Origin of the sequence: Streptomyces sp. NPDC059166, assembly GCF_042755185.1 — a bacterium.
In the GTDB taxonomy this organism is placed as follows: Bacteria; Actinomycetota; Actinomycetes; order Streptomycetales; family Streptomycetaceae; genus Streptomyces.
Window position 1 is genome coordinate 57,672 of the sequence record NZ_JBHZCI010000003.1, and the last position, 217,410, is coordinate 275,081.

A 217,410-nucleotide genomic window follows, 5' to 3' on the forward strand; every position below is an offset into this window, starting at 1 on the left:
GGGGGCGGCCGCCTCGCACTCGCTGGGCGAGGCCTACCAGGTGGCCGGGCAGCTGGGCGGCCCCCTCGGTGAGCTGCTGCGGAGCACCGCACGGCACGCCTTCGTCCACGGGCTGCACGTCACGCTCCTGGTGAGCGCGGCGCTGCTGCTGCTCGGGGCGCTGGCCGCGCTCCGGCTCCCGCGCCTCATGGACTGCCGTCCGGCCGACGAGGGCTGTGCGGCCCTGCCGGGCCAGGCCGGCGGGCGGGACGGGACCTCGCGGCGTGAGACGGGCGAGGCGCGGCCCCGGGCGGGGGCGCCGGAGCACAGGGTGCCCCTGCCGGCCCGCCGCGAGCCCGCCGAGGCGACCGGCTCTGGACGGGCCGCACGCTGAGCCGTAACGTCGGCACGGCGCCGTAACTACCACTGCTAGTTTTAGTACCGTGGCGCGTTTCCGTACCGTGCGAGCCGCCGGAGGCACCCATGTCCACCACCGAGTCCGCGAAGCAGCCCGCCCCGGCGGCGCCGAAGCGGCAGCCCTTCGAGCCGGCCGATCCTCTCGGCATCGACGACCTCCTCGCCCCCGAGGACCTCGCGATCCGTGACACCGTGCGCACCTGGGCCACCGACCGCGTCCTCCCGCACATCGCCGAGTGGTACGAGAACGGCGAGCTCCCCGGCATCCGGGAGCTCGCCCGCGAACTCGGCTCGCTGGGCGCTCTCGGCATGTCCCTCGACGGGTACGGCTGCGCCGGGGCGAGCGCCGTCCAGTACGGACTGGCCTGCCTGGAACTGGAGGCGGCCGACTCGGGCATCCGTTCGCTGGTCTCCGTGCAGGGCTCGCTCGCCATGTACGCCATCCACCGGTTCGGGTCCGAGGAGCAGAAGCGGCGATGGCTGCCGGGCATGGCGGCCGGTGAGACGATCGGCTGCTTCGGTCTCACCGAACCCGACCACGGATCGGATCCGGCGGGGATGCGGACGTACGCACGGCGGGACGGGGACGACTGGGTCCTCACCGGCCGGAAGATGTGGATCACCAACGGTTCGGTCGCCGGTGTCGCCGTCGTATGGGCGCAGACGGACGAGGCGGGCGGCGGGCAGGGGGTCCGCGGGTTCGTGGTGCCGACGGACAGCCCCGGATTCTCCGCCCCGGAGATCAGGCACAAGTGGTCGCTGCGGGCATCGGTCACGAGCGAGCTGGTCATGGACGACGTGCGTCTGCCCGCCGACGCCGTCCTCCCCGGGGTCACCGGGCTGCGCGGCCCGCTCAGCTGCCTCAGCCACGCCCGCTACGGCATCGTCTGGGGCGCGATGGGGGCCGCGCGGTCGAGCTTCGAGGCGGCCCTGGACTACGCGAGGACCCGTGAGCAGTTCGGACGGCCGATCGGCGGGTTCCAGCTCACCCAGGCGAAGCTCGCGGACATGGCCCTGGAGCTCCACAAGGGAATCCTGCTCGCCCACCACCTCGGAAGGCGGATGGACGCCGGGAGCATCCGCCCGGAGCAGATCAGTTTCGGAAAGCTCAACAACGTGCGGGAGGCGATCGAGATCTGCCGCACCTCGCGCACCGTCCTCGGTGCCAACGGGATCTCGCTGGAGTACCCGGTCATGCGGCACGCGACGAACCTGGAATCGGTGCTCACCTACGAAGGCACCGTGGAGATGCACCAGCTGGTCCTGGGCAAGGCGCTCACCGGCCTGGACGCCTTCCGGTAGGGCGTTCCGGCGAGCGCCCGCTCAGCTCTGGTTGAAGAAGCCGTCGGCGGGCCGGCCGGCGGCTTCGCCGTTGACGACCTGGGTGTGGGCCGGGGTCAGCAGGAAGACCCTCGTGGCCACCCGCTCGATCGAACCGCGCAGTCCGAAGGTCAGCCCCGCGGCGAAGTCCACGACGCGCTTGGCGTCGGTGGGGTCCATGGCGGTGAGGTTGACGATCACCGGGACGCCGTCGCGGAAGAGCTCGCCGATGGCACGCGCGTCGCGGAAGCTGTCGGGCGTGACGGTGGCGATCCGGCGGCCCTTGTCCTCCGCCTTCTCCGAGGCCACGCGGACCCGGGGGTCGGTCACCCACGGCTGGCCGGTGCCGGTCTCGGCTTCCTCGGAGTACTCGTCGTCGTAGTACCGCTCGTCGTTGTCCTCCACGAGGCCCAGCCAGGCACTCGCCTTGCGCACCGATCCCATGGACGCCTCCTCTCACCGCGGTTCGTTGGTGTTCCGCATCTCTTTCCTATCCCTATGGTCGTCCATGATGCGGATCCAGCGCCAAGGGGATAGTCGCGACGCAGGCGATTCGTGACGTTACTGGTGCAGAACATGTGGCGATTCGTCAGGTTTCATACCGCATCGGGGGGCTTGCAGAAGGAAAATATGATGCACCCGCCCGTACGGGTGAGATAGAGGGCGTACGGGTGAACGGCTCGCTCGATACGATGCAGCCGCGCGCACGCACGAGCGTCGCTCGCCAGATGAAAGGCTCCCGGGGGATCGTCGTGTTCGGAATCGTGAGGCCCTGCACCCATCGGCTGTCCGACGGGCTCAAGGCCGAGTGGATGGCTCATCTCTGCGGGCTCTGCCTCGCCCTGCGCGCGGACCACGGACAGTTCGCCCGCATCGTGACGAACTACGACGGCCTGATCGTCTCGGTCCTGACGGAGGCTCAGGCCGAGCCCACGGCTGTGCGGCGGCGCACCGCCGGCCCCTGCCCGCTGCGCTCCATGCGTACGGCTCCCGTGGCCCGCGGCGAGGGGGCCAGGCTCGCGGCCGCGGTCTCGCTGGTGCTGGCGTCCGCGAAGGTCCGTGACCATGTGGCGGACGGCGACGGTGTGTTGAAGCGGCGCCCGGTGGCCGCCGCCGCCCGCCGCGTCGCCGCGGGATGGGACCGGGCCGGGGCGCGCACCGGGGCCGAGCTCGGATTCGACACCGCGGTCCTGGTCGACGCGGTGGACCGGCAGACCGGGATCGAGTCCCTCGCCGGCCCGGGTACCTCCCTCCTGACGGTCACCGAGCCCACCGAGACGGCCACGGCCGCCGCCTTCGCCCACACCGCCGTACTCGCAGGCCGGCCGGGCAACGCCGAGCCCCTTGCCGAGGCGGGCCGGCTCTTCGGCCGGCTCGCGCACCTCCTGGACGCCGTGGAGGACCTCGGAGCTGACGCGGCGTCGGGTGCCTGGAACCCGCTCACCGCCACCGGCACACCACTCGACGAGGCGCGCCGGCTGTGCGACGACGCGCTCCACGGGGTGCGCCTCGCCCTGCGGGACGCCGAGTTCTCGAACGGCGCGCTGGCGCACGTGCTGCTGGTGCACGAGCTGCGGCGCTCCGTGGACCGGGCCTTCGGCGCCTCGTGCTCCCACCAGCACGCCGGTCAGCCGTCGGGCAGCTTCGGTCCGCCGCCCGGCAATCCCTACGCGCCGACGCCCGGCGGCCCGTACGGTCCCCCCGGGCCGCCGCTCCCGCCCGAACCGCCGCGCAACCGGCGCGGGCTCATCGCGGGCTGCCTCGTCTGGGCGGGACTCGCCTGCACCTGCCAGATGTGCTGTTCCAGCAGCTTCCACGATCCGTGGAGCGGCCAGGAACGCGAAGGGCTCTGCCACAAGTGCGACTGCGGCGACTGGTGCGAGGGGTGCTGCGAGGGCTGCAACTGCTGCGGGAACTGCTGCAGCTGCTGCGAGGGCTGCGACTGCGGGTGCGACTGCTGAGTGCCTCCGGAATTCGTCGGCCGCACTCCGGGCGGCCGGGGCGGCGCGGAGAGTCGTGGCGGGTGATCTGCTGGGCGAGGGGAGGGTGGTGCGACGCCGTGCACGCGAAGGGGCGCGAGGAGGTCCGCTCGAGCGCCGGTGCGACGCGAGCGGGTGGGAACGCCAGGACGAGAGGTCAGCTCAACAGGAACAGGACCACACGCGACCGAAGTCGATGTGGGAGCGGGAGACCAGCCATGGCTGCGCGTGCATGGCCCAAGTGGAGCAGTCATCTGGTGGTGCGTCAACCACGCCGGGACGCACTGCTCATACTGCGGACAGCCGTTGACAACGGGGCCCGGTGACGCTTTTCTCGGAGACGGACCGGCGCTGAGGGGCCCGGTCCGCGCTGTGTTCGCGCCGAAGGTGCGCCCCGTGTCCGATCCCTGCATCCACGGAGCCCCCGCATGTCCGCGCAGCCGGAAATCCCCTCCTTCCCGATCCCCGCCCCGCACACGGGCGATCAGGCCCCCGACATCGTCCCCGCACGCCGGACGGGCGGGCCGACGGCCGCAGTCGCCGTACCGGTCCTCCCCGCGGGAGATCCGGCCCCCGCCGCCCGTGGCGGCGCCTTCCGCGGGGACGCGCACTTCGCACACCGGCACGAGTCCGGCAGGGCGGACGCACGGTGAACACCGCACACACGATCGTGATCGTCGGGGCCGGCCCCCGCGGCACGGGCGTCATCGAGCGCATCGCCGCCAACGCCCCCGAGCTCCACGGCGACCGGCCGCTCGACATCCACCTCGTCGACCCTCATCCGCCCGGCGGCGGCCGGATATGGCGGCAGGACCAGTCCCCGCTGCTCCGGATGAACTCCATGGCCGAGGACGTCACCATGTACACCGACGACACGGTTCCGATCGAGGGGCCCGTGATCCCCGGGCCCACGCTGCACGCCTGGGCACAGGACGTCCGCGAGGGGCGCACCGAGGCACGGGCCGATCCCGGGGTGCTGGAGGAGATCCGGGCCCTGAGCGGCAGGGACTTCCCCACCAGACGGCTCCAGGGCGCCTATCTGCGCTGGGTGTACGAGCGTGCCCGCGCCGCGCTCCCACCCGGCGTCACCGTCCACGAGCACCAGGGCCAGGCCCTGCGCGTTCGAGGACCCCGGGACGGCCGGCAGCGGGTCACCGTCCGGGGGCGTGCCGAGCCCATCGAAGCCGACCTCGTCGTGCTGACCCTGGGTCACCTGGACGCCCGGCCGGACCCCGAGCAGGGGGAACTGGCCCGCTTCGCCGCACGCCACCACCTCGTCCACCTGCCACCCGACTACACGGCCGACGCCGACCTGGGGCGGCTGCGGGCGGGAGAGCCCGTCCTGGTGCGAGGCATGGGCCTCGCCTTCATCGACCTCATGGTGCTGCTCACCGAGGGCCGCGGCGGGCGCCACGAGGACGGGGTGTACATCCCGTCGGGCAAGGAACCCGTCCTGTACACCGGATCGCGCAGGGGAGTCCCGTACCACTCCAAGATCGGCTACCCCTGGGAGGGCGAACCGCCACCCCTGCCCAGGCACCTCGGTCCCGCCGAGGTGCGGAACGTCCGTAACGGCACCCCGGCTCCGGACTACCGGCGCGACATCTGGCCCCTGGTGGCCAAGGAACTGGGCCACGCCCACTACCACCGGCTCCTCACCGCACATCCCGAGCGGGCGGCCATGGCCCTGGAGGACTTCGAGGAGAGGTACGCGACCGCCGCGCCCGCCGGCCCGGAACTCGCGGCCCTCGTCGCCGCGGCCGTCCCCGACCCGTCCGACCGGCTCGACCTCCAGGCCCTCGACACCCCGCTCGACGGCGTGCGCCACCCCTCCTACGCGTCGCTCCAGGACGGCATGCGCGCCTACATCACCGCCGACCTCGAACGCCGGCACGATCCCCGGCACAGCCCCGACCTCGCCGTGTTCCTCGGACTGCTCTCCGTGTACGGCCAGTTGACGCCGCTCGGCGACATCGAAGACCACTGGCACGGCTTCTTCAGCCACCTCGCGTCAGGGCCGCCCGGCCTCAGGCTGCGCCAGCTCCTCGCCCTGTCGAGGGCGGGGGTCGTCCGCTTCCTCGGCGCGGACATGACGGTCGAGACCGACGAGGTCCACGGCGTCTACCGCGCACGCAGCTCCACCGTGCCGGGCGCGTACACCGAAGCACGCGCTCTGGTCGAGGCGCGGCTGCCGCAGCCTTCGCTGCGTACGAGCCTCAGCCGGCTGCTACGCGGACTGCACGACGACGGGGCGGCCGGCACCGAGACGGGACTGCTACGCGTCGACCCCGCCGACGGCCGGATCCTGCACCGCGACGGCACCGCCCACCCGCGCCGATTCGCCCTCGGCCCCGGCACCACCGCACGTACCGGCGCGGCCTTCACCCGGCCGCGTACGGGCGGGCCCTCCTTCCGGCAGAACGACGCCACGGCCCGTGCCCTGCTCACGTTCCTCCGCGAACACGAACACGGACGCTTACCCGAAGCCGAAGCCGAAGCCGAAGCCGAAGCCGAAGCCGAAGCCGAAGCCGAAGCCGAAGCCGAAGCCGGACCCGGACCCGGACCCGGACCCGGACCCGGACCCGGACCCGGACCGCGCCGTGACCGGAGCACCCGCTGAGCGCGCATCCGTCCCGTACGGCCGCCTCTGACGCCGGCTCCGGGGACGAGGGCCGGGGACAGCCCCGTGGGTCCACCGTCGACGACGCGACCGGGCCCGGAGTCCGCGAGCCCGGCGCACCGGCCGCGACTGCTCCGACGGCCCTCCCGCCGCAACGACCTGCGGCGACCCGCCCTGTGGAGAGCACCAGAGCACCTCCGACGGGCCGTTCACAGCGCCCGGAGGCGCCCTCACAGCCCGACCCGGACCACGACCGAACCCGAGAGGCCCCACCATGCCCCCAACCGGTGCACTCCACCTCGCCGCTGAGATCGGCGGCCCTCCCCGCTACGACGCCCGCTCCCACGTGGAGCTCGCCCGCCTCGCCGAAGGGGGCGCACTCGACTACGTCACCCTCGCCGACTCCTTCGCCAGGCCCGGCCCCGACGCCCTCGCCGTGCTCGCCCGGGTCGCTCCGGCCACCAGGCGGATCGGTCTCGTGCCGACGGTCACCACCACCTACACGGAGCCCTTCCACGTCTCGTCCGCCGTGGCCACCCTCGACTGGGTCAGCAAGGGCCGGGCCGGCTGGTGCGTGGACGTGTCGGCCACCGGGGCCGAGGCCCGGCTCTTCGGCCGGAGGCCCGCCGGGACCGCCGCGTCCCTGTGGCACGAGGCGGGGGAGGTCGCGGACGTAGGGGCCCAGCTGTGGGACAGCTGGGAGGACGACGCGGAGATCAGGGACGCCGCCACCGGCCGCTTCGTCGACCGCGGCAAACTGCACCACGTCGACTTCCGCGGCAGCACCTTCTCCGTGCGCGGCCCGGCCATCGTGCCCCGGCCGCCCCAGGGCCGGCCGGTCGTCGTCATCGACGGCACGAGCGACCTCGCCCGGGAGCCGGCCGCCCGCCATGCCGATGTGGTGCACGTGCGCGCGGCGTCCCCCGAACAGGCCGCCGCGCTCCGCGAGGACCTGCGGCGCAGAGCAGCCGCCCACGGCCGCGCTCCCGGCAGCCCGAAGGTCCTGGCAGCACTCACCGTCGATCTGGGGGACGCCGAGACGGCACCGGAACCAGGGCTCCACGGATACCCGCGGCGCTCCGGACAGGAGAGCTACTTCCGCGGCGGTCCCGTCGACCTCGCCGAACTCGTCACCGGCTGGCACCGCGGCGGGGCGGTGGACGGATTCCACCTCACGCCCATCAGGCCGGAGCGCGACCTCGAGCGGATCGTCAACGGCACCGTGGCCCTGCTCCAGCACCGCAGCCTGTTCCGCACCTTCCACCCGGGCGGAACACTGCGCGAGCACCTCGGGCTGAGCCGGCCGGCCAGCCGCTACGCGTCCCCCAGGACCTCAGGAGCGACCTCGTGAAGCAGATGCACCTCGCGGCCCACTTCCCGGGCGTCAACAACACCACCGTGTGGGCCGATCCCCGGTCCGGGAGCCAGATCGACTTCAGCTCCTTCGAGCACCTCGCACGGACCGCCGAGCGCGGGAAGTTCGACTTCTTCTTCCTCGCCGAAGGTCTGCGGCTGCGCGAGCACAAGGGCCGGATCCACGACCTGGACGTGGTGGGCCGGCCCGAGTCCCTCACGGTCCTGAGCGCACTGGCAGGTGTCACCGAACGCCTGGGCCTCGCAGCGACCGTCAGCGCCGTCTTCAACGAGCCGTACGAGCTCGCCCGGCGTCTCGCCACACTGGACCACCTCAGTGAGGGCCGCGCCGCGTGGAACGTGGTGACCTCGTCCGACGCCTTCACCGGCGAGAACTTCCGCCGGGGCGGCTATCTCGACCGGGGGAACCCCCACCCGGCACCCGGAGCCGGGCAACCGGCACGGACCCCCTACACCCACGCCGCCGAATTCGTCGCCGTGGCGCGGGAACTGTGGGACTCCTGGACCCCTGACGGCATCCCGCGTCCGTTCACCCACGCGGGGCGCCACTTCGACATCTCCGGGGAGTTCACCGTCCCCCGCTCACCCCAGGGCCACCCCGTCGTCATCCAGGCCGGTGACTCCGACGAAGGGCGGGAGTTCGCCGCGTCCGCCGCCGACGTCGTCTTCACCCGCCACGGAACCCTGGACGCGGGACGGGCCTTCTACGCCGACGTCAAGGCGCGCCTGGCGGCACACGGAAGGCAGCACGACGACCTCAAGATCATGCCGGGCGTCACCGTCGTGCTCGGGGACACGGACGCGGAGGCGCAGGAGAACGCCGCGGTCATCCGCCGCAGGCAGGTGTCCCCGCAGAGCGCGATCCTCGCTCTCGAACAGGTCTGGGGCCGCGACCTCTCCGCCTACGATCCCGACGGCCCCCTCCCCGACGTCGACCCGGACCCCGGTTCCGGCCCCGCCCAGGGCAGGGTACGGATCGCGGACCCGCAGGCGGTGGCCGTGAGATGGCGGGCGCTGTCGGAGGCCAAGGGGCTCTCCATCCGTCAGACGGTCATCGAGACCACGGCCAGGCAGTCCTTCATCGGTTCACCGGCCACGGTCGCATCCGAACTGGAGGCATTCGTGGCCGCCGGGGCCGCCGACGGGTTCATCCTCGTACCGCACCTGACCCCGGGCGGACTGGACGACTTCGTCGACCGGGTGGTCCCGCTGCTCCAGGAACACGGATCCTTCCGCTCCGAATACACCGGCTCCACTCTCAGGTCGCACCTCGGCCTGGCCGAGCCGGTATGGAAAGGTTGACCGCATGAGCACGGACGCACAGCAGGACAGCGAGGAGTTCCACGCCTGGCAGCGCTGGCACGAGGGACGCATCGTCGCTGTCGCGGCACCGCACGGGCCGCTCTCCCTCACCGGCACGCACTGGCTCGCCGACCATCCGGAGGGTCGAATTCCGGCCGTGCCCGGGCTCTGGCGTGAGGAGGACGGCGCGGTGGTGCTCACCGCGTCCCCGGAGGACGGACTGACCGTCGACTCCGAGCCGCTGACGGGCGAGATCCGCCTCGGAGCCGACCACGGCCCCATCGACACCTCCCGCGTCGCGCAGGGCGAGCGCCGGCTCGTCGTGCTCAGCCGGGAAGGGCTCTGGGCGGTACGGGACTTCGACCCGCAGTCGCCGGCCCGGCACGCCTTCCGGACCATCGACGCCACCCCGTACGACCCCCGGTGGTCCCTGGACGGCGTCTACCGCCCCTACGGCTCGGACCGGAACATCCGCGTCGAGAACGCCGACGGCCGCGAGCGGGGGCTGGGCCTCTCCGGCGAGATCGCCTTCAGCGTGGACGGCACCGAGCACACCCTCCAGGCCGCGGTCGAACCCGACGGGTCGCTCTGGGCCGTCTTCGCCGACGCCACCAGCGGGAACAGCAGTTACCGCTTCCGCTTCCTGCGGCCCGCCGCACCGGACGGGGAGGGCAGGGTCCGGGTCGACTTCAACCGCGCCCTACTGCCTCCGTGCGCCTTCGCCGATCACTTCATCTGCCCCTTCCCGCCGCCGGGCAACACGCTCACCACAGCCGTCCCGGCCGGCGAGCGGAACCGGATCGACGGCTGATCCGTCCCACCCCCGGCAAGTGCCCGGCCGCGCCACGCCCCTTCCTGCCCCCGTGGGCGGGAAGGCCGACGGAGCACCACGCGGTGTGCCCGTCCGCGGCCGAAAACGCTCCCTTGCGGGGGACGAGGATGCCCCCCGATACTCCCGAGCAGCGCCCGTCAGCAGCGCGGGGCATCCGGAACGCCGGCCACTCCCGGACGCCCACGTGCCCCATGACCGCGCCTCACGGGCCCTGCCACCCCACAGGCGGGCCCCCGATTCCCCTCGGGAGGAACGAGAAGTGAGGATCAAGCGCACCACCCCCCGCACCGGCACCGCAGGAAGACGCCGCCGGATCACCGCCGTCACCACCGGCCTCGTGGCCCTCGCCGCACTCGCGGTGCCCGCCGCCAACGCCAGTCAGTCCGGAACCTACAGCGCCGACCAGCTCAGCGCGGCAGGGGAAGCCGTGCTCGCCGCCGACGTCGCGGGCACCGCCTGGAACGTCGAACCGTCGACCGGGAGGCTCGTCGTCACGGCGGACAGCACCGTGACCCAGGCCGAGATCGACACGATCAAGAAGTCCGCCGGAGCCAACGCCGGGGCACTGCGAATCGAACGCACCCCGGGAACGTTCAGCAAGCTGATCTCGGGCGGCGACGCGATCTACGCCTCCAGCTGGCGCTGTTCGCTCGGCTTCAACGTCCGCAGCGGAAGCACCTACTACTTCCTGACGGCCGGTCACTGCACCGACGGAGCCGGGACCTGGTGGTCCAACTCCGGTCACACCACCGTCCTCGGCACGACCGCGGGCTCCAGTTTCCCGACCAACGACTACGGCATCGTCCGCTACACCAATTCCTCGGTCGCCAAGTCCGGGACGGTCGGCAGCCAGGACATCACCAGCGCCGCCAACGCGACCGTCGGGATGTCGGTCACCCGCCGGGGATCCACCACGGGAATCCACAGCGGCTCCGTCACGGGCCTCAACGCAACGGTCAACTACGGTGGCGGGGAAGTCGTCTACGGCATGATCCGCACCAATGTGTGCGCCGAGCCCGGAGACTCCGGAGGGCCGCTCTACTCCGGTACACGGGCGATCGGGCTCACCTCGGGCGGCAGCGGCGACTGCTCGTCCGGCGGGACGACGTTCTTCCAGCCGGTCACCGAAGCGCTCAGCGCGTACGGCGTCAGCGTGTTCTGACCCGTTCGGCCACCACCGCGCTCCTGTGAGCCCCCGCCGATCGCCGGCGGGGGCTCCCTTTCGCCCCACCTGTTTTGAGAAGATGCCAGGACGGCCGGTCGCAGAGGCACCACGGGGGGCGGACGCTGTGCCCGTACGGAGGGACGCCCTCTGTGAGCCCCCGCAGACACCAGGGGGTTCCAGGTCCGTGAAACGCATCGGTGTGACCGGTCACCGCTCCATCCCCCCGGAACTCCACGCGCTCGTACAGGAAGGGCTGAGGGCCGCACTGTGCGGGCACGAGGGCAGCCTGGAAGCGCTCTCCAGCCTCGCGGTCGGAGCCGACCAGCTCTTCGCGGACGTCGCGCTCGCCCACGGCGCGGAGCTGACGGTGGTCATCCCCAGCGGGGACTACGAGTCCGGCTTCGACGACGCGGAGGACCTCCAGCGCTACCACGCCCTCAAGGCGAGGGCCGTGCGCGAGATCAGGCTCGACTTCCCGCACTCCACCGACGAGGCCTACTACGCCGCAGGCACCTACATCGCGGACCACTGCGACCGGCTGGTCGCCGTGTGGGACGGCCGTCCCGCGCGTGGACTCGGCGGGACCGGGGACATCGTCACGTACGCCCGCAGTCTCGGCCGGCCGGTCACCGTCATCTGGCGGGACGGTGTGGAGCGGGCCTGAGGGGGCGCGTCACACCTCACGGGGCCGCGGGCGGAGAGATCCGGGGGCTTGGTCCCGGGGCCCGGCGTTCCCGGAGGGGCCGCCGGTCACATCCGGTGGCGCACCAGCCAGTCGGTGTGCTCCGGGGACACGATCCGCTCGGTCTCGAAGACGGCCACCGCCCACTGCCGCTCGGTGAGTGTGGTCTCCATCGCGGCCTGCATGCTCTCCAGGTCGTCCTCGACCAGGGAGTGCGCGGTGAGCAGCGGATGATGACGGCGTGTCTCGTTCCACGCCAGACAGGCGGCCGCGGCGGCGGAGCAGGTACCCGTGAGCCCGAACGAGCCGGCGCTCCCGAAGGTCTGGAAGAGTGCCAGCACCAGCGCCGGGAGGGTCAGCACCACGACGGTGCCCGACCAGACCACGGCCCCGCGCCGCGACTCCAGCCGGCGTCGGCGGTACCAGCGCCGCTGCTCGATCAGCCGGTCCCGGACGTACGTCTCCTTGCGTACGGTGAACGCCTTCTCCCGTAACTCCCGCATGGACGAGGTGATGAGACCGTCACCGACGTCCTTCACGCTCTCCCGCGGGTCCTCCCACCCGACCTTCCGCAGCTCCTGGAGCCCTTCCTCCAGCCTGTTGGCGAACAGGGCTTCCGGGTGCTGCACGGAGGAGTCGAAGGGGGAACCGTGGACGGCGTAGCGCCAGCAGTTCGATTTGATGAACTCCGCTGCGGAGCGGTTGAGTTGCCAATGCGACTTCGCTTTGCGCCGAGATCCCAGGAAGGTCGCGATCAGGACACCGAGGTACGCCAGAACCGCCGCACCGTCGAGGAGCCGGACCCCCGGCCCGACCTCGGCGTGCCAGGGGAGGGCGGCCGGCAGGGTGCCCAGGACCAGCAGGGCCAGCTGCCCGCGGGTGGTGTTGACCGCCTCGCGCCGGCGGCTGACGGCCACGGCGTCGGTGTGATGGAAGAGGGCGGGCAGGTCGGAGCTCCTGAAGACCATGCTCTGCAGCGGCCCTGGAATCGCCGTCATGATCGCCCCCGTATTCGATCTCGTGGTCGTCCGGCTGTCGAATGTCCGAGTTCTCGACCATTCGGAGCAGTCGCGCACATCACTCGAGTCACAGAGCTCCGAGTCGAGTTGCACACCAGGTCCATGAGGGTAAAGTCGTGCCGCCGGACACTGCAATGGTGCAGGTGCCGGTGCTGTTTCCGTGTCCGGAACGAGCCCATCAAGGACGGCCGTGAAGACCTACGAATCCACCCCGAACTTCGCTGTCGCGAAGCGTCGTGTGCCGCTTGCGAAGATCGAAGCATCCGGCAGTGCTGCAGCAAGGAAGATGGGCAGGGTGCTCGCCACCGCAGGCGGTCGGTCGACGCAGATCTCCACTTTCAACTCCGCGCTCTGACAACAGGTCCGGGTTTGCGGGTCAGCATATGCCCCTGGAATTCCACTCTTTCGAGCGATCGAAAGCCGCGGCAGTCGGCCGTATCGGCCGCCGAGCTGGACTAGAGTGGTGGAATGACAGGCCCCGCGGTCCCGTTCCGCGAAATCGTTCTCAAGGTTCACAGCAGGTGTGACCTCGCCTGCGATCATTGCTATGTCTACGAACACGCGGATCAGAGCTGGAGAACCCGGCCCAAGACGGTTTCTGACCACGTCATCGCCAAGACCGCGCAGCGCCTCGCTGAGCACGCAAAGACACATGCACTGCCCTCCGTGTCAGTGATCCTGCACGGAGGGGAGCCTCTGCTCGCGGGTCCACGCCGTCTGCGGCGGGTCTGCGAGGAGTTCGGCTCGGCCCTCGCGGGGACCGCGGAGCTCGATCTCCGGATCCATACCAACGGCCTGCAGCTGAGCCCCCGGTACCTCGACCTCTTCGACGAGTTCGGCGTCAAGGTGGGTATCTCCCTCGACGGTGACCGGGCGGCCAACGACCGCCACAGGCGCTTCGCCGACGGCCGCAGCAGCCACCCCCTCGTACTCAAGGCCGTGGAACTGCTCAGGCAGGACCGCTATCGCCACCTCGATCTCGGGCTGCTGTGCACCGTCGACATCGAGAACGATCCGCACGCGGTGCTCGACGCGCTCCTCGCGCTCGAACCCCCGCTCATCGACTTCCTCCTTCCCCACGCCACCTGGGACGAGCCCCCGCCCCGCCCCGACGGCTCACCCACCGCGTACGCCGCATGGCTCCTCGCGGTCTTCGACCGCTGGCAGGAGGCGGGCGGCCGCGTCCCGGTGCGCCTGTTCTCCTCCGTGCTCTCCACGCTGAACGGCGGTCCCAGCCTCACCGAGTCCCTCGGGCTGGCTCCCACCGACCTCGTGGTCGTCGAGACGGACGGACAGCTCGAACAGGTCGACTCGCTCAAGAGCGCCTACGAAGGGGCGGCGGCCACCGGCTTCGACGTCTTCTCGCACAGCTTCGACGAGGTGGCCGCCCACCCGGGGGTGCGGGCCCGGCAGCTCGGACTGCGAGGCGTCAGCGAGATCTGCCGGCGGTGCCCCGTCGTACGGTCCTGCGGCGGTGGGCTCTACACCCACCGGTACCGATCGGAGGCGGGGTTCGACAACCCGTCCGTCTACTGTGCCGACCTCGAAGCGCTGGTGCGGGGGATCGAGGCGCGCACCCGGGCGGACAACGTGTCCCCGGCACTCACCGACCGGCATGAACTGGTCGCGGAGCAGCACGACCTGACCCGCACGCTCCTCGCCGCCCTCCATGAGGCCCTGGACGGCCGGGGCGGCGCCCGCTGGGACGAGGCATGGGAGCTCGCCGGGGCCCTCGAGGCCTCGGACGACGGTGCGGCCGGGCTGGATCGCGTCCTCGCTCACCCGTACACGCGTACCTGGCTGCTGGACGTCCTCGAGGGGCTGCACGCCGAACGGCCCGAGGCTGTCGGCCAGGCGCTGAGACTGCCCGCCTACGTGGCCGGCGCCGCCGTGCGGTCCGGTCTGGACCTTCCTGTGCCGGCGGACTACCGGGACGGCAGGCTCTTCCTGCCCACGCTGGGCGAGGTGCGGGTCGCGGGCGCCGGCGAGGCCGGCCGCGTCCGGGTCAGGGCCGTCGAGGACGGATTCGTCGTCCGGCGGGAGGGCGGCGGCGAACACCGTGTCGTGGGGGGAGCCGAAGACTCCCCGGACTGGCTCCCGGTGCGGTACTTCACCCCGGGGAGCGCGCCGTCGTTCGCCCTGGACGACCTCGATCCGTACCGGGACTGCTTCCGGGCCCCGGCGGCGCCCCGGCTGAGCGGTGCAGGGGCGAAGGCCTGGGCCGAGGCGGTCGGCGACGCGTGGGAGCTGCTCGGGGAGGCGGCGCCCGGGCCTGCCGCGGACGCCGCGGAGAGCCTGTCCACACTCACCCCGCTCGTCGCGGGGCGCGCAACCGGCCGTCCGCACGGCTACGGAACCCTGGGCATCGTCATGACCCATGACCGCCAAGAGCTGGCCGTACGGCTGCTGCGCGGTCTCCGGCACGCGGGACTGCGGGCCCTTCTGGACGTCACGGACCTCTACGCCATGGACGGTGCCTGGGAATACCGGCTCCCCTGGGAACGGAACAGGAAGGTCCCCTTTTCCGGCCTTCTTGCCGAGACCCATGAACGCGTGGGACTTTCCTACCTCGTGCCCGGACTTCTGGAGGGTGTCCCCGAGGCGCTCGAGATGATGGACGGTGCGGCAGAACCGACCGTCGGAGGAATGCGGCTGCTGAAGTCGCTCCGTGACGAGGCGAGGGGTGCACATGGGGCAAGTGGGATGAACGACTTCGTGAATGCGGTCGATCGGGAACTCGCTCGATGAATCACGGGTAGGGATGACTGAAAAGCGGCGTTGAATGACCGAACGCCATGGGGGTGGAGCACGGTCCGCTCCGGAATGATGAATTCGCTCGCACCCCCTCACCAGTCCCTGGGATGCGGGTGCTCACACAGGACGGGGGTCGTGTGCACGCATGACGCAAGAGCGAGCGGACCATCGGCCGTACTTTTTCCTGAGCTACGCGCATACGCCGGGGTACGGAGACGGGTCGGACCCGGACATGTGGGTCGAACGGCTATTCCAAGATCTCTGTGGCCATGTGATGGCCATGACCAACCTTCCCGCGGGTTCCCGGGCGGGATTCATGGACCGGGAGATACGCTCCGGCGAAGGCTGGTCCGAGCGGCTGGGGAATGTGCTGGCCAACTGCCGTGTCTTCGTCCCGCTGTTCTCGCCGCGTTATTTCGCCAGCGAGATGTGCGGCAAGGAGTGGTACGCCTTCGAGCAGCGGGCGATCCACCACAGGGCACGGTCGAACCAGCCGGCCGAGGCGATCGTCCCGGCGCTCTGGGTGCCCGTACCGGCCAGCCAGCTCCCGGGACCGGCCGAGCGGCTGCAGTTCAACCACCGGGACTTCGGCGACAGATACGTCAGCGACGGGCTCTACGGGCTGATCAAACTCACCCTGTTCGCCCAGGACTACGAGCAAGCCGTCTACCAACTCGCCAAACGGATCGTGCACGTCGCCGACAGCGTCCGGATCGGCTCCGGCAGACCGCTCGACTTCCGGCTCGTCCCCAGCGCCTTCGGCGCACCGGGCAGCAGGTCCGGCGCACCCAGGCCCATGCGGATCACCATTGCCGCGCCCACCCTCCACGATCTGCCGGAGGGGCGTGCCCCGGAGTACTACGGCGACAATCCGCAGGAGTGGAACCCCTACCACCCGGCAGCCGCCCGGCCCCTGGCCTATGTCGCCGAGGAACTGGTGCGATCCCTCAACTACCAGGCATTCGTCGCTCCGTTCGACGACGACGCCGGGCAGCGGGACGGCAAGCAGTCCCCCAGCGCGCCGGAGATCCTCCTGCTCGACCGGTGGGCCCTGCGCGACGAGGACCTGAGACGAAGACTCGCCGCCTTCGACGCGGAGAACCGGCCCTGGGTGACGATGGTCGTCCCCTGGTGCCGGGAGGACCACCAGAGCAGAGCGGCGGAAGCGGAACTGACCGAGATGCTCGAGCAGACCATGCCGGTCAAGATGCGGCAGGGGCGGGCCTTCTGCCGTGCCGCGGCCAAGGGGGTACCCAGTATGGAGGCCTTCGGCCAGATCCTTCCCCAGGTGGTCGAGGCCGCCGCTCAGCAGTACCTGAGGCATGCCACGGTCTATCCGCCGGCCGGCGGACGGCACAGCGAACGGACGCGACTGATGGGGCCCATGGGCAGTACCCGGTTCATACCCGACATGCACGACCTTGCGACGGATGCGGAGGACGTATGACAACCGGTCGTGACGGGCGCGTCGTCACTTTCTACTCGTACAAGGGCGGTACGGGGCGCACCATGGCCCTGGCCAACACCGCCTGGATCCTCGCCGCCAACGGCAAACGGGTACTGGCGATCGACTGGGACCTGGAAGCCCCGGGGCTGCACCGCTTCTTCCACCCCTTCCTCGACCCCTCGACCCTCGGTGCCACCACCGGGGTGATCGACCTGATCACCGAGTACGCCTGGGCCGCGACCAACCCCGCCCAGCGCGCCGACGACTGGCACCGGGACTACGCCCGCATCCAGCCCCACGCCGTCTCGCTCAACCCCGAGACGCTCGGCTGGGAGTTCCCGCGGGGCGGGACGCTCGACTTCGTCTCCGCGGGGAGGCAGAACCGCGAGTACTCCGCGACCGTGTCCACCTTCGACTGGGACAACTTCTACGACCGGCTCGGCGGCGGCCACTTCTTCGACGCGCTGCGCGACGACATGAAGGCCAACTACGACTACGTACTCATCGACAGCCGTACGGGGCTCAGCGACATCGCCGACATCTGCACCGTCCACCTCCCCGACGTGCTCGTCGACTGCTTCACCCTCAGCGACCAGTCCATCGACGGGGCCGCCTCCGTGGCGCGCCAGATCGCCGAGCGCTACACCGGACGGCCCATCTCCATCTTCCCCGTCCCCATGCGGATCGACGAGGGTGAGAAGGAGAAGGCGGACGCGGGCCGCGCGCTGGCCAGGCTGAAGTTCGACCGGCTGCCCCGGGATCTCTCCGGCGACGAACTCACCGCCTACTGGGGCGCGGTGGAGATCCCCTACCGGCCCTACTACGCCTACGAGGAGACGCTGGCCACCTTCGGTGACGAGGCGGGGCTCAGCAACTCCCTCCTGTCGGCGTTCGAGCGCCTCACCGCCGTCGTCACGCAGCAGGAGGTCACCTCGATGCCCCCGGTGGGCGAGGAGGTACGGCTGCGCATCCGTGACGCCTTCACCCGGCGCAGGCCCGCGCTGCCCGCCGATCTCTTCCTCAGCTACGTGGCGGAGAACCGCATGTGGGCCGACTGGGTCGAGTCGGTCCTGACCCGCGCGGGGTTCCGGGTGGTCCCGCGTGACGTCTCCGCCGACCCCGGCCACACGGACCCCGCGCACATCGCCGCCGAGACCGGCGCCCGCACCGTCGTCCTGCTCTCCAGCGCCTACCTCAAGTCCCAGCGCGCCGTGGAGCTGTGGCAGAACGCGGTGTCCGAGGACCCAGGGGGCGGCCGGAGGCAGCTGCTGCCCCTCAGGGTCAGCGACGTCCGGCTCTCCGCGCCGTACATCGACCGCAACCCGGTCGACCTGTTCCGGCTGGACGAGGTGCACGCCACGACCGCCCTGATGCGCGCCCTGGAACGCCCGGTCCAGCTCGGCGACGCGGTGTCGCCCGGGCCCCGCTTCCCGGGCACCGTGCCCAGGATCTGGAACGCGCCTCCCCGCAACCCGGGCTTCACCGGCCGCTCCCTGGTCCTGGAGCGGATGCGCGACCAGCTCGGCGGCGGCATGGCCGTCGTACTCCCGCAGCCTCAGGCCCTGTACGGGCTCGGCGGGGTCGGCAAGACCCAGGTCGCCCTGGAGTACGTGCACCGCTTCATGGCCGACTACGACCTGGTGTGGTGGATATCCTCCGAACAGGTCGACGACGTCGTGGCGAGCCTCGCCGAACTCGCCGTACGGCTCGGGGCCCAGGGCGGCGACGACATGGCGGCCGCCTCGCAGGAGGCCGTGGACCTGCTGCGGCGAGGCGTCCCCTCCGAGCGCTGGCTGCTGGTGTTCGACAACGCCGACGACCCGGAGCGCCTGCGCCGCTACTTCCCGCAGGGCGGCTCGGGGCACATCCTCGTCACGTCCAGGAACCAGGCATGGTCCCAGCACGGCGACGCGCTGCCCGTCGACGTCTTCCTGCGGGAGGAGTCGATCGAGCACCTCCAGCGCCGGGCACCGGGGCTGAGCGACGACGACGCCGCCCAGGTCGCCACCGCCGTCGGAGACCTGCCGCTCGCCGTCGAACAGGCGGCGGCGTGGATCGCGGAGACCGCCACCCCCATCGACGCCTACCTCGAACAGCTCGCCCGGCAGGCACCCCAGGTCCTCGCCCTGAACCAGCCGGCGGGTTACCCGCAGCCGGTCGCCGCGACCTGGAACATCTCCATCGAACGCCTCAAGGAGCGCTCGCCCGCCGCGGTGCGGCTGCTCCAGCTCTGCGCGTTCTTCGCGCCCGAGCCGATCTCCGCCAACCTCCTCTACAGCAAGGAGATGATCGAGGCGCTGAAGCCCTACGACGCCTCGCTCCAGGAGAAGCTGGTCCTGGGACGGGTCATCCGGGAGATCGGCCGCTTCGCCCTCGCCAAGGTCGACCAGGTGTCGAACTCCATCCAGGTGCACCGTCTGGTGCAGGCGGTGATCAGGGCCCAGCTGAGTCCGGAGGAGCAGAAGGAGGCCCGGCACGTCGTCCACCGCATCCTGGCGGGCGCGCGGCCCGACGACGACGAGCCGATCGACAACCCGGAGACGTGGCCGCGCTTCAACACCATCTGGCCCCACCTCGGGCCGTCGGGTGCGCGTGACTGCAGCGAGCCCGAGACCCGCCGGCTGCTGATCGACCGTGTGCGCTACCTGTGGAAGCGCGGGGACGTCCGTACGGCGGGCCGTCTCGGTGACGAACTCCGCGACTCCTGGCGGGAGATGCTGGGCAACCAGGACCTCCAGTACCTCTACCTCTGCTTCCACCTCTCCAACATCCTGCGCACCCGCGGCCGGTACGTCGAGGCCAAGGAGCTCGACGAGGTGACGCTCGGCAGGCAGCGCGAGGTGCTGGGCCCGGAGCACCCGCACACGTACATGACCACCAGCAGTCTGGCGATCGACCTGGGACTGCTCGGGGACTACACCAAGGCGATCGAGCTGGCGAAGGCGGCGCACGAGGGGTTCAGCCAGATCTTCCACGACCGGCACCCCCGGACGCTCGCCGCGGCCAACAACCTGGCGCTGAACCTGCGGAGCGTCGGGCAGTACGCGCGTGCCAGGGAGATCGACCAGGACGTGTACGACCTGCGGTCCGAGGTCCTGGGTCCCGAGCACCCGTACAGCCTGTCCTCCGCGATGTCGCTGGCCCGCGACCTGCGCGAGGTGGGGCGGTACGAGGACTCGGTGGGACTGCTGAGCCGGACGTACGACGCGTACAAGGCCACCCTCGGCCGGACCTACCCGACCACGCTCAGTGCCGCCAAGAGCCTGGCGGTGTCGCTGCGCAGGGCCGGTCAGCTGGAGGACGCCCGGAGGCTGACGGTGGCCACCAGGGCCCGGTACCGGGCCAAGTACACCTCGGCCAACCCCGACTCGCTGGCCTGTGACCTCAACATGGCGGCCGACCTGTTCGCCGCGGGGGAGGCCGTCGAGGCCAGGGACGCCGCGCAGGAGGTGGTCGACCAGTACATGAAGGTGCCGGGGGAGCGGCATCCGTACACCCTGGCCGCGCAGAACAACCTCGGGGTCTACCTCTCGGGTGCCGGGGCCCCGCAGGAGGCGGAGCGGCTGCTGGAACGCGTGGCCGCCCTGATGCGGGAGGTGTTCGGACCGGAGCACCCGAACACCCTGTTCTCGGTGATGAACCTGGCCAGCGCCACCGCGGACCGGGGCAGCTTCGACACCGTGCTGGAGACGGAGCGGCGGGTGGCCGGGCAGCTCAGGGAGGTTCTCGGGGCACACCACCCGGAGACACTGGCCATGACCTCGAACATCGCGGTCACGCTCGACGCGCTGGGCCGCGGTGACGAGGCACTGAGGGTGCGGATGGAGACGGGCGAGGAACTGGCCCGGCAGCTGGGCGACGACCACCCGCTCACCCGGATAGCGCGGGACGAGCGAAGGTTCCGGCGGGAGCTGGAACCGATGTCGGTGTGAGACCCGGGGACCACGCGGCGGCCCGGTGCCGCGTGGTCCCCGGGGGGCCTTCGTGCCGTACTCGTGCCGTTCATCTCCCGGTCGGCGGGGGAATGTCCGGCGGTCGCCCCGGTGGTGCCGGGCGCCACTAACGTCACCGCATCTCTGAACGCTCCACCCTTTCGGAAGGTGCGCGATGTCCTTGTTCACGTCCCCGCCCGTCAAGCGGGCCATGCGTCTGGTCGTCACGGCGCTCGACCGTCGCATCAAGCGGATCGCCGGAGTCGAGAACGCCGAGCTGACACGGCGCCTGGAGCAGGCGCAGCGGCAACTCGACAAGGCCACGGTGAACAACTACGCGGTCGAACTGCTGCTCGGGCGGTCCGGACGGGGCAGCCACCGTACGCCGACCCGGACGCAGGTGGGAGGACTGGCGGGGGAGGTGCGTGAGGCCACGGGCGTCGACGCGGCCGAACGCCATGTCCACCTGGCGTACCGGACTCTCGTCGTGCTCGAGGCACTCGGCTCGGGGCGGGTCGCCGGCGGGACGATGAACGTCCTCGGCAAGCTGTCCGCCATCCCGCTGCTGAAGCCGCCGAACGGCGACGTGCTGGAGATAGGCACCCTGCACGGGCTCTTCGCGGCGGGCCTGGTGAGGCAGCTCGTCAGCGCGGGCTACGCACCCCATCTGACGATCGTCGATCCGCTGGCCGAGGTACAGCTGCAGCCGGGACACGTGCTCGGGGCCGACCCGTCCGGCACCCCGATCAGCGAGAACGTCGTGCGCGCCAACCTCGGGCTGTCCGGCCTGCCCGAGGCGAGGATCAGGCTGCGGCGTGGTTTCTCCGACGACTCCGAGGTCCGCGCCGCGGTCTCCGACCGCGAGTACGGCGTCGTCGTCATCGACGGCGACCACTCCGAGGAGGGTGTGCGCAAGGACCTCGAATGGGCCGAGACGCTGGTGGCGAGTGGCGGGGTCGTCGTCCTCGACGACTACACCGACGCGAGCTGGCCCGGTGTCGAGGCCGCGTTGGAGAAGCATCTGGAGGGCAGTACCCGTTTCACCCTCGTGGGACGGGTCGCGACCTCGGGCTTCCTCCGGGCCGATTGAGGCCGGGGCAGAACAGGTGTGAGGCGGGCCGACCGGCAGTGGCGGGTGAGCCGGTGGGCCCCCGGCACCGGTGTCCCCGGCCGGTGTCCCACCGCGGTCAGCGGAGCGCCGTCTCCCCTTCGTCCAGCAGCCAGTTGAGCACCGAGGGGAGCACCGACAGTGCGTCGAAGTGCGCCGCCGCGGGTTCCAGCACGGTGGTGACCCCCGGGATCTGTCCGGCCAGCCAACGGGAGTGGCCGACGGGGGAGAAGACGTCCCTCTCCCCGTGCCACAGCATCACGGGCCCTTGGATGTCGGCGAGGTCGAACCCCCATGGCCGGCAGAAGGCCATCGCGTCGTCGATCCATCCGTACGCCGACGTACGCAGGCCCTCGCGGTAGTTCTCGAGCAGCATCGTGCGGATCCCGGCGTCGTTGACGACGACCCGGTCGGAGTCCGTCAACTCGCGCCGCAGGTCGTCCAGCAACTGGAAGGGGTCCTCCCGGATCACCGCGGACCGGCTGATGAAGGACTCCGCGAGCCCTTCGGGGTCGGCTGCCGCGGTCGAGTACGCGAGGATGTTGGACGCCGCCATCCCCTCGAACCAGTCCAGCCCCTCGGCGTCCCAGGGGGCCAGGCTGACCAGGGCGGCGGTCCGGGTGACCCGGTCGGGCATCAGCGCCGCGCAGGCCAGCGCGTGCGGGGCTCCGCCCGAACGGCCGACGACGGCGAAGCGCTCCAGGCCCATGGAGTCCGCGATCGCGCGTACGTCGTCGACGACGTCACGCACCCGGCGGCCCGGCAGCCGGTCCGAGCCGCCGTAGCCCGGCCGGTCGTAGGTGATCAGCTGTGTCTTGCGCTGGTAGAGCACCATGCCGCGCGGGGCGGGCCCGAGCCGGCTGCCGGGCATTCCGTGCAGGAGGAACACCGGTCTGCCCCGGGGGTCTCCTTGACGCTCGACCATCAGATGGCGTCCGTCCGCCACGCGCACCCGACTTCGCACGCTTCCCCCTCCGCTCGGTCACCCCGCTCGATCCGGGCGTCAACTGCCCGTAATGACATGTCAGTTAGATGATGACCTATCCGTCGTGACATTGGCAGCACCTGTCGGGACGCGCCGGTGGTGTTCGCGATGTCCGGGAGCACGCGGTGGTGTTCGGCTTCAGGAACGCTCCGCGCTGCATCCGGACTCCAGGCGCTGTTTCAGGACAGGACCGGTCCTCACCCGCCGCTGACACCCCGTCGCCGCGGGTGTTCGCGATCGGGACCGACCTGGTGGACCTCGTGGCTTGTGAACGCCGCGGGGGTGAACCGTCGCCGTCGTGTGTGCGTCCGGAAGTCGACCTTGTGTGCTATCGCCCCCATCGGAATAGTGGGCGCCCCATCCTCCGTGTCCCGGACACCCCACTTGTCCGTGCACGGCCCCCACAGGAGGTCGAAGTTGAAGCACCGACGCATACCCAGGAAGCGTGTGGCGATGGCCGGATCGGCCGTCCTCGCCCTGGTCGCAGCGGGAGTGACGTTCCAGACCGCGAACGCCAGTGACGACGTACCCCAGTTCACGGCCAAGACCCTCACCGCCCACTCGGCGGGAAGTCTCGCCGCCACCCTGGACAAGGCTCTGGGAGGTGACACGGCGGGTTCGTACTACGACGCCCGGGCGAAGAACCTCGTCGTCAACGTCGTGGACGAGGCGGCGGCCGAGAGGGTCCGCCAGGCCGGCGGCAAGGCCAGACTCGTCCAGCACACACTGGCCGACCTCACCGGCGCCCGGCAGACCCTCGCCGACAAGGCCGCCCTTCCCGGTACCTCCTGGGCCGTCGACCCGGTCAGCAACAAGGTCGTCGTCACGGCGGACCGCACGGTCGACGGCGCGGCCTGGGACAAGCTCGGCAAGGTGGTCGACGGGCTCGGTTCCAAGGCGGAACTCCGTAAGTCCAAGGGGGAGTTCAAGCCGCTGATCGCGGGTGGCGACGCCATCTGGGGCAACGGTGGCCGGTGCTCGCTCGGCTTCAACGTCGTCAAGGACGGCGAACCGTACTTCCTGACAGCAGGGCACTGCACCGAGTCGATCACCAGCTGGTCCGAGACGCAGGGCGGTGCGGAGATCGGGGCGAACGAGGGCTCCAGCTTCCCGGACAACGACTACGGCCTGGTCAAGTACACCTCGGACGTGGCGCACCCGAGCGAGGTGGACCTCTACGACGGCTCCACCCAGGCCATCACCCAGGCCGGCGACGCCACCGTCGGTATGACGGTGACCCGCAGCGGTTCCACCACCCAGGTCCACGACGGTGAGGTCACCGCCCTGGACGCCACGGTCAACTACGGCAACGGCGACATCGTCAACGGCCTCATCCAGACCACGGTCTGCGCCGAGCCCGGCGACAGCGGCGGCGCGCTCTTCTCGGGCAGCACCGCGCTCGGTCTGACCTCGGGCGGCAGCGGTGACTGCTCCTCGGGCGGTGAGACGTTCTTCCAGCCGGTGCCGGAGGCACTGGCGGCGTACGGCGCCGAGATCGGCTGACGCCGGCCCGGTCCGCGACAGGCGGTGATCGAGGGTCCGCTCCCCACTGAGGGGGGCGGACCCTTCGTCCGTCCCGGCGGCAGGTTCTCCGGGTGGTCGCCGGGACGCCTGGACGGTGCGGCGCGGAGCCGGGCGGTGCGGTCAGGTCAGGCCGTGCCGGTGCGGGCCGGGGCGACACCGAAGATGTCGACCGCGTGGTAGTAGGTCCATGCCGTGCTGTTGCACGAGGTCAGTTTGGCGCCTGTGTAGGCGGCGCAGACGCGCTTGAGGTCCGCGTAGAAGGCGGAGTCGATGCGCGACTTGTTCGCGTCGAAGCCGCCGGCCGCCTTGTAGTTGCGGTAGCCGAAGTCATGGCGGGCGCAGGCCGTCTGGAAAGGGAAGCCGAAGGGGTTGTCGGGGGAGGTGCTGCAGTAGTCGGTCGACCAGTTGAAGCCGTACGCGGTCCAGGCGCCCTGGTTGCCCCGTGCGGCCTTCCACGCGTTGTAACTGGAGGCGCTCGTCTGGGTCCAGGAGCTGAGGACCTGCGGCTTGTCCGAGGGAGCTGCCGAGGCGGACGAGGCGGGGAGGAGGGCGAGGGGGAGCGACGCCGCGACTGCGGCGAGCGGGACGGCGAATCTGCGACGCATGAGCAACCTCCGGTGATTATGAGGGGGTTGTGCCGGCCGTGCTCCTCGCGGGTCACGCGAGGCCGCTCCAGCATGCCGTCATGCACCTGCCATGCCTAGTGGCTTCGCTCACTGGTCACCAGGAGTTCGACCGTGCCTCGGGCGCGCCGGCAGGGGCGCCCGCCCTCGTGGCGGATCAGGGCGTGGGGAAGCGCCCCGGTCGCGGTGCTCGGCATGGGTGAGCGCTACGGCCGGGGCGCACCTCGGACCTCAGGCGGCGGAAGGATTCCGGCGGTGGGGTACGTCAGGGGTGCCGCCGGGTGTTGAGCCGGGCTGCCTGGCGGGTCAGGTGGTCGCGTTCCGCGAGGTTGGGTGCCGCGCGGGCGGCCTCGGCGTACAGCCGTGCGGCCGTAGTCGTGTCGCCGTCGCGCTCGTGGAGGTAGGCCGCCACCGCGGTGTGGCGGGGCAGGGAGGCGTCGAGCTCCGCGAGTGCCGCCAGACCGGCGCGTGGTCCGTCGGCCTCCCCGACGGCGACCGCGCGGTTCAGCCGGACGACCGGGCTGTCGGTCAGGCGTGTGAGTTCGTCGTACCACTCGACGATCTGTACCCAGTCGGTCTCCTCGGCGGTGGGCGCGTCGGCGTGGAGTGCCGCGATGGCGGCCTGGGCCTGGAACTCGCCCAGCCGGTCGAGGGCGAGGGCCGCCTGGAGGATACCGACGCCCTCGGTGATCAGGGCGGTGTCCCAGCGGCCGCGGTCCTGCTCGGCGAGCGGGACGAGGCTGCCGTCGGACGCCGTCCTGGCTCCGCGCCGGGCGTGGTGGAGCAGCATGAGGGCCAGCAGTCCCGCCGCCTCGGGGTGGTCGACGGCGGCCGCGAGGCGGCGGGTGAGGCGGATGGCCTCTCCGGCGAGGTCGATGTCGCCGGAGTAGCCCTCGTTGAAGACCAGGTAGAGGACGCGCAGCACGGTGGCGACGTCGCCGGGCCGGGTGAACCGCACGCCGGACACGGTGCGCTTCGCCCGGCTGATGCGCTGCGCCATGGTGGCCTCGGGCACCAGGTAGGCATCGGCGATCTGGCGTGTGGTGAGACCGCCGACGGCGCGCAGGGTGAGCGCGACGGCGGACGCCGGGGTGAGTGAGGGGTGGGCGCAGAGGAAGTAGAGCTGGAGTGTGTCGTCGACCCCGGGCGCGGGCCCAGGGGCCGGTTCCCCGTCGACGAGGTCCTCGCGGCGGCGTCGGGAGGCGTCCGCCCGGGCCCCGTCGAGGAACCGGTGCCAGGCCACGGTGACCAGCCAGCCCTTCGCGTCCCGCGGAGGGTCGGCCGGCCAGACGCGGACCGCCTGGACCAGTGCGTCCTGCACGGCGTCCTCGGCCGCCGCGAAGTCGGCTCCGCGGCGGACGAGGATCGCGAGCACACCGGGGGTGAGGCTGCGCAGCAGTGCCTCATCCATGGGTGGGATCACTCCGTGACGGTGGGCAGCTCGGTCAGGAACGGGCGCAGCTCCAGCCACTCGTGGATCGGCTCCCCGCCGGCCCCGGGGGCGGCCGACAGCTCTCCGGCCAGTTCGACGGCGCGCTCGTAGGTGTCGACGTCGATCACCATCCAGCCGGCGATGAGGTCCTTGGTCTCGGCGAACGGGCCGTCGGTGACCGGCGGGCGTCCCTCGCCGTCGTACCGGACGAACGTGCCGGTGGGTGCCAGGGCCTGGCCGTCGACGTACTCGCCGGTCCCTTCGAGCCGGGTGGCGAAGTCCTGCATGTACTGCATGTGCGCCGAGATCTCCTGGGGCGTCCACTTCTCCATCGGTACGTCGTTGGCCGGGGCCGGGGCGCCGCGGTAGTGCTTGAGAAGCAGGTACTTGGCCATGGTGTTCCTCCTTGCCGGTGCGACCCATTGTGGTCGCCTTCACTGCGGGGACGGAGCCGGTCCCGGGTTCTCGACATCGCTGCCCGGCATTTTTTTCGGACCGGGCTCCGGACGCGCGGGTGCCGGATACCGCGCGTCCGGTTATCGTACGAACGTTCGAAACTTGGTTTATGGTGGAGAGCGAGGGGGTGGCGAGTACGGATCGGTCCAGGAGGTGCGGGTGCCCGGGTTCACGCATCTGCATACCGTCTCCGGGTTCTCCCTGCGCTACGGGGCGTCCCACCCGGAGCGGCTGGCCGAGCGTGCCGCCGAGCGGGGCATGGACGCGCTCGCACTGACCGACCGGGACGGTCTCGCGGGCGCGGTCCGCTTCGCCCGGGCCTGCGAGAAGGCCGGGATCCGGCCCCTCTTCGGCGCGGAACTCGCGGTCGCGCGGTTCGCGGCGGACGGAGAGGGGCCCGTGCGCAGAACCCGCACACCGGCACGCGGGGGTTCCTTCGTCGATGAATCCGCGCACCGGGCCACCTTCCTCGCCCGGGACGGCGCCCTCGGCTGGGCCGAGCTGTGCCGGCTGGTCACCGCCGCCCACTCGGGCACCAGGGGGCCGGACGCCGGTCAGCCCCTGGTCGGCAGGGACGCGCTGCCCGCCGAAGGGCTCACCGTGCTGCTCGGCCCCTCCTCCGAGGTGGGCGCCGCACTCGCCGCGGGCCGGCCCGACCGGGCCGCCGCGCTGCTCGCGCCCTGGCGGGAGATGTACGGCGACGCCCTGCGCCTCGAAGCCGTCCATCACGGCCGCGAGGGCACCGGCCCCGGATCGCTGAGGCTCGCCGCCCGTACCGTCGGCCTCGCCGCCGAGCTGGGAGTGCGGGCCGTGCTGACCAACGCCGTCCGGTACGCCGACCCCGGGCAGGGGCCCGTCGCCGACGTACTCGACTCGGCCCGCCGGCTCGTCCCCGTCGACCCCCGCCGCTCGCCCCTCGACAGCGGGGAGCGCTGGCTCAAGGACACCCGGGCGATGCGGGAGACCGCCGAGCGGATCACCTCCGCCGCGGGGCTCGGGTGCGACGCGGGGGAGCGGCTGCTCGCGGAGACCCGGCGTACCGCCGACGCCTGCGCCGTCGACCCGGCCGGCGACCTGGGGCTGGGCAGTGTCCACTTCCCCGAGCCGCGTCTGGTCGGGGCCGGGAGGCGCACCGCCCAGCGGGTACTGGCCTCGCGCGCCTCGGCCGGCATGGTGCGGTACGGCTACGACCGCCGGCGCGACTACTGGGAGCGGATGCACCACGAGCTGGACATCATCGCCCACCACGGTTTCGCCACGTACTTCCTGACGGTCTCCCAGGTCGTCGACGACGTGAGGAGCATGGGCATACGGGTCGCGGCGCGCGGGTCCGGAGCCGGATCCCTGGTCAACCACCTGCTCGGGATCGCCCACGCCGACCCGCTCGAACACGGGCTGCTCATGGAACGGTTCCTGTCCAAGCGGCGCTTCGTACTGCCCGACATCGACATCGACGTGGAGTCGGCCCGCCGGCTGGAGGTCTACCGCGCGATCATCGACCGCTTCGGCCCCGAACGGGTCGCGGCCGTCTCCATGCCCGAGACCTACCGCGTGCGGCACGCCATCCGCGATGTCGGCGCCGCGCTCTCCATGGACCCGGCCGAGACCGACCGGCTCGCCAAGGCGTTTCCGCACATCCGGGCCAGGGACGCCCGCGCCGCCATGGAGGAACTGCCCGAGCTGCGGGCCGTGGCGGGGACGAAGGAGAGGTACGGCAGGCTCTGGGACCTGGTGGAAGCGCTCGACGCGCTGCCGCGCGGTATCGCCATGCACCCGTGCGGCGTGCTCCTCTCGGACGACTCGCTGCTGCGCCGCACCCCGGTCGTGCCCACCAGCGGGGAGATCCCCGGCCCCGGCGGGGAGGGCGGGTCCCCCATGCCCATGACGCAGTTCGACAAGGACGACGTGGAGCACCTCGGGCTGCTCAAGCTCGATGTGCTCGGTGTCCGGATGCAGTCGGCGATGGCGCACGCGGTGACGGAGCTGAAGCGCGCCTCGGGGCAGGAGGTCGACCTGGACGCCGTCCCGCAGGGCGACCCGGAGACGTACCGGCTGATCAGGAGCGCCGAGACGCTCGGCTGCTTCCAGATCGAGTCGCCCGGTCAGCGTGACCTGGTCGGCCGGCTCCAGCCCGCCACCTTCCACGACCTGGTGGTCGACATCTCGCTGTTCCGTCCGGGGCCGGTCGCCGCCGACATGGTGCGACCGTTCATCGAGGCCAGGCACGGCCGCGCGCCCGTACGCCATCCGCACCCCGACCTGGCGGGGGCGCTCGGCGACACCTACGGGGTGGTCGTCTTCCACGAGCAGATCATCGAGATGGTGGACATCATGACCGGCTGCGGGCGCGGCGAGGCCGACCGGGTACGGCGCGGGCTCTCCGACCCCGAGTCGCAGGACCGGATCAAGGTCTGGTTCGCGCAGCGCGCGGCGCGGCGGAAGTACGGGGCGGAGGTGATCGCCCGCACCTGGGAGATCATCGAGGCCTTCGGCAGCTACGGCTTCTGCAAGGCGCACGCCGTCGCCTTCGCCGTGCCGACGTACCAGTCCGCCTGGCTCAAGGCCCACCACCCGGCGGCCTTCTACGCCGGGCTGCTCACGCACGACCCCGGGATGTACCCGAAGCGGCTGCTGCTCGCGGACGCGCGGCGCCGCGGGGTGCCGGTGCTGGCACTGGATGTGAACCGGTCGGCGGCAGCCCATCGGATCGAACTGGTGTCTGGCGAAAAGGGTGAGAAATGGGGACTGCGGCTGGCCCTCTCCGATGTCCACGGCATCAGTGAGGCCGAGGTCGCCCGGATCGAGGCCGGACAGCCCTACGCCTCTCTGCTGGACTTCTGGCAGCGGGCCAGGCCCGGGAAGCCGGCCGCCGAACGACTCGCACAGGTCGGTGCGCTGGACGCCTTCGGCGCCAACCGCCGGGACCTGCTGCTGCACCTGTCCGAGCTCCACCGCGCTCAGCGGGGCTCCGGCTCCAAGGGAGCGGGTGCCCAGCTCCCGCTCGGCGGCGGACGGACCACCGGCGGCATCGGGCTGCCCGACCTCAACGACGCCGAACGTCTCAGCGCCGAACTCGGCGTCCTCAGCATGGACGTGTCCCGCCATCTGATGGGCGACCACCACGCCTTCCTGGAGGAGCTCGGCGCGGTCTCCGCGAAGCGGCTGAGGGAGGCCAGGCACGGGGAGACCGTGCTGGTCGCGGGCGCCAAGGCGGCCACCCAGACCCCGCCGGTCCGCTCCGGGCGGCGGGTCATCTTCACCACCCTGGACGACGGCACGGGCCTGGTCGACCTCGCCTTCTTCGACGACAGCCACGCCGCCTGCGCGCACACCGTCTTCCACTCCTGGCTGCTGCTGGTGCGCGGAGTGGTCCAGCGGCGCGGTCCCCGCAGCATGAGCGTGGTCGGCTCGGCGGCCTGGAACCTGGCGGAACTGGCCGAACTCCGCCGCACCGGGGGCCTGGACGCGGTCGCCGCGCGGCTGGCCGAGGAGCCCGCCTCCTCCGGCGAGGAGGAGGCGCCGGACGACGGCCGCCGTATCCAGATGCCGACCGGTTACGAGATGAACCCCTGGGCCGACCTCCAGCCGCCCGGGGAGGGGCCGCCCACCGGACGGAAACTGTGGCACCAGAGCCAGGGGAGTGCGGGATGAACGACCAGCCGGCCGTCCTGTGCCTGCGGTTCCGCCGGATCGGAGGGGGGCTGCCGGACGGCGCCGCCTACGAAGGGCTGCTCGCGCTCCTCGGCGCGTTCACCCCGGTCGTCGAGGCGGCCCCGCCCGGATCCGCGCTCGCCGATGTCAGCGGCGCGCTGCGCTACTTCGGGCAGGACACGGCCGGCCTCGCCTCGGTGATCCGGGTGCGTGCGCTGGCCCTGCACGGCGTGGACTGCGCCATCGGGGCGGCCGCCAACCCCATGCTGGCCCGGATGGCCGCACGGCAGGCGGAATCCGGGACCACCTTGGTGGTGCCCCCCGGTGGACACGAAGGCTTCCTCGCCTCGAAGCCCGCCGCCGCGCTGGACGGTGTCGGCACCGCGACCGCCCGCACCCTGTGCGGATACGGTCTCGACTCCATCGGCCGGATCGCCACCGCGCCCCTGTCCACCCTGCAGCGGATCACCGGGGTGCGGACCGGGCGCGAGCTGTGGGAGCGGGCCAACGGCATCGACCGTACGCGGGTCGTACCGAACGCCGCGGCCCGGTCGATCGCCGCCGAACGGTCCTTCCCCCACGACGAACTCGACCCGGAACAGCACCGCCGCGCGCTCCTCTCGCTCACCGAGGAGCTGGGCGCCAGGCTGCGCGGCGACCGGCTGGTGTGCCGTTCCCTCACGGTGTCCGTCCGCTACGCCGACCGGACCGGCTACGCGACGCTCACCCGCGGCCGCACGCTCCCCGAACCCACGGCCCACTCGGCGGCGCTCACCTCGCTCGCCTATCGGATCCAGGACTCGTTCGCCCTGCAGCGGGCACGGGTGCGAGGGCTCGGGCTGCGGGCGGAGGGGCTCCAGGACGCCGAACGGGCCTCCCGGCAGCTGTCGTTCGACCCCGTGGACGAGCGGGCGCGGACGATCGAGGCGGTGTCCGACAGGCTGCGGGCCCGGTTCGGACCGCAGGCCGTGAAGCCGGGGCGGCTCGCGGCCTGACGGGGGTGCGGCGAGGTTTTACCGACGCGTAACTTCCCCAGCGGGCCTACCGGTGCGTAACTTGGCATGAGCACGCACAAAAGTGAGATCCGCTGTGGTCCGGACCGCAGGGCGCACCGACATCGCAACTCCCTTGAGCCGCAAGGAGAAAACCCGATGCTGCCCTGGAACCGCCCCCCGCGTACCAGACGCGCGCTCGCCGCGCTGCTCCTCACCCTCGCCGCGCTCCTCGCCCCCGCGGCGACGGCCACGGCGGCGGAGGCCGCGGCCCCGTCACGGGGCTGGAACGACTACTCCTGCAAGCCGTCCGCGGCCCACCCCCGACCGGTCGTCCTCGTCCACGGGACCTTCGGGAACTCGATCGACAACTGGCTGGTGCTCGCGCCGTACCTCGTCAGCCGGGGATACTGCGTCTTCTCGCTCGACTACGGACAGCTCCCGGGCGTGCCGGTCTTCAACGGCCTCGGCCCCATCGACAAGTCGGCCGGCCAGCTCGACGCCTTCGTCGACAAGGTGCTCGGCGCCACCGGCGCCGCCAAGGCCGACCTCGTCGGTCACTCGCAGGGCGGGATGATGCCCAACTACTACCTGAAGTTCCTCGGTGGCGCCGCCGAGGTCAACGCCCTCGTCGGGATCGCCCCCGACAACCACGGCACCACGCTCCTGGGCCTCACCAGGCTGCTGCCCTACTTCCCCGGCGTGGAGGACCTGCTCACCGCGAACACCCCGGGCCTCGCCGACCAGGTGGCCGGCTCCGCGTTCGTCACCAAGCTCAACTCCGTCCCCGACACGGTGCCCGGGGTGCGCTACACGGTCATCGCGACCCGGTACGACGAGGTCGTCACGCCGTACCGGACGCAGTACCTGGACGGGCCGAACGTACGCAACGTGCTGCTCCAGGACCTCTGCCCGGTCGACCTCTCCGAGCACGTCGCGATCGGGACGGTCGACCGGATCGCCTTCCACGAGGTGGCCAACGCGCTCGACCCGGCGCGCGCCACCCCGACCACCTGCGCATCGGCCGTCAGCTGACGACGCGGATCCGGGCCCCCGGCGCCGGGGGCCCGGATCCGGCGGGGTCAGGCGCGGTGCGCGCCGCCCGAGGCACGGCGGCGGACGGAGACGAAGAGGGCGCCCGCCCCGAGCGCCAGAGCGGCGGCGCCGCCCATGGCCAGGTACGAGGTGCTGCCGCCGCCACCCGTCTCGGCGAGGACCTCACCGGCGGGAGCCGGCTTCGCGGGTGAGGCGGCGCTGTCCGGCTCGGGTGCGTTGGCCCCGGCGGCCTCGGCCGGGGCGGCGGCCCCGGTCACCTCGGAGTTGGTCGAGGGGTCGTCGTCGCCGTGCCCGTGGTGCTCGACGGATGACTTGCCGGCCCCCTCCTCGATGTCCTCCTCCGACGGGGCGGAGGCGGCCGGCGCCGGGACGGCGGCGACATCGCCGCTGCCGGATCCCTCGCCGCCGAAGACCACGTCCGAACAGGCGTAGAAGGCCTCAGGGGAGTCGGACCGCTGCCAGACCGTGTAGACTAGCTGGCGTCCCGAGGCCTGCGGTACGGTCCCGTCGAAGACGTAGGAGCCGTCCTGGAGCGTCGGGTCGGTCGCCGTGGCGAAGGGCTCCTCCCGCAGGTCGGACCACTTCAGGGGCTGTGCCGGGTCGTAGCCCGGCTTGGTCAGGTACAGCTCGAACGACCCCTTGTGCGGGGCGGTGGCCCGGAAGCGGAAGGTGTGCGGGCCCGCCTTCATGGGCGTGGACGGCCAGTCGGCCCGCGGCAGGTCGAGCCCCTTGAACTTGTCGTTGCCCGCGCTGCAGAGCTCGCCGTCCGGGATCAACTGCCGGTGGTTCCCGGCCGCGTTCGCGATGTTCACCCCGTTCCAGTCGTAGAGCGCCTGGGTCCCGCCGGCGGCCACCGCCGCCTGGCACGCACCCGACCGCGGATTCTCCGGTCCCTCGGCGAAGCAGGCCGAGACCCGGCTGACCGGGTCGCTGAGCGAACCGTGGGCGGCGGCCGGTGCGGCGGCGAGTCCGGTCAGCGCGAGGGGCACGGCGCCGAGCGTGACGACTGTTCCGGCGGCCCGGCGGCGAGCGGTGGTGAGGACGGGCATGGTGGTGGTTCTCCTTCGCGGACGGAGCTGTCGACCAGGGCTGGTGATCAGCAAACTAGCCGTCGCCGGAAGGGGATTCGGGCCTGGGAAGCCGCAGGTGGCGATCGTTATGGTGGGCTTAAGGAGGGGTTAGGCGAGGGCTCAGACAGGCCCGGGCGCCCCTCCCCCGGACCGGTCCCACACCTTTGTCCCGGTGCTCCGCCAGGAGGTCAGGACGGACACCTCGGCGTCGGGTGCCAGGCGCAGGCCCGCCGCCGCGAGGAAGCCGGGGAGGGAGATCTCCCCGCCGTCCGTCCCGTCGTCCCACAGGGTCAGGAGCCGGGAGCCCTCGCCGTCCCAGGTGTCGGTGTCCTCGCTCGGGTGCTGTTCGACGCTGCCCTCGCCGTGCCGGTAACGCAGGTACAGGTACTGGCCGTCCGTGGTCCAGGCGTCCCACTGCGAGGGGCTGGCCAGACAGGTCCGGACGACCAGGGCCAGGGTCACGTCCTCGTGCAGACAGGCCTCGACGCCGGAGGGTGCCGGGGCCCCGTCATGGGTGAGGAGCAGTTCTCCCTCCAGGGCCAGCAACCGGAACTCCCCGTCCGCGAGACGGAACGCGAGCCCGCACGCCCGGTCCACCGGGCCGTCGCGGTGGCGGACCTCCCGCACCGAACGGACCACCATGCCCGTGAACCGGTCCAGCCCGAGTTCGCGCGCGACGTCCCTGGCCTCGACGGCGTCCGGATCCGCGTTCGGCGTGAGCCCGGCGTCCCCCGCGTCGAACCGGACCGGCCCCAGCTCCTCGAAGTGCAGCCGGAGCCGGGAGAGCGGGGCTGGCGGGCCGCCCTCGACGGAAACCCCCAGCAGCCGCCTGCCGAGCAGGTCGGAGGTGTACAGCTCCTCGGTGTCGGTCATGTGCCGATGCTGGCGGACCGGGCGGCGTGGTGACAACGCGGTTTCGGTGCCGCCGGGGACGGACCCCGGCGGCACCGACGCGGCCGGTCAGATCTGCACGCCAGGCCGGCTGTCCTCCACCACCACGCTCGCGCGGGTGCTGATCGGCGCGTCCGGCCTGGTGACGTAGGGCACGACGCGGAAGTCGCTCGTCCAGCGCTCGCGGTCCACCGTGACGCGCACGTAGCCGCGCTGGCTGTTGAAGAACTTCATGTGCGGGTTCGCCGCGAGGAAGGTCTCGCCCTGGGCCGTCATGTCGGCGCCGTCGCCGCCGCTGGTGATCGACGTGCCGACGAACTCCGAACCGACCGTGGCCGATCCGGGGTCGGCGTAGTCGCGCTTCAGGTCCCAGGCGTAGTTCTGGTGGCGGTCGCCGGTGATGACGACCAGGTTGCGCACCCCACGGTGGTCCGCCTCCGCCAGCAGCCGGTTGCGTTCGGCGACGTAGCCGTCCCACGGGTCCGTCCACACGGTCACCCCGGCGCCGGGATCCTGGTCGGTCTGGCCCATCGGCGCCTGGTTGCCCAGGATCTGCCACCGCGCCTGCGAGCGGCTGAAGCCCTTGAGGACCCAGTCCCGCTGACGGGAGCCGAGCAGGGTGCGGTTCTCGTCGAAGCGCTCGGGGCAGTCGGCGGAGGTGCCGTCTCCGCACGCCTGGTCGTCGCGGTACTGGCGGGTGTCGAGCATGGTGAAGTCGGCGAGCCGGCCGTACGGGAGCCTGCGGTACATCTGGACGTCCGGGCCGCTCGGCAGCTGGGCGCGGCGCAGCGGGGCGTGCTCGTACAGGGCCTGGAAGGCGGCGGCCCTGCGGAGCAGGAAGGTCTTCGGGTCCTCGTTGTTCTCGGAGGTCTCACCGGCCCAGTTGTTCTCCACCTCGTGGTCGTCGAACGTCATGATCCACGGGAAGTTGGCGTGCGCCTCGCGCAGCGGGGCCTCGGACTTGTAGAGGCCGTACTGGAGCCGGTAGCGGGCCAGGTCGACGGTCTCGGTGTGGAACTTCGGGTCCGTCACCACACCTCGGCTGTTGGTCTTGACGCCGGACTCGTAGAGGTAGTCACCGAGGTGCACCACCAGGTCCAGGTCCTCGCGCGCCATGTGCTGGTACGCCGTGTAGTAGCCGGCCTGCCAGGCCTGGCACGACGCGAAGGCGAACTTCAGCTCACGCGGGGAGTCCCACGGCGCCGGGGTGGTGCGGGTGCGGCCCGCCGGGGAGATCGCGGAACCGGCCCTGAAGCGGAACCAGTACGTGCGGTCGGGGGCGAGCCCGTGCACCTCCGGGTGGACGGAGTGGGCGAGTTCGGGGCTCGCGACCACACTGCCGCGCCGCACCACCCGGCGGAACCTCTCGTCGAGCGCCACCTCGTACTCGACGCGGACGGGGGTCGCCGGCATGCCGCCCATGCCGTCCTGGGCGAACGGATCGGGGGCCAGCCGGGTCCACAGCACGAAGCCGTCCCACGTGGGGTCGCCCGAGGCCACCCCCAGGGTGAACGGATCGCCCTTCAGCGCGGGGGCGGCGTAGGCGGACTGCGCCTCCCACGCCCCCGTGCCGAGCATCAGCGCGGCGGCTGCCGCCCCGCCGAATCCGAACATCTGCCTGCGGGAAACGGAACTCACGACCACGGGTCCTCCTCGGTTGCCCTGCGCCAACCCCGGACACGCTGCCGTCGGTTGGTGTCATGCTCACGCGCAACGCATGACGAGGGGCCGAGCGATACGTGAACACGACAGCTATATGCGGCCGACGGGCACTGTCGGTGGCGGCTGCGATCATGGGCGCATGACCGCGATCGACTGGGACGACGCCGCCGACTCCTTCGACGAGGAACCCGACCACGGGCTCCTCGACCCCGTGGTGCGCAGCGCCTGGGCGCACAGGATGGAGAGCTGGCTGCCCACCGCCCGCTCAGCCGTGCTCGACCTCGGATGCGGGACGGGCAGTCTGTCCCTGCTGGTCGCGGGCCAGGGCCACCGGGTCACCGCCGTCGACCGGTCGTCGCGCATGGCCGAACGGGCCCGCGCCAAGCTGACAGGCACCGGCAGCGAGGTGCTGGTCGGGGACGCGGCGCGTCCTCCGGTCGGCGGGCAGCGCTTCGACGTGATCCTCGCCCGGCACGTGGTGTGGCTGCTGCCCGACCCCGCCGCCGTCCTGCGGCACTGGTTCTCGCTACTGCGCCCGGGAGGCAGGCTGCTGCTGATCGAAGGGGTGTGGAACGGCGTGGGCATCCCCGCAGGCCGTCTCGCCGCGATGCTCGCCGAGCACACCGAGCGCGTCCACCACGAGCCGCTCTCGGGGGACGCGCGGCTCTGGGGCAAGGAGGTCGACGACGAGAGATACGCCCTGGTGGCCCGCGCGGAACCGCCCCGCCGGCACACCGAGGTCGTCGACGTCCACCTGATCCTGCGCAGGGGCCCCGATGTGCTGCTCTCCCGCCGCTCCGGCACGGGGTACGCGGACGGGCTGCTCCACGCGCCCTCGGGCCACGCGGAGGACGGCGAGGACGTCCGGGCCGCCGTGATCCGCGAGGCGGCCGAGGAGATCGGGGTACGGCTGGACCCGGACGAACTACGGGTCGCCCTGGTCATGCAGCACAGAGGGCCCGGCGGACGGCCCCGGATGGGCTGGTTCTTCGAGGCGGACCACGACCCCGCGCGACCGCCCCGCAACGCCGAGCCCGACAAGTGCTCCGAGCTGTCGTGGTTCCCCCTCGACGCGCTCCCCGACGACATGGTGGCGTACTGCCGTGCCGGACTCGACGGGTACCGCGCCGGGCAGCGCTTCCTGATCCACTGGCACGAGGACGACGACACGATCGGCTACGCCCCCGGGGGCCCACGCCGAGCGGTGGCACTGCCGGCCGCGGCGGCGCCCACGGGCCGCCTGCACCACGTCGAACTGCGCGTGCCCGACATCGCGGAGGCCGAGGCCGAGTGGGGCTGGCTGCTCGGCCTCCTCGGTCATGTCCCCTACCAGCGCTGGTCGCACGGGTGCAGCTGGCGGAGGGGCGACACCTATGTGGTGGCCGAGCACGACCCGACCCCGCGGGAGGCGAAGGCCCCGGGCGCCGGCCCGCTGGCCTTCCACGTCCGAGACCGTGCGGAGCTGGAGGCCCTGACGGCACGGGCCCCGGGCCACGGCTGGCGCCCGCTCCTACCGGGCGAGGACGCCGATCCGGGTGAAGGGGCACCTCGCGTGGTCAGGCTGACGAACACGGCAGGCCACGAGGTGGAGCTGATCGTCCCTCACTGACCTGGTGCCGCACCTCGCGGCGTTGTCGCCGGTCCCCGACGCTCTGCGTCGACTCCCTCCTCCGCCTTGCGATGCACGGCACCAGGGCCCCGCTCCCGCTCCCCGATCCGGTCTGATCCAAACGAAAGACCCTAGGCTGGAGCACCCTTCCGCCCGCGCACCGTACGAGGACCACTCCCATGGGCAGCAACACCACGATCCGCCTGATCGAGACCGCCGACGCCGCTGTGATCGCCGCGCACCGGGTGCGGGATGTCGAGGCCTTCAGGCGGTGGGAACCGGCCCAACCGGCGGAGTTCTTCACTCCGGAAGGCCAGGCGAAGCGGATCGACGGACTGCTGGCCGGATACCGGGCCGGCACGGTCTGGCCGGGCGTGGTGCTCGCCGACGAGCAGGTGATCGGGCAGGTCACCGTCGGAGGCATCCTCCCGCAGCCGCATCTGCGCCGCGCTTCCGTCGGATACTGGATCACCGGCGCCGCCCAGAATCAGGGGCATGCCGGACGGGCGGTCGGGCTCGTACTCCGGGTGATGGCGGACGAGCTCGCTCTGCACCGCGCCGAGGCGTCCACCGACCTGGAGAACCTGCCGTCGCAGCGCCTTCTGCGCCGCAACGGGTTCAGCCCGTACGGGGTCGCGCACTCCTCGATCCTCCTCGACGGGAGGTGGCGGGACGGACTGCTGTGGGAGCGCATCCTCGGCGACTGACGGCCGCCCGGCGCGGTCCCGGCCGGCAGGACACGGAGTCCGATCCTGCGGACGCCAACCCGCCGCACGAGCGGACCGCCTCCGATTTTCGGGCGACGGAGCGGATGACAGGAACGGCGGTGGGAGAGAATCGGCCCGTGACCCTGAAGATCGCCGTTGACCCGGACTCCGCCACCGCCCCGTACGAGCAGCTGCGTGCCCAGCTGTCCGAGCAGGCGCGCTCCGGCGCCCTTCCCGTCGGCTACCGCCTGCCCACCGTGCGGGGCCTGGCCGGGGAGCTCGGCCTCGCGGCCAACACGGTGGCCAAGGCCTACCGCGCCCTGGAGGCGGACGGAGTGATCGAGACCCGTGGCCGCAACGGCACATTCGTGGCCGCGGCCGGCGACGCCGCGGCCCGCCACGCGGCGACGGCGGCGCAGGAGTACGCCGAACAGGCGCGGCGCCTCGGCCTGTCGAAGGCCGACGCACTGGCACACGCCGAGGACGCGCTCCGCGCCGTCTACGCCGGCTAGGGGGCCGTCAAGTCCTCTGCGGCCGGCGGGGTCCTCAGGAACGGACGAAGCTACTTCGGCGACGCCCCCCAGCAGCCTCCGCCCGCTCAGAGGTACAGCCCCGCGTCCGCTCCCGCGTCCTGCCTCGGCACGGACGCGGGGCCGCTGCCCCGGCGCAGGGCGTAGAGCTCGGCGAGCGTCGCCCCCTCGCGGCCGACCCCCTCCTCGGTACCCAGCCAGGACACCGACTCCGCGCGGGTCAGCGACCCGACCTCGATGCGGGCCAGGCAGCGGCCCGGCCGTACGACGGCGGGGTGCAGGCGCTCCAGATCCTCGTTGGTGGTCACCCCGACGAGCACGTTGCGGCCCTGGCCCAGCAGTCCGTCGGTCAGGTTGAGCAGCCGGGAGAGCGCCTGGCCGGCCGTGTGCTTCGCCTCGCCGCGGATCAGCTCGTCACAGTCCTCCAGCAGCAGGAGCCGCCAACGGCCCTTCGCGGAACCGTCGTCCTCGCCGATCGCGATGTCCATCAGATAGCCGACGTCGTTGAAGAGGCGCTCCGGGTCCAGGACGCAGTCGACCTGGCACCAGTCACGCCAGGAGCGGGCCAGGGTGCGGAGCGCGGAGGTCTTCCCGGTGCCGGGGGGCCCGTGCAGCAGGAGCAGCCGGCCCGCGATGTCCTCAGGGGTGACCTTCATCAGCCGGTCCAGGGCATCGGCCACCGGAGCCGTGTAGTTGGGCCGGACCTCGTCCCAGGTGCCGGCGGCGATCTGCCGGGTGGTGCGGTGCGGTCCCCGGCGGGGCGAGACGTACCAGAAGCCCATGGTGACGTTCTCCGGCTGGGGTTCAGGTTCGTCCCTGGCCCCGTCGGTCGCCTGGGCCAGGATCCTCTCGGCCAGTTCGGGGCTGGTGGCGGTGACGGTGACGTCGGCACCCCTGCTCCACCGCGAGATCAGCAGGGTCCACCCGTCGCCCTCGGCGAGGGTCGCGCTGCGGTCGTCGTCGCGGGCCGCCCGCAGGATTCCGGCGCCAGGAGGAAGCAGGGTCGCACCGGACCTGACCCGGTCGAGGGACGAACTGTGGGAGTAAGGCTGCTCGCCCGTCGCGAAACGGCCCAGGAAGAGCGCGTCCACGATGTCGGACGGCGCATCGCTGTCATCGACGTTGAGCCGGATGGGCAGCGCGGACTCGGGGTGTGCAGGCATGGGCTCATGATCCGGCACGGCCGGATACCGCGCATCAGGTTTCCCCAGCTGCCATCCGGGTGGCGGACGCGGCCGGCCGCCATCCGCGCCGGAGAGTTTGCCCGCAGGCCCGTCGAACACCAACTGTCCCCCGAGCGAAGGGCGGAAGGCTTTTTGGCATGAACACTTCCGAAGGTCGGGGCGATGGGCTACTACGTAGTAGGCAGAGATCCTGCCCAAGGAGGTCCCGTGAAGATGTTCAGACCCGTGGCACTGTCGTTCTCCCTCCTGCTCGGTGCCGTACTCGCCCTGACCGGCGCGGGTGTCGCCCAGGCCCAGGCGTCCGCGGCGGTCGACTACGTCGCGCTGGGCGACTCGTACGCGTCGGGCGTCGGAGCCGGCAGCTACGACAGCGCCAGCGGCGCCTGCAAGCGCAGCACCCGCGCCTACCCCGTCCTCTGGCAGGCGGCCAACAAGCCGTCCTCCTTCGCCTTCACCGCGTGCTCGGGGGCCAGGACCGGCGATGTGACGGCCGGTCAGCTGGGTCCCCTCAACTCCTCGACCGACCTGGTGTCCATCTCCATCGGCGGCAACGACGCCGGGTTCTCCGACGTCATGACCACCTGTGTACTCCAGTCCGAGGCCACCTGCCTGAGCCGTATCGCCACCGCCCGCGCCTACGTCGACTCCACCCTCCCCGGCAAGCTGGACACCGTCTACGCGGCGATCAGCGCCAAGGCGCCCTCGGCCCACGTCGTCGTCCTCGGCTACCCCCGCTTCTACAAGCTCGGCGGCAGCTGCATCGCCGGGCTGAGCGAGAAGGAGCGCTCCGCCATCAACGGCGCCGCCGACTACCTGAACGCCGCCACCGCCAAGCGCGCGGCCGACCACGGCTTCACCTTCGGTGACGTCACCACGACCTTCACCGGGCACGAGATCTGCTCCGGCAGCGCATGGCTGCACAGTGTGAACTGGCTCAACATCGGCGAGTCCTACCACCCCACCGCCGCGGGGCAGTCGGGCGGCTATCTGCCGGTGCTCACCGCCAAGGACTGACCTGACCGAGGTCGTCCGAGCCGGCCGCGGGCGAGGCCGGCCGCCCGCGGCGCACGCGAGGGCGGCCGGCCACCGGCCCGGGGCGTCGCGTGGGCGAGGCGGCCCAGGTGCTCGCCGGGGTCCGCTCCCCGCGGCGCGGCGAGCACGTCGGAGCCGATCCGAGCGGCGCGCCGGGCCGGCAGCGGGCCGTCGGGCTCGAGCGGGCCGTCGGGCTCAAGCGCGTCGGAGAGCGGGAGTCCGCGGTAACGGGACGTCAACACCCGTGCACAGGTGTGCAATCATCCGGCCGGGATACACGAGTGTCACCGCGGGACGATAGGGTTAACCTGCCCGGGCCGGGTGCCCTCGTACGGGTGGGGAGTGACATGGAACAGATAACGGTGCGCAGCAGGCCGCGTGTGCCTGCCATCACGTGCGGGAGCGGCGCGACCAGTTCGCGGCTCGACCGCCACCTCGCGGTGCTGGGCGGTCCCGCCGTTCCGCAGCGGGAGAGCGCGGAGGCGACGCTGCTCATGCTGGAACTCACGGCGCGGGACGCCTCGCACAGCCGGCGGAGCAGGAGTGCGCGTGTCTCGCTCTTCGCACCGCTGCGGCGGCTGCGGCGTTCGCTCTTCGGCGGCCGCCACTGACCGACGGCTCTCACACAGGTGCGGCCCTGGGACCAGGGCCGTGTCCACGGCGACTCCGTCCCGGCGCAGTGCCGCTGTCCGCCCGGTCCGTCATCCCCCGGGCGGCGGCGTTGCGTCGCAGTCTCCCCATGCCCGGCGCCGGTCCGGCATCCACCGGCGCGACCGTTCGACAGCACGGTGCGTCCCGTCACAGCAGGGCGAACTGCCCCTCGGGCCCCTCTTCCTGGTGACCCAGGACGGAGGCGGGCCGTCGTGAGCGCGCAGGGACGGGAAGTATCCCGGCCGCCCTGAGATCCTGGCGCGTGAGAGCGGCGGACCCGTCGAGGCGTCGGTGCAGGTCCTGCTGCCGCGGCCGCAGACCTGCCAGCAGGGCCAGTACGGTCACCAGTTCCAGCAGCTCCGAGGTCCGCTCCTGCGGCCACTCGCGCGGCCCCACCGCCGCAAGCCCCTCCCCAGGGCCGGTACGGCGTCCGAACCAGAGCTCCAGCATCCGCACCCCGCTGACGTGGAAGTCCCATGCCCCCTCGGGTACGGGGGAGATCCGCCCCTCACCGAGGACCAGCGCCTCCTCCCCGGCCTCGTAGCGCAGGGCGTCGGGCCGGGCCGGGACGGTGGCCCGCACGTACGGCCGCCGACCGCCGGGCAGACGGGGGCGCTCACCACCGCGCGCGCCCCGTAGGTGCACGCGCAACAGCTCCTGGCCGAGCTCCACACCCAGGGCCCACAGCGCGCCGTCGGCCGGCAGCGGTACGAGCGGGCCCGACGGGGAGGGCAGCGCGGCGGCGAGCGTCCAGGCGAGGAAGGACTCGGCGGAGACCTGCACCCCGTAGCGGTCGGCGAGCAGCGCCGGCAGACCGGGTGCGAGATTCGGCTCCTGCCCGCCCGGCCGCCGGTAGAGGGGCCGGATCCGGCCTGGCCGGCCCGCGGGGGAGTGCCCGTCCGGCAGCAGCGCGGTCGCCGAGAGCGCGGGACCGTCCTGGCCGGGGACGTGCCCGTGTTCGACGGCGAAGAGCTGACGGCCGTCGGCCACCCGCCACAGTTCCGGGCGTGCCGCGTCGAGCAGGCGGTGGTCCGGGATCAGCCACTGCTCGTCGAACGGACCGTGCAGGATGCGCACCGGCTCGGGATACGGTCCGGGGTCGCGGGCGAACGCGCGCGTACCGCCCCTACGGCCGGGCAGGGCGGCGGCAGCGGTCCGGGGTGTACGGGAGCGGGTCGGCAGGAACAGCCTCTCCTGCTCCGCGGCCCCGGCCGACACCAGGAGATCCCACCTGGCCCGCAGCGACGCGGCCTCGGGGGCCGTCACCCAGGGTCGGCCCGGTCTCAGGGGCCGCACCGACCAGGGCATGAGGTCCTCCAGCAGTGGGACCGTGCCGGTCCTGTCCGCCCCGGCCGTCACCCGTGCCGCCACCGTGCGCCGTCCTCCCCGTAGCCGCGTCCGCCGCCCCCGGCATCGTAACGACCACCGGCCGGGGGCCGGCGGTCAGTGGGCGTCGAGCGTCACCGAGAAGGAGAAACGGTCCCCCCGGTAGCGGATGCGTGCCACGTCCACCACGGTGCCGTCCTCGTCGTACGTCACGCCGGTGTAGTGCAGGATCGGGCTGAGCAGCGGGACCTGGAGCAGTTCCGCCGTGGCGGGGTCCGCGAGACGCGCCTCCACGGTGTCGGTGATGCGGGAGATCCGTACGCCGACGGCGTCCCGCAGCACCTTCGTCATGGGCCACCGCTCCAGATCGGCCACGTCGATGCGGGCCGCGATCTCCGGGCGCACGGCGTTCTCCGCCCAGTTGGTGGGTTCGTCCGTCTGCTCGTCGCAGCGCAGCCGTCGGTAGCTGACGACCTCGGGGCAGTCCGGGAAGAACTCGGACAGGTCACCGGGCACGGGGGCCCGGCCGTGGCCCAGCACGGTGGTGCGTTCGCCGGACTGCTGGGCGACGATCGCGTCGACCGAGCCCATCAGCCGGACCGGCGACACCCTGCGGGCCCGGGGCTCGATGAACGTACCCCGCCGCCGGTGGCGGCTGATCAGGCCCTCGGCCTCCAGTTCCTTGAGGGCCTGGCGCATGGTGAGGACGCTGACCCCGTAGTGCGCGGCCAGCTGCTCCTCGGTGGGGAGCCGGGTCGACGCGTCCTGCGGGCGGCCCAGTATGGACGCCCGCAGGGACTGCGAGACCTGATACCAGAGCGGCAGCTTCCGGTTCAGCACCAGGGAGTCGGGGGCGAAGCCGGGCCGACTGGCCTCGTTCACCTGATTCATCCGGGTCACCTGAACTCTCTGCGCGCTGCGGCAGGCCGCGGGGGCTACGGCCTGAAGTTGCGGGTCAGACCCTGCCACACCTCGTCGTACCCGTGCTGGAGATGGCCGGCGCCGGCCGCCTGCGCGGTCGCCGTGACCGGCCAGCGGGTCTCGAACATGAACGCCAGGCCGTCGTCGATCCGCTGCGGCCTCAGCTCCGCCGCGCTCGCCCGGTCGAACGTGTCACGGTCCGGTCCGTGCGCCGACATCATGTTGTGCAGTGATCCGCCACCCGGTACGAAGCCGCCCGCCTTGGCGTCGTAGGCGCCCTCGATCAGGCCCATGTACTCGCTCATCACGTTGCGGTGGAAGTACGGCGGGCGGAAGGTGTCCTCGCCGACCAGCCAGCGCGGAGCGAAGACGACGAAGTCGACGCCGGCCAGACCCGGGGTGTCGGACGGCGAGGTCAGCACCGTGAAGATCGACGGGTCCGGGTGGTCGTAGCTGATGCTGCCGAGGACGTTGAAGCGCCGCAGGTCGTACACGTACGGGGTGTGGTTGCCGTGCCAGGCGACCACGTCGAGCGGGGAGTGGTCGTACGTCGCCGACCAGAGGTTCCCGCAGAACTTGTTGACCACCTCGACCGGGCCCTCGCGGTCCTCGAAGGCGGCGACGGGCGCCAGGAAGTCCCGTGCGTTGGCGAGGCCGTTGGCGCCGATCGGACCCAGATCGGGCAGCACGAAGGGCTGGCCGTAGTTCTCGCAGACATAGCCACGGGCCGCGGGGTCCAGCAGCTCCACCCGGAAGCGGACACCGCGCGGGATCAGCGCCACCTGGCCCGGCCGGGCCGCGAGCAGCCCCAGTTCGGTGCGCAGCAGCAGGCCGCCGTGCTCGGGAACGATCAGGAGCTCACCGTCGGAGTCGCTGAACACCCGGTCCGTCATGGAGGTGTCGGCGCTGTAGAGGTGAATGGCCATACCCGTGCGCTGCGTCGCGTCGCCGTTCCCGCCGAGCGTCCACAGTCCGGCCAGGAAGTCCGTGCCGGGGGCGGGGTCGGGCAGCGGGTCCCAGCGCAGCCGGTTGGGGTCGGGCACCGACTCGGTGAACGGCGCGGTGCGCAGGGTTCCGTTGTCGACACGGACGAAGGCGGGGTGTGCGGCCGAAGGGCGGATCCGGTAGAGCCAGGACCGGCGGTTGCGGGCCCGGGGCTCGGTGAAGGCGGAACCGCTGAGCTGCTCCGCGTACAGCCCGAGGGGCGCGCGCTGCGGCGAGTTGCGGCCGTGCGGAAGGGCTCCCGGCACAGCCTCCGAGCTGTGCTCGTTGCCGAAGCCGGAGTGGTGGGCGAGGCTCTCCGCCGTCTTCCTCGCCTGTTCGATGCCGCTCATCATGCGCTCCCGTCGGATGAGAATCCCCACGGATCCCCTGACGAAGAATCCTATGCACAACCGTAGGAATGGGAAGGTGGCTCGTCAACGGCATGCGGGCATCATGGGGGCGTGTCCCACGCTCATTCGAACCTCCGACGCGTCCCCGTGCAGCAGCGCAGCGCCGACCGGCTCGCCCGCATCCTCGACGCGGGCGCCGCGCTGCTCGACGAGACCGGCTACGAGCAGCTGTCCACCCGGGCGGTCGCCGACCGTGCCGGTGTGCCGATCGGCTCCGTCTACCGCTTCTTCAGCGACAAGAGAGCCCTGGTCGAGGCGCTGGCCGAGCGGAACCTGGAGGTCTACGCCGGGCGGGTCGTCGCGAGGATCGAGGTCATCCCGCAGCGGGAGTGGCGTGCGGCCATCGACGCCGTCCTCGACGAGTACCTGGCCATGAAGCGGTCAGTCCCCGGCTTCGCCCTGGTCGACTTCGGTCCGCCCGCGCCTGTGGCCGCCCCGCTCGACGAGGTCAACCGGCGGGTGGCGGAACGGCTGGCCGGCCTGCTCGCGGGCCATCTCGGTTCCGGGCGCGACGGGGCGGACGCCGACGCCGCCCTGCGCCGCACCGTGCTGGTCTGCGTGCAGGCGGCCGACGCGCTGCTGCAACTCGCCTTCCGGGCCGATCCGGAGGGCGACCCCGAGCTCATAGGGGAGACCCGCGTCCTGCTCCAGGCGTACCTCGCGCGGGTACTCGTACGCTGACTTCCGTCCCGGTCGGCCCAGGTGCCGTCCCGTGATTCCCGGCGGGCGCGCGACGACGGTCGCGGCACTCCCCGGACTTCGTCCGGGGGTGTCCCACGCCGCGTTGTCGCAACGTCCGCATGCTCCCCCGGGCTTCGCCCGGGAGGTGCCCCCGTGCGTATGCGGACGCCCCTCCGCCTTGCGATGCGCCGCATCCGACGCCGCGCGCCGATCCACCGGGAATCGCGGGGCGGCCCTCAGGTGCCCGCCTCCACCTGCCTGCCTCCGGGTGGGCGGGGCCGGGCCGGGCCAGGACGCCTCCCGGGTCTGCGGGGGTCGGTCGGGCCAGGCCCTCGCCAGCATCCGTACCGGTCGGTATGCTCGATGTGCCGGGCGCCCGCGCCCCACGAACGCGGTGTGGGCCGCCGGTTCATGCCCGCGCGCCATCGCTGCCGCCCCGGGGAGGGCCCGTGTCCCACGATTCCCGTACCGCTCTGCGCGTCTGTCCGCTCTGTGAGGCCGCCTGCGGACTCACCCTCACCGTCGAGGGCGGCAAGGTCACCGGCGCCCGGGGCGACCGGGAGGACGTCCTCAGCCAGGGCTTCATCTGCTCCAAGGGCGCCTCGTTCGGCGGTCTCGACGGCGACCCGGACCGGCTGCGCACCCCGCTCGTCCGCACCGGCGGCGTCCTGCGCGAGGCGACCTGGGACGAGGCCTTCGCCCTGATCGCCGACAGGATCCCCGCCCTGGTCGCCGAGCACGGTGCCCAGGCCGTCGGGGTCTACCTCGGCAACCCCAACGTGCACACCATGGCCGGCGGGCTCTACCCGCCGCTTCTCCTGTCCGCGCTCGGCACCCGCAACGTCTTCACCGCGAGCACGCTGGACCAGATGCCCAAGCACGTCTCCAGCGGACTGCTCTTCGGGGACGCCCACGCCATCCCCGTACCCGACCTGGACCGGACGGCCCACCTGCTCCTGATCGGCGCCAACCCGATGGAGTCCAACGGCAGTCTGTGCACCGCGCCGGACTTCCCCGGCAAGCTCAAGGCGCTCCGGCGGCGCGGTGGCACCCTCACCGTCGTCGACCCGCGCCGCACCCGCACCGCGCGCCTCGCGGACCGGCACGCCGCCATCAGGCCGGGGACCGACGCCCTGCTGCTCGCCGCCCTCACCCAGGTCGTCGTCGAGGAGAAGCTCGCCGACCCCGGCGTACTCGCCGAGCACCTCGAAGGCTACGACGAACTGGCCGAAGCGATCGCGGACTTCACTCCCGAGGCGGTCTCCGCGGCCTGCGACCTGGACCCCGGGACGATCCGGGCGATCGCCCGGGAGCTGGCGGCCGCCCCCTGCGCGGCCGTCTACGGGCGCATCGGCAGCTGCACCGTCGAGCACGGGACCCTGGCCAGCTGGCTCGTCGACGTGCTCAACATCCTGACCGGAAACCTCGACCGCCCCGGCGGAGCTCTCTTCCCGCTCTCCGCCACCTCCCGCGCCCCCCGGCCCGCCGGTCCGGGCAGGGGCTTCGACCTCGGCCGGTGGGCGAGCCGGGTCTCCGGCCACCCCGAGGCCAAGGGGGAACTGCCCGCGGCCGCACTCGCCGAGGAGATCGAGACACCCGGCGGAGACCGTATCCGGGCCCTGATCGTCATCGCGGGGAACCCGGTGCTCAGCGCCCCGGACGGGAACCGCCTGGACCGTGCGCTCGCCGAGGACCTGGACTTCATGGTCAGCGTCGACCCGTACCTCAACGAGACCGCCCGTCACGCGGACGTCGTGCTCCCGCCACCGCCGCCGTCCCAGAGCGCCCACTTCGACTTCTCCCTCAACTCCCTGGCCGTCCGCAACCAGGTCCGCTACAGCCGTCCCGCGGTGCCGCTCGAGGAAGGGAGGATGGACGAGTGCGAGATCCTCGCACGGCTGATCCTCGCCGCCGGCGGCAACCACGGTGCTCCTCACGGAGCCGTCGACGACCAGGTCATCGCCGCCACGCTCGACAAGGCGGGCCTGCCCCAGGAGTTCGCCGCGGAGCTGACCGGCCGCACCGGAGCCGAGCGGCGACTCGACCTGATGCTCCGTCTCGGCCCCTACGACCTGACGCTGGAGCGGCTGCTCGCCCATCCGCACGGCATCGACCTCGGCCCTCTCCGGCCACGGCTGCCGCAGGTGCTCAGGACCCGGAGCGGCCGCATCGAACTCCTGCCGGCGCCGGTCGCCGCCGACCTGCCACGACTGCGCGCGACGCTCGCCGAGCGGCCCGCCTCGCTCGTCCTCGTCGGCCGCCGCCACCTGCGCTCCAACAACAGCTGGATGCACAACATCGCCTCGCTGCGCGGTGGTTCGAACGTCTGCACCCTCCAGATCCATCCGGAGGACGCGGCCAGGCTCGGACTCGCCGAAGGCGGCACGGCCACGATCACCGCGGCCGGCGGCCAGGTCGAGGCTCCCGCCGAGATCACCGACTCCGTACGCCCGGGGGTCGTGAGCCTTCCGCACGGCTGGGGCCACAACCGCCCCGGGACCCGTACGGAGGTCGCGGCCGGGGACCCGGGAGTCAACGTGAACCAGCTCCTGGACGGCACCCTGCTTGACCCGCTGTCGGGGACCGCGGTGCTCAACGCCGTCCCGGTGGCCGTGGCGCCGGCCCGTTGACCGGGGGCCCCGCCCGGGCGGCCGGCGCGTCGACGCCTTGCGGGCGCCGTCCCCGGGCCCACGACGTCGTCCGGACGCAGGCGCTGCCGGCGGCTCGGAGGGGATCGTCAGGTGCCGCACGGGCCGGCCGTCCCGGGCCGCGTCCCCGCACGGCCGCGCCGGGCCGGACGCCCCCGCGCCGAGAGGGACTCCGCCCGAGGGAGCGGCCCTTCCCGGGGCGCCGGGGTGTCCGGAGCCGTCCCGCCCACGGGCATCCCCCGCCCGGCGCGCCGGTGTGTCTGCCGGCCGTGCGTGATCTGTGTCTCCGGTGGTTCCCTGGCGCCAAAAAACTAACAGCGCTAGTTTGGGCCGGGACGGTATCCGTCGGTACGGCGTACGGCTTCGGCGGCAGGCACAGCGAGCCCGGGAGGAACAGCCATGAAGGCGCATGACGGGATGTACATCGGCGGGGAGTGGCGGCCCGCCGTGGGCAGGGACACGATCGCGGTCGTGAACCCCGCCGACGAGCAGGTCATCGGCCATGTCCCGGCGGGAACCGCCGAGGACGTCGACGCCGCGGTACGCGCCGCACGCTCCGCCTTCCCCGGCTGGGCGGCCACACCCCCGGCCGAGCGCGCGGAACGGATCGCCGCCCTGCGGGACGCGCTCGCCGCCCGCAAGGACGAGATCGCCGAGACGGTCACGGCGGAGCTCGGCTCACCGCTGCCGCTCTCCCAGGCGGTGCACGCGGGTGTCCCGGTCCTGGTCGCCGGTTCGTACGCCGACCTCGCCGCGGCCTACTCCTTCGAGGAGAAGCTCGGCAACTCCACCGTGCTGCTGGAGCCCGTCGGAGTGGTCGGTGCGATCACGCCCTGGAACTACCCCCTCCACCAGATCGTCGCCAAGGTGGCCCCGGCCCTCGCCGCGGGCTGCACCGTCGTCCTCAAACCCGCCGAGGACACCCCGCTCACCGCGCAGCTCTTCGCCGAGGTCACCCAGGAGGCCGGGCTGCCGGCCGGAGTCTTCAACCTGGTCACCGGCATCGGCGCGGTGGCGGGCCAGGCACTCGCCGGGCACGAGGGGGTCGACCTCGTCTCGTTCACCGGTTCGACGGCCGTGGGCAAGCAGATCGGGGCCACCGCGGGAGCGGCCGTCAAGCGGGTCGCGCTGGAGCTCGGAGGCAAGTCCGCCAACGTGATCCTGCCGGGCGCCGACCTCGCCAAGGCGGTCAACGTCGGCGTGGCCAACGTGATGTCCAACTCCGGGCAGACCTGCAGCGCGTGGACCAGGATGCTGGTCGACGCCGAGCGGTACGAGGAGGCCGTCGGCCTCGCCGCCACCGCGGTCGCCAAGTACGTACCGGGGGAGCGGGTGGGCCCGGTCGTCAACGCCAAGCAGCAGGCCCGGGTGCGCGGTTACATCGAGAAGGGCGTCGAGGAGGGTGCCCGCCTCGTCGCGGGAGGCCCCCAGGCGCCCAAGGAGCGGGGCTACTACGTCAGCCCCACCGTGTTCGCCGACGTGACCCCGGACATGACGATCGCACGGGAGGAGATCTTCGGCCCGGTCCTCTCGATCCTGCGCTACGAGGACGTCGACGACGCCCTGCGGATCGCGAACGACACCGTGTACGGACTGGCCGGTGCGGTCTGGGGCGCGGACGAGGCCGAGGCCGTGGCCTTCGCCCGCCGTATGGACACCGGACAGGTGGACATCAACGGCGGCCGCTTCAACCCCCTGGCCCCGTTCGGTGGTTACAAGCAGTCCGGGGTGGGGCGCGAGCTCGGCCCGCACGGCCTCTCCGAGTACCTCCAGACCAAGTCCCTCCAGTTCTGATCCCACGCCGATCCACCGAGGAGTCTGTTCGTGGTCCGCGCCGCCGTACTGCCCGCCGTCGGAGCTCCCCTGGAGATCACCGACATCGAACTCCCGGAGCCCGGCCCCGGCCAGGTGAGCATCAGCCTCGCCGCCGCCGGTGTCTGCCACTCCGACCTGTCCCTGTCCAACGGCACCATGCGGCTGCCCGTCCCCGCCGTCCTCGGACACGAGGGAGCCGGCACGGTGCTCGCCGTCGGTGAGGGCGTCACCCACGTCGCCGCCGGTGACCCGGTCGTCCTCAACTGGGCCCCCTCCTGCGGAGCGTGCTTCCACTGCGGGATCGGTGAGGTGTGGCTCTGCGCCGACGCGCTGAAGGGCGCGGCGAACATCCACGCCCGCACCGCGGACGGCACCGAGCTGCACCCCGGTCTGAACGTCGCCGCCTTCGCCCAGGAGACCGTCGTCGCCGCCAACTGCGTGCTGCCCGCTCCGGCGGGCGTCCCCCTGGAGGACGCCGCGCTGCTCGGCTGCGCGGTCCTGACCGGGTACGGGGCGGTCCACCACTCCGCCCGGGTCCGCGAGGGCGAGAGCGTCGTCGTCCTCGGCATCGGGGGAGTCGGCCTCGCCGTGCTCCAGGCCGCCCGCATCGCCGGAGCGTCGAAGATCATCGCGGTGGACGTCTCACCGGAGAAGGAGGAACTCGCGCGCGCGGCCGGGGCCACCGACTACGTCGTCGCGTCGGACAGGACCCCGCGCGCCGTACGGGCGCTCACGAACGGCCAGGGTGCCGACGTCGCCGTGGAGTGCGTGGGCCGGCCCGCCACCATCCGCGGGGCCTGGGAGTCCACCCGCCGCGGCGGCCGCACCACGGTCGTCGGCATCGGCGGCAAGGACCAGCAGGTGACCTTCAACGCCCTGGAGATCTTCCACTGGGGCCGCTCCCTCACCGGCTGCGTCTACGGCAACAGCGACCCGGAACGGGACCTCCCGGTCCTCGCCGAGCACATCCGCGCCGGGCGGTTCGACCTCTCCGCCCTCGTCACCGAGCGGATCTCGCTGGACGGCATCCCCGCCGCCTTCGAGAACATGGTCGCGGGCAAGGGCGGACGCGCGCTGGTCGTCTTCTGATTCCGCCCCGGCCGGGTGCCCGTGCCGCGCACCGGCACCCGGCCGGGTACGGCCTCCCTCAGGAGTCCGCCTGCCGTCCGGCGCCGTCCGGCGCCCGGGAGGCACCGGCGGGGGCTCCCCGGCGCCGGCGCCCCCGCGAGACCGCGACGCCGGCCAGGCAGAGCAGTCCGCCCGCGACGGTGAGGAGGGCCGGCACCTCGTCCAGGAGCAGCCAGGACATCAGCACCACCAGTGCGGGCACCGCGTACGTCGTCGCGCCCATCCGGCCCGCGGTCGTCCGTGACAGTGCGTACGCCCAGGTCGTGAAGGCGAGAGCCGTCGGGAACACCCCGAGATAGACCATGTTCAGCGTGGCGGACGCGGGCGCGGCTGCGGCCTCGGAGACCAGCACACCGGTGAACGGCAGGCAGGCGACCGTACCGGTCAGGCAGCCGAACGTGGTGATCTGCAGGGCGGATCCGTGCCGGAGCGCGGGCTTCTGGCCCACCACGCCACCCGCGTACGCGATCGCGGCGACGAGGCACAGCACCACGCCGAGCACCGACGAACCGCCGTGCTCCGACATCGACAGCCCGACCACCGCGGCGCCCGCGAAGGAGACCCCCATGCCGACGAGCAGCCTGCGCGGGAGCCCTTCGCCCAGGAGCCTCGCGCCCAGCAGCGCGATCAGGATCGGGCCGATGTTCACGACCATCGCCGCGGTACCCGCGTCGACCTGCTGCTCGCCCCAGTTCAGCACCACCATGTAGAGCCCGAACCAGAGCAGCCCCGATGCCAGGATGCCCGGCCACGCCGCCCGGGCGGGGAGCCCCTCGCGGCGTACCAGCAGGATCGCGCCCAGAGTCACCGTTCCCGCGAGGAGCCGGCCCAGCGCGAGCGCGCCCGGCGAGTACGCGTCCCCGGCGCTCCGGATGGAGACGAAGGCGGAGGCCCACAGGATGACCGTGGTGCAGGCGGCGGCGGGGGCGCGCCAGTCGCGCCCGGTCGCGGCAGGTGCGCCGGGAGGCGCGATCGGTGTTGTCGTCATGGCCACGACGTTAGGCCGAGGACGTTGCGGCGCCCACCGAATTGTCGGGCACGCCGAGATCCGCCGGCGTGAGGCCCAGCAGCTCTGACAGCGCGTGCGAGCCGGCCGGGGTCGCGCGCACCGCCCGGCCCGTACCGACGCGCTCGCACCACCCGGAGTCCAGCGCGTGCGCGCACAGGGCGGCTCCGGCCGTTCCCGCCAGATGCGGCCGCCGTTCGGTCCAGTCCAGGCAGGCGCGGGCCAGGGGGCGCCGGGCCGGCGTCGGGCCGGCGCCGAGGCCGACACCGAGTCCGGCGAACCACCGCAGGCCGTCGTCGGTGAGGGCGAAACCGGTGTCCTGGCGCAGGAGTCCCCGCGCGGTCATCGCGTCGGTGATGCGGATGCCGAGCCGCCCGGCCAGATGGTCGTAACAGGTGCGCCCCAGGGCCAGTGCGTGCCGGAGGCTCGCCTCGCGCAGGGTGCGCGCGGGCGCCGGTGCGCCGGGGAGCACATGGGCGGCCAGCGCCTCCACGAGCTGCGCGGTCCGTGCGTCGGCGAGCCGCACGTAGCGGTGGCGGCCCTGGCGTTCCTCCGCCAGCAGCCCGCCGGCGACCAGCTTGCCCAGGTGCTCGCTGGCCGTGGACGGGGCGACCCCCGCGCACCGGGCCAGTTCCCCGGCCGTCCAGGCCCGGCCGTCGAGCAGCGCGAGGCAGAAGGACGCGCGGGTCTCGTCCGCGAGGAGGGCCGCGAACGCCGCGAGCCGGGGCGCCGCGGGGTCGCGGGGTGGCGTACGGGTCATGCGTCCAGGATGCGTCAGCGACCGTTCGGCGCGTGCCGAACGGTGCGCTCGCCCACCGTCTGCCCGTACTGGAGCGCCAGGCCGTCCAGCAGGGCGCGCAGCCCGGTCTCGAAGGCGCCCTCGTCCACCTGCTGCCGGCGCTCGGCCAGGAGATGGGCCTGGCCCAGGTGCGGGTAGTCGGCGGGGTCGTAGGCCGTCTCGTCGTCGACGAACCCGCGGGCGAAGGAACCGAGCGCCGACCCGGTGATGAAGTAGCGCATCAGGGCGCCGATGTACGTGGCCTGGGCGGGCGGCCAGCCGGCCCTGACCATGGCGCCGAAGACCGCGTCCGCGACCCGCAGACCGGCCGGACGGCGGCCGGGCCCCTGCGCGAGCACCGGGACGATGTGCGGATGCGCCGCGAGCGCCGCGCGGTAGGAGACGGCCCAGTCGTGCAGGGCGGCGGGCCAGTCGCGCGGATCGGACTCCTCGAACATCGACAGGTCCACCTGGGCGGACACCGCGTCGGCCACCGCGTCCAGGATCTCGTCCTTGTTCCGGAAGTGGTTGTACAGCGAGGGGCCGCTGACCCCCAGCTCCGCGGCGAGCCGGCGGGTCGAGACGGCGTCCAGTCCCTCGGCGTCCACGAGCGAACCCGCCGCCTCGACGATGCGGTCTCTGCTCAGGAGGGGCTTGCGCGGTCGGGCCATGCGGCACATAGTAGGGCCTGCAAGCGAAAAACTAGCAGTGCTAATTTAAAGTGGGGTGTCGCAGGATGGACCTGGAGCTGAGCGAGGAGCAGGACGCCGTCAGGCAGCTCGCCGAGGACTTCGTCGCGCGGGAGATCACCCCGCACGTCGTCGAGTGGGACCGCGCCGAGAGTGTCGACAAGTCGATCGTGAAGAAGCTGGGCGCCCTCGGCTTCCTCGGGCTGACGATCCCGGAGGAGTACGGCGGCTCGGGTGGCGACCACCTCGCCTACTGCCTGGTGACCGAGGAGCTGGGGCGCGGTGACTCCTCGGTGCGCGGCATCGTCTCGGTCTCCCTCGGCCTGGTCGCCAAGACGATCGCCTCCTGGGGCAGCGAGGAGCAGAAGCGGCAGTGGCTGCCCCGGCTCACCGCGGGCGAGGCCGTGGGCTGCTTCGGGCTCACGGAACCGGGCACCGGCTCCGACGCCGGGAACCTGACGACCCGGGCCGTTCGGGACGGTGACGACTACGTCGTCAACGGCACCAAGATGTTCATCACCAACGGCACCTGGGCCGATGTCGTCCTGCTGTTCGCGCGCACCGGGGACACCCCCGGCCACCGCGGTGTCTCCGCCTTCCTGGTGCCGGCCGACAGCCCGGGGCTGACCCGGCGGACCGTCCACGGGAAGCTGGGGCTGCGCGGGCAGGCCACCGCCGAACTGGTGCTGGAGGACGTCCGCGTCCCCGCCTCCGCGCTCCTGGGCCCGGAGGGCAAGGGCTTCTCCGTCGCGATGTCCGCCCTCGCCAAGGGGCGCATGTCCGTCGCCGCGGGCTGCGTCGGCATCGCCCAGGCGGCCCTCGACGCCGCCGTGCGGTACGCGGGCGAGCGCGAGCAGTTCGGCAAGTCCATCGCGAGCTACCAGCTCGTCCAGGAGCTCATCAGCGACATCTCCGTGGACGTCGACGCGGCACGCATGCTCACCTGGCGCGTCGCCGACCTCGTCGACCGCGGCCAGGACTTCGCCACCGCGGCCTCCACCGCCAAGCTGTTCGCCTCCGAGGCCGCGGTCCGGGCGGCCAACAACGCCCTGCAGGTCTTCGGCGGCTACGGCTACATCGACGAGTACCCCGTCGGCAAGCTGGTCAGGGACGCCCGTGTGATGACCCTCTACGAGGGCACCAGCCAGATCCAGAAGCTGATCATCGGCCGGGCGCTGACGGGCGTCTCCGCCTTCTGAGCCGGGCGCGATGAGTACCGGGTGAGTACGCCGGCGGATACCGGCGTACTCCGTCCGGGCCGGATGCTGGGCCGCATGAGCGACTCATCTTCGGTCAAGCAGCAGAGCACCGCCGCCTTCTACGGCCAGGCCGTCCTCTCCTTCGGTGTGGCGATGGGCGCGGTGGCCCTCGGCATCTTCTTCCTCGACGCCGACGCCTGGGTACGGGCGTTCCTCGCCATCGGCGTCCTCTACCTCGTCACCTCGTGCTTCACTCTCGCCAAGGTCATCAGGGACCGGCAGGAGGAGGGCCGGATCGTCAGCAGGGTCGACCAGGCCAGGCTGGAGAAGATCCTCGCCGAGCACGACCCCTTCCAGAAGCTCTGAGATCCGGGCTCCCCGCACCTCTAAGCGCTTGCTCAGGTTCGAGGTATGGTGTTCGTCCTGCCAGCGGAAAGGGGCACGTGGCGATATGAGCACGGCGCAGGAGAGCGACGGCGAGAACGCGCCGTGGAGCGAGGTCACGCCCGAGGCGGCGAGGCGGCTGCTCGTCGCGGCCGTCGAGGCCTTCGCCGAGCGGGGTTACCACGCCACCACCACCCGCGACATCGCCGGACGGGCCGGCATGAGCCCGGCGGCGCTCTACATCCACTACAAGACCAAGGAGGAGCTGCTCCACCGCATCAGCAGGATCGGGCACGACCGTGCCCTGCTCCTCCTGGAGGACGCGGCGGCCAAGGACGGCACGGCGGCCGAACGGCTCGCCGACGCGGTCCGCTCCTTCGTGAGCTGGCACGCCGAGCGCCACACGACCGCCAGGGTCGTGCAGTACGAGCTCGAGGCGCTCGGCGACGAGCACCGTGCCGAGATCGTCGCCCTGCGCAGGCGGAGCGACGGCGCGGTGCGCGGGATCATCGACGACGGCGTCCGGGCGGGCGAGTTCGACGTGGCGGACATCCCCGGTACCGCGCTCGCCGTGCTGTCCCTCTGCATCGACGTCGCGCGCTGGTTCAACGTGCGCGGCAGCCGGACCCCCGAGGAGGTCGGCGAACTGTACGCCGGTCTCGTCCTGCGCATGGTGGGCGCGGGGAAGTGACGCCGGGCGGCCCTCGGGAGCCCGGCGCACCCCCGCCCGGTCAGAAGTAGTAGCGGGACACCGACTCCGCGACGCACGCCGGCTTGTCGCCGCCCTCACGCTCGATGGTGACCAGGGCGGTCACCTGGACGCCGCCGCCGGCCTCCTCGACGCTCTTGAGCACCGCCGTGGCGCGCAGCCGCGAGCCCACCGGGACGGTCGAGGGGAAGCGGACCTTGTTGGTGCCGTAGTTGATGCCCATCTTCGCGCCCTCGACCGCGAGGACCTGGGGGACCAGGGCGGGCAGCAGCGACAGCGTCAGGTAGCCGTGCGCGATCGTGGTGCCGAAGGGGCCCGCCGCCGCGCGCTCCGGGTCGACGTGGATCCACTGGTGGTCACCCGTCGCCTCCGCGAACTGGTCGATCCTCTTCTGCTCGACCTCCAGCCAGTCGCTGTGCCCGAGCTGCTCGCCCACGGCGTCCCGCAGCTCCTGGGCGGACGTGAAGATCTTCGGCTCTGCCATGTTCCTGGTCCCTGCCTTCCGGCTGTCCGATCGCCCTCTCCGGGCAATGTCTAAGCGCTTGCTCAGCATGGTTGGGCCGCGCCTCCCTGTCAACGAGAGCCGTCCGGGATTCGGAAGCCGGCGATGCGGGACCGAGGGGTGCCCTTAGGGTCGGGGCGTGCCACAGATCCCGCAGACCCGCCACGAACTCACGGTCGGACAGCTCTCCGCGCGCAGCGGCGCGGCGGTGTCCGCGCTGCACTTCTACGAGACCAAGGGCCTGATCAGCAGCACCCGCACGAGCGGGAACCAGCGCCGCTACACCAGGGACGCGCTGCGCCGGGTGGCGTTCGTCCGCGCCGCGCAGCGGGTGGGCATCCCGCTCGCCACCATCCGGGACGCGCTCCGCGAACTGCCTGAGGAGCGCACGCCCACGCGCGAGGACTGGGCCCGGCTCTCGCGGTCCTGGCGCTCGGAGCTGGACGAGCGGATCAAGCAGCTGGCGCGGCTGCGGGACCACCTCACCGACTGCATCGGCTGCGGATGCCTGTCGCTGGAGACCTGCGTGCTGTCCAACCCGGACGACGTGTTCGGCGACCGGCTGACCGGATCACGGCTGATGCCCGAGCGGCGGGCACCGGAAGCCTGAGCGGAGCGCACCCGGCCGTTCCTGAGCGCGTCCCCGCTCCGCCGTACCCCTCGTCCAGGCGCCGTCGCCGGGTCCCGTCAGGCGGCCGACGCCAGGTTCCCGGCGCGGGTCCCGCGTGCCTTCGCCAGGGCGCCCGCCGTCAGTACGGGCCGGGGGACCGCGATGCCGCACCCCGTGCAGACCGGTCCGGACCACGGCTCCCGGTCCAGGCCGTGGCGCCAGGTGATCCCGCCGCCCGAGCAGACCGGGCAGGTGGCGCCCGGCCGGGTCCCCAGTGCGGTGATCAGCCTGCCCAGAACCTCGGCGAGCGGGGCGTCGGGGTGGACCTCCGGGTCCTCGCAGTGGGCGATTCCGTGGCCGCCCCAGGTCCGCCTGTGCCAGTCGTCGAACGACCCCGGCCGGCGCAGGCCGTCGTGCTTCTCCCGGCGCCGCCGCTCGGCGAAGCCGGCCTCGTACGCGAGCCACACGGCCCGCGCCTCCTCCAGTTCCTCCAGCGCGTGGATCAGCCGCACCGGATCGGGCGTCCGGTCCTCGGGTTCGATCCCGTGCCGGACGCACAGATGGTCCCAGGTCGCCCGGTGACCGTACGGGGCGAACCGTTCCAGGCACTTGCGCAGCGAGTACCGCCGCAGGGGCAGATCGCCCCGTGGATCGCGGACCTGTCTCGCAAGACTCCGGAAACCGGCCATGGCCGCCACCTCCGTCGCTCGTTCATCGCGTCAAGGGATGGACGTACGACTGCCCGATTCGGCTCCATCGAAAGGTGAAAAGCGTCCACGGATCGAGATGGCCGAGGTGTGACCGTGTGACGATTCGGAAAATGTGACTGATGTTCATCTTACCGGCGGGTCCTACCGCCAGTAACCTCCGGCGCAATCGGCCACCCGGAGGAGCACGCATGCCCCCACGCACCCGCACCCTCAGAGCCGCCGCAGCCGCGGCCGTCCTCGCCCTCGGTACCTCCCTCCTCGCCTCGGCGCCCCAGGCTGGAGCGGCGGAACCCGCGCCTCTCGCCGTCACCGACCACTGCGGCCGGCAGTGCGCCGACATCCTGCCGCCCGGTGAGAACGGCAACGCCACGCTCGTCGAGATCCTCGGGAACAAGACGCTGGGCACGCACCCCGCGCACAGCGACGACCAACTCGACCGCTACAGCGCCCTGGTGGCCGGACACACGGGCCTCACCGACGGCAAGCTGACGGACTTCTTCAACGACGCCTCCTTCGGCGTCGCCGCCGACCAGGTGGAGTCCGTGACGAAGCCCCGCGAGGACGTCACGATCACCCGGGACAAGAAGAGCGGCGTCCCCCACATCAAGGGCACCACCCGCTACGGCACCGAGTTCGGCGCGGGTTTCGCGGCCGGACAGGACAGGCTCTGGCTGATGGACCTCTTCCGGCACATCGGGCGGGGGCAGCTGACCTCCTTCGCCGGGGGAGCACTGGCCAACCAGGGACTCGAGCAGCAGTTCTGGCCGCAGGCCCCGTACACCGAGGCGGACCTCCAGGCCCAGGTCGAACGGATCAGGACGACCGAGGGCGCGCGCGGCGAGCAGGCCATGGCCGACGCCCAGGCGTACGTCGACGGGATCAACGCCTACCGGGCGAAGTCGAAGAAGGGCCGCTATTTCCCCGGTGAGTACGTCCTCACCGGGAAGATCGACGCGATCACCAACATCGGCGAGATCCAGCCGTTCGAGCTCACCGACCTGATCTCGATCGCCTCGGTCGTGGGCGGGCAGTTCGGCGGCGGAGGCGGCGGCGAGGTCCAGGCCGCGCTCTCGCTCCTCGCCGCCCAGCAGAAGTACGGGATCGAGGAGGGCACCCGGGTCTGGGAGTCCTTCCGGCAGCGCAACGACCCCGAGGCCGTCCTCACCGTGCACGACGGCACCTCGTTCCCCTACGCGGGCAAGCCCGGCACGGCGCGCGGAACCGCCCTGCCCGACCCCGGCTCCGTCACACCCGAACCCCTGATCTTCGACCGCACCGGTTCGGCGGGCACGGACACCAAGGCACCGGTGAAGGCCCCGGCCTCGCTCAGGCCGCTCCAGGGCATGTACGACGACGGGGTGATCCCGGAGGGCTCGCTCCCCGGCTCCGGCGAGGGGGCGCAGCGGCGCGGGATGTCCAACGCCCTGCTGGTCTCCGGCAAGCACACCGCGAGCGGCAACCCCGTCGCGGTCATGGGTCCCCAGACCGGCTACTTCGCGCCACAGCTGATGATGCTCCAGGAGTTGCAGGGGCCGGGCATCAGCGCCCGCGGGGTGTCCTTCGCCGGGGTCGGCATGTACATCCAGATGGGCCGGGGCCAGGACTACGCCTGGAGCGCCACCTCGGCCGCCCAGGACATCACCGACACCTACGCCGTGGAGCTCTGCGAACCCGACGGCTCCACACCCACCAAGGACTCCACGCACTACCGCAGGAACGGATCCTGCGCGCCCATGGAGAAGATGGAGCGGACCAACTCCTGGAAGCCGACCGTCGCCGACTCCACCGCCAAGGGCTCCTACCGGATGCAGGTCTGGCGCACCGACTACGGCATCGTCACCCACCGCGCCACCATCGGGTCGAAGCCCGTCGCGTACACCTCGCTGCGCACCACCTACCGGCACGAGGCCGACTCCATCATCGGCTTCCAGCTGCTCAACGACCCGGCGTACGTGACGGACGCGGCCTCCTTCCAGCAGGCGGCCTCCCACATCGACTACGCCTTCAACTGGTTCTACGCGGACTCCCGCACCACCGCCTACTACAACAGCGGGATGAACCCGGTCCGCGCCGAGGGCGTGGACGCCGCCCTGCCCGTCAAGGCGGAGAAGGCGTACGAGTGGCGGGGCTACGACCCCGCGGCCAACACCACCGACTACACCCCGTTCGCCGAGCACCCGCACTCCAGCGGGCAGGACTACTACATCTCCTGGAACAACCGCCAGGCGCGGGACTACTCCACGGCCGGGTTCGGCTTCGGGTCCGTGCACCGGGGCGACCTGCTCGACGAACGGGTGTCCGCACTCGTCGCGGAGGGCGGGGTGACCCGGGCATCCCTCACCCGGGCCATGGAGGAGGCCGCGCTCACCGACCTGCGCGGGGAGCAGCTGCTGCCCGAGCTCCTGAAGGTGGTGCGTTCCCAGCCGGTCACCGACCCCGGGCTGAACGCGGTGGTGCAGCAGCTGGACGCCTGGCGGGCCGCCGGGGCGCAGCGCAAGGAGACCGCCCCGGGTTCCCGTGCCTACACGCACGCCGACGCCGTCCGGATCATGGACGCGTGGTGGCCGAAGCTGATCGAGGCGGAGTTCCGTCCGGGCCTCGGCGACGGCCTCTACGACGCGCTGACGGTCAACCTGGCCACCGACGAGTCGCCCGCCGCGAGCCACGGGCCGAGCGGTGCGCACAGCGGCTCGGCCTTCCAGTTCGGATGGTGGGGTTTCGCCGACAAGGACCTGCGCCAGGTCCTCGGACAGCCCGTCAAGGGGCCGCTGGCGAGGACCTACTGCGGCAACGGCGACCTGAGCACCTGCCGCGCGGCGCTGCTGAGCACCCTGAAGGCGGCGGCGGCCGAGCCGGCGGACGAGGTCTATCCCGGCGACGACAGCTGCGGTGCGGGTGAGCAGTGGTGCACCGACGCGATCGTCCACCGTCCGTTGGGCGGGATCGCGCAGAAGTCGGTCCACTGGCAGAACCGGCCCACCTACCAGCAGGTCGTGGAGTTCCCCTCGCACCGCTGATCACAGCTGAGCGACCGTGTGCACGCGGCCGCCGGACTGGGCGCCTGCGAGCCCGTCCGGCGGCCGTGCCGCGTGCGGTCAGCGGTACTGCAGATACCGGCGGCGTACCGCCCGGAAGGCCGCCAGCTCCTCCGACCAGGCACCCACGACCTCGTCCGTGTCCGCCCCGGCGTCGATCATCGTGCGGACGCGGGTGCTGCCCGAGAGCCGGTCGATCGCGTTGTCCGGGCGCCACCCGAAGTCGCTCCAGGTCTTCCTGGCCGTCACCAGCAGGCCGATCCCCGTGCGGACGGGGTCGAAGGCCACACGGTCCTGGACGTGAACCTGGACCCCGCCCACCGTCTTCCCGGCGAACTTGGAGAAGGTCGGCGCGAAGTAGGCCTCACGGAAGGCCACTCCGGGCAGCTCCAGCGCGTTCGCCGCGTCCGCCCAGCGGTGGTCGATCCCCTCGGCGCCGAGCAGTTCGAACGGCCGTGTCGTCCCCCGCCCCTCGGAGAGCAGCGTGCCCTCGAACAGGCAGGTCCCCGAGTAGACCACCGCGGTCTCGGGCGTCGGCATGTTGGGGCTCGGCGGCACCCACGGCAGGCCGGACGCGTCGAAGAAGTCGTCACGGCGCCAGCCGGACATCTTCACGATCTCCAGCTCCACCGGCCGCTCCGCGAGGAACTCCGCGTTGAACAGGAGCGCAAGCTCCGTCACCGTCATCCCGTGGGCCTGCGAGATCTCCCGGCGTCCCACGAACGACGAGAAGGCCGGATCGAGCACCGGACCCAGAGCCGCCCGGCCGGTCATCGGGTTCGGCCGGTCCAGGACGACGAACCGCTTGCCGGCGAGCGCGGCGGCCTCCATGCAGTCGTACAGCGTCCAGATGTACGTGTAGAAGCGGGCACCCACGTCCTGGATGTCGAAGACGACGGTGTCGACGCCCGACGCGGTGAAGATGTCGGCCAGCGGCTGCCCGTTCTTCAGGTACGTGTCGTAGACGGGGAGACCGGTGGCCGGGTCGTCGTAGCGGCCCTCCGAACCGCCCGCCTGGGCGGTACCCCTGAAGCCGTGCTCGGGCCCGAAGACCGCGGTGAGGTTCACCCGGTCGTCGGGATGCATCACGTCGACGATGTGGCGTACGTCGGAGGTGACCCCGGTCGGGTTGGTGACGATCCCCACCTTCTCCCCGGAGAGCATCCGGTACCCGTCGGCGGCCAGCCGGTCGAATCCGGTACGGACCTTGGGCCGCCCCCCGCCGTGCCCGCCCGACGCCACCGCCGTACCGGGGACGGAAGCGGTCGTCGCGAGGGCGCCCATCGCACCGCCGACAGCCAGCAAACCACGCCTGGACAGGGTCATTCCGCTACCTCCATGATCACATCGATGGTCATGGTCACGCACGCTAGCGCGGCTGTGGGCTACACGGAACGGCCGTGACTGGGCAGATTCCCAGACCTGCCACGCCCCCCTTCCCCGATCACATACCGACTGGTTAGTCTGCCGGGAGGACGGCTTGGGAGAGGCGGAACCGATGAGCACGGTGCAGGGCGCTGGCGTAGTGGTGACCGGAGCGGGAGGCGGCATCGGAGCCGCGCTCGCCCGCAGATTCGCCGCGGAGGGCGCGCGGGTCGTCGTCAACGACCTCGACGGCGGCCGTGTCCGGGCGCTCGCCGAGGAGATCGGCGGCATGGTCGTCGCGGGGGACGCCTCCGCCGTCGTCGACGCCGCGCGGGAGGCGCTCGACGGCCGGATCGACGTGTTCTGCGCCAACGCGGGCCTCGCCTCGGGCGGCGACGCCTTCGCCGAGGAGGACGTCTGGGCCAGGGCCTGGGACGTCAACGTGATGGCGCACGTCCGCGCGGCCAAGGCCCTGCTGCCCGAGTGGCTCGAGCGCGGCAGCGGCCGCTTCGTCTCCACGGCCTCCGCGGCCGGGCTGCTGACGATGATCGGCGCCGCCCCGTACAGCGTCACCAAGCACGGCGCCGTCGCCTTCGCGGAGTGGCTCTCGCTGACCTACCGCCACCGCGGCGTCCAGGTCCACTCGATCTGCCCGCAGGGGGTGCGCACGGACATGCTGTCGAACGCGGGATCCGCCGGCGATCTGGTGCTGGCACCCACCGCCATCGAACCGGAGGCCGTCGCGGACGCGCTGTTCGAGGCGATGGCCGAGGACCGCTTCATGGTCCTGCCGCACCCCGAGGTCGCCGGTTACTACCGCCACCGCGCGAGCGACCCCGACCAGTGGATCGGCAACATGAACCGGCTGCAGCAGAAGTGGGAGGGTGCCCGGGCATGACCGACTCGATCTACGCGGCGAAGCCCTGGACCGCCCTGCTCAGCGAGGCCCAGCTGGCCCCCGTCCACCCCGCCGAGACCGTGCTGCACGCCTTCCGCGCGGCCGTCGCCAGAGCTCCGGAACACACCGCGCTCGCCTACTTCGACGGACGCCTCGGCTACCGGGAGAGCGACGAGCTGTCAGACTCCGTCGCCGGGCACCTCGCCGCAGAGGGGCTGGAGCGCGGTGACCGTGTCGCGATCATGCTCCAGAACACCCCGCACTTCGTGCTCGCCCTGCTGGGCGCCTGGAAGGCGGGCGCGACCGTGGTCCCCCTCAACCCGATGTACAAGTCGGGCGAGGTGGGGCACGTGCTGAACGACGCGGGCGTGACCGCGCTGATCTGCTCCGATCGGGCCTGGGACTCCTATCTGCGGGCCACCGCGGAGGCCGCGCCGAGCGTCCGGATCACCCTCACCGCCTGCGAGCGCGACCTCCAGAGCACCGACGACCCCCGGGTGCTGGGCTTCGAACGGCTCCCCGCGCCCGCCGCCGACGACCGGGCACGCGACCTCGTCGAAGTGGCCCGCCGAGGGCTCGCCGCCCCGCGGGACCGCGAGCTCACCGCTTCGGACACCGCCCTCATCAGCTACACCTCGGGCACCAGCGGCACGCCCAAGGGGGCCATGAACTCCCACGGCAACATCATGGTCAACGCCGAGCGCCAGCGGGCCGGACACCCCATAGCCGAGGGCTCCGCCTACTTCGCGCTCGCGCCCCTCTTCCACATCACCGGCATGGTGTGCCAGCTCGCCGCCTGCCTGGCCAACGCGGGCACCCTGGTCCTCGCCTACCGATTCGAGGCGAGCGTCGTCCTGGAGGCCTTCGCCGAGCACCGCCCCGCCTACACGGTCGGCCCCTCGACCGCCTTCATGGCGCTCGCCGCGCACCCCGCCGCCACCCCGGAGCACTTCGCCTCCTTCAAGGTGATCTCCTCGGGAGGCGCGCCGCTCCCGCCGGCCCTGGTGGAGAAGTTCCGCGAGGACTTCGGCCCGTACATCCGCAACGGGTACGGGCTCACCGAGTGCACCGCCCCCTGCGCCTCCGTGCCGCCGGAGCGTGAGGCCCCGGTCGATCCCGTCTCCGGGACCCTGTCCGTCGGGGTGCCGGGCCCCGACACGGTGGTCCGGATCATCGACGAGAAGGGTGACGACGTGCCCTTCGGTGAACTGGGTGAGATCGCCGTACGCGGACCCCAGGTCGTCTCCGGCTACTGGAACCTCCCCGAAGCCACCGAGGCCGGCTTCCCCGACGGGGAACTGCGCACCGGGGACATCGGCTTCATGGACACGGCGGGCTGGCTCTACGTCGTGGACCGCAAGAAGGACATGATCAACGCCTCCGGCTTCAAGGTCTGGCCCCGCGAGGTCGAGGACGTCCTCTACACCCACCCCGCCGTCCGGGAGGCCGCCGTCGTGGGCGTCCCGGACGCCTACCGCGGCGAGACCGTCCGGGCCTACGTGAGCCTGCGGCCGGGCGCGGAGGCCGACGCGGGTGAGCTGGGCGCGTACTGCAAGGACCGGCTCGCCGCGTACAAGTACCCGCGCGAAGTCGAGATCCTGGCCGAACTCCCGAAGACGGCGAGTGGGAAGATCCTCAGGCGGGAACTGCGTTCCCCCCGTTAGAACAGTTCACGCACGGTACGAGAGGGCAGGTGGCGGCAATGGCCAAGGAGACGGACGCGGGCGGTGCGCCCGTACCCCAGAGGCTGCTGGCCGCCGCCACCCGGCTCTTCGCGGAGCGCGGCTACGACCGCACCTCCGTCCAGGAGATCGTCGAGGCCGCGGGCGTCACCAAGGGCGCGCTCTACCACTACTTCGGCTCCAAGGAGGACCTGCTCCAGGAGGTGTACGCCCGGGTCCTGCGACTCCAGCAGGAGCGGCTGGACGCCTTCGCGGACGCCGAGGCGCCGATCGAGCGGCGGCTGAGGGACGCGGCGGCGGACGTGGTCGTCACCACCATCGACAACCTCGACGACGCCTCCATCTTCTTCCGCTCGATGCACCACCTGAGCCCGGAGAAGAACAAGCAGGTCAGGATGGAGAGACGCCGCTACCACGAGCGGTTCCGGGCACTGATCGAGGAGGGGCAGCGGGCCGGCGTGTTCTCCTCCACGACCCCCGCCGACCTGGTGGTCGACTACCACTTCGGCTCCATCCACCACCTGTCCACCTGGTACAGCCCGGAGGGCCCGCTCACCCGGCTGGAGGTCGCCGACCACCTGGCGGACCTGCTGCTGCGGGCCCTTCGCCCCTGAACGGCTCGCCGGGGGCTCCCGCGTCGCCCAGGCAGGTCCAGCCGCCCCGGCTCCGCCGGGTCGCGCGGCCCGGGTGACCTGCCCAGCGGGGCCGCCGTCCGCCCGGGTCCGCCCGGCTGACGGCGACGCACGGCGTGCCGGCGTCCGCACCGGTGCGCCGGGGCGATCGCCACGCCGGCACCGGCCCTGACGAGACGGGCCGTCCCGTTCGCCCGCTCGGGGGCACCGGCGCGTTCCCGCGCACCCCCGGCTCCGGCGGGCCGTCCGCGCGTGCCCCCCGTGGCGCCGCGTACGCCGACGGTGAGGCGCGGCCCGATGGTGTTCGTTATCCGGACGCGGCTGTCCGAAAGGTGCCCTTGACGGTACGCGGTCATTGGCTGAGCATCGGGGACGCACCGAAGCACCTCAGCTCCAGGCCCCGGCCGCACACGGCCCGGGACCCCCCGCACGTTCCGTCAGTCCCCAACGGAATCCGGAGCCTTCGATGAGACCTGCCCGCCTCAGATCCCTCTCCGCCGCAGCGGCCCTCGCCGTGGCCGCCCTGCTGGCGACCACCGCCCCCGCCGCCCAGGCGGAGCCCGCCGGAGCCCTCGCGGCCCCCGACATCTCCCTCGCCAACGTCAAGGCGCACCTCACCCAGTTGCAGTCGATCGCCACCGCCAACGGAGGCAACCGCGCCCACGGAAGGACCGGCTACAAGGCCTCGGTCGACTACGTGAAGGCCAAGCTCGACGCGGCCGGATACAGCACGACGCTCCAGCAGTTCACCTCCGGCGGCGCCACCGGGTACAACCTGATCGCCGACTGGCCGGGAGGTGACCCGAACCAGGTCCTCATGGCCGGCTCCCACCTGGACTCGGTGACCTCGGGCGCCGGCATCAACGACAACGGATCAGGTTCGGCCGCCGTCCTGGAGACGGCCCTTGCGGTGTCCAGGGCGCAGTTCGCCCCCGACAAGCACCTGCGCTTCGCCTGGTGGGGCGCGGAGGAACTGGGCCTGGTCGGCTCCAAGTACTACGTCAACAACCTGGCCTCGACCGAGCGTTCCAAGCTCGCCGGCTACCTCAACTTCGACATGATCGGCTCGCCCAACCCCGGATACTTCGTCTACGACGACGACCCCGTCATCGAGCAGACCTTCAAGGCCTACTACGCGGGACTGTCGATACCCACGGAGATAGAGACCGAGGGCGACGGCCGCTCCGACCACGCCCCGTTCAAGAACGCCGGTGTCCCGGTGGGTGGCCTGTTCTCGGGGGCCGACTACACCAAGACCAGCGCCCAGGCGCAGAAGTGGGGCGGCACGGCCGGCCAGGCCTTCGACCGCTGCTACCACTCCTCGTGCGACACCACGTCGAACATCAACGACACGGCGCTGGACCGCAACAGCGACGCGGTGGCCCACGCCGTCTGGACCCTGTCCGCCGGCACCGTGACCCCGCCCACCGGCACGGTGTTCAGCAACACCGCCGACGTCGCCGTGCCCGACAACGGGGCGGCCGTGACCTCGTCCGTCGCCGTCACCGGCCGTACGGGCAACGCCCCCTCGGCGCTCAAGGTGGGGGTCGACATCCGGCACACCTACCGCGGGGACCTCGTCGTCGACCTGCTCGCGCCCGACGGCACCGCGTACCGGCTGAAGAACTCCAGCTCCAGCGACTCCGCGGACAACGTGATCACGACCTACACCGTCAACGCGTCGGGCGAGACCGCCAACGGGACCTGGAAGCTCCAGGTCAGGGATGTCGCCGCCCAGGACACCGGCTACATCAACAGCTGGCAGCTCACCTTCTGACCCGGCCGGGGAGGCGCCCCACGAGCGGGCGCCTCCCCCTGCCGGAGGTCAGAGGTACTTCTTGATCTCCCGCCGCGCCAGCGAGCGCTGGTGCACCTCGTCCGGACCGTCCGCGAGCCGCAGGGTCCGCGCGGACGCGTAGAGCTCGGCCAGCGGGAAGTCCTGGCTCACCCCGCCCGCGCCGTGCAGCTGCACCGCCTGGTCGAGGATGCCGACGACCGCCCGAGGCGTCGCGATCTTGATCGCCTGGATCTCGGTGTGCGCCCCGCGGTTGCCGACCGTGTCCATCAGCCAGGCCGTCTTCAGCACCAGCAGCCGCAGCTGCTCCACCGTCACCCGGGCGTCCGCGATCCAGTTCTGGACGACACCCTGCTGGGCCAGCGGCTTGCCGAAGGCCGTACGCGCCACCGCGCGGCGGCACATCAGCTCGATCGCGCGCTCGGCCATCCCGATCAGCCGCATGCAGTGGTGGATCCGGCCCGGCCCCAGCCGCGCCTGGGCGATGGCGAAACCGCCGCCCTCCTCACCGATCAGGTTGGCGGCCGGAACCCGCACGTCGTCGAAGACGACCTCGGCGTGGCCGCCGTGGGAGTGGTCCTCGTAGCCGTACACCTGCATCGCCCGCCGCACCTCGAGGCCCGGGGTGTCCCGGGGGACGAGGATCATGGACTGCTGGCGGCGGATGTCCTCGTTCTCCGGGTCGGTCTTGCCCATCACGATGAAGACCGCGCAGTCCGGGTTCATCGCCCCGGAGATGTACCACTTGCGGCCGTTGATGACGTAGTCCCCGCCGTCACGCGTGATCCGGGTCTCGATGTTCGTCGCGTCGGACGAGGCCACCTCCGGCTCCGTCATCGCGAAGGCGGAACGGATCTCACCGGCCAGCAGCGGCTCCAGCCACTGCTTTTTCTGCTCGGCGGAACCGAACTGGGAGAGCACCTCCATGTTCCCGGTGTCCGGGGCCGCGCAGTTCAGAGCGGTCGGGGCCAGGTGAGGGCTGCGGCCGGTGATCTCGGCGAGCGGGGCGTACTGGAGGTTCGTCAGCCCCGCGCCGTACTCCGCGTCCGGGAGGAAGAGGTTCCACAGGCCCCGGTCGCGCGCCTCGGCCTTGAGTTCCCCGACGATCCGCGGGGTGTCCCACGGGGAGGCGAGCTGTGCGCGCTGCTTCTCGGCGACCTCCTCGGCCGGGTACACGTGCTCGTCCATGAACGCGAGCAGCTTGGTACGCAGCTCCTCGGTACGGGCGTCGAATGCGAAGTCCACGGGATGATCAGCCTTCCTGGAGGGTGGTGAGGCCGTGCGCGATGAAGACGGGGACCAGGTCGCCGATGCGGTCGAAGCCGGCCCCGACGGTCTGGCCCAGGGTGTAGCGGTAGTGGATGCCCTCGAGGATCACGGCGAGCTTGAACCAGGCGAACGCCGTGTACCAGGAGATGGCGGAGGTGTCGCGGCCGGAGCGGGCGGCGTAGCGCTCGATCAGTTCGGCCGGACTCGGATGACCGGGCGCGCCGCTGGTGGTGGAGACCGGTGACTCGGGCAGGCCGAGGTCGGAGCTGTACATCACCAGGAGGCCGAGGTCGGTCAGCGGGTCGCCGAGCGTGGACATCTCCCAGTCCAGCACCGCCTTGATCCGGTCGTCGCGGCCGACCAGCACGTTGTCCAGTCGGTAGTCGCCGTGGACGACGGTGGGCGCCGGGGAGGAGGGCAGGTCCCTGCCGAGCGCCGCGTGCAGCTCGTCGATCCCGGCGAGTTCGCGGTTGCGGGAGGCGTCGAGCTGCTTGCCCCAGCGCCGCAGCTGGCGGTCCAGGAACCCCTCGGGACGGCCGAAGTCGCCGAGACCGACCGTCGCCGGATCCACGGCGTGCAGATCGACCAGGGTGTCGACGAGTTCCAGCACCACCGCCCGGGTCCGCTCGGCGCCGAGCGGGGCCAGCTGCTCGGCCGTGCGGAACGGGGTGCCCTCGACGTACTCCATCACGTAGAACGGGGAGCCGATGACCGCGTCGTCCTCGCAGAGCAGGAGCGTCCGCGGCACCGGGACCGCCGTGGGGTGCAGTGCGCTGATCACCCGGTGCTCCCGGGTCATGTCATGTGCGGTGGCGAGTACATGGCCCAGCGGAGGGCGGCGTACGACCCACCGGCCGGTGCCGTCGGAGACGATGTAGGTGAGGTTGGATCGCCCGCCCTGCACCACCTCGGCCTGCAGCGGCCCGTTCACCAGCCCCGGCCGCTCGCGGTCGAGATGACTGCGCAGCAGATCGAGATCGAGACCTGGCGGGTGGACTGGGCTCATGGTGCGCACCTCCGGGGCGGTTGAACGGTCGGCACCATGATGCCGACCAGTCGGTATGTCGTCCAGTGTCCTCCCGCAATCCGAGCAGTGATCTCCGGCGCCCCGGCGCCCGGCCGGTCCGCCCCCGGGGCCACCGGCGGCCCGGAAGCGGTGTCCCGGGGCGGTCCGGGACGCCTGAGTTGCGGGGAGCCCCGGCCCCGCCGATCGTCGGAGGATGAAGGCGATCAGCTACGGCAGGTACGGCTCCGCGGACGTCCTCGAGTACGGCGAACGGCCCGATCCGAAGGTCGGACCGGACTCGGTCCTGGTGAAGGTCAGGGCCGCCGCCGTGAACCCCGTCGACTGGAAGGCCCGCGAAGGCTATCTGCAGGCGGGACTGGAGGCCGTCTTCCCCGTGATCCCGGGCTGGGACGTCTCCGGAGTCGTGGTGCAGCCCGGGGCCGCCGTCGACGAGTTCGCGGTGGGCGACGAGGTCATCGGCTACGTGCGCGAGGACTTCCTCTCACGCGGGACGTTCGCCGAGTACGTGGCGGCGCCCGTCCGCACCCTCGCCCGCAAGCCCCTGAGTCTCAGCTTCGAGGAGGCGGCGGGGCTCCCGCTGTGCGGCCTCACCGCCTACCAGGTCCTGCACCGCGTCCTCGAGGTGCGGGAGGGCGAGACGGTCCTCGTCCACGCGGCCGCCGGCGGGGTCGGCTCGCTCGCCGTGCAGCTCGCCCGGCACGCGGGCTGCCGGGTCGTCGGTACCGCCGGCCCCCACAACCACGACTACGTGAGCCGGCTCGGCGGCGAACCGGTCGAGTACGGCGACGGGCTGGCAGCACGGCTCCGCGGCCTCGTCCCCGACGGCTTCGACGCGGCGTTCGACACGGTGGGCGGCGAGGCCCTCAGGGTGTCCGCCGACACCCTGGCGACCGGCGGCCGCCTCGCCTCCATCGCCGACGCGGAGGTCTTCTCCTACGGCGGGCGCTACGCCTTCGTGCGCCCCGACGCTGCGGACCTCACCCACCTCGCCGGTCTGGCCGAGCAGGGCATCGTCACCGTCCACGTGGACCGGACCTTCCCCCTCGAACAGGCCGCGGACGCCTACCGGCTCAACGAGGAGGGGCGCACCCGCGGCAAGATCGTCGTCACGGTGGAGTGGGAGGACTGAACCGTCAGGACGGGCCGGCCGGCCCGGACGTCCGCGGGCCGTGGGGCAAGGGCGGGCGGTCCGCGGGACAGGGTCCGGCGGGGAGGCGCCCGGTGGATCAGAACAGCATCGTGGCCGCGAACACCGCGAGGGCGACCGTGCACGCCGCGGCCGTCAGCGCGTGGCGCGGCGACAGCCGTGCGGGGTCCACCGTCCCCATACCGGCCACCCGGCGGTGCGCCACCGTGAGGAACCCGAGCCACGCCAGCAGGCTCAGGGCGACCGCCAGCACTCCGGCCGCCGTGGGTCCGCCGTGGAGCGCCTGACGCCCGGCGAGCAGGGCCACCACCGTCCAGGAAAGGGTGGTCCGCCTCCAGGCGAGCCGGGTGCGCTCGGGCTGCAGCCCGGGGTCCCGCCCGTCGGCGGTCACCGGCCCTCCCAGCCGAAGAGCACCACCACCACCATCGCGACGGCCACCACCGCGACGACCAGGCTGAGTACGGCGGGGAACCGCGAGGTGGGAAGGTCCTCACCGCGCCGCATCGCGCGCTCGCACCGGACCCAGTGGTTGACGGCGCGCAACGAGCAGAGCACCCCGGCCGCGATCAGCCCGAGGGCCAGGCCCACGCGCACCCCCTGGACCAGGCCCGGCAGGAACTGGTCGACGGCGAAACCTCCGCCGATGAGCGCGAGGGCCGTGCGGATCCAGGCGAGGAAGGTGCGCTCGTTCGCCAGGGAGAAACGGTAGTCCGGGGTGTCGCCCTCCTCGCGTATCCGCTCGGGCGCGAACCACAGCCGCAGGCCGCGTACGAAGTCGCTCACGCGCCCGCCTCCGCCCGCGCGGCCCGGAACTCCCGCAGCCGGTGGTACGTCTCGAGCCCGTCCGGCACCCAGGTCCAGTGGGTCAGGCGCTGTTCGAGCTCGGTGTCGGTCAGGAAGGTGTGCCAGGCGACCTCCTCCGGCTGCGGACGTACGGGCAGCTCGCAGCGCACCTCGTACACCTGGCTCCACCAGGTGTGCCGCCCGCTCTCGAAGAGGTACTTGAAGAGCGGGACGGGGCGAGGGAGGCCCGACACGCCCAGCTCCTCCTCCGCCTCCCGGAGAGCGGCCTCGTCGTAGGACTCGCCCGCGCCCACGACGCCGCCGACGAACATGTCGTGGTGCGAGGGGAAGACGAGCTTCGTGGCCGTCCTTCGGTGCACGAAGAGCCGGCCCCGCGCGTCCCTGGCCTCGATGAAGACGCAGCGGTGGCGCAGGCCCCGGTCCGTCGCCTCGCCGCGGGGCGCCTGCGCCACCACCTCGTCGTTCTCGTCGACGATGTCGAGGATCTCGTCAGCCGGAGTCATGGGGTCCATCATGGCGTCCATCCAACATCAACCGGTCGGCGGCCGTCGCACCGTGCCTCTCCTTGCCCTCCGGCATCGCCGGATGCAGCCCCAGCAGCACGATCCCCGCCACGATCGCCGCGAGGCCGGCCGCGAGCCCGGCGAGGGCAGCCGTGTCCGTGTGCACCTGGTCGCCCAGGAACCCGATCCCGCAGACGATCCCCGCGAGCGGCTGGGCCGCGGTCAGCGCGGGCAGTGACTCCCGCAGCGGCCCCGCCTCGAAGGCGCTCTGCACGAGGATCAGGCTGGTCACGCCCATGACCACCAGCGCGTAGGGCTGCCAGCCGGTGAACAGCGCCACCACGCCGCCCTCCGAGAGCCGCAGCCCGCACACCCGGGTCAGCGCGTCCTGGAGCCCGTACAGCAGCCCGCCGGCCAGCCCCAGCAGTGTGGGCGCCCAGGGGGTGCGCGGGTGCCGGGCGAAGGCGGTGAGGCCGAGGGCGAGCGCCACCACGAGGCCGATCACCAGCCAGTGCCGCAACGGCTCCGTCACCGCCTCGCCGCCGCGCGGCCGGCCGGCCAGCAGGAAGGCCGTGACGCCGCCGGCCAGCAGCACCAGACCGCTCCAGCCCTGTCTGCCGAGCCGCTGCCCGGTGAAGTACCTCGAGAGGCCCAGCGCGAAGAGCAGGTTGGTGGCGAGCAGGGGTTCGACGACCGAGACCTCGCCCTGTCCGAGCGCCAGCGCGCCGAGGACCATGCCGCAGATCATCAGGGCGATCCCGGCCAGCCAGCTCGGCACCTTCATCAGGTCCAGCAGGAGCCGCGGGGACAGGAAGTCGCTCGGCGGAGCGCGCCGGGCCGCGTCCTGCTGCAGGACGAAGCCGAAGCCCGTACAGCAAGCGGCGCCCAGGGAGAGCAGGAGTACCGGCAAGGACACGGTCCGACGATAGCCCGGCATTCGCACGGGATACGTGAGGCGCCCGTCGCCCGGACGGTTGACGTCGGCGTTCCCCTTCCCCAAGATCTGACGCACAAGTAACTTCGCGCCGGCCCGGGATCCGCGCCGCGTCGCCCCGCAACGCCCCGAAGGATGGAACCCATGGCGTACGACGCTGACGTGATCGTGATCGGGGCGGGACTCGCGGGGCTGGTGGCCACCGCCGAACTCGTCGACGCGGGCCGCACGGTGATCCTCCTCGACCAGGAACCCGAGCAGTCGGTCGGGGGCCAGGCGCACTGGTCGTTCGGCGGGCTCTTCCTCGTCGACTCGCCCGAGCAGCGCCGTATGCGGATCAAGGACAGTCGCGAACTGGCCCTGGAGGACTGGCACGGCACGGCGGGCTTCGACCGCGAGGAGGACCTCTGGCCGCGCCGGTGGGCCGAGGCGTACGTCGACTTCGCGGCGGGGGAGAAGCGGTCCTGGCTCCACGCCCAGGGGCTGCGGTTCTTCCCCGTGGTCGGCTGGGCCGAGCGGGGCGGGTACGACGCGCGGGGCCACGGCAACTCCGTCCCCCGCTTCCACATCACCTGGGGCACCGGACCGGGCGTCGTCGCGCCCTTCGAGCGCCGGGTGCGCGCGGGCATGGCGAAGGGCCTCGTCCGCGCCCGCTTCCGGCACAGGGTGACCGGCCTCGGCCGCTCGGCGGGCGCGGTCGACACGGTCACCGGCGAGATCCTCGCGGAGAGCGGCGCCGAGCGGGGGACCGCGAGCAGCCGTGAGGTCACCGGCTCCTTCGAACTCAGGGCACAGGCGGTGATCGTCACCTCCGGAGGCATCGGAGGCAACCACGACCTCGTCCGCGCCCAGTGGCCCGAGCGGCTGGGCACACCGCCCGCGAAGCTCCTCTCCGGCGTTCCCGCCCACGTCGACGGGCTGATGCTGGGCATCGCCGAGAAGGCGGGCGCCCACCACATCAACCGCGACCGGATGTGGCACTACACCGAGGGGATCGAGAACTGGAACCCGATCTGGGACAAGCACGGCATCCGGATCCTGCCCGGCCCCTCGTCCCTCTGGCTGGACGCGCGCGGCAAGCGCCTGCCGGTACCGCTCTTCCCGGGCTTCGACACCCTCGGCACGCTCGAGCACATCATGCGGTCCGGCCACGGGTACACCTGGTTCGTCCTCGACCAGAAGATCATCGGGAAGGAGTTCGCCCTCTCCGGCTCCGAGCAGAACCCCGACCTGACAGGCAAGTCCGTACGTGACGTGATCGGCAGGGCGCGCGCCGACGTCCCCGGGCCGGTCAGGGCGTTCATGGACAAGGGCGTGGACTTCGTGGTGGAGAAGGACCTCGGCGCCCTCGTGCGCGGCATGAACGCCCTCACGGACGAGCCACTGATCGACGAGGACGAGCTGCGCCGCGAGATCACGGCCCGCGACCGCGAGATCACCAACCCCTTCACCAAGGACCTCCAGATCACCGCGATCAACGGGGCCCGCTCCTACCTCGGGGACAAGCTGATCCGCACCGCGAAGCCCCATCGCATCCTCGACCCGGCGGCCGGGCCGCTCATCGCCGTACGGCTCAACATCCTGACCCGCAAGTCCCTCGGAGGCCTGGAGACGGACCTGTCCTCCCGCGTCCTGACCGAGGACGGCACCCCGCTGGCCGGGGTGTACGCGGCAGGGGAGGCGGCCGGTTTCGGCGGCGGCGGGGTCCACGGCTACCGGTCCCTGGAGGGGACCTTCCTCGGCGGCTGCATCTTCTCGGGGCGGGTGGCCGGCAGGGCGGCGGCGGAGGCGACCGGCTGAGCCCGGCCCACCCGGGCGCGGTCAGAGGAGACGCTCCACCACCCGGAAGCGCTCGGCCACGATCATGGTCTCCTCGTCCACGGTGAAGTGCGGGTCCCCGAGCGCCTCCCGCATCTCCTCGCAGTGCCAGAACGGCTCCTGGCCCGCGCGCCACTCGGCCACCGAGGAGTGGCCCTCGCCCTCGTCGCGTACATGACGCAGATCCACCGCGCCCAGCGGAAGCACCCTGACCTCGGTGAGCTCGACCACGGCCACCTCCCGCCCGTCGCTGTCGACGAGCGCCGACCGCTCGCCCACGGGCGGCAGTTCCTCCCCCTCCGCCTCGTACTCGGCGAGCAGCCCCGAGGTGGCGACCTTCTCCCCGGAGAGCACCGCCGCCACCAACCGGTCGCGCAGCGGGCCCGGGTAGGCCAGGAGGAGGGGTTTCAGCGGTTCGCGGATCTCCATGGTGGAAGTGTGGCACGCGTCACTCCGTTCCCATGTGTCGCCACCGTATGGGCGCCGCGGGCAGCGAGGACGTCGGGACGCGATGCTGCCGATCCCCAACTAGGTGAAGAATCAACCTAGTTGGGAGGTGGTGCGCCTTGACGGGGACTGTTGCCTACCGCTTAACTGTGCGCGATCATTTGCTCGCGCACAGCATCAGGGTGTGCGGGCGCCGTGCCGTAGTGGAAAAGGAAGCCTGCGGATGTCCCCGCCTCCGCCGCCCCTGGGCCGTTCGCGCCGCAGGGGCGGGCGCTCCGGCCACGCCTTCGACCCGGCCCTCGACGACGGCGAACTCGTCGATGTACGGGCTCAGTTCGCCCAGGGGCGCTGGGCCAGGGCCCGCTCCCTGCTCGTCGCGACGGGCACGGACTGGGACCGCCGCGCCCATCGGCTGCTCGCGCTCGCAGCCGTCCCGTCCGCCGCCGCCTGGGCCCGCGAATGGCTCCTGGCCGAGCCCGGCAGCGCCGACGCCACCACCCTCCTCGCCTGCGCCACGGTCCTCAGGGCCCAGGTCGCCCGGGCCTCCTCGGGCGAGAGCGACCTGGCCCGCGACGCCTGCCGCGCCGCGGCGGCCCTCGACCCCGCCGACCCCACCCCCTGGCTCGGCCTGATGGTGCTGGAGCGCACGCACGGCACCCAGGACACCGTCGCCCGGCACTTCGAGGAGATCCGGGCGCGCCACCCCGAGCACCACCACGCCCACCACCTCATGACCGCGGGCCTCGCCGAGGCGCATGCCGGGAACGACCCCCTCCACGAGGTCTACGACTTCGCCGCCTGGGCCGCCGAGCAGGCCCCCGCGGACTCCCCGCTCGCGGTGCTCCCGGTCGTCGCCCACGCCGAGCGCTACCGCGTCCTCGTGGCGGCGGGCGCCGCGCCCGACGACCCGGCGGCCTCCGGACACTGGTCGGGACGCCGGGCGAGACAGGTGATGAAGGCCGCCTTCGACTGGTGGCTCGAATGGGAACGCGAGGACCACCCCCGCCACCACACCGACCTGAACTTCCTCGCGCACGCCAAGATCTGCGAAGGCCGCCCGGCCGAGGCCGCGGCCCTCCTCCACCGCATCGGCCCCCACGCGACCGAGGCCCCGTGGTCGTACGCCGGGCACGACCCGTACGCCGCCTTCCTCTCCGCGCGCGCCCTCGCGCTCGGAGCCCCCTGACGCGCTCGCGACCGACCAGACGCGTTCGCGACCGGCCTGACGCACCTCGCATCCGACGAAGGGACCGACCCGCCATGTCGACGGGCAGAACAGATACGAGTGGGACCCGCGCCACCGGGACACCCGGCGGCACCGGGGGGATCAACACCTACAAGGGCGAGGAACGAGCCCTGCGCGCCGACCGCCTCGGCACCCCCGGGCTCCTGCTGTCCGTCCTCGCCGCCAGCGCACCGCTGATGGTCGTCGCCGGGGTGATGCCCACGGTCTTCGGAGTGATGGGCATCGTCGGACAGCCGCTGCTCTACGTCATCCTCGGCATCGTCCTCATGCTGTTCGGCGTGGGGTACGCGGAGATGAGCCGGCACGTCCACAACGCCGGCGCCTTCTACGCCTACATCGCCCGCGGGCTCGGTCCGACGGCCGGCGCGGGCGCCTCCCTCGTCGCGCTGGTCGCCTACAGCGCCATGCAGGTGGGCATCTACGGGATCCTCGGCTTCGAGGTCTCGGGCCTCTTCGCCACCTACCTCGACATCGACCTGCGGTGGTGGATACCCGCCCTGGTCGCCGTGGCGGCCGTCGGTGTGCTCGGCTGGCTGAAGATCGATCTGAACGCCAAGGTCCTGGGTGTGCTGCTCGTGGTCGAGTGCGCCCTCGTGGTGATCTTCGACGTCGCCGCCGTCGGCAAGCCGGGTCCCGAGGGCCTGTCCCTGCACGCCTTCGACCCCGGGACGCTCACCGGCGCCGGGCTCGGCACCGCACTCTGCTTCTGCATCGCGGCGTTCGTCGGATTCGAGCAGGCGCCCGTCTACGCCGAGGAGACCAGCCGCCCGCAGATCGTCGTCTCCCGCGTCATGTTCCTGGCCGTCGGCTACGCCGCCCTCTTCCTCGCCGTCAGCTCCTGGGCACTCACCGTCGCGGCGGGCCCGTCCTCGATCGGGGACCTGTCCCTGAAGGAGGGACCCGGGATGCTCTTCGGCCTGACCGAGGAGCGGCTCGGTTCCGCCTTCACCGACATCCTGCACGTCCTCTTCGTCACGGGCATGTTCGCGGCGCTGCTCAGCTTCCACAACGTCGTCGCCCGCTACGCCTTCGCGATGGGCAGGGAAGGGCTGCTGCCCGCGGGCTTCGGGCGGACCACCCGGGCGAGCGGCGCCCCCGCCACCGGCTCCCTGCTGCAGTCCGCGGTCTCCGTCGTGATCGTGCTCGCCTTCGCCCTCTCCGACGGCAACCCGGCGGGCGACCCCACCGCCCCCGTCCTGCACCTGTTCACGTGGATGGGCAACGTCGGGGCGCTGGGGGTCATCGTGCTGATGGCCGCCGCCTCCTTCGCCGTCATAGCGTTCTTCGTACGCCGCGGCGCGGGGCGGGCACAGGCACCCCGGCTCGTCGCCTCAGGGCTCGCGGGCCTCGCCCTGCTGGCGATCGCCGTCCTCACCGTCCGCGACTTCGACGTCCTGGTCGGCTCGGGCCCCGGTTCCTCCCTCGACTGGATCCTGCCCGGCGTCATCCTTCTCGCTCTCGCCGCGGGGCTGGCCTACGGGGCGGTGCTGCGGCGGACCCGGCCGGAGGTTCACGCCCGGATCGGCCTCGGCAACGAGGCGTTCCAGCTGGAGAAGACCGCGGAGGGCGACGGCGTGCCGCGCTGAGCGGCCGGTTCTTACCGATCCATGACGCGCACCCGCGGCACCTGGTGGGACAGGGGCCGCGGGTGCTCGAATGGGCGGGTGAACGATTACCCGCCCGATGCCGGCGGCACCCCCGTCGGCCGCCGCCTGGTCCTCACCATGCTCGGCCTCGGCGCCGCCGGGGTGGCCGCCGCCCCCGTCCTCCAGGGCGCGATGGAGAGCGGCCTGGGCGCGGTCGCCGACAAGGACCCCACCGGACTCACCGGGCTGCTGCCCAACGGCGGGGGCTTCCGCTACTACTCGGTCACCTCCTCCGTACCGCGCAAGACCCCGGCGGACTACCGGCTGACCGTGGGAGGACTCGTCGACCGCCCGAGGACGTACACGCTGGACGCCCTGAAGGCGCTGCCCCGGACCCGGCTCGTACGGGACGTCCAGTGCGTCACCGGCTGGAGGGTGCCCGAGACCCCGTTCGAGGGCGTCACGCTCTCGGCGCTGCTGGACGCGGCGGGCGTACGCCCGGGCGCCAAGGCGGTCCGCTTCACCTGCTTCGACGGCGCGTACAGCGAGAGCCTGACGCTGGAACAGGCCCGCCGCCCCGACGTCCTGGTCGCCCTGCGGATGCGGGACAAGCCGCTGGACCACGCGCACGGCGGCCCCGTCCGCCTGTACGTCGCCCCCATGTACTTCTACAAGTCCGCCAAATGGCTTTCCGGGATCACCGTCACCGACTCCGTGCGACCCGGCTACTGGGAGGAGTTCGGATATGACGTCGACGCCTGGGTGGGCCGTTCCAACGGCCGGGACGACGCACCCACCGTCTGAACCGGGTTCGAGGATCCGCCGGTTCACCACCGCCGAACGCTGGGTGCACCGCACCACGGCCTGGCTCGTGCTGGTCTGCGTGGCCACGGCCGCGTGTCTCTACGTACCCCAGCTCGCCCAGCTCGTGGGGCGCCGCCACCTCGTGGTGACCGTCCACGAATGGTCCGGGATCCTGACCTTCGTGCCGCTCCTGGCGGGGCTGGTCTCCAGGGCGCTGCGCGCGGACCTCTCACGGCTCAACCGCTTCGGGCCGCACGACCGGCAGTGGCTGCGCGCCGCGCTGAGACGCGACCGCGCACCCGGGTCCCGGCCGGCGGGGAAGTTCAACGCGGGCCAGAAGCTCTACGCCGCCTGGATCGCGGGCGGTCTGCTGGTGATGCTCGGCACCGGTCTGCTCATGTGGTTCACGGGGCTCGCGCCCCTGGTGTGGCGTACAGGGGCGACCTTCGTGCACGACTGGCTGGCGCTCGCCGTCGGCATCGTCCTCGCCGGGCACATGGCGAAGGCGCTCGCCGATCCGGAGGCACGCCGTGGCATGCGCACCGGATCGGTCGAGCGCCTCTGGGCCCGTACCGAGCACCCGCTGTGGAGGGAGCCGGAGAAGTAGAGCCGGCTAGAGCACCAGCGACAGCAGCATGATGAATCCCAGGGCGACGACGGAGATGATCGTCTCCATCACCGACCAGGTCTTGACCGTCTGCGGCACGTCCATGCCGAAGTACTCCTTCACCAGCCAGAAACCCGCGTCGTTGACGTGGCTGAAGAAGAGCGAACCGGCACCGACGGCGAGGACGAGCAGGGCGACGTGCGAGGTCGAGAGGTCGGCGGCCAGCGGGGCGACCAGGCCGGCGGCCGAGATGGTCGCCACGGTCGCCGAGCCGGTGGCCAGCCGGATCGCGACGGCGATCAGCCAGCCGAGCAGCAGGGCGGGGATCGACCAGCTCTCCGAGAAGTCGAGGATCATCTGGCCGACACCGGCGTCGATCAGCGTCTGCTTGAACCCGCCGCCGGCGCCCACGATCAGGAGGATTCCCGCGATCGGGGCGAGCGACTTCTCGACGGTGGACGAGAGGCGGTCCCGGGTGAACCCGGCGGCCCGGCCCAGGGTGAACATGCCCACGACCACGGCCGCGAGCAGCGCGATCAGGGGGGAGCCGACGACGTCGGTGACCCGCTGGACGTGGTTCTCCGGATCGTCCACCACGATGTCGACGAGCGCCTTGACGAGCATCAGCACGACGGGCAGCAGGATCGTCGCCAGTGTGGCGCCGAAGCCGGGGCGCCGGTCCAGGTCCTCGGAGGGACGCTGCGGGATCATCTTCTCCGGAGCCTGGATGTCCACCCAGCGGGCGGCGTAGCGGGAGAAGACCGGACCGGCGATGATCACGGTCGGGATCGCCACCAGCACACCGAGCGCCAGGGTGACACCGAGGTTGGCGCCGAGGGCGTCGATCGCGACCAGCGGCCCGGGGTGCGGGGGGATCAGTCCGTGCATCACGGAGAGACCCGCGAGCGCGGGGATGCCGATCCGCATCAGCGAGTAGTTGCCGCGCTTGGCGACCAGCAGCACGACCGGGATCATCAGCACGATCCCGACCTCGAAGAACAGCGGGAGCCCGATGATCGAGGCGATGAGCACCATCGCCCACGGCATCGCACGCCCGCCCGCCTTCGCGAGGATCGTGTCGACGATCTGGTCGGCGCCACCGGAGTCCGCGAGCAGCTTGCCGAGGATGGCTCCGAGGGCGATGAGGACCCCGACGCCGGCGACGGTCGAACCGAGGCCCGCGGTGAAGCTGGCGATCGTCTTCGCGGGGTTGGCGCCCGCGAAGGAGCCGAGGGCGAGCGAGCCGATGGTCAACGCGAGGAACGCGTGCATCCGCAGCTTGGTGATGAGCAGGACGATGACGGCGATGCCCGCCAGGACGGCGATGCCCAGCTGCGCGTTGCCGGCCGAGGTGATCGGCTCGACGGCGTCCGCTGCCAGCATCTCGACGCTGAGACTGGTCACGGTGATGATCCTCAGTTCTCGAGCCGGCGCAGCGCGGCGACGGCCCGTTCGGTGATTTCCTCGGGGGTGCCGGACACGTCCACCGCGACGCCCGCCTCGTCCTCCTGCAGCGGCTGCAGGGTGGAGAACTGCGAGTCGAGCAGGGCGGTCGGCATGAAGTGGCCCTTGCGGTCCGCCATGCGGCGCTCGATGAGGGACCGGTCGCCGGTCAGGTGCAGGAAGACGGCGCCGGGGGCCTCGGCCCGCAGCCGGTCGCGGTAGACCCGCTTGAGCGCCGAACTGCTGACGACCCCGCCGAGCCCCGCCCGGCTGTGCGCCCACTGCCCGATCGCGTCCAGCCAGGGCCAGCGGTCGTCGTCGTCCAGGGGGGTCCCGGCGGACATCTTGGCGATGTTGGCCGGCGGGTGGAAGTCGTCGCCCTCGGCGTAGGGGACGCCGAGTGCGTCGGCGAGCAGGGGGCCGATCGTGGTCTTGCCGGTCCCTGCTACGCCCATCACCACGACGACGTGGGGGGTGCTCATTGCTGCCTCGCTGTCTTCATCGACATCGGTCCGTCGCGCTACTGAAACCCATTACATACGACTTATTCAAGAGGCTGTGACATAAACGTCGTACTTTTGGTGCGCCGGGGCGGCCCCGTAGGCTTGCGGGCATGACCACACCTGCCCAGGGGCTCCATACCCATGTGCTGGACACCCTGGGCCTGGAGATCGCCGCGGGTGACTGCCCGCCCGGGACGGTCCTGCGTACCGACGAGCTCGCCGGCCGCTTCGACGTGTCACGCACCGTGGTGCGCGAGGTCATCCGGGTCCTGGAGTCCATGCACCTGGTCGAGTCGCGCCGCCGGGTCGGGGTGACGGTCCTGCCCGCCGAGGAGTGGAACGTCTACGACCCGCAGGTCATCCGCTGGCGGCTCGCGGGCGCCGACCGGCCGAGGCAGCTGCGCTCCCTCACGGTCCTGCGGTCCGCCGTCGAACCCGTCGCCGCCGGACTCGCGGCCCGGTACGCCACGGCCGAGCAGTGCGCCGCGCTCACCGAGTGCGCGCTCGGCATGGTCGCGACCTCGCGGGGCGGGCAGCTGGAGGGTTACCTCCGGCACGACATCGCCTTCCACCGCATCGTGCTCAACGCCTCGGGGAACGAGATGTTCGCGCGCCTCGGTGACGTCGTCGCCGAGGTCCTCGCCGGACGCACCCATCACCAGGTGATGTTCGAGGACCCCGACCCCGCCGCCGTCACGCTCCACGTGCGGCTCGCCGAAGCCGTGCGCGAGGGGGACGCCGGGGGAGCGGAACGCCTGACCAAGGAGATCGCCGTCGGCGCCCTGCACGAACTGGACGTACTCGCGCCCTGAGGACCACGGCCGCGGCGGACCACGGCCGCGGCGGACCACGGCCGCGGCGGACCGCGGCCGAGCGCGGGACGTACGTGTCCGTGCGCCGTGCCGGCCCGGCCCGCCCCGGCACGGCGTACGGTTGCCTGTGATCGAATCCTCGACCGGTCGTCGATCCTCGTGACCGGTCTCGGAGGAACGCCGGGAACAAGGGAGTCCAGGGGAATGCCGCAGCAGGTACAAGGGGTCGTCGCACCGGGGAAGAACGAGCCGGTACGGGTCGAGACCATCGTGATTCCGGACCCCGGCCCCGGTGAGGCCGTGGTCAAGATCCAGGCGTGCGGCGTCTGCCACACGGACCTCCACTACAAGCAGGGCGGTATCAACGACGACTTCCCCTTCCTGCTCGGCCACGAGGCGGCGGGTGTCGTGGAGTCCGTCGGCGACGGGGTCACCGACGTCGCGCCGGGCGACTTCGTCGTCCTCAACTGGCGTGCGGTCTGCGGACAGTGCCGTGCCTGTCTGCGGGGCCGCCCCTGGTACTGCTTCGACACCCACAACGCCCGGCAGAAGATGACTCTCCTGGACGGCACCGAGCTCTCCCCGGCACTCGGGATCGGTGCCTTCGCCGAGAAGACCCTCGTCGCCGCCGGGCAGTGCACCAAGGTCGACCCCGAGGTCTCCCCGGCCGTCGCCGGCCTCCTCGGCTGCGGCGTGATGGCAGGCATCGGCGCGGCCATCAACACCGGCCAGGTCGGCCGGGGCGACTCCGTCGCGGTGATCGGCTGCGGCGGCGTCGGTGACGCGGCGATCGCCGGTGCCCGGCTCGCGGGAGCGGCGAGGATCATCGCCGTCGACATCGACGACCGCAAGCTGGAGACGGCGCGGAAGATGGGCGCCACCCACACCGTCAACTCCCGTACCGACGACCCCGTCGAGGCGATCCGCGGCCTCACCGGCGGCAACGGCGCCGACGTCGTCATCGAGGCGGTCGGCCACCCCGAGACGTACAAGCAGGCCTTCTACGCCCGCGACCTGGCCGGCACCGTCGTCCTCGTCGGTGTCCCCACGCCGGAGATGAAGCTCGAACTCCCGCTCCTCGACGTGTTCGGCCGCGGCGGTTCGCTCAAGTCCTCCTGGTACGGGGACTGCCTGCCCTCGCGCGACTTCCCGATGCTCATCGACCTGCACCAGCAGGGCCGACTGGACCTCGGAGCCTTCGTCACGGAGACGATCGGGCTCGGCGAGATCGAGCAGGCCTTCGCCCGGATGCACGACGGCGACGTCCTGCGCTCGGTGGTGGTCCTCTGATGGCCGCCCGCATCGACCACCTGGTCACCTTCGGGACCTTCGCCCTCGACGGCGGCGAGTGGGACGTGGACAACAACGTGTGGATCGTCGGCGACGACACCGAGGCGGTCGTCATCGACGCCGCCCATGACGCCGAGGCCATCCGGGACGCGCTCGGCGGCCGCACCCTGCGAGCGATCATCTGCACCCACGCGCACAACGACCACATCGACGCGGCACCCGCCCTCGCCGCGGCGACCGGGGCGCCGGTCCTGCTGCACCCGGACGACCTGCCGCTGTGGAAGCAGACCCACCCGGACCGCGCTCCTGACGGCGAACTCGCCGACGGCCAGGAGATCGAGGTCGCCGGGACCAGGCTGACGGTGCTCCACACCCCCGGCCACGCGCCCGGTGCGGTCTGCCTGCACGCCCCGGAGCTGTCCACGGTCTTCACGGGGGACACCCTCTTCCAGGGCGGGCCCGGCGCCACCGGACGGTCCTTCTCGCACTTCCCGACGATCATCGACTCCATCAGGGACCGGCTGTTCGCCCTCCCGCCGGAGACCGCCGTCCGCACCGGCCACGGTGACTCCACCACCATCGGCGCGGAGGCCCCGCAGCTCGACGACTGGATCGCCCGGGGTCACTGACAGGGGCGGGAGTTCACCGGTCCGGCCACGCGGAGAGCCGCAGCGCGCTCTCGAAGCGACGCGGCTCACCCGTGACCGGGTCGGTGAACTCCAGCACCCTCGCGAGCAGTTGCAGCGGCCGCCCGAAGTCCGCGGGCGGGGGATCCGGCTCCACGACCGGATACACCGGATCGTTCAGCAGGCCCAGCCCCAGCGCGTTCATGTGCACCCGCAGCTGGTGGGTGCGTCCGGTCGCGGGAAGCAGACGGTAGCGCCCCAGCCCCGCACGGTGCTCCAGCAGTTCGACCCGGCTCTCGCTGTTGACCGGGCCGGGCTCCTCGCGCGCGGCGATCACCCCGCGCTCCTTCACGATGCGGCTCCGCACCGTGCGCGGCAGGGAGACCCCCGCGTCGTACCGGGCGACCGCCTCGTACTCCTTGCGCACCAGCCGGTCCCGGAACAGGGTCTGGTACGCGCCTCTGTCCCCGGGGCGTACGACGCACAGGACGAGGCCCGCGGTCAGCCGGTCCAGCCGGTGCGCGGGCTGCAGCTCCGGAAGCCCCAGTTCGTCACGGAGCCGGGCGACCAGGGTCTGCGTGACGTGCCGGCCGCGCGGCGTCGTCGCCAGGAAGTGCGGCTTGTCGGCGATCACCAGGCGGTCGTCGCGGTGGACGACCCCGACCGGGAAGGGCACCGGCTCCTCCGGCGCGAAATCCCGGTGGAACCAGAGATGGCGCCCGGCCGTGTACGGCTCGTCGGCCCCCACCGCGCCGCCGTCCACGCCCACGAACCGGCCCTCGGCCAGCATGGCGTCCACCCGGGCGGCGCCGACGGCGCCGGCGAACCGCTCCAGCAGGTGGTCCCGGACCGTCGGCCACGCCCCGGCTGGATCCGCCGGGAACCGCACCCGCACGGGATCGACACCCGCGCGCTGGGGGAGCGGGGCGGCGGGAGGCTTCGCCCGTCCTCTCATGGTGCCGGTCCTTGTCCGATGGGGGCTCGCGGGCCCGGGTGCGGGTCGTCATCCATCATCCCACCGGAGGCCGCCCGTACGGCGCTCGCTCCCGGACGCCCGGCCGTGCTCCGCGAACGGGTGGGGGCGGAGGCCCCGGCCCGTGTTCACGGCACCGGCGGCAGGCCCCCGGCCCGTGTTCACGGCACCGGCGGCAGGCCCCCGGCCCGGGTGTGCGGCACCGGACGCGACGATCTCCGCCAGACCTCTGGAAAGCGCTTGCTGGGGACGCTAGGGTTCCGGCTCGTTGAAACCATTCAATGTGTCGATCCGAGGAGCCCGTATGCGCCGAGCCGGTCCCTTCGTACTGGCGGTCTGCGCCGCCGTCACCCTGACCTCCGTCGCCGTGTCACCCGCCCAGGCCCACAGCCGGACCCCCGGCCCGGGCGGTCTCGGCCACTGCTCCGGCACGGCCCCCGTCCTCTGCCATCTGGACGTCGCCCCCGGGACCTACCGTGTCCGGGTCCTGCTGGGCGGAGGAGCGCGCCCCGGCTCCACGTCCGTCGTCGCCGAGACGCGCAGGGCGATGCTCGCCGAGACGGCGACCGCCGCCGGCGAGACGGTCCGCCGCAGCCTCACCGTGGACGTCCGGGACCCGGAGGGTGAGCCCACCGGTCCCGCCGGAAGCCCGGGACTGGACCTCGCCTTCGGCGGTGCCGCCCCGCAGCTCGCCTCCCTCCGTGTCGAACGCGTCCGCACGTCCCAGATCCTGCTCGCCGGGGACTCCACGGTCTGCGACCAGGCGTCCGCGCCCTACACGGGGTGGGGGCAACAGCTCCCGCAGTACCTCACCGACCAGGTCTCCGTGGCGAACTACGCCGACTCCGGGGAGAGTTCGCAGACCTTCCGGGACGACCCCGCGCTCTTCCCCGCCCTGCGCCGGCACATCCGCCCGGGGGATCTCGTCCTCGTCCAGCTGGCCCACAACGACAAGCAGACCGACCGCGAGACCTACCGAGCCAACCTCACGGCGATGATCGAGGACGTACGCGCCGAGGGTGGCAGACCCGTGCTCGTCACGCCGATCGTCCGGCGCTGGTTCAACACCGACGGCACGCTCGACAACGGCACAGCGCTGCTCGTCAACGGACTGGGCGTGGATCTGCCGGCCGAGACGCGTGCCCTGGCGGAGGAGCTGGGAACCCCGCTGATCGACCTCACGGCGCTGACCAAGGACCGTGTCGAGGAGTTGGGCCCGGAGGGGTCGAAGGCCCTCTATCTCTACGACGAGAAGCGCGACAACACCCACACCTCGCCCCGCGGGGCGAGCGAGTACGCCGCGTTCGTCCTGGGTGAACTCCGGGGGCAGGGGCTGATCCCGCCCCGCGCCGTCCGGTGATCCGCTGACCGCGGGCTCCGGTGCGCGTCGACCGGCAGGGCTCTGCAAGGCGAAACCCCCCAGGTCTGTGACCTGGGGGGTTTCCGCTGGTGTCCGAGGGGGGACTTGAACCCCCACGCCCGATAAAGGGCACTAGCACCTCAAGCTAGCGCGTCTGCCATTCCGCCACCCGGACCGGGTGTCTGTCGTGCGGGCCGTGCCCGTTCCGACGTGGAAAACAATAGCAAACATTCGGGGGTGCTCGATCACACCCCCGGACCGCGTGAACGGCGCGTGACGGAGGGCGGGCGCCCTTGGGTCCCCGGGGCGGGCGCGCGAGGATGAGGGGGAGCACCACCGCGCCAGTGGAAGGAAGCAGCGTGAGCGAGACCAACACGGCTCCGGCCGGCATCGGCGAGCGCGCCGAGAACGAGGTCGTGGACCTCTGTCGTGACCTGATCCGGATCGACACCAGCAATTACGGCGACCACTCGGGCCCGGGGGAGCGGGCCGCCGCCGAGTACGTCGCCGAGAAGCTCGCCGAGGTCGGGCTGGAGCCGAAGATCATCGAGTCCCACAAGGGACGCGCCTCGACCGTGGCCCGGATCGAGGGCGAGGACCCCTCCAGGCCCGCGCTGCTGATCCACGGCCACACCGACGTCGTGCCCGCCAACGCGGCGGACTGGACCCACGACCCCTTCTCCGGGGAGATCGCCGACGGATGCGTCTGGGGCCGCGGGGCGGTCGACATGAAGGACATGGACGCGATGACCCTCGCGGTCGTACGCGACCGCATGCGCAGCGGGCGCAAGCCGCCGCGCGACATCGTGCTGGCCTTCCTGGCGGACGAGGAGGCGGGCGGCACCTACGGGGCGCGCCACCTCGTCGACCACCACCGCGACCTGTTCGACGGTGTCACCGAGGCGATCGGCGAGGTCGGCGGCTTCTCCTTCACCGTCAACGAGAACCTGCGCCTCTACCTGGTGGAGACCGCCCAGAAGGGCATGCACTGGATGCGGCTGACCGTGGACGGCACCGCGGGGCACGGTTCGATGACGAACAACGACAACGCCATCACCGAGCTCTGCGAGGCCGTCGGCCGGCTCGGGCGCCACCAGTGGCCGGTCAGGGTCACGACGACCGTCAGGTCCTTCCTCGACGAGCTCTCCGACGCCCTCGGCACCCCGCTCGACCCGGAGGACATGGAGGCGACGCTCGCGAAGCTCGGCGGGATCGCCAAGATGATCGGCGCGACCCTGCGCAACTCCGCCGCCCCGACCATGCTCGGTGCCGGGTACAAGGTGAACGTGATCCCCGGCCAGGCGACCGCGCACGTCGACGGGCGCTTCCTGCCCGGCTTCGAGGACGAGTTCCTCGCCGATCTCGACCGGATTCTCGGCCCGCGGGTCAGGCGTGAGGACGTGCACGGGGACAAGGCGCTGGAGACCAGTTTCGACGGCTCCCTCGTCGACGCCATGCAGATCGCGCTGAAGGCCGAGGACCCGATCGCGCGCGCCGTGCCCTACATGCTCTCCGGGGGCACCGACGCGAAGTCCTTCGACGACCTCGGCATCCGCTGCTTCGGGTTCGCCCCGCTGAAGCTGCCGCCGGAGCTGGACTTCGCCGGCATGTTCCACGGGGTGGACGAACGGGTCCCGGTGGACGGCCTGCGGTTCGGTGCCAGGGTGCTGGACCGCTTCATCGACCACTCCTGACCGTTCCCCGACCGGAATCGCCAGCCTGTGCGCACATCACCGAAAGGGTGAAAGTGATCGCCGACTCGTAGCCCCCGCCATTCCTCGTCGTTACAGGTGATGCGGTCCGCGGCTGGGACCGCACTTGTCAACACAGGAGGAATCATGATCAAGAAGGTCGTCGCAATCGCGGCCGCCACCGGTGGTCTCGTGCTCGCGGGTGCGGGTATGGCTTCCGCCGACGCCGGTGCCCAGGGTGCCGCCATCGGCAGCCCCGGCGTGCTCTCGGGCAACGTCATCCAGGTTCCGGTCCACGTTCCGGTGAACGTGTGCGGCAACACGATCTCCGTGATCGGTCTGCTGAACCCGGCCTTCGGCAACGCCTGCGTCAACGACTGACGAATGTGCGTCAACCCGTAAGGGTGTGAGCCCTGTCGGCCTCGGAGTGCGTGCCATGCACTCCGGGGCCGCTGGGCATTCGGCCCCTCGCAGTCTGCGACCGGGGCATTTCGTCAGGCAGAAGGCAGGAAGACAACCTATGCGACAGGTCACACGCAAAGGCCTGATCACGATGGCCGCGGCGGGCGGGGTACTCGCGCTCGGCAGCGGATACGCGCACGCCGACGCGGGTGCGGCCGGTGCCGCGTCGGGCTCCCCGGGCGTGCTCTCGGGGAACTCGATCCAGGTCCCGATCGACGTACCCGTCAACATCTGCGGGAACTCCGTGGACGTCGGCGGTCTGCTCAACCCCACGAGCGGAAACGAATGCGGAAACGGATCTTCGGATTCCGGTCACGCGCACCACTCGGACGACGGCTCCCGGTCCGGGCACGACGGCAGGTCGTCCGGCCACGGTCAGGGCGGCAAGGGCTCCGGCCACGACGGCATGCGTGACGGCGGGATGCGTGACGGGGGCGAGGGGACGGGACGGCACCGCGCGTCCGGCGCCTCGGCCCAGTCGGAGGCCAAGGGGTCTCCCGGCATCCTCTCGGGCAACCAGGTGCAGGCTCCGGTGGAGATCGCCCTGAACGTCTGCGGCAACAGCGTCACCGTCGGCGGCCTGCTCAACCCGGTCTTCGGCAACTCCTGCGAGAACGACACGGAGACGGCTCCGCCTCCCGTCGTGCCGCAGACCCCGCACACCCCGGACGAGCCGGTCACGCCCCAGGAGCCCCCGGCTCCCGAGACCCAGCTGGTGGTCGGCGAGCAGCTCGCCCACACCGGTGGCGGCGGCCTCGACCTGCTCGTTCCGGCCGGCGCCGGTCTGCTGCTCGCGGGGGCGGGCACGGTCCTGTACCGGCGGTCGCGCAGCGCCGCGTAGCGCGGTACACGACACCCGTACGACGAGCGGGTTCCGCGGTCGCGGAACCCGCTCCGTCCTACCAGGTGGCCCGGAGCTGGCGGATGATCCGGCGGCGCAGCCGCACCCGGCGGCTGCCGTCGAGACGCAGCGTCAGCCGGTCCAACTCCCAGTGGCCGTACTCGGCGTGGTCGGTCAGCAGTCGGGCCGCCTCTTTGCGGGACACCCCGCGCGGCACGTACACATCGATGAATTCGTATTCCGGCATCGCATCTATTGTGCGGGCAGACCCCCGCTACGGATAGCGTCTGTCCCATGTCTGATGCTGCGCAGCCCACCGCTGCCGAGGTACGCGCCGCCGCCGATGCAGTCAAATCCGCGCTCGATCGCCACCTCCAGGCTGTCGAACGCCGCACCGGGGACGACGACCCCGCTGTCTACGACGCGTTCAACGCACTGGCCGCCGCGGCCGAGGTCTACGACGAACTCCTCTACGACCGCTACGACGAGGTCACCCCCTTCGAGATCCCCGGCGCGGAGGACTCCCTCCCGCCCTACGAGGGGCCCGAGGAACCGCATGCCGTGAGCGTGCTGATCAGGCGCGACTACGCCGTGGCTGAACCGGCCCGGCTGCTCGCCCAGGCACAGCGGCTCGCCGACCTCGACCCCGACGCGACGGACGCCGGTGTCCCGACGGTCGCCGACGGCGGTGTGCACGCCGCACTGGGGGTGGTGTTCGGCGAGTACGAGGCGGACGAGATCGCCTCCCGGCACACGGAGTTCGGACTGGAGGAGGGGGACTCCACGCTCTGGGTCTCCGCCATCGACGAACTCCCCGATCCAGGAGAGTGGCTCGGGTCACCGTTCGACGACGCCGACCCCGCACTGGTCGTCTGCCGCTTCGACGTCAGCGCGGTCTTCGACGAGGAGGACGAGCCGGACGGGGGCCCGGACGGGCCCGGCACGGAACGCCCCTGATCCCGGAACGCCCCTCATCCCGGGAGGTCCCTGATCCCCGGGGGTCCCTTCCGCGGACACCGCCCCGCGCACCGGCGTCACGACCGGTCCGCGGGGTTTCGGTGTCCGTTCAGGGCGTCACGGTGCGTCCGGTGTGGGCAGGGCCTCCAGCAGAGGACGCAGCCGGGTCGTCCGCTCCTGCGCCGGCACCTCGGCCACCGCGCGCGGCAGCGCCTGGTCCACGCCGTGCACCACGGACAGGTGCCGCTCACCCCGGCTGAACGCCGTGTACACCCAGGGCCTGCTGAGCCCCTGGGCGGCGTCACCCGGCAGGACGACGACGGCGGCCGGCCAGCGCATGCCCGCCGCCTGATGGGCGCTGAGCGCCCAGCCGTGCCGTACGGCGGTCGCCACGTCGTCCGGAGGCACGACGACGGGCGTCCCCGCGCAGTCCAGGCGCAGCCCTTCCGCGTCGGCCGAGACGACCGACCCGGGTACGGCCCTGCCGGGCGCCGGTACATGGACCACTCGGTCGCCGGGGTCGAAACCGCCGAAGCGCCCCGGTCCCGGATTGAGACGCTGCTTCAGCGCCGCGTTGAGCGCGGTGGTGCCCGCGGAGCCGCCGTGTCCGACGGTGATCACCTGTGTGTCGCCGGAGGGCACGCCGAGCGCGCGCGGTACCGAGTCGGCGACCAGCTGCACCGTACGGTGCACGGCCTCACCCGCATCCCGGACAGGCACGATCACCACCTCCCGGCCGGGCGCCTCGACCTGCGCCAGCTCCCCGATACCGACGCCGGAGACCAGTTCCCCGATCGGTCCGGGATCCGGGGTGCGGGAGACCACATGGGGACAGGAACGCGCCCCGATGACATCGGCGAACACCCGGCCCGCACCGGCCGACCCGAGCACACCCGGATCGCCGCTCAGGACGAGCCGCGTCCCGTCGGCGAGCGACTCCACCAGCACGGCCGCCGTCTCCACGTCGAGCTGCGGGGCGTCCAGCACGACCAGCACGTCGAGGGCGAGCGCGCCGTCGGCGTCCCGGCCGGGACCTTCCGCCCCGGAGAGCAGTCCGGACAGCGTGACGGCCGCCCCGGGGTCACCGACCGCCTCCGCCAGCCTGCGACGTCCGTCGGGACTGTGGGCCGTACCCAGGCCGCGCAGCCCCATGCCGTGCGCGGCCGCGATCAGCGCGGCGGGCTCCGCCCTCGCGCTCTCCCCGCCACTGTGGACGACGACGCCCGCCCCCGCGGCGGCCCTGACGAGCTCGGCGGCGGAGGGCGAGGGCGCGGCAGCGGCGGCATCGGCCCAGTCGGCGCCCTTCTCGCAGGAGTTCATCAGCCTGGCCAGACCGTCGGCGAGGCTCTCCTCGGCCAGGGCGTACCTGTCGAGGCCGAGCAGGACACGTGCCGGCTCCCGCTCGTCCCCCTCCTCGCCCTGCTCCTGCGGCTGGTCCCCGTCCTCGAGGTCCATGGCGTCCACACCGTCCGCGCCGTCCTGGAAGACCAGGACCACGCCCTCGGCGACGGCGTGCCGGACGGCCTCGCCGGGGTCCGTCACCGCGAACCCCGAGAGCGCCGCGCGCACCTCCTCGGCGTCGAGAGCGGTGTGGCCGCGCAGCGCGGCCCGCTCCAGCAGGTGCCCCACCAGGGCGGCCGTCCGCCGCTCGTCGTCGGGGCCGCACTCCGCCCCGAGCAGGGCCCGTGCGAAACCGTCCGCCTGCTCCGGCCGCACGCCGGGCACCGCCAGCAGCTGCCACGGGTCCGCCCTCAGGAGGTCTCCCGCCGCCTCGCCGAGCGTCGCCGCCACCGGACCCGCCAGCGTCCCGGGCGCTCCGCCCTCGGCCAGCACGGCCGCGACCGCGGCAGCGGCCTCGGCGGACGCCACGCGCGGGACCGGACGGGCGGGCGCGGGGGAGGGGCGCACGGGCGTGGCCGCCGCTGGTGCCGTCCGGCGGGGAGCGGGCGCCGTACCGGGGGAGTCGAAGAAGTCCGCGCCCGGCTTCTCGCCGCTCTCGACCGCGCGCACGGCCGCGAGCAGATCGGCCGCCGTGCCGCTCAGCTTCGCCCCGGCCGCGATGGGGCCGTCCTTGCCGGCCTTGCGCTGCTCGATCCGCCGCCGGAGTTCGCGCTGCGCCGCCAGCTCCGCCTCGGCCTCGGTGGGCGCGGGAGCGGCGTCCGAGCCTTCTCCGGCTTCCTGCGCCCCCTCCGCGCTCTTCGCGCTGTCGTGCGCCCCCTGTGCGCCCCCTTCGTCGGGCATGCCGGGCGAGTCGTCGGCGCCTACGGAGCCGTCCTCGCCCGCCTCGTGGTCCTCGGCCGCGGGGTCCGGGGCCTCTCCCCGGGGATGCGCAGTCACAGCGTGCTCCAGTCCTGGTCGGGATAGCGGTGCACGGGCGCCGAAACATCGTCGAGCGCCTGGCAGATCTCGTCAGGAAGCGTAAGCGTCTCCACTGACAACGCCTCGGTCAGCTGCTGCGCGTTGCGGGCGCCGACCACCGGAGCGGCCACCCCCGGGCGGTCCCTCACCCAGGCGAGCGCGACCTGGAGCGGGGTCGTGGCGAGACCCTCGGCCGCCGTGGCCACCGCGTCCACGATCCTGCTCGCGGCGTCGTCGAGGTACGGCTCCACGAACGGCGCCAGGTGTTCCGAGGCGCCCCGCGAGTCGGAAGGGGTGCCCGTGCGGTACTTGCCGGTCAGCACGCCCCTGCCCAGCGGGGAGGAGGGGAGCAGTCCCACCCCGAGGTCCAGCGCCGCGGGAAGCACCTCCCGCTCGATGCCCCGCTGCAGCAGCGAGTACTCCATCTGCGTCGAGGCGAGCCGGGTGCGCGCCCCCGGCGCGGCCAGTTGCCAGGTGGCCGCCTTGGCCAGCTGCCATCCGCTGAAGTTGGACACCCCGGCGTACCGCACACGGCCTGAGGACACCGCGAGGTCCAGCGCCTGAAGGGTCTCCTCCAGGGGCGTCACCGGGTCGAAGGCGTGGACCTGCCACAGATCGACGTAGTCCGTCCCCAGCCGCCGGAGGGACGCGTCCAGGGCCGCCAGCAGGTGGCCGCGCGATCCGTCGAAGCGGCGGTAGGGGTCGGGCACGCTGCCGGCCTTGGTCGCCACGACGAGGTCCGCTCTCGGCACCAGGCTGTCCAGGAGGCGCCCCAGCACGTACTCGGCCTCGCCGCCGCCGTAGACGTCCGCGGTGTCGACGAGGGTGCCGCCCACGTCCCAGAAGGCCTTCAGCTGATCGGCGGCGTCGTGTTCGTCCGTGTCCCGGCCCCAGGTGAGCGTACCCAGCCCGATCCGCGACACGCGAAGGCCGGTACGGCCGAGATGCCTCTGCTCCATGGGCGCTGAGATTACTGGCCAAGGCCCCACGGGGTGGAGCCCTGTGGACAACGTGCCGCCGGGGCGGCCCTGCCGCTTCGGTGCGCCCCGCGCTAGAGTCCCCGGCAGAGGAACGTTACTGATCAGTAGAGGGAGCGTTGGTATGCGGCTCGGCATCAATCTCGGTTACTGGGGTGCGGGGATGGACGGCGACAACCTCGCCGTCGCCCAGGAGGCCGACCGGCTCGGCTACGACGTCTGCTGGGCGGCCGAGGCGTACGGCTCCGACGTTCCGACGGTGCTGGCCTGGGTCGCCGCCCGGACCGAGTCCATCGACGTCGGATCGGCCATCATGCAGATCCCGGCCCGTCAGCCCGCCATGACGGCGATGACGGCGGCCACCCTCGACTCCCTGTCGGGCGGCCGTTTCCGTCTCGGTCTCGGGGTCTCGGGGCCGCAGGTCTCCGAGGGCTGGTACGGGGTCAAGTTCGACAAGCCCCTCGCCCGCACCCGCGAGTACGTCGAGATCGTGCGCAGGGCGATGTCCCGGGAGCGCCTCTCCTACGAGGGCGAGCACTGGACGCTCCCGCTGCCCGACGGCCCCGGCAAGCCCATCAAGCTCACCGTCCACCCCCAGCGCGAGCACATCCCGCTCTACATCGCCGCGATCGGCCCGAAGAACCTCGAACAGACCGGTGAGATCGCCGACGGCGCGCTGCTGATCTTCCCCTCCGCCGACCACCTCCAGGAGACCGCGGTCCAGCACCTGCGGGCCGGACGGGAGAAGGCCGGTCTGACGATGGACGGATTCGACGTCTGCCCGACCCTCCCCCTGGCGGTCGGCGACGACATCAACGGCCTCGCGGACATGTTCCGCCCGTACACCGCCCTCTACGTCGGCGGCATGGGCAGCCGCAAGCAGAACTTCTACAACCAGCTCGCCCAGCGCATGGGGTACGAGAAGGAAGCCGCCGAGATCCAGGACAAGTACCTCTCCGGCGACAAGGCCGGCGCCGCGGCGGCCGTCCCGCACAAGCTGATCGACCAGACCACGCTGCTCGGCTCGGTGGACCGGATCGCCGACCGGATGCAGGCCTACGCGGCCGCCGGGGTCACCACCCTGACGCTCGCCCCGGCGGGTTTCACCCTCGACGAGCGGCTCGCCGCACTGCGTGCCGGAACCGACGCCCTGGAGCGCTCCGGCCTCGCGGCCTGAGCCGCCGGCCGCGCACCCGCGGACAGCACTGCGGCCGTGGTGGGGGCTCGGGGCCCACCCCGCCACGGCCGTCGCACGGAACAACGCCCCGCCCGGCGCCCGGGTTACGCCCCGTACCCCTCACGGGTCTCCCCGGCAGGTCCGGCGGTGCGCGGAACGCCCGTTCGGCCCTGCCCGGCAGCGCTGGTGTTGCCTACCGCCCCGTACCGAATTTGACTGTGCCTCTGCGGACACCGGTGCGAAAGGTGGCAGTGATGCTCTCGGCAAAGAGTCTGTTCCAGGAGATCCTCGACAACGACGAGTCGTTCCGGCTGTTCTGCTCGATCGCCGCGGGCGGGGAGTCGCAGGGAGGCTGGGAGAACGCGCGTATCGCCTCCCTCGTCCCCCCGGCCCTGAGCGAGCTCGCACCCAAGGTCGCCCGGCACGGCGCCGACGAGGACAAGCACGGCCGCATCTTCAACGCGCTCCTGAAGCAGCGCGGACTCCAGCCCGTCGCCGTGCCCTACGAGACCGACTACACCCTGCTGCTGGAGCGCCAGGGCATCGGCCTCGCACACGACAGACTCAGCCGCGAGGAGCCCCTCGCCGAGCGCGACATCATCGTCTACCTGGCCCACAGCAGGGTCACCGAGCAGCGCGCCTCGGAACAGATGCGGCTCCTGCTCAGGCACTTCGCCGACCACCCCGTCCTGGGCCGCGCGGTGAGGATGATCTCGCGCGACGAGGACAGCCACCTGGCCTACTGCCACGAGGAGCTCCTCCGCTTCGCCCGCGCCGGACACGGCCGGACCATCCAGTCCGTCCTGCGGGAGTGCGCCCGGGCCGAGATCCGCGTGTACCGCGACGTCAGCCTCGCCGTGATGAGCCACATGGGCAGCGTCCTGCGCTGGCCCCGCCCCAAAGCCCTCCTCCTGGCCGCCGGCATCCACGCGATGTACGCCTACGAGCTCGCGGTGGGATGGCGGCGCATGGTGAGCCTCGAACAGCCCGCCCTGCGCGACGCGCTGGGCGGCCCGGCGGCGCCGGAGACCGAGTACGCCTGATCCGGGCGGGCTACATCCAGCCGCGGCGCTTGAACAGCCGGTACAGCCCGGCGACCACCACCCCCATCAGCACGATCACCGCCGGATAGGTCCACTCCAGGTCCAGCTCGGGCATGTGGCGGAAGTTCATCCCGTAGATCCCGGCCACCATGGTCGGGACGGCGGCCATGGCCGCCCAGGCGGAGATCTTCCGCATGTCGTCGTTCTGCCGCACCCCCACCTGCGCGAGGTGGGCCGCCAGGATGTCCGAGAGCAGCCGGTCGAGCCCCTCGACGTGCTCGACCGCCCGCGTCAGATGGTCGTTGACGTCACGGAAGAACGGCTGCGATCCGGTGTCGACGAAGGGCACTCCCGCACCGGACAGCCGGGTCATCGGCGTCACCAGCGGATTCGTGGCACGGCGGAATTCGAGCACCTGCCGCTTGAAGGTGTAGATCGCGGCCGCGGTGTTCTTGGTGTCCCGGGACCGGCCCTGCGGGGCGAAGACCTGGGCCTCCAGCTCCTCCAGGTCGATCTGGAGCTCCGCGGCCACCTCGATGTAGTGGTCCACGACCGCGTCGCTCACCGCGTAGAGGACCGACGTCGGCCCGTGCCTGAGCACTTCGGGCTCGGCCTCCAGCCGTCGACGCACCGCCGCCAAGGGCGCGCCCTCGCCGTGCCGCACGGTCACCACGAAGGAGTCCCCTATGAAGAGCATCAGCTCCCCCGCGCTCACGGTGTCGCTGCGCTGCTCGTAGACCACCGGCTTGATGACCACGAACAGGGAGTCGTCGTAGATCTCCAGCTTCGGGCGCTGGTGCGCGCGCAAGGCATCCTCCACCGCCAGCGGGTGGAGTCCGAACTCGCTGCTGACGAGGTCGAACTCCTTCTCCGTCGGCTCGTGCAGGCCGATCCAGACAAAGGCGTCCCCCGCGGCCCGTGCCTCACCGAGGGCGTCGGAGAGGTCGGCCGGGCCTTCGGTCCGGCGCCCGTCCCGGTAGATTCCGCAGTCGACGATCATCCGCGCATTCTTCCCCGCCGGGCAGGGCTCACGCACCTCTACCCTGGCGGGTATGCCCACGCTCATCCTCGTACGCCACGGACGCTCGACCGCCAACACCTCCGGAGTGCTCGCGGGCCGGACCCCGGGCGTCTCCCTCGACGAACGCGGCGCCGAGCAGGCCGCCGCCCTGCCCGGACGGCTGTCCGCCCTCACCCTCGCCGCGGCGGTCAGCAGCCCGCTCCAGCGCTGCCGGGAGACGCTGCAGCCGCTGCTGGACGCCCGCCCCGACCTGCCGCTGCACACCGAGGACCGGATCAGCGAGTGCGACTACGGGGACTGGTCGGGACGCAAGCTCGCCGAGCTCTCCGACGAGCCGCTCATGAAGGTCGTCCAGCAGCACCCATCGGCCGCGGCGTTCCCCGGCGGGGAGTCCATGCGCGCCATGCAGGCACGGGCCGTCGAGGCGGTACGGGAGTGGAACGACAGGATCGCGGCGGAACACGGCGACGACGCCGCGTACGTCATGTGCTCCCACGGCGACATCATCAAGGCGATCGTCGCCGACGCCCTCGGTATGCACCTCGACCTCTTCCAGCGCGTCCAGGCGGACCCGTGCTCGGTCACCGCCATCCGCTACACGGCGCTGCGCCCCTTCCTCCTCCGGCTCGGTGACACCGGTGACCTCGCCTCCCTGGCGCCGCGCGAGCGGCCCGCCGGGGCGGACGCGGCGGCGCCCCCGACGACGGACGCGGCCGTGGGGGGCGGCGCTGGGGCACCGTGATCGCTCGGCGCAGTAGGGTGGACGCGCCGTAGAGGCCCCGCGGGACACCCCGTGGTGCCCCCGGGCCCGCCCCATCCGCCCACACTTCTCTCAAGGGAGACAGGACGTGTCCCGTCAGGTGTTCCTCTACGACCCGCCGGACCGCTTCGTGGCCGGCACGGTCGGGCTGCCTGGCCGCCGTACGTTTTTCCTCCAGGCGTCCTCGCGCGGACGTGTCACCAGCGTGGCCCTGGAGAAGACCCAGGTCGCCGCGCTGGCCGAACGGATCGACGAGCTCCTCGACGAGGTCGTCAGGCGGACCGGCGGCAACTCACCGGTGCCCGCCGTCGCCCCCATGGACGTCACCGACACCGCGCCGCTCGACGCCCCCGTCGAGGAGGAGTTCAGGGTCGGCACGATGGCCCTCGCCTGGGACGGCGAGGAGCAGCGCATGATCGTCGAGGCGCAGGCGCTCGTCGAACTGGACGCCGACTCCGAGGACGACCTCGCGGAGGCCGAGGAAAGGCTTCTGCAGGACGAGGAGAACGGCCCGCCGATGCTGCGCGTCCGGCTCAGCGGCGCCCAGGCCCGCGCCTTCGCCAAGCGCGCCCTCGACGTCGTCAACGCGGGCCGCCCGCCGTGCCCGCTGTGCAGCCTCCCCCTCGACCCGGAAGGACACGTATGCCCGCGCCAGAACGGATACCGTCGCGGGGCCTGACGGAGGCCGGGCTGCGCACCCTGCTGGCCGAGGGCGAACTGACCGTCCTCGGCCGCGTCCGCGGTGCCTCCAACGCGGTGCTGTACTGCACGGTCGCGTACGAGGGCGAGGAGCGCGCCTGCGTCTACAAGCCGGTCGCGGGTGAGCAGCCCCTGTGGGACTTCCCCGACGGCACACTCGCACAGCGCGAGGTCGCGGCGTACGAGGTCTCCGAGGCCACCGGCTGGGGGCTCGTGCCCCCCACCGTGCTCCGGGAAGGGCCCTACGGCCAGGGCATGTGCCAGCTGTGGATCGAGGCGGAACCCACCGAGGAGGACTCCGACGGACTGGGGCCGCTGCTGGGGCTCGTCGAGGCCGAGGAGCCGGGTGAGGGCTGGAAGGCGATCGGCCTCGCGGAGGTGGGGGAGGGCCGCACGGCCCTGCTGGTGCACGCCGACGATCCCCGGCTGCGCAGGCTCGCGGTCCTCGACGCCGTGATCAACAACGGTGACCGCAAGGGCGGTCACCTGCTGCCCGCACCGGACGGACGGCTCTACGGCATCGACCACGGTGTGACCTTCAACGCGGACGACAAGCTGCGGACGCTGCTCTGGGGCTGGGCGGGGGAGCCGCTCACCGCGGAGGCCACCGCGGTGCTCGACGCCCTCCTCGCCGGTCTCGGCCCGGGAGCGGCGCTCGCGTCCCGCCTGGGCGAACTGATCACGGCTGCGGAGCTCGACGCCCTGCGCGAACGCGTGGAGGTCCTGCGGAAGTCCGGGCGGCATCCGCAGCCGGGCGGTGAGTGGCCGCCGATCCCCTGGCCCCCGGTGTGAGGGAGCCCGGACGCCCGGCCGGGGGGCACGGTCTCCGTCCGGGGCCGGCTGATCCGCCGGACGGGGCTCGGCGCGGAATCCGCCCGCGCGGGTGAGGCGCCGCACGGAGTCGGCCCGCGCGCAAGAGTGCCTCTCAGGCCACGATCCGCCATCCGGTTCGTATCCGGAAGCATCGTCCGGTTACGCTCGTGACATGCATGCCTGGCCCGCTTCTGAGGTCCCCGCCCTGCCTGGCAAGGGCCGCGACCTTCGGATCCACGACACCGCGACCGGCGGACGGATCACCCTTGACCCCGGTCCCGTCGCCCGCATCTACGTCTGCGGCATCACGCCGTACGACGCGACCCACATGGGTCATGCGGCGACCTACAACGCGTTCGACCTCGTTCAGCGCGTGTGGCTCGACACCAAGCGGCAGGTTCACTACGTCCAGAACGTGACCGACGTGGATGACCCTCTGCTGGAGCGGGCCGTGCGCGACGGCGAGGACTGGACCGCGCTCGCCGAGCGTGAGACGGCACTCTTCCGGGAGGACATGACCGCCCTGCGGATGCTTCCCCCGAAGCACTACATCGGTGCCGTGGAGGCGATACCGGGCATCGTCCCGCTCGTCGAACGTCTCCGTGACGCGGGCGCCGCCTACGAACTCGACGGGGACGTGTACTTCTCCGTCGACTGCGATCCGCACTTCGGTGAGGTCTCCGGACTCGACGCCGACGCCATGAGGCTGCTCTCCGCCGAACGCGGCGGCGACCCCGAGCGCCCCGGCAAGAAGAACCCGCTGGACCCGATGCTCTGGATGTCCGCCCGCGAGGGCGAGCCGAGCTGGGACGGCGGCACCCTCGGCGCGGGCCGACCGGGCTGGCACATCGAGTGCGTCGCCATCGCCCTCGACCACCTGGGCATGGGCTTCGACGTCCAGGGCGGCGGCTCCGACCTCGCCTTCCCCCATCACGAGATGGGCGCCTCCCACGCGCAGGCGCTCACCGGCGAGCACCCCTTCGCCCAGGCATATGTGCACGCCGGCATGGTCGCGCTCGACGGCGAGAAGATGTCCAAGTCCAAGGGCAACCTGGTCTTCGTGTCGGCACTGCGCCGGGCCGCCGTGGACCCGGCGGCCATCAGGCTCGCCCTGCTCGCGAACCACTACCGTTCCGACTGGGAGTGGACCGACCAGGTCCTCGCGGACGCCGTGGAGCGCCTCGCCCGGTGGCGGGCCGCCGTCTCCCGGCCCGACGGTCCTCCCGCGGACGAACTGGTCGAGCAGGTGCGTGAGGCGCTGGCGGACGACCTGGACAGCCCGGCCGCGCTCGCCGCGGTCGACCGGTGGGCCGCGCTGCAGAGCGCGGACGGCGGCACGGACGAGGGCGCGCCCGGACTCGTGTCGCGCACCGTGGACGCCCTGCTGGGCGTGGCTCTGTAGCCCCGACGGACCAACGACGCGGACGGCCCCGGACCGGCGAAGGATCGCCGGTCCGGGGCCGTCCGCGCCCGGTGTGCGTCAGCCGTCCGACGGATCCTCGTCCGGGCCGGCGGACGGATCCTCGGGGGGCTGCTGCTCCCCGTCCTCCTCCTTGGCCCGGCCCTTCTCCGGCCGCTGCGGCTTCGGCGGCCTGGTACGGCCCCCGGACGTGTCCCGCAGGTACGGCGCGTCCCCGCTCTCGGTCGCGTGCCCCCCCGGACCGCCTACATCCCTGCGCCGCAGATAGCGCTCGAACTCCCGGGCGATCGCCTCCCCTGACGCCTCGGGCAGCTCGGCGGTGTCCCGGGCCTCCTCCAGCGTCTGCACGTACTCGGCGACCTCGCTGTCCTCGGCGGCCAGCTGGTCGACGCCGACCTGCCAGGCGCGCGCGTCCTCGGGCAGCTCGCCCAGCGGGATGCGCAGGCCGAGAAGGTCCTCGAGACGGTTCAGCAGTGCCAGCGTCGCCTTCGGGTTGGGCGGCTGGGACACGTAGTGCGGCACCGCCGCCCAGAGGCTGACCGCGGGCACTCCGGCATGGGTGCAGGCTTCCTGCAGGATGCCCACGATGCCGGTCGGGCCCTCGTACCGGGTCTCCTCCAGGTCCATGGTCCTGGCGAGATCCGGATCCGAGGTGACCCCGCTGACCGGCACCGGTCGGGTGTGCGGGGTGTCGCCGAGCAGCGCTCCCAGGATGACGATCATCTCCACGCCCAGCTCATGGGCGAAGCCGAGGATCTCGTTGCAGTACGAACGCCAGCGCATGGAGGGTTCGATGCCGCGGATCAGCACCAGGTCGCGGGGCTTGTCGCCGCCGACCCTGATCACGGACAGACGCGTGGTGGGCCAGGTGATCTTGCGGGTCCCGCCGTCCATCCACACCGTCGGCCTGTTGACCTGGAAGTCGTAGTAGTCCTCGGCGTCGAGCGCCGCGAAGACCTCGCCCTTCCATTCCCGGTCCAGATGCGCGACCGCTGTGGAGGCGGCGTCGCCGGCATCGTTCCAGCCCTCGAACGCGGCCACCATGACCGGGTCGATCAGCTCGGGTACTCCCTCGAGCTCGATCACCCAGGCCTCCTTCCGAAGTTCCCTTGCGTACGGACCAACCTTACGGCTTCCCCCCTGCTCCGACGCAGTCCGTTTGCGTGCGGGGACCGAACCGTGCACGCCGTGATTCATCCGAGCTGTTCCGGTCGAAACCGATCAACTTCCCTTCCGGCCCTGGACCGGGGGGTGCTGTTGGAGTTATACATCGGATGACCGCGAGAGATCCGATGTTATTCCCTGGGGGCGCACATGAATCCGACCGTCACCGAATTCGAGGTCGAGGACATCCGGTTCCCCACCTCGGAGCAGCTGGACGGCTCGGACGCGATGAACCCCGACCCCGACTACTCCGCCGCCTACGTCGTCCTGCGCACCCGGGGCGGAGCCGGTGCAGAGGGCCATGGCCTCTGCTTCACCATCGGCCGCGGCAACGATGTCATGGCCGTGGCCATCGAGGCGCTCCGGCCCTTCGTGGTGAACCGTCCCGTCCCGCGCACCGCGGCGGACCTCGCGGACCTCCACCGCACCCTCACACACGACTCGCAGCTGCGCTGGCTGGGCCCGGAGAAGGGCGTGATGCACATGGCCGCGGGGGCGGTCGTCAACGCGGCCTGGGACCTCGCGGCGAAGCTCGCGGGCAAGCCCGTCTGGCGATTCCTCGCGGAGATGACACCGGAGGAACTCGTCTCCCTCGTGGACTTCCGCCACCTCACGGACGCCCTCACCCCGCAGGAGGCCCTCGCGATCCTGCGCGCGGCGGAGCCGGGGCGGGCGGAGCGCACCGAGCGCCTGCTCGCCGAGGGGTTCCCGGCGTACACGACGACACCGGGCTGGCTCGGCTACGACGACGACAAGCTCGTACGGCTGTCCAAGGAAGCCGTCGCCGAGGGATTCACCCAGATCAAGCTGAAGGTCGGAGCCGATCCCGGCGAGGACGCCCGCAGACTCGCCCTGGCACGCCAGGCGGTCGGCCCGGACGTACGGATCGCCCTCGACGCCAACCAGCGCTGGGACGTGGCCGAGGCCGTGGACCGGATGAAGGCCCTCGCCCCGTACGACCCTTACTGGATCGAGGAGCCCACCAGCCCCGACGACATCCTCGGCCACGCCGCCGTGCGCGCCGGACAGCCCGTCAAGGTCGCCACCGGTGAACACGTCGCCAACCGGATCGTGTTCAAGCAGCTGCTGCAGGCGCGGGCCGTGGACTTCGTGCAGATCGACGCCGCACGGGTCGCCGGGGTCAACGAGAACATCGCGATCCTGCTGCTCGCCGCGAAGTACGGGGTCCCGGTCTGCCCGCACGCCGGAGGCGTCGGACTGTGCGAACTCGTGCAGCACCTCTCGATGTTCGACTACGTCGCGGTCTCCGGCAGTCTGGAGAACCGGGTGATCGAGTACGTCGACCACCTCCACGAGCACTTCGCCGACCCGGCCGTCGTCGAGGACGGCCGCTACGCAGCACCGCGTGCGCCCGGCTTCTCGGCCCGCATGCTGCCGGCGTCCGTCGCCGCACACCGCTATCCGCAGGGCCCCGTCTGGCAGGCCCGCCACCACCCGGAGGAGACCGACCGATGACCGGTACGCAGGATTTCGACGGGCTGTCCGCACTGGTGACGGGCGGCGCGTCCGGCATCGGAGCCGCCGTCGCGAGGGCGCTCCTCGCCCGGGGCGCCCGGGTGGCCGTACTCGACCTCGATCCGAGGGGCGCGCCCGAGGGCACGCTGGGCATCGAGGCCGACGTCACGGACGACGAGGCCGTACGGAACGCGGTCGACCGGGCCGCCGCCGAGCTCGGCGGTCTGCACACCCTGGTCTCCAACGCCGGAACCGGGGCGATCGGCACGGTCGAGGACAACACCGACGCGGAGTGGACGCGCGTGCTGGACGTCAACGTGCTCGGCATGGTCCGTGCCGCGCGCCATGCCCTGCCCCACCTCCGGCGGGCGGTCGCCGGGCGGCCGGGCTCCGTCTCGATCACCCACACCTGTTCCATAGCGGCCACCGCGGGTCTGCCGCAGCGCGCGCTGTACAGCGCGAGCAAGGGTGCGGTGCTCTCCCTCACCCTCGCCATGGCCGCGGACCACGTGCGGGAGGGAATCCGGGTCAACTGCGTCAACCCCGGAACCGCCGACACCCCCTGGATCGGCCGGCTGCTCGGGCAGGCCGAGGACCCGGTGGCGGAGCGGGCGGCGCTGGCCGCCCGGCAGCCGCTGGGGCGGCTGGTGACCGCCGACGAGGTTGCCGCCGCGGTGGTCTACCTCGCGAGCCCGGCCGCCGCCTCCGTCACGGGCACCGCGCTCGCCGTCGACGGGGGGATGCAGGGGCTGCGCCTGCGGCCCGTGGGCCCCTCACAGGGTTGAGCGCAGCCACTGCTCGATGCTCGCGACATGGACGGTCGCCCAGGACCGGGCCGCCTCGGCGTCCCGGTCCCGCAGCGCGGCCAGGATGGCCCGGTGCTCGTACAGCGTGCGGCTGACCGCGTTCTCCTGCGTCAGCCCCCGCCACACCCTGGCCCGGGTGGTCGGGCCGGAGAGCCCGTCGAGCAGCGAGCAGAGGACCGAGTTGCCCGAGCCCCGGACGATCCCCCGGTGGAACTCCAGGTCGGCGGCGACCAGGTCCTCCACCGAGGGGTCGGTGCCCAGGGCGTCCAGCTGGGCTCCGAGCGCGTCCAGTTGCTCCTCCTCGATGCGCAGCGCCGCCATGGCGGTCGCCGCGGGCTCCAGGATCCTGCGGACCGCGAAGAACTCCAGCACCGTGTCGTCGCGGTGGAAGTCCACCACGAAGCTCAGCGCCTCCAGCAGGAGTTGGGGGTCCAGACTGGTGACGTAGGTGCCGTCGCCCTGGCGGACGTCGAGGATCCGGATCAGCGACAGCGCGCGCACCGCCTCACGCAGGGAGTTGCGTGACAGCCCGAGCTCCGCCGCGAGTTCGCTCTCCTTCGGGAGACGGTCCCCGGGGGCCAGGGCACCCGAGACGATCATTCCCTTGATTCTCTCGATCGCTTCGTCGGTGACGGCCATGGGGGCTCCTCGCACACAAGACATCCGATGTATCGCCTCATTATGCGGTCAGGGGCGGTGCCCACGCGCACACCGCCCCTGGTGACGGCCCCGGCCCAGGTTCAGCGGCCCTCGGCCAGCATGCTCTCGACCCCGGCCCGGATCCCGTCCGTGGCCAGGCCCCGGATCGTCAGCGTGGTCCGGCGGCGCAGCACGTCGTCCGCCGTCGCGGCCCATTCGCGGTCCCGTGCGTAGGCCACCTGGGCCCAGATCTCCGGGGCGTCGGGATGGATGCGCCCGGCCAGAGCCGGGTCCTCCGCCGCCAGCCGCGCGATGTCGAAGGACAGCGAGCCGTAGTGCGTGGCGAGGTGGCGGGCCGTGTCCGCGGGCATCCGCGGCCCCGGGGTGCCGCCCTCGGCGAGCAGCCGGTGCGCCACCGCGTCCGGGTTGGCGATGCCGGGGAGCGGCACCTTCCGGGGCAGCCTGGCCATCGGCTCCATGTCCTCGGCGAGCGGGCGGCCGGGCAGCTCGGCGAGCTTGTTCATCACGGTCCTGCCGATGTGACGGAACGTCGTCCACTTGCCGCCGGCGACCGACAGCATGCCGCCGCGCCCTTCGGTGACGACCGTCTCCCGCTTGGCCTTCGAGGTGTCGCCCGGGCCGCCGGGCAGCACCCGCAGGCCCGCGAAGGAGTAGGTGATCAGGTCGCGGGAGAGCTGCTGGTCCCTGACCGAGAACGCAGCCTCGTCCAGGATCTGGGCCGTGTCCTTCTCCGTGACGGCGACGTCGGCCGGATCGCCCTCGTACTCCTCGTCGGTGGTGCCGAGCAGCAGCATGTCCTCCCAGGGCAGGGCGAACGTGATCCGGTACTTGTCGATCGGCGTCGCCAGAGCCGCCCTCCACGGGCGGGTGCGCCGCAGCACGAGGTGCGCGCCCTTGGACAGGCGTATGGAGGGCGCCGCGGCGGGGTCCTCCATCTTCCGCAGGTGGTCGACCCACGGTCCGGTGGCGTTCAGGACGAGGCGGGCGTCCACGCCGAACTCCGTGCCGTCCTGGCGGTCCTTCAGTTCGGCGCCGGTGACCCGGCCCCGGGTGAACCGCAGCCCGGTCACCGCTGCGTGGTTGAGGACGTCCGCGCCGGCGTCGACGGCGGCGCGGACGGTCATCAGCGCCATGCGCGCGTCGTTCATCTGGTCGTCGCCGTAGACCGCGACGGCCCTGAGGCCGTCCGTACGCAGCTCCGGCACGTCCCGGGCGGCCCTGGACGGGCTGATCACATGTCCCACGCCGTCACCGAAGGCGGACAGCGCGGAATAGGCGAAGACCCCGGCGCCGAGCTTGGCCGCGCCGTGCGGGCCGCCCTTGTAGACGGGCAGGTAGAACGTGAGCGGGTTGGCGAGGTGCGGGGCCACCTGCCGGGAGACCGCGCGCCGCTCGAAGTGGTTCTCGGCGACCAGCTTCACCGCGCCGGTCTGGAGGTACCGCAGGCCGCCGTGGAGCAGCTTGGACGAGGCGGAGGAGGTGGCGCCGGCGAAGTCACCGGCGTCCACCAGGGCCACCCGCAGCCCGGACTGCGCGGCATGCCAGGCGGTGGAGATGCCCAGGATGCCGCCGCCGATCACCAGGAGGTCGTACGTCGCCTTCGAAAGCCGTTCCCGGGTCTCGGCGCGGCTCCGCGGGGAGCCGGAGGCCGGATGCGTCCCGAGGGAGGGGACGCTCTGCAGGGTGGTCATGTCGATTGCTCCTCAGCTCTCGTCGTCGATCCAGCCCATGGTCCGTTCGACGGCCTTGAGCCAGCTCTTGTACTCGCGGTCACGGGTGGCCGCGTCCATGCGGGGTGTCCACTCGGCGGCGCGGCGCCAGTTGGCGCGCAGCGCGTCGGTGTCCGGCCAGAAGCCGACGGCGAGGCCGGCGGCGTAGGCGGCGCCGAGGCAGGTGGTCTCGGCGACCATGGGGCGCACCACGGGCGCGTCCAGGAAGTCGGAGAGCGTCTGCATCAGCAGGTTGTTGGAGGTCATGCCGCCGTCGACCTTGAGCGCGGTCAGTTCGACGCCGGAGTCCTTGGTCATGGCGTCGCTGATCTCACGGGTCTGCCAGGCGGTGGCCTCGAGCACGGCCCGGGCGATGTGCGCCTTGGTCACGTACCGGGTCAGGCCGGCGATCACCCCGCGGGCGTCGGGGCGCCAGTAGGGGGCGAACAGTCCGGAGAATGCGGGCACGAAGTAGGCGCCGCCGTTGTCCTCCACCGAGGAGGCGAGCGTCTCGATCTCCGCCGCGGACTTGATCAGGCCCATCTGGTCGCGCATCCACTGGACGAGCGAGCCGGTGACGGCGATGGAGCCCTCCAGGGCGTACACCGCCTTCTGGTCGCCGATCCGGTAGCCGACGGTCGTCAGCAGCCCGTTGTAGGAGTTGACCGGGGTCTCGCCGGTGTTGATCAGCATGAAGGTGCCGGTGCCGTACGTGGACTTGGCCTCACCCTGGGCGAAGCAGGTCTGCCCGAACAGCGCCGCCTGCTGGTCGCCGAGCGCGGAGGCCACCGGGACACCGGCGAGCACGCCGTCCTTGGCGGTGCCGTAGACCTCGGCGGAGGAACGGATCTCGGGGAGCACGGCGGCGGGGATGCCCATGGAGCTGAGGATCTTGTCGTCCCACTGCATGGTGTGCAGGTTCATCAGGAGGGTGCGCGAGGCGTTGGTGACGTCCGTGACGTGGACTCCGCCCTCGGTTCCGCCGGTCAGGTTCCAGATGACCCAGGAGTCCATGGTGCCGAAGAGGATGTCCCCCCGTTCGGCACGCTCGCGCAGGCCCTCCACGTTGTCCAGCAGCCAGCGGACCTTGGGGCCGGCGAAGTACGACGCGAGGGGGAGTCCGGTCTCCCGGCGGAAGCGGTCCTGGCCGACGTTGCGGCCGAGCTCCTTGCACAGGGCGTCGGTGCGGGTGTCCTGCCAGACGAGGGCGTTGTGCACCGGTTCGCCGGTGTTCCTGTCCCAGAGCAGCGTGGTCTCACGCTGGTTGGTGATGCCGATCGCCTTGACGTCCGCGGCGGTGATGCCGGCCTTGACGACCGCTCCGGCGACGACCTCCTGGACGTTCTCCCAGATCTCCTTGGCGTCGTGCTCGACCCAGCCCGGCTTGGGGAAGATCTGCTCGTGCTCCTTCTGGTCGACCGAGACGATCCGGCCGTCCTTGTCGAAGACGATGCAGCGGCTGGAGGTGGTGCCCTGGTCGATGGCCGCGATGAACGGGCCGGTGGTGTGTGCGTCGGTCACGGTTGGCTCCCGGAGTCCGTGTGGTGGGGTGAGGTGCGTCTCAGGCGAAGGCGAGGTTGTAGAGTCCGCCGGCCAGTGCCGCCCCGATGAGCGGTCCTACCACCGGTACCCAGGCATAGCCCCAGTCCGACCCGCCCTTGTTCGGCAACGGCAGCAACGCGTGCACGATGCGCGGGCCGAGGTCACGGACCGGGTTGATCGCGTAGCCGGTCGGGCCGCCGAGCGAGAGGCCGATCCCGACGACCACCAGGGCTGTGATCAGGGCTCCCAGCGCGCCGAGGCCGTTGCCCTCGTCGTTGAGGCCCTGGGTCAGGATCGCCAGGACCAGTACGAAGGTCGCGATGACCTCCGTGACCACGTTCTGCACCGCGTTCCGGATCTCCGGGCCGGTGGTGAAGATCCCCAGCACCGGGCCGGCCTTCGGAGCGGCCGACCGGTCCACCAGGCCCTCCTCGGGCGGCAGGTCCTTCACGATCTCGGGATCGGTGAGGTGCGCGTGGAACTGCCCGTAGTAGACGGCCCAGACGAGCACCGCGCCGATCATCGCCCCGAGCAGTTCGGAGGCGAGGTACAGGGGCACGTCGCTCCAGGCGGTGCCGCCCTGGATCGCCAGGCCGATCGTGACCGCCGGGTTGAGGTGGGCGCCTGACACACCGGAGGCGATGTACGCGCCGGTCAGCACGGCGAAGCCCCACCCGAAGGTGATGGCGAGCCAGCCGGCGTTCTGCGCCTTGGAGCGCTTGAGCGTGACGGCGGCGCAGACGCCGCCGCCGAGCAGTATGAGTACGGCGGTACCGATGGTCTCGCCGATGAAGATGTCGGAGCTGGACACCCGCGACTCCTTTGTCCTTCGTCCAGGGGAAGGCGAAACACCGGGTCCCTCCGGTGGATCGCGCCCCCAGATGGGTACCTCTGGGAGAGCAGGTACCCCACCTGTAGGGCTTGACCGGCCCTCGGCACTGTCACACCCTAACGCGTATTGCCGTTAGGTGTTCGACAATGCCGACCGGTGAACGGTCATGCTTCTCCCCGAACGTGAGTGCGTCAAGGGGTGTGTGACGGGGGACTCGATCGTTATCGGCTCCCGGGCCGCCGGGCCGGTGGCCGGATCAGAAGCGCCCGGCGCCCAGATCCCGCGACACGGCGCGGGCGCAGTCCCGTACGGCCGCGACCAGTTCGGGGCGCAGTACCCCGCCGGGGAACACGCGCTCCACGGCGCCCGTCACCGCCACGGCGCCGACCGGCATCCGGCGCCGGTCGTGGATCGGGGCCGCCACGGCGGCGACGCCCTCCCAGGTCTCCTCGAGGTCCGACGCCCAGCCCTGGGCCCGGACCAGGTCCAGCTGCGACTCGAACTCGGCGTCGCCGGTGACGGTCCGCGGCGTGAAGGACCGCCGTTCCGCCTCGGTGGCCTCGCTGTGCGCGACCGGGTCGTAGGCGGAGAGCACCTTGCCCAGTGCGGTGGAGTGCAGCGGCTGCATCGCGCCGACCTCCAGCACCTGCCGGCTGTCGTCCGGGCGGAAGACGTGGTGGACGATGAGCACGCCGTGCTGGTGCAGGACGCCGAGGTGGACGCTCTCGCCGCTGGACCGGGCCAGGTCGTCGGTCCAGACGAGTGCGCGGGCCCGCAGTTCGTGCACGTCGAGATAGCTGTTGCCCAGTCGCAGCAGCTCCGCCCCCAGCTGGTAGCGGCCGGACGTGCCGTCCTGCTCGACGAAGCCCTCCAGCTGGAGCGTGCGCAGGATGCCGTGCGCCGTGCCCTTGGCCAGGCCCAGTGACGACGCGATGTCCGACAGCCCGAGCCGGCGCTCGCCGCCCGCCAGCAGGCGCAGCATGGCCGCTGCCCGCTCGAGCGACTGGATGTTCTTCGCCATCGCGCCGTACTCCTCCACTCGGTTCGACAATGCTGAACACTATCGGTCGATGTCGACCCCTGTCCGGTGGCGCGCACAATATGCGTCACGCCGTGAGCCGGCCCGTTCACCGCACAGCATGCAGTCCGCCCCGTGGGACGCGTCGACCGGCCCGGGCGGCTCCCGGCTACGCTGGCCGCGTGCCCCCATCCGCTGAAGGGGGCGAAGCCGACAGCCGTCGCATCCCAGGGAGAACATTCCATGGCCTCGTCGCCGACCCCCACAGCTGACAGCCGGAACCGGGCCGCCGCGCTCCGTGAGGCGCTCGCCACCCGGGTGGTGGTGGCCGACGGTGCGATGGGCACCATGCTCCAGGCCCAGGACCCCACGCTCGAGGACTTCGAGAACCTCGAGGGCTGCAACGAGATCCTCAACGTCACCCGGCCCGACATCGTCCGCTCGGTGCACGAGGAGTACTTCGCGGTCGGTGTGGACTGCGTCGAGACGAACACGTTCGGAGCCAACGCCTCCGCCCTGGGCGAGTACGACATCCCCGGCAGGATCCACGAGCTCTCGCAGGCCGGCGCCGCGATCGCACGCGAGGTCGCCGACCGCTTCACCGAGTCCACCGGTCAGCAGCGGTGGGTGCTCGGCTCCATCGGCCCCGGCACCAAGCTGCCGACGCTCGGCCACGCCCCCTACACGGTCCTGCGCGACGGGTTCCAGCAGAACGCCGAAGGCCTGATCGCCGGAGGCGCCGACGCGCTGATCATCGAGACCACCCAGGACCTCCTGCAGACCAAGGCCGCGGTGCTCGGCGCCCGGCGGGCGCTGGACGCGCTCGGCAGCGACCTCCTGGTGCTCTGCTCGCTGGCCTTCGAGACCACCGGCACCATGCTGCTCGGCTCCGAGATCGGCGCCGCGCTGACCGCTCTCGAACCGCTCGGCGTCGACATGATCGGCCTGAACTGCTCGACCGGCCCCGCGGAGATGAGCGAGCACCTGCGCTACCTCACCCGCCACTCGCGCATCCCGCTGCTCTGCATGCCCAACGCCGGGCTGCCCGTCCTCACCAAGGACGGCGCCCACTTCCCGCTCGACGCGGAAGGGCTGGCCGACGCCCAGGAGACCTTCGTCCGGGAGTACGGCCTCTCCCTGGTCGGCGGCTGCTGCGGCACGACGCCCGAACACCTGAGGCAGCTCGTCGAGCGGGTCCGCGGCGCCGAGCTCACCGCCCGCTCCCCGCGGCCCGAACCGGGCGCCGCCTCGCTCTACCAGAGCATCCCCTTCCGCCAGGACACCTCGTACCTTGCGATCGGCGAGCGCACGAACGCCAACGGATCCAAGAAGTTCCGCGAGGCCATGCTCGACGCCCGCTGGGACGACTGCGTGGAGATGGCCCGCGACCAGATCCGCGAGGGCGCGCACATGCTCGACCTCTGCGTCGACTACGTGGGCCGCGACGGCGTCGCCGACATGGAGGAGCTGGCCGGCCGCTTCGCCACCGCCTCCACCCTGCCGATCGTCCTCGACTCCACCGAGGTGCCCGTCCTGCGCGCCGGACTGGAGAAGCTCGGCGGCCGTGCCGTGCTGAACTCCGTCAACTACGAGGACGGGGACGGCCCCGAATCCCGCTTCGCCCAGGTCTCCGGCCTCGCCGCCGAGCACGGCGCCGCGCTGATCGCGCTGACCATCGACGAGGAGGGCCAGGCCCGCACCGTCGAGCACAAGGTCGCCATCGCCGAGCGGCTCATCGAGGACCTCACCACCAACTGGGGCATCCGCGAGGCGGACATCCTCATCGACTGCCTGACCTTCACGATCTGCACCGGGCAGGAGGAGTCCCGCAAGGACGGGATCGCCACGATCGGGGCCATCCGCGAGCTGAAGAAGCGCCACCCCGACGTCCAGACCACGCTCGGCCTCTCCAACATCTCCTTCGGTCTCAACCCGGCAGCCCGAGTCGTCCTGAACTCGGTCTTCCTGGACGAGTGCGTGAAGGCCGGCCTCGACTCGGCCATCGTGCACGCCTCCAAGATCCTGCCGATCGCCCGGCTCGAGGAGGAGCAGGTCAAGGTCGCCCTCGACCTGATCCACGACCGCCGCGAAGAGGGCTACGACCCCCTGCAGCGCCTCATGGAGCTCTTCGAGGGCGTCAACATGAAGTCGATGAAGCAGGGCAAGGCCGAGGAGCTCCTCGCGCTGCCGCTGGACGAACGGCTCCAGCGCCGCATCATCGACGGCGAGAAGAACGGCCTGGAGGCCGACCTAGACGAGGCGCTGGAGACCACCCCCGCCCTCGACATCGTCAACAACACCCTCCTCGAGGGGATGAAGGTCGTCGGCGAGCTCTTCGGCTCCGGCCAGATGCAGCTGCCCTTCGTGCTCCAGTCCGCCGAGGTCATGAAGAGCGCGGTGGCCTACCTCGAGCCGCACATGGAGAAGACCGACGACGACGGCAAGGGCACCATCGTCCTGGCCACCGTGCGCGGAGACGTCCACGACATCGGCAAGAACCTCGTCGACATCATCCTGTCCAACAACGGCTTCAACGTCGTCAACCTGGGCATCAAGCAGCCGGTCTCCGCGATCCTGGAAGCCGCCGAGGAGCACCGCGCCGACGTCATCGGGATGTCCGGGCTCCTGGTGAAGTCCACCGTGATCATGAAGGAGAACCTCGAGGAGCTGAACCAGCGCAAGCTGGCGGCCGAGTACCCGGTCATCCTCGGCGGCGCCGCCCTCACCAGGGCCTACGTCGAGCAGGACCTGCACGAGCTCTACGAGGGCGAGGTCCGCTACGCCCGTGACGCGTTCGAGGGCCTGCGCCTCATGGACGCCCTGATCGCGGTCAAGCGCGGGGTGCCCGGGGCGTCCCTCCCCGAACTGAAGCAGCGCCGGGTGCCCAAGCGGGACACCGCGGTGACCGAGGTGACCGAGCCCGAGGAAGGTGTGCGCTCCGACGTCTCCGTCACCAACCCGGTCCCCGAACCGCCCTTCTGGGGCACCAGGGTCGTCAAGGGGATCCAGCTCAAGGAGTACGCCTCCTGGCTGGACGAGGGCGCACTCTTCAAGGGCCAGTGGGGTCTCAAGCAGGCCCGCGCCGGCGACGGCCCCTCGTACGAGGAGCTCGTGGAACGGGAGGGGCGGCCCCGCCTGCGAGGGTGGCTGGACAAGCTCCACACCGAGAACCTGCTGGAGGCCGCGGTCGTCTACGGCTACTTCCCCTGCGTCTCCAAGGGCGACGACCTGATCCTGCTGCACGAGGACGGTTCCGAGCGGACCCGCTTCACCTTCCCGCGACAGCGCCGCGGCCGGCGCCTGTGCCTCGCCGACTTCTTCCGGCCCGAGGAGTCCGGGGAGACGGACGTGATCGGGCTCCAGGTCGTCACGGTCGGCTCCAGGATCGGCGGAGCCACCGCGGAACTGTTCGAGGCGAACTCCTACCGCGACTACCTGGAGCTGCACGGCCTCTCCGTGCAGCTGGCCGAGGCGCTCGCGGAGTACTGGCACGCCCGGGTCCGCGGCGAGCTCGGCTTCGCGGGCGAGGACCCGTCCGACGTCGAGGACATGTTCGCCCTGAAGTACCGCGGGGCGCGCTTCTCCCTGGGCTACGGGGCATGCCCCGACCTCGAGGACCGGGCCAAGATCTCCGAGCTCCTGGAGCCCGAGCGGATCGGCGTGAAGCTCTCCGAGGAGTTCCAGCTGCACCCGGAGCAGTCCACCGACGCCATCGTCATCCACCACCCCGAGGCGAAGTACTTCAACGCACGGTAGAGAACCGCTCGACGCGTGGTGACGCCACGCTGCGCACCGGGCGGGCACCGTCGTAGACTGGTCGGTCCAGTGCAGGCCGGTCGCCGTTCCCACCGGGAAGGCGGCCGGCCTTCTCGTCCCTCATGGAGGTGTGCCGGATGACCAGTACGGTCCCCGCGTCCCTGACCCGCACGACCGAAGGGTCGGCGCTCCAAGCGGTGCTGCTCGACATGGACGGCACACTGGTCGACACCGAGGGCTTCTGGTGGGACGTGGAGGTCGAGGTCTTCGCCGACCTGGGCCACCGGCTCGACGAGGCATGGCGCGACGTGGTCGTCGGCGGGCCGATGACGCGCAGCGCCGGATACCTCATCGAGGTCACCGGCGCCGGCATCGCCATCGAGGAGCTCACCGTCCTGCTGAACGACCGCTTCGAGAAGCGGATCGGGCGCGGAGTGCCGCTGATGCCGGGTGCCTCCCGACTGCTGGCCGAACTCTCCGCGCACCAGGTGCCCACCGCCCTCGTCTCCGCCTCGCACCGGCGCATCATCGAGCGGGTGCTCGACTCGGTCGGCCGCCACCACTTCGCGCTCACGGTCGCGGGCGACGAGGTCACCCGCACCAAGCCGCATCCCGAGCCCTATCTCGCCGCCGCCGCGGGCTTCGGGGCGGATCCGTGGCGCTGCGCGGTCGTCGAGGACACGGCGACCGGGGTCGCCGCGGCCGAGGCGGCGGGCTGCCGGGTCGTGGCCGTGCCGTCCGTGGCGCCGATCGCCGCGGCGCCGGGCCGAGTGGTGGTGCCGTCGCTGGAACACGTGGACCTCGCGTTCCTGCGGGGACTCGTCGCGGAGGACTGACGGGCGCGGGAGCGGGGAGCCCACGGCGCCGCCCCGCTCCTCGCCTCCGCCTCCCGCCCTCCGGCTTCCGGCTCAAAAATCAGGTCCATGTCAATGTGTCCGGCATTCCCGATCAGTGACTTTCGTCACTCGATGTGACGTCACCGAGCCCGGCGCGCCGGTCGGAATGCCCGATCCGGTCGGCCTTACGTCCGCTTTGGAGAGGTGATGTACGAAACATTCCTGTGCATTGCATGGACAACCGGTTATCGATGATCACCCAGTGGATACGCGCCGGTTCCGGCCCGTTCGAGCCCTCCCGCAGCGGCGATTAATCTCGGTCTGCTCGCATGCCGTACCGAGGGAGAACGTCCAGATGAACCGCAAGACGCTGGTGCTGCCGGCCGTAGTGGGCCTGCTCGCGCCCGTGCTCGCCGCCTGTGGCGGGTCGGACGACGGGGGCGATGCCATCGTCGTCGGCACGACGGACCAGTTCATCGCCTCGAAGGACGCCCCGGCCCCGCTCGACCCCGCCGTCGGCTACGAGGCGGGCGTGTGGAACGTCCTGCGGCAGACGGTGCAGACCCTGACCCACATACCGCGCGGCGGCGGAGCGCCGGCCCCCGAGGCCGCCAAGAGCTGCGCCTTCACCGACACCGAGAACGAGAGCTACCGCTGCACGCTGCGTGACGGACTCACCTTCGCGGACGGCACCCCGGTCACCCCGGAGGACGTGAAGTACTCCATCCAGCGCGTCCTCGACATCAAGGACGAGAGCGGTCCGATCGGCCTGCTGGCCAACATCGACACGATGGAGACCAAGGGGGAGAAGGAGATCGTCTTCCACCTGAAGACCCCGGACGCGACCTTCCCCTACAAGCTCGCCACGCCGTCCGCCGGCATCGTCCAGAAGGACAAGTACCCGGCGAAGTCCGCACGCAAGGGCTTCCAGGTCGACGGTTCCGGGCCGTACACCATGAAGCCCGAGGTCGAGGGCGACCAGGTCACCAAGGTGGTCTTCACCAGGAACCCGAAGTACAAGGGCGACCTGAAGATCAGCAACGAGAAGGTCGAGCTCGATCTCTTCCCCGACGCCAAGGCGATGGGCAAGGCGCTCGACGACAAGAAGATCGACATGATGACGCGCACCATGTCGCCCGAGCAGGCCCAGGAGATGCTGGCCAAGCCGAAGGAGGGCGTCAAGCTGACCGAGATGCCCAGCCTCGCCATCAGCTACCTCGCCTTCAACACCGAGGACCCGGCGGTGAAGGACAAGGCGGTGCGCCAGGCCGTCGCCCAGGTCATCGACCGCGGCGCCATCGCGAAGTCGGTGTACGGCAGCACGGCCGAGCCCCTCTACTCCCTCATCCCGTCGGGCATCACCAGCCACACCACCTCGTTCTACGACCGCTACGGCGAGCCCAGCACCGCCGCGGCCGCGAAGATCCTGGACAAGGCCGGTGTCAGCACCCCGGTGAAGTTCACCCTGCACTACACGACCGACCACTACGGCCCGGCCACCAAGGCCGAGTTCGAGATGCTGGCCAAGCAGCTCAACGCCTCCGGCCTGTTCCAGGTCGACGTCAAGGGCACCCCGTGGGCCGAGTACCGCCCCGCCCAGATGAAGGGTGACTACGCGGTCTACGGCATGGGCTGGTTCCCCGACTTCCCGGACGCCGACAACTACACCGCACCGTTCCTCGACGAGAACAACTTCCTCAACTCGCCGTACCGGTCGGCCCTGGCGGAGAACACCCTGATCCCGCAGTCCCGGCGTGAGGCCGACCGGAGCGCCGCGGGTCCGGCCTTCGACAAGCTCCAGGACATCGTCGCCGACGACGTCCCCGTCCTCCCGGTCTGGCAGGGCAAGCAGTACGTCGCCTCCCGCGACGGGCTGACCGGGGTGGAGTGGTCCGTCAACTCCTCGGCCGATCTCCAGCTCTGGGAGCTCGGGCGCGGCAACTCCTGATCCGTGACGCCACGAAACCGGCGCGGTCCCGGGCTCACACCCGGGACCGCGCCGGTCCGTCCCTCCGGGGTCACTGGGCGCCGGGACGCACCAGGCCGCTCTCGTACGCGTAGACCGCCGCCTGGACACGGTCGCGCAGGCTCAGTTTCGTGAGCACGTGGCCCACATGCGTCTTGACCGTCGTCTCGCTCACGAACAGGTCGGCCGCGATCTCCGCGTTGGACAGTCCTCGCGCCACCAGCTTGAGGACCTCCACCTCGCGTTCGGTGAGGGTGTTCAGGGCGTCGGGGACCGGGTCCTCACCGGACGGCAGATGGTCGGCGTACTTGTCGAGCAGGCGGCGGGTGATGCTCGGCGCGAGCATCGCCTCCCCGGCGGCCACCACCCGGATGGCCTGCACCAGTTCGTCGGCGGGCGCGTCCTTCAGCAGGAAGCCGCTGGCCCCGGCGCGCAGCGCCTCCACGACGTACTCGTCGAGGTCGAAGGTCGTCAGCACCAGGACCTTCGCCGGTCCGTCCCGGCCGGGGCCCGTGATCTGGCGGGTGGCCTCGACCCCGTCCATCCGCGGCATCCGGATGTCCATGAGCACGACATCGGGCTGCAGAGCGCGCACCTGATCGATGGCCTGCAGGCCGTCACCCGCCTCACCGACCACCGCGAGATCGCCCTCGGCCTCCAGGATCATCCGGAAGCCGGTGCGCAGCAGCGGCTGGTCGTCGACGAGCAGGACGCGGATAGCCACGTGATCTCCTTAAGGGCCTTCGAGGGCCGCCTCCCGGACGGCCTCGGACCGGACCGGCTCCATTCTGCCCTGCACAGTTTCCCCCGGTTCGGCCGGGCGGACGGACAGCGGATAGACCGGGGGAGTCCCACCGAACTCGGGACAGACCGCCCGGTGGTCGCACCAGCCGCACAGCTTGGTCGGCCGCGGACGCCACTCACCCGTCTCCGTGGCGAGACGGATCGCCTCCCACAGCGTCAGCAGCTTGCGCTCCACCCGCTCCAGGTCGGCCGGGACGGGGTCGTACGTCAGCACGTCGCCGCTGCCCAGATAGACCAGCTGCAGGCGCCGGGGCACCACGTTCTTCAGGCGCCACACCACCAGCGCGTAGAACTTCATCTGGAAGAGGGCGCCCTCCGCGTACTCCGGCCGCGGCGCCTTGCCGGTCTTGTAGTCCACGATCCGGACCTCGCCGGTGGGCGCCACGTCGACGCGGTCGATCACCCCGCGCAGCCGCAGTCCGGAATCCAGCTCGGTCTCGACGAACAGCTCCCGCTCGGCCGGCTCCAGGCGGGTGGGGTCCTCCAGGGAGAACCAGCGCTCCACGAGCCGCTCCGCCTCGCCCAGCCACCCCGCCAGCCGCTCGCCCTCCGGATCCTCCTCGAACAGCTCGGTCAGCTCCGGCTTCGACTCCACCAGCCGGTCCCACTGCCCGGGGATCAGCGCCTTCGCCTTCGGGGCCGTACGGTCCGCGGCCGGGGCGTCGAAGAGACGCTCCAGCACCGCATGCACCAGCGTGCCCCGGGTAGCAGCCTCACTGGGCTTCTCGGGCAGCTTGTCGATCACCCGGAAGCGGTACAACAGAGGGCACTGCATGAAATCGTTCGCGCGCGACGGCGACAGGGACGAGGGTGGCTGAGGCGGGCGCGGTACTGACGTCATGCCGAAGACCCTACGGCCCCCCACCGACACCGGGCGGCATACCATCGACCACAGAGCTCGCACACAGCATGATCGTGGCAAGGCCACCGACCGGAGGGACCCCGTGGACGAGAGCGGCGACAGCGGGCGCCCGCAGCCCGGCGCAGGGGGGAAGGACCCCGGCACCGGCCCCGGCAAGGGCACGCCACCACGCCCGGCCGAGCCCGGCGGAGGCCTCCTCATGGGCCGCCCCTTCGGGGTGCCGGTCTACGTGGCCCCCAGCTGGTTCGTCGTCGCCGCCCTGATCACATGGGTCTTCGGCGGCCAGCTCGACCGGGTCCTCCCGGAGCTCGGCGGCCTCCGCTACCTCGTCGCACTCTTCTTCGCCATCGCCTTCTACGCCTCCGTACTCGTCCACGAGCTCGCCCACACCGTCGCCGCCCTGCGCTACAAGCTCCCGGTGCGCCGGATCCAGCTCCAGTTCTTCGGCGGCGTCTCGGAGATCGAGAAGGAGACCGAGACACCCGGCCGCGAGTTCGTCCTCGCTTTCGTGGGGCCGCTCCTGTCCCTGGTCCTCGGCGGAGTCTTCTACGTCCCGCTCCAGTTCGTCGACGCGGGCACCGTCCCCGGCGTGCTCCTCGCCGGACTGATGGTCTCCAACCTCATCGTCGCCGCCTTCAACCTGCTGCCCGGTCTGCCCCTCGACGGCGGACGGATGCTCCGCGCCGTCGTCTGGAAGATCACCGGCAAGCCGATGAGCGGCACCGTCGCAGCCGCCTGGGTGGGACGGGGGCTGGCCGTCACCGTCCTCATCGGCCTGCCCCTGCTCACGCACACCGGCGCCCTCGGCAACGCCACCGAAGAGGTCAGCGGGGTGGAGACCGTCACCGACGCGCTGCTCGCCGCGATCCTCGCCGGCATCATCTGGACCGGGGCCGGCAACAGCCTGCGGATGGCCCGGCTCCGCGAACACCTTCCCGACCTGCGGGCGCGCACCCTGACGAGGCGCGCGGTGCCCGTCGAGTCCGCGACCCCGCTCTCCGAAGCGCTGCGCCGTGCCAACGAGGCGGGCGCCCGGGCGCTCGTCGTCGTCGACGGTCACGGCAGCCCCAAGGGCGTCGTCCGGGAGGCGGCCATCGCGGGTGTCCCGGAGCACCGCAGGCCCTGGGTGGCCGTCAGCGGCCTGGCCCAGGACATCACCGACGGCATGAGGGTGCCCGCGGAACTCGCGGGCGAGGCGCTCCTGGACCGGCTCAAGGCCACCCCCGCCACCGAGTACCTGGTCGTCGAGGAGACCGGGGCCATCTACGGCGTCCTCTCGACCGCGGACGTCGAGCGCGCCTTCGTCAAGGCCATGGCCCGTCCCTCGGCCTGAGGAACTGTCGTACCGCCCCGGCCGGGGCGGTACGACGGCTTCCGGCACCCCGGCAAGAGGGTCGGGAAATACCGGTAGGCTGGTCACATGTCCGAACCGACCGGTGCCGCCCGCCGTCGCGGCCCATTCAAAGTCGGGGACCAGGTCCAGCTCACCGACCCCAAGGGACGCCACTACACCTTCACGCTCGAAGCCGGAAAGAACTTCCACACCCACAAGGGTTCTTTCCAGCACGACGAGCTGATCGGTGCTCCCGAGGGCAGTGTTGTCCGTACCACGGGAAACGTCGCCTACCTGGCGCTGCGCCCCCTGCTCCCCGACTACGTCCTGTCCATGCCCCGCGGTGCCGCCGTGGTCTACCCGAAGGACGCGGGCCAGATCCTTGCCTTCGGCGACATCTTCCCCGGCGCCCGCGTCGTCGAAGCCGGCGTCGGCTCGGGTGCGCTCAGCACCTTCCTGCTGCGCGCCATCGGCGAGCAGGGCATGCTGCACTCCTACGAGCGCCGCGAGGACTTCGCCGAGATCGCCCAGCAGAACGTCGAGCGCTACTTCGGCTCGCCGCATCCCGCCTGGCAGCTCACCGTCGGCGACCTCCAGGACAACCTCTCGGACACCGACGTCGACCGCGTCGTCCTGGACATGCTCGCCCCCTGGGAGTGCCTGGAGGCCGTCTCCAAGGCCCTGGTGCCCGGCGGCATCCTCTGCGCGTACGTGGCGACGACGACCCAGCTCTCGCGGACCGTGGAGTCCATCCGCGAGATCGGCTGCTTCGCCGAACCGCAGCCGTGGGAGTCGATGATCCGCAACTGGCACGTCGAGGGCCTGGCCGTGCGCCCCGACCACCGCATGATCGGCCACACCGGCTTCCTGGTCACCGCCCGCCGGCTGGCGGACGGTGTCGAGCCGCCGCTGCGCCGCCGCCGCCCCTCCAAGGGCGCCTACGGCGAGGACTACGACGGCCCCGGCGCCCGGAGCGGTTCCGCTTCCCGCGACTGACCGCACCGAGCCCGGAAGGCGCCGCCGCCGTGTTCCCGGACCGACCCGGGGCACGGCGGCGGCGCCTTCGCGTGGTCCGGGCGGACCCCGCCGTTCCCCCTCGGGTGTGAGGTGTGGCACGATGCTGGCCACCCCCTCGGCAGGCATTCGTTCGGCGCCGCCTGCCAGGCCTCCAGGAACCACAGGAGACATACCGCGTGCAGACCTCCGCGCTCCCGGACCTCGCGCACACCGCGGCCAGGCCGGTGCACTGGCTCGCCACGGCGACGGCCATGGCCGCGGTGGTCGCCGCCGCGGGGCTGCTCCAGCCCGACGCGGCCACCGCCACAGCCACCTCCCCGGCACCGGGACACCGCGCCACCGCCCCGCACGGGGGTGCGTCCGCCGCGCCGGCGCCCGACGCCGCGGACGTCGCCTTCCCGCTCGACTGCGGGCCGTCGGGACAGACCGTCGCCGACAGCGCTCCGGGGGACCTGGACGGCGACGGCGGGCCCGAGACCGTGGCCGTCGTCCGCTGCGACGCGGGGTCGGGCACCCCGCCCAGCGGTGTCTACGTCGTGACGAAGCCGGACGGGGCCCCGGCCAGGGTCGTGGCGACCCTGGTGGACCCCGCCGAGAATCTCCAGGTGACCGGTCTCACCGTGGCTGAGGGCCGCATCTCGGCGACCCTGCTCGGCTACTCCTCGGCCGACGTCCCGCGTTGCTGCCCCGACGAACGGCAGAACCCCGTGTGGCAGTGGAAGGGGAACGCCTTCATCAGGTCCGCGGGCCCCGCGGAGAGAACCGCCCGCGGCGTCTGACCGTCACTCCGCGTCCGGCCCGTAGACTTCCACATTGTCCGAAACGCGACGTACATGAATACAGTCGCCCGGGCACTCCTTGGCCGAGTCCACGACGTCCTGGAGCAGCGGCAGCGGCACCGGGGTGGTGGCGCCCTTGTCCTGGAGCAGCTCGTCCTCGGAGCTCTTCACGTACGCGAGACCGTCGATGTCCAGCTCGAACACCTCGGGTGCGTACTGCACGCAGATGCCGTCGCCCGTACAGAGGTCCTGGTCGATCCAGACCTCGAGGTCCTGCGTGTCGCTGTCGCCCGGAGCGTCGTGCTGCACGGTCATAAGTCCTGCCGTTCCCTGCGTATCTGCACCAATTGAAGCCAGCCCTGACGGGTGTTGACCGCTTCGACGATACAACCGGCTGCTTTCCGGTGCCGAAGGGTGGGTATTCCCTTGGCGTGAGGGAGAGCGCAAGGGTGAAGATCGGACACAGTCCCAGGTCTTTGTGATCTAGGGGTTTCAATCATCACCCACCCAGGTAGGGTCAGGAAGCGTCCAGCTCCCCTTGGAGGAGGTGAGGACCGTGGCAGCCCACGACGACGACATCAACCGCGGCATCCGGCCCGGGCGGGGGTCAGAAGACCCAGCCGGCCAGGTCGCCTATCTCGAGCAGGAAATCGCCGTCCTGCGACGTAAGCTCGCCGACTCTCCGCGTCATACGAGGATTCTCGAAGAGCGGATCGTCGAGTTGCAGACCAGCCTGGCGGGCGTGTCCGCGCAGAACGAGCGGCTCGCCAACACACTCCGGGAGGCCCGCGACCAGATCGTGGCCCTCAAGGAGGAGGTCGACCGGCTCGCGCAGCCGCCGGCCGGATTCGGTGTCTTCCTGCAGGCCAACGAGGACGACACCTGCGACATCTTCACCGGGGGCCGCAAGCTCCGGGTGAACGTCAGCCCCAGTGTCGAGCTCGACGGCCTCAGGCGAGGCCAGGAAGTCATGCTCAACGAAGCGCTCAACGTGGTCGAGGCCATGGAGTTCGAGCGGGCCGGGGACATCGTCACCCTCAAGGAGATCCTCGAGGACGGCGAGCGTGCCCTGGTCATCGGGCACACCGACGAGGAACGGGTGGTGAGGCTCGCCGAGCCCCTCCTGGACATCACCATCCGCCCCGGCGACGCCCTCCTGCTCGAACCCAGGTCCGGCTACGTCTACGAAGTGGTCCCCAAGAGCGAGGTCGAGGAACTCGTCCTCGAAGAGGTCCCGGACATCGACTACGACAAGATCGGCGGCCTGGGCGACCAGATCGAGCTGATCCGCGACGCGGTCGAGCTCCCCTACCTCCACCCGGACCTCTTCAAGGAGCACGAACTCCGGCCGCCGAAGGGCATCCTGCTCTACGGTCCCCCCGGCTGCGGCAAGACGCTCATCGCCAAGGCCGTCGCCAACTCACTGGCCAAGAAGGTCGCCGAGGTGACCGGGCAGCCCGCGGGGAAGAGCTACTTCCTCAATATCAAGGGCCCCGAGCTCCTCAACAAGTACGTGGGTGAGACCGAGCGGCACATCCGGCTCGTCTTCCAGCGTGCGAGGGAGAAGGCGAGTGAGGGCACCCCCGTCATCGTCTTCTTCGACGAGATGGAGTCCCTCTTCCGCACCCGCGGCTCCGGTGTCAGCTCGGACGTGGAGAACACCATCGTCCCCCAGCTGCTCGCCGAGATCGACGGTGTGGAGGGCCTGGAGAACGTCATCGTCATCGGCGCCTCCAACCGTGAGGACATGATCGACCCCGCGATCCTGCGGCCCGGCCGTCTCGATGTGAAGATCAAGATCGAGCGCCCGGACGCGGAGGCGGCGAAGGACATCTTCGCGAAGTACCTCACCCCCTCGCTGCCGCTGCACTCGGACGACCTGGCCGAGCACACCGGCTCCAAGGAGGCCGCCGCCCACGCCATGATCCAGTCGGTCGTGGAGCGGATGTACACGGAATCCGAGGAGAACCGCTTCCTCGAGGTCACCTACGCCAACGGCGACAAGGAAGTCCTGTACTTCAAGGACTTCAACTCCGGAGCGATGATCCAGAACATCGTGGACCGGGCGAAGAAGATGGCCATCAAGGCATTCCTCGAGCAGGGCCAGAAGGGCCTGCGCGTCTCCCATCTCCTCCAGGCGTGCGTGGACGAGTTCAAGGAGAACGAGGACCTGCCCAACACCACCAACCCGGACGACTGGGCCAGGATCTCCGGCAAGAAGGGTGAGCGGATCGTCTTCATCCGCACACTCGTCACCGGAAAGCAGGGCGCGGACACCGGTCGCTCCATCGACACGGTGGCGAACACCGGACAGTACCTGTAGAACGCGGACCGGCTGCGGATGCCCGGCAGGGTATCCGCAGCCGGCCGCTTTCACAGCGGGCTCCGCCCACACCGAACAAAGACGCAATTGATCTCCCCTCCGGCGCAGAGGCGCTCTAGGCTCTGCCATATCCGCCGAGTCGCGCGGTGCGGGGACCGGCACCGCGGACCAGCAGCGGTACTTGAGCGCCGCTCCCGGACGGGGGCGACGCCGGGCAAGGAGGGCCGCATGACCGTACGGCGAGTAATGGGCATCGAGACGGAGTACGGGATCTCCGTCCCCGGTCAACCCAACGCCAATGCCATGCTCACCTCGTCCCAGATCGTCAACGCGTACGCGGCGGCGATGCACCGGGCGCGCCGCGCCCGCTGGGACTTCGAGGAGGAGAATCCGCTGCGTGACGCGCGAGGCTTCGACCTCGCCCGCGAGACCGCAGACTCCAGTCAGCTCACCGACGAGGACATCGGCCTGGCCAATGTCATCCTCACCAACGGTGCGCGGCTCTACGTCGACCACGCACACCCCGAGTACAGCTCACCGGAGATCACCAATCCGCTGGACGCGGTGCTCTGGGACAAGGCGGGGGAGCGGGTGATGGCGGAGGCGGCCGAGCGCGCCGCCGCGATCCCCGGTGCCCAGCCGATCCACCTCTACAAGAACAACACCGACAACAAGGGCGCGTCCTACGGCACGCACGAGAACTACCTGATGAAGCGCGAGACCCCGTTCTCGGACATCGTGCGCCATCTGACCCCCTTCTTCGTCTCCCGCCAGGTGGTCACCGGTGCGGGACGCGTGGGCATCGGCCAGGACGGCCAGGAGCACGGCTTCCAGCTCAGCCAGCGCGCCGACTACTTCGAGGTCGAGGTCGGGCTGGAGACGACCCTCAAGCGCCCCATCATCAACACCCGCGACGAACCGCACTCGGACGCCGAGAAGTACCGCCGGCTCCATGTGATCATCGGCGACGCGAACCTGTCCGAGATCTCCACGTACCTGAAGCTGGGCACCACCTCGCTCGTCCTCGCCATGATCGAGGACGGCTTCATCAAGGTCGACCTCGCCGTCGACCAGCCGGTCCGTACCCTGCACCAGGTCTCGCACGACCCCACGCTGAAGCAGCTGGTCACGCTCCGCAGCGGCCGGACACTCACCGCGGTCCAGCTCCAGATGGAGTACTTCGAGCTCGGCCGCAAGTACGTCGAGGAGCGGTACGGCGCCGACGCCGACGACCAGACCAAGGACGTGCTGGCCCGCTGGGAGGACACCCTCAACCGCCTGGAGAACGACCCGATGAGTCTGTCGGGCGAGCTGGACTGGGTCGCCAAGCTGCAGCTGATGGAGGGCTACCGGCGCCGTGACGGCCTGGACTGGGACGCCCCCCGGCTCCACCTGGTGGACCTCCAGTACTCCGACGTACGCCCCGACAAGGGGCTGTACAACCGTCTGGCGGCGCGGGGGAGCATCAAGCGGCTGCTGGACGAGAGCGACGTCGAGCGGGCCCGTACGAAGCCTCCCGAGGACACCAGGGCCTATTTCCGTGGCCGCTGCCTGGAGCAGTACGCGGACGACGTCGCGGCGGCGTCCTGGGACTCGGTGATCTTCGACCTGCCCGACCGTGACTCACTGCAACGGGTCCCCACGATGGAACCGTTGCGTGGTACACGTAGCCACGTCGAGGGGCTTCTCGACCGCTGCCGTACGGCGGAAGAGCTGGTCCGGACGCTGACGGGGGCCTGAAAGGCGCCCCGGGTGGGAATCAATGAGATGACCTCCGGACGTTGAGGAAAGTACCGGGCCGATGTCGGACCCCGTAGGTAGGGTCTGATCAAGTGCTTCGAACCGAGCGGGGTGAGCTAGATGGCGACCAAGGACACCGGCGGCGGACAGCAGAAGGCGACACGTTCCACCGAGGAGACCGAGGAGCAGGCGCAGGAGGCGCAGGCGTCCGAGGACCTCAAGGAGCGGCAGGAGAAGCTGGGCGAGGACGTCGACGACGTCCTGGACGAGATCGACGACGTCCTCGAGTCCAATGCCGAGGACTTCGTTCGCTCGTTCGTGCAAAAGGGCGGCGAGTGACGGCCGGAGAACCGGTCCTGGCCGCACGCCGGTGAGACCGGCCGGCGGCCCGCGTCTTCCGCGGGGTGCCCTCGCCCACGCAGGGGCACCCCACGGAAGCGTTTCCGCACCTCGATCATGTTGATCACCGCCACGGGGCGGGTAGGGTCCGTGGCGTAGCGCTTCAACTGCAATCCGGCCATCGGCAAGTTGGGGGATGATCCTGACTCCTTGCGCAGGGCCATCGCATACCTGGAGGGAAACGCGTGGAAGCCAACACTCGTAGCACCGGGCGTCTACCAGCTGCCTTCCTGACGCCGGGGTCGTCGTCGTTCATGGACTTCCTGTCCGACCACTCGCCCGAGATCCTTCCCGGAAACCGCAGCCTCCCGCCGCTCCAGGGCGCCGTCGAGGCCCCGCACGGCACGACCATCGTCGCGGCCTCGTACCCGGGCGGAGTGGTGCTGGCCGGCGACCGGCGGGCGACCATGGGCAACATGATCGCCCAGCGGGACATCGAGAAGGTCTTCCCGGCGGACGAGTACTCGGCGGTGGGCATCGCCGGCACGGCGGGCCTCGCCGTGGAGATGGTCAAGCTGTTCCAGCTGGAGCTGGAGCACTTCGAGAAGGTCGAGGGCGCCACGCTCTCCCTGGAGGGCAAGGCCAACCGGCTCTCCACGATGATCCGGGGCAACCTCGCGATGGCCATGCAGGGGCTGGCGGTCGTCCCGCTGTTCGCCGGGTACGACGTCGACCGCGAGAAGGGCCGCATCTTCTCCTACGACGTCACCGGCGGGCGTTCCGAGGAGCACGGATACGCGGCCACCGGCTCGGGCTCCGTCTTCGCCCGCGGGTCGATGAAGAAGCTGTACCGCGCCGACCTGACGGAGGAGCAGACGCTCACCCTGGTGGTACAGGCCCTGTACGACGCCGCCGACGACGACTCGGCGACCGGCGGCCCGGACGTGGCCCGCCGGATCTACCCGATCGTCACCGTCATCAACGACGAGGGCTTCCGCAGGCTCGGCGACACGGAATCCTCGGAGATCGCGCGCGCGATCCTGGAGCGCCGGCTCGAACAGCCCGACGGCCCCCGTGCCGCGCTGCTCTGACCGGCCCGATGCTTCTCCGATGCACTCGTCACTGACAGAAAGGGACGGATAGCCGGTGTCGACGCCGTTCTATGTCTCACCCCAGCAGGCCATGGCCGACCGGGCGGAATACGCCCGGAAGGGCATCGCCCGTGGTCGCAGCCTGGTTGTGCTGCAGTACGCCGACGGCATTGTGTTCGTCGGCGAGAACCCGTCCCGCGCGCTGCACAAGTTCAGCGAGATCTACGACCGGATCGGCTTCGCCGCCGCCGGCAAGTACAACGAGTACGAGAACCTCCGTATCGGCGGGGTCCGCTACGCGGATCTGCGGGGATACACCTACGACCGCGACGACGTGACGGCCCGTGGACTGGCCAACGTCTACGCGCAGACCCTCGGCACCATCTTCTCCAGTGCGGCCGAGAAGCCGTACGAGGTGGAGCTGGTGGTCGCCGAGGTCGGCGTCGGGCCCGAGGGCGACCAGATCTACCGCCTGCCCCACGACGGCTCGATCGTGGACGAGCACGGCTCGGTCGCCGTCGGCGGGAACGCCGAGCAGATCAGCAGCTTCCTCGACCAGCGCCACCGCGACGGGATGTCCCTGGCGGAGGCTCTGAAGCTGGCGGTCCAGGCGCTCTCCCGCGAGGCCAACGGCAACGAGCGGGAGATTCCCGCCGAGCGGCTCGAGGTCGCCGTCCTGGACCGGACGCGGCCGCAGCAGCGGAAGTTCAAGAGGATCGTCGGCAGGCAGCTGGCCAGGCTGCTGGGCGCCGACGACACGGGGACCACACCGACGGACGCCCCGTCCGACACGGAGGAGCCCGAGGGCCCGGCCGGGACGTCCGCCCCGGAGGGCGGCGGCTCCGGGGGCACGGACACGGACGGCCCCGCCAAGCCGTAACCGGTACCGACCGGCGACCGGGTCCCCGCCAGCCGCACGACGGCCGGCGGGGACCTCGTCATGTGGTCGGCGCGGGCGCGGTGGATCCCCTCGGCACCAGCCGGACGGGCAGCCCGCCGGCCTCCGCCTCCCGGCCCTCCAGGACGGCCAGCAGGGCCCTCATGCCGCGCTCACCCACCTGCTCGGCGGGCAGGCGCACGGTGGTGAGCTCCGGTTCCACAGCGGTGGCGAGGGCGAGGTCGTCGAACCCGGTCACCGAGACGTCGCCCGGCACCAGCAGGCCCAGCCTCCGTGCGGCCTTGCAGGCGCCCGCGGCCAGGATGTCGTCGTCACAGACGAGCGCCGTGGGCCGGGGACCCGGCGTGGCGAGCGCCGCCTGTGCCGCCTCGCGTCCCGCGGTCACGTCCAGGGGCGCGCGCACGGTCCGCACGGTGGCTTCGGGGACGTCCCGCAGGGCCTCGCGCAGAGCCCGGGCGCGCTCCGCGAAGGTCCAGGTGTCCACGGCGGACGCAAGGTGCACGAACCGGCGGTGGCCGAGACCCAGCAGATGCTCCGTCACCTGGCGCATCCCGTCGGCGATGTCGAGATTGACGTGAGCCGCCGCGCCGTCGTCCCCCGGATCGCTGTCCAGCATCACCAGCGGGAGGTCCGCGCCCCGCAGCGCTCCCAGGGCCTCGGTGGCCATGGAGGACGCGATCACCCCGTCCAGCGCCGCGCGCGCCGAGGCGAAGGGGTCCCTTGCGGGACCGGTGCCGTCCGGGGACGGATAGAGCACCACGCCGAAGCCGTGCTCGGCTGCGACGGCCGCGGCGCCGGTGTACACCCGCGCGAAGAACTCGTTGGTGAGCGCGGGCACGACGAGCAGGGCCGTCCGGGTGTGCCCCAGCCGCAGGCTGCGGGCGGCGAGATTCGGCCGGTAGCCGAGCTCTCCGGCGCTGTCCCGCACCCTCGCGGCTGTGGCCTCCGAGACCCTGCCCCGCCACTTGTCGCCGAGCACCAGCGAGACCGTGGCCTGCGAGACCCCCGCGGCCCGTGCCACGTCACGGCTGGTGGGCCGTGGTGGGGCGGGCTGCCGCGCCTTGCTCACTCATGCCTCCGTGCCGGCCGTTCCGGTGCTGCGGGATGGACTCCCGGGTTGCCCACATGGTACGTATGAAGGCCGAAGTTATACGTAAAACCCCGTGGCCGTGACACCGTCGGGGGAGAGGGGCGGACATGGCTGCGGGATATCTCGACATCCTCAGGGCGAGGCACGCCGCGCGCCTGCTCACCGGGACCCTGGTGGGGAGGCTGCCGAACGGCACCGCCCACATCGCCATCGTCCTGTTCGTGCGGGCCGAGGGCGGCGGCTACACGCTGGCCGGCGCCCTGGCGGCCGCCTACGGGCTCGCCACCGCGGTGGGGCAGCCGCTGCTCGGCCGGGCCGTGGACCTGTACGGGCAGCCGCGCGTCCAGTTCCCCGCCGCGGTCGTCTCCGCCCTCGGCATGGCCGGACTGGCCCTCGCCGGCCTGGGCTCGCTCCCCGCGGCCTACGCGGCGGTCGTCGTGGCCGGCCTGTTCACACCCCCGCTGGAGGGCGGGCTGCGTGCCCTGTGGCCCACGGTCCTCGGCCGGGAGGACCGCGTGCACCGCGCCTACGCCATGGACGCGGTGGCCCAGGAGGTCATGTTCACGGTGGGGCCGCTGCTCGTCACCCTGCTGGTGTCGCTGTGGTCGCCCGCCGCCGCCCTGCTGGTCATCAACGCCCTCGGGGTGCTGGGCGCGCTCTCCGTCGTGCTGTCCGAGCCGTCGAGGAACTGGCGATCGGCGCCGCGCGAGGCGCACTGGCTCGGAGCCCTGCGCTCCCCGGGCCTGCTCGCCCTGCTGGGCGCCTTCTTCTTCGTCGGCCTCGCCCTCGGCTCCATCACCGTCGCCGCGGTCGCCTACGCGGACGACCACGGCCGGGAGTCCGTGTACGGCTGGCTGATGGCGGCGCTGGGCCTCGGGGCGCTGATCGGGGGAGCGGTGTACGGGGCGCGCCAGTGGGCCGGCCCGCCCGAACGCAGGCTCCGGGTCGTCGTCGGGCTGCTCGCGCTGGGCTATCTGCCGCTGATCCTGACGCCCGGTGTGCCCGCCATGACCCTGCTGGCGGCTCTGGCCGGGGTGTTCCTCGCCCCGGCGATCGCCTGCTCCTTCATCGTCGTCGACCGGCACGCCCCGCGGGGCACCGTGACCGAGGCGTTCTCCTGGCTGGTGACGACCTTCGGGGTGGGCGCCGCCGCCGGAACGGCGGTCGCGGGCCCGGCCGTCGAGCTGGGCGGCACCTCATGGAGTTTCGCCGTGGCGGGGGCCGGTGGAGTGGCCGCGACGCTGGTGCTGCTGGCCACCGGAAGGGTCCTCGCAGCTCCCGGGCGTACGCCCGCCGTCGTGGCCGGTTCGGAAAATGATCGAAACGGTGCTGCCGAACCCGGTTTCAGCTCAGGCCATAAGGCGTAATGTTCAGTCATGGACCGCCGCATTTTCGGGCTGGAGAACGAGTACGGCGTCACGTGCACGTTCAGGGGACAGCGCCGACTGTCACCTGACGAAGTGGCGCGCTACCTCTTCCGCCGTGTTGTGTCATGGGGCCGCAGCAGCAATGTCTTCCTGCGGAACGGCGCCCGCCTGTACCTCGACGTGGGATCGCATCCGGAATACGCGACACCCGAATGCGACAACGTGACCGAACTGGTCACGCACGACAAGGCGGGCGAGCGCATTCTCGAGGGCCTGCTCGTCGACGCAGAACGCCGCCTGCACGAGGAGGGAATCGCGGGCGACGTCTATCTCTTCAAGAACAACACCGACTCGGCGGGAAACTCCTACGGGTGTCATGAGAACTACCTCGTGGCCCGGCACGGAGAATTCTCCCGGCTCGCGGACATCCTCATTCCGTTCCTCGTGACCCGTCAGCTGATCTGCGGCGCCGGCAAGGTGCTGCAGACGCCACGCGGAGCCGTCTACTGCGTGAGCCAGCGGGCCGAGCACATCTGGGAGGGCGTCAGCTCCGCCACGACGCGCTCCCGCCCGATCATCAACACCCGGGACGAGCCGCACGCCGACGCCGAGCGGTACCGCCGCCTCCACGTCATCGTCGGTGACTCCAACATGTCCGAGACGACCATGCTCCTCAAGGTCGGGGCCACCGACCTCGTGCTGCGCATGATCGAGGCCGGCACGGTGATGCGCGACCTCACGCTGGAGAACCCGATCCGGGCCATCCGGGAGGTGAGCCACGACATCACCGGGCAGCGCAAGGTCCGGCTGGCGAGCGGCCGTGAGGCCTCCGCCATCGAGGTCCAGCGGGAGTACTACGAGAAGGCCGTCGACTTCGTCGAGCGCCGGGGCATCCGCACGGGGACCGTGGACCAGGTCCTCGAACTGTGGGGCCGCACCCTCGACGCCATCGAGGCCGAGGACCTCGACCGCATCGGCACCGAGATCGACTGGGTCATGAAGTACAAGCTCATCGAGCGGTACCGGGCCAAGCACAACATGACGATGTCGAACCCGAGGGTCGCTCAGATAGACCTCGCCTACCACGACATCCACCGGCGGCGCGGGCTGTACTACCTCCTGGAGCGCAAGGGCCAGGCCACCCGCATCTGCAACGACCTGAAGATCTTCGAGGGCAAGTCCGTGCCCCCGCAGACCACCAGGGCGCGGCTGCGCGGCGACTTCATCCGCCGCGCGCAGGAACAGCGGCGGGACTTCACCGTCGACTGGGTCCACCTCAAGCTCAACGACCAGGCGCAGCGCACCGTGCTGTGCAAGGACCCGTTCCGATCGGTCGACGACAGGGTGGAGAAGCTGATCGCCGGCATGTGACGGGACGTCCCGTCCGGCGACCCGAGCGGCAGGGCCCGTACGTTCCTCGTACGGGCCCTGCCGCTCTGCCGCCGGCAACTCCACGAGAGGCCCGGGCACCCGCGGCGTGGGGCCGCGCCTGTCGTCGCGTGCCCGCCGGGGAGCGGGGGAGAGCCCTTAGAGTGTCGGGGGACCATTCACGTGCCTTCTGAGATCTGAGGAACCCGTGCGCCGACTTGCCGGCCTTCTCGTCGTCCCCCTTCTGCTGCTGTCCGCGGTGGCATGCGGCGACGACAAGGCCTCCGACTCCGCTTCGTCCCAGGGCAACCCCGCGATCACCGCGGGGACGAAATTCGGTGAGAAGCCCACCCTGGCCAAGGGGGAGGGAGATCCCCCCAAGGAACTGAAGACCGACGTCATCAGCGAGGGTGACGGTGCGGCGCTCAAGAACGGCGACGCGATCCAGGTCAACTACCTCGGACAGGCATGGGACTCCACCAAGCCGTTCGACAACAGCTTCGACCGCAAGCAGCCGTTCGACCTGACGCTCGGTGCGGGCATGGTCATCCAGGGCTGGGACAAGGGGCTCGTCGGACAGAAGGTCGGCAGCCGCGTCCAGCTGGTCATCCCGCCGGACCTCGGCTACGGCGCGCAGGGCCAGGGCGACATCAAGCCCAACGCCACCCTCGTCTTCGTCGTGGACATCGTGAAGGCGACGCAGATCCCCAAGTCCGCCGAGGGCACGAAGGTCGCACAGGACGACGCCGGCCTCCCGAAGGTCGGTACCAACACGGACGGCAAGGCGCCCTCCGTGGAGATCCCCAAGAGCGACCCGCCGAAGAAGCTGGTCTCCAACTACGTCCTGGAGTCCAAGGGCGAGGTCGTCAAGGACACCGACAGCGTCGTCGTGAACTACGTCGGGCAGCTCTGGAAGGGCGGCAAGGTCTTCGACAGCACCTACCAGACGGGCAAGACCCAGACCTTCCCGCTGGCCCAGGTCACCCTCAAGGGACTCAAGACCGGTCTGGTCGGCAAGAAGGTCGGCAGCCGCGTGCTGCTCGTCATCCCGCCGGACCAGGCCTTCGGCAACGAGGCGCAGCAGTCCATCCCGGCCAAGTCGACCCTCGTCTTCGCGGTCGACATCCTGGCGAAGATGTAAGACTGTCCCGGTTACGCACTTCATCAGTAAGAGGAGCAGCTCAGTGAGCATCGAGAAGCCCGAGATCGACTTCCCGGGTGGCGAGCCGCCGGCCAAGCTGGAGATCAAGGACATCTGGGAGGGCGACGGACCGGTGGCCCAGGCGGGTCAGACCGTCTCCGTGCACTACGTCGGTGTCGCCTTCTCCACCGGCGAGGAGTTCGACGCCTCCTGGAACCGCGGCACCCCGCTGCAGTTCCAGCTCGGTGCCGGCCAGGTCATCGCCGGCTGGGACCAGGGTGTCCAGGGCATGAAGGTCGGCGGGCGCCGCCAGCTGACCATCCCCGCGGACCTCGCCTACGGCGACCGCGGCGCGGGCGGCGGGCGCATCGCCCCGGGCGAGACGCTGATCTTCGTCTGCGACCTCGTCGCGGTCTGATCCGTCCGGTTACCGCACCAGGGGCCCGCGCCGCAAGGCGCGGGCCCCTCGCTTTGGTCCGGACACCCCGGGGCGGTACGGTCGACGGTCGGAGAGTACGTCGAGAAGGGGCGTCGATGGCGATTGCCAAGGCCGAACGGCTGATGAACCTGGCGCTGTGTCTGCTGGGTACCCGGCGCCCGCTCAGCAAGCGTGAGCTCCGCGGATCCATCGAGGCCTATCTCGAGGCGGGCTCCGACGAATCCTTCAACCGGATGTTCGAGCGCGACAAGGACGACCTCCGCGAACTCGGCCTCGTCATCGAGACGGTGGAGAACCTCGACGGCGACACCGGGTACCTCGCGCGCCGTGACAGCAACCGGCTCCCCCCGATCACCCTGGACGCCGAGGAGGCCGCGGCGCTCGGCCTGGCCGCGAAGGTCTGGCAGCAGGCCCGTCTCGCCGGGGCCGCCAGCGGCGCCCTGCAGAAGCTGCGTGCCGCCGGAATGCCCGAGGCCGAGGACGACTTCGAGGTGCACAGCACCCTCGAACCCCGGATCCCCGTCCACGAGGCCGCCTTCGAACCGCTGATGCTCGCCTGCCGGGACCGGCGCCCGGTCACCTTCGACTACCGCAAGGGCAACGCCGCACGCCCCGAGCAGCGCCAGGTCGAACCCTGGACGCTCGAGTGCTGGCGCGGTCACTGGTACCTGGCCGGCTGGGACCGCGGCCGCGGCGCCGAGCGGGTCTTCAGGCTCTCCCGGATCTCCGGCCGGGTCCGTTCCCGCGCCGGGGCGTTCACGGCGCCCGTACCCGACGCGGTCACCGTCCGGGAGACCGTCGAGAGCTGGGCCGGTGAGACGGCCACCAGGACGGCGCGTATCCGCCTGCGCTCCGGGGCCGGCTACCCGCTGCGCTCCCGGGCGATAACCGTCACCGAACTCGGTGACGGATGGGACGAGTTGGAGATCCCCTACGGACACGGGCTGGACGCCTGGCTCGTGGAGTTCGGCCCCGACGTGATCGTGAGCGAGCCCGCCGACCTGCGGGCCGATGTGATGGACCGGCTGCGCGCCGTGGCCAAGGACTGAGGGGGAGCCGTACTCGTGGCCACGAACGCGATCGACCAGACCCGGCGGATGCTCTCCCTGGTGACGTATCTGCGTGAGCGCCCCGGCGCGCACGTCCAGGACGTCGCCCGGGCCTTCGGGATCACCGAGGACGAGCTGATCTCGGACCTCGACGTGCTGCCCATGTGCGGGACCAGTTTCCGAGGCGGCGACCTGCTGGACATCGACACCGACGGCGACCGGATCTGGTGGCACAACCCGGACGACGTGGCCGAGCCGCTGCGGCTCGCCGCCGACGAGGCGACCGCGCTGCTCGTGGCCGCCCGTGCCGTCGCCACCCTCCCCGGACTGCGGGAGAGCGACCGGCAGGCGCTGCTGCGGGCGACCGCGAAGCTGGAGACCGCGGCCGGGGAGGTGGGGACGGCCAGCTCGCGGCTCTCGGTGACCTTCGAGGCCGAGGGCGGCGTCTTCGCCGACGTGGACCGGGCGATCTCCGAGCGGCGGCGGCTCTGGCTGCGCTACTACTCACCGGCGCGCGACGAGCTGACCGAGCGCGAGGTGGATCCGATCCGGCTGTTCGCCGTCGGACACACCTACATGGAGGGGTGGTGCCGGCTCACCGAGGCCCGGCGCACCTTCCGCCTCGACCGGGTCGCCGAGATCAGGCTGCTCGACGCCCCGTCCGCCCCGCCGGAGCTGGAGCTGCGAGACCTCTCCGAAGGACTGGTCCAGCCCGCGGCCGAGGACCCGGAGGTCGTCGTCGAGGTGGGCCCCGGAGGCCGGTGGGTCGCCGAGTACTACCCGCACGACAGTGCCGAGGAACTCCCCGACGGCGGGCTGCGCATCACCCTGCGCACCCCCGATCCGGCCTCCCTGCGCAGGCTCGCCCTGAGACTGGGAGGCGAGGGACGCATCACATCGCCGCCCGACCTGGCCGAGAGCGCCCGCTCCGCGGCGCGTGAGGCACTGGCCGCCTACGACGGCACACTCTGAAGGGCGGCGGCGGGTGCACCGAGGCGAGCGAGGCCCCTTGACCGCGATACCGGGCACATCGACCGGCCCTGTTCCGGTCCCGGTGCCCGAGACCGTACGATTCCGGGCCGCCTGCCCGGACTGCCGGGAGCGGTTCGAACTCGGAGCGGGAGCGCTGCGGCTCGCCATAGGCGCCAGCCGCCGTACGACCTTCTACTCCTTCACCTGCCCCGCCTGCGGCTCCGCGGTCCGCAAGCCGGCCGGGGAGCGCATCGTCGAGCTCCTCAGCGGCGGCGGGGTGCGAACACTGCGCCTGCACACCGCCCTGCGGTGACGAGACACATCGAGGATCCGTCCATGTTCTGGCCCATGCTCGCCATCGCCCTGGGATTCGCCGGCCTGGCCGTGCTCGGCGTCCTGGCCGTCAAGGTCTACGTCGAGGCGCGGCGGCTCGGCCGCCAGGTCGCCGTGACCACGCAGCGGATCAACCGGGCCGCCGAGGATCTGGAACGAGCGGCCACCACGCTCGCCGACACCGGCGAGGCCCTGCGATAGCAGGCCGTGGCCTCCAGCCGCACAGGGACGAGGGGTACCCTGCTGAGGCGGCCCAGGCAGTGAGGTGCGGGCCGCAAGCGGGAGTACGCGCGGGCATTGCCTCGCGTTTACCCCTGCGGGTTACGATCGCTCCCAGCGGAAAGGTCGGACACCTGTCCGGTCGAACGGGTAGCGAGCCCACCCTCCAGACGCCTCAGTGAGAAGGAAGTCGCACATGATCGGCAATCTGAAGCCCCTCGAGATCGTTCTGATCATCGCTGTCATCCTGCTGCTCTTCGGTGCCAAGAAGCTTCCCGACATGGCGCGTTCGCTCGGCAAGTCGGCCCGCATCCTCAAGAGCGAGGCCCAGGCGATGAAGAAGGACGGCGCGGAACCCGCCGCCCCCACCGCGGAGAACGTCGCGGACACCACCCAGCCGACGACCGCGCGCACGATCCAGGCCGCCCCGGGCGACGTCACCAGTGCCCGACCGGTCAGCGAGTCCAAGCCCACCACCCAGAGCTGACAGCTGATCCCCAGCCCCGGAAGCTGCCGCACGAGACGAGGGAAGTGGGTTGCTCAAGTCTGCCCGCAAGCAGGAGAAGGACGACGAGGGGCGGATGCCCCTCCTCGATCACCTGCGTGAGCTGCGCAACCGCCTGCTGAAGTCGGTCCTGGCGATCCTGGTCGCCGTGATCGTGGCGGCCTTCTTCCAGAAGGAGATCTTCGAGTTCCTGATGAAGCCGATCCTCGACTCGGTCGGCTGCAAGAACGGCGCGGTGACCATGATCAACGGTCGCCCCTGCGCGGAGATGACGACCAACGGTCTGCTGTCGCCGTTCACCATCGCGCTGAAGGTCGCCCTGATGACGGGCGTACTGGCCGCCACGCCGGTGTGGCTCTACCAGCTCTGGGCGTTCGTCGCCCCGGGGCTGCACAAGCAGGAGAAGCGCTACTCCTTCGCCTTCGCGGCGGCGGGGGTGCCGCTCTTCGTCCTCGGCGCCTGGATCGCCTACTGGATCCTGCCGCAGACCGCGGAGATCATGCTCGGCTTCACGCCCGACAACGTGAAGAACCTGCTGCCGCTCGACGACTTCCTCGATCTGATCACCCGCATGGTGCTCGTCTTCGGGCTGGCCTTCGAGCTCCCGCTGCTGCTGATCCTCCTCAACATGACCGGGGTGCTGAGCGGCAGGCGGATGCTCGCCTGGTGGCGCGGGATGATCGTCGGCCTGACCGCGTTCGGTGCCATCGCCACACCCGGCGGGGACCCGCTGTCGATGATGCTGCTGGCCGGTCCGCTGGCGGTGCTCTACTTCATCGCGGTCGGCTTCTCGCTGCTGAACGACAAGCGCCGTCACCGCAACGACCCCGACGCCGAGCTCGACGACGACGAGGCGTCGCGGCTGGACCTCACGCCCGAACCGGTCGGCGCCGTCGAGCCCGCCCCGCGTCCGGCCCTGCCGGGCCAGGCCAACGGCGAGGCGGACGGGGGAGGCTCGCACCGGCTCAACGGTTACGACGACATCACCTGACCTTGTAAGGTCCCGCGGGTGACCAGCGAGATCACCCTCTTCGTCAATCCCACCGCGGGAAGCGGCCGGGGCGCGCGTGCCGCGCAGCCGGCCGCTTCGGCTTTGCGGGACGCCGGCTTCTCCGTACGCACGGTGCTCGGCGAGGACGCCGGCGACGCCCTGCGGCGGGCTCGCGAGGCGGTGGCCGGCGGTACCGGTGCGCTCATAGCCGTGGGCGGGGACGGCATGATGTCCCTCGCCCTCCAGGCCGTCGCCGGGACCGCGACGCCGCTCGGAGCCGTGGCCGTCGGGACCGGCAACGACTTCGCCCGCGCGCTCGGTCTGCCGGTACGCGACCCCGCCGCCGCGGGACGGCTCGCCGCCGGGATGCTGAAGGCGGGCACGGCGCGTGCGATCGACCTCGGCCGCGTGGGGGAGCGCTGGTTCGGGTCCGTGCTCGCCTCCGGCTTCGACTCCAGGGTCAACGACCGGGGGAACCGGATGCGCCTGCCGGGGCGCTTCAAGTACGACCTGGCGATCCTGGCCGAACTGGCGGCCTTCCGGCCGATCCCCTACCGCGTCAGGCTGGACGGCGGACCGGTCACCGAGATCGAGGCGACGCTGATCGCGGTGGGCAACGGGACCACCTACGGCGGAGGCATGCGCATCTGCGCCGGTGCCGAGATGGACGACGGGCTCCTCGACGTGACCGTGGTCGGCGACTGCAGCCGGACCACACTGCTCAAGGTCTTCCCGAAGGTGTACCGGGGGACGCACCTGGACCACCCGAAGGTCACCGTGCACCGGGTCGCCTCGATCGAGATGGCCGCGGCGGACGTCACCGCCTACGCGGACGGTGAGCCGCTGGGCGCGCTGCCGCTGACCGCCACCTGCGTACCGGGTGCGGTGCGGGTCCTCGCACCGTGAAACAAAGATCGGGCTGACTGTCATACCTGGCGGGTAGGCTCGTACCAAGATGACAGAGGACCTCTCACCAGCTGAGCGATACCAGGCGTCCCGGGTGCGTGCGGCCGAACAGGCCACGGCCCTCGGGCCCTTCCGCGAGATGTACGAGTTCGGGCTGGACCCGTTCCAGACCGAGGCCTGCCAGGCCCTGGAGGCAGGGAAGGGAGTGCTGGTCGCGGCCCCCACCGGGTCGGGCAAGACGATCGTCGGCGAGTTCGCCGTGCACCTGGCCCTGCTGCAGGGCCGCAAGTGCTTCTACACCACGCCCATCAAGGCGCTGTCCAACCAGAAGTTCGCCGATCTGGTCCGCCGCTACGGCGCGGACAAGGTCGGCCTGCTCACCGGTGACAACAGCGTCAACGCGGACGCGCCCGTGGTCGTCATGACGACCGAGGTCCTGCGCAACATGCTGTACGCGGGCTCCCAGGCCCTGACCGGTCTCGGCTACGTGGTCATGGACGAGGTGCACTACCTCTCCGACCGCTTCCGGGGCGCGGTCTGGGAGGAAGTGATCATCCACCTGCCGGAGTCGGTGACCCTGGTGTCGCTCTCGGCGACGGTGTCCAACGCCGAGGAGTTCGGCGACTGGCTGGACACCGTACGCGGTGACACCCAGGTGATCGTCTCCGAGCACCGCCCCGTGCCGCTCTGGCAGCACGTGATGGCCGGCCGGCGGATGTACGACCTCTTCGAGGAGGAGACCGACCACGGGGGCCGGGGGACCGGCAGGCGCGAGGTCAGCCCCGACCTCGTCCGTCTCGCCCGGATGGAGAACCAGCGCGGTTACAACCCGCGCGACCGGCGGCGCGGGAAGATGGTCCGGGAGGCGGACCGCGAGCGTGAGCGCCGTCAGCGCAGCAGGATCTGGACACCTTCCAGGCCCGAGGTCATCGAGCGGCTCGACTCCGAGGGTCTGCTGCCCGCGATCACCTTCATCTTCAGCCGGGCCGGCTGCCAGGCGGCCGTCCAGCAGTGCCTTCAGGCCGGACTCCGGCTGAACGACGAGGACAAGCGCCGGCTGGTGAGGGAGATCGTCGAGCAGCGGACCGCGTCCATCCCCGGCGAGGACCTGCACGTCCTCGGTTACTACGAGTGGCTCGAAGGCCTGGAGCGGGGCATCGCCGCACACCACGCGGGGATGCTGCCGACCTTCAAGGAGGTCGTGGAGGAGCTCTTCGTGCGCGGCCTGGTCAAGGCCGTCTTCGCGACCGAGACGCTCGCCCTGGGGATCAACATGCCCGCGCGCTCGGTGGTGCTGGAGAAGCTCGTCAAGTGGAACGGCGAACAGCACGCCGACATCACACCCGGCGAGTACACCCAGCTGACCGGGCGGGCCGGACGCCGAGGCATCGACGTCGAGGGCCACGCGGTCGTGCTCTGGCAGCGCGGCATGGACCCCGGCGCTCTCGCCGGGCTCGCCGGAACGCGCACCTATCCGCTGCGCTCCAGCTTCAGGCCCTCGTACAACATGGCCGTCAACCTCGTGCAGCAGTTCGGGCGGCACCGTTCACGGGAGCTGCTGGAGACCTCGTTCGCCCAGTTCCAGGCGGACCGGTCCGTCGTCGGGATCTCCCGGCAGGTCCAGCGCAACGAGGAAGGTCTCGCCGGCTACAAGGAGGGGATGACGTGCCACCTCGGCGACTTCGAGGAGTACGCGCGGCTGCGCCGCGACCTCAAGGACCGCGAGACCGAGCTGGCCAAGCAGGGCGCGGCCCAGCGGCGTGCGGCGGCGGCGTCCTCCCTGGAGAAGCTGAAGCCCGGTGACGTCATCCACGTGCCCACCGGCAAGTTCGCCGGTCTCGCGCTCGTCCTCGACCCGGGCCTTCCGGCCGGGCGGACGAACGGCCATCGCGGGCTCGAGTACCACGACGGACCGCGTCCTCTGGTGCTCACCGCCGAGCGGCAGGTGAAGCGCCTGGCCCAGATCGACTTCCCGGTGCCGGTCGAGGCGCTGGAGCGGATGCGGGTGCCCAAGTCGTTCAACCCGCGCTCCCCGCAGTCACGCCGCGACCTAGCCTCCGCCCTGCGCAGCAAGGCGGGCCACATCGACCCGGGGCGGCACCGCAAGCAGCGGGCCGCCGCGGCCGACGACCGCGAGATCGCCAGGCTGCGCACGGAACTGCGCGCCCACCCCTGCCACGGGTGCGACGAGCGGGAGGACCACGCCCGCTGGGCGGAGCGCTACCACCGGCTGCAGAGGGACACCCGGCAGCTGGAGAACCGCATCGAGGGCCGGACGAACACCATCGCCCGCACCTTCGACCGGATCGTGGCGCTCCTGACCGAGCTCGACTACCTGCGGGGCAACGAGGTCACGGAGAACGGCCGCCGGCTGGCACGGCTCTACGGCGAGCTCGACCTGCTCGCCAGCGAGTGCCTGCGGGACCGCGTCTGGGAGGGGCTGAACCCCGCCGAACTCGCCGCATGCGTCTCGGCGCTGGTCTACGAGGCGCGTCAGGCGGACGACGCCGTCGCCCCCAAGCTGCCCTCGGGGCCGGCGAAGAAGGCGATGGGCGAGATGGTCCGCATCTGGGGGAGGCTCGACGCCCTGGAGGAGGACTTCAAGATCAGCCAGACCGAGGGGGTCGGCCAGCGCGAACCCGACCTCGGTTTCGCCTGGGCGGTCTACATGTGGGCCTCCGGGCGGACGCTGGACGAGGTCCTGCGCGAGGCCGAGATGCCGGCGGGGGACTTCGTCCGGTGGTGCAAGCAGGTGATCGACGTGCTCGGGCAGATCGCGGCGGCGGCTCCCCGGGACGGTAGTTCGGTGTCGAAGAACGCCCACAAGGCGGTCGACGCGGTACTCCGGGGAGTGGTGGCGTACAGCTCGGTGGGGTGAGCCCCGGCCGCTCCCGCGCACACCGGCCGTGAAGCGCGGGAGCGGCCGACGGGTCCCGGAGAAGCACGGGAGCGGCCACAGGCTCAGAGGCCTGTGGCCGCTCTCTCGCTTCCGCTCTCGTGTGCGCTTCTCTTGCGTGCTTCGGTCAGGTCCTGGCCGCCTTCGTCCTCGTTCCGCGCTTCTTCCCGCTCATCAGCGAGAGCCCCGCACAGGCTGCCCCCAGCACGATCGTGAGGCCGCCGACGATGACGTTGGTGAGGATCACGCCCATGTCCGGGCTCTGTCCCACGACCCATGGCGACACGATGAGCCATGCGCCCAGCGCCACGATGGCCAGGCCCGCTCCGGTCATCCGGCCGGGCATGGCGGTGAAGCAGAGCGCCAGCACCGCGATGGCGATGCCGATGACGAGGTTGTGCGGGACCAGGGAGGGCTGGCTCCCGGTGAAGTGGAGCACCCACGGGGAGACGGCGCAGAACAGGCCCGCGAGCAGCAGCGGGGCGGCCGCCATTCCTGCGGAGCGTCCGGTGCTGCTCTCGGCGCCACCGCTCATCACACGGTCGTGACGCTCCCGCATCTCATCCGCGTCGGGGTGCCGGGACATATCCCGTTCGGCATGATCTCTGCCGGTGTGCATGGAAACGTCTCTCTCGGTCCGGCTCGAGACGTCCCTTCCGGAGTGGGCGAGGTTACTCATGAGGATGGTCTCCTTCGCGCTTTCTCGAAGGCCGCAGCCGGAAGGCCGGTGCGGTCGTCCCTTCTCCTCACCAGTGTGCTCTTATCTGACCCTTATGTGTAGTTTCCTGGTGTTTTCATCCTGCGATTCCGTCGAGGCGCGGAGCCGGTGACGCCAGGTCGGAGGCGCTCGGCACCCGGGCCCGTATTCCGGCAGCGGCGCATGGAGAGGGTCAGGTCACGTTCACCACGACCGAGTGCCATCCGGTCGCGCCGTCGGGCACGGTACCGACCCGCTTCTCCGTCTGGGTGGCTCCGGTGCGGTCGGTCGCACGGACTTCGAGCGTGTGGTTGCCGGTGGTCGCGGGCCACTCCCACACCCACTGACGCCAGGTGTCACGTCCCGCCTCGGCAGCCAGGCGCGCGGTGTGCCACTCGCCGCCGTCGACCCTGACCTCGACCCGCTCGATGCCCCGGTGCTGGGCCCAGGCGACACCCGCCACGGGCACCTTCCCCGCCTTCGGGGAGGCGAAGGGACGCGGGGTGTCGATGCGGGACTCGGTCTTGATCGGGGCCTCGCGCGACCAGTCGCGCTTGACCCAGTAGGCGTCGTACGAGTCGAACGTGGTCAGCTCGACGTCCTGGATCCACTTGCACGCCGAGACGTAGCCGTAGAGACCGGGCACGACCATCCGCACGGGGAACCCGTGGTCGAACGGCAGGGGTTCGCCGTTCATGCCGACTGCGAGCAGCGCGTCGCGTCCGTCCATGACGTCCTCGACCGGGGTCCCGATCGTCATGCCGTCCACGGAACGCGCCACGATCTGATCCGCGGGCCCGCCCTCGGACGGAGGCTTCACCCCCGCCTCCCGGAGCAAGTCCGCCAGCCGCACACCGATCCAGCGAGCGGTGCCCACGTACGGACCGCCCACCTGGTTGGAGACACAGGTCAGCGTGATGTCACGCTCGATCAGCTCGCGCCGCAGCAGGTCCTGGAAGCTGAGAGTGACAGGCCGCGCCACCCCCTTGCCGTGGACGCGCAGCCGCCATGAGTCCGCGTCGACACGCGGGACGACGAGGGCCGTGTCCACCCGGTAGAAGTCCTTGTTCGGGGTCACGAACGAACTCAGGCCGCGGATCCCCAGATCGGTGCCGCGCGGTATCGCCGGTGCCGGAGAGGCCGGCGCCGGGAGGGTGATGTCCCCCCGGGAGGCGGAGACCCCGGCCAGCTGGGACGCCTGGAGCCGACGCCCCAGGAGCCCCGCACCGGCCGAGGCCGCCGCTGCCGCGGTCGCCGCGATCACGAATCCGCGGCGGTCGAAGGCGCCCGGGGCGATGTCGTCCGTCTCCCCAGCCGCGGGAGGCGGAGCGCTCACCGGGGCCAGCCGTGCGGCCAGGAGGTACAGGACCCCCGCGGCCACCAGCGCGCCCACGACCGAGGGCAGCGCGTCGCCCGGACGCCCCTCGGGGCGCCCGGCCGCCGACACCGCCCCGACCACACCGAAGACCAGAACGGCCGCGGAACCCACACGTCGGTGCCGCGACGCCAGGACACCGACCGCCATGGCGAAGAGCGCCAGGAGGACGAGGATCCCGAGCTGCAGCACCAGCTTGTCGGAGGTGCCGAAGTTCCGTACGGCGAAGTCCTTCACCGCAGGGGGAGTCCGGTCGATGACCGCCCCGCCCACCGCGGTGACCGGACCCGCCTCGGGGCGCACGGCCGCGGCGACCAGCTCGGCCACGCACAGGGCGGTGAACCCTGCGATCAGACCGCTGAGCGCGGCGAGAGCCCCCCGCGCCAGTCGGGCACGCCCGGGCCCGGAGGCCCCCTGTGTCTGCGGATCGTTCAGGTCTGTCGTCACATCAGGGGTTCGGCGCCCGGGGCACCGCGGATTGGCCTCTCACCCGATCGAAGGAAGTCCGATCATCGGCCAATCCATGACGCCACCAGCACCGAATCACCGCTGAGGGGCGCTGGAGCGGCGCCCCCGCGACGCGTGGAACACCGGAGGGAAGCGAATGACGACGGAGCGGCGGCGCACGGCCGTGGTGGGGAGCGGGGTGGCGGGACTGACTGCCGCGTTCGTCCTGGGGAAGGCGCACGACGTGACGCTCCTGGAGGCGGACGTACGGGTGGGCGGACACGCCCACACGCACGAACTGACATCGCCGGACGCCCGGATCCATCGGGTCGACTCCGGCTTCATCGTGCACAACCGGCGGACCTACCCGAACCTCCTGCGGCTCTTCGACGAACTCGAAGTGGCCACGCAGGAATCGGAGATGAGCATGTCCGTGCGCTGCGAGGGCTGCGGACTCGAGTACGCCGGAGCCCGCGGCCCCGCCGGGCTCCTCGCCCGGCCGGGATCCCTGGTCAACGGCCCCTACCTGAAGATGCTGACCGAGGTGCCCCGCTTCCACCGGGCGGCCCGGGCACTGCTCGCCATGCCGGAGGGGACCGGGGTCATGACCCTGGGCGAGTTCGCCGAACGAGGCCGCTTCTCCCCGTACTTCCGCGCACACTTCCTGACCCCCATGGTCTCCGCGGTCTGGTCCTGCGATCCGGTGACCGCGCTGCGCTACCCCGCCCGCTATCTCTTCAGGTTCCTGGAGCACCACGGGATGCTCTCGATCGGCGACTCGCCGGTCTGGCGGACCGTCACCGGGGGGTCGCGCGAGTACGTCGACCGGATCGTCAAGCAGGTGCACTCCGTGCGGACCGGAGCCCATGTCAGGACCGTCCGCAGGCACGACGACGGCGTGGAGATCGTCACCAGGGACGGCGCCACCGAGGAGTACGACGCGGTGGTGATCGCCACCCACCCCGACCAGGCCCTGGCCGTGCTCGCCGACCCCACGGAGGAGGAGCGCCGCACCCTGGGCGCGTTCCGGTACTCCCGCAACCCCACGCTCCTGCACACCGACACCACCCTGCTGCCGGACAGCTGGGGAGCGGCCGCCTCCTGGAACTACCTCATGCCGTCCTGCGCCGCCGACGCCGACCGGGTCACCGTCAGCTACGACATGAACCGCCTCCAGCGCCTGGACGCCCCCGAACGCTACGTCGTCACACTGAACGGCGCCGACCGGGTGGACCCGGACCTCGTGCGGGCCCGCATGGTCTACGAACACCCCGTCTTCACCCCGGAGTCGGTGGCCGCGCAGGCCCGGCTCCCCGGACTCTCCGGCCCCGTCGTCGCCTACGCGGGCGCGTACCACGGCTGGGGCTTCCACGAGGACGGCTGCCGTTCGGGGGCCGAGGCAGCCGCCGCTCTCGGGGTGGTCTGGTGAGCGGCGCCCTCTACCCCTGCACCATCACCCACGTACGGACGGCGCCCCGCAGGTACGCCCTGCGGCACCGCACCTACCTGTGGCTCATCGACCCGGACCGTCCGCCCCGTCTGCCGGCCCCGCTGCGCCCGCTCGCCCGGTTCGACGCGCGCGACCACTTCGGGGGCACGGCCCCCACCGTCCGGGCCGGACTCGAACGCTTCCTCCGGGCGCGCGGCGTCGACCTCGCCGACGCCTCCGTCACCATGCTCACCCAGGCACGGGTCCTCGGCCACGTCTTCAACCCGCTGACGGTCTACTGGTGCCACCGCCCCGACGGCACACCGCTCTGCGTGGTGGCCGAGGTGCACAACACCTACGGGCAGCGCCACTGCTACCTGCTGCGACCGGACTCCTCCGACCGTGCCGTGACCGGCAAGGACTTCTACGTCTCGCCGTTCTTCCCGGTCGACGGCGAGTACCGGATGAGGCTCCCCCCGCCCGGCCGGCGGCTGAACCTGACGGTTCATCTGGAGCGTGAGGGCATACGTCCCTTCACCGCGACGGTCCGGGGCGACAGGCGCCCCGGCACGCCCGCCCAACTCGTCCGGCTGTTCCTGCGCCACCCCTTCTCCACCGCCGTGGTGTCCGCCGCAATCCGGTTCCACGGCGTCCGGCTGTTCCTGCGCCGGCTCCCCGTACAGCCACGTCCCTCTCATCCCACCCAGGAAGGCATGCAGTGAAGATGCCCACCTCACCCACTTCCCGGACTGCGCCGACCGCCACCGGCACCATCCCCGCCCAGGCGCGGACCGCGACGGCCCGGCCCGCCCGCGTCGACGCGAGCCGCTGGCCCGACGTCGCCGCACAGCCGAAGGCCTCGGCGGTCAGGACCGCGGTGGCCGAACGGCTCGTCCGGCACGCCCTGTCCCGGCTCCCGCTGCGCGCGAGGCTCGCCGGCCGCGACAGCATCGGCCTGGGCGGTCCGCTCATGGAGATCCGCAGGCCCGACGCCTTCTTCCGGCGGATCGGCGCGAGCGGGCTCATCGGCTTCGGGGAGTCGTACATGGCGGGGGAGTGGGACTCGCCCGACCTCGTGGGGGTGCTGACCGTCCTCGCGGGAAACGCCGCGGGGCTCGTACCCGCACCGCTGCAGAGGCTCCGGAAGCTCTGGGCACTCCGGCAGCCGGCGGCGCAGGCCAACACCCCCGAAGGGGCCCGCGACAACATCAGCCACCACTACGACCTGTCGAACGACCTGTTCGCGCTCTTCCTCGACGAGACCCTCTCGTACTCCTCCGCGGTCTTCCGCGGCTTCCCCGCGGAGCACGAACTGCTGCCCGCCGCCCAGCACCGCAAGATCGACAGACTGCTGGACCTCGCCCGGGTCGGCCCCGGCACCGAACTCCTGGAGATCGGCACCGGCTGGGGCGAACTCTCCGTACGCGCGGCGGCGCGCGGCGCCCGTGTCACCACCCTCACCCTCTCCCGCGAGCAGCAGGAACTGGCCAGGGCCCGAATCCGCGAGGCCGGGTACGAGGACCGCGTCGACGTGCGGCTGTGCGACTACCGCGACGTCACCGGGGAGTACGACGCGATCGTCAGCGTCGAGATGATCGAGGCCGTCGGCGTGGAGTTCTGGCCCGTCTACTTCCGGACCCTGGAACGCCGCCTGGCCCCCGGCGGGCGCGTCGCGCTCCAGGCGATCACCATGCCGGACGACCGGATGCTCGCCAGCAACAGCACCTACACCTGGATCCAGAAGTACATCTTCCCGGGCGGGATGATTCCCTCAGTCGAGGCGGTCGAGCGCGTCACCACCGCGCACACCGCGCTGCGCACGGAACAGTGCGACGGCTTCGGCATGCACTACGCCGAGACCCTGCGGCTGTGGAGGGAACGCTTCGAGGAGCGCGCCGACCGGGTCGACGCGCTCGGCTTCGACGCCACCTTCCGCAGGATGTGGACCTTCTACCTCGCCTACTCCGAAGCCGGATTCCGCTCCGGCTACCTCGACGTGCAGCAGATGCTCCTGATCCGTGAGGACACCGCGTGAACACCGCCATCGCCACCGACACCCCGGTCACCGGAGCCGCCCGGCGGATCGCGCCGGTCATCGAGCAGTTCCTCGGCGGGCCGCCGCCGGTCCGCATCAGGATGTGGGACGGCAGCGAGACCGGCCCCGCGGACGCGCCGACCGTGCACGTGCGCTCCCGCAGGGCGCTGCGCAGACTGCTGTGGCAGCCCGGTGAACTCGGCCTCGCCGAGGCCTACATCACCGGCGACATCGATATCGCGGACGACCTCGCCGCCGGGCTGCGCGCGATGCGCCGGGCAGCCCGGGACCAGGGACTCCAGCTCCCCCGGCCCCGTCTCGCCGACCGGGTCCGCGCCGCCGGCACCGCTCTGCGCCTCGGAGCCGTCGGCCCCCGCCCGCCCGTCCCCGCGGCCCGCGCGGGCCTCAGCGGGGCGCTGCACAGCAAGGCCCGCGACCGGGCGGCCATCAGCCACCACTACGACCTGTCGAACGCCTTCTACTCCCTGCTCCTCGACGAGACGATGGCCTACTCCTGCGGTTACTGGACCGGCGTGGGACCGGAGTACGGCCCGGCCGACGCCCAGCGGGACAAGCTCGAACTGATCTGCCGCAAGCTCGGACTGACGCCCGGCGCCCGGCTGCTCGACATCGGATGCGGCTGGGGCTCCCTCACCCTGTACGCGGCGGCGGTGCACGGGGTCCGCGTCACCGCGGTGACCCTCGCCAGGGAACAGGCCGCACACGTGCGCGCCCAGGTGGCCGAGCGCGGCCTGGAGGAACTCGTCGAGGTGCACGACTGCGACTACCGCGACGTAGCCCGGCTTCCCGGATTCCAGGGCGGCTACGACGCGGTGTCCACCGTCGAGATGGGCGAGCACGTCGGCGACGCCGAGTACCCGGCGTTCACCGCGCTGCTGCACTCGGTGCTCCGGCCACGGGGCAGGGCCCTGGTCCAGCAGATGTCCCGCGGCACCACCGCGCCCGGCGGCGGGGCCTTCATCGAGTCGTACATCGCACCGGACATGCACATGCGCCCCGTCGGGGAGACGGTCGAACTCCTGGAGGGCGCCGGGCTGGAGGTACGCGACGTGGAATCGATGCGCGAGCACTACGTCCTGACCGTCGAGGCCTGGCACCGCACCCTGGAGGAACGCTGGCCCCAGTTCGTCGCCCTGGTCGGTGAGGAGACCGCCCGGGTCTGGCGGCTCTACCTGGTGGGCGGCGCGCTGGCGTTCGAGGAACGCCGGATGGGAGTCGACCAGATCCTCTCCGTACGGCCCGACGCCGGCGGCACGGCGGGCGTGCCCGCCACCCGCCACGGCTGGTACGAGGGTCTCGGCTCCGCGGCCGCGGGCAAGGGGACCGCGCGATGAACGGCTTCGCGTGGGCCGCGTTCGCACAGAACCTGGCGGCGGCCGCGGCCGTCGCCCTCGCGGTCATGCTCGTGACCTTCCTCGTCGCCCTGCGCAAAGGCGTGCACCGGATCGTCGACGTGGCCTGGGGGGGTCGGCTTCGCCGCCGTCGCCCTCGTCTCGTACGCGGCCTCCGCGGGCGACGGCGACGGGGGCCTCCGTCTCCTGGTGACCGTCCTGACCGTCGTCTGGGGGCTGCGGCTGGCCGTGCACATCGGCCGCCGCGGCCGCGGCCACGGGGAGGACCCGCGCTACGAGGCCATGCTCGCGAAGGCCCCGGGCAGCCCGGCCCTGTACGCCCTGCGCAAGGTGTACCTGCTGCAGGGCGCGCTGGTCTGGCTCGTCTCGCTGCCGGTGCAGGCCGGGATGTACCTTGCGGGGCCGCTCGGCGCCTGGGCCTGGGCCGGCGCCGCGGTGTGGGCCCTGGGAATCCTGTTCGAGGCGGTCGGCGACGCACAACTGCACCGCTTCAAGAGGGACCCGGCGAACAAGGGCCAGATCATGGACCGGGGGCTGTGGTCCTGGACGCGGCACCCCAACTACTTCGGCGACTTCTGCGTCTGGTGGGGGCTGTTCCTGATCGTCTGCGCGAGCCCGGGGGCAGCCGCGGCCACCCTCGTCTCGCCCGTGGTGATGAGTCTGCTGCTCACCAAGGGAAGCGGAAAGGCGCTCCTGGAGCGGCATATGGAAGGAAGGCCGGGGTACGCGGAGTACGTGGCCCGGACCAGCGGATTCCTCCCCCTCCCGCCGAAGCGCTGAACACGGCCGTGCCCCCGCCCGGCGCGCGTCTCGCGCGGGAGGACGGGGGCACGGCCGTGCGCGCGGTCAGGCGTCGCGGAACTCCATCACGGCCAGCGGCTCGGTGGTCGGCTGTTCGGAGCCGCCCTCCGGCTCGACGGTGATGCCCATGCCGGATGCTCCGTCCACGGGCCCGTCCAGCAGCACCGCCTCGTCGGTCGCCGACGGATTCATCAGACCGGCCGGACGCATCACACCGCCGTCGTCGTACCAGAGTTCGTAGACCTTGCCGCTGGGCGGCTGCGCCAGGTCCGAGGCGAGGAACACCGCCCGGTCGACGCTCCTGGAGACCACGACGGTGCCCCGTGCGCCGTCCGCCAGTTGCGACGCGGTCGTCGTGGCGTCGGGCGCCGTGAGGACCCGTGCCACCTGCGCGTTGTGCTCCTGGGCCCGTGTCGCCTCCTGCCTGGCGTCCTGGGCGACCTGGTTCTGCCAGACGGCGACCCCGCCGAAGGCCGCCGCGGCGGCCACGCAGGCGGCCAGGGCGAACGTGGTCCACCTCCCGGCCCGCCCGGCGGCCGACGTCCCGGAGCGGGCCCCGCGCCCCTGCGAGGGCGCCTCCTGCCGCACGGTCGTGATCTCCCGCAGCACCCGCTCACGCAGCACGGCCGGCGGGGCGGCCGAGACCGCGAGCCCGAGCCGGGCGGCGGTGGCGGACAGCTCCCGGACCTCCTGGGCGCACGCCTCACAGGCGCTCAGATGCCGCTCGAACGCGAGGCGTTCGTCGTCCGGCAGCGCGTGCAGGGCATAGGCCCCGGTCAGCGTGTGCAGCTCGGCCGTCGTCATGCGCTCACCCCCAGGCAGTCGCGCAGCCGGATCAGTCCGTCGCGCAGCCGTGTCTTGATCGTTCCCAGCGGTACGGAGAGCAGCTCACCGACCTCGCGGTAGGTCAGCCCCCGGTAGTACGCCAGCGTCACCGACTCGCGCTGGATCTCGGAGAGCGTCCGCAGACAGCGCCGGACCTGCTCCCGCTCCAGCCGGCTCTCGACCTGCTCGGAGACCTCGTCGAAGTCGGGGGTGCGGTCCAGCAGTGCGGCCTTGTGCTCACGGGCAGCCGTGGCCTCGGCCGACCTCACCCGGTCCACCGCCCGGTGATGCGCCAGCGTCAGCACCCAGTTCATGGCGCTCCCGCGGGACGGCTGGAAGCGCGGGGCGGTCCGCCAGACCTCCACCAGTACCTCCTGGGCCACCTCCTCCGACTGCGCCGGGTCGCGGAGCACGCTCCTGACCAGGCCCAGAACCGGCCCGCTGACGTGGTCGTACACCTGGGTGAAGGCGTCCTGGTCGCCACGGGCGACCTGGACCAGCAGATCCTCCAGGCCGGGGCCCGGCGAGCGGACCCCACTGATGTGTACGGCTTCTCTCACGCGGACGGTCCTCCCGGAGCACACAACGGTTTCGTGGTTGATTCGGAGCCGGGGCCCCGGCGGATTGGTCGGAGGTCACGCACAACCGTGCGGCCGCCGGCCTCCGGACCGGGTCCGCGGCTCCGGGGCGGCGCGGGTGCCGCCGAAGCCGCCCGGCCGAAGCCTGGATCCTACGGCCGTACGGACGACCACGGAGACGGCCCACCGGCGTACGCGGCCCGCCCGGGACGTCCCCGACACGGCGAACCCGGTCACGCCCTCGGGCCTGACCGGGTTCGCCGCCGTGCGGGAGGAGGGGGCCGGTGTTACGCGGCGCTCTCCTCCTCGCGCTCCACCTGCTCGTTCCACTCGCGCTTGACCGCGCGCCACGCCTCGTCGTCCTGACCCAGGCGCCAGTAACCCGAGATCGACAGCTGCGGCAGGGGGATGCCGCGCTCCAGGCGGAGGTGGCGCCGGATCTCCTTCACGAAGCCGGCCTCGCCGTGCACGAACGCCTGGACCTCGCCCTCGGGGAACTCCAGTCCGCGCACCGCCTCGACGAGCGCCGCGCCGACCGGGCGGTCGCCGCGGTGCAGCCAGGTCACCGTGACGCCGTCCGGAGCCACGAGCTTCTGCTCCTCCGAGGCGTCCGGGACCTCCACGAAGGTGTGCGCCACGGCGCCCTGCGGCATCTGCTCCAGCGACGCCGCGATGGCCGGGAGCGCGCTCTCGTCGCCCACCAGCAGATGCCAGCCGGCCGAGGCCTGTGGGGCGTAGCCCCCGCCGGGGCCCAGGAGGGTCGCCAGGTCGCCGGGGACCGCCCGCGCCGCCCAGGGGCCCGCGAGGCCCTGGTCCCCGTGCACCACGAAGTCGATCGCGAGCTCACGCGCCGAGGGGTCCCAGGAGCGGACCGTGTAGGTGCGGGTGGTCGGCCACAGCTCGCGCGGGTACTCCTCCCGGATCGCCGCCATGTCGAAGGGGTGGGAGTACTCCGCGCCCTCCGGCGCGAAGCACAGCTTGACGTAGTGGTCGGTGTATCCGTCGAGCTCGAAGTCGGCAAGGCCCTCGCCGCCGAGGACCACCCGCACCATGTGCGGGGTGATCTGCTCGGTGCGCAGAACCTGGGCCCCCCGTGCCTTCGGGGTCCGGCGTTGCGGCTGCTCTGCCACGTGGTTCTCCCTGCTCTGAGCATGCATGAGGTCATCTTCGACTTAGGTATACCTAAGCTAGCACCTCACGCCTGGAGCGTGACGAGCAGGCGCTGCACGGCGTTGCCCAGGCCCCACCTCGCCGTGAGGGCCTCCAGGGCCGCGGGGTCGCGGGGCTCCCGCGGAAGCCCCGGCTCGAAGGCGGGCAGCGGTACGTCGCCGGCCACGCGGACGACCTTGGGTGCGACCGCGATGTAGTCCCGGGCCTCGTCGAGCCGCTTGCGCTGGGACGGGGTCAGGCGTGCGGAGGGGTCGTCCACCGCGGCCATGATCCCCGCCAGATCGCCGAAGGCGTCGAGCAGCTTCGCCGCCGTCTTCTCGCCGATCCCGGGCACTCCCGGCAGCCCGTCGCTCGGGTCGCCGCGCAGGAGGGCCAGGTCGACGTATCCGGCGCCGTCGACGCCGTACTTGCCGCGCAGCCAGGCCTCGTCCGTCACCTGGAGCGTCCCCACGCCCTTCAGTGGGTACAGCACGCGGACCTCGCGGGCGTCGTCGACCAGCTGGTAGAGGTCGCGGTCCCCGGTCACGATGTCGACCGGGCCCGTGGCGCGCCCGGCCAGTGTGCCGATCACGTCGTCCGCCTCGTACGACGGGACGCCCACGCGGGCGATGCCGAGCGCGTCGAGCACCTGCTCGATGACGGGGACCTGCGGCGAGAGCGTGTCGGGGATCTCCTCCTCGTCCGGAACCCCGCCGGCGGTCTCGACGGCCACCCGGTGCGCCTTGTACGTCGGGATCAGGTCGACCCGCCACTGCGGGCGCCAGTCCGCGTCCATGCAGGCCACCAGGTCGTCGGGGCGGTGGTCCTGCACCAGCCTGGCGATGAAGTCGAGCAGTCCGCGCACGGCGTTGACCGGGGTGCCGTCCGGTGCGCGCACCGAGTCCGGGACGCCGAAGTAGGCGCGGAAATACAGGGAAGCGGTGTCGAGGAGCATCAGGCGTCGCGTCACACCCCAGATGATGCCGCACCGCTCCGACGACGAGCGCCGGGAAGGCGTCCGGTTCCCGCTCCGGCCGCACGATTCAGGTGAACTGGATCACACAGGTGTTTGGGTCGCGTAAGCAGGGGCAGGCGCGGCACCGGAGCGGACCACGGCCATTTTCCAGTGTGCCCGTGCTCTGCGGGAAGACTCCGCACCGCTCCACGGTCTGCCCGCGGGGGTGGCGGACCGTTTCGGTCCAACGCGTGAGGTGTATGTGTCCAGGCTGCAAGCGGAACACCTGTACAAGGTGTTCGGCAGACGACCCGATCAAGCCGTGAAGAAGCTCGAGGGCGGAACCTCGCGTGACGAGCTGCGTGCCGACGGAACGACGGCAGCGGTGATCGACGCCTCGTTCACCGTGGAGCCGGGCCAGATCTTCGTCGTCATGGGGCTCTCCGGATCCGGGAAGTCCACCTTGCTGCGGATGCTCAACGGCCTGCTGGAGCCCACCGCGGGCCGGGTTCTCTTCGACGGTCAGGACCTGACCGCGCTGAGCTCCCGCGACCTGCGCGAAGTCCGCTCCACCAAGATCAGCATGGTCTTCCAGCACTTCGCGCTCTTCCCCCACAGGAGCGTGCTGGAGAACGCGGCGTACGGCCTGGAGGTCCAGGGTGTGCCGCGTGCCGAGCGGGAGGCCCGCGCCACCGAGGCTCTGGAGCTGACCGGCCTCGCCGGCTGGGAGAAGTCCTGGCCCGACGAGCTGTCCGGCGGCATGCAGCAGCGCGTGGGCCTGGCCCGCGCGCTCGCCACCGACGCCGACCTGCTGCTGATGGACGAGTCCTTCAGCGCGCTCGACCCGCTGATCCGCCGTGACATGCAGGACCAGCTCCTGGAGCTGCAGAAGCGCCTGAAGAAGACGATCGTCTTCATCACCCACGACCTCAACGAGGCCATGCGCCTCGGCGACCGCATCGCCGTGATGCGTGACGGCGAGATCGTGCAGCAGGGCAGCGCCGAGGACATCCTCGTCCGCCCGTCCAACGACTACGTCGCCTCCTTCATCCAGGACGTCGACCGGTCCAGGGTGCTCACCGCCGGTTCGATCATGGAGGCGCCCGAGACCGGTGTCTCCGACACGGACCTGCTGGCCGACGCGCCCGCGACCGTGACCTCGGAGACCCCGATCGCGGAGCTCTTCACCCCCTGCTCCACCAGCGGGGCGGCCGTGGCCGTCACCGGTGAGGACGGCGACCTCATAGGCGTCGTCCCGCGCGACCGGCTTCTCGCCGCGCTCGGAGAGGAACCGAAGGTGGACGCCCCGGCCGAACCGGTCCCGGCGCAGCGTGCGGAGAAGGTGACCGCCGGTGCCTAGGCTGACCTTCGGTGCGTGGGTCGAGGACGCGGTCGACTGGCTCCAGTCGAACCTCACCTGGATCTTCGACTTCATCAAGACCGTGCTCGGCGGCATGTACGACGGCGTCAACGCCGTGCTGAGCGGTGGCGAACCCCTGCTGATGGCCGGGATCCTCGCCGTCATCGCGTTCTGGCTGCGCGGGATCGTCCCCGCCGCGCTGACCTTCGTCGGATTCGCGCTCATCGACTCGCTCGACCTCTGGGACGAGGCCATGGCCACGCTCTCACTGGTGGTGGTGGCAGCGGTCATCACCATCGTGATCGCGGTGCCCATGGGTATCTGGGCGGCACGCAACAGCCGGGTCAGCGCCGCCCTGCGGCCTGTGCTCGACGTCATGCAGACGATGCCCGCCTTCGTCTACCTGATCCCCGGCGTCATGTTCTTCGGCGTCGGCGTCACCCCCGGTGTGATCGCGACGATCGTCTTCGCGATGCCCCCGGGCGTCCGGATGACCGAGCTCGGCATCCGGCAGGTCGACGGCGAACTCGTCGAGGCCGCCGCGGCCTTCGGCACCACGCCCAAGCACACCCTCACCCGGGTGCAGCTGCCGCTCGCCCTGCCGACGATCATGGCCGGGATCAACCAGGTCATCATGCTGGCCCTGTCGATGGTCGTCATCGGCGGCATGGCCGGTGCCGGCGGTCTCGGTGAGAAGGTCTACGCCGCGATCACCCAGCTCCAGGTCGGCCTGGCCGCCGAGAGCGGTATCGCCGTCGTCATCCTCGCCATGTACCTGGACCGGATGACCGGCGCGCTCAACGAGCGCGTCTCCCCCCTCGGCCGCCGCGCCGCGGCCAAGGCCGCCGCCGGCGCGCGCAAGCTGCGGTTCACGCACTACAAGCCGGGAACGGCCGTCGCCATGACCGGTGTCATCGTCCTCGCGCTCGTCGCGGGCGGTCTGAACATCGCGGGATCCGCCGGCTCCGGCGGCGCGCAGGCCGGCGGCACGGACGTCGGCAAGGGCCAGAAGATCAACATGGGATACATCCCGTGGGACGAGGGCATCGCCTCCACCTTCCTCTGGAAGGAGATCCTGGAGCAGCGCGGTTTCGAGACCGGGATGACCCAGCTCGACGCCGGTCCGCTCTACTCCGGTGTCGCCCGCGGTGACGTCGACTTCCAGACCGACTCCTGGCTGCCCACCACGCACAAGGACTACTGGGACAAGTACAGCGACCAGCTGGACGACATGGGCGCCTGGTACGGCCCGACGTCGCTGGAGCTGACGGTTCCGTCGTACGTCAAGGGCATCGACTCGCTCGAGGACCTCAAGGGCCAGGGCAAGAAGTTCGACGGCAAGATCATCGGCATCGAGTCGAGCGCCGGGATGATGGGCACCCTCAACAAGAAGGTGCTCAAGGACTACGGCCTGGACGGCGAGTACAAGGTCGTCTCGTCCAGCACCTCGTCGATGCTGGCGGAGCTGAACCGGTCGATCCAGAAGAAGGAGCCGGTGGTGGTGACCCTGTGGTCGCCGCACTGGGCCTACGACAAGTACGACCTGAAGAAGCTCAAGGACCCGAAGGGCGCCTGGGGCAAGGGCGAGCAGGTCCACACCGTCGCCCACAAGGGCTTCGCGAAGAAGTCGCCGGCGGTCGCCAAGTGGCTGAAGGACTTCAAGCTCAGCGAGAAGCAGCTGACCAGTCTGGAGAACGAGATCCAGAACGCCGGTGAGGGCAAGGAGCAGGACGGTGTCCGCGCCTGGCTGAAGAAGAACCCCGGCCTGGTCGACAAGCTCGCACCCGTGCCCGGTGGGGCGAAGAAGCAGGGCAAGGACGCGGGCAAGACGGTCAACCTCGGGTACTTCCCGTGGGACGAGGCCATCGCCAGCACCTACCTCTGGGAGAACATGCTGGAGGACCGCGGTTACAAGACCTCGGTCAAGCAGCTCGACCCCGGCCCGCTGTACACCGGTCTGTCGCAGGGCCAGCTCGACGTCCAGTTCGACTCCTGGCTGCCGACGACGCACAAGGAGTACTGGGAGCGTTACAAGGACAAGCTCACCGACCTCGGGTCCTGGTACGGGCCGACGTCGCTGGAGCTGACGGTTCCGTCGTACGTCAAGGGGATCGACTCGCTCGAGGACCTCAAGGGCCAGGGCAAGAAGTTCGGCAACAAGATCATCGGGATCGAGTCGAGCGCCGGGATGATGGGCATCCTGAACGACAAGGTGCTCAAGGCGTACGGCCTGGACGGCGAGTACAAGGTCGTCTCGTCCAGCACCTCGTCGATGCTGGCGGAGCTGAACCGGTCGATCCAGAAGAAGGAGCCGGTGGTGACGACCCTGTGGTCGCCGCACTGGGCCTACGCGAAGCACGACCTGAAGAAGCTCAAGGACCCGAAGGGTGCCTGGGGCAAGGGCGACGAGATCCACACGGTCGCCAAGAAGGACTTCGCCAAGGACTTCCCGGAGCTCACCGGCTGGCTGAAGGACTTCAAGCTCACCGACGCCCAGCTGTCCTCGCTCGAGGCGGAGATCCAGAAGGGCGGCGCCGGGAACGAGAAGGAGTCCGCCCGTCACTGGATGGACGCCAACCCGGACGTGATCGACAAGCTGGCCCCGGTCAAGGGCTGATCCGTACGGACCCGGACGTGGCCGGGACGCGAGTGCGCGCCACCCGCTGATCCACGAGCACCCGCTGGTCCGCCGGCGACTAAGGGGACGGCCCCGGTAGCGAACCGGAGCCGTCCCCTTCAGGCTTGTCCCAAGGAGTCCCCGAAGGTCTCGCGTCCGCCCACTTCCGCTCCATCGCGCGAACGACATGCGTAGGGTGCTGGGAACCGGGAGGATTGGTGATCCGGGGAGGGAGCCGGACATGGACGAGAAGGAAGCCCTTCGGGTGGGTGCCGCGGTCCGCCGACGCCGCAGGACCCTCGGGCTGACGCTGGCGGCGGTGGCCGGGCGCAGCGGGCTGTCCGTGCCGTTCCTCAGCCAGATCGAGAACGAACGGGCCAGACCGAGCCCCCGCTCACTGGACCGGGTCGCCCAGGCGCTCGAGACCACGACCGCGCGCCTCCGTGCCGCGGCCGACTCGGCCCGTGCCGTGGACCTGGTGCGCGCCGAGGAGAGCGACGGCGTGCACCGGCTGGTGCGCGGACGTCACCAGCTCAGCGCGCTGGAGTTCATCGGTGAGCAGGACCTCGGGCGCGAGTTCCAGCACCGCAACGACGAGGTGATGTACGTGGTGGAGGGAGCCGTCGACGTGGAGGCCGAGGGACAGGCGCACCGCCTGGCCCGCGGGGACACCCTCTTCCTCTCCGGAGGGGTCAGGCACCGCTGGCGGGCCACCGTCGAGGGCACCCGGCTGCTGGTCGTCTCCGTGGCCGAGCACATCGACGCGACCTACGACTCGCGTCGCTGACGGGAGCCGCCGGTGCGAGTCGTCTCCCTGGTCCCCTCGCTCACCGAGGCGGTCGCCGTGACCGCCCCGGGACTGCTGGCCGGCGTCACCGACTGGTGCACCCACCCGGCCGGACTGAGCGCCGCCCGCGTCGGCGGCACGAAGAACCCGGACACCGCTGCCGTCGCGGCCCTGAGGCCCGACCTGGTCCTCGCCAACGAGGAGGAGAACCGGGAGCCGGACCTGGCCGCCCTGCGGGAAGCCGGTATCGAGGTCCTGGTCACCGAGGTCCGTACGCTCGACCAGGCCTTCACAGAGCTGGAGCGGGTCCTCACCGCGTGCGGGGCCGCGCCCCGCCCACGGTGGCTCGACGAGGCCGAGGCGGCATGGGCGGCGCTGCCACCCCCTGCCGTACCTCCGCGTCCGGCGGTCGTGCCCGTCTGGCGCCGGCCCTGGACGGTGCTCGGCCGCGACACCTTCGCGGGTGACCTGCTGGCCAGGCTCGGCGTGCGGAACGTGTACGCGGACCATCCCGACCGCTACCCCCGCGTCCCCCTGGACGAGCTCAACACCTGCGGGGCCGGACTGGTGGTGCTGCCCGACGAGCCCTACCGCTTCACGGCCGAGGACGGACCCGAGGCCTTCCCCGGGATGAGAGCCGCACTCGTCGACGGACGCCATCTCACCTGGTACGGACCGTCGCTGGCCGAAGCGGCCGGGGCGCTGGGAGCAGCGCTCCGCTGAACAGCCCGCCCAGTGTCCGTACGCCGGCGACCGCCCAGGCGGTCACCAGCAGCGCGTACAGCGCCACGGCCAGCCACGTGTACGCGTCGAGCCCGGTGTGCCGGGACAGTCCCGCCGCACCGGTGACACAGGTGCCGACGGGGAAGGTGAAACCCCACCACGTCATCGTGAACCGCATGCCGCGCCGCACCGCGCGCACCACCATCGCGGCGGACAGGGCCAGCCACAGCAGGGCGAAGCCCATCACCGGGACCCCGTACAGCACCGCGAACGCGCCGAAGGCCGAGGTGTACGGCGCCCCTATCGCCCCCGGCGCCACATCGGCCAGCTGGTTGACGGCGGTCGTGGACTGCCCCAGCGGCCCGAGCACGAGGAACAGCGTGGGGGTCAGCGCGAGCGGCAGCGGTCCCTGGTGCAGCAGCCTGGCGAAGACCAGCGGCACGACCACCAGCGTCGCCAGCAGGGACAGTCCGAACATGGCGTAGCAGGCCAGCAGCAGCGCCTCGCGCCACTGCCCGGCCGGCAGCTCCGGCACCAGCAGGGGTCCCACGGCCGCCGAGACCATGGGGGCCACCAGCGGCAGCAGCCAGACCGGGGACGCGTCGGCCGGGGCGGGCCGGTGGCGTACGACCATGAGATACGGGATCACCACGGCGGCGGCGAGAGCCGCGACCGTGCCGCCGGTGAACAGCACGGCGTCCACGGCGACGGCCTCGCGGTGCCCGAGGAGGTCCCGGCCGACCGCCATCGTGGCGGCTCCCACCGCGAGCAGGGCCATGGGGAGACAGCCGTAGAAGGGGGCGACCGCCGCGTCCCGGAGGTGGGCGCGGGCCTGGTCCCGGTGCAGCAGCCAGTGCCCCGCGCGAGCCGCGAGCACGGTGACCAGCAGGACCGCGGAGAGCGCCCACACCGTCACGCAGACCGTACGCAGACCCGGGACCCGCACCGGCAGCGCGGCGCCCGCGGTCGCGACGATCGCGGTGCCCATGACCGTCGCGTACCAGTTGGGGCCGATGTGCCGCAGTGAGGGGAGCGGGGGAACGGCTGGGGCGAGGGGGAGTGCCCCGGTCTTGGTCTGCGGAAAGATGGCCATGCCACGATTCTCCGAGTGCCCGCCGCCGGCCACCAGGGAGCGTGCGGCTATGAGGTCATAAGCTGGTCTTATGACCAGTCCGCAGTCCGTGCCGTCCTCCCTGCCCCACCGGGTCCCCGACCTGGGCGCCATGGTGCTCCTGCTCGCCGTGGCGCGGCACGGGAGCCTGGGCCGGGCGGCGAAGGAGGTCGGCATCAGCCAGCCCGCCGCCTCCAGTCGCATCCGGACCATGGAACGGCAGCTCGGGGTGGCTCTCCTGGACCGTTCCCCGAGCGGCTCCCGGCTGACCGACGCGGGCGCCCTGGTCACCGACTGGGCCCGCCGGGTCGTCGAGGCGGCTGAGGCGTTCGACGCGGGAGCCCAGGCACTGCGCGACCGGCGGGACTCCCGGCTGCGGGTGGCGGCGAGCATGACCATCGCCGAATACCTGCTGCCCGGCTGGCTGATCGCCCTGGGAGCCGAACGCCCGGGCACCGCCGTGTCCCTGCTCGCGGGCAACTCCGCCACGGTCGCGCTGCGGCTGCTGGCCGGCGAGGCCGACCTCGGCTTCGTCGAGGGCCTCTCGATACCGGAGGGGCTGGACGGCACGGTGATCGCACACGACCGGCTCGTGGTGGTCGTCGCCCCCTCCCATCCGTGGGCCCGCCGGCGTACCCCGCTGACCCCCGGCGAACTCGCGGCGACACCGTTGATCCTGCGTGAGTACGGCTCGGGCACCCGGCAGGTCCTGGACGCCGCGCTCGCCGTCCACGGCGGTCTGGCGCGTCCGCTGCTCGAACTCTCCTCGACCACGGCGGTGAAGGGAGCGGCGGAGAGCGGCGCGGGTCCCTGCGTGCTGAGCGAACTCGCCCTGGGGGAGGAGCTGTCGGCCCGGCGCCTGGTCAAGGTCCCGGTCGTGAGCGTACGGCTGAGGCGCCAGCTCCGCGCGGTGTGGCCCTCCGGGCACCGGCCCACGGGCCCGGCCCGCGACCTGCTGTCGCTGACCGCGCACGCGGTGGGGGCGGTACGCGGCTGAGCGGCCCGGCCCGGGTGCCGCGGCGTTCATGTGCCCGGCGCCCCCCGTTCACCCTCCGTCCGGGCAGGAGGCGGGTGCCTGACACCCGTGAGACGCACATCACCATCCGCTTCGCGGGCTTGGTCGGGATCGTGCGCACATGCACCCGTGTAAAGGTGTGGACCGCCCTTCCCCTTCCTCCCTACGGTCGGCACGCGACCGCAACGTGTGATCATCGCCCTGCGGCGCTCGGAAGAAGGAGCCGGGATGTCCCGACGCGCCCGCGCCGGTGGCCGGTACCGTCCCGCAGCCAGGATCGGCTCAGGCCGGCGCCCCGCCGGAGGGCGCTGATGGCAGAGGACCGGGATGCGGACCGCCCGTACTGGAGCATCGACATGCCCGGGCTCGACGAGCACCGCGCGGCCGAACTGGCCGGCCTGGTCCGGCGGTCGGACGCGGGGATCATGGCCACGCCGGTCGATCCACGGTTCTGGCTCACCCTCCACCTGGACCGGGAGACGGTCGAAGTGATCCGGGAGGCTCTGGCCGCCGCTCCCGCGACCGCGGTCACCGCCGCCCTGGTGGAGAGCTTCGACGAGTGGCTCGACCGCCCCGCTGACACGGGAGCCGCACCGCGGGCGGGCCGGTCGGCACACGGTGGGGAGGACGGAGCCGGCGGGCCCTGAGAGGTGCCGCGCCCCCTCCCACCGGGCCTGGGGCGCCCGCATCGAGCGGACGCGATCGGCCTGCTGAAGGGCCGGGGCGGGCCGAGTCCACGGACACGTCGAAGAAAGCGAGGCCGCCGGTGGCTGCCGAGACACCGACCCACCTGATCACGGCTCTCCTGCGGGGCGCGGTCGTCCGTTCGGTCGGAAGGGCCGCGGACATGGGAGTCATCGAGCTCGCCGGGAAGCAGGGCGGGAAGGTCATGGTCCACGTGCAGTGCCCCTTCCGGGTCGTGCACGAGGGAAGGACGGTCCTCGGCTCCGCCGACATGAGGTACGCGCAGAAGGGTGCCGGCGACCACGCCTTCGACGAGTTCCGCACGGTGTACGACGCCCGTGCGGCCACGCTCGGCTCGATCCTCGGGCAGCTGCGGCCCGCCGTCGACGCCGTGACCGTCGGCGAGGCCGGCGAGTTGGTGCTGACCTGGTCGCCCGGATTCCGGCTCACCGCCTTCCCCGACTGCTCGGGGGCGGAGGAGGCATGGCGGGTGTTCGTGCCCGGCGGGGCGCATCACGGATACCCGGCGGACCTGGTCTGACACGACCCGGCCCCCAGCCCGGGGCGGCAGGCCCGGGGCCGGACGTCGCCCGGGACGGACCGTCAGACGCGGTGCGCGACCGGCTGCGCCGCCTCCGCACGCGTGCGGGCCGTCTCCACCAGGGCCCGCATGATCCGCAGGTCGTCGCTCATCTCGGGGTGCCACTGGACTCCCAGCACCCACTGCGACCCCGGCAGCTCCACCGCCTCGACCGTGCCGTCCGCCGCGTACGCGGACACCACCAGGCCCGGTGCGAGGCGGTCCACCGCCTGGTGGTGGTACGTCGGTACGGACGCCTCCTCCGGTACCAGCGACGCGTACAGCGTCCCCGCCACCGGTGTCACCATGTGCTCGCCGAGTACCCCCGCCTTGCCGAACGGGCCCGCGTGGCCGTCCAGGTGCTGAGTCAGGGTGCCGCCCAGCGCGACGTTGAGCAGCTGCATCCCCCGGCAGATCCCGAGGACCGGGGTGCCCGCCTCGCGCGCGGCGCGCAGCAGGGCCACCTCCCAGCCGTCGCGCTCGTGCGCCGGCGGGCCGGTCCTGAAGTCGCGCTCCGCGCCGTACAGTCCGGGGTCGACGTCCGCGCCGCCGGCGATCACGAGCCCGTCCAGACGTGCGACGACCTCGGCCGCCCGCGCCGGGTCGTCCGGCGGCAGCAGCGCGGCCAGGCCGCCGGACCGCTGGACCAGCCGTGGATACGCGGAGGGGAGCACCGCCGCCGGGAGTTCCCAGACGCCCCAGCGAGCCGCCGGCTCCAGATAGGTCGTGATGCCGATGAGCGGTTCGTGCATGGCGCGGTCCCTCCGGCGGCCGGTCTGCGGCCGGCCCGGTGCAATGGTGTCGCGTCATACCTTTGTTCGTGCCGGGCCGCCGCGCAAGAGCGGTGATCCGGAAGAGCAAGATCAAGCCAGGAAACCGCGGAGCAGCGCCGCCGTCCCCGCGCAGTGCTCGCGCATCACCGCGCGCGCCGCCTCCTCGTCGCCTTCGAGCACCGCCTCGACGAGGGAGGCGTGCTGGTGCTGGGAGTGTTCGAGGTTCCGTACCAGCAGGGGCAGGCAGTCCAGCAGGTCGTTGACGTCCGCCCGCACCGCCGCGTAGCGGGCCGCCAGGGAGGGCGAGCCGGCGAGCTCGGCGAGCGTCAGGTGGAAGAGGGTGTCGAGCCGGCGGTAGTCGGGCAGAGGTGCCTCGTGTGTCGCCGCCAGAGCTCCCCGCAGCCGGTCCGCGCCCGCGGCGTCGAGGCCGCGCGACGCGCAGAGCCCCGCCGCCCCCGACTCCAGCACCTCGCGGAACAGCAGGAGGTCCTCGAGGTCGACGCCGGCCACCCGGCGGCGCAGTTCGTCCCCGTCGGCCGGGGCGACCGTGCGCGGGAGCACGAACGTACCGCCGTACCGGCCGCGTCTGGCCTCGATCAGGCCCTGGTCCTGAAGCACCTTCAGGACCTCGCGCAGGGTGACGCGGCTGATGCCGAGGAGCCCGGCCAGCTCCCGCTCGGAGGGCAGGCGTCCGCCGTCCGGGACCAGGCCGAGCCGGACCACCTGGAGGATCTGTTCCAGCGCCTCCTCGAAGCCGTTGCCGGCGCGGACCGGCCGCAGGCCATGAGGGAACACGGGGTCACCGGTCTCTTCCGCCACGTCCCGATTCCCTTCCCCCCAATGGTTTTCTCCCATACCTTAAGCCTTCCGGCTGACCGATCGAGGAGCATCCCGTGGCAGACCGCACATCCCCGCTCGCAACCGACGAGCTGCGCCTGCTCGTGGAGCGCGGTGAGATCGACACCGTCGTCCTCGCCTTCCCCGACATGCAGGGCCGGCTCCAGGGCAAACGGTTCGCGGCGACCTTCTTCCTCGACGAGGTCCTGGAACACGGCACGGAGGGCTGCAACTACCTGCTCGCCGTCGACACGGACATGAACACCGTCGACGGGTTCGCCATGTCCTCCTGGTCCAACGGTTACGGCGACTTCGCTATGCGCCCCGACCTCGCCACCCTGCGGCGTGTCCCCTGGCATGAGGGGACAGCACTCGTCATGGCCGATCTCGCCTGGGAGGACGGCACACCCGTCACCGCCGCGCCCCGGCAGATCCTCCGGCGGCAGCTGGAGCGGCTGGCCGCCCACGGCCTGACCGCCCATGTGGGAACCGAGCTGGAGTTCATCGTCTTCAAGGACACCTACGAGCAGGCCTGGGACGCCGACTACCGCGGCCTCACCCCGGCCAACCAGTACAACATCGACTACTCCGTCCTCGGCACCGGAAGGATCGAACCGCTGCTGCGGCGCATCCGCAACGAGATGGCCGCCGCCGGACTCACCGTCGAGTCCGCCAAGGGGGAGTGCAACCCCGGCCAGCACGAGATCGTCTTCCGCTACGACGAGGCCCTCGTCACCTGCGACCAGCACGCCGTCTACAAGACCGGCTCCAAGGAGATCGCCGCGCAGGAAGGCGTCTCACTCACCTTCATGGCGAAGTACAACGAACGCGAGGGCAACTCCTGCCACATCCACCTCTCCCTCCAGGATGCCGACGGACACGCCGTCATGGCCGGTGAGGACGGCGCCATGTCACCCCTGATGCGGCACTTCCTGGCCGGACAGCTGGCCGCCCTGCGCGACTTCTCCCTGCTGTACGCGCCGAACATCAACTCGTACAAGCGCTTCCAGCCCGGCTCCTTCGCCCCGACCGCCGTCGCCTGGGGCCACGACAACCGCACCTGCGCCCTGCGGGTCGTCGGCCACGGACGCTCGATGCGCTTCGAGAACCGGCTGCCCGGCGGTGACGTGAACCCGTACCTCGCCGTGGCCGGCCTGGTCGCGGCCGGACTCCACGGCATCGAGAACGAACTCGGACTGCCCGACCCCTGCGAGGGGAACGCCTACACCGCCGGATACGAGCAGGTCCCCACCACCCTGCGCGACGCCGCCGCCCTCTGGGAGGGCAGCGATCGCGCCCGCAAGGCCTTCGGTGACGAAGTCGTCGCGCACTACGCCAACATGGCGCGCGTCGAACTGAAGGCCTTCGACGCCTCGGTGACGGACTGGGAACTCCGCCGCTCCTTCGAACGCCTGTGAGGCACACCTTGACCACCGAACACCGCGTCCTCAACCCGGCGACCGAGGAACTCGTCGCCGTCGTCCCCGCCACCACCGCCGCCGAGGTGGACGCGGCGGTCGCCCGCGCCACCACCGCCCAGCGGACCTGGGCCGCCCTCGCCCCCGCCGACCGCGCCCGGCTGCTGCGCCGCTTCGCCGTCCTCGTGGACGAGAACGTGGAACGGCTGGCCCGGCTGGAGGTCACCGAAGCCGGCCACACCCTCGGCAACGCCCGCTGGGAGGCCGCCAACGTCCGTGACCTCCTGGACTACGCGGCCGGGGGAGTGGAGAGACTGACCGGACGCCAGATCCCCGTCCCGGGCGGTGTCGACCTCACCTTCCTCGAACCGCTCGGCGTCGTCGGGGTGATCGCACCGTGGAACTTCCCCATGCCCATCGCCGCCTGGGGCGCCGCCCCCGCCCTCGCGGCGGGGAACGCCGTGCTGCTCAAGCCGGCCGAGACCACCCCGCTCACCGCACTGGAACTGGCCGGGCTCGCCCTCGACGCCGGCCTCCCCGAACACCTCTTCCAAGTGCTCCCGGGCGCCGGCGACGTGGCCGGCAACGCGCTGGTCGAACACCCCGGCGTTGCCAAGATCGTCTTCACCGGTTCCACCCGCGTCGGGAAGCAGATCATGGCGAGGTGCGCCGACCGGATGAAGCGGCTGACCCTCGAACTCGGCGGCAAGAGCCCCAACATCGTCTTCGCGGACGCCGACCTCGAAGCCGCCGCGGCGTCGGCGCCGATGTCCTTCCTCGACAACGCCGGCCAGGACTGCTGCGCCCGGTCCCGCATCCTGGTCCAGCGCACCGTGTACGAACGGTTCCTGGAACTGCTCCTCCCGGCCGTCTCCTCCGTCGTCGTGGGTGACCCCGAGGACGAGAAGACCCAGATGGGGCCGCTCATCTCCCGGGCCCAGCTGGAGCGCGTCCGCGCGCTCGTACCCGAGGCGGCGGACGGCATCCGGGGCACCGCGCCCAGCGGTCCCGGCTTCTGGTTCCCCCCGACCGTCCTCACCGGGACGGCCCCCGACTCCCCGGTCGCCACCGAGGAGGTGTTCGGCCCGGTCGCCGTGGTGCTGCCCTTCGAGGACGAGGCGGACGCCGTACGCCTCGCCAACGCCACCGCCTACGGGCTCGCGGGCTCCCTCTGGACGCGGGACGTCGGCCGCGCCCTGCGGGTCTCCCAGGCCGTCCGGGCGGGGAACCTCTCCGTCAACTCCCATTCCGCGGTCCGCTACTGGACTCCGTTCGGCGGCTACAAGCAGTCCGGACTCGGCCGCGAACTGGGCCCCGACGCCCTCGCGGCGTTCACCGAAACCAAGAACGTCTTCATCGCCACGGAGGCCTGAGCACACATGAGCACCGACACCGGCGGCGTCTGCCGCCGTCTGACCGGCCGCACCGCCGTCATCACCGGCGCGGGCAGCGGAATCGGCCTCGCCACCGCCCGCAGACTCGCCTCGGAGGGCGCCCACGTCGTCTGCGGCGACATCGACGAGAGCGCGGGACGGGCCGCCGCCGAGGAGGTGGGCGGCACCTTCGTACGCGTCGACGTCACCGACCCCGACGAGGTGGAGGCGCTCTTCGCCGCGGCTCACGAGACCTACGGCTCCGTCGACATCGCCTTCAACAACGCGGGCATCTCACCGCCCGAGGACGACTCCATCCTCACGACCGGGCTCGACGCGTGGAAGCGCGTCCAGGACGTCAACCTCACCTCCGTCTACCTGTGCTGCAAGGCCGCCCTGCCCTACATGCGGCGTCAGGGACGCGGCTCCATCATCAACACCGCGTCCTTCGTGGCCAGGATGGGCGCCGCGACCTCCCAGATCTCCTACACCGCGTCCAAGGGCGGCGTCCTCGCGCTGTCCCGCGAACTAGGGGTCCAGTTCGCCCGGGAGGGCATCCGGGTCAACGCGCTCTGCCCCGGGCCCGTCAACACCCCGCTGCTCCAGGAACTGTTCGCCAAGGACCCCGAGCGCGCGGCACGCAGGCTCGTGCACATCCCCCTCGGCAGGTTCGCCGAGGCGACGGAGATCGCGGCGGCCGTCGCCTTCCTCGCGAGCGACGACTCCTCCTTCGTCAACGCCACCGACTTCCTCGTCGACGGCGGAATCTCGGGGGCGTACGTGACACCGCTGGACTGACGGCCCCTGCGGACCGCCGCCTACAGTGGGGCCATGCACACGACACCGCCCGGCTGGTACCCGGACGTGAACGTGCCCGGCACCGAGCGGTGGTGGGACGGCGCGGCCTGGACCGGCCACACCAGGACGGCCGCCGCCACCCAGCCGCTGCCCGTGGCGCCCACAGGCCGGCACCCCGTGCGGGACGGCGGCGGCCGCACCACCCGCATCGCGGCCCTCGCGGCGGCCGGCCTGGCGGTGACCGCCGCGGCGGTCACCGGCTTCCTGGTGCTGGGCGACGACGAGGGCGGCGCCGGGCAGGCCGGCCCCGCCGCAGGCAGCAGCGCCCCGCCCGCGCCCACCGCGTCCACGGCGGCTCCGTCGCCCACCACGGGCGGTCAGGAGGATCCGGCGGTGCTCGTCGACCAGCTCAACGGGGTGACCATTCCCGTCCCGGACGGCTGGGAGAAGCCCGAGCACACCCTCGACGACGCCACCACCATGCGCACGGCCGCCTCCTACTCCTGCCCCGGCGACTCCGGCGACTTCTGCTACCACGGCACGGTCACCGTGCGGACCGCCAGCGGCACGGACCTCACGGAGATGAAGCCGATCGCCGAGGAGGACGTCGAGACCGCCGCAGACCGCGCCTACGGGAAGGACGTCGCGGGCGACCTCACCCACGGGGGCATCCGCTCCGAGAACGAACTCGCCTCCAGGTCCGTGACCGTGGCGGGACGCACCGGCTACCTCGTGCGCCGGCGGATCACCACCGGCAAGGGACCCGGAGGCTACGTGCAGTCGCTCGTCTTCCCCTCCCCACTGGGAAGCGGGACGCCGGTCATCGTGCGCTTCGCCTTCGACGCCGGCCGCGACGAACTTCCGCTCTCCCTCATGGACACCCTCACCCGCGGCATCCGGCCGATCGGAGACGCCACCGACGGGGGAGTCGGCAGCACCCTGGCACCCTGAGACTCCTCCGATCCGTGCTGGTGCCGCGGCAGGGCTGACGCTGCCTGTTGCGGCACCAGGGCACGCGAGCTCGGCACGATCCGATCGAGGGGCCCTAGAGGAAGGTGCGCCCCTCGCCCCGGTACGTCGGCACCGTGGCGGTGATCCGGTCGCCCTCGATCAGCCGCAGCTCGTCGAACCGCTCGCACAGCTCCCCGGCCTTGGCGTGCCGGAACCACACCTTGTCACCGATCAGCAGATCGTCCGCCGCCGTACCCAGCAGCGGAGTCTGGACCTCGCCGGGGCCCTCCTGCGGGTCGTAGCGCAGCCCCTCCGGCAGATACGGCACCGGCAGCCGGTCGGCGCCCGCGGCTCCGGACGCCGGGTAGCCGCCGCCCAGCACCGTCACCACGCCCACCCCTGGCCTGCGCACCACCGGCTGGGCGAACAGGGCGGCCGGACGGGCCCTGAACGACGTGTAGTTGTCGAAGAGCCTCGGCGCGTAGAGCCCCGATCCCGCCGCGATCTCGGTCACCGCCGCCTCGGCGGCCGTGTGCTGGACGCTGCCCGTGCCTCCGCCGTTCACGAACTCGAGGCCGGGTGCCACCGCGCGGACCGCCCGCACGACCTCGGCCCGCCGGACGGCCAGCTCCCTGCGCGCCGCCGCCTGCATGAGCCGGATCGCCCGTGACCGCAGCGGCCGGCCCGTCACCGAGTCGCCCACACCGGCCACATGGCCCTCGTACGCCATCAGCCCCACCAGGCGGAAACCGGGACGGCGCTCCACCGACCGCGCCAGCTCGGCCAGTCGGTCCGGTGAGCGCAGAGGTGAACGCAACGCGCCGACCCGGACCCGGCCGCCCAGCAGCTGCAGCGAGGTGTCCAGCTCCAGACAGACCCGGATCTCCTCACCGCCGCCGGCCCGTGCCGCGTCGATCAGCTCCAACTGTGCCGGGTCGTCGATCATCACCGTCACGGCCCCCGCGAGCTTGGGATCCGCGGCCAGTTCCGCGTACGCGGACCGGTCGGCCGACGGATACGCCAGGAGTACGTCGTCGAACCCCGCGCGGGCCAGCCACAGCGACTCCGCCAGGGTGAACGACATGATCCCGGCGAAACCCGGCCGGGCCAGCACCCGCTCCAGCAGGGCGCGGCAGCGCACCGACTTGCTGGCCACCCGGACCGGCTTGCCGCCCGCCCGGCGCACCAGATCCTCGGCGTTGGCGTCGAAGGCGTCCAGGTCGACGACGGCCACGGGGGCGTCGAGATGGGCGGTGGCCCGGTCGTAGCGGCTCCGGTCAGCGGCGCGGACAGTCATGTCGGCAGCTTGCCAGACGGCCCTACCACTGGGTAGGGGGATGTTGGGTGCAGATCGCCCGCACCCCCTCCGTCCCGTTCCCACCGGATGCCGTCCACCCCGTAGAGTGGCGGACACGATCGACCGGCGGGACCCGTGCGAGCCGCGGTCCGCCGACGGTACGGGGACGTGGACCAGGGGGGCGGATGAGTACCGAAGCGCGGCGCGCTCCCGTGCCACCCCGCCCGTCCTCCCCACCGCAGCCGCCCGCGAAGCCCCTGCCCCAGGCGGCCCCCGGGGCCCCGCCGCCGGGTGAGCCGCACGCTCCGCCCGCCACGCGTGCCGAACCCTCCCCTCCCGCCCCGGCGATCCCACGCCCGGCGGCTCCTCCCGCGCCCCCGGCACACCCGCCGGCTCCGCCCGTCGAGACGACCACCCGGCTGCGCCCCGTCCCGCCGGCCCCGCTCCACCCTCCGGTTCCGCCGCCCCCGGCGACCCGTCGCAGGCCCGTCGGCGCGGTGGACCTCACCCCGCGCCCCGGCACCGCCCCTGCCCGGCCGGGCACCTACCACCCTCCGTATCCCGAGACGCCGGCCGAGACCACCACCAGGCTCCGGCCGGTTCCGGCGCGGCGCCCGGTACGGACCGCGGCGGCGGCGGTCTGCGCGGTGCTGGGCCTCGGCCTGATCGGCGGCGCGATCACCGGGAGCTGGCTCACCGGCGACTCCTCCGCGGACAGCGGCGGCGCGGACGCGTACGCGCTGAGTCGCTCCGCCTGGCACAGCGTGCCCGTCGACGAACTCTTCCCTCCCACCCTCAAGGGCGACGGAGCGGGCCCCGGCGCCACCGACCGGGTGTGGAGCAGGATCGCCGTGGCACCCGACAGCGGATGCGCCGCCGGCCTGGACCCGCTCCTCCTGAAGGCGCTCGGCCCGGTCGGCTGCGAACGCCTGGTCCGCGCCACCTACACCGACGCCACGCGCAGCAACGTCACCACGGTCGGCATGGTCTTCACCGAGGCGGACACCGAGGCGATGAACACGCTCAGCACCCGCTTCACGACCCAGCACCTCGCCGGCCGCGCCGACCTGATGCCCCGCGCCTACCCGGTGGCCGGGACCGCCGCCGCGGCCTTCGGCGACCGGCAGCGTGCCAGCTGGACGGTGCACGTCCTGACCGAGGTGCCCGTAGTCGTCTTCTCCGTGTCCGGCTTCGCCGACGGCCGTACGGTCTCCGAGCCGCAGCCCGCCGCCGAGGCCATGGCCACCGGAGCCACCACGGCCGTCGCCCAGGCCGGCCTCGGCCACGAGGCGAAGGGCGTCGCGGACCGGGTGGAACGCGCCATGCGCCGGACCGTCACCGAACTCGCGGAGAAGCCGGAATGACCCGCCGCCGCCGGCTCCGGTCTCTCGCCGCCCTCACCACGGCCGCCGCCTTCGCCCTGCTGCCCGCCCTGCCCGCGCACGCGGACGCCATCCGCGACCAGCAGTGGGCCCTGGACGCCCTCCACACGGAGACGGCCTGGCGGACCACCAAGGGCAAGGGCATCACCGTCGCGGTCCTGGACACCGGGGTCGACGGCCGGCACCCCGACCTCGACGGCCAGGTACTCCCCGGCAAGGACCTCATCGGCTTCGGCGCCGGGCGCGGCGACCGCTCATGGGCCCTGCACGGCACCGCGATGGCCGGCATCATCGCGGGCCGGGGCAGCGGCCCCGGACGCGGTGACGGGGTGCTCGGTGTTGCCCCGGAGGCCAGGATCCTGCCCGTGCGGGTGATCCTCGAGTCCGGCGACCCCTCGCGCGCCAAGGCCCGCGCCACGCGCGGCACCGCACTCGCCGACGGCATCCGCTGGGCCGCCGACCAGGGCGCCGACGTCATCAACCTCTCCCTCGGCGACGACAGCGAGTCCGCACACCCCGAACCCGGCGAGGACTCCGCCGTGCAGTACGCGCTCTCCAAGGGCGTCTCCGTCGTCGCCTCGGCCGGCAACGGCGGGGAGAAGGGGGACAGGGTCTCCTACCCCGCCGCGTATCCCGGGGTGATCGCGGCGGCGGCCGTCGACAAGTACGGCACACACGCCTCGTTCTCCACCCGGCGGTGGTACGCCACCGTCAGTGCGCCCGGCGTCGACATCGTCGTGGCCAACCCCGACCGGCACTACTACATCGAGTGGGGCACCTCGGCCGCGTCGGCCTTCGTCTCCGGGGCGGTCGCCCTGGTGCGCGCCGCCCACCCGGGGCTCTCCCCGGCACAGATCAAGACCCTGCTCGCCGACACCGCCCGCGATGCCCCCCAGGGCGGCCGGGACGACGCCAGAGGCTACGGCCTCGTCGACCCCGCCGCCGCGATCGCCGCAGGTGCGAAGCTCAGCCCCGAGGGCCTGAACGCCCGCTCGGCCAAGGCCGGTTACCGCAAGGAGTACTTCGGTACGGGCCCCACCGCGCCGGAGGGCCACGGCGGGCCGGCCGACTGGCTCGCCCCCACCGCCGGAGGTCTCGGGGCGGTCCTCCTCGCCTCGGCCGTCGTGCTGTGGCGCGGCAGGAACCCCGGCGGCCGGAACCCAGGCAGGGCCGGCGACGGCGGGAACGCCGCGTGGCACGCCGGCCCGCCACGCTGAGCGGACCGTCCGGCCACCCGCCGTCAGCCGCCATCACCCGCCGTAACCCGCCGTCAGCCGGTGTCAGCCGCCGTCACTCGGCGTCCTCCGTCGCCCCGACGGCCACCCGGGCGGCGGCCCGGGCCACGGACTCGACCAGATCCACCCCCGCCTCCTTCGTCGCGTGCCCCCGCGACAGGACCGCCACCAGCAGGGTGTGCCCGCCGCGCTCCACACGGCCGATGCTGTTGATGTCCCAGAGACCCGTCGTCGTCCGCGCCATCCAGCCGTTCTTCAGCACGGCGCCGGTGCCCGCCGCCGACACCCCCCACCGCTGGTCCGCCTCCACCTCGCCCATCAGCTCCGTGAGGTAGGCCCTCGAGTCCGCCGACAGCGGCGAGTCCGCGCCGTCCACCGCCTCCAGCAGCCGCACCTGGTCCGCGGCCGTGGTCTGGGTCAGGCCCCAGGCGTGGGCGGCCGTCGTCCCGGTCAGGCCCAGCCGTTCGTTGGCCGCGTCGAGCGCCTCCTCCCCGCCGACCGCCCTGAGCAGCGCGGTCGCCGAGGCGTTGTCGCTGCGCCGGATCATGGCCTCCGCGTACGCGTGCTCCGCGCCGTTCAGCTCCCTGCCCTCGTCCTGTGCGCGCAGGAGCAGCGCCGCCAGGATGTCCACCTTGACGATGCTGGCCGTGTCGTACGGGTCGTCCCCGTACACGGCGCGGGCCCCGCTGCCGGTGTCCAGGACGGCCACCGACACGTCCGCGCCGTCCGCCAGGGTCGCCAGCGCTCCCGCCAGCTCCGCGTCCAGATCCACCTCGGGCTCCTCGCTCGGGACCGCCGCGGCGGGCGGGCTCGACGCGGACGATACGGCGGCCACGGTCGCGGACGTGCCGTCCGGCGGGCGACCCACCAGATACGCACCTCCCGCGGCGGAACCGGCCAGCAGCACGGCGGTGGTCAGGAGGGCGGGCAGCGCGGGCCTGCGCGAACGGTGGCGGGACATGGGCCGGACGCTAGGCAGCCCACCTGGCAGCAGGCTGTGCCCCACCTGTCGCCGGGGTGAGAGCGCGGACCCACTACGCTCGTGGTGTGGCGCTCAAGAACATCCCGGATTCCGGTTTCTCCGACGACGACGGCACGGCCTCACCTGCCCTGACAGCGGCTCTCGCGGCCTGGTCGGCGGACCGGACGGCGGCCGGCCCGGTCCTCGCCGCCCTCCGGGACGCACGGCTCCTCGTGCCGGTCGTCGCCGTCCTCGGCGAGGTCGAGGAGGACGGGAACGGTCTGCGCCGCGAGAAGACCAGCGACATGGCGGTACCGACCCTGCAGGCCGGTGACCGGCGCGCCTTGCCCGCCTTCACCTCCACCGCCTCGCTGGCCCTGTGGGACCCGGAGGCACGCCCCGTAGCCGTACCCCTGCACCAGGCACTCCAGGCAGCCGCCCACGAGAAGGCCGACACCGTGGTGCTGGACCTGGCCGGCCCGGTCGCGTTCGAGCTCACCGGTCCGGCCCTGCTCGCCCTCGCCGAGAACCGGACGAGCGCCGACCCGCTCGACGACCCGGCGGTGGTCCGGGCGGTCCGTGAGGCGGCCGAGGCCGAACCCGCGGTGCTCCGGGCCCATCTCGGACCGGGCCGGGCCGACGGCACGCTCGCCCTCGTCCTCGCCCCGGACGCCGTCGCCGCCGAAGCCGCGCGGCGGGTCGCCGACGCGCTCTCCGCCAGCGAGGTGCTCCGCGCGCGGCTGGTACGCGGGATCGATCTGGCCCTCCTGCCCGCCGACGCGCGGGCCCCGGGTCCCGCGCTGTTCAGCCGCTGACGCGGACGAGCCCGCCACCCCTCGCGGGTGGCGGGCTCGCGCGTCGTGCCGCGGGATCAGCCGTAGACGGGACCGGTGTACTTCTCGCCCGGGCCCTTGCCCGGCTCGTCCGGTACGAGCGATGCCTCACGGAAGGCCAGCTGGAGCGACTTCAGGCCGTCGCGCAGGGGAGAGGCGTGGAAGGTGCTGATCTCGGTCGCGCTCGCGTCCAGCAGCCCGGCCAGCGCCTGCACCAGCTTGCGGGCCTCGTCGAGGTCCTTGTGCTGCTCGCCCTCCTCGGTCAGGCCGAGCTTCACGGCCGCCGCGCTCATCAGGTTGACGGCGACGGTCACGATCACCTCGACCGCGGGAACCTCCGCGATGTCGCGGGCCATGTCGTCGAAGCCGGGGTTCTCGGTGCTGGGAGTGGTCGAGTCGCTCATGCCCCACACGATAAGGCCAGGCCGCCGGCGTCCCTCCCGCGGGAGCGGCGGGAGGGACGGGAGACAGGGGATTAGCGCACACGCGGGCGGGCTGCTAGCCTTGTGTAACGACCGGCCGGACACCTATGTGCTCGGCCCACAAGTGGAGGCTCCGATCTCCCACCTGACCGTCCTCGCGGACGGCGGGTCACCGGTCAGGTGGCAGCCATCGTTCCGTACGGACGATGGGGCCGCCCGATAGCGCCCCGCGGTTGACGCTGCGGTGTTCCGGTAGTTCCAGGAGCCCCGCCTGTGTCCCGTCCGGGGCTTTTGTGGTTTCCCGGCTCGGTTGGTCTCACTAGAAGACGTTACGTGGCTGTCCGCCAGGCGGTCACGTGGTGCTACCGAGGAGGATCCATCAGCGCCGAGCCCCGCATCAACGACCGGATTCGCGTTCCCGAGGTGCGACTTGTCGGTCCCAGCGGCGAGCAGGTCGGGATTGTTCCGCTTGCCAAGGCCCTGGAGCTCGCACAGGAGTACGACCTCGACCTGGTCGAGGTGGCGGCGACAGCCCGTCCCCCCGTGTGCAAGCTCATGGACTACGGGAAGTTCAAGTACGAGTCGGCCATGAAGGCCCGTGAGGCGCGCAAGAACCAGGCGCACACGGTCATCAAGGAGATGAAGCTCCGGCCGAAGATCGACCCGCACGACTACGACACCAAGAAGGGTCACGTCGTCCGGTTCCTCAAGCAGGGGGACAAGGTCAAGATCACGATCATGTTCCGTGGTCGTGAGCAGTCCCGTCCCGAGCTGGGCTTCCGACTGCTCCAGCGTCTCGCTTCGGACGTGGAGGAACTCGGTTTCATCGAGTCCAACCCGAAGCAGGACGGCCGGAACATGATCATGGTTCTGGGCCCGCACAAGAAGAAGACCGAAGCCATGGCCGAAGCCCGCGAGGCCCAGGCAGCCCGGAAGGCCGGTCGCCAGGGGAACACCCCTGACGCCGAGTCCGAGGGTGACACCGCTGAGGCTCCGGCCGCAGCGGACGAGGCTTCGGCCGAGACACCTTCCGAGGCGTGACCTCCGGGGGCGGCCATCCAGGCGCCCCCGGGTCCCCCGGAAGCCACCCAAAGATCTGACGCCCCTGCAGTCCGGTGCCCGCACCGTGAGGGGCGCCACTGACGAGGAGATAACGGCGCGATGCCGAAGAACAAGACGCACAGCGGTGCCAGCAAGCGGTTCAAGATCACCGGCTCCGGCAAGGTGCTGCGCGAGAGGGCCGGCAAGCGCCACCTGCTCGAGCACAAGTCGTCCAAGAAGACCCGCTCGCTGACCGGCACGGTCGTCGCGGCTCCGGCCGACGCCAAGAAGATCAAGAAGCTTCTCGGCAAGTGAGGCGCCGTCTCCGGCTGACGCCGGGGACGCGACCTCGATCCGACCGGGACCCATTCGTTTCCGGGTCGGGGTGAGTCAGGACTACGACCACCCGGCCCCGCTGCAAGGAGTTAAAAGTGGCACGCGTCAAGCGGGCGGTAAACGCCCACAAGAAGCGCCGGGCGATCCTCGAGGCCGCCAGCGGTTACCGCGGTCAGCGTTCGCGCCTGTACCGCAAGGCCAAGGAGCAGGTCACCCACTCCCTGGTCTACAACTACAACGACCGCAAGAAGCGCAAGGGCGACTTCCGTCAGCTCTGGATCCAGCGCATCAACGCGGCCGCCCGCCAGAACGGCATGACGTACAACCGCCTCATCCAGGGTCTGAAGGCCGCCAACATCGAGGTGGACCGCAAGATCCTGGCCGAGCTCGCGGTCAACGACGCCAACGCGTTCGCCGCTCTCGTCGAGGTTGCCCAGAAGGCCCTCCCGAGCGACGTCAACGCCCCGAAGGCCGCCTGATCCAGGCAGCACTTCCAGCGTCTCAACCGGACCCGCAGGCGTGTACCGTCTGCGGGTCCGGTGCGTCGCACCCCGTGCCGCGTACGCCATCAGCCGTACGCGGATCAACGTACGCAGAGAAGCCGACATACGCAGAGAGGCTCGCCGCCGACCATGGGCACCCCCGAACTGATCTCCGCCCGATCGCCGCGAATCGCCGCCGCACGCCGACTGGCCAGGCGCAACTTCCGCGGCAAGGAGCGCAGATTCATCGCCGAGGGGCCGCAGGCCGTGCGGGAGGCCGCCACCCACCGGGGCGGTGACGGCGAGCCCACCCTCACCGAACTCTTCGCCACCGTCGAGGCCGCCGACCGGTACGCCGACATCATCGGCGCCGCCCGTGCCGCGGGCGCGCGGGTACACCTCGCGGACGCCGAGGTGCTCGCCGACGTCTCCCAGACCGTCACCCCCCAGGGCCTCATCGGCGTCTGCCGCTTCCTGGACTCCCCGTTCGAGGACATCCTCGCGGCGAAGCCCACCCTCGTCGCCGTACTGGCCCATGTACGCGATCCGGGGAACGCCGGCACCGTCCTGCGCTGCGCGGACGCCGCCGGGGCGGACGCAGTCGTGCTCACCGACGCCTCCGTGGACCTCTACAACCCCAAGTCGGTCCGCGCCTCGGTCGGCTCGCTCTTCCACCTCCCGGTGGCCGTCGGCGTCCCCGTCGAACAGGCCGTGAGCGGCCTGCGGGGCGCCGGGGTGCGCATCCTGGCGGCCGACGGGGCCGGACAGGACGATCTCGACGACGAGCTCGACGCGGGCACCATGGGCGGACCCACCGCCTGGGTCTTCGGCAACGAGGCATGGGGGCTGCCCGAGGAGACCAGGGCGCTCGCCGACGCCGTCGTCCGCGTCCCGATCCACGGGAAGGCCGAGAGCCTCAACCTCGCCACCGCCGCCGCGGTCTGCCTGTACGCCTCCGCGCGGGCCCAGCGCCCGCGGACCGCCCGGACCTGACCGACGCCCCACCGATCGGTACGGGCCACACCGGCCCGCGGCCCGCCCCGAGGGTGTCGCGCCACCACCGGCGCCTAGTAGGGTGACCAACTCGGGGGCCCACTGCACCGGTTCGAGAGGTGGGGTACGGGAAGATGGCTGTCGGCATGAGCGGGCCGCGAGCGACGCACCTGGCCGCCGTGCGCTCCCTCCCCGGCGAGAACGGGACCCCGCCACCCGCGGTGGACCCGTACACCGGCATCGCCCCGGACGATCTGCCCGACGGCCTGGTCGTCGCCGACGAGACCGGCACCGTCGTCTGCTTCAACGCGGCTGCCGCCCGGATCACCGCGACCCCCGTGTCGGCCGCACTCGGATCGCCGCTGAGCCAGGCACTGCCCCTGGAGGACCTCAAGGGGCGGCGCTGGTGGGATGTGACCGACCCGTACGGAGGCCTCGCCATCCGTGTCGGCCAGCCCGAACGCAATCTGCTGCTGCCCGGCGGCCGCGAGGTCCTCGTCTCCGCGCGGTACGTGCGCGAGACCCCCACCGGCCCGGTCCGCAGGCTCGTCGTCTCGCTGCGCGGCACCGAGGCGCGACGGCGCAACGAACTCAGCCACGCCGAACTGATCGCCACGGTCGCCCACGAGCTCCGCTCACCGCTGACCTCGGTGAAGGGCTTCACCGCCACCCTGCTGGCCAAGTGGGAACGGTTCACCGACGACCAGAAGCGTCTGATGCTGGAGACCGTCGACGCCGACGCCAACCGCGTCACCCGGCTCATCGCGGAACTCCTCGACATCTCCCGGATCGACTCCGGGCGGCTGGAACTGCGCCGCCAGCCCGTGGACGTCTCCGCCGCCGTCGAACGCCACGTCCAGGCACTGATCGCTACCGGCCAGGCGCCGGACCGTTTCCTCGTACACGCCCGGCAGCCGCTTCCGGCGCTCTGGGCGGACCCGGACAAGGTCGACCAGGTACTCGGCAACCTCCTCGAAAACGCGGTGCGCCACGGCGAGGGAACCGTCACCATTGACATCGCCCCCGCACCCGCGCCGGGGAAGACCGGCGAGAGCGGAACGGAGGTCACCGTGAGCGACGAAGGACCCGGCATCCCCGAGGAGTCGATGAGCCGCGTCTTCACCCGCTTCTGGCGGGGGAGCAAGCGCGGTGGCACCGGGCTGGGCCTCTACATCGTCAAGGGCATCGTCGAGGCCCACGGCGGCACCATCACGGTCGACCGCGCGCCCGGCGGGGGCGCCGAGTTCCGATTTATTCTGCCCGTGAGCGCACCGGGCTACCTGACATAAGGGGTTTCGCACAGCGAATCAGACAGGGGTGGCGGCGGGAGACGGGCGGGCCTGGACGGCCCGCGGGCTCCTTCGCCTCCCGTCGGCCCGTAGACTCGACTTCTGGCACCTCTGCGTCCTCAGTCGTCGAGTCAGGGTCGCCACCAGCCAATCGGAAGCACGGGAAGAGATGTCGGCACCGAACAAGTCGTACGACCCAGTCGAGGTCGAGGCACTGAAACCGGAAGAGATCGAGCGCATGCGGGACGAGGCGTTCGCCGCCTTCGCCGCCGCCGGCGACCTCGACGCGCTCGCCCAGGCGAAGACCGCGCACACCGGTGGTACCTCGCCCCTGTCGCTCGCCAACCGGGAGATCGGCGCCCTGCCGCCCCAGGCCAAGGCGGAGGCCGGCAAGCGCGTGGGCATGGCCCGCGGCGCCGTCTCCAAGGCGCTGGCCGCCCGCCAGGCCGAGCTGGAGGCCGAGCGTGACGCCCGGGTGCTCGTCGAGGAGGCCGTGGACGTCACGCTGCCCTACGACCGCACCCCGGCCGGTGCGAGGCACCCGCTCACGACCATCATGGAGCGCGTCGCCGACGTCTTCGTGGCCATGGGCTACGAGATCGCCGAGGGCCCCGAGGTCGAGGCCGAGTGGTTCAACTTCGACGCCCTGAACTTCGTGCCGGACCACCCGGCCCGGCAGATGCAGGACACCTTCTTCGTCCAGGGCGCCGACGGCGCCAGGAACGACGAGTCCGGCGTCGTGCTGCGTACCCACACCTCGCCGGTGCAGGCCCGCTCGCTGCTCAGCCGCAAGCCCCCCGTCTACGTGGTGTGCCCGGGCAGGGTCTACCGCACCGACGAGCTCGACGCCACGCACACCCCGGTCTTCCACCAGATCGAGCTGCTCGCCGTCGACGAGGGCCTCACCATGGCGGACCTCAAGGGCACCCTCGACCACATGGTCCAGGCGCTCTTCGGCCCGGACATGAAGACCCGGCTGCGTCCGAACTTCTTCCCCTTCACCGAGCCGTCCGCCGAGATGGACATGGTCTGCTACGTCTGCCGCGGCGAGTCCGTCGGCAACCCGGACCGTCCCTGCCGCACCTGCGGCAGCGAGGGCTGGATCGAGCTCGGCGGCTGCGGCATGGTCAACCCCAAGGTGCTCGTCGCCTGCGGCGTGGACCCCGAGAAGTACAGCGGATTCGCCTTCGGGTTCGGCATCGAGCGGATGCTGATGTTCCGCCACAACGTAGAGGACATGCGAGACATGGTCGAGGGTGACGTCCGGTTCACCCGGCCGTTCGGGATGGAGATCTGATGCGCGTCCCGCTTTCCTGGCTGCGGGAGTACGTCGACCTGCCGGCGACGGAGACCGGCCGTGACGTACAGGCCAAGCTCGTGTCCGTGGGCCTCGAGGTCGAGACCGTCGAGCAGACCGGTGCGGGCCTCAAGGGCCCCCTGGTCGTCGGGCAGGTCCTGACCATCGAGGAGCTGGAGGGCTTCAAGAAGCCCATCCGCTTCTGCACCGTCGACGTCGGCACCGCGAACGGCACCGGCGAACCGCAGGAGATCGTCTGCGGCGCCCGCAACTTCTCCGTCGGCGACAAGGTCGTCGTGGTCCTGCCGGGCGCGGTGCTGCCCGGCGACTTCGCGATCGCCGCCCGCAAGACGTACGGCAAGACGTCGCACGGCATGATCTGCTCCACCGACGAGCTCGGCATGGGCGACGACGGCACGCACGGCATCATCGTGCTGCCGCCCGAGTACGAGCCCGGCACCGACGCGATCGAGCTCCTGGAGCTCGTCGACGAGGTCCTCGACATCGCCGTCACCCCGGACCGCGGCTACTGCCTGTCCATGCGCGGCGTCGCCCGCGAGACCGCCACCGCGTACGGGCTGCCGCTGCGCGACCCCGCGCTCCTGGACGTACCGCCGCCCAACGCGCACGGCTACCCGGTGAAGGTGTCCGACCCGATCGGATGCGGCAACTTCACCGCGCGCACGGTCACCGGTCTGCGGCCCGAGGCCCGCTCCCCGATCTGGATGCAGCGCAGGCTGCAGAAGGCCGGGATGCGCAGCGTCTCGCTCGCCGTCGACATCACCAACTACGTGATGCTCGAGCTCGGCCAGCCGCTCCACGCCTACGACCGCACCCGCGTCCAGGGAACGATCGGTGTGCGCCGCGCCCAGCAGGGCGAGAAGCTCACCACGCTCGACGGCGCCAAGCGGATCCTCGACGCCCAGGACCTGGTCATCACCGACGACCGGGGTCCCATCGGCCTCGCCGGTGTGATGGGCGGCGCCGACACCGAGATCGCCGACCACGCCGAGGACACCGGGACCACCGAGGTCGTCATCGAGGCCGCGCACTTCGACGCGATCGCCATCGCCCGCACCGCGCGACGCCACAGGCTCAGCTCGGAGGCGTCCAAGCGCTTCGAGCGCGGCGTCGACCCGCAGGCGGCGGCCGCCGCCGCGCAGCGCACGGTGGACCTGCTGGTCCTCCTCGCCGGCGGCACCGCCGAAGCCGGGGTCACCGAGATCAGCGCCCCCTCGGCGCCCCGCAGCATCGCGATGCCCGCGAACCACCCCGACCGGGTGGCCGGTGTCGCCTACGGTCGCGAGACCGTCGTACGCCGCCTCCAGCAGGTCGGCTGCGACGTCTACGGTCAGGACGAGCTCATCGTCACGGTGCCCTCCTGGCGCCCCGACCTGGCCGAGCCCAACGACCTGGCCGAAGAGGTCATCAGGCTCGAGGGGTACGAGAACCTCCCCTCCACCCTGCCGACCCCGCCGTCCGGCCGCGGGCTCACCGACCGGCAGCGGCTGCACCGCCGCGTCGGCCGAGCCCTCGCCGGTGCCGGTTACGTCGAGGCGCTCAGCTACCCGTTCATCGGTGACGCCGTCCTCGACCAGCTCGGCCTGGAGAAGGACGACGCCCGCCGCCGCACGGTCACCCTCGTCAACCCGTTGTCCGACGAGGAGCCCGCGCTGCGCACCACGCTGCTGCCGGGCCTTCTCGGCGCACTGCGGCGCAACGACGGCCGGGGCAGCCACGACCTGGCGCTCTTCGAGACGGGCCTGGTGTTCAGGCCGACCGGCGAGGAGACCAAGGCCGTACGCCTCCCGGTCGACCGCCGTCCCACCGACGAGGAGATCGCCGGACTGGACGCCGCGCTCCCGCGCCAGCCGCGCCGCGCCGCCGTCGTCCTAGCGGGCGCCCGCGAGCAGGCCGGCTGGTGGGGCACGGGACGCCCCGCCACCTGGGCGGACGCCGTCGAGGCGGCCCGTACCGTCGCGGCCGAGGCGGGCGTGGAGGTCACCGTCCGCGCCGACCGGCACGCACCGTGGCACCCCGGCCGGTGCGCCGCGCTGTACGTCACGGTGAACGGCGAGGAGACCCTCTTCGGACACGCGGGCGAACTGCACCCGCGGGTCGTCAAGGCGCTCCACCTGCCCGAGCGGACCTGTGCCGCGGAGGTCGAGCTGGACGTCCTGGAGCGGGCCGTCGACGGCGCGCTCCAGGCACCCCGGATCTCCACCTTCCCGGTGGCGACCCAGGACGTCGCGCTCGTCGTGTCCACGGAGGTCACCGCGGACTCGGTGGAGAAGGCGCTGCGCGAGGGCGCAGGCGACCTCCTCGAGTCGCTGAGGCTGTTCGACGTCTTCACCGGCGAGCAGATCGGTGAGGGGAACAAGTCCCTGGCGTACGCGCTGCGATTCCGTGCCCCGGACCGCACGCTGACCGTCGAGGAGGCCACGGCCGCCCGTGACGCCGCGGTGGCCCTGGCCGCCGAGCGTACCGGCGCGGTGCTGCGCGGGGCGTAGTCACCCCGGAGCTGAGAAGGGGCGTATCCGGCCACCGGATACGCCCCTTCTGCTCTCGCCGGGCGGTGTGTGGACCGTACGCGGACCCGTCTGTCATCGGGGCAGTGGGCCGTACGGTCCGGCGCCTCCCGCCCTGCCACGGAGTGTCGGGCAGGCCGGCAGGACGGTCGGCGCGGGTGCGGGTCGTCAGACTTTACGAGGGGGAGCCGACGACCCGGCCGCCTCTTGCGAGGCACTTATTCAAGCGAGCGCCGGCCCGGCGCGGCAGAGTGCACAGCGGGACGGTTCGGGCATTGCGTTCACACCCCGTGTGAACCGTGCTCCACTAGGCTCATTGCGACACGCACATGGGGGGGGCAATGGAGCCCAACGTCCTGCTCGAATCCCTGATCGACGAGGCGGGTGTGTCCCGCGCCGGTCTCGCCGGCCGGGTCAACCAGGCCGGCCGTGCCCGTGGGCTGTCCCTCAGGTACGAGCACACGGCGGTCGCCCGCTGGCTCAGAGGACAGCGCCCACGTGGGCAGGTCCCGGACCTGATCTGCGAGGTGCTCGCGGCGCGGCTGGACCGGCCCGTCACGCTCGACGACATCGGGATGGGCGTGGAGGGGACACGTGCCACCGAGTCCCACGGCGCCGGACTCCCCGGGTTCGTCGAGCACGCCACCGCGCTCTGGCGCTCCGACGAGCAGCAGCGCCCGCACCTCGCCGCGGCCCCGGCCGTGTCGGGAACCACGGCCGTGATGCCGGTCTGGGAGTGGGAGAACCCGCCCGAGGACACCGACGTCTCCCGTCCGGGGCCCGCCCGCGTGACCGCGACGGACATAGCGATGCTCCGTGCCGCCCGCGCCCACTACGAGCAGATGTACCGGAAGGCGGGCGGCATCGCGACGCGGTCCCGTGTCGTCGGCTTCCTCAACGCCGAGACCGCCCCGCTGCTGCGTGGCGGGTACAGCGACGCCACGGGCCGGCAGCTGCACCGCGCGACCGCGGGCCTGGTGGCCGTCGCGGGCATCTGCGCCTACGACTCCGACGCCCACGGGCTCGCCCAGCGCTACTTCCACCAGGCCCTGCGCCTCGCCAAGGCGAGCGGGGACCGGGGGCTCGGCGGCTACGTGATCGCCCTGCTCGTGAACCAGTCGCTCCACCTGGCCGAGTACCGCCGGTCCGTGGCCTTCGCCGAGGCCGCCCTGCGCGCGGCCGGCCCGCACATCACCCCGGCCCTGGCCGCCGATCTGCACGCGATGCAGGCCAAGGCCTACGCCCGGCTCGGGGACCAGCGATCCGCCCTGGAGTGCATCCGCCACGCCGAGGCCGAGGCCGGTCTCATCCGCAGCGGCGGCGAACCGGACGAGACCGGGTACGTCCAGCCGGGCCTCGTCAACATCCAGGTGGCGGAGGCCCTGTTGCGCCTCGGGGACCTCTCCGGGGCCCGGGAGCACGCGACGACGGCCGTACGCGCCCCGGCGCACGACCGGGGCGCCGTGCACCGCCTCGCCCTGCTCGCCCATCTCGAACTCCTCCAGGGCGAGGCGGACAGGGCGGCCGGCACGGCCCGCGAAATGGCCGAACGCGCCCGGGGCATGGAGTCGCAGCGGCTGCGGGACCGGCTCCGTTCGGTACGGGAACATCTGGCGGCGAGCGGCTGCGCCGAGGCAGAGGCGGCGGCGGGCCTCATCGACGGAGCGCTCCGCGTGCCCCTGTGAGCCCCATTCCAGCCCCCGGCGGACGTTCCCTCACGGGGGCGGACCCTGCTCCGATATTGCCATCGACCAGTCGGAAGGTGGCAGAACTGTGCAGTGGACGAACCTGAACGAGCAGACCGTGTACGAGAATCCGTGGTTCCGGGTCAATCTGGCGGATGTGGTCCTCCCGGACGGCCGACACCTGGACCACTTCCTCATCCGGCTCCGCGCCGTCGCCGCAGCGACGGTCGTCAACGAGGCGAACGAAGTCCTGCTCCTGTGGCGGCACCGGTTCATCACGGACAGCTGGGGGTGGGAGCTGGCCGCGGGGGTCGTCGAGGACGGCGAGGACATCACCGCGGCGGCCGCGCGCGAGCTGGAGGAGGAGACCGGCTGGCGGCCCGGTGAGCTGCTCCCGCTGATGACGGTGGAACCGGCGGGCGGGCTCGTCGACGCCCGCCACCATCTCTTCTGGTCCCGGGAGGCGACGTACACCGGCCACCCCGCGGACGACTTCGAGTCCTCGCGCCGCGAGTGGGTCCCGCTGAAGCTGGTGCCGGACATGGTGGCACGTGGGGAGATACCGGCCGCCGGAATGGCGGCGGGGCTGCTGATGCTCCATCACATGCTGCCGGGGTGACGGCGCGGGCCGGGGCGGGGCCTTCGGAGAAGGTGAAGCCCCGGTCCCGTCCGGCGGTTCGCGCGTAGGGCGGCCGCCCGAGCCGCCCCTGCGGCCCCGCTGCCCCGTCCGATCGGCTCGGCGTCGTCCGTGCGGGTGACGGTCCTGACGGCCTCGCCGAAGTCGGCGGTGGGGCCGCGCACCTCGTACGGAACCGACTCGGCGCCGCGCCGCCCCGCCCCGCCGTGCGTGGTCCGGGGCGCCGGGGCCTTGTGGCGCCGTCACGGAAGCCCGGGCGGCTCCCGGCCCGGTGGCCGGATCGGTGCGACTCCGGTGGTCACCACGCGTCGAGCACCGGAGGTATCAGCGCGGCGGTTGCCGTCCGGGTGCGGGTGCGGGTGCGGGTGCGGTTGCGGGCGCGGCGGGTTGGGCCGGGCGCGCCATGATCTCCAAGGCCCCGTGCCCGGAGCTCATTTCGCGGCTTCAGGGGCCACCTCCTCGATGAGCTCTTCGACGAGCTTCCTGATCTCATCGCGGATGGGGCGCACGGCTTCGACGCCTCGACCGGCCGGGTCGTCCAGCTCCCAGTCCAGGTAGCGCTTGCCGGGGAAGACCGGGCAGACGTCGCCGCAGCCCATCGTGATGCAGACGTCCGAGGCTCTCACCGAGTCCACGGTCAGGACCGTGGGAGTAGCCGCCGACATGTCGATGCCGACCTCACTCATCGCCTCGACGGCCGCGGGGTTCACGGAGCCGGTGGGGGCTGATCCGGCGGAGCGGACTTCGACGCGGTCCCCGGCGAGGTGCTTCAGCCACGCGGCCGCCATCTGGGACCGGCCGGCGTTGTGGACACAGACGAACAGCACGGAGGGCTTCTCGGGCATCGCGGTCCCATTCATTCGGGTTCGGGCGCGGAACGGACTCATGTCAGCGTTCGGTGGTGTCAGTGACCACTGATGTGAAAGTATCAGTCCATGATGACGTCAGTCGACACTGAACTGATCCGGGTTCTGGGAGACCCCCTGCGGCTCCGGATCGTGACCCTCCTCGCCCGCGAGACGCTGTGCACCACCCACCTCGTCGAGGAGACCGGTGCGAAGCAGACCAACCTCTCCAACCATCTGAGAGTGCTGCGCGAGGCGGGGATCGTGGAGACCGAGCCGTGCGGGCGCTTCACCTACTACCGGCTGCGGCCCGACGTCATCGCGCAGCTCGCAGACCGGTTCGCCGCGCTGGCCGCCACCGCGCGCACCGCCGTGGAGAACAAGAGGGCCTGTCCGTGACCCGCACCGAACCTGCTGCCACCACCGGGGAATCCTCGGTCGTCGCCAAGTTGTCGACACTCGACCGCTTCCTCGCGGTCTGGATCCTGATCGCCATGGGCCTCGGCCTGGGGCTCGGCCGGCTGATCCCCGGCCTCGACGACGCACTGGCCGAGGTCGAGATCGGCGGCATCTCGCTGCCGATCGCGGTCGGCCTGCTGACCATGATGTATCCGGTACTCGCGAAGGTCCGTTACGACCGCCTGGGCGCCGTCACGGGCGACCGACGGCTGATGATCTCCTCGCTGGTCGTCAACTGGATCGTCGGCCCCGCGGTGATGTTCGCCCTGGCCTGGATCTTCCTCGCGGACCTGCCCGAATACCGCACCGGCCTGATCATCGTCGGACTGGCCCGCTGCATCGCCATGGTCATCATCTGGAACGACCTTGCCTGCGGCGACCGTGAGGCGGCAGCCGTCCTGGTGGCTCTGAACTCCGTCTTCCAGGTCATCGCGTTCGGCGTCCTCGGCTGGTTCTACCTCGACCTCCTGCCCGGGTGGCTCGGCCTCGGCGACGGCCAGTCGCTGGACATCTCCATGTGGAAGATCGCACTGAACGTCGTCTTCTTCCTCGGCGTCCCCCTGCTCGCCGGCTTCCTGACCCGCCGCATCGGCGAGAAGCAGGTCGGCCGCGAGTCCTACGAGAACACCTTCCTTCCCAGGATCGGCCCCTGGGCGCTCTACGGGCTGCTGTTCACGATCGTCGTCCTGTTCGCGCTGCAGGGGAAGACCATCACCTCGCAGCCCCTGGACGTAGCGCGTATCGCGCTGCCGCTGGTGGTCTACTTCGCGATCATGTGGTTCGGAACCTTCCTGCTCGGCAAGGTGATCGGCCTGTCCTACGAACGCACCGCCACCCTCGCGTTCACCGCGGCCGGCAACAACTTCGAACTGGCCATCGCCGTAGCCATCGCCACCTTCGGCGTGACCTCCGGACAGGCGCTCTCCGGGGTGGTGGGCCCGCTCATCGAGGTCCCGGTCCTCGTCGCCCTCGTCCACGTCTCGCTCGCCTGGCGGCGAACGTTCGCAGTCGCGTGACACCCGACACCGGCGTCCGGTGACCGGTGGTGAGTCCCGGAACCGCTGCCGGTCGCGATCCTCGCCACCTGGTCGCGGCGCGGTGCCGTCCGGAAGGATCGCGGGCGGGTCCCGTACCCGGGCGGACGGTGCCGGCACGTATGCGAACGGGCGGGCTCGCGAACTACCGGCCGCGCTGCGGCCCGCCCGGGATCTCCGGCTGACGGGTGGCACGTACCGGTTGGGCGCCCAGATCGAGCATGCCGGACATGCCGGCCACGACGGAGGGTGCGACCTGGTAGTAGACCCACGTCCCACGCTTCTGCGACGTCAGCAGACCGGCCTCCCGCAGCTTCTTCAGGTGATGGGAGACCGTCGGCTGCGAGACGCCGACGTCCGCGATGTCGCAGACGCATGCCTCGCCGGCCGGGTGCGAGGCGATCCGTGAGAAGAGCCGCAACCGCACGGGGTCCGACAGCGCCTTGAACATGGCGGCCATCTTCTCCGCGTCCGCCTGTGACAGCTCGCCTGCCGCTATCGGCGGGCAGCACGGCATCACGGCTTCCTCCTGGAGGACCGGGATCCCCGCACCGTCTGAATTCGACATGCGTCTATATTGACGCTCGTCCAAGCAGGTGGCAAGCTCTTCATATCGACAACCATCGAATCAAAGGGGTCATGGCGCCATGACCGGGGCCCCGCCCGGCGCGGCCTGAGCCTCCGCGCCGCCCCCTTCCGCGACCGCCGCGTGAGGCCGGTGACGGTGCCGTCCGGGTGGCGGGGAACGGGCTGGAGGCCCGGCTGACCGCCGTACCCATGCACGCCGCCCTTCGCCTCCTGAGGAGACCGAGAACCATGAGCACCTCGCAGCTTCCCGTCGTCGTCATCGGAGCCGGTCCCACCGGGTTGGCCGCCGCCGCCCACCTCTTGGAGCGCGGCATCGAGCTCCTCGTCCTGGAGGCAGGTGATACCGCCGGCTCGGCTGTCCGCGAATGGAGTCATGTGCGGCTGTTCTCCACGTGGGGCGAGCTCACCGACCCGGCCGCCGAGAAGCTTCTCGCGCCGACCGGCTGGACCAAGCCCGCGGCGGGCACCTATCCGTCCGGCGGCGAATGGGCCGAGCAGTATCTGCAGCCCCTCGCCGGCCTTCTCGGCGACCGCGTCCGGTACAGCGCCACGGTCACCGGGGTGTCCCGAAGCGGCCGTGACCGCATCGTCGACGCGGAGCGGGAGACCCAGCCCTTCGTCGTCCACCTCGCCACCCCCGCCGGCGAGGAGCGCGTCTTCGCCCGCGCCGTCGTCGACGCCTCCGGCACCTGGTCCACCCCGAGCCCCGCCGGCGCCTCCGGCCTGCCCGCCCTGGGGGAAGGGGCGGCGGCCGACCGCATCACCTACCGCGTGCCCGACCTCAGGGATCCGGCCGTCCGAGCCCGCTACGCCGGCAAGCGCACCGCGGTCATCGGCTCCGGCGCCTCCGCCTTCACCGCGCTCGCGTCCCTCGCCGACACCGCGAGGGACGAGCCGGGCACCCACGCGGTCTGGATCCTGCGGCGCGGTATCAGCGGATCCACCTTCGGAGGCGGCAGCGCCGACCAGCTCCCCGCGCGCGGTGCCCTCGGCCTGGCCGCGAAGGCCGCCGTCGACGAAGGCCACGCCGACGCGGTCACGGGCTTCCGTACCGGTGCCGTCGAACGCGACGGCACCGGTCGCCTCATCCTCGTCGGCGAGGACGGTCGCAAGCTCGACCCGGTGGACGAGGTCGTCGTGCTGACCGGGCTGCGCCCCGATCTGTCGTTCCTCTCCGAGATCCGCCTCGGCCTCGACGAACGCCTCCAGGCTCCGACGGAGCTGGCACCGCTGATCGACCCCAACCAGCACTCCTGTGGCACCGTCTACCCGCACGGCCACCGCGAGCTGTCCCACCCCGAACCCGGTGTCTACCTGGTCGGCATGAAGTCCTACGGGCGCGCCCCGACGTTCCTGGCCATGACCGGCTACGAGCAGGTCCGCTCCGTCGCTGCCGCCATCGCAGGCGACACCGAAGCGGCCGACCGCGTCGAACTCACCCTCCCCGAGACCGGGGTCTGCGGCGGCGCCGGACTCTTCGACGACCCCGCCGCAGCCCAGAGCGAGGACGCGGGGTGCTGCGCCGCACCGGCATCCGCCCCGGTGCGGCTCGGCGTGGGCGCCCCCGTCGCCACCCCTGCCGCGGCCGCCGAGGACGCGCCGGCCGGCGGCTGCTGCGGCTCGTGACGGAACCCGGGCACCCCTGAGCGGCACAACGAGCGCGCTCCCACGCGGGGTTGCGCGCGTGGTACGTCACGCCTCGGGTCGGCCCGATCAGGCCGAACGGCAGGCGTCGAGGGCCGCACGCGGCTCCGCCACGGTCGGTACCTCACCGGCGGACCCGGCCGCCTGAGCGCCGGGCCCGCCGACGGGCCGTCACCCGTACGGGTAGAAGCCCGAGCCCGTCTTGCGGCCGAGCCGGCCCGCGTCGACCATCCGCTGGAGGAGCGGGGGAGCGGCGTACAGGGGCTCCTTGTACTCCGCGTACATCGAGTCGGCGACCGAGGCCACGGTGTCCAGGCCGATGAGGTCGGCGAGCTTCAGCGGGCCCATGGGGTGGGCGCAGCCCATCTCCATGCCGTTGTCGATGTCCTCACGGCTGGCGATCCCGGATTCGAACATCCGGATCGCCGAGAGGAGGTACGGGATCAGCAGGGCGTTCACGACGAAGCCGGAACGGTCCTGGGCGCGGATCGCGTGCTTGTCCAGCACGTTCTGCACCACCGCCTCGGCACGCTTTATCGTCTCGTCGGACGTCGTGAGCGCGGGGATCAGCTCGACGAGCCGCTGCACCGGGGCCGGGTTGAAGAAGTGGATCCCGATGACCTGGTCCGGCCGGGAGGTGGCCACGGCCAGCTTCACGAGCGGGATGGAGGAGGTGTTCGAGGCGAGGATGGCGTCCGGCCGGGTCACCACCTGATCGAGTACCTGGAAGATCTCGGTCTTGACCTGCTCGTTCTCGACCACGGCCTCGATCACCAGGTCGCGGTCGGCGAACTCGCCGAGGTCGGTGGTGAAGCTGAGGCGCGCGAGGGTCTCGTCCCGCTCCTCCACGGTGATCTTGCCGCGTTCGGCGGCCTTGGAGAGGGAGTTGTGCAGACGGGTGCGCCCTATCTCCAGTGCCTCGCCGGTGGTCTCAGCCACCCTGACCTCGAGGCCGCTGCGGGCGCACACCTCCGCGATGCCTGCGCCCATCTGGCCACAGCCCACCACTCCGACGCGTGCAATGTCGGCCATAGAGTCCGTCACCTCGTGCCTTTCGCTGATCTCCGTGCGGCAGTCCCCGTGCGTTTCCGGTGCCCGCCTCGACCCCATGACGTTAACCCGCGTTCAGCCTTGGGTGAGCCGCGGGTCGAAGGGTCCTTCGACGGGCATGATCTGCGTCACGCACTATCGATGTGACATACAGGGACAAGCGATATGAAAGGTACACAGATGCGTCGTATGGGCCGAAGGTCCTTGGTGCTGGGCGCGGCGAGCACGGTGGCCGCACTGATGACGGCGGGTGACGCGGTCGCGGCGCACCGGCCGGGCGGTGCCCGGCACCGGCGCCACAGGGCGGAGACGGGCGAGCTGCGGGGTGTGTGGATCGCCACGGTCGCCAACCTGGACTGGCCCTCCGCGCCCGGCCTGAGCGCCGCGGCCCAGGAGGCCGAGCTGCTCGCCCACCTGGACCGTGCGGTCGAGCTGCGGCTGAACGCCGTGGTCCTCCAGGTCCGGCCGAGCGCCGACGCCCTCTGGCCCTCGTCCTACGAGCCCTGGGCCCAGTGCCTCACCGGAGTCCAGGGCAAGGACCCGGGGTGGGACCCGCTGGGCACCGCGGTGCGCGAGGCGCACGCCCGCGGCCTGGAACTGCACGCCTGGTTCAACCCGTACCGGGTCGCCAACCACACGGACCCCTCGCGCCTGGCCGCCTCGCACCCCGCCCGGCTCCATCCCGACTGGGTCCTGCCCTACGGCGGGAAGCTCTACTACAACCCGGGTCTGCCCGAGGTCAGGAAGTTCGTGCAGGACGCCATGCTCGACGCGGTGAGCCGCTACGCCGTCGACGCGGTGCACTGGGACGACTACTTCTACCCCTACCCGGTGGCGGGCCAGGTCTTCGACGACGACGACGCCTACGAGCGGTACGGCGGGGACTTCGGGACCAAGGCCGCCTGGCGCCGTGACAACACCGACCGGCTGGTGAGTGAGACCGCGGCCCGGATCAAGGAGGTCAGGAGCGGGGTCAAGTTCGGCATCAGCCCCTTCGCCGTCTGGCGCAACGCCACGACCGACCCGCTCGGTTCCGACACCGCGGCCGGAGTGCAGACCTACGACGACCTGCACGCGGACACCCGCAAGTGGGTCAAGGAGGGCTGGATCGACTACATCTGCCCGCAGGCCTACTGGAACATCGGCTTCGCCGCCGCGGACTACGCGAAGCTGGTCTCCTGGTGGGCCGGGACCGTCCGTGGCACAGGCGTCGGGCTGTACGTCGGAGAAGCGCTCTACAAGGCCGGTGACCCCGCCCAGCCGGCCGCCTGGCAGGATCCCGCGGAACTCTCCCGGCACCTCGACCTCGCGGCCGGTCACCCGGAGGTCGGAGGCCACGTCTACTTCTCGGCGAAGCAGGTGAAGTCCGACCCGATCGGGGCGATGGCGAGGGTGGTGGCCGACCACTACCAGGCGAGGGCCCGCACACCCGGCTGACAGCGCCCTCACGCCCGGCTCAAACCCCCGCCGGCCCGGCCGGGCGGCACCGTGCGGCGCGTGCGCCGGGAACCACTCGTGCTCCCGGCGCACACACGTCCGCGCGTCCTACCGGCCCTGGTCCTCGGGGGCCTTGTGCTGGACGACGCTGTCCGGACCGGGGGATCTGATCGATTCGTGCCCGTCCTCGAAGCGCAGCCGGTACGGGGGCCCGCCCCCGTCACCGAGTACCTCGACGATCTCTGCGACCCTGTCGTGCTGCCCCACGGTCCTGCCGTGAGTCAGCAGCCGGTCGCCGGTGTGTGCCTCCATCGGGAGTGACCTCCTCACGCGTGGCGGTCCATGTCGACAAGTCTATGACCGTACGGGCGCACCGGCCCCCGTACGGCGTGTGCCGCCCGCGCTCTGGGTCACGGCGATGCAGACCAGCACGGCCACCGCCGCCACCGGGGCCGCGGGGGACACCTCCTCGCCGAGTGCGAGGAACGACCAGACCAGGGTCAGCAGCGGCTGTGCCAGCTGGAGCTGGCTGGCCCGGGGCACCCCGATCTGCGCCATGCCCCGGTACCAGACGTACAGGCCGAGGAAGGTCGACACCACGGCCACCCAGACCAGGCCGATCACGCCGTGAGCCGTGAGGTGGACCGGTTCGGACCGCAGCGCCACGGCCGCCCCGGCCGACGAGAGCGGCAGGCAGAGGACGAGCGCCCATCCGATCACCTGCCAGCCCGGCATCACCTGGGCCAGTCTGCCGCCCTCGGTGTAACCCGCCGCGCAGACCAGCAGGGCCGCGAAGAGGTACAGATCGCTCCGCGAGAGCGCCCCGCCGCTCTGCTGGACGGTGAAGGCGATCACCACGGCCGCACCGGTCAGCGCCGCGGCCCAGAAGGCGCGCGGGGGGCGGGCGCCGGTACGCAGCGCGGAGACGAGTGCGGTCGTCAGCGGCAGCAGGCCGACCACGACGGCCGCGTGCGATGTCGTCGAGGTCTGCAGGGCGAGCGAGGTCAGCAGGGGGAAGCCCACCACCACCCCGCCCGCGACGACGACGAGACCGGCCCGGTGGCGGCGCTCGGGCAGGGGGACCCGGCCCGCGAGCAGCGCGCATCCGGCGATCAGCGCGGCCAGCACGCTCCGCAGCGCGACCAGGGACCAGGGGCCGAAGCTCTCCAGGCCCCACACCGTCGAGGGGAACGTCAGTGAGAAGGCCAGGACGCCGAGCCCGGCGAGCACGACACCGCTGCCCGGACCGCGCCGGTGCGCGGAGGCTCCGGTCGTATCGACCGCTATCGGTGACCGAGTGGTAGCGCTATTCTCTGCTCTCATGCAGCAGCGTAGCAGCGCCGCCGAACTAGTGACTTCCCTGCGGGCCGAGGTCAACCGCTACTCGCCTGGTGGAAAGCTGCCGTCCAGTCGTGCGCTGGTCGAGCGCTTCAACGTGAGCCCGGTGACGGTCTCCCGGGCGGTCGCCCAGCTCGTCGCGGAGGGGCTGGTCGTCACCCGGCCCGGATCAGGCGCCTTCAGGGCCGAAGTGCGCCGAGCCGCGCCCGTCGCGGGGGACACCTCCTGGCAGGAGGTGTCCCTGAGCGGTGACAGCGGACCCGAGGTCGTACCGCGTACGGTCGACGCCTCAGGCGTCCTCGTGACCCTCGACGCACCGCCGGCCGGGGTGATCGAGTTCAACGGCGGTTACCTCCACCCCGGTCTGCAGCCGGAACGCGCCCTGGCGGCCGCACTGGCCAGGGCGGGCCGCAGGCCGGGCGCGTGGGGCAGGCCGCCCACCGACGGGCTCCCCGAACTGCGCGCATGGTTCGCCAGGGAGATCGGGGCCACCCTCACCCCTTCGGACGTCCTGATCACCGCGGGCGGCCAGAGCGCCCTGACCACCGCACTGCGGGCGCTCGCCCCGCCCGGTGCCCCCGTCCTCGTCGAGTCGCCCACCTATCCCGGCATGCTGGCCGCCGCCCGCGCCACCGGGCTGCGCCCGGTGCCGGTGCCCGTGGACGAGGACGGGGTGCGGCCCGAACTGCTCGAGGACGCCTTCCGCACCACCGGGGCCAGGGTCCTCGTCTGCCAGCCGCTCTTCCAGAACCCCACCGGCGCGGTGCTCGCCCCCGGGCGGCGCGAACGCGTCGTGCGGGCGGCGAGGAACGCCGGCGCCTTCGTCGTCGAGGACGACTTCGCCCGCCGGCTCGTCCACGCGGACGCCGGGCCCCTGCCCGAGCCTCTCGCCGCCCACGACCCGGACGGCGTCGTCGTCCACGTCCGCTCCCTCACCAAGGTCACCTCTCCCAGCCTGCGTGTCGGTGCGCTGGCCGCCCGTGGCCCCGTCCTGGAGCGGCTGCGCGCCATCCAGGTCGTCGACAGCTTCTTCGTCCCGCGCCCCCTCCAGGAGGCGGCCCTCGAACTGGTGGGTTCCCCTGCCTGGGAGCGCCATCTGCGGACCGTCGCCGCCGAACTCGCGGACCGTCGTACGGCGATGACCGCGGCGGTGCGCACCCACCTTCCTGAACTCGCCCTGGCGCACGTACCGTCGGGCGGCGGCACGCTCTGGCTCAGGCTGCCCGGCCCTGCCGCGCGCGAGTCCGCGCTGGTGTCGGCCGCTCTGCGGGCCGGTGTGGCCGTCGCACCCGGCCGCCCCTACCACTGCGCCGAACCCCCGGCCGGACACATCAGGCTGAGCCATGCCGCCGTGTCCGGCCCGGCCGAGATCGCCGAGGGGGTGCGCAGGCTCCGTGAAGCCGTCGACGGACTCGGGGCCGCGGGAGATAGCCTCCCCGGATGAGCGACGACAGCATCGGCGGGACCTTCGCGATCTCCTTCGACCCCGCACGGATCGACGCCGCCCGGGTCCATCACTGGCTGTCCACCGACGCCTACTGGGCCCTCGGGCGGACCAGGGACCAGCAGGACAGGATGATCGCCGGTTCCCTCAACCTCGGTGCGTACGACAGCGCCTCCGGCGAACAGGCGGCGTACGTCCGGGTGGTGACCGACCGCGCGTCCTTCGCCTGGATCTGCGACGTCTACGTCGACCGTCCCGCTCGCGGACAGGGGCTCGGCACGCGGCTCGTCACCGCGGTGCGGGACGAACTGGCCCCGCTGGGGGTGCGCCGGTTCGTCCTGGCCACCAAGGACGCCCACGGGGTCTACGCGAAGCTGGGGTTCACCCCGCTCGCCGAACCGGACATGTGGATGGCACTGCAGATGGGCTGAGACGGCCGCGCAAGGCCGAAGGGGCCCTCTTGACCGGCGCGGCGCCTGGCCCCACGATCGCGCCCATGAGTGTTCGGGTGTCCCTGGTCGCCGCGGCGCGCAGCTCCGCCCTCCTCGCCGAGCGGTTCGACGACGACCGGCCGCTCGACCACGCCGGCTGGCGTGAGGTCCAGCTCGCCGCCCGCACCCTGGTGGGCCTGGGCGCCGCCGAACTCCGCTACTGCTCGCCGACACCCCGCAGCCGTGCCACCGGCGACGCGCTCGGCTTCGCGCCCCTCGTCCAACTCGCACTGCGGGACTGCGACATGGGCCGCTGGCGCGGTCTGACCCTCTCGGAGGTGGCCGCCAGGGAGCCGGCCGCGGTCGATGCCTGGCTCGCCGACCCGCGCTCCGCCCCGCACGGCGGTGAGTCCCTGCTGGCCTTCATATCCCGGGTGGGGTACTGGCTCGACACCCGGCCGGTCGAGGACGGGGCGCTGGTCGCCGTCGCGGAACCCGCCGTCGTCCGCGCCGCGCTGGTGTACGCCCTGAAGGCCCCGCCGTCGGCGTACTGGAACGTCGACGTCAGACCGCTCTCCACCGTCACCATCACGGGCTCACCGGGCCGCTGGAGCCTGAGCTTCGAGGCGCTCGGCCACTGAGCGGCGGGCACCCGGGGCCGCCGTCGATCACCCGGCGGGGGGAAGGGGGTGCCATGCGCCTTCCCGCCGGTCCGACCAGTCGGTATGGTGCGTGCCATCGAGACGAGGAGAGACCCGTGCCGCAGATCCATGGCCACTGTGACGACCGGTTCGCCGCGGTGCGTGACGCCTTCGAGGCCAACTTCACCGAGCGGGACGAGCTGGGGGCGGCGGTCACCGTCCTCCTCGACGGCGCTCCCGTCGTGGACCTCTGGGGCGGCTGGGCCGACGGCGCCCGTACCCGCGCCTGGGAGCGTGACACCGTCGTCAACGTCTGGTCCACCACGAAGGGCCCGACCGCGCTCTGCGCCCATGTCCTCGCCGACCGGGGCCTGCTGGACCTGGACGCCCCGGTGGCCGCGTACTGGCCCGAATTCGCCTCCGAGGGCAAGGAGTCGGTGCGGGTGCGCCACCTCCTCTCGCACCGGTCGGGTGTCGCGGGCCTGCGCGACCCGCACACCCTGGCCGAGCTCTACGACTGGGAGACCACCACGGCCCGCCTCGCGGCCACCGCCCCCTGGTGGGAGCCCGGTACCCGCTCCGGTTACCACGCCATCTCCTACGGCTTCCTCGTCGGCGAGGTCGTCCGCCGGATCACCGGGCTGCTGCCCGGGGAGTTCCTGCGGCAGGAGATCACGGACCCCCTCGGCATCGACTTCAGCGTCGGCCTCCCTGAGAAGGACGCCGGACGGGTCGCCGAACTGGTGCAGCCGAAGGCGGTCGCACGCGAACAGGCAGCCCTCTTCGCCCTGATGGAACCGGTGGCCGTCGCCTCGCTGCTCAACCCCGGTACCGGCATCGCTGCAGCCAACACCCCCGAGTGGCGGGCCGCCGAGATCCCCGCCGCCAACGGACACGGCACCGCCCGCGCGGTGGCCGCCCTCTACGGCATCGTTGCGGGACGCGGCAGCCTCGACGGCCGCAGGATCCTCTCCGAGGAGGCCGCCGAGCGGATCCGCGAGGGGCAGGGCCCCTGCCGCGACCTGGTGCTCGGCGCGGGTTTCACCCATGAGACCGAGCTCGGTCTCGGTCTCTGGCTGAGCGGCCCGAACGGTTCGTACGGCCCCAACCCGCGCGCGGTCGGCCACGACGGGGCGGGCGGCTCCTGCGGGCTCGCGGACCCGGAGGCCGGCGTCTCGATCGGTTACGTCATGAACCGGATGGGCCCGCACATCGCCGACGACCCGCGCAAGACGGCCCTGGTCGACGCCGTGTACGGGGCCCTCGGGACGGATCGCTGACCCGACGCGGGCGCACCAGGGGCGCCCCGCCGCCCGTCAGGGCCGGCGGCGGGGCTTTCCGCGCCTGCCGGCGGCTCCGCCCTTGCCGCCCTTGGGGTTCTTCGCGGAGCCCGCACCGCCCCGGGGCGTCCCGCCGGCCGCGGCCCTGCGCGGGGCCCCGCCCTTCCCGCCGCCCTTCTCGCTGCGCCCGGCCCTGGGCTGCGGCGGTGTCGGGGGCCGGCCCCGCGTGCTGTTCACGGTCCGCCCCCGGACGATCCCGATGAACTCCTCCACCAGGTCCGTCGTCTTCTCCTCCGGCCACGACAGGGCGATGCGCGACTCGGGCGCACCCGTCAGCGGGCGGTAGGTGAGGTCCTTGCGGTGGTACAGGCGGGCCAGGGACTGCGGGACGACGAGCAGGCCGATACCCGCGGCCACCAGCTCGATCGCGTCCTCGGTGGTGGCCGGCCGCTCGAAGGCGGGGCGGCCCGGAGGGCGCTCCCAGCCGAGGGTGTCGTCCAGGGGATGCAGCAGGATCTCGTCGGCCAGGGCCTCGACCGGCATCTCCTCGACGGCGGTCGCCTCGTGGTCCTTGGGGACGACGACCACGGTCGTCTCCGTGTAGAGGGGGATGGCGCTGAGGAACGTGCGGTCGACGGGCAGCCGCAGGAACCCGGCGTCCGCGCCCCCGTCACGCAGCAGCCCCTCGGCGTCCGCCGCGGGTACGCCGACGAGGGTCAGCGGGGTGCCGGGCAGCCGCTCGTTCCAGATCCGCACCCACTTGGTGGGGGTCACGCCCGGGACGTACGCGAGCCGGAACACGGGGGGTACTTCCGAGCCTGTCACCCCGCAAGGCTACCGGCCTGGTCGGAGAGGCCGCGCACGCTCGATACCCTGGACATCATGACGTCGCACCAGACCACCCAGACCATGAAGCCCGCCACCGCGGCGAAGAAGCTGGGTGTGTACCTCGAAGCCACCCCCGCCGAGTTCCAGGAGGGCGTCGTCTCGCGCGCCGAGCTGAACGCGCTGCAGTCCGACCCGCCGCAGTGGCTGCAGGACCTGCGCCGCACCGGACCGCACCCGCGGCCCGTGGTCGCATCCAAGCTCGGCGTCTCCATCGCCGGCCTCGCCCGCGGCGGCGTGACCGAGCCGCTCACCACCGAGCAGATCGACGCCCTGAAGCAGGACGACCCCGAGTGGCTCCGGAAGGAGCGCGCCACCCAGGCCGAGGTCCGCAAGGAAGCGGTGCGCATCAAGGAGCGCAACGCCGCACGTGCGGAGAAGGGCTCCCGCGACTGAACCGAGAGGTGCCGCCGGCCTCGCCCGATCCCCGAGCCCGGGCGGGGCCGGAGCCTTCCGGTGGGGCTACTCGCCCGTGTAGAAGGCGATCGTCGCCACGGTCGTCGCCGTCACCGTCTCCGGATCCGCGCCCGAGGCCGCGAAGGCGCGCCCCCACTCCTCGCCCGACCGCGCCACGAAGGCCTTCGCCTCGGGGGAGGACTGCCACTCGGCGGGGTCCTGGTCGAGCCCGCCGCCCTCCAGGTGCCACCCGAGCCCCAGCAGCGCCAGGTCCCAGCCGATGCCTACCGCGCCCGGACCGTACTGGCTCCGGAACTCCTCCGGGACCACGGCCAGGTGTTCCAGCTCGAACACCGTCCGGCCTTCGCCGTCCGGAGCGAGCCGCACCTCGACCTCGCTGAAGCCGGGGTCGGGGCCGAACAGCCAGGACACCCGCAGCCGCTCGGGGGCCACGCATTCGAGGATCTCGCCACCGGCGTTCCCCTCCAGCTGGTACTTCCCGCCCACCCGGAACTCCCCGGTCACCGGCAGGAACCATCGGGTGATCCGCTCCGGCGTGGTCACCGCGTCCCAGACCTCCGCGAGCGCCGCGTCGAAGCTGCGCCGGAGCAGCACGGTGCCCGCCTCCTCCTCACCCGCCCGCAGTGTCCCCACCTCGCGGTGCACCAGGCCGATCTCGTCGAGAACCCCGCTCATGGCCGCTCCTTCCCTCGGTTCACGGGCCGCCGTGCGACCCCCCGGCCATGTAACCGAAGTCCGGCCCGGCCCGCGTCACCACACGCCCGGCGCTTCGCAGGCCCTGCGAGAATGCGTGCATGAGACTGCCCCCGGACGCCTCGGACACCGCAGCGCTGGTGGAAGTCGTGCGCATCACGGCCCTCCGGCCCGGGGGCGGCGCGTCCTACCCGGGTGAGGTGCTCGCCCACTGGGTCGGGGACGAGATCACCGAGGCCTTCGCCGCCGTCACGGCCCTCCCTGACGGTGAACAGCACCGATGCGGCTTCTCGCCCGGCTGGGGCATGCGGGCGTACGAGAGCTCCCTCGACCTCCTGCTGTTCGAGGCGGCGTTCTGCTTCCGGTGCCACGAGGTCCGCATGCACGGCCCCGCCGTACCGCCCGCCCTGGCCACGCAGTTCTTCGACGCCGACGGGCCCCGGGGTCAGGCGCTCCTGGAGCGCTTCCGGGCCTCCGCCGCGCCCGGCTGAGGGCGCAGCCGCCGACGGAGTGCGGACCTGTGATCCTTCGGATGACACCCGGTTTTTGCATAACACTGCATTGCAGCGTATAGTCATGCCATCGATGAGGAGGATGTCCGATGGTGGTACGTGCGGCAGTGGCGGGAGCGAGCGGATACGCCGGCGGGGAACTCCTCCGCCTGCTGCTCACCCATCCCCGGATCGAGATCGGGGCACTCACCGCCCACTCCAACGCCGGTGAGCGGCTGGGAGCGTTGCAGCCGCACCTGAGGCCGCTGGCCGACCGGGTGCTCCAGCCCACCACCGCCGAGGTGCTCGCCGGGCACGACGTGGTCTTCCTGGCACTCCCGCACGGGCAGTCCGCCGCCGTGGCCGAGCAGCTCGGCGACGAGGTGCTCGTCGTCGACATGGGCGCCGACTTCCGGCTGAAGGACGCCGCCGACTGGGAGAAGTTCTACGGCTCCCCGCACGCCGGGACCTGGCCCTACGGCCTGCCCGAGCTGCCCGGGGCGCGTGCCGCCCTGGAGGGGACCAAGCGCATCGCGGTGCCCGGCTGCTACCCGACGGCCGTCTCCCTCGCCCTCTTCCCGGCGTACGCCGCGGGGCTGGCCGAGGCCGAGGCCGTGGTCGTCGCCGCTTCCGGGACCTCCGGCGCGGGCAAGGCGGCCAAGCCGCACCTGCTCGGATCCGAGGTCATGGGCAACATGACGCCCTATGGCGTCGGCGGAGTCCACCGGCACACCCCCGAGATGATCCAGAACCTCGGCGCCGTCGCCGGCGGGCCCGTCACCGTGTCGTTCACCCCGACCCTCGCGCCCATGCCCCGCGGCATCCTCGCCACCTGCAGCGCGAAGGCCAAGCCGGGGGTGAGCGCCGACTCGCTGCGCGCCGCCTACGAGAAGGCCTTCGCCGACGAGCCGTTCGTCGACCTGCTGCCCGAGGGCCAGTGGCCCTCCACCGCCGCCGTGTACGGCTCCAACGCTGTCCAGATCCAGGTCGCGTACGACGAGGCGGCCGGCCGTGTCGTCGTGATCAGCGCGATCGACAACCTCGCCAAGGGCACCGCGGGCGGCGCCCTGCAGAGCATGAACATCGCCCTCGGGCTTCCCGAGGACACGGGCCTCTCCACGATCGGAGTCGCGCCGTGAACGGCACGGGCGCAGCCGCCGGGCTGCAGCCGACGACGGACACCGCGCGGTCGTACCACGCGCACGAGAACGAGGAGATGAAGTGAGCGTCACGGCAGCCAAGGGATTCACGGCGGCGGGGATCGCCGCCGGGATCAAGGACAGCGGTGACCCGGACCTCGCCCTCGTGGTCAACAACGGGCCGCGCCGCGCCGCCGCGGGCGTCTTCACCTCCAACCGGGTCAAGGCAGCGCCCGTCCTCTGGTCGGAACAGGTGCTCAGGGGCGGCGAGGTGACCGCCGTCGTCCTCAACTCCGGTGGAGCCAACGCCTGTACGGGCCCCCAGGGGTTCCAGGACACCCACGCCACCGCCGAGAAGGCGGCCGAGGTCCTCCCCGGCCACAGCGCCGGCGAGGTCGCCGTCGCCTCGACCGGGCTGATCGGTCTGCTCCTCCCCATGGACAAGCTCCTGCCCGGCATCGAGAAGGCCGCCGAGGCGCTCAGCGAACACGGCGGCGAGAAGGCCGCCATCGCCATCAAGACCACCGACACCGTCCACAAGACCGCGGTCGCGGGGGGCGAGGGCTGGACCGTCGGCGGGATGGCCAAGGGCGCGGGCATGCTCGCTCCCGGCCTCGCCACCATGCTGGTCGTCCTCACCACCGACGCCGACGTCGAGGCGCCCGCGCTGGACGCCGCGCTGCGCGCCGCCACCCGCACCACCTTCGACCGGGTCGACTCCGACGGCTGCATGTCGACCAACGACACCGTGCTCCTGCTCGCCTCCGGGGCGAGCGGAATCGCCCCGGACCTGGCGGAGTTCGACCGGGCCGTGCAGAGTGTCTGCGCCGACCTCGCCCGTCAGCTGATCGGCGACGCCGAGGGCGCCTCCAAGGACATCCGGATCGAGGTCGTCAACGCGGCGACCGAGGACGACGCCGTCGAGGTCGGCCGGAGCATCGCCCGCAACAACCTCCTCAAGTGCGCCATCCACGGCGAGGACCCCAACTGGGGCCGTGTCCTCTCCGCGATCGGCACCACGAAGGCCGTCTTCGAGCCCGACCAGCTGAACGTCGCGATCAACGACGTGTGGGTGTGCAAGAACGGCAGCGTCGGCGAGGACCGTGAGCTGGTCGACATGCGCTACCGGGAGGTCAGGATCACCGCCGACCTCGCCGCGGGCAGCGAGTCGGCCGTCATCTGGGCCAACGACCTGACCGCCGAGTACGTCCACGAGAACAGCGCGTACAGCTCATGAGCGCCGCGAGGAAGCACACCGCGCTGCCGAAGGCCCAGATCCTCATCGAGGCCCTGCCCTGGCTCACCCGGCACAACGGAAAGACCGTCGTCATCAAGTTCGGCGGGAACGCCATGATCGACGAGGAGCTGAAGGCCGCCTTCGCCCAGGACGTGGTCTTCCTGCGGCACGCGGGCCTCAAGCCCGTCGTCGTGCACGGCGGCGGCCCGCAGATCAGCGCACAGCTCGACAAGCAGGGCCTGGTCAGCGAGTTCAAGGCCGGACTGCGCGTCACCACCCCCGAGGCCATGGACGTCGTACGCATGGTGCTCGCCGGCCAGGTGCAGCGCGAGCTCGTCGGGCTGCTGAACCAGCACGGTCCGCTCGCCGTCGGCATGACGGGCGAGGACGCGCACACGATCACCGCCGTACAGCACCGCCCGGTGATCGACGGCGAGGCCGTGGACATCGGCCGCGTCGGTGAGATCACCGCCATAGACACCGGGGCCATCCAGGCGCTGCTCGACGACGGACGGATCCCGGTGATCTCGTCCATCGCCCGCTCCGCCGAGGACAACCACGTCTACAACGTCAACGCCGACACCGCGGCCGCGGCCCTCGCGGCGGCGCTGGGTGCCGAGACGCTGATGGTCCTGACCGACGTCGAGGGCCTCTACGAGGACTGGCCCAACAGCGACGACGTCATCAGCCGCCTCACCGCGACCGAGCTGGAGAAGCTGCTGCCCGACCTGTCGAGCGGCATGGTGCCCAAGATGCAGGGCTGCCTCCACGCCGTACGCAACGGGGTCGAGACCGCCCGTGTCATCGACGGCCGGGTGCAGCACTCGATCCTGCTGGAGATCTTCACCGACGAGGGCATCGGCACCATGGTCGTGCCCGACCACGCCGCCGCCGCACAGCCGCACGCAGAGGGGGAGTCATGAGCAACGCGGAGTACGCACAGCGCTGGCAGGGCGCACTGATGGACAACTACGGCACCCCCCAGCTGCCGCTGGTGCGCGGCGAGGGCGCCCGGGTGTGGGACGCCGAGGGAAGCGAGTACCTCGACTTCGTCGGGGGGATCGCGGTCAACGCGCTCGGCCACGCCCACCCCGCGGTGGCCGAGGCCGTGTCCCGGCAGATGGCCACCCTCGGCCATGTCTCCAACCTCTACACCGCCCCGCCGCCCATCGCCCTCGCCGAGCGGCTCCTGCAGCTGTTCGGACGCACCGGCAGGGTCTTCTTCAGCAACTCGGGCGCCGAGGCCAACGAAGCGGCCTTCAAGATCGGCCGGCTGACCGGCCGGACCCACATGGTCGCCACCGAGAACGGCTTCCACGGACGGACGATGGGCAGCCTCGCGCTCACCGGCCAGGAGGGCAAGCGCACCCCGTTCCTGCCCCTGCCCGGCGACGTCACCCATGTGCCGTTCGGCGACGTCGAGGCACTCCGGGCCGCGGTGACCACGGACACCGCGCTGCTGATCATCGAGCCGATCCAGGGGGAGTACGGCGTGGTCGTCCCGCCCGCCGGCTACCTGGAAGCGGCCCGGGAGATCACCCGGGCCACCGGCACCCTGCTCGTCCTGGACGAGGTGCAGACCGGCATCGGCCGCTGCGGACACTGGTTCGAGCACCAGGCGCACCAGGGCGTCGAGCCGGATGTCGTCACCCTCGCGAAGGGGCTCGGAGGCGGGCTGCCGATCGGCGCCACCGTCGCCTTCGGCCCGGCCGCCGACCTCCTGAAGCCGGGGCATCACGGGACCACCTTCGGCGGCAACCCCGTCGTCTGCGCCGCCGCGCTCGCCGTACTGGACACGCTGGCCGCCGACGGCGTCCTGGACGAGGTGAAGCGGCTCGGCGAGCGGATCAGGGAGGGCGTCGAGGGTCTCGGGCACCCGCTGGTCTCCCACGTCCGCGGCTCCGGGCTGCTGCTGGGTATCGTGCTCACCGGGCCGCACGCCGCGAAGGTTCAGCAGGCGGCCCAGGGAGCCGGACTCCTGGTGAACGCGCCCGCACCCGACGTCGTACGGCTCATGCCGCCGCTGATCATCGGCGACGCCGAGGTGGACGCCTTCCTGCGGATTCTGCCGGAAGCCCTCGAAGCGGCCCACGGGGACGGACGATCCGGAGAGTGACCATCCGGAGAATGAGGCGACGACGATGACCGAGGCGCAGGACGCCGACCACGGCGGGCCCGCGGTGCCGCAGACCCGCACGGCACGCCACCGCAGGATCGTGGACATCCTGAACCGCAGGCCGGTGCGCTCGCAGAGCCAGCTGGCCAGGCTGCTGTCCGACGACGGGCTGAGCGTCACCCAGGCGACGCTCTCCCGCGATCTGGACGAGCTCGGCGCGGTCAAGATCCGCAACACCGGGGGCGAGCTGATCTACGCGGTGCCGAGCGAGGGCGGTTTCCGCACCCCGCAGGCCCCGCTGGGAGGTTCGGCCAAGGAGGAGCGGATGCGCAGGCTCTCCGCGGAGTTGCTGATCTCCGCGGAGGCCTCGGCCAACCTGGTGGTGCTGCGCACGCCGCCGGGCGCCGCCCAGTTCCTCGCCTCGGCGATCGACCAGGCCGAACTCCAGGCGATCCTCGGCACGATCGCCGGTGACGACACGCTGATGCTGATCAGCAGGGACCCGAACGGCGGGCAGGCCCTCGCCGACCACCTGCTGCGGCTGGCGCAGAACGACCGCGGGCCTCAGTAGCGGGTGATCGCGGTCGGGCCGGACGCCGTCCCGACCGCGATGTGCGGACGCCGGGCCGGATCGGCCCAGCCGAGGATCCGCGCCATGGCGGCCGCCGGCACGGAGACGCAGCCGGCGGTCGCCCCCTTGCCGTCGACATGCAGGAAGATCCCGGCGCCCCTGCCGCGCACCGGGCGGTGGTAGTTGAAGCCGATGACGAGTGCGCGGGCGTACTGGGTGGGGAAGCCGACCAGGTGCTCGGCCTCGTCCGCACGGCAGTCGCCCGGCCTGGGCTCCACCCAGCGGTTGTACGCACGGGAGTCGTTGTCCTGGCACCACCACGAGTCGGCGCCGATCCGCCGGTACGGGTACCGGGTCCCGGCAGGCGTGGCGGCCGTACCGAAGGCGTACGGCACGTCGAACAGTCCGGTGGGCGTCGTGTTCGTGCCCTGGGCGCGGGTGGCGCCGTCGGCCAGGCCGCCCGCACCGAAACGGGCGGGCGCAGACCCCACGGCCACCCAGCCGCCGGCCCGCCGGTCCCACCAGGTGACGGTCCCGGTGGTGGAGGTGGTGGCGGGAGCCTCGGCGGTGATCAGCTGGGTCCCGCCGCCGGTGTCGGCCAGCCGTCCGGGGAGCGGGCGCGGCCCCGGCGGCACCGCGGCGAGCGAGCCGGCCGTCGCCAGCAGGACCGAAACCGTCACCAGGAGTCTGCGCATGCCCCGGACCGTACGGGGCGCGGGGAAGCGGCCCCACCGCGCCTGCTCCGTACGGCCCAGCGCCTCACCCGGCGGAGGGGGAGGGCATCGCGGGCAGGGGCAGCGGGACACCCGGCAGCCCGTCGATGCTGGTGGCGATGTCGGGCTTCTTCTCGAAGTAGGCGCTCAGGCTCTCGTCGTCCTCACGCCGGAAGCGGTCGGCGTGCAGGGAGCGGTCCTCGTCGTACGACATGAACGGCACCGCGTAACCGCAGGTGTCCCGCACCAGTTCGGCGGTCACCACGATGATCGCGCGGAGCCCGTGGGGGGTCGGGTCCACCCCGGGGAAGTGGTCCAGCAGACCGGGGAAGCGCGGGTCGTCACGGAAGACCGGCTCGCCGCGGCCGTGGACGCGGACGATGTTCGGCGGGCCCTGGAAGGCGCACCACATCAGGGTGATGCGCCCGTTCTCCCGGAGGTGGGCGACCGTCTCGGCGTTGCTGCCGGCGAAGTCGAGGTAGGCCACGGTCAGTTCGTCGATCACCGCGAACGAACCCCGCACGCCCTTGGGCGAGAGGTTGATCGTGCCGTCGTCACCCAGGGGCGCCGTGGCGGTGAAGAAGAGCGGCTGCTCCTCGATGAACGTCCTGAGCCTGCCCTCGATGCGTTCATGTGTTTTTCCCATGAGGGCATTCTGGTGCGGACCTTCCGCGGCGAGCCGGTGATTTCACACTCCGGGCAGTCCCCGGACGCGCGCACGGTCCTGCGCGTCCAGGAGCCGCCGCGCCGCCGTACGCGCGGCGCGTGGCCGGTCCGGCCCGAGCCGGGCGAGCAGCCGGGTCCGGTCGAGCCCGGCGGCGTACGGGAGCAGAGCCCGCGCCGCGCCCCGCACCACCGCGGGTACCGGGTCGTCGAGCAGCGGCTCCACCGCCTCGGCCCGCACGGCGTCGAGGGCCCGCAGCCCGGTCAGGGCGTGGGCGCGTACGGACGGGTGGTGGTGCGCCGTCAGGGTCTCGACGACGCCCGCGTCGTCCCGCGTACCGCACTCGCCCAGCCCGGCCGCCGCCGCGGGGTGTTCCGACGGCTCCGCGCACATCGACCGGTACAGGGGGAGTGGATCGGTGCCGCCCTGCCGCAGGACGTACCGGGCGCAGGCCCTTACGAGGCCCGACCGGTCGGCCAGGTACGCGGCCGCCTCGCCGTGGCGCCCCGTGCGGCGCAGTCCGGTCACCCCGGTGGCCCGGACCTGCGGTGACCTTGCCGACAGCAAGGGCCTGACCACGGAGTCGAAGCCCTCCCCGTCCGGGGTCAGGGCGAGCGCCGCCTCCGCGCAGATGACCTGGAGCCGAGCGTCGTCCCGGGCGCCGGCGGCGGTCGCGGCCAGCTCGGCCGCGCTCAGCAGCCGGCGGTCGACGGCGACGCGGTGCGCGAACCTGCGTACGGCCCTGTCACCGCTCTCCAGCAGTGGCCTGACATCGTCCGCCGGGCACTCGCGCAGCGCGCCCTCAAGCGCCGCGAGTGCGAAGCCGCCCCGGTCACGCCCGGCCAGGGCCAGGACGAGCGGTGCCAGCGGGGCGAGTTGCGCAGCGGTGGTGCCGGCGAGCAGTTCCCGGGCCCGGTCGCGGACCGGTGGCGCCCAGTCGGTGCTGCGCACCAACAGCAGGGGAAACAGGCCGGGGACGCCGGCCGCCCGCTCCAGCGCGGCCTCGCGCACCCTGCCGTTCGGGTGGCACAGGGCGAGCGCGACCAGGGGCTCCTGCGCGGCCGACGGCGGACCCTCCGGGAGTGCGCGGAGGCTGTGGCGCGTGGGGAGAGGACTCGCGCGACCGGCGCCGCGCGCACGTATCCCCGCGTCGAGTTCGGTCCAGGCCGCCGGGACGGACGTGTCCAGCGCCTCGTGGAGCGGGACGCCGCGCGCGAGGCGGTCGGCGGGTTCCTCTTCGATGTACATCCGTCCCCCGGGCGGCTCGTGTGCGGTCCGCCGAATCGTACGGGCGGACGTACGGGCGTGGCCTGCCCTTTTCCGCCCGCCCCGGATTCCGTGGTTCCGGCGACGGCGGACCGACTGCTTTGACAAAACATGCAGACCCTTGCATAGTTATGCCATACGCGATGGCGCCGTGAGGCGACGCACACCCCTTGTACTCCCGAGGAGCACGCAGTGAGCAACGGCACCGGAAACAGCGACGTACGCCTCTGGGGCGGCCGGTTCGCCGACGGTCCGGCCGAGGCGCTGGCCAAGCTGTCCGCGTCCGTCCACTTCGACTGGCGGCTCGCCCCCTACGACATCGCAGGGTCCCGCGCCCACGCCCGCGTGCTCACCAAGGCCGGTCTGCTCACCGAGGACGAGCTGGCCCGCATGATCGAGGGCCTGGACGCGCTGGAGGCCGCCGTCGCCGACGGCTCGTTCACCGGAACCATCGCCGACGAGGACGTCCACACCGCGTTGGAGCGCGGCCTCCTGGAGCGGCTCGGCGCCGACCTCGGGGGCAAGCTGCGGGCCGGCCGTTCGCGCAACGACCAGGTCGCCACCCTCTTCCGGATGTACCTGCGCGACCACGCCAGGATCATCGGCGGGCTCATCGCCGAGCTCCAGGACGCGCTGGTGGGCCTCGCCGAGGCCCACCCGGACGTGGCCATGCCCGGTCGCACGCACCTCCAGCACGCGCAGCCCGTCCTCTTCGCGCACCACATCCTGGCGCATGTGCAGCCCCTGGCCCGGGACGCCGAGCGGCTGCGGCAGTGGGACGCGAGGACCGCCGTGTCGCCGTACGGCTCCGGGGCTCTGGCCGGTTCCTCCCTGGGGCTCGACCCCGAGGCGGTCGCGGCGGACCTCGGCTTCGAGGGCGGCTCCGTCGCCAACTCCATCGACGGCACCGCCTCCCGCGACTTCGTCGCCGAGTTCGCCTTCATCACCGCGATGATCGGCGTCAACCTCTCCCGCATCGCCGAGGAGATCATCATCTGGAACACGAAGGAGTTCTCCTTCGTCACCCTCCACGACGCCTTCTCCACCGGCTCCTCGATCATGCCGCAGAAGAAGAACCCGGACATCGCCGAGCTCGCCCGGGGCAAGGCTGGCCGCCTCATCGGCAACCTGACCGGGCTCATGGCGACCCTGAAGGCCCTCCCGCTCGCGTACAACCGCGACCTCCAGGAGGACAAGGAGCCGGTCTTCGACGCGTGCGACCAGCTGGAGATCCTGCTCCCCGCCCTCACCGGGATGATGGCCACACTCACCGTGAACCGGGAGCGCATGGAGGAGCTGGCCCCGGCCGGCTTCTCGCTCGCCACCGACATCGCCGAATGGCTGGTCAAGAAGGGTGTCCCCTTCCGGGTGGCGCACGAGGTCGCGGGTGAGTGCGTGAAGGTGTGCGAGCAGGAGGGCATCGAGCTCGACGAGCTGACGGACGAGCAGTTCGCGAAGATCTCCGAGCACCTCACCCCGCAGGTGCGCACCGTCCTCAACGTGCCCGGCGCGCTCGCCTCCCGTGACGGCCGGGGCGGGACCGCCCCCTCCGCCGTCGCCGTCCAGCTGGCCGAGGTGAAGGCCGACCTGGTGACGCAGCACGCCTGGGCGACCGCGCGGGGATGATTCGCAGGCATCGCGGGCTACCTTGCCGGGAAGGCGTTCGGAACGACCGACCCAGAGGAGCCCGCGATGCCCTTCGCCCGCCTGAACCGAGCGACCACCCCGACCTCCCACATCGGGCTCGGCCTGGCCGCCGTCGGCAGGCCCGGCTACATCACCCCGCACCGCGACCGCGACCTTCCGGACGACCGGAGCGTCGACGCGCTGCGCGCACGCACCCATGAACTCCTGGACGCGGCCTACGCCCAGGGTGTCCGTTACATCGACGCCGCCCGCTCCTACGGCCGCGCGGAGGAGTTCCTCGCCGAGTGGCTGACCGCCCGCCCCGAGGCGGCGGACGTGGTCGTCGGCAGCAAGTGGGGCTACACCTACACCGGTGACTGGCGCCTGGACGCCGGGACGCACGAGGTGAAGGACCACGGCCTCGCCGCCTTCGAGCGCCAGCACGCCGAGACGGCGGCGCTGCTGGGTGAGCGCCTCGACCTCTACCAGGTCCACTCGCTGACGGCCGACAGCCCGGCGCTCGGCGACAAGGACCTGCACGCGCGCCTCGCCGAGCTCGCCGCGACCGGTACCACCGTCGGCTTCTCCGCGAGCGGTCCCGGACAGGCCGACGCCATCCGGGCGGCGCTGGCCGTGACCGTGGACGGCGAACCCCTGTTCCGTACCGTCCAGGCCACCTTCAACGCGCTGGAGACCTCCGCGGGGCCGGCGCTCGCCGAGGCCCACGAGGCCGGGGTCACCGTGATCGTCAAGGAGGCCATGGCCAACGGCCGCCTCGCCGGAACCGAGGCGCCGGCCGTCATCAGGGAGATCGGCGACGAGGCCGGGCTGGACGCGGACGCGGTCGCCCTGGCGCTCGTACTCCACCAGCCGTGGGCCGGGGTCGTCCTGTCCGGCGCCGTCACCGCCACCCAGTTGGCGGCCAACCTCCACGCGCCGCTGCTCGACCTGGACCCGGAAAGGCTGGACCGGCTGGCCGCGCTGGTGGAGGAGCCGGAGGCCTACTGGCGCCACCGTGCCTCACTGCCCTGGAGCTGAACCCGCGCCCGGGGCCGGGCCGCCCGCACGCGCCGCGCGGGTCTGCGGCCCGCCTCAGGCCCAGGCGGCGAGCACCTCGAAGTCCTCGTGCACCAGTCCCACCGCGGGATCGATCCGCCGCAGCAGGGCCTGTCCGGTGTGGTGCGCGTCGACCCAGGCCTGGTCGGAACCGGAGATCTCGTCGTCGATCCAGGCGAACGGCCTCCCGTCCGCGTAGTCGACGACGGGGCGCGTCTTCCAGTGGACGCCGTCCGCACCGGCCGGAGCGGGCGGCACGGGCCAGTCGATGTACGGCAGCGGAGGCAGCCCGATGCGGGGGCCGACCCACACGTTGGCCTCGTCCTTCCAGGTGGTGGCCCAGACCAGCTCGTACCGCGCCGCGAGTGCCAGCAGGCCGTCCCCGTGTGCCGTGCTGAGCAGCACGGGCAGCGCGGGGCCCTCCTGCCATCCCGTGGGCCGCATCCGGTGGATTGCGTAGCCCTCGGGGGCGGGGCGGTGGGCGAGAGCCACGTACGGGTTCAGCGGACCGTCGATGTCGATCAGCAGCAGCGGCTTCATGGCCCCATGGTGCCCGGTCGCCGGCCCGCCGCCGGGATGTTCACCGGTACGGCGGTGAGGGCGCCCCGAGGGAGGCCACGGCGGCCGCGTTCCCGGACGGCGTGCGCCGCTCACCCGCGGCCGCATGAGAGGTGCCCGGACGGGCCCGCCCCTTGCTGCTGCACGGCGGGGCGGGATGTTCTGGTGGGACGATGGTGTCTCATGTGGGCTAGTGTCGTCTCATGCCTCTTGATCGTGACCAGGTGCTGCGCAGTGCCGCGGCACTGCTGACCCGCAAGTCATCGGCGACCATGGACGAGGTGGCCCGGGCGGCGGGCATCGGGCGGGCCACCCTGCACCGGCACTTCGCAGGGCGGGACGCCCTGGTGGGAGCGCTCGAGGAGCTCGGGATCCGGGAGTTCGGGGCCGCGCTGGACTCCGCGTCCCTCGACGAGGGACCGGCGCAGGACGCGCTCAGGCGACTGATCGAGGCGGTGGAGCCGAGCGCGGGGCTCCTGTCCTTCCTGGTCTCCGAGAGCCAGCTCTTCGAAGGCGACGGGGTCAACCCCGGCTGGGACCGGCTGGACGCGCGGGTCGCCGCCTTCTTCCGCCGCGGACAGGAGACCGGTGAGTTCCGCATCGACCTCTCGCCGGCCTGGCTGACCGAGGCGCTCTACGGCCTGATCGGCAGCTGTGCGTGGTCCGTCCAGGCGGGGCGGGTCGCCGCCAAGGACTTCTCCTACATGATCGTCGAGTTGCTCCTGGGCGGAGCACGCCGGAGCGTGGGGGAATGAGCAGCACCTCTCAGCGGGCGGGCGTCACGGGCGACCCGCACCACCCGGGCCGATGGATCGCCCTCGCCGTCCTCGTCCTCGCCGTGCTGCTGGTCGCCGTCGACGCGACCGTGCTCGGGCTCGCGACGCCGTTCCTCAGCGAGGACCTCGAACCGACGGGAACCCAGCTCCTCTGGATCGGCGACGTCTACTCGTTCGTGATCGCCGGGCTGCTGGTCTCCATGGGCAGCCTCGGCGACCGCATCGGCCGGAAGAAGCTGCTGCTGACGGGTGCCACAGCCTTCGGGGCGGTGTCGGTGCTCAACGCCTACGCGTCCAGCCCCGAGATGATGATCGTGGCCCGTGCGCTGCTCGGCGTAGCGGGCGCCACCCTGATGCCCTCCACACTCGCTCTGATCCGCAACCTCTTCCACGACCCGCGTGAACGCAGCCTCGCCGTGGGCATCTGGGGCGCCATGGCATCCGCGGGCGCCGCGGTCGGACCGGTCGTGGGCGGACTCCTGCTGGAGCACTTCTGGTGGGGATCGGTCTTCCTGATCAACCTGCCCGTCATGGCGGTGCTCGTGGCCGTGGGCATCAGGATGATCCCCGAGTCCAGGAACCCGGCGCCGGGCCCCTGGGACCTGCCCAGTGTGGGGCTTTCCCTGGTCGGCATGGTGGCCGTGGTCTACGCCATCAAAGAAGCGGCGGCCCACGGGCTGAGCTGGGCGAACGTCGTGATCGCGGTCCTCGGGATCCTGGCCCTGGTCTGGTTCGCGCGCCGCCAGCTGAAGCTGCCCGCCCCGCTCCTGGACATGCGGCTCTTCCACCACCGCGGGTTCTCCGGCGCGGTCCTCGCGGACCTGCTCACGATCCTCGGCCTGTCCGGGATCGTCTTCTTCCTCTCGCAGTTCCTGCAACTGGTCCAGGGCCGCGGACCGCTCGAAGCGGGACTCGCGGAACTGCCCGCCGCGGTCGGCGCGGTGACGGCCGGGCTCCTGGCGGGCCGGGTCGCGCGCCGCTGGTCGGTCCGGTCCGTCGTCGCGGGCGGCCTGGGGGCGATCGGGGTGTGCCTCGCCGTGGTCACGGTGATCCACAAGGAGACCGGCTACCCCCTGATCGGCGCGCTTCTCCTGGTGGTCGGCGTCGGCGCGGGCTTCGCCTTCACCGTCACGTCCGACGTGATCCTCTCCAGCGTCCCGAAGGAGCAGGCAGGGGCGGCGTCCGCGGTCTCCGAGACGGCGTACGAGCTGGGTGCGGCGCTGGGCATCGCCCTGCTCGGCTCCATCGTCACGGGCATCTACCAGGGCTTCGGCACGCCGGAGGGCATTCCGGCGGCCGCCGTGGAGAAGGCACACGAATCACTCGGCGGGGCCGTGGAGACGGCCGAGCACCTTCCCGCGCAACAGGGGCAGGAGCTCGTCCTCGCCGCCCAGGAGGCGTTCGTCAACGGACTGCGGGTGTCGGCGGCGGTCGGCGCGGTGGTGCTCCTCGCCACGGCGACCACGGCGTGGTTCCTCCTGCGCGGGCAGGAGCTCGAGGAGGGCATCATCCCGGACGAATGAGAGCGCCGGGGGCGGGGCGTGGCCCCGGGCGGCGCGGGTCAGGCGGCCTTGGCCTTGGTGGCGTACATGTCGACGTACTCCTGGCCCGACAGCCGCATCACCTCGGCCATCACCGAGTCCGTCACCGCCCGCAGCACGTAGCGGTCGCGGTCCATGCCCTCGTAGCGCGAGAACTCCATGGGCTCGCCGAAGCGGACCGTCACCTTGCCGGGGCGGGGCAGACCGGCGCCGCCCGGCTGGAGCTTGTCGGTGCCGATCATCGCGAACGGCACGACCGGCGCGCCGGTCATCAGGGTCAGCCGCGCGATACCGGTGCGGCCGCGGTAGAGGCGGCCGTCGGGGGAGCGGGTGCCCTCGGGGTAGATGGCGAAGGCGTTTCCCTCCTCCAGTACCCGGCGGCCCGTCATGAGCGCCGCCACACCGCCACGCCCGCCGTCCCGGTCCACCGGGATCATGCCGCAGCCGGTGAAGAACCACGCCATCAGCCGGCCCTTGACGCCCTTGCCGGTCACATACTCGTCCTTGCCGATGTAGAACACCGGACGGTCGCAGCAGATCGGCATGATCATCGAGTCGATGAAGGTCAGATGGTTGCCCGCGAGGATCACCGGCCCGGTCCCAGGGATGTTCTGTACGCCTTCCACCTGGGGGCGGAAGAGCAGGCGCAGGATCGGTCCGAGCACTGCCTTGATGACCGTGAGTCGGGACAACGCATCCTCCGGTGTCGTGGCCGGTTGGCCGGTGCTGGTGTTCGCGAGGGTATGTGCAGGTGAGGACGATACTCGCGGGTACCGCCTCGCCGCACATCGGGTTCACCCGGTGGATACGCAGTGTTGACGTGTGTTTCCGCCGTGTTCGTCCACCCGCCGCCCCCTGGATGGCGTAGCTCCCTACGATCGGGCCTCGCCCGAAGGTGCCGGACATCACATGCGAGGAGCATCCATGACAGAGCGCACGCAGGACGGGCCCGGCCGGCGGACACTGCTGGGGGCCGCCGTCCTCGGCACGGCCGCCCTCGGTGTCACCGGAACGGCGCAGGCCGCCGGGCGTGGTGCACCGGACCGCGGGGGGAGGGGCCACGGTTCCTACCGTGACCTGCCCGTGCCCACCGTCATCGGCCACCGGGGCGCCAGCGGCTACCGGCCCGAGCACACGCTGGGCTCGTACCAACTGGCGCTCGACATGGGCGCGCACATCGTCGAGCAGGACCTCGTGCCGACCAAGGACGGGCACCTGGTCTGCCGTCACGAGAACGACATCACCGGCACGACCGATGTCGCGGAGCATCCCGAGTTCGCGGGCCGCAGGACCACCAAGAAGGTCGACGGGGTGTCGCTCACCGGCTGGTTCACCGAGGACTTCACCCTCGCCGAGCTGAAGACCCTCCGGGCGAAGGAGCGCATCCCCGCCAACCGCCAGGAGAACACCCTGTACGACGGTCGTTGGCAGATCCCCACGTTCGAGGAGGTCCTGCGCTGGGCCGACACGGAGGGCCGCCGGCGCGGCCGGCCCGTATGGCTCTACGTCGAGACCAAGCACCCCTCCTACTTCCGCGGCCTGGGGCTCGGCCTGGAGGAGCCACTCGCCAGGCTGCTGCGCCGGTACGGCCGCCACCGGGCGGACTCCCCGCTGATCCTCCAGTCCTTCGAACCGGGCTCGGTGCGGCGGCTCGCGAAGCTGGTCTCCACCCCGCGGGTCGTCCTGCTGTCCGGCCCGAAGGAACGGCCCTGGGACTTCGTCGAGTCCGGAGACCCCCGGACGGTCGCCGACCTGGTGAAGCCGGAAGGGCTGAAGTGGATCGCCTCGTTCGCGCAGGGCATCGGGCCCACGCTGGACCTGGTCATCCCCAAGGACGCCGCCGGCAGGCTGACCACCCCCACCTCCCTCGTCCGGGACGCGCACGCGCTGGGTCTGGTGCTGCACCCGTACACCCTGCGCAACGAGAACACCTTCCTGCCCGCGGACTTCCGCCGTGGCACCGACCCGAACGCCTACGGCGACGTGTTCGGCGCCGCCCGGGCGTACTTCGAGGCGGGAATCGACGGGATCTTCTCCGACAACCCGGACACCGCCCTGCTCGCGGCCGCCGACCTCGACCGGGACTGAGCGGCGGGGCCGGGCGCGTCAGCCGCCCGGCCCCCGTGCCCCGGTCGGGTGGAGCTCCCCGGGTGAGGCAACCGCCCGCGGGCGGGGAGCGTTGACGGGGCATGACTCTTCTTGATCATGATTCGCCGGGGCCGGCTCCCGCTCGGGCGCGCGCCTCGGCCTCCGCCCCGACCGGCCCGGCGCCGACCCGGGCGACGTCCACGGCTCCGCCGGGCACCCCCGCTCCCGGTCCCGGGCCCGCTCCCGGTCCCGCTCCCGCTCCCGGGAAGGGCGCGGGCGACCGGGGTCAGGCGCTGGTCGAGGCGCTGGAGGCGCTGGTGCGCGCGGAGGCCGGGGCGGAGGCCCACGCCTCCGGTTCCGAGGCCGCCGATCTCGAACAGGGTGTCTGGCTGCGCCTCCTGGAGCGCCGGTCCGGTCCGGCGGTCCCCGCCGACGCCGGCCGCTGGGTCCGTGCCGCGGTCAGGGCGGAGGCACGGGCGACCCGGCGGCGTACGCTGCGCGAACGCGGATACGCCGCGGAGGGCCCGCCGGGCGGCTGGGGGGACTGCCCCGAACGGATCGCGCTGGGCGCGGCCGAACACAGGGCGCTGCGCGCCGCGGTACGCAGGCTCCCCGGCCGGTGCCCCCGCTTACTCGAGGCGATGCTGGCTCCCCACGACCCGACCTACCGGGAAATCGCAGGGGAGTTGGGTATGTCACAGGGCAGTTTGGGTCCTATGCGTTCCCGATGCCTTGGATGTCTGCGCAGAATGCTCGCGGCTGAGGTTGCAGCTCCTGAACGGTGGGGAATGGAGCGGTAGACAACCGGTGGACAGGTGAGCGGGAGGCATGCACACATGGGCATGAGTGTGACCATCTCGGCGGCGGAAGCGCGGGACGTCGAACAGATCTTCAGGCTCCAGTACCTCTGCTTCCAGAGCGAGGCCGAGCTCTACGGCAACTACCGGATCGAGCCCCTGGTCCAGAGCCTCGAATCCGTGCGCGGTGAAGTCGCCACCGATCTGGTGTTCGTGGCCAGGCTCGGTGACGAAGTGGTCGGTTCGGTACGCGGCTTCACCGATACCGACGGCGTGGGCCGGATCGGGAAACTCTGCGTCCACCCGAGGCTCCGCAACCACGGGCTCGGCAGCCGTCTGCTGCGGGCCGCCGAATCCGGTCTGACGGACGGACGTTCGGCCACTCGCTTCCGGCTGCACACGGGGGAGCGGAGCGAGGGCAACCTCCGGCTCTACCGGAAGGCGGGCTACACGCTGGTGGGAAACACCACCGGGGGTGACGGTGTCAGGCTCGTCCTGCTGGAGAAGGACGTCCAGGCGAAGGCCTACGTGACCAGCGCCTGAACTGCCCCGCCCGGCCTCAGGCCTGACGCGCGCGGCGCAGCCAGATCATCCCGGTGACCGGAAGGATCACCGGGATGAACAGGTAGCCCATGCCGAATCCCGACCACACGGTGCTGTCGGGGAAGGCGGAAGGCTCCACCAGGGTCCACGTGCCGACGACCAGGACACCCGCGAGTTCGGCGGCGCAGCACATCAGCGCCGCCCTGCGCGCCTTCTCGCCGCCTCGCACCAGCGAGTACGTGATGAAGCCGTATACGACCGCGGCGAGGGCCGACAGGGTGTAGGCGAGGGGCGCCTTCCCGAAGTCGAGGATCATCTCGACGATCGAACGGGACGCGGCGGCGACGGTGAACACCCCGTAGAACCACACCAGTACCCGTCCGGGGCCGCTGCCGAGCTCGAACTGCTGCCTCTGCTCCGGGGCGGTCGCGGTGGGCGCGCCGGCGCGGTCGGTGTCATTCATGGTCAGTTTCCCCAGATGTCGTAGAGCCGCACTTCGAGGACGGCGAGCACGACGGCACCGGCCGCCACCGTCACCGAACCCCAGCGGGTCCGTTCCGACAGCGACAGAAGACCCGCCGCCGGTACCGTCGCGAACGCGCCGATCAGATACGCGATGAAGATCGTCATGCCCTGGTCGGGCCGCTCGCCCCGCGCGAGCTGCACGATGCCCACCAGCAACTGGGCCAGCGCCAGGACGGAGACCACGGCCATGCCGATGAAGTGCCAGTCCTTCGTGGGCTGGTCCCGGTAGGCGGCGAATCCGCACCAGGCGGCGAGGGCGAGCGCGGTCACGGCGACCGCGACCGTCAGGGCGTCGAGCATGAGGTCGAGGGTATTACGGCCCGGGAGCCGCCCGGCGTGCGGGCCCGGCACCACGTGCCCTGCCGGGGGCGGTCCGGGCAATCGTGGCCTTTGCCACAGGCGCCGGACGGCATGATCGTCTCGCTCCCCGACCGGGCATCGCCTGGGCGCCCGCGTTTTCGCTGGTCAGGGCGTTGCGTAGGGCGACCGCCGCTGCATGGACCCCCCGTCCGGACGCGTCCGCTATGCGGACATGCCGGATCCCCGGCTCGTTACGTCTGTTTTACTTGGGCCATGACCACGACGAGCTGCCGCACCCCTGCGACCGAGGCGATCCTGACGCCCGGTGCTCGTCGTATGTGTCGAATGCGCGCCTTCTGAGGGCCCCCGCCTGAGCCTCGCGCCCCGAAGCGAGACCGAGCCCGTGCCGTCCGCACCCAGCGGACCGAGCCTGCCCGGGCATGCCCCGGACCCGGCGGCCGCCGGGTCCGGGGCATGCCGAGACTCCCACCCGGCGACCACAGAGAACACACTAAACACACCAAATACCCCGTCCCGGCGGACACCACGCCCTGTAAACGACAGTGACGGA

At 71.9% G+C, this 217,410-nt stretch carries 199 protein-coding genes, 1 tRNA gene and 3 pseudogenes (1 of these 203 cut by a window edge); 133 read left to right on the top strand and 70 right to left on the bottom strand.

Annotation, left to right across the window (positions count from 1 at the left end; all coding sequences use genetic code 11):
• Both ACFXOA_RS03010 and ACFXOA_RS03015 read left to right on the top strand, forming a co-directional pair.
• Positions 1-373, top strand: the end of a protein-coding gene (locus ACFXOA_RS03010) for an MFS transporter (RefSeq protein WP_385021547.1). It extends 1,343 nt beyond the left edge of the window; the window shows 373 of its 1,716 coding nt (coding positions 1,344-1,716); its start codon lies off the left edge, out of view; it ends in the stop codon at positions 371-373.
• An 89-nt stretch (positions 374-462) separates the two neighbouring features.
• On the top strand, positions 463-1,698 hold the full coding sequence (locus ACFXOA_RS03015; RefSeq protein WP_385021550.1) for an acyl-CoA dehydrogenase family protein: 1,236 nt from the start codon (positions 463-465) through the stop codon (positions 1,696-1,698).
• A gap of 21 nt (positions 1,699-1,719) precedes the next feature.
• On the opposite strand, the gene ACFXOA_RS03020 is transcribed toward ACFXOA_RS03015, so the two are convergent.
• On the bottom strand, positions 1,720-2,160 hold the full coding sequence (locus ACFXOA_RS03020; protein WP_385021553.1) for a cell division protein SepF: 441 nt from the start codon (positions 2,158-2,160) through the stop codon (positions 1,720-1,722).
• Positions 2,161-2,468: 308 nt separating this feature from the next.
• Between ACFXOA_RS03020 and ACFXOA_RS03025 the strand changes: the two genes are divergently transcribed.
• The 8 genes from ACFXOA_RS03025 to ACFXOA_RS03060 all read left to right on the top strand — a co-directional run bounded on the left by ACFXOA_RS03025 (position 2,469) and on the right by ACFXOA_RS03060 (position 11,652).
• On the top strand, positions 2,469-3,677 hold the full coding sequence (locus ACFXOA_RS03025; RefSeq protein WP_385021556.1) for a DUF5685 family protein: 1,209 nt from the start codon (positions 2,469-2,471) through the stop codon (positions 3,675-3,677).
• 446 nt (positions 3,678-4,123) lie between these two features.
• Positions 4,124-4,348 carry a hypothetical protein gene (locus ACFXOA_RS03030; protein WP_385021559.1) on the top strand — a complete coding sequence of 75 codons (225 nt, stop codon included), beginning with the start codon at positions 4,124-4,126 and terminating at the stop codon, positions 4,346-4,348.
• Positions 4,345-6,315: an FAD/NAD(P)-binding protein gene (locus tag ACFXOA_RS03035; RefSeq protein ID WP_385021562.1), complete on the top strand. Its 1,971-nt coding sequence runs from the start codon at positions 4,345-4,347 to the stop codon at positions 6,313-6,315. Before ACFXOA_RS03030 ends, ACFXOA_RS03035 begins: the two co-directional genes overlap by 4 nt.
• A gap of 274 nt (positions 6,316-6,589) precedes the next feature.
• A complete protein-coding gene (locus tag ACFXOA_RS03040) occupies positions 6,590-7,666 on the top strand; it encodes an LLM class flavin-dependent oxidoreductase (RefSeq protein WP_385021565.1) in 1,077 nt (358 codons plus the stop codon).
• A gap of 5 nt (positions 7,667-7,671) precedes the next feature.
• Positions 7,672-8,991 carry an NtaA/DmoA family FMN-dependent monooxygenase gene (locus tag ACFXOA_RS03045; protein WP_385022086.1) on the top strand — a complete coding sequence of 440 codons (1,320 nt, stop codon included), beginning with the start codon at positions 7,672-7,674 and terminating at the stop codon, positions 8,989-8,991.
• A 4-nt stretch (positions 8,992-8,995) separates the two neighbouring features.
• Positions 8,996-9,802, top strand: coding sequence for a DUF1684 domain-containing protein (locus ACFXOA_RS03050; RefSeq protein ID WP_385021568.1), 807 nt, complete (start codon positions 8,996-8,998; stop codon positions 9,800-9,802).
• Between the two features lie 280 nt (positions 9,803-10,082).
• Positions 10,083-10,985: a S1 family peptidase gene (locus tag ACFXOA_RS03055; RefSeq protein ID WP_385021571.1), complete on the top strand. Its 903-nt coding sequence runs from the start codon at positions 10,083-10,085 to the stop codon at positions 10,983-10,985.
• A 187-nt stretch (positions 10,986-11,172) separates the two neighbouring features.
• Entirely contained in the window at positions 11,173-11,652 is a 480-nt protein-coding gene (locus ACFXOA_RS03060; protein WP_385021574.1) for a hypothetical protein, read from the top strand.
• Between the two features lie 86 nt (positions 11,653-11,738).
• Here the strand turns inward: ACFXOA_RS03060 and ACFXOA_RS03065 are convergent, their stop codons facing one another.
• Positions 11,739-12,668, bottom strand: a complete 930-nt coding sequence (locus tag ACFXOA_RS03065; protein WP_385021577.1) for a DUF4231 domain-containing protein — start codon at positions 12,666-12,668, stop codon at positions 11,739-11,741.
• A 211-nt stretch (positions 12,669-12,879) separates the two neighbouring features.
• Between ACFXOA_RS03065 and fxsA the strand changes: the two genes are divergently transcribed.
• From fxsA to ACFXOA_RS03090, 5 genes are all read left to right on the top strand, one after another.
• Positions 12,880-13,044, top strand: coding sequence for an FxSxx-COOH cyclophane-containing RiPP peptide (gene fxsA, locus ACFXOA_RS03070; protein ID WP_385021580.1), 165 nt, complete (start codon positions 12,880-12,882; stop codon positions 13,042-13,044).
• A gap of 113 nt (positions 13,045-13,157) precedes the next feature.
• Positions 13,158-15,437: a radical SAM/SPASM protein FxsBH, inactivated beta-hydroxylase extension form gene (gene fxsBH, locus ACFXOA_RS03075; protein ID WP_385021583.1), complete on the top strand. Its 2,280-nt coding sequence runs from the start codon at positions 13,158-13,160 to the stop codon at positions 15,435-15,437.
• A gap of 151 nt (positions 15,438-15,588) precedes the next feature.
• Positions 15,589-16,890 carry an FxsC protein gene (gene fsxC, locus ACFXOA_RS03080; RefSeq protein ID WP_385021585.1) on the top strand — a complete coding sequence of 434 codons (1,302 nt, stop codon included), beginning with the start codon at positions 15,589-15,591 and terminating at the stop codon, positions 16,888-16,890.
• The gene (gene fxsT / locus ACFXOA_RS03085; RefSeq protein ID WP_385021588.1) at positions 16,887-20,822 is read left to right on the top strand and encodes an FxSxx-COOH system tetratricopeptide repeat protein; all 3,936 of its coding nucleotides are present in this window, start codon (positions 16,887-16,889) and stop codon (positions 20,820-20,822) included. The genes fsxC and fxsT overlap by 4 nt, the downstream gene beginning before the upstream one ends.
• Before the next feature lie 175 nt (positions 20,823-20,997).
• Positions 20,998-21,912 (top strand): class I SAM-dependent methyltransferase, encoded by a 915-nt coding sequence (locus ACFXOA_RS03090; RefSeq protein WP_385021591.1) that lies wholly within the window; start codon positions 20,998-21,000, stop codon positions 21,910-21,912.
• A gap of 97 nt (positions 21,913-22,009) precedes the next feature.
• Here ACFXOA_RS03090 and ACFXOA_RS03095 read toward each other — a convergent pair whose 3' ends face one another.
• The gene (locus ACFXOA_RS03095) at positions 22,010-22,894 is read right to left on the bottom strand and encodes an alpha/beta fold hydrolase (RefSeq protein ID WP_385021593.1); all 885 of its coding nucleotides are present in this window, start codon (positions 22,892-22,894) and stop codon (positions 22,010-22,012) included.
• Between the two features lie 438 nt (positions 22,895-23,332).
• Between ACFXOA_RS03095 and ACFXOA_RS03100 the strand changes: the two genes are divergently transcribed.
• Positions 23,333-24,418: a S1 family peptidase gene (locus ACFXOA_RS03100; RefSeq protein ID WP_385021596.1), complete on the top strand. Its 1,086-nt coding sequence runs from the start codon at positions 23,333-23,335 to the stop codon at positions 24,416-24,418.
• A 146-nt stretch (positions 24,419-24,564) separates the two neighbouring features.
• Here ACFXOA_RS03100 and ACFXOA_RS03105 read toward each other — a convergent pair whose 3' ends face one another.
• The 3 genes from ACFXOA_RS03105 to ACFXOA_RS03115 all read right to left on the bottom strand — a co-directional run bounded on the left by ACFXOA_RS03105 (position 24,565) and on the right by ACFXOA_RS03115 (position 26,889).
• A complete protein-coding gene (locus ACFXOA_RS03105; protein WP_385021599.1) occupies positions 24,565-25,044 on the bottom strand; it encodes a phospholipase in 480 nt (159 codons plus the stop codon).
• Positions 25,045-25,327: 283 nt separating this feature from the next.
• Positions 25,328-26,473 carry an RNA polymerase sigma factor gene (locus ACFXOA_RS03110; protein WP_385021602.1) on the bottom strand — a complete coding sequence of 382 codons (1,146 nt, stop codon included), beginning with the start codon at positions 26,471-26,473 and terminating at the stop codon, positions 25,328-25,330.
• A gap of 8 nt (positions 26,474-26,481) precedes the next feature.
• Positions 26,482-26,889, bottom strand: a complete 408-nt coding sequence (locus ACFXOA_RS03115) for a YciI family protein (RefSeq protein ID WP_362548690.1) — start codon at positions 26,887-26,889, stop codon at positions 26,482-26,484.
• 220 nt (positions 26,890-27,109) lie between these two features.
• Between ACFXOA_RS03115 and ACFXOA_RS03120 the strand changes: the two genes are divergently transcribed.
• The 3 genes from ACFXOA_RS03120 (at position 27,110) to ACFXOA_RS03130 (ending at position 32,628) form a co-directional block, all read left to right on the top strand.
• The gene (locus ACFXOA_RS03120) at positions 27,110-30,601 is read left to right on the top strand and encodes a DNA polymerase III subunit alpha (protein ID WP_385021605.1); all 3,492 of its coding nucleotides are present in this window, start codon (positions 27,110-27,112) and stop codon (positions 30,599-30,601) included.
• A complete protein-coding gene (locus tag ACFXOA_RS03125) occupies positions 30,598-31,596 on the top strand; it encodes a hypothetical protein (RefSeq protein ID WP_385021608.1) in 999 nt (332 codons plus the stop codon). The genes ACFXOA_RS03120 and ACFXOA_RS03125 overlap by 4 nt, the downstream gene beginning before the upstream one ends.
• A gap of 156 nt (positions 31,597-31,752) precedes the next feature.
• Positions 31,753-32,628, top strand: a complete 876-nt coding sequence (locus tag ACFXOA_RS03130; protein ID WP_385021611.1) for an esterase/lipase family protein — start codon at positions 31,753-31,755, stop codon at positions 32,626-32,628.
• A 47-nt stretch (positions 32,629-32,675) separates the two neighbouring features.
• Here ACFXOA_RS03130 and ACFXOA_RS03135 read toward each other — a convergent pair whose 3' ends face one another.
• The 3 genes from ACFXOA_RS03135 to ACFXOA_RS03145 form a co-directional block, all read right to left on the bottom strand.
• On the bottom strand, positions 32,676-33,698 hold the full coding sequence (locus ACFXOA_RS03135) for a lytic polysaccharide monooxygenase (RefSeq protein ID WP_385021614.1): 1,023 nt from the start codon (positions 33,696-33,698) through the stop codon (positions 32,676-32,678).
• Positions 33,699-33,839: 141 nt separating this feature from the next.
• Positions 33,840-34,592, bottom strand: coding sequence for a hypothetical protein (locus ACFXOA_RS03140; protein WP_385021617.1), 753 nt, complete (start codon positions 34,590-34,592; stop codon positions 33,840-33,842).
• A gap of 87 nt (positions 34,593-34,679) precedes the next feature.
• Entirely contained in the window at positions 34,680-36,254 is a 1,575-nt protein-coding gene (locus tag ACFXOA_RS03145) for an alkaline phosphatase D family protein (RefSeq protein ID WP_385021620.1), read from the bottom strand.
• 157 nt (positions 36,255-36,411) lie between these two features.
• Between ACFXOA_RS03145 and ACFXOA_RS03150 the strand changes: the two genes are divergently transcribed.
• From ACFXOA_RS03150 to ACFXOA_RS03160, 3 genes are all read left to right on the top strand, one after another.
• Entirely contained in the window at positions 36,412-37,881 is a 1,470-nt protein-coding gene (locus ACFXOA_RS03150; RefSeq protein ID WP_385021622.1) for a trifunctional class I SAM-dependent methyltransferase/NUDIX hydrolase/VOC family protein, read from the top strand.
• Positions 37,882-38,060: 179 nt separating this feature from the next.
• A complete protein-coding gene (locus tag ACFXOA_RS03155; protein ID WP_385021625.1) occupies positions 38,061-38,588 on the top strand; it encodes a GNAT family N-acetyltransferase in 528 nt (175 codons plus the stop codon).
• Positions 38,589-38,725: 137 nt separating this feature from the next.
• Positions 38,726-39,100 carry a GntR family transcriptional regulator gene (locus ACFXOA_RS03160; RefSeq protein ID WP_385021628.1) on the top strand — a complete coding sequence of 125 codons (375 nt, stop codon included), beginning with the start codon at positions 38,726-38,728 and terminating at the stop codon, positions 39,098-39,100.
• An 86-nt stretch (positions 39,101-39,186) separates the two neighbouring features.
• On the opposite strand, the pseudogene ACFXOA_RS03165 reads toward ACFXOA_RS03160, so the two are convergent.
• A pseudogene (locus ACFXOA_RS03165) lies at positions 39,187-40,316 on the bottom strand (DUF5925 domain-containing protein).
• A gap of 199 nt (positions 40,317-40,515) precedes the next feature.
• On the opposite strand from ACFXOA_RS03165, the gene ACFXOA_RS03170 reads away from it, so the two are divergent.
• Together ACFXOA_RS03170 and ACFXOA_RS03175 are read left to right on the top strand one after the other, a co-directional pair.
• Positions 40,516-41,316, top strand: a complete 801-nt coding sequence (locus tag ACFXOA_RS03170; RefSeq protein WP_385022089.1) for an SGNH/GDSL hydrolase family protein — start codon at positions 40,516-40,518, stop codon at positions 41,314-41,316.
• A gap of 365 nt (positions 41,317-41,681) precedes the next feature.
• Positions 41,682-41,945, top strand: coding sequence for a hypothetical protein (locus ACFXOA_RS03175; RefSeq protein ID WP_385021631.1), 264 nt, complete (start codon positions 41,682-41,684; stop codon positions 41,943-41,945).
• Between the two features lie 187 nt (positions 41,946-42,132).
• On the opposite strand, the gene ACFXOA_RS03180 is transcribed toward ACFXOA_RS03175, so the two are convergent.
• From ACFXOA_RS03180 to hmgA, 3 genes are all read right to left on the bottom strand, one after another.
• Positions 42,133-43,356, bottom strand: a complete 1,224-nt coding sequence (locus ACFXOA_RS03180; RefSeq protein WP_385021634.1) for a type ISP restriction/modification enzyme — start codon at positions 43,354-43,356, stop codon at positions 42,133-42,135.
• Between the two features lie 72 nt (positions 43,357-43,428).
• The gene (locus tag ACFXOA_RS03185; RefSeq protein ID WP_385021637.1) at positions 43,429-44,202 is read right to left on the bottom strand and encodes a GntR family transcriptional regulator; all 774 of its coding nucleotides are present in this window, start codon (positions 44,200-44,202) and stop codon (positions 43,429-43,431) included.
• Positions 44,203-44,246: 44 nt separating this feature from the next.
• Positions 44,247-45,566 (bottom strand): homogentisate 1,2-dioxygenase, encoded by a 1,320-nt coding sequence (hmgA, locus tag ACFXOA_RS03190; RefSeq protein ID WP_385021640.1) that lies wholly within the window; start codon positions 45,564-45,566, stop codon positions 44,247-44,249.
• A 111-nt stretch (positions 45,567-45,677) separates the two neighbouring features.
• Here hmgA and ACFXOA_RS03195 point away from each other — a divergent pair, with 111 nt between their 5' ends.
• The 4 genes from ACFXOA_RS03195 (at position 45,678) to ACFXOA_RS03210 (ending at position 51,859) form a co-directional block, all read left to right on the top strand.
• The gene (locus tag ACFXOA_RS03195; protein ID WP_385021642.1) at positions 45,678-46,307 is read left to right on the top strand and encodes a TetR/AcrR family transcriptional regulator; all 630 of its coding nucleotides are present in this window, start codon (positions 45,678-45,680) and stop codon (positions 46,305-46,307) included.
• A 449-nt stretch (positions 46,308-46,756) separates the two neighbouring features.
• Positions 46,757-48,937: a molybdopterin oxidoreductase family protein gene (locus ACFXOA_RS03200; protein WP_385021645.1), complete on the top strand. Its 2,181-nt coding sequence runs from the start codon at positions 46,757-46,759 to the stop codon at positions 48,935-48,937.
• Positions 48,938-49,354: 417 nt separating this feature from the next.
• Positions 49,355-50,749 carry an aldehyde dehydrogenase family protein gene (locus tag ACFXOA_RS03205; RefSeq protein WP_385021648.1) on the top strand — a complete coding sequence of 465 codons (1,395 nt, stop codon included), beginning with the start codon at positions 49,355-49,357 and terminating at the stop codon, positions 50,747-50,749.
• A gap of 30 nt (positions 50,750-50,779) precedes the next feature.
• Positions 50,780-51,859 (top strand): Zn-dependent alcohol dehydrogenase, encoded by a 1,080-nt coding sequence (locus ACFXOA_RS03210; RefSeq protein WP_385021651.1) that lies wholly within the window; start codon positions 50,780-50,782, stop codon positions 51,857-51,859.
• Positions 51,860-51,917: 58 nt separating this feature from the next.
• On the opposite strand, the gene ACFXOA_RS03215 is transcribed toward ACFXOA_RS03210, so the two are convergent.
• Genes ACFXOA_RS03215 through ACFXOA_RS03225 form a run of 3 tightly spaced genes read right to left on the bottom strand, consistent with a single transcriptional unit; the run spans position 51,918 to position 54,353 of the window.
• On the bottom strand, positions 51,918-52,886 hold the full coding sequence (locus ACFXOA_RS03215; protein ID WP_385021654.1) for a DMT family transporter: 969 nt from the start codon (positions 52,884-52,886) through the stop codon (positions 51,918-51,920).
• Positions 52,887-52,896: 10 nt separating this feature from the next.
• Positions 52,897-53,664, bottom strand: a complete 768-nt coding sequence (locus ACFXOA_RS03220; RefSeq protein WP_385021657.1) for an ArsR/SmtB family transcription factor — start codon at positions 53,662-53,664, stop codon at positions 52,897-52,899.
• Positions 53,665-53,678: 14 nt separating this feature from the next.
• A complete protein-coding gene (locus tag ACFXOA_RS03225; protein ID WP_385021660.1) occupies positions 53,679-54,353 on the bottom strand; it encodes a TetR/AcrR family transcriptional regulator in 675 nt (224 codons plus the stop codon).
• A 65-nt stretch (positions 54,354-54,418) separates the two neighbouring features.
• Here ACFXOA_RS03225 and ACFXOA_RS03230 point away from each other — a divergent pair, with 65 nt between their 5' ends.
• The 3 genes from ACFXOA_RS03230 (at position 54,419) to ACFXOA_RS03240 (ending at position 56,645) form a co-directional block, all read left to right on the top strand.
• The gene (locus ACFXOA_RS03230; protein WP_385021663.1) at positions 54,419-55,570 is read left to right on the top strand and encodes an acyl-CoA dehydrogenase family protein; all 1,152 of its coding nucleotides are present in this window, start codon (positions 54,419-54,421) and stop codon (positions 55,568-55,570) included.
• A gap of 75 nt (positions 55,571-55,645) precedes the next feature.
• Positions 55,646-55,936 carry a YiaA/YiaB family inner membrane protein gene (locus ACFXOA_RS03235; RefSeq protein WP_385021666.1) on the top strand — a complete coding sequence of 97 codons (291 nt, stop codon included), beginning with the start codon at positions 55,646-55,648 and terminating at the stop codon, positions 55,934-55,936.
• 85 nt (positions 55,937-56,021) lie between these two features.
• On the top strand, positions 56,022-56,645 hold the full coding sequence (locus tag ACFXOA_RS03240) for a TetR/AcrR family transcriptional regulator (RefSeq protein ID WP_385021669.1): 624 nt from the start codon (positions 56,022-56,024) through the stop codon (positions 56,643-56,645).
• Positions 56,646-56,685: 40 nt separating this feature from the next.
• Here ACFXOA_RS03240 and ACFXOA_RS03245 read toward each other — a convergent pair whose 3' ends face one another.
• Positions 56,686-57,147 carry a MaoC family dehydratase gene (locus ACFXOA_RS03245; RefSeq protein WP_385021672.1) on the bottom strand — a complete coding sequence of 154 codons (462 nt, stop codon included), beginning with the start codon at positions 57,145-57,147 and terminating at the stop codon, positions 56,686-56,688.
• Positions 57,148-57,304: 157 nt separating this feature from the next.
• Here ACFXOA_RS03245 and soxR point away from each other — a divergent pair, with 157 nt between their 5' ends.
• Positions 57,305-57,775 (top strand): redox-sensitive transcriptional activator SoxR, encoded by a 471-nt coding sequence (gene soxR, locus ACFXOA_RS03250; protein ID WP_385021675.1) that lies wholly within the window; start codon positions 57,305-57,307, stop codon positions 57,773-57,775.
• 77 nt (positions 57,776-57,852) lie between these two features.
• Here soxR and ACFXOA_RS03255 read toward each other — a convergent pair whose 3' ends face one another.
• The gene (locus ACFXOA_RS03255) at positions 57,853-58,464 is read right to left on the bottom strand and encodes a hypothetical protein (RefSeq protein WP_385021677.1); all 612 of its coding nucleotides are present in this window, start codon (positions 58,462-58,464) and stop codon (positions 57,853-57,855) included.
• 209 nt (positions 58,465-58,673) lie between these two features.
• Here ACFXOA_RS03255 and ACFXOA_RS03260 point away from each other — a divergent pair, with 209 nt between their 5' ends.
• A complete protein-coding gene (locus ACFXOA_RS03260; protein WP_385021680.1) occupies positions 58,674-61,502 on the top strand; it encodes a penicillin acylase family protein in 2,829 nt (942 codons plus the stop codon).
• Positions 61,503-61,580: 78 nt separating this feature from the next.
• Here the strand turns inward: ACFXOA_RS03260 and ACFXOA_RS03265 are convergent, their stop codons facing one another.
• Entirely contained in the window at positions 61,581-62,846 is a 1,266-nt protein-coding gene (locus ACFXOA_RS03265; RefSeq protein WP_385021683.1) for an exo-beta-N-acetylmuramidase NamZ domain-containing protein, read from the bottom strand.
• A 172-nt stretch (positions 62,847-63,018) separates the two neighbouring features.
• Here ACFXOA_RS03265 and ACFXOA_RS03270 point away from each other — a divergent pair, with 172 nt between their 5' ends.
• The 4 genes from ACFXOA_RS03270 (at position 63,019) to ACFXOA_RS03285 (ending at position 67,874) form a co-directional block, all read left to right on the top strand.
• Complete coding sequence (locus tag ACFXOA_RS03270; protein WP_385021685.1) at positions 63,019-63,783, top strand: SDR family oxidoreductase; 765 nt, start codon at positions 63,019-63,021, stop codon at positions 63,781-63,783.
• The gene (locus ACFXOA_RS03275) at positions 63,780-65,447 is read left to right on the top strand and encodes an AMP-binding protein (protein ID WP_385021688.1); all 1,668 of its coding nucleotides are present in this window, start codon (positions 63,780-63,782) and stop codon (positions 65,445-65,447) included. The genes ACFXOA_RS03270 and ACFXOA_RS03275 overlap by 4 nt, the downstream gene beginning before the upstream one ends.
• A gap of 38 nt (positions 65,448-65,485) precedes the next feature.
• A complete protein-coding gene (locus ACFXOA_RS03280; protein WP_385021691.1) occupies positions 65,486-66,079 on the top strand; it encodes a TetR/AcrR family transcriptional regulator in 594 nt (197 codons plus the stop codon).
• A 484-nt stretch (positions 66,080-66,563) separates the two neighbouring features.
• Positions 66,564-67,874: a M28 family metallopeptidase gene (locus ACFXOA_RS03285; protein ID WP_385021694.1), complete on the top strand. Its 1,311-nt coding sequence runs from the start codon at positions 66,564-66,566 to the stop codon at positions 67,872-67,874.
• Positions 67,875-67,922: 48 nt separating this feature from the next.
• Here the strand turns inward: ACFXOA_RS03285 and ACFXOA_RS03290 are convergent, their stop codons facing one another.
• Entirely contained in the window at positions 67,923-69,137 is a 1,215-nt protein-coding gene (locus ACFXOA_RS03290; protein WP_385021697.1) for an acyl-CoA dehydrogenase family protein, read from the bottom strand.
• Between the two features lie 7 nt (positions 69,138-69,144).
• Entirely contained in the window at positions 69,145-70,167 is a 1,023-nt protein-coding gene (locus ACFXOA_RS03295) for a phosphotransferase family protein (RefSeq protein WP_385021700.1), read from the bottom strand.
• 214 nt (positions 70,168-70,381) lie between these two features.
• Between ACFXOA_RS03295 and ACFXOA_RS03300 the strand changes: the two genes are divergently transcribed.
• Positions 70,382-71,317, top strand: coding sequence for an NADP-dependent oxidoreductase (locus tag ACFXOA_RS03300; RefSeq protein WP_385021703.1), 936 nt, complete (start codon positions 70,382-70,384; stop codon positions 71,315-71,317).
• 97 nt (positions 71,318-71,414) lie between these two features.
• Here the strand turns inward: ACFXOA_RS03300 and ACFXOA_RS03305 are convergent, their stop codons facing one another.
• Genes ACFXOA_RS03305 through ACFXOA_RS03320 form a run of 4 tightly spaced genes read right to left on the bottom strand, consistent with a single transcriptional unit; the run spans position 71,415 to position 73,558 of the window.
• A complete protein-coding gene (locus ACFXOA_RS03305; RefSeq protein ID WP_385021706.1) occupies positions 71,415-71,726 on the bottom strand; it encodes a DUF202 domain-containing protein in 312 nt (103 codons plus the stop codon).
• The gene (locus ACFXOA_RS03310; protein ID WP_385021709.1) at positions 71,723-72,118 is read right to left on the bottom strand and encodes a YidH family protein; all 396 of its coding nucleotides are present in this window, start codon (positions 72,116-72,118) and stop codon (positions 71,723-71,725) included. Before ACFXOA_RS03310 ends, ACFXOA_RS03305 begins: the two co-directional genes overlap by 4 nt.
• Complete coding sequence (locus tag ACFXOA_RS03315; protein ID WP_385021712.1) at positions 72,115-72,642, bottom strand: NUDIX domain-containing protein; 528 nt, start codon at positions 72,640-72,642, stop codon at positions 72,115-72,117. Before ACFXOA_RS03315 ends, ACFXOA_RS03310 begins: the two co-directional genes overlap by 4 nt.
• Positions 72,629-73,558, bottom strand: a complete 930-nt coding sequence (locus ACFXOA_RS03320) for a DMT family transporter (protein WP_385021715.1) — start codon at positions 73,556-73,558, stop codon at positions 72,629-72,631. The genes ACFXOA_RS03315 and ACFXOA_RS03320 overlap by 14 nt, the downstream gene beginning before the upstream one ends.
• Positions 73,559-73,720: 162 nt before the next feature.
• On the opposite strand from ACFXOA_RS03320, the gene ACFXOA_RS03325 reads away from it, so the two are divergent.
• Positions 73,721-75,376 carry an FAD-binding dehydrogenase gene (locus ACFXOA_RS03325; RefSeq protein ID WP_385021718.1) on the top strand — a complete coding sequence of 552 codons (1,656 nt, stop codon included), beginning with the start codon at positions 73,721-73,723 and terminating at the stop codon, positions 75,374-75,376.
• 21 nt (positions 75,377-75,397) lie between these two features.
• On the opposite strand, the gene ACFXOA_RS03330 is transcribed toward ACFXOA_RS03325, so the two are convergent.
• Positions 75,398-75,823, bottom strand: coding sequence for an ASCH domain-containing protein (locus tag ACFXOA_RS03330; RefSeq protein ID WP_385021721.1), 426 nt, complete (start codon positions 75,821-75,823; stop codon positions 75,398-75,400).
• A gap of 241 nt (positions 75,824-76,064) precedes the next feature.
• Here ACFXOA_RS03330 and ACFXOA_RS03335 point away from each other — a divergent pair, with 241 nt between their 5' ends.
• The 4 genes from ACFXOA_RS03335 to ACFXOA_RS03350 all read left to right on the top strand — a co-directional run bounded on the left by ACFXOA_RS03335 (position 76,065) and on the right by ACFXOA_RS03350 (position 80,084).
• Positions 76,065-77,027 (top strand): hypothetical protein, encoded by a 963-nt coding sequence (locus tag ACFXOA_RS03335; RefSeq protein WP_385021724.1) that lies wholly within the window; start codon positions 76,065-76,067, stop codon positions 77,025-77,027.
• A 74-nt stretch (positions 77,028-77,101) separates the two neighbouring features.
• Positions 77,102-78,673: an APC family permease gene (locus ACFXOA_RS03340; RefSeq protein WP_385021726.1), complete on the top strand. Its 1,572-nt coding sequence runs from the start codon at positions 77,102-77,104 to the stop codon at positions 78,671-78,673.
• A gap of 138 nt (positions 78,674-78,811) precedes the next feature.
• Positions 78,812-79,477: a molybdopterin-dependent oxidoreductase gene (locus ACFXOA_RS03345; RefSeq protein WP_385022092.1), complete on the top strand. Its 666-nt coding sequence runs from the start codon at positions 78,812-78,814 to the stop codon at positions 79,475-79,477.
• A complete protein-coding gene (locus ACFXOA_RS03350) occupies positions 79,419-80,084 on the top strand; it encodes a cytochrome b/b6 domain-containing protein (RefSeq protein WP_385021729.1) in 666 nt (221 codons plus the stop codon). Before ACFXOA_RS03345 ends, ACFXOA_RS03350 begins: the two co-directional genes overlap by 59 nt.
• A 6-nt stretch (positions 80,085-80,090) precedes the next feature.
• Here the strand turns inward: ACFXOA_RS03350 and ACFXOA_RS03355 are convergent, their stop codons facing one another.
• The gene (locus ACFXOA_RS03355; protein WP_385021732.1) at positions 80,091-81,488 is read right to left on the bottom strand and encodes a GntP family permease; all 1,398 of its coding nucleotides are present in this window, start codon (positions 81,486-81,488) and stop codon (positions 80,091-80,093) included.
• Between the two features lie 11 nt (positions 81,489-81,499).
• Positions 81,500-82,009 carry a gluconokinase gene (locus tag ACFXOA_RS03360; RefSeq protein WP_385021735.1) on the bottom strand — a complete coding sequence of 170 codons (510 nt, stop codon included), beginning with the start codon at positions 82,007-82,009 and terminating at the stop codon, positions 81,500-81,502.
• 131 nt (positions 82,010-82,140) lie between these two features.
• Between ACFXOA_RS03360 and ACFXOA_RS03365 the strand changes: the two genes are divergently transcribed.
• From ACFXOA_RS03365 to ACFXOA_RS03375, 3 genes are all read left to right on the top strand, one after another.
• Positions 82,141-82,842 (top strand): FadR/GntR family transcriptional regulator, encoded by a 702-nt coding sequence (locus ACFXOA_RS03365; protein ID WP_385021738.1) that lies wholly within the window; start codon positions 82,141-82,143, stop codon positions 82,840-82,842.
• A gap of 204 nt (positions 82,843-83,046) precedes the next feature.
• A complete protein-coding gene (locus ACFXOA_RS03370; RefSeq protein ID WP_385021740.1) occupies positions 83,047-84,132 on the top strand; it encodes an S-(hydroxymethyl)mycothiol dehydrogenase in 1,086 nt (361 codons plus the stop codon).
• On the top strand, positions 84,132-84,761 hold the full coding sequence (locus tag ACFXOA_RS03375; protein WP_385021743.1) for an MBL fold metallo-hydrolase: 630 nt from the start codon (positions 84,132-84,134) through the stop codon (positions 84,759-84,761). Before ACFXOA_RS03370 ends, ACFXOA_RS03375 begins: the two co-directional genes overlap by 1 nt.
• 13 nt (positions 84,762-84,774) lie before the next feature.
• On the opposite strand, the gene ACFXOA_RS03380 is transcribed toward ACFXOA_RS03375, so the two are convergent.
• Positions 84,775-85,713: a pseudouridine synthase gene (locus tag ACFXOA_RS03380; RefSeq protein ID WP_385021746.1), complete on the bottom strand. Its 939-nt coding sequence runs from the start codon at positions 85,711-85,713 to the stop codon at positions 84,775-84,777.
• A gap of 322 nt (positions 85,714-86,035) precedes the next feature.
• Between ACFXOA_RS03380 and ACFXOA_RS03385 the strand changes: the two genes are divergently transcribed.
• Positions 86,036-87,091 carry a rhamnogalacturonan acetylesterase gene (locus ACFXOA_RS03385; RefSeq protein ID WP_385021749.1) on the top strand — a complete coding sequence of 352 codons (1,056 nt, stop codon included), beginning with the start codon at positions 86,036-86,038 and terminating at the stop codon, positions 87,089-87,091.
• A gap of 87 nt (positions 87,092-87,178) precedes the next feature.
• Here the strand turns inward: ACFXOA_RS03385 and ACFXOA_RS03390 are convergent.
• Positions 87,179-87,266: transfer RNA gene (locus ACFXOA_RS03390), tRNA-Leu, on the bottom strand.
• 184 nt (positions 87,267-87,450) lie between these two features.
• Between ACFXOA_RS03390 and ACFXOA_RS03395 the strand changes: the two genes are divergently transcribed.
• From ACFXOA_RS03395 to ACFXOA_RS03405, 3 genes are all read left to right on the top strand, one after another.
• Positions 87,451-88,785 carry a M20/M25/M40 family metallo-hydrolase gene (locus tag ACFXOA_RS03395; protein WP_385021752.1) on the top strand — a complete coding sequence of 445 codons (1,335 nt, stop codon included), beginning with the start codon at positions 87,451-87,453 and terminating at the stop codon, positions 88,783-88,785.
• A gap of 144 nt (positions 88,786-88,929) precedes the next feature.
• On the top strand, positions 88,930-89,163 hold the full coding sequence (chpH, locus tag ACFXOA_RS03400) for a chaplin ChpH (protein WP_329212748.1): 234 nt from the start codon (positions 88,930-88,932) through the stop codon (positions 89,161-89,163).
• 139 nt (positions 89,164-89,302) lie between these two features.
• Positions 89,303-90,085, top strand: a complete 783-nt coding sequence (locus ACFXOA_RS03405) for a chaplin (RefSeq protein ID WP_385021755.1) — start codon at positions 89,303-89,305, stop codon at positions 90,083-90,085.
• A 58-nt stretch (positions 90,086-90,143) separates the two neighbouring features.
• Here the strand turns inward: ACFXOA_RS03405 and ACFXOA_RS03410 are convergent, their stop codons facing one another.
• Positions 90,144-90,332, bottom strand: a complete 189-nt coding sequence (locus ACFXOA_RS03410; protein ID WP_014157168.1) for a DUF5703 family protein — start codon at positions 90,330-90,332, stop codon at positions 90,144-90,146.
• Positions 90,333-90,379: 47 nt separating this feature from the next.
• Here ACFXOA_RS03410 and ACFXOA_RS03415 point away from each other — a divergent pair, with 47 nt between their 5' ends.
• Positions 90,380-91,042: a hypothetical protein gene (locus tag ACFXOA_RS03415; RefSeq protein WP_385021757.1), complete on the top strand. Its 663-nt coding sequence runs from the start codon at positions 90,380-90,382 to the stop codon at positions 91,040-91,042.
• Between the two features lie 117 nt (positions 91,043-91,159).
• Here ACFXOA_RS03415 and ACFXOA_RS03420 read toward each other — a convergent pair whose 3' ends face one another.
• Positions 91,160-93,379 (bottom strand): helix-hairpin-helix domain-containing protein, encoded by a 2,220-nt coding sequence (locus ACFXOA_RS03420; RefSeq protein WP_385021760.1) that lies wholly within the window; start codon positions 93,377-93,379, stop codon positions 91,160-91,162.
• Positions 93,376-94,359, bottom strand: coding sequence for an aldo/keto reductase (locus tag ACFXOA_RS03425; RefSeq protein ID WP_385021764.1), 984 nt, complete (start codon positions 94,357-94,359; stop codon positions 93,376-93,378). Before ACFXOA_RS03425 ends, ACFXOA_RS03420 begins: the two co-directional genes overlap by 4 nt.
• Before the next feature lie 142 nt (positions 94,360-94,501).
• On the opposite strand from ACFXOA_RS03425, the gene ACFXOA_RS03430 reads away from it, so the two are divergent.
• Positions 94,502-95,554, top strand: coding sequence for an LLM class F420-dependent oxidoreductase (locus tag ACFXOA_RS03430; RefSeq protein ID WP_385021767.1), 1,053 nt, complete (start codon positions 94,502-94,504; stop codon positions 95,552-95,554).
• 254 nt (positions 95,555-95,808) lie between these two features.
• The gene (locus ACFXOA_RS03435) at positions 95,809-96,597 is read left to right on the top strand and encodes a ferritin-like domain-containing protein (protein WP_385021770.1); all 789 of its coding nucleotides are present in this window, start codon (positions 95,809-95,811) and stop codon (positions 96,595-96,597) included.
• Between the two features lie 10 nt (positions 96,598-96,607).
• On the opposite strand, the gene ACFXOA_RS03440 is transcribed toward ACFXOA_RS03435, so the two are convergent.
• Complete coding sequence (locus tag ACFXOA_RS03440; protein ID WP_385021773.1) at positions 96,608-97,597, bottom strand: magnesium and cobalt transport protein CorA; 990 nt, start codon at positions 97,595-97,597, stop codon at positions 96,608-96,610.
• A 52-nt stretch (positions 97,598-97,649) separates the two neighbouring features.
• Between ACFXOA_RS03440 and ACFXOA_RS03445 the strand changes: the two genes are divergently transcribed.
• From ACFXOA_RS03445 to mshC, 4 genes are all read left to right on the top strand, one after another.
• The gene (locus tag ACFXOA_RS03445) at positions 97,650-98,360 is read left to right on the top strand and encodes a histidine phosphatase family protein (protein ID WP_385021775.1); all 711 of its coding nucleotides are present in this window, start codon (positions 97,650-97,652) and stop codon (positions 98,358-98,360) included.
• Between the two features lie 106 nt (positions 98,361-98,466).
• Positions 98,467-99,057 carry a DUF3090 domain-containing protein gene (locus ACFXOA_RS03450; RefSeq protein ID WP_033304581.1) on the top strand — a complete coding sequence of 197 codons (591 nt, stop codon included), beginning with the start codon at positions 98,467-98,469 and terminating at the stop codon, positions 99,055-99,057.
• Positions 99,021-99,869 (top strand): SCO1664 family protein, encoded by an 849-nt coding sequence (locus tag ACFXOA_RS03455; protein WP_385021778.1) that lies wholly within the window; start codon positions 99,021-99,023, stop codon positions 99,867-99,869. The genes ACFXOA_RS03450 and ACFXOA_RS03455 overlap by 37 nt, the downstream gene beginning before the upstream one ends.
• Before the next feature lie 193 nt (positions 99,870-100,062).
• On the top strand, positions 100,063-101,292 hold the full coding sequence (mshC, locus tag ACFXOA_RS03460) for a cysteine--1-D-myo-inosityl 2-amino-2-deoxy-alpha-D-glucopyranoside ligase (RefSeq protein ID WP_385021781.1): 1,230 nt from the start codon (positions 100,063-100,065) through the stop codon (positions 101,290-101,292).
• Positions 101,293-101,370: 78 nt separating this feature from the next.
• On the opposite strand, the gene ACFXOA_RS03465 is transcribed toward mshC, so the two are convergent.
• On the bottom strand, positions 101,371-102,396 hold the full coding sequence (locus ACFXOA_RS03465; RefSeq protein WP_385021784.1) for a PAC2 family protein: 1,026 nt from the start codon (positions 102,394-102,396) through the stop codon (positions 101,371-101,373).
• A 228-nt stretch (positions 102,397-102,624) separates the two neighbouring features.
• Between ACFXOA_RS03465 and ACFXOA_RS03470 the strand changes: the two genes are divergently transcribed.
• Positions 102,625-103,950 (top strand): enolase C-terminal domain-like protein, encoded by a 1,326-nt coding sequence (locus ACFXOA_RS03470; RefSeq protein WP_385021787.1) that lies wholly within the window; start codon positions 102,625-102,627, stop codon positions 103,948-103,950.
• Complete coding sequence (locus ACFXOA_RS03475) at positions 103,947-104,735, top strand: SDR family NAD(P)-dependent oxidoreductase (RefSeq protein ID WP_385021790.1); 789 nt, start codon at positions 103,947-103,949, stop codon at positions 104,733-104,735. Before ACFXOA_RS03470 ends, ACFXOA_RS03475 begins: the two co-directional genes overlap by 4 nt.
• On the opposite strand, the gene ACFXOA_RS03480 is transcribed toward ACFXOA_RS03475, so the two are convergent.
• The 5 genes from ACFXOA_RS03480 to ACFXOA_RS03500 form a co-directional block, all read right to left on the bottom strand.
• Complete coding sequence (locus ACFXOA_RS03480) at positions 104,724-105,395, bottom strand: FadR/GntR family transcriptional regulator (RefSeq protein ID WP_385021793.1); 672 nt, start codon at positions 105,393-105,395, stop codon at positions 104,724-104,726. The genes ACFXOA_RS03475 and ACFXOA_RS03480 overlap by 12 nt on opposite strands.
• A gap of 101 nt (positions 105,396-105,496) precedes the next feature.
• Complete coding sequence (locus ACFXOA_RS03485; RefSeq protein WP_385021796.1) at positions 105,497-107,107, bottom strand: FAD-dependent oxidoreductase; 1,611 nt, start codon at positions 107,105-107,107, stop codon at positions 105,497-105,499.
• Positions 107,108-107,119: 12 nt separating this feature from the next.
• Positions 107,120-108,646: a glycerol kinase GlpK gene (gene glpK, locus ACFXOA_RS03490; RefSeq protein ID WP_385021799.1), complete on the bottom strand. Its 1,527-nt coding sequence runs from the start codon at positions 108,644-108,646 to the stop codon at positions 107,120-107,122.
• Positions 108,647-108,686: 40 nt separating this feature from the next.
• Entirely contained in the window at positions 108,687-109,478 is a 792-nt protein-coding gene (locus ACFXOA_RS03495) for an MIP/aquaporin family protein (protein WP_385021802.1), read from the bottom strand.
• A 277-nt stretch (positions 109,479-109,755) separates the two neighbouring features.
• Complete coding sequence (locus ACFXOA_RS03500; RefSeq protein ID WP_385022095.1) at positions 109,756-110,538, bottom strand: IclR family transcriptional regulator; 783 nt, start codon at positions 110,536-110,538, stop codon at positions 109,756-109,758.
• A 222-nt stretch (positions 110,539-110,760) separates the two neighbouring features.
• Between ACFXOA_RS03500 and metH the strand changes: the two genes are divergently transcribed.
• The 3 genes from metH (at position 110,761) to ACFXOA_RS03515 (ending at position 117,057) form a co-directional block, all read left to right on the top strand.
• The gene (metH, locus tag ACFXOA_RS03505; protein WP_385021805.1) at positions 110,761-114,273 is read left to right on the top strand and encodes a methionine synthase; all 3,513 of its coding nucleotides are present in this window, start codon (positions 110,761-110,763) and stop codon (positions 114,271-114,273) included.
• Positions 114,274-114,410: 137 nt separating this feature from the next.
• Complete coding sequence (locus ACFXOA_RS03510) at positions 114,411-115,109, top strand: HAD family hydrolase (RefSeq protein WP_385021807.1); 699 nt, start codon at positions 114,411-114,413, stop codon at positions 115,107-115,109.
• Between the two features lie 355 nt (positions 115,110-115,464).
• On the top strand, positions 115,465-117,057 hold the full coding sequence (locus tag ACFXOA_RS03515) for an ABC transporter substrate-binding protein (RefSeq protein WP_385021810.1): 1,593 nt from the start codon (positions 115,465-115,467) through the stop codon (positions 117,055-117,057).
• A 70-nt stretch (positions 117,058-117,127) separates the two neighbouring features.
• Here the strand turns inward: ACFXOA_RS03515 and ACFXOA_RS03520 are convergent, their stop codons facing one another.
• Complete coding sequence (locus tag ACFXOA_RS03520; RefSeq protein ID WP_385021813.1) at positions 117,128-117,799, bottom strand: response regulator; 672 nt, start codon at positions 117,797-117,799, stop codon at positions 117,128-117,130.
• Positions 117,800-117,808: 9 nt separating this feature from the next.
• Positions 117,809-118,654 (bottom strand): RecB family exonuclease, encoded by an 846-nt coding sequence (locus ACFXOA_RS03525; RefSeq protein WP_385022098.1) that lies wholly within the window; start codon positions 118,652-118,654, stop codon positions 117,809-117,811.
• Positions 118,655-118,823: 169 nt separating this feature from the next.
• Here ACFXOA_RS03525 and ACFXOA_RS03530 point away from each other — a divergent pair, with 169 nt between their 5' ends.
• From ACFXOA_RS03530 to ACFXOA_RS03540, 3 genes are all read left to right on the top strand, one after another.
• Entirely contained in the window at positions 118,824-120,074 is a 1,251-nt protein-coding gene (locus ACFXOA_RS03530) for a site-2 protease family protein (RefSeq protein ID WP_385021817.1), read from the top strand.
• 87 nt (positions 120,075-120,161) lie between these two features.
• The gene (locus tag ACFXOA_RS03535; RefSeq protein ID WP_385021820.1) at positions 120,162-121,070 is read left to right on the top strand and encodes a tRNA (adenine-N1)-methyltransferase; all 909 of its coding nucleotides are present in this window, start codon (positions 120,162-120,164) and stop codon (positions 121,068-121,070) included.
• Positions 121,071-121,267: 197 nt separating this feature from the next.
• On the top strand, positions 121,268-121,870 hold the full coding sequence (locus tag ACFXOA_RS03540) for a hypothetical protein (RefSeq protein ID WP_385021823.1): 603 nt from the start codon (positions 121,268-121,270) through the stop codon (positions 121,868-121,870).
• Between the two features lie 3 nt (positions 121,871-121,873).
• On the opposite strand, the gene ACFXOA_RS03545 is transcribed toward ACFXOA_RS03540, so the two are convergent.
• The gene (locus ACFXOA_RS03545; RefSeq protein WP_362674568.1) at positions 121,874-122,185 is read right to left on the bottom strand and encodes a ferredoxin; all 312 of its coding nucleotides are present in this window, start codon (positions 122,183-122,185) and stop codon (positions 121,874-121,876) included.
• A 241-nt stretch (positions 122,186-122,426) separates the two neighbouring features.
• On the opposite strand from ACFXOA_RS03545, the gene arc reads away from it, so the two are divergent.
• The 6 genes and pseudogenes from arc to prcA all read left to right on the top strand — a co-directional run bounded on the left by arc (position 122,427) and on the right by prcA (position 128,243).
• The gene (gene arc, locus ACFXOA_RS03550; RefSeq protein ID WP_385021827.1) at positions 122,427-124,193 is read left to right on the top strand and encodes a proteasome ATPase; all 1,767 of its coding nucleotides are present in this window, start codon (positions 122,427-122,429) and stop codon (positions 124,191-124,193) included.
• Between the two features lie 228 nt (positions 124,194-124,421).
• Entirely contained in the window at positions 124,422-125,933 is a 1,512-nt protein-coding gene (dop, locus tag ACFXOA_RS03555; protein WP_385021830.1) for a depupylase/deamidase Dop, read from the top strand.
• Positions 125,934-126,053: 120 nt separating this feature from the next.
• Entirely contained in the window at positions 126,054-126,272 is a 219-nt protein-coding gene (locus ACFXOA_RS03560; RefSeq protein ID WP_362552119.1) for a ubiquitin-like protein Pup, read from the top strand.
• Between the two features lie 116 nt (positions 126,273-126,388).
• A pseudogene (locus ACFXOA_RS03565) lies at positions 126,389-126,566 on the top strand (endonuclease domain-containing protein); the annotation flags it as partial.
• Positions 126,518-127,363: a proteasome subunit beta gene (gene prcB, locus ACFXOA_RS03570; RefSeq protein ID WP_385021834.1), complete on the top strand. Its 846-nt coding sequence runs from the start codon at positions 126,518-126,520 to the stop codon at positions 127,361-127,363. The pseudogene ACFXOA_RS03565 and the gene prcB, both read left to right, overlap by 49 nt.
• Positions 127,364-127,418: 55 nt before the next feature.
• Positions 127,419-128,243 carry a proteasome subunit alpha gene (gene prcA / locus ACFXOA_RS03575; RefSeq protein WP_385021837.1) on the top strand — a complete coding sequence of 275 codons (825 nt, stop codon included), beginning with the start codon at positions 127,419-127,421 and terminating at the stop codon, positions 128,241-128,243.
• A gap of 58 nt (positions 128,244-128,301) precedes the next feature.
• On the opposite strand, the gene ACFXOA_RS03580 is transcribed toward prcA, so the two are convergent.
• Positions 128,302-129,330 carry a LacI family DNA-binding transcriptional regulator gene (locus ACFXOA_RS03580; protein ID WP_385021840.1) on the bottom strand — a complete coding sequence of 343 codons (1,029 nt, stop codon included), beginning with the start codon at positions 129,328-129,330 and terminating at the stop codon, positions 128,302-128,304.
• A gap of 128 nt (positions 129,331-129,458) precedes the next feature.
• On the opposite strand from ACFXOA_RS03580, the gene ACFXOA_RS03585 reads away from it, so the two are divergent.
• The 12 genes from ACFXOA_RS03585 (at position 129,459) to ACFXOA_RS03640 (ending at position 141,519) form a co-directional block, all read left to right on the top strand.
• Complete coding sequence (locus ACFXOA_RS03585) at positions 129,459-130,718, top strand: MFS transporter (protein WP_385021843.1); 1,260 nt, start codon at positions 129,459-129,461, stop codon at positions 130,716-130,718.
• A 9-nt stretch (positions 130,719-130,727) separates the two neighbouring features.
• Entirely contained in the window at positions 130,728-132,089 is a 1,362-nt protein-coding gene (pafA, locus tag ACFXOA_RS03590) for a Pup--protein ligase (RefSeq protein ID WP_073751411.1), read from the top strand.
• A gap of 205 nt (positions 132,090-132,294) precedes the next feature.
• Positions 132,295-133,227, top strand: coding sequence for an FKBP-type peptidyl-prolyl cis-trans isomerase (locus tag ACFXOA_RS03595; RefSeq protein ID WP_385021847.1), 933 nt, complete (start codon positions 132,295-132,297; stop codon positions 133,225-133,227).
• A 43-nt stretch (positions 133,228-133,270) separates the two neighbouring features.
• A complete protein-coding gene (locus ACFXOA_RS03600) occupies positions 133,271-133,645 on the top strand; it encodes an FKBP-type peptidyl-prolyl cis-trans isomerase (RefSeq protein ID WP_385021850.1) in 375 nt (124 codons plus the stop codon).
• A 116-nt stretch (positions 133,646-133,761) separates the two neighbouring features.
• Positions 133,762-134,715: a helix-turn-helix transcriptional regulator gene (locus tag ACFXOA_RS03605; protein WP_385021853.1), complete on the top strand. Its 954-nt coding sequence runs from the start codon at positions 133,762-133,764 to the stop codon at positions 134,713-134,715.
• A 15-nt stretch (positions 134,716-134,730) separates the two neighbouring features.
• Complete coding sequence (locus ACFXOA_RS03610) at positions 134,731-135,687, top strand: helix-turn-helix transcriptional regulator (RefSeq protein WP_385021856.1); 957 nt, start codon at positions 134,731-134,733, stop codon at positions 135,685-135,687.
• Between the two features lie 37 nt (positions 135,688-135,724).
• Entirely contained in the window at positions 135,725-136,000 is a 276-nt protein-coding gene (locus tag ACFXOA_RS03615; RefSeq protein WP_385021859.1) for a hypothetical protein, read from the top strand.
• Between the two features lie 23 nt (positions 136,001-136,023).
• A complete protein-coding gene (locus ACFXOA_RS03620) occupies positions 136,024-136,221 on the top strand; it encodes a hypothetical protein (protein ID WP_385021861.1) in 198 nt (65 codons plus the stop codon).
• Between the two features lie 214 nt (positions 136,222-136,435).
• The gene (tatA, locus tag ACFXOA_RS03625; RefSeq protein WP_385021864.1) at positions 136,436-136,726 is read left to right on the top strand and encodes a Sec-independent protein translocase subunit TatA; all 291 of its coding nucleotides are present in this window, start codon (positions 136,436-136,438) and stop codon (positions 136,724-136,726) included.
• 49 nt (positions 136,727-136,775) lie between these two features.
• On the top strand, positions 136,776-137,735 hold the full coding sequence (gene tatC / locus ACFXOA_RS03630) for a twin-arginine translocase subunit TatC (protein WP_385021866.1): 960 nt from the start codon (positions 136,776-136,778) through the stop codon (positions 137,733-137,735).
• A gap of 18 nt (positions 137,736-137,753) precedes the next feature.
• Entirely contained in the window at positions 137,754-138,641 is an 888-nt protein-coding gene (locus tag ACFXOA_RS03635) for a YegS/Rv2252/BmrU family lipid kinase (RefSeq protein WP_385021869.1), read from the top strand.
• 49 nt (positions 138,642-138,690) lie between these two features.
• The gene (locus ACFXOA_RS03640; protein WP_385021872.1) at positions 138,691-141,519 is read left to right on the top strand and encodes a DEAD/DEAH box helicase; all 2,829 of its coding nucleotides are present in this window, start codon (positions 138,691-138,693) and stop codon (positions 141,517-141,519) included.
• A gap of 145 nt (positions 141,520-141,664) precedes the next feature.
• Here ACFXOA_RS03640 and ACFXOA_RS03645 read toward each other — a convergent pair whose 3' ends face one another.
• Positions 141,665-142,072 carry an SPW repeat protein gene (locus ACFXOA_RS03645; RefSeq protein WP_385021875.1) on the bottom strand — a complete coding sequence of 136 codons (408 nt, stop codon included), beginning with the start codon at positions 142,070-142,072 and terminating at the stop codon, positions 141,665-141,667.
• A gap of 355 nt (positions 142,073-142,427) precedes the next feature.
• Entirely contained in the window at positions 142,428-143,996 is a 1,569-nt protein-coding gene (locus ACFXOA_RS03650) for a sulfite oxidase (protein WP_385022101.1), read from the bottom strand.
• A 217-nt stretch (positions 143,997-144,213) separates the two neighbouring features.
• On the opposite strand from ACFXOA_RS03650, the gene ACFXOA_RS03655 reads away from it, so the two are divergent.
• The 5 genes and pseudogenes from ACFXOA_RS03655 (at position 144,214) to ACFXOA_RS03675 (ending at position 149,673) form a co-directional block, all read left to right on the top strand.
• A complete protein-coding gene (locus ACFXOA_RS03655) occupies positions 144,214-145,485 on the top strand; it encodes an NAD(P)/FAD-dependent oxidoreductase (protein ID WP_385021878.1) in 1,272 nt (423 codons plus the stop codon).
• Positions 145,482-146,207, top strand: a complete 726-nt coding sequence (locus ACFXOA_RS03660) for a DUF1365 domain-containing protein (RefSeq protein ID WP_385021881.1) — start codon at positions 145,482-145,484, stop codon at positions 146,205-146,207. Before ACFXOA_RS03655 ends, ACFXOA_RS03660 begins: the two co-directional genes overlap by 4 nt.
• Before the next feature lie 2 nt (positions 146,208-146,209).
• Positions 146,210-147,520 (top strand): class I SAM-dependent methyltransferase, encoded by a 1,311-nt coding sequence (locus tag ACFXOA_RS03665; protein WP_385021884.1) that lies wholly within the window; start codon positions 146,210-146,212, stop codon positions 147,518-147,520.
• The gene (locus tag ACFXOA_RS03670) at positions 147,517-148,875 is read left to right on the top strand and encodes a class I SAM-dependent methyltransferase (RefSeq protein ID WP_385021887.1); all 1,359 of its coding nucleotides are present in this window, start codon (positions 147,517-147,519) and stop codon (positions 148,873-148,875) included. The genes ACFXOA_RS03665 and ACFXOA_RS03670 overlap by 4 nt, the downstream gene beginning before the upstream one ends.
• A pseudogene (locus tag ACFXOA_RS03675) lies at positions 148,872-149,673 on the top strand (DUF1295 domain-containing protein). The gene ACFXOA_RS03670 and the pseudogene ACFXOA_RS03675 overlap by 4 nt, the downstream one beginning before the upstream one ends.
• A 66-nt stretch (positions 149,674-149,739) precedes the next feature.
• Here ACFXOA_RS03675 and ACFXOA_RS03680 read toward each other — a convergent pair.
• The 4 genes from ACFXOA_RS03680 to ACFXOA_RS03695 all read right to left on the bottom strand — a co-directional run bounded on the left by ACFXOA_RS03680 (position 149,740) and on the right by ACFXOA_RS03695 (position 153,201).
• Positions 149,740-150,498, bottom strand: a complete 759-nt coding sequence (locus ACFXOA_RS03680) for an anti-sigma factor domain-containing protein (protein ID WP_385021890.1) — start codon at positions 150,496-150,498, stop codon at positions 149,740-149,742.
• Positions 150,495-151,079 carry a sigma-70 family RNA polymerase sigma factor gene (locus ACFXOA_RS03685; protein ID WP_385021893.1) on the bottom strand — a complete coding sequence of 195 codons (585 nt, stop codon included), beginning with the start codon at positions 151,077-151,079 and terminating at the stop codon, positions 150,495-150,497. The genes ACFXOA_RS03680 and ACFXOA_RS03685 overlap by 4 nt, the downstream gene beginning before the upstream one ends.
• A gap of 305 nt (positions 151,080-151,384) precedes the next feature.
• Positions 151,385-152,227, bottom strand: coding sequence for a siderophore-interacting protein (locus tag ACFXOA_RS03690; protein WP_385021896.1), 843 nt, complete (start codon positions 152,225-152,227; stop codon positions 151,385-151,387).
• A gap of 65 nt (positions 152,228-152,292) precedes the next feature.
• Complete coding sequence (locus ACFXOA_RS03695; RefSeq protein WP_385022103.1) at positions 152,293-153,201, bottom strand: 5'-3' exonuclease H3TH domain-containing protein; 909 nt, start codon at positions 153,199-153,201, stop codon at positions 152,293-152,295.
• A gap of 262 nt (positions 153,202-153,463) precedes the next feature.
• Between ACFXOA_RS03695 and ACFXOA_RS03700 the strand changes: the two genes are divergently transcribed.
• From ACFXOA_RS03700 to ACFXOA_RS03715, 4 genes are all read left to right on the top strand, one after another.
• Positions 153,464-154,561: a glycine betaine/L-proline ABC transporter ATP-binding protein gene (locus ACFXOA_RS03700; RefSeq protein ID WP_385021899.1), complete on the top strand. Its 1,098-nt coding sequence runs from the start codon at positions 153,464-153,466 to the stop codon at positions 154,559-154,561.
• Positions 154,554-157,178: an ABC transporter permease/substrate binding protein gene (locus ACFXOA_RS03705; RefSeq protein WP_385021902.1), complete on the top strand. Its 2,625-nt coding sequence runs from the start codon at positions 154,554-154,556 to the stop codon at positions 157,176-157,178. The genes ACFXOA_RS03700 and ACFXOA_RS03705 overlap by 8 nt, the downstream gene beginning before the upstream one ends.
• 241 nt (positions 157,179-157,419) lie before the next feature.
• Positions 157,420-157,965, top strand: a complete 546-nt coding sequence (locus tag ACFXOA_RS03710; protein ID WP_385021905.1) for a helix-turn-helix domain-containing protein — start codon at positions 157,420-157,422, stop codon at positions 157,963-157,965.
• Between the two features lie 12 nt (positions 157,966-157,977).
• Positions 157,978-158,688, top strand: a complete 711-nt coding sequence (locus ACFXOA_RS03715; RefSeq protein ID WP_385021908.1) for a helical backbone metal receptor — start codon at positions 157,978-157,980, stop codon at positions 158,686-158,688.
• Here the strand turns inward: ACFXOA_RS03715 and ACFXOA_RS03720 are convergent.
• Entirely contained in the window at positions 158,627-159,781 is a 1,155-nt protein-coding gene (locus tag ACFXOA_RS03720) for a TDT family transporter (protein WP_385021911.1), read from the bottom strand. The two genes, ACFXOA_RS03715 and ACFXOA_RS03720, sit on opposite strands and share 62 nt — an antisense overlap.
• A gap of 70 nt (positions 159,782-159,851) precedes the next feature.
• On the opposite strand from ACFXOA_RS03720, the gene ACFXOA_RS03725 reads away from it, so the two are divergent.
• From ACFXOA_RS03725 to ACFXOA_RS03735, 3 genes are all read left to right on the top strand, one after another.
• Positions 159,852-160,796 (top strand): LysR family transcriptional regulator, encoded by a 945-nt coding sequence (locus ACFXOA_RS03725; RefSeq protein ID WP_385021914.1) that lies wholly within the window; start codon positions 159,852-159,854, stop codon positions 160,794-160,796.
• 329 nt (positions 160,797-161,125) lie between these two features.
• Complete coding sequence (locus ACFXOA_RS03730) at positions 161,126-161,461, top strand: hypothetical protein (RefSeq protein WP_385021917.1); 336 nt, start codon at positions 161,126-161,128, stop codon at positions 161,459-161,461.
• A 119-nt stretch (positions 161,462-161,580) separates the two neighbouring features.
• Positions 161,581-162,039 (top strand): hypothetical protein, encoded by a 459-nt coding sequence (locus tag ACFXOA_RS03735; RefSeq protein ID WP_385021920.1) that lies wholly within the window; start codon positions 161,581-161,583, stop codon positions 162,037-162,039.
• Between the two features lie 62 nt (positions 162,040-162,101).
• Here ACFXOA_RS03735 and ACFXOA_RS03740 read toward each other — a convergent pair whose 3' ends face one another.
• Positions 162,102-162,830: a gamma-glutamyl-gamma-aminobutyrate hydrolase family protein gene (locus ACFXOA_RS03740; protein ID WP_385021923.1), complete on the bottom strand. Its 729-nt coding sequence runs from the start codon at positions 162,828-162,830 to the stop codon at positions 162,102-162,104.
• Between the two features lie 111 nt (positions 162,831-162,941).
• A complete protein-coding gene (locus ACFXOA_RS03745) occupies positions 162,942-163,670 on the bottom strand; it encodes a FadR/GntR family transcriptional regulator (RefSeq protein ID WP_385021926.1) in 729 nt (242 codons plus the stop codon).
• A gap of 74 nt (positions 163,671-163,744) precedes the next feature.
• Between ACFXOA_RS03745 and ACFXOA_RS03750 the strand changes: the two genes are divergently transcribed.
• From ACFXOA_RS03750 to ACFXOA_RS03765, 4 genes are read left to right on the top strand one after another with little or no spacing between them, the layout of a single operon-like run.
• Positions 163,745-165,106, top strand: coding sequence for a glutamine synthetase family protein (locus ACFXOA_RS03750; protein WP_385021929.1), 1,362 nt, complete (start codon positions 163,745-163,747; stop codon positions 165,104-165,106).
• 8 nt (positions 165,107-165,114) lie between these two features.
• On the top strand, positions 165,115-166,479 hold the full coding sequence (locus ACFXOA_RS03755; RefSeq protein ID WP_385021932.1) for an aldehyde dehydrogenase family protein: 1,365 nt from the start codon (positions 165,115-165,117) through the stop codon (positions 166,477-166,479).
• A gap of 6 nt (positions 166,480-166,485) precedes the next feature.
• Positions 166,486-167,277 (top strand): 3-oxoacyl-ACP reductase, encoded by a 792-nt coding sequence (locus tag ACFXOA_RS03760; RefSeq protein WP_385021935.1) that lies wholly within the window; start codon positions 166,486-166,488, stop codon positions 167,275-167,277.
• A 33-nt stretch (positions 167,278-167,310) separates the two neighbouring features.
• Positions 167,311-168,228: a DUF2510 domain-containing protein gene (locus tag ACFXOA_RS03765; RefSeq protein WP_385021938.1), complete on the top strand. Its 918-nt coding sequence runs from the start codon at positions 167,311-167,313 to the stop codon at positions 168,226-168,228.
• 94 nt (positions 168,229-168,322) lie between these two features.
• Here the strand turns inward: ACFXOA_RS03765 and ACFXOA_RS03770 are convergent, their stop codons facing one another.
• A complete protein-coding gene (locus ACFXOA_RS03770) occupies positions 168,323-169,525 on the bottom strand; it encodes an amino acid deaminase/aldolase (RefSeq protein ID WP_385021941.1) in 1,203 nt (400 codons plus the stop codon).
• 497 nt (positions 169,526-170,022) lie between these two features.
• Here ACFXOA_RS03770 and ACFXOA_RS03775 point away from each other — a divergent pair, with 497 nt between their 5' ends.
• Complete coding sequence (locus ACFXOA_RS03775) at positions 170,023-170,889, top strand: hypothetical protein (protein WP_385021944.1); 867 nt, start codon at positions 170,023-170,025, stop codon at positions 170,887-170,889.
• On the top strand, positions 170,886-172,124 hold the full coding sequence (mycP, locus tag ACFXOA_RS03780) for a type VII secretion-associated serine protease mycosin (protein ID WP_385021947.1): 1,239 nt from the start codon (positions 170,886-170,888) through the stop codon (positions 172,122-172,124). The genes ACFXOA_RS03775 and mycP overlap by 4 nt, the downstream gene beginning before the upstream one ends.
• Before the next feature lie 73 nt (positions 172,125-172,197).
• Here mycP and ACFXOA_RS03785 read toward each other — a convergent pair whose 3' ends face one another.
• Positions 172,198-173,103, bottom strand: a complete 906-nt coding sequence (locus tag ACFXOA_RS03785) for a serine hydrolase (protein WP_385021950.1) — start codon at positions 173,101-173,103, stop codon at positions 172,198-172,200.
• A gap of 86 nt (positions 173,104-173,189) precedes the next feature.
• On the opposite strand from ACFXOA_RS03785, the gene ACFXOA_RS03790 reads away from it, so the two are divergent.
• The gene (locus ACFXOA_RS03790) at positions 173,190-173,918 is read left to right on the top strand and encodes an SseB family protein (RefSeq protein ID WP_385021953.1); all 729 of its coding nucleotides are present in this window, start codon (positions 173,190-173,192) and stop codon (positions 173,916-173,918) included.
• Between the two features lie 56 nt (positions 173,919-173,974).
• Here the strand turns inward: ACFXOA_RS03790 and ACFXOA_RS03795 are convergent, their stop codons facing one another.
• Positions 173,975-174,340, bottom strand: a complete 366-nt coding sequence (locus ACFXOA_RS03795; RefSeq protein ID WP_385021956.1) for a DUF1844 domain-containing protein — start codon at positions 174,338-174,340, stop codon at positions 173,975-173,977.
• Positions 174,341-174,691: 351 nt separating this feature from the next.
• On the opposite strand from ACFXOA_RS03795, the gene infC reads away from it, so the two are divergent.
• From infC to ACFXOA_RS03840, 9 genes are all read left to right on the top strand, one after another.
• Positions 174,692-175,399 (top strand): translation initiation factor IF-3, encoded by a 708-nt coding sequence (gene infC / locus ACFXOA_RS03800; protein ID WP_385021959.1) that lies wholly within the window; start codon positions 174,692-174,694, stop codon positions 175,397-175,399.
• Positions 175,400-175,519: 120 nt separating this feature from the next.
• Positions 175,520-175,714: a 50S ribosomal protein L35 gene (rpmI, locus tag ACFXOA_RS03805; RefSeq protein WP_030191890.1), complete on the top strand. Its 195-nt coding sequence runs from the start codon at positions 175,520-175,522 to the stop codon at positions 175,712-175,714.
• A gap of 116 nt (positions 175,715-175,830) precedes the next feature.
• Complete coding sequence (rplT, locus tag ACFXOA_RS03810) at positions 175,831-176,214, top strand: 50S ribosomal protein L20 (protein ID WP_003970214.1); 384 nt, start codon at positions 175,831-175,833, stop codon at positions 176,212-176,214.
• Positions 176,215-176,367: 153 nt separating this feature from the next.
• Complete coding sequence (locus ACFXOA_RS03815) at positions 176,368-177,210, top strand: TrmH family RNA methyltransferase (RefSeq protein WP_385021962.1); 843 nt, start codon at positions 176,368-176,370, stop codon at positions 177,208-177,210.
• A gap of 134 nt (positions 177,211-177,344) precedes the next feature.
• Positions 177,345-178,499 (top strand): ATP-binding protein, encoded by a 1,155-nt coding sequence (locus ACFXOA_RS03820; protein WP_385021965.1) that lies wholly within the window; start codon positions 177,345-177,347, stop codon positions 178,497-178,499.
• Positions 178,500-178,668: 169 nt separating this feature from the next.
• A complete protein-coding gene (gene pheS / locus ACFXOA_RS03825) occupies positions 178,669-179,796 on the top strand; it encodes a phenylalanine--tRNA ligase subunit alpha (RefSeq protein ID WP_385021968.1) in 1,128 nt (375 codons plus the stop codon).
• Positions 179,796-182,306 carry a phenylalanine--tRNA ligase subunit beta gene (pheT, locus tag ACFXOA_RS03830; RefSeq protein WP_385021971.1) on the top strand — a complete coding sequence of 837 codons (2,511 nt, stop codon included), beginning with the start codon at positions 179,796-179,798 and terminating at the stop codon, positions 182,304-182,306. The genes pheS and pheT overlap by 1 nt, the downstream gene beginning before the upstream one ends.
• 359 nt (positions 182,307-182,665) lie before the next feature.
• Positions 182,666-184,009 (top strand): transcriptional regulator, encoded by a 1,344-nt coding sequence (locus ACFXOA_RS03835; protein ID WP_385021974.1) that lies wholly within the window; start codon positions 182,666-182,668, stop codon positions 184,007-184,009.
• Between the two features lie 88 nt (positions 184,010-184,097).
• The gene (locus ACFXOA_RS03840) at positions 184,098-184,628 is read left to right on the top strand and encodes an NUDIX domain-containing protein (RefSeq protein WP_385021977.1); all 531 of its coding nucleotides are present in this window, start codon (positions 184,098-184,100) and stop codon (positions 184,626-184,628) included.
• Between the two features lie 449 nt (positions 184,629-185,077).
• Here the strand turns inward: ACFXOA_RS03840 and ACFXOA_RS03845 are convergent, their stop codons facing one another.
• Complete coding sequence (locus ACFXOA_RS03845) at positions 185,078-185,491, bottom strand: arsenate reductase ArsC (protein ID WP_385021979.1); 414 nt, start codon at positions 185,489-185,491, stop codon at positions 185,078-185,080.
• A 90-nt stretch (positions 185,492-185,581) separates the two neighbouring features.
• On the opposite strand from ACFXOA_RS03845, the gene ACFXOA_RS03850 reads away from it, so the two are divergent.
• The gene (locus tag ACFXOA_RS03850) at positions 185,582-185,890 is read left to right on the top strand and encodes an ArsR/SmtB family transcription factor (protein ID WP_385021982.1); all 309 of its coding nucleotides are present in this window, start codon (positions 185,582-185,584) and stop codon (positions 185,888-185,890) included.
• Positions 185,887-186,966: an ACR3 family arsenite efflux transporter gene (arsB, locus tag ACFXOA_RS03855; RefSeq protein ID WP_385021985.1), complete on the top strand. Its 1,080-nt coding sequence runs from the start codon at positions 185,887-185,889 to the stop codon at positions 186,964-186,966. The genes ACFXOA_RS03850 and arsB overlap by 4 nt, the downstream gene beginning before the upstream one ends.
• A gap of 163 nt (positions 186,967-187,129) precedes the next feature.
• Here the strand turns inward: arsB and ACFXOA_RS03860 are convergent, their stop codons facing one another.
• Positions 187,130-187,552 (bottom strand): ArsR/SmtB family transcription factor, encoded by a 423-nt coding sequence (locus ACFXOA_RS03860; protein ID WP_385021988.1) that lies wholly within the window; start codon positions 187,550-187,552, stop codon positions 187,130-187,132.
• Positions 187,553-187,800: 248 nt separating this feature from the next.
• Between ACFXOA_RS03860 and ACFXOA_RS03865 the strand changes: the two genes are divergently transcribed.
• Complete coding sequence (locus ACFXOA_RS03865) at positions 187,801-189,198, top strand: FAD-dependent oxidoreductase (RefSeq protein ID WP_385021991.1); 1,398 nt, start codon at positions 187,801-187,803, stop codon at positions 189,196-189,198.
• 189 nt (positions 189,199-189,387) lie between these two features.
• On the opposite strand, the gene ACFXOA_RS03870 is transcribed toward ACFXOA_RS03865, so the two are convergent.
• Positions 189,388-190,248, bottom strand: a complete 861-nt coding sequence (locus ACFXOA_RS03870) for a 3-hydroxybutyryl-CoA dehydrogenase (RefSeq protein WP_385021994.1) — start codon at positions 190,246-190,248, stop codon at positions 189,388-189,390.
• A gap of 198 nt (positions 190,249-190,446) precedes the next feature.
• Between ACFXOA_RS03870 and ACFXOA_RS03875 the strand changes: the two genes are divergently transcribed.
• Positions 190,447-191,703: a glycoside hydrolase family 10 protein gene (locus ACFXOA_RS03875; RefSeq protein WP_385022106.1), complete on the top strand. Its 1,257-nt coding sequence runs from the start codon at positions 190,447-190,449 to the stop codon at positions 191,701-191,703.
• Positions 191,704-191,811: 108 nt separating this feature from the next.
• Here the strand turns inward: ACFXOA_RS03875 and ACFXOA_RS03880 are convergent, their stop codons facing one another.
• Entirely contained in the window at positions 191,812-192,015 is a 204-nt protein-coding gene (locus tag ACFXOA_RS03880) for a DUF1918 domain-containing protein (RefSeq protein ID WP_385021996.1), read from the bottom strand.
• Positions 192,016-192,057: 42 nt separating this feature from the next.
• Positions 192,058-193,026, bottom strand: a complete 969-nt coding sequence (locus ACFXOA_RS03885) for a DMT family transporter (RefSeq protein ID WP_385021999.1) — start codon at positions 193,024-193,026, stop codon at positions 192,058-192,060.
• Between ACFXOA_RS03885 and ACFXOA_RS03890 the strand changes: the two genes are divergently transcribed.
• The 4 genes from ACFXOA_RS03890 (at position 193,025) to ACFXOA_RS03905 (ending at position 196,837) form a co-directional block, all read left to right on the top strand.
• Entirely contained in the window at positions 193,025-194,485 is a 1,461-nt protein-coding gene (locus ACFXOA_RS03890; RefSeq protein ID WP_385022002.1) for a PLP-dependent aminotransferase family protein, read from the top strand. The two genes, ACFXOA_RS03885 and ACFXOA_RS03890, sit on opposite strands and share 2 nt — an antisense overlap.
• The gene (locus ACFXOA_RS03895; protein WP_385022005.1) at positions 194,482-194,916 is read left to right on the top strand and encodes a GNAT family N-acetyltransferase; all 435 of its coding nucleotides are present in this window, start codon (positions 194,482-194,484) and stop codon (positions 194,914-194,916) included. Before ACFXOA_RS03890 ends, ACFXOA_RS03895 begins: the two co-directional genes overlap by 4 nt.
• A 65-nt stretch (positions 194,917-194,981) precedes the next feature.
• On the top strand, positions 194,982-195,557 hold the full coding sequence (locus ACFXOA_RS03900; RefSeq protein ID WP_385022008.1) for a histidine phosphatase family protein: 576 nt from the start codon (positions 194,982-194,984) through the stop codon (positions 195,555-195,557).
• A gap of 116 nt (positions 195,558-195,673) precedes the next feature.
• On the top strand, positions 195,674-196,837 hold the full coding sequence (locus tag ACFXOA_RS03905) for a serine hydrolase domain-containing protein (protein WP_385022011.1): 1,164 nt from the start codon (positions 195,674-195,676) through the stop codon (positions 196,835-196,837).
• 36 nt (positions 196,838-196,873) lie between these two features.
• Here ACFXOA_RS03905 and ACFXOA_RS03910 read toward each other — a convergent pair whose 3' ends face one another.
• Complete coding sequence (locus tag ACFXOA_RS03910) at positions 196,874-197,662, bottom strand: LysR family substrate-binding domain-containing protein (RefSeq protein WP_385022014.1); 789 nt, start codon at positions 197,660-197,662, stop codon at positions 196,874-196,876.
• Between the two features lie 57 nt (positions 197,663-197,719).
• Between ACFXOA_RS03910 and ACFXOA_RS03915 the strand changes: the two genes are divergently transcribed.
• On the top strand, positions 197,720-198,118 hold the full coding sequence (locus tag ACFXOA_RS03915; RefSeq protein WP_385022017.1) for a DUF5997 family protein: 399 nt from the start codon (positions 197,720-197,722) through the stop codon (positions 198,116-198,118).
• Positions 198,119-198,184: 66 nt separating this feature from the next.
• On the opposite strand, the gene ACFXOA_RS03920 is transcribed toward ACFXOA_RS03915, so the two are convergent.
• Positions 198,185-198,814, bottom strand: coding sequence for an SRPBCC family protein (locus ACFXOA_RS03920; protein WP_385022020.1), 630 nt, complete (start codon positions 198,812-198,814; stop codon positions 198,185-198,187).
• 119 nt (positions 198,815-198,933) lie between these two features.
• Here ACFXOA_RS03920 and ACFXOA_RS03925 point away from each other — a divergent pair, with 119 nt between their 5' ends.
• The 6 genes from ACFXOA_RS03925 to ACFXOA_RS03950 all read left to right on the top strand — a co-directional run bounded on the left by ACFXOA_RS03925 (position 198,934) and on the right by ACFXOA_RS03950 (position 204,386).
• On the top strand, positions 198,934-199,323 hold the full coding sequence (locus tag ACFXOA_RS03925) for a hypothetical protein (protein ID WP_385022023.1): 390 nt from the start codon (positions 198,934-198,936) through the stop codon (positions 199,321-199,323).
• Positions 199,324-199,433: 110 nt separating this feature from the next.
• Positions 199,434-200,462 carry an N-acetyl-gamma-glutamyl-phosphate reductase gene (argC, locus tag ACFXOA_RS03930; RefSeq protein WP_385022026.1) on the top strand — a complete coding sequence of 343 codons (1,029 nt, stop codon included), beginning with the start codon at positions 199,434-199,436 and terminating at the stop codon, positions 200,460-200,462.
• Between the two features lie 82 nt (positions 200,463-200,544).
• Entirely contained in the window at positions 200,545-201,699 is a 1,155-nt protein-coding gene (argJ, locus tag ACFXOA_RS03935) for a bifunctional glutamate N-acetyltransferase/amino-acid acetyltransferase ArgJ (RefSeq protein WP_385022029.1), read from the top strand.
• Positions 201,696-202,622, top strand: a complete 927-nt coding sequence (gene argB, locus ACFXOA_RS03940) for an acetylglutamate kinase (protein WP_385022032.1) — start codon at positions 201,696-201,698, stop codon at positions 202,620-202,622. The genes argJ and argB overlap by 4 nt, the downstream gene beginning before the upstream one ends.
• Positions 202,619-203,815, top strand: a complete 1,197-nt coding sequence (locus ACFXOA_RS03945) for an acetylornithine transaminase (RefSeq protein ID WP_385022035.1) — start codon at positions 202,619-202,621, stop codon at positions 203,813-203,815. Before argB ends, ACFXOA_RS03945 begins: the two co-directional genes overlap by 4 nt.
• 25 nt (positions 203,816-203,840) lie before the next feature.
• The gene (locus ACFXOA_RS03950) at positions 203,841-204,386 is read left to right on the top strand and encodes an arginine repressor (protein WP_362554330.1); all 546 of its coding nucleotides are present in this window, start codon (positions 203,841-203,843) and stop codon (positions 204,384-204,386) included.
• Here the strand turns inward: ACFXOA_RS03950 and ACFXOA_RS03955 are convergent.
• The 3 genes from ACFXOA_RS03955 to ACFXOA_RS03965 all read right to left on the bottom strand — a co-directional run bounded on the left by ACFXOA_RS03955 (position 204,380) and on the right by ACFXOA_RS03965 (position 207,011).
• Positions 204,380-205,081: a L,D-transpeptidase family protein gene (locus ACFXOA_RS03955; RefSeq protein WP_385022039.1), complete on the bottom strand. Its 702-nt coding sequence runs from the start codon at positions 205,079-205,081 to the stop codon at positions 204,380-204,382. The two genes, ACFXOA_RS03950 and ACFXOA_RS03955, sit on opposite strands and share 7 nt — an antisense overlap.
• A 64-nt stretch (positions 205,082-205,145) precedes the next feature.
• Positions 205,146-205,745 (bottom strand): pyridoxamine 5'-phosphate oxidase family protein, encoded by a 600-nt coding sequence (locus ACFXOA_RS03960; RefSeq protein ID WP_385022042.1) that lies wholly within the window; start codon positions 205,743-205,745, stop codon positions 205,146-205,148.
• A 42-nt stretch (positions 205,746-205,787) separates the two neighbouring features.
• Complete coding sequence (locus ACFXOA_RS03965; RefSeq protein ID WP_385022045.1) at positions 205,788-207,011, bottom strand: hypothetical protein; 1,224 nt, start codon at positions 207,009-207,011, stop codon at positions 205,788-205,790.
• 210 nt (positions 207,012-207,221) lie between these two features.
• On the opposite strand from ACFXOA_RS03965, the gene argH reads away from it, so the two are divergent.
• Both argH and ACFXOA_RS03975 read left to right on the top strand, forming a co-directional pair.
• Entirely contained in the window at positions 207,222-208,655 is a 1,434-nt protein-coding gene (gene argH / locus ACFXOA_RS03970) for an argininosuccinate lyase (RefSeq protein WP_385022048.1), read from the top strand.
• A 66-nt stretch (positions 208,656-208,721) separates the two neighbouring features.
• Positions 208,722-209,693 carry an aldo/keto reductase gene (locus ACFXOA_RS03975; RefSeq protein WP_385022051.1) on the top strand — a complete coding sequence of 324 codons (972 nt, stop codon included), beginning with the start codon at positions 208,722-208,724 and terminating at the stop codon, positions 209,691-209,693.
• Positions 209,694-209,747: 54 nt separating this feature from the next.
• Here ACFXOA_RS03975 and ACFXOA_RS03980 read toward each other — a convergent pair whose 3' ends face one another.
• A complete protein-coding gene (locus ACFXOA_RS03980; RefSeq protein ID WP_385022053.1) occupies positions 209,748-210,251 on the bottom strand; it encodes a hypothetical protein in 504 nt (167 codons plus the stop codon).
• A 221-nt stretch (positions 210,252-210,472) separates the two neighbouring features.
• On the opposite strand from ACFXOA_RS03980, the gene ACFXOA_RS03985 reads away from it, so the two are divergent.
• Both ACFXOA_RS03985 and ACFXOA_RS03990 read left to right on the top strand, forming a co-directional pair.
• Positions 210,473-211,024: a TetR/AcrR family transcriptional regulator gene (locus tag ACFXOA_RS03985; RefSeq protein WP_385022056.1), complete on the top strand. Its 552-nt coding sequence runs from the start codon at positions 210,473-210,475 to the stop codon at positions 211,022-211,024.
• Positions 211,021-212,568 (top strand): MFS transporter, encoded by a 1,548-nt coding sequence (locus ACFXOA_RS03990; RefSeq protein ID WP_385022059.1) that lies wholly within the window; start codon positions 211,021-211,023, stop codon positions 212,566-212,568. The genes ACFXOA_RS03985 and ACFXOA_RS03990 overlap by 4 nt, the downstream gene beginning before the upstream one ends.
• A 38-nt stretch (positions 212,569-212,606) precedes the next feature.
• On the opposite strand, the gene ACFXOA_RS03995 is transcribed toward ACFXOA_RS03990, so the two are convergent.
• Complete coding sequence (locus ACFXOA_RS03995) at positions 212,607-213,278, bottom strand: lysophospholipid acyltransferase family protein (RefSeq protein WP_385022062.1); 672 nt, start codon at positions 213,276-213,278, stop codon at positions 212,607-212,609.
• Positions 213,279-213,510: 232 nt separating this feature from the next.
• Here ACFXOA_RS03995 and ACFXOA_RS04000 point away from each other — a divergent pair, with 232 nt between their 5' ends.
• The 3 genes from ACFXOA_RS04000 to ACFXOA_RS04010 all read left to right on the top strand — a co-directional run bounded on the left by ACFXOA_RS04000 (position 213,511) and on the right by ACFXOA_RS04010 (position 216,014).
• A complete protein-coding gene (locus tag ACFXOA_RS04000; protein WP_385022065.1) occupies positions 213,511-214,674 on the top strand; it encodes a glycerophosphodiester phosphodiesterase in 1,164 nt (387 codons plus the stop codon).
• A gap of 293 nt (positions 214,675-214,967) precedes the next feature.
• Positions 214,968-215,474: a sigma-70 family RNA polymerase sigma factor gene (locus ACFXOA_RS04005; protein WP_385022109.1), complete on the top strand. Its 507-nt coding sequence runs from the start codon at positions 214,968-214,970 to the stop codon at positions 215,472-215,474.
• A 36-nt stretch (positions 215,475-215,510) separates the two neighbouring features.
• Complete coding sequence (locus ACFXOA_RS04010; protein WP_385022068.1) at positions 215,511-216,014, top strand: GNAT family N-acetyltransferase; 504 nt, start codon at positions 215,511-215,513, stop codon at positions 216,012-216,014.
• Positions 216,015-216,030: 16 nt separating this feature from the next.
• Here the strand turns inward: ACFXOA_RS04010 and ACFXOA_RS04015 are convergent, their stop codons facing one another.
• Together ACFXOA_RS04015 and ACFXOA_RS04020 are read right to left on the bottom strand one after the other, a co-directional pair.
• On the bottom strand, positions 216,031-216,477 hold the full coding sequence (locus tag ACFXOA_RS04015) for a hypothetical protein (protein ID WP_385022071.1): 447 nt from the start codon (positions 216,475-216,477) through the stop codon (positions 216,031-216,033).
• Between the two features lie 2 nt (positions 216,478-216,479).
• Positions 216,480-216,839 carry a hypothetical protein gene (locus ACFXOA_RS04020; protein WP_362554289.1) on the bottom strand — a complete coding sequence of 120 codons (360 nt, stop codon included), beginning with the start codon at positions 216,837-216,839 and terminating at the stop codon, positions 216,480-216,482.
• Between the last annotated feature and the right edge of the window lie 571 nt (positions 216,840-217,410).

Excerpts from the sequence above, each read along its gene's own strand:
- ACFXOA_RS03015 (WP_385021550.1), top strand. The coding sequence starts at position 463 with ATGTCCACCACCGAGTCCGCGAAGCAGCCCGCCCCGGCGGCGCCGAAG.
- ACFXOA_RS03020 (WP_385021553.1), bottom strand. The coding sequence starts at position 2,160 with ATGGGATCGGTGCGCAAGGCGAGTGCCTGGCTGGGCCTCGTGGAGGAC.
- ACFXOA_RS03030 (WP_385021559.1), top strand. The coding sequence starts at position 4,124 with ATGTCCGCGCAGCCGGAAATCCCCTCCTTCCCGATCCCCGCCCCGCAC.
- ACFXOA_RS03040 (WP_385021565.1), top strand. The coding sequence starts at position 6,590 with ATGCCCCCAACCGGTGCACTCCACCTCGCCGCTGAGATCGGCGGCCCT.
- ACFXOA_RS03045 (WP_385022086.1), top strand. The coding sequence starts at position 7,672 with ATGCACCTCGCGGCCCACTTCCCGGGCGTCAACAACACCACCGTGTGG.
- ACFXOA_RS03050 (WP_385021568.1), top strand. The coding sequence starts at position 8,996 with ATGAGCACGGACGCACAGCAGGACAGCGAGGAGTTCCACGCCTGGCAG.
- ACFXOA_RS03065 (WP_385021577.1), bottom strand. The coding sequence starts at position 12,668 with ATGACGGCGATTCCAGGGCCGCTGCAGAGCATGGTCTTCAGGAGCTCC.
- fxsBH (WP_385021583.1), top strand. The coding sequence starts at position 13,158 with ATGACAGGCCCCGCGGTCCCGTTCCGCGAAATCGTTCTCAAGGTTCAC.
- fsxC (WP_385021585.1), top strand. The coding sequence starts at position 15,589 with ATGACGCAAGAGCGAGCGGACCATCGGCCGTACTTTTTCCTGAGCTAC.
- fxsT (WP_385021588.1), top strand. The coding sequence starts at position 16,887 with ATGACAACCGGTCGTGACGGGCGCGTCGTCACTTTCTACTCGTACAAG.
- ACFXOA_RS03090 (WP_385021591.1), top strand. The coding sequence starts at position 20,998 with ATGTCCTTGTTCACGTCCCCGCCCGTCAAGCGGGCCATGCGTCTGGTC.
- ACFXOA_RS03105 (WP_385021599.1), bottom strand. The coding sequence starts at position 25,044 with ATGCGTCGCAGATTCGCCGTCCCGCTCGCCGCAGTCGCGGCGTCGCTC.
- ACFXOA_RS03110 (WP_385021602.1), bottom strand. The coding sequence starts at position 26,473 with ATGGATGAGGCACTGCTGCGCAGCCTCACCCCCGGTGTGCTCGCGATC.
- ACFXOA_RS03115 (WP_362548690.1), bottom strand. The coding sequence starts at position 26,889 with ATGGCCAAGTACCTGCTTCTCAAGCACTACCGCGGCGCCCCGGCCCCG.
- ACFXOA_RS03125 (WP_385021608.1), top strand. The coding sequence starts at position 30,598 with ATGAACGACCAGCCGGCCGTCCTGTGCCTGCGGTTCCGCCGGATCGGA.
- ACFXOA_RS03130 (WP_385021611.1), top strand. The coding sequence starts at position 31,753 with ATGCTGCCCTGGAACCGCCCCCCGCGTACCAGACGCGCGCTCGCCGCG.
- ACFXOA_RS03135 (WP_385021614.1), bottom strand. The coding sequence starts at position 33,698 with ATGCCCGTCCTCACCACCGCTCGCCGCCGGGCCGCCGGAACAGTCGTC.
- ACFXOA_RS03140 (WP_385021617.1), bottom strand. The coding sequence starts at position 34,592 with ATGACCGACACCGAGGAGCTGTACACCTCCGACCTGCTCGGCAGGCGG.
- ACFXOA_RS03150 (WP_385021622.1), top strand. The coding sequence starts at position 36,412 with ATGACCGCGATCGACTGGGACGACGCCGCCGACTCCTTCGACGAGGAA.
- ACFXOA_RS03155 (WP_385021625.1), top strand. The coding sequence starts at position 38,061 with ATGGGCAGCAACACCACGATCCGCCTGATCGAGACCGCCGACGCCGCT.
- ACFXOA_RS03170 (WP_385022089.1), top strand. The coding sequence starts at position 40,516 with ATGTTCAGACCCGTGGCACTGTCGTTCTCCCTCCTGCTCGGTGCCGTA.
- ACFXOA_RS03175 (WP_385021631.1), top strand. The coding sequence starts at position 41,682 with ATGGAACAGATAACGGTGCGCAGCAGGCCGCGTGTGCCTGCCATCACG.
- ACFXOA_RS03185 (WP_385021637.1), bottom strand. The coding sequence starts at position 44,202 with ATGAATCAGGTGAACGAGGCCAGTCGGCCCGGCTTCGCCCCCGACTCC.
- hmgA (WP_385021640.1), bottom strand. The coding sequence starts at position 45,566 with ATGAGCGGCATCGAACAGGCGAGGAAGACGGCGGAGAGCCTCGCCCAC.
- ACFXOA_RS03205 (WP_385021648.1), top strand. The coding sequence starts at position 49,355 with ATGAAGGCGCATGACGGGATGTACATCGGCGGGGAGTGGCGGCCCGCC.
- ACFXOA_RS03215 (WP_385021654.1), bottom strand. The coding sequence starts at position 52,886 with ATGACGACAACACCGATCGCGCCTCCCGGCGCACCTGCCGCGACCGGG.
- ACFXOA_RS03220 (WP_385021657.1), bottom strand. The coding sequence starts at position 53,664 with ATGACCCGTACGCCACCCCGCGACCCCGCGGCGCCCCGGCTCGCGGCG.
- ACFXOA_RS03225 (WP_385021660.1), bottom strand. The coding sequence starts at position 54,353 with ATGGCCCGACCGCGCAAGCCCCTCCTGAGCAGAGACCGCATCGTCGAG.
- ACFXOA_RS03230 (WP_385021663.1), top strand. The coding sequence starts at position 54,419 with ATGGACCTGGAGCTGAGCGAGGAGCAGGACGCCGTCAGGCAGCTCGCC.
- ACFXOA_RS03235 (WP_385021666.1), top strand. The coding sequence starts at position 55,646 with ATGAGCGACTCATCTTCGGTCAAGCAGCAGAGCACCGCCGCCTTCTAC.
- ACFXOA_RS03240 (WP_385021669.1), top strand. The coding sequence starts at position 56,022 with ATGAGCACGGCGCAGGAGAGCGACGGCGAGAACGCGCCGTGGAGCGAG.
- ACFXOA_RS03245 (WP_385021672.1), bottom strand. The coding sequence starts at position 57,147 with ATGGCAGAGCCGAAGATCTTCACGTCCGCCCAGGAGCTGCGGGACGCC.
- ACFXOA_RS03255 (WP_385021677.1), bottom strand. The coding sequence starts at position 58,464 with ATGGCCGGTTTCCGGAGTCTTGCGAGACAGGTCCGCGATCCACGGGGC.
- ACFXOA_RS03260 (WP_385021680.1), top strand. The coding sequence starts at position 58,674 with ATGCCCCCACGCACCCGCACCCTCAGAGCCGCCGCAGCCGCGGCCGTC.
- ACFXOA_RS03265 (WP_385021683.1), bottom strand. The coding sequence starts at position 62,846 with ATGACCCTGTCCAGGCGTGGTTTGCTGGCTGTCGGCGGTGCGATGGGC.
- ACFXOA_RS03270 (WP_385021685.1), top strand. The coding sequence starts at position 63,019 with ATGAGCACGGTGCAGGGCGCTGGCGTAGTGGTGACCGGAGCGGGAGGC.
- ACFXOA_RS03275 (WP_385021688.1), top strand. The coding sequence starts at position 63,780 with ATGACCGACTCGATCTACGCGGCGAAGCCCTGGACCGCCCTGCTCAGC.
- ACFXOA_RS03280 (WP_385021691.1), top strand. The coding sequence starts at position 65,486 with ATGGCCAAGGAGACGGACGCGGGCGGTGCGCCCGTACCCCAGAGGCTG.
- ACFXOA_RS03285 (WP_385021694.1), top strand. The coding sequence starts at position 66,564 with ATGAGACCTGCCCGCCTCAGATCCCTCTCCGCCGCAGCGGCCCTCGCC.
- ACFXOA_RS03295 (WP_385021700.1), bottom strand. The coding sequence starts at position 70,167 with ATGAGCCCAGTCCACCCGCCAGGTCTCGATCTCGATCTGCTGCGCAGT.
- ACFXOA_RS03300 (WP_385021703.1), top strand. The coding sequence starts at position 70,382 with ATGAAGGCGATCAGCTACGGCAGGTACGGCTCCGCGGACGTCCTCGAG.
- ACFXOA_RS03315 (WP_385021712.1), bottom strand. The coding sequence starts at position 72,642 with ATGACTCCGGCTGACGAGATCCTCGACATCGTCGACGAGAACGACGAG.
- ACFXOA_RS03325 (WP_385021718.1), top strand. The coding sequence starts at position 73,721 with ATGGCGTACGACGCTGACGTGATCGTGATCGGGGCGGGACTCGCGGGG.
- ACFXOA_RS03330 (WP_385021721.1), bottom strand. The coding sequence starts at position 75,823 with ATGGAGATCCGCGAACCGCTGAAACCCCTCCTCCTGGCCTACCCGGGC.
- ACFXOA_RS03335 (WP_385021724.1), top strand. The coding sequence starts at position 76,065 with ATGTCCCCGCCTCCGCCGCCCCTGGGCCGTTCGCGCCGCAGGGGCGGG.
- ACFXOA_RS03340 (WP_385021726.1), top strand. The coding sequence starts at position 77,102 with ATGTCGACGGGCAGAACAGATACGAGTGGGACCCGCGCCACCGGGACA.
- ACFXOA_RS03345 (WP_385022092.1), top strand. The coding sequence starts at position 78,812 with ATGCTCGGCCTCGGCGCCGCCGGGGTGGCCGCCGCCCCCGTCCTCCAG.
- ACFXOA_RS03350 (WP_385021729.1), top strand. The coding sequence starts at position 79,419 with ATGACGTCGACGCCTGGGTGGGCCGTTCCAACGGCCGGGACGACGCAC.
- ACFXOA_RS03360 (WP_385021735.1), bottom strand. The coding sequence starts at position 82,009 with ATGAGCACCCCCCACGTCGTCGTGGTGATGGGCGTAGCAGGGACCGGC.
- ACFXOA_RS03365 (WP_385021738.1), top strand. The coding sequence starts at position 82,141 with ATGACCACACCTGCCCAGGGGCTCCATACCCATGTGCTGGACACCCTG.
- ACFXOA_RS03370 (WP_385021740.1), top strand. The coding sequence starts at position 83,047 with ATGCCGCAGCAGGTACAAGGGGTCGTCGCACCGGGGAAGAACGAGCCG.
- ACFXOA_RS03375 (WP_385021743.1), top strand. The coding sequence starts at position 84,132 with ATGGCCGCCCGCATCGACCACCTGGTCACCTTCGGGACCTTCGCCCTC.
- ACFXOA_RS03380 (WP_385021746.1), bottom strand. The coding sequence starts at position 85,713 with ATGAGAGGACGGGCGAAGCCTCCCGCCGCCCCGCTCCCCCAGCGCGCG.
- ACFXOA_RS03385 (WP_385021749.1), top strand. The coding sequence starts at position 86,036 with ATGCGCCGAGCCGGTCCCTTCGTACTGGCGGTCTGCGCCGCCGTCACC.
- chpH (WP_329212748.1), top strand. The coding sequence starts at position 88,930 with ATGATCAAGAAGGTCGTCGCAATCGCGGCCGCCACCGGTGGTCTCGTG.
- ACFXOA_RS03405 (WP_385021755.1), top strand. The coding sequence starts at position 89,303 with ATGCGACAGGTCACACGCAAAGGCCTGATCACGATGGCCGCGGCGGGC.
- ACFXOA_RS03410 (WP_014157168.1), bottom strand. The coding sequence starts at position 90,332 with ATGCCGGAATACGAATTCATCGATGTGTACGTGCCGCGCGGGGTGTCC.
- ACFXOA_RS03415 (WP_385021757.1), top strand. The coding sequence starts at position 90,380 with ATGTCTGATGCTGCGCAGCCCACCGCTGCCGAGGTACGCGCCGCCGCC.
- ACFXOA_RS03425 (WP_385021764.1), bottom strand. The coding sequence starts at position 94,359 with ATGGAGCAGAGGCATCTCGGCCGTACCGGCCTTCGCGTGTCGCGGATC.
- ACFXOA_RS03430 (WP_385021767.1), top strand. The coding sequence starts at position 94,502 with ATGCGGCTCGGCATCAATCTCGGTTACTGGGGTGCGGGGATGGACGGC.
- ACFXOA_RS03435 (WP_385021770.1), top strand. The coding sequence starts at position 95,809 with ATGCTCTCGGCAAAGAGTCTGTTCCAGGAGATCCTCGACAACGACGAG.
- ACFXOA_RS03440 (WP_385021773.1), bottom strand. The coding sequence starts at position 97,597 with ATGATCGTCGACTGCGGAATCTACCGGGACGGGCGCCGGACCGAAGGC.
- ACFXOA_RS03445 (WP_385021775.1), top strand. The coding sequence starts at position 97,650 with ATGCCCACGCTCATCCTCGTACGCCACGGACGCTCGACCGCCAACACC.
- ACFXOA_RS03455 (WP_385021778.1), top strand. The coding sequence starts at position 99,021 with ATGCCCGCGCCAGAACGGATACCGTCGCGGGGCCTGACGGAGGCCGGG.
- mshC (WP_385021781.1), top strand. The coding sequence starts at position 100,063 with ATGCATGCCTGGCCCGCTTCTGAGGTCCCCGCCCTGCCTGGCAAGGGC.
- ACFXOA_RS03470 (WP_385021787.1), top strand. The coding sequence starts at position 102,625 with ATGAATCCGACCGTCACCGAATTCGAGGTCGAGGACATCCGGTTCCCC.
- ACFXOA_RS03475 (WP_385021790.1), top strand. The coding sequence starts at position 103,947 with ATGACCGGTACGCAGGATTTCGACGGGCTGTCCGCACTGGTGACGGGC.
- ACFXOA_RS03480 (WP_385021793.1), bottom strand. The coding sequence starts at position 105,395 with ATGGCCGTCACCGACGAAGCGATCGAGAGAATCAAGGGAATGATCGTC.
- ACFXOA_RS03485 (WP_385021796.1), bottom strand. The coding sequence starts at position 107,107 with ATGACCACCCTGCAGAGCGTCCCCTCCCTCGGGACGCATCCGGCCTCC.
- metH (WP_385021805.1), top strand. The coding sequence starts at position 110,761 with ATGGCCTCGTCGCCGACCCCCACAGCTGACAGCCGGAACCGGGCCGCC.
- ACFXOA_RS03510 (WP_385021807.1), top strand. The coding sequence starts at position 114,411 with ATGACCAGTACGGTCCCCGCGTCCCTGACCCGCACGACCGAAGGGTCG.
- ACFXOA_RS03515 (WP_385021810.1), top strand. The coding sequence starts at position 115,465 with ATGAACCGCAAGACGCTGGTGCTGCCGGCCGTAGTGGGCCTGCTCGCG.
- ACFXOA_RS03525 (WP_385022098.1), bottom strand. The coding sequence starts at position 118,654 with ATGCAGTGCCCTCTGTTGTACCGCTTCCGGGTGATCGACAAGCTGCCC.
- ACFXOA_RS03535 (WP_385021820.1), top strand. The coding sequence starts at position 120,162 with ATGTCCGAACCGACCGGTGCCGCCCGCCGTCGCGGCCCATTCAAAGTC.
- ACFXOA_RS03545 (WP_362674568.1), bottom strand. The coding sequence starts at position 122,185 with ATGACCGTGCAGCACGACGCTCCGGGCGACAGCGACACGCAGGACCTC.
- dop (WP_385021830.1), top strand. The coding sequence starts at position 124,422 with ATGACCGTACGGCGAGTAATGGGCATCGAGACGGAGTACGGGATCTCC.
- ACFXOA_RS03560 (WP_362552119.1), top strand. The coding sequence starts at position 126,054 with ATGGCGACCAAGGACACCGGCGGCGGACAGCAGAAGGCGACACGTTCC.
- ACFXOA_RS03585 (WP_385021843.1), top strand. The coding sequence starts at position 129,459 with ATGGCTGCGGGATATCTCGACATCCTCAGGGCGAGGCACGCCGCGCGC.
- pafA (WP_073751411.1), top strand. The coding sequence starts at position 130,728 with ATGGACCGCCGCATTTTCGGGCTGGAGAACGAGTACGGCGTCACGTGC.
- ACFXOA_RS03605 (WP_385021853.1), top strand. The coding sequence starts at position 133,762 with ATGGCGATTGCCAAGGCCGAACGGCTGATGAACCTGGCGCTGTGTCTG.
- ACFXOA_RS03620 (WP_385021861.1), top strand. The coding sequence starts at position 136,024 with ATGTTCTGGCCCATGCTCGCCATCGCCCTGGGATTCGCCGGCCTGGCC.
- tatA (WP_385021864.1), top strand. The coding sequence starts at position 136,436 with ATGATCGGCAATCTGAAGCCCCTCGAGATCGTTCTGATCATCGCTGTC.
- ACFXOA_RS03640 (WP_385021872.1), top strand. The coding sequence starts at position 138,691 with ATGACAGAGGACCTCTCACCAGCTGAGCGATACCAGGCGTCCCGGGTG.
- ACFXOA_RS03645 (WP_385021875.1), bottom strand. The coding sequence starts at position 142,072 with ATGAGCGGTGGCGCCGAGAGCAGCACCGGACGCTCCGCAGGAATGGCG.
- ACFXOA_RS03655 (WP_385021878.1), top strand. The coding sequence starts at position 144,214 with ATGACGACGGAGCGGCGGCGCACGGCCGTGGTGGGGAGCGGGGTGGCG.
- ACFXOA_RS03665 (WP_385021884.1), top strand. The coding sequence starts at position 146,210 with ATGCCCACCTCACCCACTTCCCGGACTGCGCCGACCGCCACCGGCACC.
- ACFXOA_RS03680 (WP_385021890.1), bottom strand. The coding sequence starts at position 150,498 with ATGACGACGGCCGAGCTGCACACGCTGACCGGGGCCTATGCCCTGCAC.
- ACFXOA_RS03695 (WP_385022103.1), bottom strand. The coding sequence starts at position 153,201 with ATGCTCCTCGACACCGCTTCCCTGTATTTCCGCGCCTACTTCGGCGTC.
- ACFXOA_RS03710 (WP_385021905.1), top strand. The coding sequence starts at position 157,420 with ATGGACGAGAAGGAAGCCCTTCGGGTGGGTGCCGCGGTCCGCCGACGC.
- ACFXOA_RS03720 (WP_385021911.1), bottom strand. The coding sequence starts at position 159,781 with ATGGCCATCTTTCCGCAGACCAAGACCGGGGCACTCCCCCTCGCCCCA.
- ACFXOA_RS03725 (WP_385021914.1), top strand. The coding sequence starts at position 159,852 with ATGACCAGTCCGCAGTCCGTGCCGTCCTCCCTGCCCCACCGGGTCCCC.
- ACFXOA_RS03730 (WP_385021917.1), top strand. The coding sequence starts at position 161,126 with ATGGCAGAGGACCGGGATGCGGACCGCCCGTACTGGAGCATCGACATG.
- ACFXOA_RS03740 (WP_385021923.1), bottom strand. The coding sequence starts at position 162,830 with ATGCACGAACCGCTCATCGGCATCACGACCTATCTGGAGCCGGCGGCT.
- ACFXOA_RS03760 (WP_385021935.1), top strand. The coding sequence starts at position 166,486 with ATGAGCACCGACACCGGCGGCGTCTGCCGCCGTCTGACCGGCCGCACC.
- ACFXOA_RS03765 (WP_385021938.1), top strand. The coding sequence starts at position 167,311 with ATGCACACGACACCGCCCGGCTGGTACCCGGACGTGAACGTGCCCGGC.
- ACFXOA_RS03770 (WP_385021941.1), bottom strand. The coding sequence starts at position 169,525 with ATGACTGTCCGCGCCGCTGACCGGAGCCGCTACGACCGGGCCACCGCC.
- mycP (WP_385021947.1), top strand. The coding sequence starts at position 170,886 with ATGACCCGCCGCCGCCGGCTCCGGTCTCTCGCCGCCCTCACCACGGCC.
- ACFXOA_RS03785 (WP_385021950.1), bottom strand. The coding sequence starts at position 173,103 with ATGTCCCGCCACCGTTCGCGCAGGCCCGCGCTGCCCGCCCTCCTGACC.
- ACFXOA_RS03795 (WP_385021956.1), bottom strand. The coding sequence starts at position 174,340 with ATGAGCGACTCGACCACTCCCAGCACCGAGAACCCCGGCTTCGACGAC.
- rpmI (WP_030191890.1), top strand. The coding sequence starts at position 175,520 with ATGCCGAAGAACAAGACGCACAGCGGTGCCAGCAAGCGGTTCAAGATC.
- ACFXOA_RS03815 (WP_385021962.1), top strand. The coding sequence starts at position 176,368 with ATGGGCACCCCCGAACTGATCTCCGCCCGATCGCCGCGAATCGCCGCC.
- ACFXOA_RS03820 (WP_385021965.1), top strand. The coding sequence starts at position 177,345 with ATGGCTGTCGGCATGAGCGGGCCGCGAGCGACGCACCTGGCCGCCGTG.
- pheS (WP_385021968.1), top strand. The coding sequence starts at position 178,669 with ATGTCGGCACCGAACAAGTCGTACGACCCAGTCGAGGTCGAGGCACTG.
- pheT (WP_385021971.1), top strand. The coding sequence starts at position 179,796 with ATGCGCGTCCCGCTTTCCTGGCTGCGGGAGTACGTCGACCTGCCGGCG.
- ACFXOA_RS03835 (WP_385021974.1), top strand. The coding sequence starts at position 182,666 with ATGGAGCCCAACGTCCTGCTCGAATCCCTGATCGACGAGGCGGGTGTG.
- ACFXOA_RS03845 (WP_385021979.1), bottom strand. The coding sequence starts at position 185,491 with ATGCCCGAGAAGCCCTCCGTGCTGTTCGTCTGTGTCCACAACGCCGGC.
- ACFXOA_RS03850 (WP_385021982.1), top strand. The coding sequence starts at position 185,582 with ATGATGACGTCAGTCGACACTGAACTGATCCGGGTTCTGGGAGACCCC.
- ACFXOA_RS03860 (WP_385021988.1), bottom strand. The coding sequence starts at position 187,552 with ATGTCGAATTCAGACGGTGCGGGGATCCCGGTCCTCCAGGAGGAAGCC.
- ACFXOA_RS03865 (WP_385021991.1), top strand. The coding sequence starts at position 187,801 with ATGAGCACCTCGCAGCTTCCCGTCGTCGTCATCGGAGCCGGTCCCACC.
- ACFXOA_RS03870 (WP_385021994.1), bottom strand. The coding sequence starts at position 190,248 with ATGGCCGACATTGCACGCGTCGGAGTGGTGGGCTGTGGCCAGATGGGC.
- ACFXOA_RS03875 (WP_385022106.1), top strand. The coding sequence starts at position 190,447 with ATGCGTCGTATGGGCCGAAGGTCCTTGGTGCTGGGCGCGGCGAGCACG.
- ACFXOA_RS03880 (WP_385021996.1), bottom strand. The coding sequence starts at position 192,015 with ATGGAGGCACACACCGGCGACCGGCTGCTGACTCACGGCAGGACCGTG.
- ACFXOA_RS03890 (WP_385022002.1), top strand. The coding sequence starts at position 193,025 with ATGCAGCAGCGTAGCAGCGCCGCCGAACTAGTGACTTCCCTGCGGGCC.
- ACFXOA_RS03885 (WP_385021999.1), bottom strand. The coding sequence starts at position 193,026 with ATGAGAGCAGAGAATAGCGCTACCACTCGGTCACCGATAGCGGTCGAT.
- ACFXOA_RS03895 (WP_385022005.1), top strand. The coding sequence starts at position 194,482 with ATGAGCGACGACAGCATCGGCGGGACCTTCGCGATCTCCTTCGACCCC.
- ACFXOA_RS03900 (WP_385022008.1), top strand. The coding sequence starts at position 194,982 with ATGAGTGTTCGGGTGTCCCTGGTCGCCGCGGCGCGCAGCTCCGCCCTC.
- ACFXOA_RS03915 (WP_385022017.1), top strand. The coding sequence starts at position 197,720 with ATGACGTCGCACCAGACCACCCAGACCATGAAGCCCGCCACCGCGGCG.
- ACFXOA_RS03920 (WP_385022020.1), bottom strand. The coding sequence starts at position 198,814 with ATGAGCGGGGTTCTCGACGAGATCGGCCTGGTGCACCGCGAGGTGGGG.
- ACFXOA_RS03925 (WP_385022023.1), top strand. The coding sequence starts at position 198,934 with ATGAGACTGCCCCCGGACGCCTCGGACACCGCAGCGCTGGTGGAAGTC.
- argC (WP_385022026.1), top strand. The coding sequence starts at position 199,434 with ATGGTGGTACGTGCGGCAGTGGCGGGAGCGAGCGGATACGCCGGCGGG.
- argB (WP_385022032.1), top strand. The coding sequence starts at position 201,696 with ATGAGCGCCGCGAGGAAGCACACCGCGCTGCCGAAGGCCCAGATCCTC.
- ACFXOA_RS03945 (WP_385022035.1), top strand. The coding sequence starts at position 202,619 with ATGAGCAACGCGGAGTACGCACAGCGCTGGCAGGGCGCACTGATGGAC.
- ACFXOA_RS03950 (WP_362554330.1), top strand. The coding sequence starts at position 203,841 with ATGACCGAGGCGCAGGACGCCGACCACGGCGGGCCCGCGGTGCCGCAG.
- ACFXOA_RS03955 (WP_385022039.1), bottom strand. The coding sequence starts at position 205,081 with ATGCGCAGACTCCTGGTGACGGTTTCGGTCCTGCTGGCGACGGCCGGC.
- ACFXOA_RS03960 (WP_385022042.1), bottom strand. The coding sequence starts at position 205,745 with ATGGGAAAAACACATGAACGCATCGAGGGCAGGCTCAGGACGTTCATC.
- ACFXOA_RS03965 (WP_385022045.1), bottom strand. The coding sequence starts at position 207,011 with ATGTACATCGAAGAGGAACCCGCCGACCGCCTCGCGCGCGGCGTCCCG.
- ACFXOA_RS03975 (WP_385022051.1), top strand. The coding sequence starts at position 208,722 with ATGCCCTTCGCCCGCCTGAACCGAGCGACCACCCCGACCTCCCACATC.
- ACFXOA_RS03980 (WP_385022053.1), bottom strand. The coding sequence starts at position 210,251 with ATGAAGCCGCTGCTGCTGATCGACATCGACGGTCCGCTGAACCCGTAC.
- ACFXOA_RS03985 (WP_385022056.1), top strand. The coding sequence starts at position 210,473 with ATGCCTCTTGATCGTGACCAGGTGCTGCGCAGTGCCGCGGCACTGCTG.
- ACFXOA_RS03990 (WP_385022059.1), top strand. The coding sequence starts at position 211,021 with ATGAGCAGCACCTCTCAGCGGGCGGGCGTCACGGGCGACCCGCACCAC.
- ACFXOA_RS04000 (WP_385022065.1), top strand. The coding sequence starts at position 213,511 with ATGACAGAGCGCACGCAGGACGGGCCCGGCCGGCGGACACTGCTGGGG.
- ACFXOA_RS04010 (WP_385022068.1), top strand. The coding sequence starts at position 215,511 with ATGGGCATGAGTGTGACCATCTCGGCGGCGGAAGCGCGGGACGTCGAA.
- ACFXOA_RS04015 (WP_385022071.1), bottom strand. The coding sequence starts at position 216,477 with ATGAATGACACCGACCGCGCCGGCGCGCCCACCGCGACCGCCCCGGAG.
- ACFXOA_RS04020 (WP_362554289.1), bottom strand. The coding sequence starts at position 216,839 with ATGCTCGACGCCCTGACGGTCGCGGTCGCCGTGACCGCGCTCGCCCTC.